The following is a 224758-nucleotide window of genomic DNA, read 5'->3' as shown; positions in this document are numbered from 1 at the left end:
CCAGGGCTTCCCTCAGGCATCATGTTTGAACGGTTACGCGCCTTGTCATTACGCAATCAGCAACTTTCGGTTGTCGATGCCGATTTCTTGCGTCGATTTCCCAACCTGGAGGATGTGGACCTGTCGGGGAATCGGATCGCTCACCTGAATGGGTTGGAACATCTGCCACAACTGCGCCGGTTGACCCTGGGGGGAAACCGGCTCGAAACGGTCAGCGGGCTGGAACACTTGACTCAACTGACCGATCTGGATCTCAGTGGTAATCAACTGGAGCAGATGCCTGACGGTGTCGAGCAGTTGGCTCAACTGACCAGCCTGGATCTGTCCTTTAACCAGATCGCGGGCTTGGATGATCGTATCGGGCAGTTGGCAAACCTTGAGAACCTGCAGCTGCGCGGCAACCTGCTGGGTACAGTGCCCAGCACGCTCGGCAATCTCGCCCAGTTGCGCATTCTAAACCTGGGTGCGAACCGTTTGCAGGTTGTCCCGGAGCATTTGAGTCAGCTGAGCCGGTTGACCCAGCTGTACCTGCAGGACAACGCCATCACCTTGGATGCGCAAGGCCAATTACGCTTGGAATGGTTCGCCAGGCTGGAAATTCTCAGCCTTGAAGGAAACCCGCTGGGTGCATTGCCGCAGTTGCGCTACAACATACACCTGCAATTTTTGTCATTACGAGCGACGGGCATGCGCAGTTTTCCTCTGGCTCTACTGCAACGCTATCCCGAGTTGATCGTCGACTTGCGCGGTAACCGAATTGGGGTGCTGACCGATGAAGCGTTGAGCTGGGTGGAGGCACATCCGGATACGGTCAATCTTGAGCACAATCAGCTGAGCGAGGCTGTTATGGGGCGAATTCGAGAGGCGCTGGCGCGGTTGATGGCAGAGCGGGAGAGGGTGGCTGAGCAACAGATGCCGCCCGCGCGGAGGAAACCACGGGGTCGTAGGGGCTGAGGCTGAAAAGGACATGGCCCACCGGGCGGTGGGCCATGCAGCGTAACGATCAGCGGCGGCGGAACAGCGGCAGCGGCTGGTCGGTGGCGCCCTGGTAGGTCACCGAGAAGTCCTTCAGGCTTTGCAGTGCGTCTTCCGGGTCTTTGTCGGCGCGGATGGCAAACGCATCGAAGCCGCAGCGAGCCATGAAGAACAGCTGGTCGCGCAGCACGTCGCCAATGGCGCGCAGCTCGCCGGTGAACTTGTAGCGGTCACGCAGCAGGCGCGCATTGGAGTAGTTGCGCCCGTCGGTGAAGGCCGGGAAGTTCAGGGCGATGACCTGGAAGTGCTGAACATCATCGCCGATCTCTTCCGCTTCTTCGTCGCTGTCCAGCCAGATGCCAAGGCCGCCGTCGCGGGCCTTGAGCACGTGGGCATGGTCGCGCCACAGTTGCAGCGGGACGATGTAGTCGTCGCAGTTGGTCAACTCGTCGAACGAGGTTTCCTTGGGCAGCAGGTGCCAGGTTTCGTCGACGATCTGGTTGTTCTTAATGATTCGCTGCATAGACGCGTTCCTTGAAGGGGTCGATGCCGATACGCTGGTAGGTGTCGATGAAACGCTCTTCCTCGGTACGCTGTTCAACGTACACGGCGATCAGCTTTTCAATCACATCGGCCATGGCGTCCTGGGCAAAGGACGGGCCGAGGATCTTGCCCAGGCTCGCGTCACGTGCAGCGTTGCCGCCCAGGGACACCTGGTAGAACTCCTCGCCTTTCTTGTCCACACCGAGGATGCCGATGTGGCCCACGTGGTGGTGGCCGCAGGCGTTCATGCAACCGGAGATGTTCAGGTCGATTTCGCCGATGTCGAACAGGTAGTCCAGGTCGTCAAAGCGGCGCTGGATGGATTCGGCGATCGGGATCGACTTGGCGTTGGCCAGCGAGCAGTAGTCGCCACCCGGGCAGCAGATGATGTCGGTCAGCAGGCCGATGTTCGGCGTGGCGAAACCACCTTCGCGCAGCTCCAGCCACAGGGCGTGCAGCTGGCGCTGCTCGACGTCGGCCAGGATGATGTTCTGTTCGTGCGAAGTACGCAGGAAACCGAAGCTGTAGCGTTCGGCAAGGTCCGCCACGGCGTCCAGCTGCTTGTCGGTCAGGTCGCCTGGGGCAACGCCGGTGGGCTTGAGTGACAGGGTCACGGCCACATAGCCAGGGCGCTTGTGAGCGCGGGTGTTGCGCGAGCGCCAGCGGGCGAAGCCTGGGGCTTCGGCGTCCTGGGCGCTGTAATCCACATTGTCCAGGGCCAGGTAGTCCGGGTCGATGAAGTGGCGCGAAACGCGCTGTACTTCATCTTCGGTCAGGGTGCTGCTGCCGCCACGCAGGTGGACCATTTCGGCCTCGACCTTCTCGGCGAACACTTCAGGCGTCAGTGCCTTGACCAGGATCTTGATCCGCGCCTTGTACTTATTGTCACGGCGACCGTAACGGTTGTACACGCGCAGGATGGCGTCCAGGTAGCTGATCAGGTCCTGCCAAGGCAGGAACTCGTTGATGAACGAGCCAACCACCGGGGTACGCCCCAGGCCGCCGCCGACCAGCACGCGGAAGCCCAGTTCGCCCGCTTCGTTGCGCACTGGCTCCAGGCCAATATCGTGCACTTCGATGGCGGCGCGGTCTTCCTTCGAGCCGTTGATGGCGATCTTGAATTTACGCGGCAGGTAGGCGAATTCTGGGTGGAAGGTGGTCCACTGACGGACGATCTCGCACCATGGGCGCGGGTCGATCAGCTCGTCTGCGGCAACACCGGCGAACTGGTCGGTGGTGGTGTTGCGCAGGCAGTTGCCGCTGGTCTGGATCGCGTGCATCTGCACGGTGGCCAGCTCGGCAAGGATGTCCGGGATGTCTTCCAGCGCCGGCCAGTTGTACTGCACGTTCTGGCGGGTGGAAATGTGGGCGTAGCCCTTGTCGTAGTCGCGAGCGATCTTGGCCAGTGTGCGGACCTGGCGGGCGTTCAGCTGGCCATAAGGCACGGCGACGCGCAGCATCGGGGCGAAACGTTGGATATAAAGGCCGTTCTGCAGGCGCAGAGGGCGGAATTCTTCTTCGCTCAGCTCCCCGGCCAGGTAGCGGCGGGTCTGATCACGGAACTGCTTGACGCGGTCCTCGATGATCCGCTGATCGTACTCGTCGTATACGTACATAAAAGTCCTGTCTCAGGCTGCATGCAGCTATTCGCGCGCACGGCCGCGCACTCCGGTTCGGAGCTGGGGAACGATATCAGAGTGTGTTTATGCGCTAAAGTGATGTTTTTGCATATGAAAAGAACCAAACGAACTAAGTGAGACTGACTGGCATTTGTTCGCCCTGAGGTGCCGTGGGTTTATACTCGCGGGTTTGTTGCAGGGGTGTAACCGCATGCTCAAGGCGCTGTGCCAAAGCTTGTGCCTGAGCTTGCCTTTGGCAGCCAATGCGCAGGCAGCTTCAGTCGTGTTCCTCAACCCAGGCCTGTCCAATGAGACATTCTGGGTCAGCTATTCACGCTTCATGCAGGCCGCAGCCGACGACCTGGGGTTGACGCTGCGGGTGGAATACAGCGAGCGCAGTGCCGAGCGGGCACTGAACCAGGCACGGGCGCTGCTCAAGGGCCCGCAGCGCCCAGACTACCTGGTGCTGGTCAACGAGCAGTATGTGGCGCCGGAAATCATCCGCCTGTCGCAGGGCACCGGGGTGAAGCTGTTTCTGGTCAACAACGGTTTGACCGCCAGCCAGGCGCAGAGCGTCGAGGCCCAGCCAGAGAAATATGCTCAGGTACTGGGCACGCTGACCACCAACGATGAACAAGCCGGTTACCAGATGCTGCACGAGATGGTCGCCTTGCTGCCGCCCGGCAACGAACCGGTGGACCTTGTAGCCTTTGCCGGAGTGAAGACCACCCCCGCGTCGCAACTGCGTGAAGCGGGCATGCGCCGCGCCTTGGCCGATTTCCCCCAGGTCCGCTTGCGCACGGTGGTGTACGGTGGCTGGAACCGTGAGCGCGCCTTCGAGCAGGCGCGTGTGCTGTTGGAGCGCTACCCGGATACCAAGCTTGTGTGGTCGGCCAACGATGAGATGGCCTTCGGCGCCATGCAGGCGTTCGAGGCCGCTGGGCGCATGCCGGGGCGCGATGCCGTGTTCAGCGCCGTCAACAGTTCGCCCGAGGCGTTGCGGGCGCGTATTGACGGGCGCCTGGGTGTGCTCATGGGCGGGCATTTTACCTTGGGGGGGTGGGCGATGATCATGCTCAAGGACGATGCGCAGGGGCTGCAAATCAATCGGGATGGGCTGCGTGAGCACAGTGTCCCAGTGTTGCAGTCGATCGACCCGGACAAGGCGCGACGTTGGCTCAGATTGCTCGAACGTGACGACTATGGCATCGACTTTCGACGCTACAGCGCTCAAGGTCGCCCATCCAGTTTTCAGTACCCCTTTCTGACGTCGCCTGTGGAGTATTGACCTTTCGACCCGTCGAATGGCGAAAAACCTTGCTTGAGGAAAGGGCATTGCTCGTCTTAACTGCTGGAGGTGAAGTGCATTCCCATAACCACAACAAGAGGCAATGCAATGGGAAACTCAACCAAGATCCGCAAAGCTGACAGCAGTGTCGATGCCTGGGCGATTCTTTGCTTGATCGTCCTGGTGGTCGTTACCGCCGTGTATTGGGTCAGCCACCAGTAGACTTCCATTCAGACCGTGATGCAGCCAAGGCGCCTGTGGGATGGACTCCCGCAGGCGTTTTCATTCAGGTATTGAGCATCAGCGGGCGGTCAGGTGCATGGCCAGTTGCACCAAGCCGATCAATACCAGAATAAATAGCAGGGTGAACACCGTGCCCATGACAATGAAGTGGCTGGCTTTGCCGTGGGTGAAGTCGCGTGCGCGGTTCTTGCCGCTTTGCACACCAAAGGCGGCGGCGAGGATGCTGTGCAGCATTTGCCAGAAGGTAGGGGGCTTGCCTTGGCTTGAGTCGTCCATGGGTGCTCCTGGGTAGTCGGAGGCAATCACGGACAGTGTAGGCAATGGTGATGATGTTGGCCTCTTCGCGGGGCAAGCCCGCTTGTGTCTTGGAGAGGGAATAGAATCTGAAGTGAGAGCGGTGAATGGCAAGCTGATAGCCCGAGGTGCCCAGAGCACGTGTGGGAGCAAAAGCTGCCATTCACCGTTCCACTTTGGCGAGAGCCCGAACAGTTGGATGAGGGGCGTAATCTCGAATCACAAGCGTGGGCCAAGCCAAAGCGCTCTCACTCCTTGAGTTTAAGAGGGTTTGGCCATGTCTTCCTCTGTCGGCATCGATGTTTCCAGTGCCACACTTGCTGTTCACATCCGCCCTGAGGGGGTGAACTTCAGTGTTTCCAATGACTTGAAGGGATTCCAACTGCTCGTCGAAAAGCTTGGCGGGTATGCAGTTTCAATGGTCTTGCTCGAAGCTACCGGTGGCTACGAGTGCAATGTCCTCAAAGCGCTGCAGGATGCCGATTTTCCGGTTTGCCGGATCAATCCCAGTCGTGCCCGGGACTTTGCCAAGTCGATGGGTAAACGCGCCAAGACCGATCCCATTGACGCAGCGGTTTTGGCTCACCTGGCTGAAGTTATGCCCCCACGGCCTTGCCAGGTGATGACACCCGAGCGGGCCTTGCTGCGCGAACTGCTTATGCAGCGGGATCGCTTCGTCCAACAGCGCGACGATGACAAGCGGCGCCTGAAGCAGGCGCGGGCTCCCAGTGTTTGTTTGCGGTTGGAACAACACATCGGCTATCTGAAGGGTGAAATTCGAGCGCTGGAACAAGAGATCGCACAGCAGGCAGCAGCTTTGCCTGATGACCGGGTTAAACAGCTCACTCAAGTCAAAGGAATTGGTCTGATTACTGCCGGAAAGCTGATGGCCTTGCTGCCAGAGCTGGGCCAGGTGGATAAGAAGGAAATTGCCGCCTTGGTCGGTGTTGCGCCGTTCAACCAGGACAGCGGCAAGCAGTCGGGCAAGCGTTCAATCTGGGGGGGGCGCTCACAAGTCAGGCGGGCGCTCTATATGGCCTGCTGGGTGGTGATACGGCACAACAAGGACTTCTGCGAGCGCTACAAAGCACTGCGAGCCCAAGGGAAGTGCGCGAAAGTATCGGTGGTGGCGTGTATGCGAGTATTGATAGTGAGGCTAAATGCGATGCTCAAGACCGGAACGCCCTGGAAGGAGCAAATAGCTCATTCGTAGGAGCAAGCCTTGCTGGCGATGCCCGGCACAGCCGGGCCTGGGGCGCTACGCGCCCCATCGCCGGCAAGGCCAGCTTCCACAAGAAGACAGTTGCTCCCACCGAGATCGTGCCGTCTTTAGAGATTCGAACAAGACAGTTGCTCCCACTGGCACCCCACAGGCTTCAAGAGCAGTGGGGCTCCGGTGGGAGCGGGCTTGCCCGCGAAGGGGCCAGCACAATCTTAGTTGTCGTACCCAAGGTTAGGCGCCAACCAGCGCTCGCTCACGCTGACCTCCTGGCCTTTGCGCGCGCTGTAGCTGTCGATCTGGTCCTTGTCGACCTTGCCCACGGCAAAGTACTGCGCCTGCGGGTGAGCAAAGTACCAGCCACTGACCGCCGCCGCCGGGAACATCGCAAAGTGCTCGGTCAGGAACACGCCGCTCGGGCCTGTCTCACCAATGGCCGTGCCATCGAGCAGGCGGAACAGGGTTTCTTTCTCGGTATGGTCCGGGCAGGCCGGGTAGCCTGGGGCAGGGCGGATACCGCTGTACTGCTCCTTGATCAACGCCTCGTTGTCCAGGTGCTCGTCACGGGCATAGCCCCAGTGTTCTTTACGCACCTGCTCGTGCAGCCACTCGGCGCAGGCCTCGGCCAGGCGGTCGGCCAGGGCCTTGACCATGATCGAGCTGTAGTCGTCGCCCTTGTCCTGATAAGCCTTGGCCACTTCCTCGGCACCGATGCCGGCGGTGGTGATGAAGCCGCCAACGTAGTCGGTAACGCCGCTGTCTTTGGGTGCGACGAAGTCGGCCAGCGACCAGTTCGGTTTGTTGTCGGGCTTGATGGTCTGCTGGCGCAGGTGGTGCAAGGTGGCCAGGGTCTGGCCGTCGTCGCCATAGACTTCGATGTCGTCATCGGCGACCTGGTTGGCCGGCCAGAAGCCGAACACGGCGCGGGCACTGATCAGCTTCTCGTCGATCAGTTTGTCGAGCATCTCGCGGGCGTCCTTGTACAGCGACGTAGCGGCCTCGCCGACCACTTCGTCGGTGAGGATGCGCGGGAACTTGCCGGCCAGGTCCCAGGAGATGAAGAAAGGCGTCCAGTCGATGTATTCGGCCAGGGTACGCAGGTCGATGTCTTCCAGCACCTTGACGCCGGTGAAGGAGGGCACCGCTGGCTGGTAGCCGGCCCAGTCGTACTGTGGCTTGGCCGCGATCGCCTTGGCGTAGCTCAGGCGCTCGGTACGGGCGCTGCGGTTGGCGGTACGTTCGCGGACTTCGACGTAGTCCTGACGGGTTTTTTCGACGAAGCCGGGTTTGAGTTCCTTGGACAGCAACTGGGTCGCCACGCCGACAGCCCGCGAAGCGTCGGTGACGTAGATCACCGCGTCATTGCTGTACTTGGGCTCGATCTTCACCGCCGTGTGGGCCTTGGAGGTAGTCGCGCCACCGATCATCAGCGGCAGGTTGAAACCCTGGCGCTGCATTTCGCGTGCAACGTGGACCATTTCGTCCAGCGACGGGGTGATCAGGCCGGACAGGCCGATGATGTCGCATTTCTGGTCGCGGGCGGTCTGCAGGATCTTCTCTGCCGGCACCATCACGCCAAGGTCGACGATGTCGTAGCCGTTACAGCCTAGGACCACGCCGACGATGTTCTTGCCGATGTCGTGCACGTCGCCCTTGACCGTGGCCATCAGGATCTTGCCCTTGGCCTCTGGCTTGTCGCCTTTTTCAGCTTCGATGAACGGGATCAGGTGCGCCACGGCCTGCTTCATCACGCGCGCTGACTTGACCACCTGCGGCAAGAACATCTTGCCGGCACCGAACAGGTCGCCGACCACGTTCATGCCGCTCATCAGCGGGCCTTCGATGACTTCGATCGGGCGTGCGCACTGCTGGCGGCACTCTTCGGTGTCTTCGACGATGTGCGCCGTGATGCCCTTGACCAGGGCATGCTCAAGGCGCTTGCCAACCGGCAGCGAGCGCCAGGCCTCGTTCTCGACTTCCTTGGTGGCGCCGCCGCCTCTGTAGTCATCGGCGATGGCCAGCAGTGCATCGGTGCCTTCCGGGGTGCGGTTGAGCACCACGTCCTCGACCTTGGTGCGCAGGTCGGCCGGGATCTCGTCGTAGATCTCCAGCTGGCCGGCGTTGACGATGCCCATGGTCAGGCCGTTGCGGATGGCGTGGAACAGGAACACCGAGTGGATCGCTTCACGCACCGGGTTGTTGCCGCGGAACGAGAACGACACGTTGGACACACCGCCCGAGCTCAAGGCGTGGGGCAGGTGGTCGCGGATGTAGGCGCAGGCTTCGATGAAGTCGACGGCATAGTTGTTGTGCTCTTCGATGCCGGTGGCGACGGCGAAGATGTTTGGGTCGAAGATGATGTCTTCCGGCGGGAAGCCGACTTCGTTGACCAGGATGTCGTAGCTGCGCTTGCAGATTTCCTTCTTGCGCGCGGCGGTATCGGCCTGGCCAACCTCGTCGAAGGCCATCACCACCACGGCGGCGCCGTAGCGCTTGCACAGGCGGGCGTGGTGCTTGAACTGCTCGACGCCTTCCTTCATGGAGATCGAGTTGACGATGCCCTTGCCCTGGATGCACTTCAGGCCCGCCTCGATCACTTCCCACTTGGAGGAGTCGATCATGATCGGCACGCGGGAGATGTCCGGCTCGCCGGCGATCATGTTGAGGAAACGGACCATGGCGGCCTGGGAGTCGAGCATCCCTTCGTCCATGTTGATGTCGATCACCTGGGCGCCGGCCTCAACCTGCTGCAGGGCGACCTCCAGGGCTTCGGTATAGTTCTCTTCGCGGATCAGCCGGGCGAATTTGGCGGAACCGGTGATGTTGGTACGCTCGCCAACGTTGACGAACAGCGACTGCCGGTCGATGGTGAACGGCTCCAGGCCGGACAGGCGGCAGGCCTTGGCGATTTCCGGGATTTCGCGGGGTTTGTACTTGGCCACGGCTTCGGCGATGGCCTGGATGTGCCCAGGCGTGGTGCCGCAGCAGCCGCCGATGATGTTGAGGAAGCCACTGGCGGCGAACTCCTCGACCACTGCGGCCATTTCGGCCGGGGTCTCGTCGTATTCACCGAAGGCATTCGGCAGGCCGGCGTTGGGGTGCGCCGAGACGTGGGTGTCGGCCTTGGTCGACAGCTCTTCCAGGTACGGGCGCAGGTCTTTGGCGCCCAGGGCGCAGTTCAGGCCCACGGAAATCGGCTTGGCGTGGCGTACCGAGTTCCAGAAGGCCTCGGTGGTCTGGCCCGACAGGGTACGGCCCGAGGCGTCGGTGATGGTGCCGGAGATCATGATCGGCAGTTCGACCTGGTCATCCTCGAACACCTGTTGCACGGCGAAGATCGCCGCCTTGGCGTTGAGGGTGTCGAAAATGGTTTCGATCAGGATCAGGTCGGCACCGCCCTCGATCAGACCACGGGTGGCCTCGACGTAGTTTTCTACCAGCTCGTCGAAGGTGACGTTGCGGTAGCTGGGGTCGTTGACGTCCGGGGAGATCGAGCAGGTGCGGCTGGTCGGGCCAAGCACGCCGGCGACGAAGCGCGGTTTGTCCGGCGTCTCCAGGGTCTTGGCATCGGCCACCTGGCGGGCAATGCGCGCGCCTTCGACGTTAAGCTCGTAGACCAGCGACTCCATGCCGTAGTCGGCCTGGGAAATCTGCGTGGCGTTGAAGGTGTTGGTTTCGAGAATATCGGCGCCAGCGTCCAGGTAGGCTTTCTCGATGGCGGCGATGACATCGGGGCGGCTGAGCAGCAACAGATCGTTGTTACCTTTCACATCGCTTGGCCAATCGGCGAAGCGCGTGCCACGATAGTCGTGTTCCTCGAGGCGATAACTTTGGATCATAGTACCCATGCCGCCGTCGAGGATCAGGATGCGCTCTTTGAGTGCGTGCTGGAGTGCTTGGAGACGAGCGCTGCGGTCGGACATAGGAACTACCTGGTCGGGCGAATATCAGAAGGTGCCGAATCATAACAAAGCTGCGCGGTTTTTAGGCGTATCGCCCATTTGCATGAATTTTGCTCATGTTGACGCACAGGCACCCAGGCCCGACCAGGCAATCGTGATGGCTTTCAAGAACCAGGACTTTTCGCACATGGTGCATCGTATCCTTGCCGGCGTCTGCGCCCTGCTCATCAGCGGCGTAGCGTTTGCGCAAGCCCCCCAGTCGAGCCCGGCCATTTCCTACACCCGGGATATTCAACCGATCTTCACCGAGAAATGCGTGGCCTGCCACGCCTGTAACGACGCTGCCTGCCAGCTCAAGCTGGAAAGCCCCGAGGGCGCCGTGCGCGGAGCCACCAAGGTGCCGGTGTACCAGGGCGACCGGAGCACGGCGGTGCCCACCACGCGGCTGTTCTACGACGCCCACAGCGAGGGCGAGTGGCGCAAGAAGGGCTTCTACTCGGTGCTCGACAGCCAGGGCAGCCAGGCGGCGCTGATGGCGCGCATGCTCGAACTGGGGCACAAGACGCCGCTCACGCCCAATGCCAAGCTGCCCGAGGACATCGTCCTGGGAATTAACCGCAACAACATGTGCCCGTTGCCCCATGAGTTCGACGCCTACGCGGGCGCGCACCCCAAAGAGGGCATGCCGCTGGCGGTCACCGGCCTGACCGACCAGGAGTACAGCACGCTGCAACGCTGGCTGGCTGCAGGTGCACCGGTGGAGTACCAGCCGATCCAGGCCAGTGCGGCCGAGGCCAAGCAGATTGCCGATTGGGAAGAGCTGCTGAACCGCCCGGGCTCCACCGAAGCCCTGGTTGGGCGCTGGCTATACGAGCACCTGTTCCTTGCGCATATCTACTTTGTTGGTGGGGAGCAGGGCCACTTCTTCCAGTGGGTGCGTTCGCGCACGCCCAGTGGCCAGCCCGTCGATCTGATCGCCACCCGTCGTCCCAACGACCCACCAGGCACCGACTTCTATTACCGGCTGATTCCGGTGCAAGGTGTGATCGTGCACAAGACGCACATCACCTACCCGATGGGGCCGCAGAAGCTCAAGCGGGTGAAACAGCTGTTCTACGCAGGTGACTGGCATGCCGCCGCGTTGCCAGGCTACGGCCCACGGCACCGGGCCAACCCCTTCGAAACGTTCGAGGCGATCCCTGCGGTGGCGCGTTACCAGTTCATGCTGGACAACGCCGAGTACTTCGTGCGCACCTTCATCCGAGGCCCGGTGTGCCGTGGGCAGATTGCAACCGACGTGATTCGCGACAACTTCTGGGCGCTCTTCCAGGAGCCGGCCCATGATCGCTACATCACCGATGCCCAGTACCGGGGCGAGGCCACCCCGCTGCTGGCCATGCCGGGGCAGATCGATGACGTGGGCAGTGTGTTGAGCCTCTGGCATGCCTACCGCGACAAGCGCAACGCGTACGAAAAATTGCGCCGCGAAGCCTATGCCGACATGCCGGCGCCGGGCTGGTCGACGTTGTGGGCCGGTAACGACAATGCGCTGCTGAGCATTTTCCGCCACTTCGACAGCGCCGCGGTTAGCAAGGGCCTGATCGGCGATGTGCCGCTCACCGTGTGGTTGTTCGATTACCCGTTGCTCGAACGCACCTACTACCAGTTGGCGGTCAACTTCGATGTATTCGGCAACGTCTCGCACCAGTTGCAGACACGCCTGTACTTCGACTTGATCCGCAACGGCGCCGAGGTCAACTTCCTGCGCCTGATGCCGGCTGATCAGCGCAGCGCGATCCTCAGCGACTGGTACCAGAACAGTGGCAAGGTGAAGATGTGGCTCGACTACGAAGACATCGACACCGACACCCCGAGCGGCATCAAGCTCGACCCAGGCAACCCCAAGCGCGACTTCGGCCTCAAGCTGTTGCAGCGCACCGGCAGCCTGAATGCAGCGCCCGATCCGATCAACCGCTGCCAAGGCGCCTACTGTTCGCGGCCGCAGATGAGCGAAGAGTTCCGCAATGCCGAGCAGTCGCTCAGCCGCCTGGTGTCGCGCCCGGCTGCCGGGCTCAAGGTCATCAACCAGTTGCCTGAAGCGACCCTGCTGCGCATCGAAGGGCAGGGCGGTCAGCGCCAGGTGTACAGCTTGCTGCGCAACCGCGCGCACAGCAACGTCGCCTTCCTGCTGGGCGAGGCCGCCCGATACCAGCCGGGGCTGGACACCCTGACCTTGTACCCAGGCGTGCTCAGCAGCTACCCCAACTTCATCTTCAACATTCCAACCAAGGATGTGCCGGAATTTGTCGAGGACATGGAGTATGCGCGTGATGACGCCGGCAAGTTCGAGCGCATCGTCATGCGCTGGGGTGTGCGCCGTAGTCATCCGCAGTTCTGGCAGTACTTCCATGACCTGAATACCTTCATCAAGGAGACCCAGCCGGTGGAAGCGGGCGTGTTGGACATGAACCGCTACGAGAACCTCTGATCGGTCAGCCTGACCTTTCTGAAATACCTGCGGTCGGAAACGGTGGGTGGTCCGGGGGCTGCTTTGCAGCCCATCGCGGGCAAGCCCGCCCCCACAGGTTTTGTGCAGTCCCTGTGGGGGCGGGCTTGCCCGCGAACGAGTGCGAAGCGCTCGCCGAGGCCTCAATGCACCGGCAATCGCAGGGTATTTCATGCTGTATTCGCTTCAGGCACTGCGGGCGTTCGCCGCCTGGGTGGTGGTCTGCCACCATTTCATGCAGATCTTTTTCGACTTCAAGGCCAGTGGGCCGATTGGCCAACTGCTGACTGACCGGGGCGCCGTCGGCGTCGATATCTTCTTCGTCATCAGCGGCCTGGTGATCTACCTCTCCACCCGTGACAAAGCCATCGAGCCTCGGCAGTTCCTGCTTAACCGGTTATTGCGCATCGTCCCGGCGTACTGGTTCTACACCTTGGTCATGGCGGGCCTGCTGCTGGCGGCCAGCCGCTGGATGCCGCACCAGGAATTCGACTGGCATCACCTGTTGCTGTCGCTAGTGTTCGTGCCAGCGGAAAACCCCGGTGGATATGGGCTCTATCCCACCTTGAACGTGGGCTGGACGCTGAACTTCGAGGTGTTTTTCTACCTGCTGTTCGGCTTGGCATTCCTGGTCCGCCAGCGCCATCAGTTACTGCTGGTCAGCGTCGCGCTGCTGCTGGTGAGTGAAGTGCTGGGCCGGCTGGGTGTGCTCAGTCATTTCTACAACAACGACATCATCTACGAGTTCCTGCTGGGCATCGGCCTGGGAGTGCTGTATCGCCGAGGCCTGATTCGCCAGGGCATTTGCATGCCCCTGGCGTTGCTCGCCGTGGCGGGGTATGCCCTTTACCACCTGGACGCCTCCCAGCGGCTGCTGCACTGGGGCCTGCCGAGCGCGCTGGTGGTACTCGCCTTTGTCTCCCTGGAGCCCCTATTCGCGGGCAACCGACTGCTCAAGGCACTGGGCGATTGTTCGTATTCGGTGTACCTGATCCACGTGCTGGTGCTGTATGCCGGCTGGTTCGCCAGCCAGCGGCTGCACCTTAACCCGTATCTGGTGTTTGCCCTGTGCGTGCCGTCCATTGGACTAATGTCGTGGTTCAGCTACCACTGGCTGGAGCGCGGCCTGTACCGGCGAATGCAGGCCTGGCTGGCGGCACCACGGGGGCAGGCCCCGGATTACGCGCTTTCCCGAGTCAAATACTAGGACTTTGTACAAGGGCCAGGTTGGCGTACACTTGGCCGCAAGTCTGTGAGGAACTTCCATGAGCGCTATAACCATTACCGACGCCGCCCATGATTACCTGGCCGATCTGCTCTCCAAGCAGAATACGCCCGGCATCGGCATCCGCATTTTCATCACCCAGCCAGGCACCCAGTACGCAGAGACGTGCATTGCCTACTGCAAGCCGGGCGAAGAGAAGCCTGACGACACCGCCGTGGGTCTGAAGAGCTTCACCGCCTACCTCGATGCAGTCAGCGTCCCCTTCCTTGAGGACGCGCTGGTCGATTACGCCACCGACCGCATGGGCGGCCAGCTGACCATCAAGGCACCGAACGCCAAGGTGCCGATGGTCAACGAGGACAGCCCGATCAACGAGCGTATCAACTACTACCTGCAGACCGAGATCAACCCCGGTCTGGCCAGCCATGGCGGGCAGGTGAGCCTGGTGGACGTGGTCGACGACGGTATCGCCGTGCTGCAGTTCGGTGGTGGTTGTCAGGGCTGCGGCCAGGCCGACGTGACACTGCGCGAAGGCATCGAGCGCACCCTGCTCGAGCGTATCCCGGAGCTTAAAGGTGTGCGCGACGTGACCGACCACACCCAGAAGGAAAACGCCTACTACTGATTGTAGGAGCGCCCCGGCAAGGCCGCTCCTACAGACACTGTTCGCCGCTTCCTTAGCAACAAACTGTTACGGATTCAACCCCTGCGACAACAGGCCGCAGCCCGTATTCAAAGGGCTGCAGGCCATCACCGCCTTCGTCGGGTAGAAGCACTTGGGGTGTCATGCCAGAATGCCCCGGTTTTTCAACCGGCCCCTCCCCAGGGTCGGCACCTTTCCTGTAAAGGATGGCCTGTAAAGGATAGTTCCATGAATGATCTATATACCCGGCGCGCGGTTGTCGCCGGGATGGGCGTTCTCGGGCTCGGCCTGCTGGCCGGCTGCAGCCCGGCCCGGGGTCTCGAGTTCAAGCACGGCAAGAACATGAGCAACGAAATCCTTGGGCGCAAGTTCAATCTCAAGGACCCCCAAGGCAACCCGCGTACCCTGTCGAGCTTCTACGGCAGCATGCCGATGATCTTCTTCGGCTTCACCCAGTGCCCGGCGGTCTGCCCGACCACGCTGGCGCGGGCGGCGCAAATCAGACAGCTGCTCAAGGGCCGTGACCGTGACCTGTTCCAGGTGGTGTTCATCACCCTGGACCCAGAGCGCGACACCCCCGAAGTCCTCGATGCCTACGTCAAGGCGTTCGACCCGTCGTTCACCGCGCTGACCGGCACCCCCGAGGAAATCGCCGAGGTGGCCAAGGAATTCAAGGTGTTCTACGAAAAGGTTCCGGCCGGTGACACCTATACCATCTCTCATTCGTCCACCAGCTACGTCTACGACACACGTGGCACTTTGCGCCTGAGCCTGGGCCATTCCCTGAACGCCAAGGAATGCGCCGAAGACCTGGTCACCCTGATGGAGATTTGCTAATGGCTGTTTCACTGCAACCGATCAAGCGCGGCCTGGCCGCCATCGCCCTGCTGGGCCTGGCCTTGCCAGCCCTGGCCCAGACCACTGTCAGTGATGCCTGGGTCCGAGCCAGCGTGCCGCATCAGCAGTCCACCGGTGCCTTCATGACCCTCACGGCCAGCAGCGACAGCAAGCTGGTAGGGGTTGAGTCGTCCGTGGCCAAGACCGTACAGGTACATGAAATGACCATGAACGGCGACGTGATGGGCATGCGTGAGGTCAAGGCCGTCGAGTTGCCCGCAGGCAAACCAGTGACCTTGGACCCGAACGGCTTACACGTCATGTTGATGGGGTTGAAGCAGCAGGTGAAGGAAGGCGAGCAGGTGCCACTGACCCTGGTCATCGAAGATGCCAAGGGCGGCAAGGAAACGCTGCAGGTGCAGGCGCCAGTGCGTCCACTCAACGCCGAGGCGGGCGGTGGGCATGACCACATGCACATGAATCACTGATTCACTTGGGGCCGCGCAACGCGGCCCCCTTTGATTCAGCTGCGAAAGCGTGGCAGCGGCCTGTCGAGGGTCAACGACGTCAAGGTCTTGCGTACCTGGGCTTCGTCGGCCTCCAGGGCCTTGAGACTCGCGCGGATCTTGCCGGCGGCGGGCACATCGCCCTGCCGGTCGATCCAGTCGGCAATCTCCTTGCAGGCACTGCTAAGGCAGGCTTGGCGCTGGTTCATCAGCGATATGAGGGTGGTGAGCTCTCTTTCGGACATGGCAGGATCCTCCAATTCAGCCCTGTCAGTGTAGCAGACGGTTTTCTGGGCTCAGGCTGCTTTCAAGCCGATTGGAGTGCGCGCAGATGCCTCGATCTGCGGGTGAAGTAATCATTAGTTACTTTTCGTGAGTTTTAAACTAAACGTTTAAAATTCGATATCTGTGCGCCGCACATCGTCTGGATTGAGCTTGAGTTTGGCAGTGTTGCTCGCTTGTTTGAGTGGGCTGTTCCGCCCGCTTGAAAGTTAATAGAGAGTTCTTTGCTTTTGGTTGTTTTGCGTAGGGCGTTTCGTTGTTGTAAGTGTTTGTGTGGCTCTGTTCAGGTGTTGTTACAAGCTGAGTGTTGTGTTTTGGGTTGATTGGGATTTAGATAGCGCTTGCTTAGGCGAAGACCATTTGGAGTATTACCGATATCAGTGCGTCTTGCAGGCCTCGGGCTTACTCCAGCAGGCGTGCTGCCCCTGGACGCGACATCACTGAGCATGGGCTGATTTATGTCGCCAGCTGAGGAGAAGCATCTACATGCAAGCGTTGAATCTTAACAGCGGAACGCGAACGCTTACGATTGGATACGGAGCTTCCAAGTGTGGCGAGTTCGCTTTCGAGGCTGCTTTTGCAGTGGCGATCGTATCGGTTACCGAGGCCGATCTCTTGTTGATCGGGATGGTGTACTTCTTTCGTTATCTGCCCAGTGCGGTGTTTTCACCCATGGGTGGCTGGCTGGCGGATAACTGCAATAGAAAACGTACGTTGTTGCTGGTGGAAGTGACGAAAAGCATCTTGGCACTGTCCTTTTTCGCGTTGTTCAGCCTGTCCACGCCCGCGTTAGTTGCGTTGATTGGTTTGGCGATGATTATGACGGCGCTAGACTGTCTTTATGTACCGACGTTTCGTGCCTATTTCCCCGATATCGTGGAAAAAGAAAGGCTGCCTTCGGTCAACAGCGCTATCCAGGTGGTTGAGGATGCCGCCTCGATCATCGGGCCGTTGGTGTTCTCTGCAGGTGTGTTGTTGCTTTCCCGTGAGGCGGCCTTTCTTTTCTTTGCTGCATGCCTGGTGGTATCGGCGTTCAGTATCGCTACTCTGGCCCCGGGTAGGTCGAGCCCGCGCCAGGTCTTCGATGTGCGGTCTGTGGTGCGAGATGCTGCTAGTAGTGTGAACAAGCTCAGGGCCAGCAATGCACCGTTGTTCGCTGTCATCTGCTGCACCACGATTTGCGCGATGTTCGCCACCTCGCTCATTCGGTTCATCCTGCCCGCTTCGGTGCTTGAACATTTCGCTTCCGAGGCTGCAGTGGGGTACGTTTTATCACTGCTAGCAGCAGGTACTGTGCTGGGAAGTCTCCTGTATACCCGCTTCAACAAGCGGACCACCGCGCAACAGGTACTCCGTTATTGGGCGTTGTACGGCGCACTGTTTTTCTTGGCGGCTGTCCTGCTTCAGTTCAGTGACGTGCTGTTCCTGGTGATCCTGTTCATCGTCGGCTTTGTCGGTGCATTCGTCGATATCGCTATCGTGACCAACATTCAATGCCTGTCGAAGGACCGTGAAGTCGGCAGAAATTTTTCCTTGTACTACTTCACTGCCGTCCTCGGGGATGCTGTTTCAGGGCTAGTTGCCTGTTTTGTCTTTGTGCTGGCGGGGCCGGCGACCTTCCTTTGGATGACACTGATGCTGTTTATCGCACCGTTGCGCTGGACACTGAAGAGTGCTGGCCATCGTAAAGGGCAAAGTTAGCCTGGAAAGGCTTGAGCAACTGGTCGGGAGGGTGCCGAAGCCCCTGCGTTGGGACTACAGCCCCAGGTATCGCCGTCAGGATTCGACGCAAGGATCTGAACCCGCAACAGCTGGAGCTTGCGTGGTGAAAAACCTGACAGGCAAAGCTACCTGAAGACATGCCTGGCGATAGGCCCCAGGTGTCACCCCATAAGCCTGCTTGAACTGCCGGCTCAAGTGGCTCTGGTCCGCAAAGCCAAGCGCAAACGCCACCTCTGAAGCCACCTGGCCGCGTTTCAGAAACTCACGGGCGCGGGCCAGGCGACGTTGCTTGAGCCAGGCATGGGGCGGCAGGCCGGTGGCCTGGCGAAATACCCGGGCGAAGTGGAAGGGCGACAGGTTGACTGCCGCTGCCAGGGCTTCAAGCGAGGGTGGGTCGGCCAGTTGGCTCTCCAGCAGTTCGCGGGCGCGGGCCACCGCCAGGGGTTCATGGCCGGGTGCGGTGGGCTCGGCGCATTGCCCATGGCGTTGCACCAGGGCCAGCACGGCATGGCGCCAGGCCGTCTGCTGCTCCAGGGCGCTGGCAGCAGATTCGGACAGCTGGTGCAGCTGGCTGAAGGCCAGGGCCAGGGTCGGGTCCTGGATCACACTGTCCTTGAAGATGGGCATGCCGTGGCGGCCCAGTTCCAGCTCTTCGAGCACGCCGGTGACCCGTTCATGCTCCGGGTAGAAGCCGCGATAGCGCCAGCCCGCTTCGTGGGCAGTGGCGCCGGTGTGCAGTTCGTCGGGGTTGATCAGCACCATGCTGCCGACCGGGGCCAGGTGCTCGCTGCCGCGATGCCAGAAGCGCTGGGCGCCGGACTCGATCACGGTGAAGACATAGCCTTCGTGTACATGCGGGGCGAAGCGCTGCTGAAAATACCGTGCGTGCAGCATTTCAACGTCGCCCAGCGCCGGCGCCTGCCACAGGTGGGTCTGCTCGCGCAGGGGCGTGGTCATGCCAGCCAGCTGCGCAGGAGGAAGAAGATCAACATGCTCACCAGCATGCTCAGCAACACGCTGCGGGTCAACAGCACCAGGGCCACGGCCACCACCGAACCTAGCAGATAAGGGTTGAGCAGGCTCAGGTTCAGTTGGTGCTCAGGCATGAAGATGATTGGCCCGCAGATGGCGGTGAGCATGCCCGGCACCGCGAACCCCAGAAACTGCCGGGCATTGGAGCTCAGGCGCAAGGGCAGGCGGGGCTCAAGAAACGCATAGCGATTGAGAAACACGATGGCGCCCATGGCGAATATCAGCAACCAGGTCATGCACGGCCTCCAACGCATTTCTGGCAAATGAAACCGGCGCTCATGCCAAGCAGGCCGGCAGCCACCAGGGCGGTTTCCCAGTGCCAGGCACTGAACAGTACCGAGCAGAACAGCGACACCGCCACGCACACCACCGTGGCGAGGTTGCGCACCAGCGGCGCGATCAGGGCGACGAAGGTGGCGACAATGGAAAAGTCCAGGCCCAGCTGGTCGAGGTGCGGAATGTTCTGGCCAAGGACAATGCCTGCCAACGTGAACAGGTTCCAGGCGATATAGAACGTCAGGCCCACGCCCAGGGCATACCAGCGATTGAACTGCTGTTGGTCATAGTGGCTGGTCAGGGCGAAGAATTCGTCGGTCAACAAGAAGCCCAGGCCTAACCGCCAGCGCAGCGGCTGGTTGGACAGCACCGGGCGCATGGACAGGCCGTAGAGCAGGTGCTGCGACGTCAGCAGCAAGGTGGTGAGCAGGATCGACGCCAGGTTGGCACCGCCCTTGAGCATGCCGATCGCCACCAGTTGCGCGGCACCGGCGAAAACGATGGCCGAAAGCCCTTGGCCTTGCCAGGCGCTCAGGTTGGCTTCGATGGCCATGGAGCCTGCCAGCAGGCCCCAGGGGGCGACGGCCAGGGAAAGCGGGAGAATGGCGATGGCGCCGTGAAGAAAGGCTTGGCGGGCGATGTGTGGGCTATCTGGCATGGTGGCTGCAACGCGTGTACTCGGTTGGGCAGCATGCCAGAGTGGGGCGGGTGATGGCTTGAACGATCTTGCTGGTTTGGCGCTTGGCCGGGACGAATGCCGCTATCGATGGCTGGTCAACCTGCGTTGCGCTGTCACGCACCCGTTGATCTCCACCGCCTTCTGCAGCAAGGTCTGGCGATGCTGCATGTCCAGATCTGCCAGCGACCGGTATACCTCGGCCTGGTAGTCGCGCTGACGCCCCCACTGCATTTCCAGGCCCTGCGGCTGGCTGCGGCTGCAGGCCAGTCGCGGGGCCGGTTGCGGGTAGTAAGGGGCGTACTGGGTGGCCATGCTCGGAATCGCCTCCAGCGTTGCGCGATACTCCGCGCTGGCATTGTAGGGCGAGCACCAGGTGGCGATGGCCGGAGCCGGTGCCGCGAAGCCCTGCTTGAGGCTGGCGACCAGCAAGGGGCAGGCGGCGTCCGGGATTTGCCCGACGGGCAAGTAGGTCATGTAGTAAAGCGCAAGCCGGTATTGCGCCACGGGGTGGCCCAGGGCCACTGATTTTTTCAGCAGTGCCACAGCGGTGGGCAAGGTGTGGGCCAGGGCTTGGCCCTGGCGGGTGAGCTCCGGATCGCTACCCACGGCAGTGCGCAGTGAACTGGCGCCGTCGTCCAGGCTGTCGGCCTGTTCGAGTAGCGGCAGGGCCTGGCGGTAGAGCAGGTCGGCATGAGGGTCGATGCGTGCGTCGAGCGCCTGCGCGGCCAGCGGCATCAGTGCAATCAACAGCGGGGGCAGGATGACCGCGCGACTCACAGGCATGCCTCGTGAGCGGCGCCGTCATGGCAGGCAGCCAGTGCTTGATGGACGGCTTCGATGTTCATGACAGGTACACGTGCGCCTCAGGCGGATCGGAACGACGACGTATTCTAGCCACCCAAGGGGCCTCGCCGGAAGAGCAGCGGGCAACTGTCAGACGAGCTTGATGGGTGCGACCTTGCGCTGAGCGTGTTTTTCCTGGGCCAGGCCAAGCTTGGCAGTGATGACCTTGGCCAGGGCATTGTTGCCCAGGTCGTTGAAGTGCAGACGGTCGACGAACAGGTCAGCGCCGAAGACCGGCGAGCTGCTGAGCATGCTGTTCATGTCGTAGCAGGGGACCGGGTCCGCCTGGCTTTTGATGCGGCGAAAGAAGGCGGTGTGCAACTGGCTGTCAAACACCCCGTCCAGCAAGCGGTCGAAGTTCGCCGACTGCGACTCCAGCCCCATCAGCATGGCCTGTTCACCTGCTGGCAAGGTTTCCCGGCACCAGGGCAGCAGTGGCTGGAGTATGAAGGTCAGGGTGGCATGGCTGTCTGCCAGCAGACGCTCCCACTGGCGCAAGGTGCGGCCGATGTTGTCGGCCGCGCGGGCCAATCGCTTTTCAGGGGGTGACAACGGCTTGGCGGCAGGCGCTACGGGAGGGCGCGCGGTCAGGGCTTGGCCGAGACGTCGCCAGAGTGATTGCCGGCGCGGGGCCGTAGCTGGCGGCATGCCCTCGCTGAAGCTGTTCAAAGTGTTCTGCAAGGCCATGGCGTGCAGCGGCTCGTGGGGGCTGGTGAGGACTTCGCACAGGGCTTCATGGGCCAGCGTATTGAGGCCGCTGAGTACCACCACATGGCCGAGCTGGCCGAGCCGGTGTTGGTGGGTAAGGAACATCAGCAGCTCCTGGCCGGCATTGAGCCCACAGCCGGCCAGGCTCAGCCAGACCTCACCGGTCAGCATCGACAGGTGCGAAGCCACCGTGTGCTCGTCGCTGCTGGCGCCGATACCCAGCGCAGTAGAGCCCCCTACCAGCAGGTTGATGCGCGGCGCTGCGCCGCGCTCGGCCGCCGAGAAACGCTTGCCGGCGCAATGGCTGTAACGCAGGCCAAGGGCATCGGTGTTGATGGTGCCGGAGCGATAGCCGCTCTCGTGTACATGCAAGGTGTGTGGCGCACGGCGGTTGCCCAGCAACAGAAAGCGCTGATAGTCCTGTTGCAGCGGCGAAGGAGGGCCCGGAGCATACGTGGTGGTGTCGGTCGTTTTCATGGGCTCTCCGAGCGATGCTTGCGGCTCAGGCCGCCAGTTCCTTGAGGTTGTAGAGCAGCCCGCCCGCACTAATCAGCAGCAGGGCGACGCCCGACGCCAGGCTGATCAGGCGGTTGCTGCGTTGCGAGGCGATCTTGCCGATGGCGAAGATGTACAGGCTGAGCACGGCGAAATCGATGGCCACCCACAGCAGCGACAGCACCACCATGCTCTTGCCGAACGATTCGGTGATCTGGATGAACTGAGGGAAAAAGGCGATAAAGAAGATGATGTCCTTGGGGTTGGAGATGCCCACCATGAAGCCTTGCAGCAGGCCGCCACGCCCAGGCCGCGGTGCCTCGCTCGCAGCCTCCGGCGTTGGCGCCTGCAGGGCTTCCCTGAGGGTGCCCACGGCGATGTAGCCGATGAACAGGCAACCCAGCAGGCTCATGCCGCTGAGCCAGGCCTTGTCGATGGCCGCGCTGGTCAGGATGATCCAGGCCGCGGCGCCAATCAGTACCAGCGATGCCCAGTTGGTACCGACGGCAGTGAACATGGCCTTGCGCGAGCCGGAGGCGGCGGCGGTGTTTACGATCAGTGCCACTACCGGGCCAGGGGTGGCGATCAGCAGCAGAACGGTAAGTGCGTAGGTGGCGGTCAGTGCGGTATTCACGGTCAGTTCTCGATCAATGTGTCGGGTGTTACGTGGGCGTGGAATGGGCAGCGCGATGGGTTCAGCGAGCCCGCCTCTTGCAACTGGTACTGCTTCCACTCGTAGTTGTCGGCATCGCCGAACGCGCCAAGGGTGTCGGGCATGACGCCGTCGTTGTAATGGGCCACGCGCTCGCGGATGCGGGCACGGATGCGCTTGCCACTTTCGGTGCTGGCATTGGCCACCTCATCGAAGTTTTCCCGAGGGTTGATGACGAAGGTGATGTGTTGGCCCAGGTTGCGGCTTTTCATCTGCCGGTGGCCGGGGAAGTTCATGTTGATAAACAGCGGCATGCCGGCGTAGCAGAACGACCATCCGGTGTTGTCAGGGTCGGTCGGTATCGCCTGCGGCCAAGGGTGTGGGTCGCGTGCATGGACGCCACGCAGGACTTTCCAGGCCAGGGCCTGCTGCTCGGCGAGGGTGCATTCGGTAGCGGTTTCGAGAAACACCACCAGCGGGCTGCCGATGCGCTGCTTGAGCGGAATCGGCGCGATGGTGCGCACATAGTCGGCCAGGCCCTGAGCGATGTCATCGGCCAGTTGCTCGGCGCGGGCGAAGAGAATGTGGCACGTCTCGCTGGCAACCGCTTTGCGGCCGAACAGGCACGGAAAATCGGGGTTGGCGAGAATACCGCGAAAATGCTGTATGGTTTTGTAGGTCCAGTGTTGCGTGTTCCGCACATGTTCAGCGGCCAGCTCTAGCGCATCCAGGCGATAGCAGTTTCCATAACCCGTAAACATGATTTCCCCAGGCGTTTAATTAAGTAACGTTCCAGTCATATGCAGGCAGAATCGTTGGATATCTTTATTGTTTACCTGCATTTTCTGAGACAGACTTAACGTTGTAAAACGCGTGGAACTATGACCTACTATTAGTCTCACTCATGCTTCGGACGTCGCCATGTCGGAACGGATTCAGGCCTTGCACGCCCTGCGTGCTTTCGAGGTGGCCTCTCGTTATGGCTCCTTTACCCGTGCGGCCGAGGAACTGGTGCTGACCCAAGGGGCCGTCAGCCACCACATCAAGACCCTCGAGGCCATGTTCGGCTGCGACTTGTTCGAGCGTCGTGGGCCGAAACTCAGCCTGACCGAGCACGGGCGCCTGCTCTCACAGGAGCTCAAGGTCGGCTTCAAGATCATCGAGAACGCCTGCGCATTGTTGCGTCAGGATCGTTACGGGGTGCGTCTGAAAGCGCCGTCCACGCTGACCATGCGCTGGTTGCTCAGGGCCCTGGACGGGTTCAAGAAGATCGACGACAGCAGCAGCGTGCAACTGTCGAGCGTATGGATGGACATCGACAGCGTGGACTTCTATTCGGAGCCCTACGACTGCGCCATCTTGTTGGCCAACGGCCGTTTCCCTGCCGACGTCGAAAGCTTCAAGCTGTTCGATGAGTGGCTGATCCCGGTGTGCCACCCCGATTACATGGCGCATGCCCAGCCAGGCCTGGCGGACCTGCGCCAGTGCGAGTTCCTGCACCCCTCCCCGGACCGGCGCGACTGGCGACGCTGGTTGGCGCGTATGGACGCACTGGATATCAGCATCGATCAGGGGCAGGTTTTCGATACCCTCGACCAGGGGATCTCGGCGGCCCAGCAGGGCTTGGGCATCTCGGTGGTGGACTTGGTGCTGGCCAGCTCCGACCTGTCGGCAGGGCGGCTGGTGACGCCGTTCAAGTACGCGGTGGCCACCGGTGATGGTTATTACATGACCTGGCTCAAATCCAGCCCCAAGGCGCGGCAGATGCACAAGTTGCGTGATTTTCTGATCAGCCAGGTACCGCCGCTGGCCTACAAGGACATCAACTACTTGTACGGCTGAGGGCTGCCGGTGGATACCCGTTCGAGCATGAAGTCGATGAACACCCGCAGCTTGGGGGGAACCTGGCGCCCCGACGGCCACAGCAGGTAGAAGCTGCCACGCCGCTCCATGAAGCTGCCGAGCACGCTTACCAGCGAACCGGCAGCCAGCTCGCGGCGCACGCTGAAGTCTGGCAGGCAGGTGATGCCGCGGTGGTTGAGGGCAAAGCAGATGCGTGTCTCGACGTGGTTGCACACCATCGAAATGGGGATGTCATAGCCCTGGTCGGGGTGCTCCTGGCGTAGCGGCCAGTTCTCCAGCTTGCCACTGCTGGGGAAGCGGTAGTGCAGGCAAGTGTGCGCGCTCAGCTCACGGGGGTGGCTGGGGGCGCCACGCTCGCGCAAGTACTCGGGTGATGCCACCAGGTGATGCTGGAAGTGGCCGAGAAACTTGGCATTGAGGCGCGAGTCCACCGGCTGGCCACCGCGCATCACCACATCGAAACCCTCTCCGACGATATCCACCATGCGGTCGGTGAACTCCAGGTCCAGTTCTACCTCGGGGTACAGCGCCATGAAGTCGGCAAGTGCCGGCATCACCAACCCGGTGACCTGCGGAAGGCTCACGCGCAGGCGACCACGCGGGGTTTCGCTGGCCTGGGACAGCGCCTGCTCGGTCGCTTCTATTTCGGCCAGGATGCGCCGGCTGCGCTCAAGAAACAGCGTGCCTTCGGCGGTCAGGGTGATGCTGCGCGTGCTGCGATGGAACAGGCGCACACCCAGGCGGCTTTCCAGCCGCGCCACCCGCTTGCCCACGGCCGAGGCGGTGATGCCCAGCGACTGGCCGGCGGCGACGAAACTGCGGGTTTCGGCAACCCGGTTGAAGACCACGAAGCCGCTGAGGCTGTCCATGAGGCGCTCCCGATTGCGGACGATGATGTCCGGAGTGAGCGGCATTGTAACCATCTTTTTCCGCAATGCCGCTGCCATGCACACTGTTGGCCTCGATTTCCCCCTTCAAGGCCTTCCGCAATGTCCCAGACTTCATCCGCACCACTACTGGATGAGCGCACCGAGCGCTTGCCCCTGAGTGGCCTACTGGCGCTGGCCATGACCGGCTTCATCGCCATCCTCAGCGAAATCCTTCCCGCCGGTTTACTGGACCAGATCGCCGGTGGCATGCACATCAGTCAGGCCATGGCTGGCCAATGGGTCACGGCCTACGCACTGGGCTCGTTGTTGACGGCCATCCCGCTGGTGACCCTGACCCAGGGGTGGTATCGCCGTCGTGCACTGCTGATGGCAATCGGTGGCTTTGTGCTGTTCAACGGGTTGACAACGTTGTCGTCGTCCAACGCCCTTACCCTGGTGCTGCGCTTTTTTACCGGTGCCGCGGCCGGCCTGGCCTGGGGGCTGATCGCCGGGCATGCCCGGCGCATGGTGCCGGTGGCCTTGCAGGGGCGGGCGATGGCAGTGGCCATGCTGGGGCAGCCGCTAGCCTTGTCCCTCGGCTTGCCCATAGCTACCTGGCTTGGGGCATTGCTGGGGTGGCGTGCCACCTTTGTCGTGGTCACCCTGGCGGCGCTGTTGCTGGTGGTGTGGGTGTTGCGCGCGGTGCCGGACTATCCGGGGCAGGCGGCGGGCAAACGCCCCGCGGCGTTGCAAGTGTTGCGTACACCCGGCGTGGCGCTGGTGCTGCTGGTGATCATGAGCTGGATCCTCGGCCACAACATTCTTTATACCTACATCGTGCCGCTGCTGGCGGCGGCGGGGATGGCAGCTGAAATCGGTCAGGTGTTGATGGTATTCGGCCTGTCGGCGCTGGTGGGTATCGGGCTGGTCGGGCTGTTGATCGATCGGCATCTGCGCACGCTGGTCTTGCTCAGCCTTGCCGGTTTTGCCCTGGCCACGCTGGTGCTGGGGCAGGCGTCCTCCTGGGCGATGTACCTGAGCATCGCACTGTGGGGCCTGACCTACGGTGGCGCGCCGACGTTACTGCAGACGGCCTGCGCGGACACGGCGGGCGAGGGTGGTGATGTGGCGCAGTCGATGCTGGTGACGGTGTGGAACAGTGCTATCGCCTTGGGGGGGATCATTGGCGGGCTGCTGCTGACGGGGGCTGGTGTGGCGTGGTTTGGCCCTGTGGCGCTGGTGTTGATTGGCCTGGCGTGGCTATTCGCCTGGGCAGGGCGGCGTAGCGGGTTCGTGGCAGGCTCGCGCTAGAGTAGAATCGTCGCATTAGGCACAATTGACGATCAGAGGTCGACGCGGTGGATTTGCAGCAGGGCTTTGTCCTGACCCGGCATTGGCATGACACACCCGAAGGCACGTGCGTGGAGTTGTGGCTGGCTACGGACCAGGGGCCGCGTCAACTTCGCCTGGCGCCGCAGGTCTCGGTGGCGTTCATCCCTCAGGCGCACGCCGCGCATGCTCGGGTGCTGCTGGCCAACGAGCCGGGTGTCGAGCTCAAACCCTTGCAACTGCGCGATTTCGATCAACGCCCGGTGCTGGGCCTGTACTGCCGCCAGCATCGTCAATTGATGCAACTGGAGCAACGCTTGCGCAACGCCGGCGTCGAGGTTTACGAAGCGGACATCCGCCCCCCCGAACGCTATCTGATGGAGCGCTTCATCACGGCCCCCGTGCAGTTCACCGGCCAGCCGGATGCCCAGGGCGTGGTCTGCGATGCCCAGCTCAAGCCACTGCCGGATTACCGTCCGCCACTGCGTCTTGTGTCGCTGGATATCGAGACCAGCGAGCGCGGTGAGCTCTACAGTATTGCCCTTGAAGGCTGCGGCCAGCGCCAGGTGTACATGCTTGGCCCGGCAAACGGTGACAGCAGCGCCGTGGACTTCGACCTGCAGTACTGCGACGACCGTGCCGCGCTGCTCGAATGCCTCAACCAATGGATGGCCCGGCACGATCCGGATGCGATCATCGGCTGGAACCTGGTGCAGTTCGACCTGCGTCTGTTGCACGAGCACGCCAGGCAACTGCAGGTGCCTTTGGCCATAGGGCGCAAGGGTGCGCTCATGACCCTGCGCGCTCACGCCAGCGGTGGCCATGTGTTTGCCGATGCCCCAGGGCGGCTGCTGATCGATGGCATCGAAGCACTGCGTTCGGCCACCTGGAGCTTCCCCTCGTTCAGCCTGGAGAACGTTGCCCAGACGCTGCTGGGCGAGGGCAAGGCCATCAGCACGCCTTATCAGCGCATGGACGAAATCAACCGCATGTTCGCCGAGGACAAGCCGTCGCTGGCGCTTTACAACCTCAAGGACTGCGAACTGGTCACGCGCATATTCGCCCATACCCGGCTGCTCGACTTTTTGCTCGAGCGTGCCTCCGTCACCGGGTTGGCCGTGGACCGAAGCGGTGGCTCGGTGGCGGCGTTCTGCCATTTGTACATGCCGCAGATGCACCGCCTGGGCTTTGTCGCACCCAATCTCGGCAGCCGCCCCGACGAGGCTAGCCCCGGTGGCTTCGTCATGGACTCACGCCCCGGTCTCTACGATTCGGTACTGGTGCTGGACTACAAGAGCCTGTACCCCTCGATCATCCGTACCTTCCTGATCGACCCGGTAGGGTTGGCCGAAGGCCTGCGCCAGCCCGATGACCAACATTCGGTGGCAGGTTTTCGGGGGGGGCGCTTCTCGCGCAGCCGGCACTGCCTGCCAGCGATCGTCGAACGTGTGTGGCAAGGCAGGGAGGCGGCCAAACGCGCGGGTAACGCGCCGCTGTCGCAGGCACTGAAAATCATCATGAACGCCTTCTACGGCGTTCTGGGCTCCAGTGGCTGCCGCTTCTTCGACCCGCGCCTGGCATCGTCGATCACCCTGCGTGGTCACCAGATCATGCGCCAGACCCGTGAGCTGATCGAAGCGCGTGGCTTTGATGTGATCTACGGCGATACCGACTCTACCTTCGTCTGGCTCAAGGGCGCCCATGACGAGGACGCCGCAGCGCGCATAGGCCGTGAGCTGGTGGCAGAGGTCAACCTCTGGTGGCGCCAACATCTGCACGACTCCATGGGCCTGGAGAGCGCCCTTGAGTTGCAGTTCGAAACCCATTACCGACGCTTCCTGATGCCGACCATTCGCGGTACCGAAGAAGGCAGCAAGAAGCGCTACGCCGGCCTGGTGCAGCGCGCCGACGGCAGCGAGGAGATGGTGTACAAAGGGCTGGAGTCGGTACGCACCGATTGGTCGCCGTTGGCCAGGCAGTTCCAGCAGGCGTTGTACGGGCGGATCTTCCGTGGCCAACCCTACCGTGACTATGTGCGTCAGTACGTGCAGCAAACCCTGGCCGGCGAACTCGATGAACTGATGGTCTATCGCAAGCGCTTGCGCCGGCCGCTGGCTGACTACCAGCGGAACGTACCGCCCCATGTGCGTGCTGCGCGCCTTGCCGATGAATACAACAGCCGTCTCGGGCGCCCCCGGCAATACCAGAACGGTGGCTGGATCAGCTACCTGATCACCACTGCCGGCCCTGAACCCTTGGAAAGCCTGCAGGCGCCAATCGACTACGAGCACTACCTGAGCCGCCAGTTGCAGCCGGTGGCCGATGCCATCTTGCCCTTTGTCGGGGATGATTTCGCGGCGCTGACGGGCCGCCAGTTGCCATTGTTCTGATAGCGGGCGTTACCTATCTAGCGCCTCGCAAAGCCTCTGCTGCCTAGGCTGGCCCTCTTTATTGGTCAGGAGGCTTTGAGCATGGGCACTACACAATCGTCGGGTGAGCCGCGCCCGGACACGCGGCAGCGCGACAGCGAAGCGTTTCAGGACGACATCATCGGTAAGCGCCTACCCCGTTGGCTACGACAAGCGCCGGTCGATCAGTTGCCCAAGATCAGTCATGCACTGGCCAAGAGCCTCGCGTGTCGTCAGCAGCTGAGCACGCTGCTGGGGAAAATCGACGATATCGAAGATTTCGTCGCTTCGGCGCTTCAGAAGGCGCTCACTGAGCGCTATGCGTTCACCTACAACGTGCGCCGACTGACCTTTCTCGAAGGGCGCCGGGAACCGGTGATCAACACTCAGCCTGTAGGGGCTCACCTGACAGAAGTGGTGTATGAGGAAAAGCCACTGCTTGAGGTGGTTCTGCGTAACTTTACTGCCGAACAAGCCAGCTCAGGCGGCCAGCCTGTGGGCAATAGGCTGCTGGTGCCACGCTCGGGCGAGCCTAAACCTCCCACCGCTGTCGCATTCGCCGCGCTGTGCCGCGAGCTGGACCTGGGGGCGCGCTACCAACGTCATCTGGATGCGGTCCTGAAGCCTGCCAATGACGAGAAGCGCATTGTGTCGATGCTGGTGGATGCAACCCGTTACGCCATGCTGGTAGATGGGTACAAGGCCAGGCAGGACGGCGTGCTGGATGCCAGCGAGCTAAAACTGCTGGTGGGCATGTGCCTTGATGGCAAGGTGCTGCGCTTGGCCGGTGACCTAGTGGTGGCCAAGCGCCTGAGCTTGCTTGGGTGCGCGCTTGAGCAAGTCGTGGTGCTTGATGTAATCGACCAAGGCCCCTTGTTCAACACCACGCGTCGCTTGCTGATGCATGTACCGGGTGACCCGGTGGCGCCCTGGAGTGCGTTCGAAGACCTCAAGGCACTTAATCGAGCATTGGGCCATCGCTTGCGCGTCAAGTCGTACCAGCGGTTTTTCAGGCGCTTCGTGCCAAGACGCGACAGCCAAGCTTTTTTTGCCTCGGTGATCCCGGTTTTTGACGACCTGCCGGCCTGGGCCAGTCGTGACCTGAAACCCCATCTGCAGGCTTACCCTTCACCGTTGTTCAACGCCCTTGCGCAGTCGCGCATCCGCCAGATCAAAGAGGACGCGGCGATGATCGTGGTGCCGGTGGCCCGGCTCGACCGTGAGGTGCAGCGCGCTCATGACGAACGGCTGGTTGCTGAAGGCTGGGCGCTGCTCAACCTGGCGTCGTTTTTTGTTCCGGGCCTGGGGCTGGCTATGCTGGCGGTGACCGTCTGGGAGGTGCTGGGCGAGGTGTACCACGGCGTCGAAGCGTTGCATGACGGCGATGCTCAGGAAGCACTCGACCATCTGACCAACGTCGCGACTGACCTTGCAGCGCTCGCAGCCACAGTGGCGGGGGTGACCGTGGCGCGGCGGTTGTGGGCACGTTCAGCGGTGGTCGATGCCATGCTGCCTGCGCGGCTAGAAGACGGTAGCAGCAAGCTTTGGCAGCAGGACCTGGCAGCTTATCGCAGTGTCGCGCCCAGTACTGCGGCCGCTCAGGATGCGCTGGGTATTCGACGTCAAAGCGGCCAGGCATGGGTCGAAATGGAGGGGCACTACTACCCGGTGATCGAGCCCGCCAAGGATGGCCAGTGGCAGCTTCGTCCGCGCGGTGGGAATGGGCCTGCGTTATGTCACAACGGCGCTGGCGCCTGGCGAGTCTGGAGTGAGCAGCCAGCGCAATGGGACGACCCCCACCGCATGTTCCGTCGATTTGGCGCACCCTTGGATAGCATGACGGACGAGCAGATCGACCAAGTCCTGGGTTTTCATGAGCTGAGTGCGGATCATCTGCGGGCCATGCATGTGTATGGCCGTGCGCCAGAACCCGGCATGCTCGACAGTGCCGAACGCTCCCGGCTCGACCAGCGGATTCGTCAGCTGATCAGCCGTTTGCGTGCGGGTGAGCGAGTGCAAGATGCCACTGTCCTCCAGCATGCCCGGCGCCTGGCAGGGGCAGAGGGTGTGTCGGACCAGGCCTTGGCCGAGCTGGTCTGGGCCCAGCGTCGTCATTTGCTGGGGAACCTGTATGAAACGGTGCAGGCCAGCGACAGCCCCGCAAGTGCATTGCTGCGCAAAGTGTTCCCTGGCTTGCATTGCCGGGCCGCGCAGGCACTGGTGGCCGCGGCCAGCGGGGACGATCGTCGACGGTTGTTGCAAAGTGGGCGGGTGCCATTGAACCTGGCCGAAGCAGCCAGGCACAGCGTCTCGGACATCCGCAGGGTTCGCGTGTTCGAAGCGTTGTTCCTGGATACCCCACAGAACGCCGATTTGGCTCGCGTCGTACTGGGGCTGCTCAAGTACTTGCCTGGCGCTGAGCAAGGGGTGCGTTGGCGTTTGTTCGAAGGCCATCTCGCCGGGCCGCTGCTGTCAGCGACCGCAGACGGCGCACAGGCATTCGACCTCGTGCACCACAATGGCACCTTTCAATTGCTTGATGCTCAAGGGGCGCGGCGAGGTGAAGCTGGCGAGTTGTTCGAGGTGCTGGTCGCGGCCTACACGGCGCAACAGCGCACGGCCATGCAGGTTGGCGACCCCTTCGCCCATAACCTCAGGGTCTTGTTGGGGCGTGAAGCCCTGAAACGACGCGCCGAAATCCAAGGTTTGCTGGGCGCCCAGCGCCCAGGCATCTTCCGCCTCCCGCAGCGCTTGGCCGATGGCCGCTTAGGTTACCCCTTGGGTGGGCGTAACTCGGGTGGCCCGGGCAGGCCACAGAGGGCATTGGCGGTAACCGTGCGTGAACTGTTCCCCTCCTTCAGTGATGAGCAGGTGGCGATATGGAGCGACAATGTTCGGCGCTCGGGGCGTAATCTGGAAACAGTATTGGCCGAGCTGCGCGCAGAGTACAGGGTGTTGCGCAACAGCCTGGAAGCGTGGGTCGGGGAGGCCGAAGGCGAGGTAAGGGAAGACCGGGACTGCATGCGCGGCACATTGCTGGATTGTTGGCGGCGCACGACCGACGCCGGGCAAACGCACCTCGATACCGATCAGAACTACCGCATGGTCCTGTACAACATGAGGCCCGGTGGGCTACCGGAAATACCGGCGCAGGTCAGCTTTGCCCATGTTTCCGATGTATCCCTGCTGCGCATGGAATTGCAGGAAATTCCCGCGAGTTTCATGCTTGCATTTCCGCGTCTGCGCATGCTGGATCTGGGCGGAAATTTCTTGATGCGAATACCGCAGCCGCTTTTGCAAATGCAGGCGTTGCGTCAGCTGACCCTGACCCACAATCGGATCGTGTTGACCACCAGCCAAGCCGCTACCTTGGCAAGCTCCACAACGCTGTGCTACCTCGACTTGTCCCATAACCCATTGGGCCGCACCTTTACCTTGAGTGGGTTGACCTCTCTGCGCTGGTTGAACTTGCGTGACACTGGCCTGACGCACTTTCCCCACGGCGTGACCAATCGTTCGAGCCTGATTTTCATGGACATGCGCGAAAACCGTATCAGGGAGATACCGCCGTGGTTCTATCAATTGGCGCCGGGGCTACGGCGGCGTATCAGGCTGGCCGGTAACCCACTGGAGGAGGCTGAGCTGGTGCGTTTGCAGGGGTCTCTCATGGCGCCTGCTGTCGCGCTGGACGAGACGCTGCTTCGCGAGCAGCTTGAGCATGCCCGGGAGGTATGGGGGGATGCTGTCGGGACGCGCTTTCGTGGCCTGCTGCTGGCGGCCTGGGAGTCGGTGGATGTGGGGGATGCAGCTGATCGCTTCTTCCGAGTGCTGCAGCAACTGCTGCAGTCTGCGGATTACCACATCAACGCACAAGCCCTCGCCCAGCGGGTACTTGCCTTGTTGCAGGCGATGGCCAAGGAACTGGCCCTGCGCGATGCCTTGCTGGATATCGCCAATGACGAGTGGGGGTGTCAGGACGGCGCTACCTGGTGCCTGAGCAATCTTGAACTGAATGTGCTGGTGTGGCAGGCCCGGGCCGCTGCACAAGGCAACACGGAGCAAGCGTTGATTACGTTGGGGCGGCGTTTGTGGCGCCTGGATGAAGTTGACCGGCTGGCTGTGGGAGACATTCTTAATCGTGGTGGCAACCCGGATGAGAGTGAAGTGGGGCTCGCTTATCGCCTTGGCTTGCGTGACCGCTTGAACTTGCCCATCGCAGTGGGTGACATGAGTTTTCGCGCCCTGGCAGGTGTCACTGAAGCGCACCTTGCACGGGCCCAGGCGCAAGTGCTTGAAGCCGAGACGCAGGAAGAAGTCGCACGCTCGCTGGTAGACCGAACGTTCTGGCAGGCGCACCTGGAACGTGCTCAGCCGGCGCGCTTCGCTCATGTCGACAGGCCGTTCCGGCGCCGTCTCGATCGTGTGCTTGACGACGAAGCACTGACTGACGAGGCCAGGCAGGCAGAGTCTGATGCGATTCTTGGCGCGCAGCGTGCCGCTCGGCGCGGGCTGATGCTCGACCTGACGCTGGCGGCATTGGAGGCCGGGCCGGCAGATGCGGGCATCAACGTGTGACGTACCGGCTACTGGCAGGCGGCATCGCGCAGTCTTCCCTCCAGTGGCTTTGGACTATGCTCACTCAAAAGATGGCCTTTTCGGAAAAGGCCGTCATCCAGTTCTGAGGCATGACTGGAAATTGCCAGTTACTTTTCCCTGACCACCGGATGTTTGAAGTGGTTTAGGCTCCAGATCGGATTTTTCTCCGTGATCTGTAGTCATTGGTTTATCGAGATATTAAGGAGATGTGTATGCTCGTCCGGTCACTGACCCTCGCCACCTTGCTCGCCGTCACCAGTCCTCTGTTCGCCGCCGACAGCGATGCGCCTTTGGCCAAGGAATTGGGCAAGGCACGGCCTTTGGTGATCATCGCCCCCAGTTCAGCCGACCCGACGTTACTTGGGTTGAATAAAGCCCTGGAAGACCCGCAGATCCAGAAGGCCTTCAAGGAGCGCAGCCTGGTGCTGTACAGCGTGGCCAAAATGGTGGGCAAGCGCGAAGACAAGAACCTTGAGCAGCAGACCACCATGGCGCTGATCCGCGAACTCAAACTGGGTGCAAGCGCAGGCACCAAAGTGATCCTCGTTGGCAAGGACGGTGAACGGCACATGCTCAAGGATGACGCGACGGGCGAGCCGATCGACCCGCAGGCGATCCTCAAGGCGGTCGATGATCTGCCGGCGAGCGAGAAGGCCGTGGCTGCACCGGAGCCTGTAGCGGCAGCACCTGAAGCCAAGGGTAAGGACAGCAAACCCGCAAAACCGGTTAAACCCGCCAAGCCTGCAGCGCCGCCCAAGCCGCTGGAGGACTGACAGCCAGCCCCCGCCTCTGGTCGCAGGGGCGGGGGCTGTGTATCACACTGTATCCTGCACGCCAACAGACCTATTCATGTACAAAATGCCGATTTCGGCGATACAACCTCGACACACCCGCCCGGCCTAATGGCTCCACTTCCCAACCACAGTGGAGCTACACCATGACTCATGCACGTAAAAACCTCGGCCTGCTCGGCGCCGCCCTGCTCGGCAGCATGGCCTTTGGCAGCAGCGCATTCGCTGTCGAGCCCCTGTCCCAGGGTTATCAGTTGGCGTCGGCCAAGGTACACGGCGAGGGCAAATGCGGCGAAGGCAAGTGCGGCGGCAGCAACAAGGCCACCCAGGGGGAAGGCAAGTGCGGTGAAGGTAAATGCGGTGGCGACAAGAAGGCCAGCCATGGCGAAGGTAAATGCGGTGAAGGTAAGTGTGGAGCCGCAGACAAGGCAGGTGATGCCTCGGTGACCGGTAAGTCCTGACTTCAACCCTTGGAATGACACAACGCCCCTCCTGCTGGTCAGGCGGGGCGTTTTGCATGTGGCGGATACTTATCGATGACTACCTCACCCTTGTTTGCAGGCCTTGGCCTGCGCCGTGGCCTGATGCCCGAGTTGTTGGCCCTTGAAGAGGGCGCAGTGGACTTTCTCGAGTGCGCGCCGGAAAACTGGATCGGTGTCGGCGGGGCCTATGGCCAAGGCCTGGCGCAACTGAGTGAACGCTTTGCGCTGACCTGCCATGGCTTGTCCCTGTCCCTTGGCGGCAGCCTGCCGCTTGATCGAGGCTTTCTGGATCAGACCCGGCAGTTTCTCGATCGTCATCGGGTACGGCTGTACAGCGAACACCTGAGTTACTGCAGCGATGACGGCCACCTCTACGACTTGATGCCGATCCCCTTCACCGAAGAGGCAGTGCATCATGTCGCCGCCAGGATTCGCCAGGCGCAGGACCACCTGCAGCGGCGCATCGCCGTGGAAAACATCAGCTACTACGCGGCGCCCTACCAGGCGATGAGCGAGCTGGACTTCATCCGCGCGGTGCTCGACGAAGCCGATTGCGACCTGCTGCTGGACGTCAACAACGTGTTCGTCAACGCCTGTAACCATGCTTACGATGCGCAGGCGTTCCTGCACGGGCTGCCGCAGGCCAGGGTCACCGGCATGCACGTGGCGGGGCACTATGACGAGGCCCACGACCTCAAGGTCGATACCCACGGAGCACCGGTGAAGGAGGACGTCTGGTCGTTGTTCGCGACTGCCTGCATACGCTTCGGCGCCAAACCGACGGTGCTCGAGCGTGACTTCAACTATCCGCCGTTGGCCGAACTGCTCGAAGAGACGGCCCGCATCCGTGCTGTACAGCAGGAGGTGGCGCATGAGCGAAGTGTTGCGTGAACAGCAGTTCACCCTGGCGCGGCACCTGCGCGACCCCGCCCGGCATGCCCCGCCGCCTGGCATCGAGGCGCGCCGTTTGAAGGTTTACCGTGAGCTGTTCTACGGCGCTATCGAAGGCTTGTTGGCCGGCAGTTTCCCGGTGATGCGGCAAACTCTGGGCGAGGCGTGCTGGCATGCCCGGGTGCGTGATTTCTATGCCAACTATCGCAGCCAGACACCCTTATTCACCGAGATCGCCGAGGCGTTCATCGACTACCTCCAGGGGATCAAGCCCGATGCCCCGTGGCAGCTTGAGCTTGCCCATTACGAGTGGGTCGAAGCCCAGCTCTACCTGAGCGATGCCCAAGACCCGGCCCATGACCCACAAGGCGACCTGCTGTTGGGTGAACCGCTGCTGTCGTGCACGGCCAGGGTGTTGGCCTACCGCTGGCCGGTCGAGCGTATTGGCCCTGGCTATCAGCCCCAGCAAGCGCCTGAGGTGCCCACGTTGCTGCTGGTGTACCGTGACGCCGGGTTGCAGGTGCGCTTCGCTCGCCTTGCGCCCATGGCTTATCGCTTGTTGGCAGAGGTGAGGGGGACTGGCCAGCAGCGTTTGCAAGCACTGGGAGGGGATCAAGAGCAAGGCCTGGCTTTGCTGGAAAGCTTGCGCGCGCAAGGCATTGTCATCGGGACATGCTGAAACTAAAAAGGGCTCAGGGCCAATCGGCCCTGAGCCTTTTTTTTGCGGTTCAAGCCCTCGCGGCGAGCCGTGCTTCAAGCCAGCGGTCAAGGCTCAGGCGGCCGGCCCCTTTGAGCAGCAAGGGCAGTAGCGCCACCAGGTAGATCAGGGGCAACTTGAAGTTGCCGAAACCCTGGTCGGTGATGGCATACCCCTGTGCCAGTTCCGCCAGGCTTGACCACTGTGCCGGCCAATGCACGGCAGCGATGGCCACCACCGTGATGACCATGAGCCCGGCCGAGGCCAGGCGTGTTCCCAGGCCCAGCAACAGCAGCAAAGGCAGGATCAGCTCGGCCCACATCGACAGTTGCCAGTTCAGTTCTGCCGGCAGTGCGCTAAAGGGGAACGGGAAGCTGGACTGCAGGTCGCCGAACCAGTTGGCGCCATGGAGTTTCTCCAGGCCGGACTCGAAAAATTCCCAGGCCAGAAACAGGCGCAGTGGCAGGTCGGCACTCCAATTCCCGATACGGTCAATGTGGCTGAAAGTGCGAGTAAGGGTTGTCATGGTGGTCGTCTCGTGTCAGGACAGGGCGGTGGTAGTGCGGCGCTGGCGCAGGGCCAGTTTGGCGGTGAGCTTGAAGGCGATGGCGCTGAACATCAGGGCGAAGGCCACCGGGTACCAGCCAGCCATCGGGATGCGTTTGTAGAACGACAGGCAGAACACCCCGGCCAATACCCACATGCCGATGCAGTGCAGGGCCTTCCAGGTATTCGCGCCGAGCACGCGCATCGGGGCCTTGAACGAGGTCAGGGTGAGCAACGCAAGGAACAGGTAGCCGATTGTGCCCGGCAGGCTGGAAGTGGCTGTGCGATCGCTCCAGAACAGATCCGGAAACTGCTGCGCATAGCGGTAGAGCAACAGCCCGTGCACGGTGTGCGAGAAGGCGAAGGCCAGGCCCAGGTAGCGCCGCTCGCGCACCAGGCGACGGCTACCGGAGCCGGGCAGAAAGGTGACCAGCGACGAAGCCAGAAAGGTAATCAGAAACAGTGCGAAGGAGCTGCGAGCGGTGGCCCGGATAGCCGCGCGCAGGCTGTCCGGGCCGGGTGGGTTGGCGGCCAGCGCCACGGCAGTCATTGCCAGCGTCAAACCGGCCAGGGCGGTAAACAGCTTCCAGCCAGAGGGCAGGGTGAGGGGTTTCATTGTTGCAATTCCCGGGTTGTCGTTGTGTGACCGGGAGTGTGCGGGGGTGGGGTATCACCAGTGTGTCGGAGAATGCGACGCAGTGTATCGGACTGTAGCTATCGGTTACGTAAGACGGCGCTTGCTAGCAGAACTGCGCAGATTTTGAAGCCGGTGCAGATCAGGTCGCTGGCTTGCCGGCGCGGTTCATTTCAGCTCGATTTGTGCACACAGCCCGCCGCCCTGGCGATTGCTAAGGGTCAACCGCCCCCCCATGGCCTGGGTCAATTGCTGAGCGATCGCCAGCCCCAGCCCGGTGCCCCCGGTACTGCGGTTGCGCGAGCTCTCTACCCGGTAAAAGGGCTTGAGCACTTCATTGAGCTCATCTTCCGGAATACCTGGGCCGTCATCGAGTACTCGGATTTTGGTGCAGCCCTGCTCACGGCTGACCTCCAGTTGTGCTTTGCCGGCGAATTTAAGGGCATTGTCCACCAGGTTGACCAGGACCCTGCGCAACGCATGCGGGCGGGTTTCCAGCAGGCCTTCGGCGTTGCCGTGGCGTTCGACCTGGGCGCCGCTGTCCTGGTAATCGAACACCAGGCTGTCGAGGAAGGCGTCGAGGTTGATCCGGCACCGGGCCTCGGTGTTGATGTCCATGCTGCGGGCATACGCGACACCTTCGCGTACCAGATGCTCCATGGCATCCAGGTCGTGCCACAGCTTGTCTTTCTCGACCCCCTCATCCATCACTTCGACCCGCAACTTCATGCGGGTGATGGGGGTTTGCAGATCGTGGGAAATCGCCGCCAGCAACTGCATGCGCTCCTTGAGATAGGCCGCGATACGCGCCTGCAAGGCATTGAAGGCGACGGCGGCGTACTTCACCTCGCGCGGGCCGCTTTCGTCCAGTTGCACACTGGGCTTGTCTGGGTCGAGGTTGTCCACCGCCTGCGACAGGCGGGTGAGCGGGCCGATGGCCAGGCGTACTGCAAGCCAGGTACACAGCAACAGCAAGGCCAGCTGGATCAGCAGTACTACCGGCAGCCAGCGGGCAACCGGTACGGGGGTCGGGGTGACGTCAACGGTCAGGGGGGCGCCATCGGCGAGGCTCAAGTGCACCTGAAAATGCGTATTCGGGCCTGGGATCTCCTTGAAGGTCAGGCGATAGTCGTCGCCGATGGCTTTGACGATCGATTCGGCGGCCATGGGCGGGTCGCTGGTAGGCATCGCCTGGCCATCCTGGCCATGGTCAAGGTGGTAGCGGTAGGTGCGCCGTTCCAGGCGCGGCAGCCAGGCGGCGCGTTCGGCTGCGGGCAGGCGGTCGAGAATGGCCACCGAGGTGGCGACGTCCTGCTCCAGGTTGTTGAGCATCATCGAACGGCTGCTGATGTAGCGCTCATAGGCTTGCAGGCCGAACGACAGCCCATAGGCCAGCACCAGGCCTGTGAAGAAGATCAGTGCCAGCCGTGAGGCGAGGGTCCGTGGCCATTTCATGAGGGCGACTCAAGCAGTTGTACCGGCAGTGAAAAGACGTAGCCTTCGCTGCGCACGGTCTTGATGCAGCTGGGTTCACGGGCGTCGTCACCCAGGCGCTGGCGCAATCGGCTGACCAGCAGGTCGATGGAGCGGTCGAAAATGTCTGCTTCGCGGCCCTGGGTCAGGTTGAGCAGTTGTTCGCGGCTGAGCACCCGCTGCGGGTGGTCGAGAAATACACGCAACAGCCGGTATTCTGCACCGCTCAGGGCCACCAGGGTGTCTTCGCTGTCGAGCAGGTGGCGCGCGGTGGTGTCCAGGCGCCACTGGCCGAAGGCTACCAGGCGGCTGCTTTCGCTGATGGTCAGGTTGGGCGGCAGCATGCGCGTGCGGCGTAATACGGCATTGATGCGGGCCAGCAGTTCACGCGCGGAAAAAGGCTTGGTCAGGTAGTCGTCGGCGCCCATCTCCAGGCCGATGATGCGGTCGGTCTCGTCGTTGCGTGCAGTCAGCATCAGCACGGGGGTGTTGCGGTGCTTGCCGGCGCGCAGTTCACGGCACAGCAACAGGCCATCGTCGCCGGGCATCATGATGTCGAGGACGATCAGGTCGACGCTGTTGGCTTCGAGAAAGGCGCGCATCTGCCGCCCATCGGCCACGATGCTGGTGCGCAGGCCGTTCTTCTTCAGGTAGTTGCCGACCAGTTCGCGGATCTCGCGGTCGTCGTCGACGATCAGGATGTGATCGACGTGTTCCATGCGCAGCGTTCCTGTGTGGGGTGGGATGGGCGCAGTGTACCGAGCGTTATCGTGCTTGCCTGCGCGGTTTTGTATTGCAGTGTATCTGGCGCTGAACGGGATACAGCAGGAAGCAGATCACAGGCTCGGCTGACACAGAGGGGATACCAGGCGGACGTGTAATGGCTCTCGACCGGGGAGCAACACTCCCCACCCCAAGCGTTACACAGGAGAGTTGTCATGAACCTCAAAACCTTTGCCAGCGCCAGCCTGTTCGCCGTGCTCAGCCTCGGCGCCATTGCCGCCCAGGCCGCCCCCTCGCCGATGAGCGATGCCAGTGTCATGCAGTACCGCTACGGTGATCATCTGGATGTGAAGAAAGTCCTGTCGGTGCAGGATGATCAAAGCACCACCTGCGGCCTGGTCAACACCCGCATGGACTACCTCGATTCCAAGGGCCAGCGCCAGAGCGTGGAGTACCGCTCCTATGCCACCGGCGGCTGCCATGAGAATTGATCGCCGCCTGATGCTCAAGGTGGGTGGCATTGCGCTGGCCCTGACAGGCCTGGGCCTTGCCGGTTACCTGGAGGCCCGCGACAGTTACGGCGCCATGCCCTCGCTGTCGGGCGCCAGCCAATGGCTGAATTCCCCGCCACTGGATGCGCCGGCGCTCAAAGGCAAGGTGGTGCTGGTGGACTTCTGGACCTGGGACTGCATCAACTGCCAGCGCAGCCTGCCGCATGTGAATGCGTGGGCACGGCGTTACGCCGACCAGGGGCTGGTCGTGGTGGGTGTGCATACGCCTGAGTATGACTACGAGCATGATGTGGCCACCTTGCGTGACAAGGTGGCCACGCTGGGGATCGCTTACCCGGTGGCGGTGGACAACGACCACCAGGTGTGGAATGCCTGGGGCAACCAGTTCTGGCCGGCGCACTATTTTGTCGACCGCAAAGGGCAGGTGCGCCATGTGCATTTCGGCGAGGGGGATTACGCCGGGCAGGAACAGGTGTTGAAGGCCTTGCTGGATGAAAAGGGGTGATGCGCCTGTGCCGGCCCTTTCGCGGGGCAAGCCCGCTCCCACAGGATCAGTGCCTGCCTCAGCTACACATGGCAGCTGTGGGAGCGGGCTTGCCCCGCGAAAGGGCCGCTGCCGACTCAGCTAAAACTGGCAAAGTGCGCCTGCATCCGTCCCGCATCGGCCTCGCGCCCACTGAACAGCTCGAACGCCTTGACCGCCTGGAACACCGCCATGTTGCTGCCATCCAGTGTCCGGCAGCCCAGCGCCCGCGCCGCACGCAACAGTTCGGTTTCCAGCGGGAAGTAGATGATCTCCGCCACCCACAACCGTTCGTGCAGCAGTTCCACCGGCAACGGCGTCCCCGGCAGCTTGGCCATGCCTACCGGCGTGGTATTGACCAGCCCGTCTGCTTCGGCCAATGCCGCGCTCAGGTCGGTACCGAGCACCGCGCGGCCTGCGCCGAAGTGCGCGTTAAGGTTGTCGACCAGCGCTTGCGCCCGCGCAGCGTCCACCTCGAACAGCACCAGCCGTTCGACCCCTTCGCCCAGCAGCGCATGGGCCACCGCCGAGCCGGCACCTCCGGCGCCCATCTGCACCACCTGTCGGCGTGCCACATCCGGCAGGCCGCGGCGCAAGCCTTCGGCAAAACCCAGGCAGTCGGTATTGTGGCCAACCCGTTTGCCATCCTTGAGCACCACGGTGTTCACCGCGCCGATCCCACGCGCTTCATCGGACAGCTCGTCGAGCAGCGGCAAAATCGCCTGTTTGAACGGGTAGGTGATGTTGAGCCCGGTGAACCCGGTTTGCTGTGCTGCATCGAGCAGGCCGGGCAGGGCGCTGTCGTCCAGTTGCAACTGATCGGCATCGATCAGGCGATAGAGATAACGCAGCGCCTGGGCGTCACCTTCATGCTCGTGCAGCGCCGGGGTGCGTGACAGTTGGATACCACGGCCGATCAGGCCGGCGAGGATGGCCTGTTCGCTCATGCTGTCTGCTCCCGCAACATCTCCCCGAAATGGCTCAGGGCGAGGCGATAGCCATGGCTGCCCAGCCCGCAGATCACACCCACGGCGATCGACGAGACGAACGACAGGTGGCGGAAGGGTTCGCGTTTGTGCACGTTCGACAGGTGCACTTCGATGACGGGCAACTCACTGGCAACCAATGCGTCACGGATGGCCACCGAGGTGTGGGTCCAGGCACCCGGGTTGATCAGGATACCGGCGCAGCGGCCACGGGCGGCGTGGATCCAGTCGATCAGTTCGCCTTCGTGGTTGGTCTGGCGAAATTCGATGTCCAGGCCGTGGGCCAGGGCGCTGTCGGCACAGCCTTGGGCCAGGTCGGCGAGGGTCTCGCGGCCATACTGGGTTGGCTCGCGGGTGCCCAGCATGTTCAGGTTAGGGCCGTTCAGCACAAGAATAAGGGGCTTCATGAAAGGCATCACTTTGTTGTTTTTGGATGCGCTTATATTTGTACCACCTGGTTAGTTTCGTCAATTGTATGAAGGTGCTGCGGCAGGATAGTGGGCGATAACCGGACGATTTGCGCTATGGTCGGCCATGCCAGATGACAGAATTGTAATGTTCACGCCACCGCCCCGATAAGCACGCCGCCCTACAGTCCCTCGCCAACGCTCGCCGACGAGGACCTGTTTGTGCTCCGCACCCATGCCATCCCCCGCAAGATCGCCTTGCTCAGCCTGCTCTTGGCGGCCATTGGCACAGCCCAGGCCAGTGGCAGCCTGAGCTTGCCCGAAGCGCTCGCCGCTGCGTTCGCGCAGAACCCGGAACTCGCCGCTGCAGGCCGTGAAATCGGTGTCGCCGAAGGCGAGCGGCGCCAGGCTGGGTTGATGCCCAACCCGGAGCTGTCCTGGGAGGTCGAGGACACTCGCCGCGACACCCGCACCACCACGGTCACCCTGAGCCAGCCGCTAGAACTCGGTGGCAAGCGGGGGGCGCGTATCGCTGTGGCCGGTACTGGCCAGAGCATTGCCCAGCTTGAGTTGGAGCGGCAGCGCAACAGCTTGCGCGCCGATGTGGTGCAGGCCTTTCACGCAGCCCTGCGAGCGCAGACGGCGCTGGAGCTGGCGCAGCAGTCGCAGGCACTGACAGAACGCGGGCTGCGCGTGGTGCAAGGGCGCGTGACGGCCGGTCAGGCGTCGCCGGTGGAAACCACACGCGCCCAGGTGCAGCTAGCCCAGGCGCAGGCTGCAGTGCGCCGCGCCGCCTCGCAGCGCAGCATGGCCTATCAGGCCCTGGCGCGGCTGACGGGCAGCCCGCTGGCGACCTTCGACCGCCTGCAGGCTGGCACTCTGTCGCCGGGTGCCGCGCCCAAGGCCGAGGCCCTGCTCGATAGGGTCGCGCAGACCGTCGAGTGGCGCCTGGCGGCGGCGCAGGTCGAGCGAGGCGAGGCGTCGCTGGGTTCGGAAAAGGCCCAGCGCATACCCAACCTTACCGTCAGCCTGGGTAGCCAATACAGCCGCGAAGACCGCGAGCGGGTCAATGTGGTCGGGCTGTCCATGCCTCTGCCGTTGTTCGACCGCAATCAGGGCAACGTGCTGGTCGCTGCACGACGTGCCGACCAGGCACGCGACCTGCGCAACGCCGTCGAACTGCGATTGCGCAGCGAGACCCGCAGCGCCCTCAGCCAGTGGGCCACCGCCATGCAGGACGTGCAGGCCTACGACCGCACCATCCTGCCCTCGGCGCAGCAGGCGGTGGACACCGCCACCCGCGGCTTCGAAATGGGCAAGTTCGCCTTCCTCGATGTGCTCGACGCCCAGCGCACGCTGATTGAGGCGCGCGGGTTGTACCTGGATGCACTGGCCTCGGCGACCGATGCGCGGGCCCAGGTCGAGCGCATGTATGGCGACCTTGAGGGCGGTTTGTGAATCAGGGTCCGCTGCGCGGCCCATCGCAGGCAAGCCAGCTCCCACAGGGACGGCACCGTCCATCAACGTGGCACTGCCTCTGTGGGAGCTGGCTTGCCTGCGATGGGCCGCGCAGCGGACCCACTGGCTTGAGCAACAATACGAACAGCAGGAGCAACAATGGATAACCCACGCAAGATCGCCATCCTGGCGGCCGCTCTGGCCGTGCTCGGCCTCGGTGGCCTGGCCTGGACCGGCAACCTCGGCCAGGCCACAGGCGGTGAAGCCCAGCACGACGAGCATGGCGAAGACAGCCACGGCCACGGTGCCGAGCAGGCCGGTGAAGACCACGAAGACGAAGAGGGCCAATTGCACCTGTCCAGCGCCCAGATCGAGGCGGCCGGCGTGCAGTTGGCGGCCGCCGGGCCCCGTGAACTGGGCACTGCCATTAACTTCCCGGGTGAAATTCGTTTCGACGAAGACCGCACCGCGCATGTCGTGCCCCGTGTGCCTGGCGTGGTGGAGTCGGTGCAGGCCGACCTAGGCCAGGCGGTAAAGCGCGGCCAGGTGCTGGCGGTGATCGCCAGCCAGCAGATTTCCGACCTGCGCAGCGAACAGCAGGCCGCTCAGCGCCGCCTGGAACTTGCACGTTTGACCTTCCAGCGCGAGCAACAGCTGTGGCAGGAACGCATCAGTGCCGAGCAGGATTACCTGCAAGCTCGCCAGGCGTTGCAAGAGGCCGAGATTGCCCTGGCAAACGCCCGGCAGAAGGTCGCGGCAGTCGGCCCCGCTGGCGCCGGCAACCGCTATGAGCTGCGCGCACCCTTCGATGCAGTGGTGGTGGAAAAGCACCTGACCGTGGGCGAGGTGGTCGATGAGACCAGCAATGCCTTCACGTTGTCCGACCTGAGCCGAGTCTGGGCCACCTTTGCTGTCGCCCCGCGCGACTTGGGCAGGGTCGTCACCGGCCGCAGCGTCACCGTCAGTGCCCCGGACCTGGGGGCTGAGGTAGAAGGCACGGTCAATTATGTTGGCAGCCTGCTGGGTGAGCAAAACCGCGCGGCCACCGTGCGCGCCACCTTGGCCAACCCCAACGGTGCCTGGCGCCCTGGGCTGTTCGTGAACATTGCGGTCAGCGTCGAGCGTGCCAGCGCCGCCGTGGTGGTGCCGGAAAGCGCCCTGCAGACCTGGGAGGCGCAGACGGTGGTGTTCGTCCGTACCGAGCAAGGCTTCGAAGCGCGCCCGGTCCAGACTGGCCGTCGCGACGCCGGCCAGGTGGAGGTCATCGCCGGCCTGGCTGCAGGCACCCAGGTTGCCGCCGCCGGCAGCTTCGTCCTCAAGTCGGAGCTTGGCAAAGGTTCTGCCGAGCACAGCCATTGAAACCGGGAACGCATCCATGTTCGAACGCCTGATCCAATTCGCCATCGAGCAGCGCCTGGTGGTCATGCTTGCTGTGGTGCTGATGGCTGCTGTGGGTATCCACAGCTACCAGAAACTGCCAATCGACGCAGTACCGGACATCACCAACGTCCAGGTGCAGATCAACACCGCCGCGCCCGGCTACTCGCCGCTGGAGACCGAGCAGCGCATCACCTTTGCCATCGAGACGGCCATGGCCGGCTTGCCTGGCCTCAAGCAGACCCGTTCGTTGTCGCGTTCGGGGTTGTCCCAGGTCACGGTGATCTTCGATGACAGCACCGACCTGTTCTTCGCCCGCCAACTGGTCAACGAGCGCCTGCAAGTGGCGCGTGAGCAGTTGCCCGCTGGCATCGAGGCGGGGATGGGGCCGATTTCCACAGGGCTTGGCGAGATCTTTTTATGGACCGTCGAGGCCGAGGAGGGCGCGCTCAAGGACGACGGTACGCCGTACACCCAGACCGACCTGCGCGTCATCCAGGACTGGATCATCAAACCGCAGTTGCGCAATGTGCCCGGGGTGGCCGAGGTCAACAGCATCGGCGGCCATGCCAAGCAGTACCTGATCGCACCTGAGCCCAAGCGCCTGGCCGCCTACAAACTCACCCTCAATGACCTGATCGCGGCGCTGGAGCGCAATAACGCCAACGTGGGGGCAGGCTACATCGAGCGCAATGGCGAGCAGCTGCTGATTCGTGCACCGGGCCAGCTGGACTCGGCCGAAGACATCGCCAACATCGTCATCTCCAGCGTCGATGGCACACCGATACGCGTCAGCCACGTCGCCCAGGTTGGCCTGGGCCAAGAGCTGCGCTCCGGGGCGGCCACCGAGAATGGCCGTGAGGTGGTGCTGGGCACGGTGTTCATGCTGATTGGCGAGAACAGCCGCACGGTGTCCCAGGCGGTTGCAGCCAAGCTGGTCGACATCAACCGCAACCTGCCCAAGGGTGTGGTCGCGGTGACGGTGTATGACCGTACGAACTTGGTCGAAAAAGCCATCGCCACGGTAAAGAAAAACCTGATCGAAGGTGCGATCCTGGTCATCGCCGTGCTGTTCCTGTTCCTGGGCAACATCCGCGCTGCGCTGATCACCGCCATGGTCATCCCGTTGTCGATGCTGTTCACCTTCACCGGCATGTTCAGCAACAAGGTCAGCGCCAACCTCATGAGCCTTGGCGCGCTGGACTTCGGCATCATCGTCGACGGTGCGGTGGTGATCGTCGAGAACGCCATTCGCCGCCTGGCCCATGCCCAGCAGCGCCACGGCCGCATGCTGACCCGCGCCGAGCGCTTCCATGAAGTGTTCGCCGCCGCCCGTGAAGCACGCCGCCCGCTGATTTACGGGCAGTTGATCATCATGGTGGTGTACCTGCCGATCTTTGCCTTGACCGGGGTCGAGGGCAAGATGTTCCACCCCATGGCGTTCACCGTGGTCATCGCCCTGCTGGGCGCCATGATCCTCTCGGTGACGTTCGTGCCAGCGGCGATTGCGCTGTTCGTGACGGGCAAGGTCAAGGAAGAGGAAGGCCTGGTCATGCGTACCGCCCGCCAGCGCTATGCGCCGGTGCTGGGCTGGGTGCTGGGCCGGCGCAAGCTGGCGTTCGCCGGTGCGGCGGCGCTGGTGCTGTTGTCCGGGGTAATGGCCAGCCGCATGGGCAGCGAGTTCATCCCGAGCCTCAGCGAGGGCGACTTCGCCCTGCAAGCGCTGCGCGTGCCAGGCACCAGCCTGTCGCAGTCGGTGGACATGCAGCAACGCCTTGAGCGGGCGATCATTGCCCAGGTGCCGGAGGTGGAGCGGGTGTTCGCCCGTACCGGCACCGCCGAAATCGCCTCGGACCCGATGCCGCCGAATATCTCCGACGCCTACGTCATGTTGCGCCCGCACGCGCAATGGGCCGACCCGGGCAAGCCGCGCGAGGCGTTGATTGCCGAAGTGCAGCGCGCCGCAGCCAGTGTGCCGGGTAGTAACTACGAGCTGTCACAACCGATTCAGCTGCGCTTCAACGAACTGATCTCGGGCGTGCGCAGTGACGTGGCGGTCAAGGTGTTCGGTGATGACATGGACGTGCTCAATCGGACTGCCGCGCAGATCGCTAGCAGCCTGCAGACCGTGCCGGGGGCTTCGGAGGTCAAGGTCGAGCAGACCACGGGCCTGCCGGTGCTGACCATCGAAATCGACCGCGACAAGGCCGCCCGCCATGGCCTGAACGTGGGCGATGTGCAGGACGCCATCGCCATTGCCGTGGGCGGCCGCACGGCAGGCACGCTGTATGAAGGCGACCGACGTTTCGACATGGTGGTGCGTCTGTCCGAGACGTTGCGCACCGATGTCGACGGGCTTTCCAGCTTGCTGATTCCGGTGCCGGCCAGCAGTGCGGCCGGTGCTGCCCAGATCGGCTTCATCCCGCTGTCGCAGGTCGCGTCACTGAACCTGCAGCTGGGGCCGAACCAGGTCAGCCGCGAGGATGGCAAGCGCGTGGTGGTGGTCAGTGCCAACGTGCGCGGGCGCGACCTCGGCTCGTTTGTGCAGCAAGCCGAACAGACCCTGATCGAGCAGGTGCAGGTCCCGCCCGGTTACTGGACGCGCTGGGGTGGCCAGTTCGAGCAGCTACAGTCGGCGGCGGAGCGTTTACAGGTGGTGGTGCCGGTGGCCTTGCTGCTGGTCCTGGCGCTGTTGCTGATGATGTTCAACAACCTCAAGGATGGTTTGCTGGTGTTCACCGGTATTCCGTTTGCCTTGACCGGTGGCGTACTGGCGCTGTGGTTGCGGGACATTCCGTTGTCCATTTCTGCCGGGGTGGGCTTTATTGCCCTGTCGGGGGTGGCGGTACTCAATGGCTTGGTGATGATTGCCTTTATCCGCAGCCTGCGCGAGGACGGGCGCACCTTGCGCATGGCGGTCGAGGAGGGCGCGCTGACGCGTTTGCGGCCGGTGCTGATGACCGCGCTGGTGGCGTCGCTGGGGTTCATCCCGATGGCGCTGGCCACGGGGACCGGGGCTGAAGTGCAGCGGCCGCTGGCGACCGTAGTGATTGGTGGGATCCTGTCGTCCACGGCGTTGACGCTGCTGGTGTTGCCGGCGTTGTACCAGTGGGCGTATCGGCGCGAAGAGGCGGAAGAAGGCTGATAATGCCGGGGCCGCTGTGCGGCCCTTCGCAGGCAAGCCAGCTCCCACAGGTGCCGCGCCTTTTTCTGGCTATCGCGGTCCCTGTGGGAGCTGGCTTGCCTGCGAAGGGCTGCACAGCAGCCCCCAAACCTCAAACGCTGCTACGGGCTCCTGGCCGCACGCTGTCGACGCCGGCCTCATCATGCAACGAAATCCGCGACGTCTCCGGCAACGCCAACCCGCCTACCAGCGCCACCAGTGCAATCACCACCAGGTAAAACGCCGGCGCCAGGCTGCTGCCGGTCTGCCCGATCAACCAGGTCGCCACCAATGGCGCAGTGCCGCCAAACAGCGTGTAGGCCACGTTGTAGGTGATTGCCGATGCGGTATAGCGGGTCCGGGTCGGGAAGCTTTCCGACAGCAAAGCGGCAGTCACCACGCCACTGCACAGCGCACCGACCGCCAATAGAATCACCCCCAGCAGCGCCCCGGACAGCGAACCGGAACTGGCCAGCCAATACGCAGGGAACACGCAGATCATCACCCACAGGCAGGTGAAGCCAATGGTCTTGCGCCGCCCCACCCGGTCGGAAACCGCCCCGGCCAGCGGGCAGCCGATGGCGGCGAACAGCAAGGCCACGGTGGTCACCAGCAGCGACTGCGCGCGGGTCAGGTTGCCGACCAGTTGCAGGTAGGTGGCAAAGTAGGTGGTGAACATATAGAACGACAGCGCCGTCAACGAAATGAACGCCCCCAGGTTACGGATGGCTCGGCCATGGTTGCGCAGGGTCTCCTTGAGGGGCGAATGCTCGTGCTCCTTGCCTTGGGCGACGGCTTCGCGGAACGCTGGGGTCTCCTCCATGCGCCAGCGCAGGTACAGGCCCACCAGCCCCAACGGGGCGGCGATCAGAAATGGCACACGCCAGCCCCAGGCGTTCATCGCCTCGGCCGTCAGGTTCGCTTCCAGGCCATAGGCGATCACCGCCGCGCAGGCAAAGGCAGAAAAGGTCGAGACTGGGACAAAGCTGCCGTAGAACGCGCGCTTGTCGTTGGGCGCATGTTCCATCAGGTAGGCGCAGGCACCGGCGTACTCGCCCCCCGCCGAAAAGCCCTGCAGGCAGCGGGCCAGGGTTAGCAGTACGGGGGCCGCCAGGCCAATGCTGGCATAGGTCGGCAACAAGCCGATCAAGGTGGTGGAGCCGGCCATCAGCAGGATGGTCAGCGACAGGATGCGCTTGCGCCCAAGGCGGTCACCCAGCGCGCCGAACACGATGCCGCCGAGCGGGCGCAGGGCAAACGCCACGGCAAACACGGCAAAGGTCTTGAGCAAGGCCACACTGGCATCTTCGCTGGCGAAGAACTGGCTGGCGATGAGGGTGGCGAGAAAGCCATAAACGGCGAAGTCGAACCATTCGACGAAGTTGCCAATGGCCGAGGCGGCGATCACCCGGCGCAGGGTGGCGGGGGATACCTCATGAGGTGCGGACATATAGGAGCTCTCCGGATTCCATTGGCAGCCTGAATGAACGTGGCGCGGTCGGGCCGCGCCCTCATTGTTGTGTATGCCAGTAGATCGGTGAGCGCCCGCAGGGGCTTCGTCGAGGGCGACATTGGGATGCCTGTTTCAACCAGGCGGCTACTGCCGGCCCACCTTCCACGGCGCATAGTCGAGCTCGCTGTAACCTTCGGCCTTACCCTGCTCGTTGGGGCTGAAGCCTGGCATTTGGCTCAGGTCGAGCTTCATGCAACGGCTGTTGAGCTGCGCCTGCAGGTTGCCGTCCAGGCGGAAGGCGTCTTCACGCAGCGGGTTCGGGGAAAGCTGCACCAGGCAGCCCTCGACCTTGCCTTGGGTATTGGCCTGGTAGAACACTGAAGCCTTGCCGATGCTGGTGACCGGTTGATCGCGCAGCAGTTGCTGCCAGAAGTACTCACGCTGGGCAATGGCCCGATGGCGGGCGCTGCCGGGGGCCTGAATCGCGCGTGGCAACTGGACGACGATCGGTGCGCGCACCTCAAGCGTGTCTTCGCCGTTGAACAGCGCCGCTGGCACGACCGGGTAGATGGTTTTCCAGCACAGTGCTTCGACCAGGTTCGCCAACGCCTGATGGTCGGAGGGCATTACATCGGCGGGCAGTAGCGCGCCGTACTTGAGGGGGGCTTTTCTGGCCTTGCAGGCCACCGGGGCGCTCTGCCGGTCGAAGGTGACTTGCAGGGTGACGGCGCCAATCTGCTCGCCGGTCGGGGCCAGCGCGATGCTGCGCTGCAAGGCTTGCTGCATGTCGACGGTGAAGGTTTTGAAGGCCTGGGCATCGGCTTTTATCTGGCTGTCGGCAGAGGGGGAGGATTGGCAGCCGGCGAGCGTAACGAGGGCGGCGCTCAGGAGCGCGGGGGGCAGAATCTTGAACACGTGAACTTCCTTGCTGAAGCGGTAGCCGGGTGTCTTCGTGAGCCGGCGAATCATGAACATGGGAGCTTATCACTGGCGGCTCTGCCACGGGATAACCCCCGTGGCAGAGCCGTTCGCTCAGAAGCGCATATCCAGCGCCACCTCGAAGGTACGCGGCGCGCCCATGTAGTACTGGGAGCTGTAGGCCTGTTTGGCATACACCTCGTCGGTGAGGTTGCGCACCCGCCCAGTCACCGTGGTGTGTTCATCCAGCCGGTAGCGGGCGAAGGCACCGAACAGTGTGTAGGCCGGTGCCTTGAGGGTGTTGGCATTGTCGGCGTACACCGAGCCCACGTAGCGCCCATCGACCCCCGCCGACCACGCGGATGTGAAGCTGTAGGTCAGCCACAGGTTAGCGACGTTGGCCGGTACGTTGACCGGCGCATTGCCCTTGCGTGATACCGACACGCCGTTGACCGCTTCGTTGAACGTATCGTACTGCGCATCGACGTAGGCGTAGTTGCCCTCGGCCAGCAGTTTTGGGGTGACCTGCAGCCGCCCGGACAGCTCGACACCGCGTGAGGTCTGTTGACCTGCCTGGACCGTCAGGTTGGCATCGTTGGAATCGCGCACGGCGAAGTCCTTGCGCACGATCTGGTACAGCGCCAGCGTGGCGGCGCCGCGGCCGTCGAGGAAATCGAACTTGCTGCCGACTTCCCATTGCTCGCCTTTGGACAGGTCGAACAAGCCCACGTTGGAATAGGTCGCCGCCGCCAGCGAGCCGGCCGGCAAATCGGCTGAGCTGCTGTACTGTGCGTACACACTGGCGCTGGGCGTCAGCGCGTAGGTCAGGCCGATGCGCCCGGAAAGCGGCTCCCAACGGCGTTCGAAAAACGCCGGCGATGTTGGGGAGACCGCGCCGTAGTTGGTCACTTGCATGTCCAGGTAGTCGTAGCGCAGGGCGGTCAGCAACGCCAGGCGGTCGGTCAGTTGCAGGCGGTTTTCGGCAAACACCGCGCGGTTGGTGACTTCGTGGCGACGCTGTTTGGTCAGGCCGGCATTTACCCCAGGGATGTCGTCGAAACTGCCCGGGTCGAAATGGTCGGGGTCGACGACGTCGCTCCAGCTGCTCGACGTTGGGTAAAGGGTCTGGCGCATGCGCGAGTATTCCAGCCCCAGCGACCATTGGCTGGCGAAGCCGAACAGTGTGTTGTCATGGCGCAACTCGATGCGATCGCCCAACAGGTTCTGGTCGTGGCTTTGCAGGTAGGGGCTGCTGCGCTGCACCTTGCCATTGGCGGTGTAGCTGTAGCGTTCGACGTTGCGGTAGTCGCGTTGGGCGTTGTAGTGGTACAGCGTGTTTTGCACGCTGGTGCTGTCGCTGAGCTGGTAATCGAGGATCGAACGCAGCCAGCGTACGCGCTGTTCGTAGCGGCCATCGGCGACGTTGTAGTTTTCAAAGCGGCGGCTTTTGTCGATCTTCATCGTGCTGCGCCCCGGCAGGATCGGCGAGCCCCAGTACGGGCTGTCTTCGTGGTCTTCCTGATACTCCAGCGCCAAGGTGTGGGTGAGGTTGGGCGCCAAATCGCTGAGCACCGAAAACGCCAGGCTGTCGGTGTTTCGCTGGTTGCGGTCGATGTAGCCATTGCCCTGGCTCCGGCTGAAATCCAGGCGCATGAAGTGGCGGGCATCGGCGGGGTTGCTGGCCAGTGCCTGATTGATGCCGAAGGCCACTTCCGCGTCATCGAAGCTGCCATAGCGCACACGCCCGTCGATGATCTGCTGATCGCGGCTGGCAAGCTTGGTGATGTAGTTGATCGAACCGCCCACCGCGCCTGCACCGTGCAGGAAGGAGGACGGCCCACCGATCAGCTCGACCCGGTCGAGTACCCAGGCATCCACTGGCCGGGTGGCACTGCTGTAGCCCAGGTTGATGCCGTTGTAGAGCTGGGTGACCTGGTTCTGGGTAAAGCCACGGTAGGCGACGAAGCCGCCATAACCGGGGTTGGCCGAGGCGTTGACGCCGGTCATGGCGTTGATCACGTCCTGGCTGTCCTTGGCGCCGTGCGCCTCGATCAGGCGGCGGTCCGAGACACTGACCGACGCCGGGGTTTCCCGCGCGGTGAGGCCCAGGCGCGAACCGGTGCGGATCGGCTCGTCCAGTTGCACGCCGGAGGGGGCGTCGCGTTCGCCGTCGATGGTGGTGGCGTTGAGTTCAACCGGGGCGTTGTCGGCCCAGGCGAAGGTGCAAGTGCCCATGAGGAGCACCAGTGAGGTCTTGCGGATCATGTTGTCGTGTCTTCCACGCAAAGGTCATGGCTGACCACCAGCGCGCACGCAGGCGCGCCCGGTCGAGGTCAGGCGAAGAGAATGGCGGCGGGAAGAGCAGCAGGTGGGGCGCGGGGGTTGAGGGCAGGGCGTAGGTAGCGCGGTGGTGGCTGTGCCCAACTGCGCACGACAATGGGCGAGCTGGCCCCGGCCTGGGCCGGGATAAAGGCCCAGCCGGTGTGGGCAAGCGGCACCGCCAGGCCGAACGAGGAGCACACCGGGCAATCGAGCTGGGCCATGTGCTGGTCGCCACCGGCAGGCTCCAGGTCGATGGCCGGGCCATGGTCGCTGCTGATCGAACAGAAACCACCCTCAAGGCCGGCCAGGCGTAGGCCGCTCATCTGGCCGTGGTGCAGGCCGCACAGCAATAGGCTGAACAGGACGCAGGCATAGAGCGTCCAGGCGGTCAGCGTGCGGGTCTGCCGGGTGGTTTTCATGGCGGCGAATCTATCACCCGAATGAGGGGTCGGGTAGCCCTGATGACGCAAAATGCTGGGGTGCAAAGCACCCCGTGAGGTCAGGCCGCTCGCTCCAGTACATCCAGCAGGTCGGCAAACTCCAAGGCCAGCTTGTGCCGCGGCGCCAGATGCACCAACGGCACCGACACCTGGTGCGACTCGCGCATCTTGATCGAGCTGCTCAGGTACACCGGCAGCACCGGCACCCCTTCGCCACGCAGTTGATCGACCAGGGTCTGATGCAGTGCCGTACGCCCGGCGAACTGGTTGACGACCACGCCCTCCACCTGCAGCGACGGGTTGTGGTCCTGGCGCAGCTCTTCTACCTCGGCCATGACGCTGTGCAGCGCCTGGCGCGAGAAGCTGTCGCAGTCGAACGGGATCAACAGGCGTTCGGCAGCCACCAGGGCGCTGAAGGTGTAGAAGTTTAGCGCTGGCGGCGTATCGATGTAGATCCGCTCGTAGTCTTCGGCCAACTCTACCAGCAGCTTGCGCAATTTGTTGATCTTGAACTTGCTCTCCAGCTTGCTTTGCAGGTCGCTGAGGTCGGGGCTGGCGGTGATCAGGTGCAGGTTGCTGTAGCGGGTTTCGGTAATTGCCACACGGGGCTTCTTGCCGTGCGCGGTGGCGGATGACAAGGTTTGGCGGAAGAAGTCGGCAATGCCCGAGGGGATGGCGTCATTGACCAGGCCGGTCAGGTAGTACGTGGCATTGGCTTGCGGGTCGAGGTCTACCAGCAGGGTCCGATAGCCTTCAGCGGCACTGGCAGCGGCCAGGTTGCAGGCGATGCTCGACTTGCCCACGCCACCTTTCTGATTGAAAACCACACGACGCATGAGACGCTCATCCATGAAGAGTGAAAATGTCAGGTTGGGGTCAATCCTATGACTGAAACACGACAGTTTTATGACAAGGCTTGTAACAACTCATGCTGCGAGCCTGCCGTAGAGGGGCCGGTGCTGGTTTTCAGCGTCATGCAGGCTCGATGCACACCCGATTGCGCCCACTCTGTTTAGCGCTGTACAGCGCGCGGTCCGCCTTGCTCAACGTATCGCCAGGCCCGCTGCCGGCGGTGCCAGGCCAATGCGCGACCCCCAGCGAAACCGTCACCGCTCCCACCGGCTCGACCGACGTATCCTGCACCGCCACGCGTAGCCGCTCCGCCACCGCTGCGGCAACCTCCAGGTTGGCCCCCGGCAGCAGCATGAGAAACTCCTCGCCCCCTGTGCGGCACAGCAGGTCGCCCTCGCGGCAACAGCGGCGCATCACTTCGGCCAGCCGCCGTAGCACCTGGTCACCGACGTCATGCCCATGCGCATCGTTAACCCGCTTGAAATGATCGATATCCAGCACGATGGCCGAAAATGCCCGCCCTTCGACTTCCAGCAGCGACAGGCTGAAGTCCAGGTTGCGGCGGTTGCCCAGCCCGGTCAGCGGGTCGGTCTGGGCATCGCGGTTGAGCCGGCCGATGCGCTCTTGCAGCAAGTTGAGCCCGAACAGCAGCGCACGCTTGAGCTCGGCCGCCTCGAAGTACCAGGCCGGCACCCGACGCAAGCGCTCGGCAGTGCCCGCGCGGTCCATGGACCTGGCCCCGGCCGCCAACTGCCAGAGTGGCCGGGCGATGGTCATCGCCAGCCACCACAGCAGCAGGCTGCCCACCAGTGCCAGTGGCGCGGAGGTGCCGACCACGTTGAGCACCAGGTGGCTCAGCGGGGCCACGGTCTGCGCCAGCGGCTGCTGTGCCACCACCCCCCAGCCCGCGCTCGGCACTGTGGCGAAGCCCGCCAGCATTGCCACGCCCTGGCTGTTGGTCAGCTGGCGAGTACCGCTGTCCAGTGTCGCCAGTTGATCGATCAGCGCGTTGCCTTCCACCACTGTGCCGACCCGCTGGCTGTCCGGGTGATACAGCAGGCGACGGTTGCGATCGACCACATACAGGTACGAGCCGTCCTTGTAGAAGTGCTCGCCCAGCAGGCTGTTGAGGATGTTGCGTTCGCGCAGGTACAGGCTGCCGCCCACGTAACCCAGGTAGCGCCCATTGCTATCGAAGATCGGCTGCGACAGCGCCACCACCAGGTTGTTGGCGGTCGACAGGTAAGGGATTGAAACCAGTGGCCTACGTTCGTGGAGGGCTTCCTGTACCCCGGGTGACTGTACCTTGGTGCCCACGTAGTGATGCAGCGCGGCAGGGGAAACGGCCCGCAGGATGCCGTCGGCATCGACCACGAACGTCGAGTTGAAGGCAAGGCCCTGGTACAACACGCGATCGGTTTCCGCCTGCAGCGCGGCGGCATCAGCCAATTGGTGAGCTTGCACGCCGGCGCTGAAAGACAACTGCTGCAAGGCGCTGGCGATGAACGTCTCGGTGATGGACGCAAGCTTCGCCGCATACACCCGGTTGGCCTCAAGGGCATGGTCGATCAGCAACTGGCGTTGAACGCGATAGCTGGCGAAATAACTGGCGCACAGCATGACCAAGGCGGTCAGGGCGCAGAGAATCAGAATGAGCGAGCGTAGATCCAGGCGCAATCCGTGCTTGGTGTGTGGCAATCCTGACCTCACTGGTACGAAAAGGGTATAAGCCTGCTGCTTATAGGTGGAGTGGACTATTGTCGCCGCAGCCGCGTGCAGCGTCGATCACGAACCTGATTTTTCCAGTGCATCCAGCTCATCCTCGACTTGTTGCATGCGCTGCTCGGCCAGTGCCTGCACCTTCGCGTCGCGGGCGGTTTCGCGCATCAGGGCGGTCAGCTTGTCGCTCAGGCGTTTGCCGGCCTCGGTCGCTTCCAGGGCGCGGGCCTTGGCCGGATCCTGGGTGGCTTCGACGATGCTGGCGAATTCGGCGTCGGTGAAGTTCTTCTCGCTGTAGAGCTTGAACAAGTCCTGGCGCTGGTCGTCGACCGTCAGGTGTTTGCGCAGCACATCGCGGATGCTCGCTTCGGGCACCTGCGGGTGGGCCTGGGACAGCAGCGACGCCATGCGGTCGATGTTGTGCTCGTAGGCGTCCTGCAGGGGCAGCTTGGCCAGAATCTGTTCTTCGCGGGAGGGTTTCTGGTCGCAGGCGGCGAGGGCGGCGGTCAGTAGCAGTGGCAGCAGCAACATCTGGAGGCGGGGCATGGTGTGGCCTGGGTGGGCGGTGAAGACCTGCGATTATAGCGAGGTCACCCTGGCCGAGACGACCCCTGAATTTGCCTTGGGCCGCCAGCTGGGTTAGAACCTGTGCCCTCAATTCACTGCACGCACGCCCCATGCCGAACTGGATCATCCAACCCGTCCCACGGGATGCCATCGATGAAGTCGTGGTTTTCGTCGACACCGCCCGCCGCGCGCTCTTCCCCATGCTCAGCGCAGCACCGTTGCCCAATGACCTGGCCCGTTTCGCTGAGACGTACCTGGACGGCGAGGGGCTGTTTCTCGAAGCCCGTGATCAGGGCCAGCGGGTTGCTGTGATTGGCTATGTGCCCTATGACCACCGTTTTGCACAGCTTCACTATCACCCGATGCGGGTGGTCGAGGTGGTGCGCCTGTTCGTGTTGCCGGGGTATCGCCGACAGGGGCTTGCCGCGGCGTTGTTCGCGGCATTGCGCCAGGCCGCCGAGCAAGCGGGCGTCGAATGCCTGTACCTGCACACGCACCCCTTCTTGCCAGGCGCCATTGCATTCTGGGAGCGCCAAGGGTTCGTGGTGATCGATGTCGAGCAAGACCCCGTGTGGCAAACCACGCATATGCAACTGCGGCTGGGATGAGCGCCCGGTAACCTGTCAGAAGCCGCCTACAGCAGCTGCTTTGCAGTGTTCAACGCGTTCATTTCAAAAGCGCAGTTGCTTGCTAACCTTCTCTCTCAACGTTTAACCAACGCACCAGAGGGAGATACGCCGATGCCACACATGGCCCTGTACAAGCTCAAGCTGCTGGACGAATTCGAGGACCGTAGGGACCCATGGTCGTTCGGCCACTTCGAAAACAGGCTGATGGAATTGTGGCGGGGCGCCACGCGTCACGACGCCAAGGGCATCATCAATGCGGCGCACAAGGAAGGGCGTTGGCCCAGGACCGTGAAGCGTTACCTGCTGACCAACTACAAGGCCTTCGGCAATGTCAGTGGGGAGTTGGACCAGACGTTTGGCGAAGTGCTCGCCTCCATGACCGCGCAAGAAAAAGCCGAGTGGGGTTTGCAGGCGCCATCCGCTGTAGCACCCTGACCCCGGGGCTGCTTGTGCAGCCCATCGCCGACACTGGCCTGAAAACCTGTCAGAACCCCCCACCCAACGGCCACTCGACCGCCAGGCGAACCTGATCGCCATCGAGCTCCGCCTGCGCCGTGTTGCCGCGATGTGCGTTATGGCGTACCGAGAACGTGGTCCCCTTGGCCTTGCCACTCTGCACCACATACCGTGCCTCGAGGTCGCGCTCCCAATGCTTGCCGCCCTTGCCATAGCCCAGGTACGCATACCCGCCGGTGGGGTCGACATGCGTGCCATCGATATCGAACCCGCGCACATACAGCGCCGTCAGGTTCAGCCCCGGCACCCCATAGGCGCCCATGTTCAGGTCGTACCGCGCCTGCCATGACTTCTCGTTCGGCGCGTTGAAGTCCGACATCTGCACGGCGTTGGCAATAAAGATCGCGCCGCGCGTCACATAGTCGAACGGTGTATTGCCGTCCACCTGCTGCCACCCCAGGCTAAAGCCGTGCGGCCCCTGGTTGTAACGCGAGACCAGGCTCCAGGTGGTGTTGTCGATCCGCCCGGATAGCGCCTTGCCGGTGTCGGTGGTGCGGTACAGGTTCAGGTCCAGGCTCAGGCTGCGGCGCTCATCCAGGGCGTGGGTGAGGGTGCTGCCCAGGTAGTGCTGGTTCCAGCTGTCCTCGTAGCGCGAGGTATACAGGCTGGCGCTGAGTGCTGCGCTGGGGTTCCAGACTGCGCCCGCCAGGTCGAAGCTAGTGCCCTGGCGGCCATTGGAATAGTTCACCACGAAGCCCTGGTTGTGGCTGGAGGCGTTGCGGTCTGTGCTCTCGTTGAAGTGACCGGCCACCAGCCGCAGCGTGTCGATCTCGTTGCTGCTGAGAAAAAAGCCGGTGGCGGTCTCAGGCAACAAGCGGCTGTCGGACGAACTGAACACCGGGGTCTTCACCCGCTGCTCGCCGTAGGACAGTACGGTGTTCGATACCCGCATCTTCAATGCTGCGCCCGCTCGGCTGTATTCATGCTTCGGGTGCCCGTCATTGTCGACGCCCAGCAGACGCGCCTTGCCGACACGCCCGCCGCCGCTGTCGAGCTGTACACCCAGGTAAGCATGGGCATCGACACCTACGCCAATCAGGCCTTGGGTGAAGCCAGACTGCAACGTCCCCATCAGGCCATAGGCCCATTCTTCGGCGTTGCCGTTGCGTTCGCTGCGCGGCTTGTAGGCATTGCGCCCACTGCTGTTGCGCCCGCCATGCTTGTACTCGCGCTGGTCGAACACGCTGCGGTTAAGCAGGCTCCAGCTACCGTCCTCGACAAAGCCCTTGCTCAGGGACTGGGCGGAGTCAGCCAATGCGAAGGGGGCAAGCCCTGCCAGAGGCAGGGCCAGCAACAGGCGGCTCATTGCCCGGCCTGCAGTTTTTTCAGTTGCGCCTCAAAGCGGGTTTTCGCCCGAGCAGGCAGGCTGGCAGGCAATTCGGCGGGCGCCGCGTCACCCACCTGGACCACCATCACCATGCCCATCGCCAGGTGCGGAATGCACTGGATACCGTACATGCCCGGTACGCTGAAGGTGTGCTCGTAGGGCTGGTTCAACTTGCTCTTGAACGCCTGCGCCCCCGGCGGCAGCAACCCCGGCACACTGGCTGCGTTGTGCCCACTCATGCTCGGCACAAAGCGCACCGTATCACCGGCTGCAATGCGCAAGTGATCCGGCTCATAGACCATCGCACCCTCCGTGCCACGGTTGAGCATCTTCACTTCGTGCACCTCTGCCAGCGCGGCAGGGGCAAACAGGGTGCTGGCGAGCAGCAGGGCGACAGGGCGCAACAGCATGGTGGGAACTTCCTGGTTCAGGGGGCGCGAAAACGCAGAATGCGCGCGCCGTCGAAGGGGTCGGTGAGGCAGTGGGCGTGCACGCCGAAGGTGCTCAGCAGGCGCTCGGGGGTGAGCACGTCGAGCGGCTTGCCGAGGGCCACCAGGCGGCCTTGGTCGAGCACCGCGACGCGGTCGCAGGTCAGTGCCTGGTTGAGGTCGTGCAGGGCCACCAGGGTGGTGACCGGCAGCGCCTGTACTTGTTGCAGCAGGCTCAGCTGGTGCTGGATGTCCAAATGGTTGGTCGGCTCGTCAAGCAGTAGCACCTGAGGGCGTTGGGCCAGGGCGCGGGCAATGTGCACACGTTGGCGTTCGCCACCTGAAAGCGAGTGCCAAAGGCGCGTGCGCAGGTGCAGGGCGTCAAGGTCGGCCAAGGCTTGCTCGACGATGGCACGGTCCTGCTTGGAAAACGGCGCCAAGGCCGACAGCCAGGGCGTGCGGCCCAGGGCAACTGCGTCGTACACGCTGATTGCGTCAGCGGTATCCGCCTGCTGCTCGACCAACGCCAGGGCCTGGGCAATGCGCCGGCGTGGCAGCTGCGCCAGGGGTTCGCCCACGAGTTCGACATGGCCGCTGCCCGGTTTGCGCAGGCCCGCCAGCAGTTTTAGCAGGGACGATTTGCCAGAGCCGTTAGGGCCGACGATGCCCAGGGTTTCACCCTTGATGACGTTTAGGTCGATGTCGCGCAGCACGGTGCTACCGCCTAGCTGCAACCCCAGGCCCTGACAGGCAAGCGGGGTTATTTGCAGGTTGGCCATGACGGTCATGGGCGCCCCCGCCGGCTGATCAGAATCAGCGCGAACACCGGTGCGCCGATCAGCGCGGTGACCACGCCCACCGGGATCACCTGGCCTGGGATCAGCGTGCGCGACAAGATGTCCGCAGTGATGAGAAACAATGCGCCACCCAACGCGCTGGCAGGCAACAGGCGGCTATGCCCCGGCCCGAGCAGCAGGCGCAGGGCATGGGGAATCACTAGCCCGACAAAGCCGATGGCGCCGACGATGGACACCATCACTGCGGTCACCAGCGCGGCGCAACTGATCAACAGCAGCTGGGTACGTCGCACCGGGATCCCCAGCGACGCCGCCGAGTCGGCGCCGAAGGTGAAAGCATCCAGCGCGCGGCGATGCCATAGGCACACCACCAATCCGAACAGCGCCACCGGCAGTGCCAGCCACACCGACGGCCAGCGCACGCCACTGAGGTTGCCCAGCAGCCAGAACAGGATGCCGCGCGCCTGCTCGGCGGTGGCCGACTTGGTGATGAGGAACGCGGTAAGGGCTGTGAACAGCTGCGAGCCGGCGATCCCGGCAAGGATCACCTGGGCATTGTTGCTGCTTGGCCCCGCAGCGCGGGCCAGCACCAACACCAGCGCGAAGGCCGCCAGCGCACCGATGAAGGCCCCCCCAGACATGCTCAGCGCAAGGCTGCCCAGCCCCAGCAGGCCGACCAGCACCGCGCCGGTCGAGGCGCCGGCGGACAACCCCAGCAAGTAAGGCTCGGCCAGCGGGTTGCGCAGCAGCGCCTGCAGGATCACGCCACAGGTGGCCAGCCCGGCGCCGCAGGCCGCGGCGACCAGGGTGCGGGTCAGGCGGTAGTTCCAGACGATACCGGCGTCGATCGGATCGACTGGGTAACCGGCCTGCCACAGATGATTGGCCAGCACCTGATAGACCACGTTCGGCGCCAGGTTGCTCTCGCCGATCGCGGTACCGGCCAGCAGTGCAGCGCACACGGCTACCAGGGCCAGGCCGCTGTAAGCAAACAGGCGGCTCATCACTGGGCTGCTTTGCCGCTGGCGAACGCTGTGGACAGGGTTTGCAGGCCTCGGAACAGGCGGATGCCGGCCTGCATGGCATCGGCGTCGAGGACGATGATGCGGTCGTTCTTCACCGCGTCCATGTGGCGGGTTACCGGGTCGTTGCGCAGGAATTCGAGTTTTTTCTGGTAGTCGTCTGCCGGGAAGCGGCGACGGTCCATGCGGGCGATGATCAGCCAGGTCGGGTTGGCCTTGGCCAGGGTTTCCCAGCCCACGGTCGGCCATTCTTCGGTGGACTCGACCACGTTGCGTACCCCCAGGGTTCGCAGCATGAAGTCGGCGACCCCTTGGCGGCCAGCCACGTAAGGGTCGATATCGAGGTCAGCGCTGGAAAACCAGAACAGCGCCGAGGTGTTGGACAGGTCTTTGCCGGCCAGCTGCGCCTTGGCGCTGTCCAGGCGGCCCCTGAGGTCGCTGTTCAGGGCCGCGCCGCGGTCTTGCACATCGAAGATTTCGGCCAGTTGGTTGACGCTCTTGTAGATGCTGTCTACTTGGAACGCCTGCAGACGGGTACCATCGGCGCCTACCAGGTTATCCTTGCCTTCACAGTCCGACGGTAGCAGGTAGGTTGGGATCTTCAGTTCGTCGAACTGCTCGCGGGTACCCACCACGCCTTGTGCGCCGACCATCCATTCGAACTGTACCGCCACCAGTTGCGGGCGCTTGCCCACCACGGCCTCGAAGCTTGGGTCGTTATCGGCCAGGCGCTCGACCTTGTCGTTCAGGGCTTTGTATTCGGGCAGTACGTTGTTGAACCACAGTGAAGTGCCGGCCAGCTTGTCGCCCAGGCCCAATGCATAGAGGATCTCGGTGCCGGCCTGGCCGATCGTCACTGCGCGCTCAGGAGCGTGGGCGAACGTCTGTGGCATGCCGCAGTTGTCCACCGTGAGCGGGTAGTGGGTGGTGGCAGCCTGGGCCAGGCCAGTGAGGCCGAGGCCAGCGATCAGGGCGGCAAGACGGGGCAGCATGGTGGGGCGATCTCCTATCGAAGGGTTCACGGAATGAACGCACGGACAGGCATCGCCGAGCCCCTTGCGCAGGGCAGGGGGCAGCACCCAGAAAGGGTGGAGATGGCCATCCCGGACACCCCGCCGGTTGGTGAAATGTTGCCGGCAGGTCTCCTGACTGGTGCGTCCTGGCCCGGCTCCAGCCTTCCCGGATGAGTTGATCCAGTGGCATTGATGGAGCAGGCTCGGCACCTACAGTTGCGGGGGCAGTTCCGTTTGGCCCGTTGCTACGGGCCTGGGATTCCCTATTAATTCCGTGGTGGAAACCGGCGGCCCGCATGGTAGACCATCGGGCCGCCGGGTGAAAACGCTTTTCAGAAGTACTTCAGCCAGGTGATGTCACGCCGACGTGCCTTCAGCCGTGCGAAAGCGCGCACCGGCAGGTACAGCGACACCGCGAGCAACGCCGCGCCCAGCCACACGCCGCTGATGCCGTCGAAGCCGAAATAATCCCCCTGGTTGTGCCCGAACAGGGCAACGCAGGCCAGGTAAAGCAGCTTCAGCACGTACAGGTGCAGCAGGTAGAAAAACATCGGCGCTGCGCCGTAAACCGCGAGGGCGCTGATCCAGCGGGCCCGGCCGGCGCGCTCGAAGGCGCGCAACAGCAGCAGGCCGCTGCCCAGGGTGAGGGCCAGGAACAGCAACGACGGCGGATACTTGGTGATGTTGAAGAAGCTCATCAGCGTCTGCGTCAAGCTCGGGAACCCGCTCCAGGGCGCTTCGCCGTAGCCGTTGAGCATTCGCAGCACGACAAAACCGAGCAGCGCGATCACCCCGGCCAGCAACAGCTTGTGCTGGCGTTGGCCCGCGTCGCTGCCACGGGCGAACCAGGGGCCAAGGCCGTAGCCCAGGGCGATCACGCCGATCCAGGGCAGCACGGGGTACGAGGTGCGCAGGCGCAGGTTATCGGAGAACGTCAGCCAGCCACGGTCGTGCAGGATTGCCCACGGCACGTGCAGGGCCGATTCTGCGCCGAAGTGCAGGCTGTCGAGCAGGTTGTGGCCGGCGACGATGACTGCGCCCAGGGCGATCAGCACCGTGCGTGGCAACCACACCAGCAGTGACAGGGCGATCATGCTAACCCCGATGGCCCAGATCACCTGCAGGTAGATCACGCTGGGTGGCAGTTGGAAGGTCCAGGCGAAGTTGACCAGGGTGAACTCCAGCACCACCAGGAACAGCCCACGTTTGAACAGAAAGGCTGAGACGTCGCTGCGGCCCTGGTATTTCTCCCCAAACAGCCAGGCAGAAAGGCCGGTCAACAGGACGAACACCGGCGCGCACAAATGGGCCAGGGTGCGACTGAAGAACAACGACGGCTCGGTGGCGTCGATGGCCATCGGATCGCTGACCTGGCGGTGCAGGAAAAAGGTCTCGCGGACGTGGTCCAGGAGCATGAACAAAATGACCAGGCCGCGCAGGGCATCGATGCTCTGCAGGCGCTGGTTGAGCACGGTGGGGGTGGCGCTGGCGCTAGTCATGGGAAGTCGCTGGTAGGAATGGATGTTAAATGAAACGTTATCATATAACCTTAATGGGATGGTCAGCAATGGGGTTTTAGAGGGGGGTGGGGCTTTGGGGGCATGGCTTGAGTGGTTTGGCGCCTATGAGATCGAGCGCCGCCCGCGCGGCGCATCGCGACGCAAGGCCGCTCCCACATTTGTTTCGGGCCAATTATTCCTGTGACATGGGCGCGCGGCCCTTTGGTGCCCACCTTGATATCGAGTCAGACAAACAAGGCGGTCGCGCGCAGATTTCACAGGCCTCACTGGCCCGAAACAGATGTGGGAGCGGCCTTGCGTCGCGATGCGCCGCGCGGGCGGCGCTCGATCTCATAGGCGCCACAAACCTCAAACCATGCGCACCGGGGTACTTGTGCTGACGGCTAACGCCCCCGCCGCCGCGAAACCCTGGCCTCGATATTCTTGCGCCCGATCAACAGCGGCGGTTTTTCGACCACCGGCTCATCCGCCAACCACTTGTACATCACCAGGCAGTCCACCAACCCTAGCCGGGCATGTCGGAATGCCTTGGGCAGGCGGCCGACCGTTTCGAAGCCGAGCTTGTGCCACAGCGCCACAGCTACTTCATTAGTGGCTACGACCGAATTGAACTGCAGCGCCAAAAAACCCTCCTGACGCGCCTGCTTCTGCGAATGCTCACACATCAAACGTGCCACGCCACGGCCACGTGCAGCCTCGCAGACCATGTAACCGCAGTTGCCCACATGGGCACCCGGGCCTGCAGCATTGGCCTTGAGGTAGTAGGAACCCAGCAGTTCACCCTGGTCCTCCAGCACCCAGGTGTGAAGGGGCAGCTCTAGCCATAACTGGCGGGCTTGTTCGAAGCTCAGGGCAGGGTCGAAGGCGTAGGTTTCGCGGGCCTGGACAATGGCCTGGAAGGTGGGCCAGAAGCGCTCGAAGTCCTCAAGCGTCATGGGGCGGATGTGGATCATGGTGGTTCCTGCAATGGCTGGACCGCCAAGTCTGGGTGGCGCGGCGCTGTCGCGCAAGGGCGACGCGCCGCGTGTGCTCAGCCGTTGGCCTTGCCCACCGCATCCATGGCGCGGGCCGAGTACACCAGGGCGGCGCCGGCGTTCATCGCCACCGCCACGCCGAGGGCTTCGGCAATCTCTTCGCGGCTGGCGCCGTGCTTGACCGCTTGCTGCGAGTGCACGGCAATGCAGCCGTCACAGCGGGTGGTCACGGCCACCGCGAGGGAGATCAGTTCGCGAGTCTTGGCGTCCAGGTGGTTGGTCTTGGCGCCCGCGCCGCTGGCGGTCATGTAACCGGCCACGGTGTCGGGAGACAACTGCTTGAGATCGCCGATGCCGGCCATCAACTGCTTACGGTAGGCGTCCCAGTCCATCATGCTCATCGTCTTCACCTTGGGGGGGTTGCGAGTGGAGCTTTCAGGCTAGACCAAAAAGGGCGGGGCAACTGCTGCCTGTGCAACTGGCACAGGCAGCGATGAATCAGATGTAGATGAACACCAGCACCAGCGCTGCCACCACCGCCCACTTTTCCAGGTAGTAGCGCATGCGGTTGCGCTTTTTCAGCGCTTTGCCCCGCTCGCGGATCTTGTAGATGCGGGTGAACAGCCGGTTGATGCCGCCAGTCTTGTCGTTGGCATCGTTAGGTGCGGCGGCGGCCGCCATCACGTTGCGGCTGAACCAGCGGTTGAACGCGGTTGCCCAGCGGTACTTGAGCGGGCGCTCGACATCGCAGAACAGGATGATGCGGTTGTGCTCGGTGGTGTTGGCCGCATAGTGGATGTAGGTTTCGTCGAAGATCACACCCTCACCGTCGCGCCACGAGTACTTCTCGCCGTCCACATCGATGTAGCAACCGTCGTCGTTCGGCGTGTCCAGGCCCAGGTGGTAGCGGTAGGAACCGGCGTACGGGTCGCGGTGGCGCACCAGCTTGGCCCCCGGTGGCAGGGTGGCGAACATCGCCGCCTTGACCGTGCCGATGCCTTGCAGCAACTCGGTGGTACGCGGGCACAGGGTCATTGCCGAAGGGTGGCTTTCGCCGTACCACTTCAGGTAGAAGCGCTTCCAGCCAGTCTTGAAGAATGAGTTGAAGCCTACATCATCGTAATTGTCGGACTTTTTGATTTCACCGACGTGCAGCAGCTGTTGCGCTTCTGCACGAATTTCCTGCCAGTGATCCTGTAGCGGCTGTAGCTCGGGAAAAGCTTCGACCGGCAGGTAAGGTTTGGCCGGGTGCTTGGAAAACAGGTAAAGGAAGCTGTTGACCGGCGCCAGGAAACTGGAGTGGTCGCCCAACTGACGGGTCAGCTTGTGGCGAACCCGACCGCGCAGGTGAACATAGGCGATCGAGAGAACGAAGATAAGTACGAGTGCAATTTTCATGGACGTTTACTTGTCGAAAAAATGGCCATGCGCCATGGCATAAGCTCGCCAGCATAAACAATCATGGGGGTAGTTTGTACTTATTGTTACATGACGACGGCGCGACTTAGGTGTAATGGCCTATAGCTTGCGCAAACGATTCATGCCAAGGAGATCACATGGTTCAGGACGTTCGCCCCAGCGGCGCCCCCTTCAAGCGGCTGTTTTTTGCCTTGCCAGTCAGCGATGCCCAGCGCCGTGCGCTGGCCCAGTGGCGGCGCAGTTTAAACCTGCGTAGCGGCAAGCCGGTACCGGCCGACAACTTTCATGTGACGTTGCTGTTTCTTGGCGACGTGGACACCGCCCAAGTGCCGGCGATCTGTGCCGCAGTGGACGCGCTGAAGCGCCCGGCCACGGCGCCGCGCCTGTTGCTTGACCGCTTGCAGGCGTGGCCGCGCGCCAGCGCACTGGTGCTCGAGCCGCAGCAAACGCCGCCGGCCTTGCTGCAGCTGGTCTATGGCTTGCAGCAAGCGCTGCTGCCACTGGGGGTGGGGGCGGCGAGTCGTGAATACCGCCCGCACCTGACCTTGTCCAGGGACTACCGCGGCCAGCCGCCGGAAGCCGTTACGGCCCCGGAGTTCTTCCTTGCCGCGCGGCATTTCACCCTGTACGAATCGCGCAAGGGCGTTTACTGGCCGCTTGCGCAATGGCCGTTGACCGAGTGACGCGTGCTCGACTTCAGAGCTCTGGCGTGTACTTGACCGTCAACATGAAGTTGCGCGGTTCGCCGTAGTTGTTGCTGCCATTGAGCTGGTTGAAGCCTGCGACCCAGTATTTCTTGTCGAACAGGTTGTTGGCGTTGACCGCCAGGTTCACCTCCGGCGTCAGCTGATAGGCCAGGCGCGCGCTCCACACGGTGTAGCCGGGCACTGTGTAGGTGCGCTCATAGCCCAGGGTGTGGCTTTGGCTGGTAAAGCCCAGGCCGGTGCTCCAGCGCTGGCCGTCCAGCGGCAGGGTGTAGTCGGCCCAGGCACGCAGCATGTGCTTGGGTGTCCATTGGCTGAACACGCGGCCTTTGTCATCCGGGTCGTCGAGAAACTTGGTGGTGTTGTAGGTGTAACCGGCAAACAGTTGCAAGCCGCTGAGCACTTCGCCGCTGATCTCGGCCTCGATGCCCTGGCTACGGACCTTGCCCGCCGCAGTGGAGCAGAAGTTGTCATCACAGGCCAAGCCCGACGCCAGGTCGCTGACCGCGCGGTTTTCCTGGTCGTAGCGGAACAGCGCCAGCGAGGCGTTGACCCGGCCGTCCAGCAGTTCGCCCTTCAGGCCCGTTTCATAGTTGCTGCCGATCACAGGCTTGAGTGGCACGTTGCCGACCGCGCGTTCTGTCTGCGGCACGAACACATCGGTGTAGCTGGCGTACCAGGCCCATTCGCGGGTCAGGTCGTAGACGAAGCCGGCATAGGGCGTCACTTCGCCTGACTCGGTCATGCGGCTGGTGGGGTAGCGGGTGCCAGGGTCGGTGCGGCTGTCGAAGTCGATCGAGTCCCAGCTGTAGTCGAACCAGCTGACCCGCGAGCCGACGATCAGGGTCAGGTCATCGGTCGGCTTGACCCGCCAGACGCCGTACAGGCCTTTCTGGCGAATGTCATAGCTGGCCTTGTTGGCGCGCGCGCGCTCGCCGTCGAACAGGCTGTCACGGCTGGGTTCCGGGCGGTCGTGGTCGATGTCGAAGAGGGTGTCGCCAGAGGCGTCGAAGTTGCGCCAATAGGCGTCGTCCGAGGTCAGCTTGGAATAGTTGCCGCCGACGGTGATTTCATGGGCCAGGGGGCCGGTGTCGAAGTGGCCCACCACGTTCATGTCCAGGCCTAGCTTGGTGTTGTGAAAGTCAGTGATCCAGTCGGCATAGGTGATGCCGCTGCCGTCGGGCGCCACGCCCTGGACGGAGGACTGCACGCGCTGGTGCGTGGAGGTGTTGGTTTCGTCCATGCGCACGGCGGCGGCCTTGAACGCCCAGTCGTCGTTGAAGCGGTGCTCAAGGTCCAGGTAGTAGGTGGTCACGTCGGTTTCGGCACGGTTCCAGCGGGCACCGGTGAAGGTCGAGCGGGGCAAATCGACTGGCTTACCGCCGGCATAGCGGGGGATGCCACGCAGCAGCGGTCGCGACTGCTGGCGGTTGTAGCTGATGCCGCCACCCACGGTGGTGGCATCGCTCAGGTCAATGTCCAGCGCGCCATACAGCGAGTGCGACTTGCTCCATTGGTAGTCGATGAAACTGTCGCTTTGATCCTCGTCGGCAACGATCCGGCCGCGCACCCGACCGTCGGCGGTCAGCGGGCCGCCAGCGTCCAGTTGCAGGCCATAGTGGTCCCAGGAGCCGGCCTTGCCGGTGACGGTGACGGTTGGGGTGGCCTGGCCACGCTTGCGCACCAGGTTGATCGCGCCGCCGGGGCTGCCGGTGCCTTGCAGCAGGCCAGAGGCGCCGCGCAGTACCTCGACACGGTCGAAGAACACCAGGTCCTGGGTCGCCCAGTTACCCAGCGAGTAGTTGTTGCGCGGGATCGGCACGCCGTCGTACTGCCAGTCGTCGATCTGGAAGCCGCGCGAAGTCACCACCACGCCTGGCCCGATGCCCTGCGCGCCGACGATCCCGGTGGTGTGGTTGAGCGCGTCCTGCAGGTCTGTGATGCCTTGGTCGTCCAGCTGTTTACGGGTAATCACCGTCACCGATTGAGGGATTTCCTTGAGGCTGTGCGTGCCTTTGCCAAGGGTTACCGCGCGGGCTGCGTATGAGCCGCTGCCTTCGCTGGTGGCATCCAGGTAATTGTCTGTGATGCTGGTACTGCCAAGCTCCAGCGCGTCGCTCTCAGGGGTTGCCGGGGCGACGCTGAAATGGCCGCTGCTGGTGAGCCGCAATTGCAGGCCGCTGCCGGCCAAGGCGGCTTGCATGGCGTGCTCGGCGCTCATCTGGCCGACGACGGCTGGCGCCTGCTTGCCGCGCACCAGCGCCGGCTCCAGCGCGATGATGTAGCCGCTCTGGCTGGCAATCCGGTTAAGGGTGGTGGCCAGGCTGGCGGGTGGCAGGTCAAACGCCAGGGTCTGCACCTGGGCATGGGCGTTGAGGCTGCTCAGGGCAACGACGAGGGGCAGGGCGCGGGGCCAGAGGTTGAGCACAGAATTCTCCCGAATGAAGTGACTTGTCAGGAGATAGGTGGGACGAGAAATGAAAACCGGACACGCTTGCGAATGATTTTCACAAAAATTTCTTCACCCCTGCTCAGGACCAATCAGCATCAGCCACGGGCCGAACGGCTCGACCTTGATCGGCAGGGCTTCTGCCAGAGCGGCCAGTGCCTGCTGTGGCTGGTCCAGCGGGAATACACCCTGGACGCGCATGTCGCGTACCGCCGGTGCTACCCGTATGTAGCCACGCTGGTACGGACGCAGGGCATCGATAACCGCGTGCAGGGGCTCGTCGAGCACTTCCAGGCGGCCCTCCAGCCAGGCTGCGCGTTGTTGTTGCTCGCCAGTTACAGGTTGGATGCCATCGCCACGCAGCAGCGCGGCCTGCCCTTGTTGCAGGTCTAGCCAGCGGCCATTGGGCAGGCTGGCGCGGACACTGTGCTCCAGCACCACAACGCGGGTGGCGGATGCCTCCTGGCTCACCAGGAAACGGGTGCCCAGCGCCTGCACCTGCCCTTGCGCAGTGCGCACGCGCAGGGGGCGGTGCGGGTCTGGGGCAACCTGTATCAACACGTCGCCACGGCGCAGCACCAGCAGGCGTTGGTTGGCATCGAAATAGAGGTCGACGGCACTGGCACTGTTGAGGCTCAGGCGGCTGCCGTCCGCCAAGGTGAAGCTGCGCCGCTCGCCGCTGGCCGTGTGCAGGTCGGCCAGCCAGTTCTGTGCCGCGTCGCTGCGCCAGCCGCTCCACAGTACACCCGCGGCGACGCCCATGCCCGCCAGGGCACCCAGCACCTCGCGCCGGGAATGGGTGGGGGCGAGCAATACCTGGCGTGCTTCGGCGGCATGCCCTGGGGCGCGCTGGTCCAGCGCGCGCAGTGCGGCAAAGGGGCTGCCTAGGCGCTGTTGCAAACGGTCCCAGGCCTGTTGGTGAGCGGGGTCCTGGCGCAACCAGTGGTTCAGCCGTTGCAGCAGTGCGTCGTCAGGTGTGCCGGCCTTGAGCGCGACCATCCAGTCGATAGCTTGCTCGCTGATCGGGTCCAGGCGCCTGGCGTTCATGCGTGTACCTCGCACAGGTAGCACTGGCGCAGGGCCTGCTTCATGTAGCGGCTGACGGTGCGTTCGCTGATCTGCAACCGGGCGGCGATGTCGACATAGCTCATGCCGTCCAGCTGGCTGAACAGGAAGGTGGCCTTGACCACGGCGGGCAGGCCGTCCAGCACCTGGTCGATGGTCACCAATGCCTCGATCAGCAGCAGTTGCTCTTCGGCCGAAGGGGCGACCGGCTCAGGCAACAGCGTCAGGCGATCGAGGTAGGCCTGCTCGAGTTGGCGGCGGCGGTGCCGGTCAAAGATCAGCCGGCGGGCGATGGTCGAGAGGTAGGCGCGCGGTTGCTGGATGCTGTCCGGGTCTACCCGTGCGCCCAGCATCTGGCAGAACGCTTCGGCTGCGGTGTCCTCAGCGTCGGCGCGATTACGCAGACGTTTGAAGATGTGTTGGAGCAGCCAGCGGTGATGGTCGCTGAAGAAGAAGCCCAGCTTGCGGGTCGATGTGCTGTCCAACGCCTGGCATCCAGTTGTGAGTGTGAATCGTTCTCAATGGTAACTGGGTCGTTTGCTGGCTAGCAAGAGCGCTGCACGCCTCACGTACCTGGCGCAGTGCTGAGGCCTAAACCGACAAGCTCTGGTAGGCCGATTCATCCCCCGGGCTACGGTCAAACTGGCGTTTGTACTCGCGGCTGAACTGCGAAGTGCTCTGATACCCCACCCGATGCGCCGTCTGCGCCACCCCCAGGCCCTCGCCGATCAGCATCTGCTGCGCCTTGAGCAGGCGCAGGCGCTTGAGGTACTGCATCGGCGCCATGTCGGTGCAGCGCTTGAAATGTTCGTGGAAGGTCGAAACGCTCATGTTGGCGCGCGCCGCCAGTGCCTCGACACTCAGCGGCTCGGTGTAGTGTTCGCGCAGGTGGGCGAGGGCGGCGCCGATGCGGGCGAAGTGCCCCTGCTGCTCGACAAGCGCCCGCAGCACCCCGGCCTGCGGGCCGCGTAGCGCGGTATAGAGCACTTCGCGCACCCGCGCAGGCCCCAGCACCTTGGCGTCCAGCGGGTCCTGCAGGCAGTGCAGCAGCCGCTCGACACTGTCGCGCATCGGCGCATCCAGGGCCGCCGAGGTCATCGATTGCGGGGTCTGTGCCTGTACCGCGGCATCTGGCGCCAGGTCCATGCTTTGCACCAGCTCACCGAGCACGCTGCGGTCAATGTCTACCGCCACGCCCAGCAGTGGCGCCTCGGCGGTGGCGAAGGTTTCGCACATGAACGGCACCGACAGCGCCTGGACCAGGTAGTGCCCCGCACCGTATTCCAGGGTGCGTGGCCCTAGGCGCGCAAGTTTGCTGCCCTGGGCCAGGATCATCAGGCTCGGCTCGTAGATTTGCGGGCTGCTGGCCACATAGTGGTCCCAGCTCAGCACCTGAACCTGGGGCAGGTGCGTGGGGACGAAGCCTGGGCGCGAGGCGAGGCGGCGGATCAGCGCGCAGAGCGGGGCGTTGGCGTCGACATGGCGGGTGAGCTGCATGGTGAACCTGGGGCAGAGAATCAGACAGTGGCATCATCGCAGATTGAAGGCCTAGCGTCAGATGCTTACCGGTAAGTCCGGAGAATCGTGCATGGATGCCGGAGAATCTGCGGTGGGCGAGGCGGGGCATGGCGCGCAAAATGCGCCGCCTGAATCGTTTCACTTCTCTGCGAGGTCCTGCATGTACACCGCCATTGGTTATGCCGCCCAAACCCCGACCAGCCCTCTGGCTCCCATGACCTTCGAGCGTCGCAGCCCGCGCCCGGACGATGTCGCCATCGAGATCCTGTACTGCGGCGTGTGCCACTCCGACATCCATCAGGCGCGCAACGAGTGGGGCATCGCCGTGTACCCGCTGATGCCGGGCCACGAGATCATCGGTCGCGTCACTGCAGTGGGCGACAAGGTGGCTGCGCACAAGGTCGGCGACTTGGTGGGCGTTGGTTGCATGGTCGACTCCTGCCGCCACTGCGAGGCCTGCGCCAAGGATTTGGAGCAATACTGCCTGGAAGGCCCGACCATGACCTACGCCACCCCCGACCGGGTCGATGGCAGCAATACCCTGGGTGGCTACTCCAGCAGCATCGTGGTCAGCGAGCACTTTGTGGTGCGTATCCCCGCTGGCATGGACCTGCCCAGCGCAGCGCCGATTCTGTGCGCCGGCATCACCACCTACTCGCCGCTCAAGCACCATGGCGTGGGGCCGGGCCACAAGGTCGGCATCCTTGGCATGGGCGGCCTGGGCCACATGGGCATCAAACTGGCCAAGGCCCTGGGCGCGGAAGTGACCCTGTTCACGCGCTCCCAGGCCAAGGCCGAGGAAGCCCGCCGCCAGGGCGCCGACCATGTAATCGTGTCCACGGATGACGAACAGATGCGTGCTGCTGCCGGTCGTTTCGACTTCCTGCTCGACACCATTCCGGTGCAGCACGACCTCAATCCGTACCTTGAAACCCTCACGTTCGATGGCGTGCATATTCTGGTCGGCCTGATCGAACCGATCGAGCCGGCGGTACACGCGGCCAATCTGGTGCTCAAGCGCCGGGTGCTGGCTGGGTCGTTGATCGGCGGCATTGCCGAGACCCAGGAAGTGCTGGATTTCTGTGCCGAGCACGGCATCCGATGCGACATCGAAATGCTCGATATCCGCAATATCAACCAGGCTTATGAGCGGATGATCGCCGGGGATGTGAAGTACCGCTTTGTGATCGACATGGCGACATTGCAGGGCTGATCCTGGCGTTAATCTGCACCGGTTTCTTCGCGGGCAAGCCCGCTCCCAGAGGCTCTACACCCTGCCTGAGAGCAGTGGGGCAACTATGGGAGTGGGCTTGCTCGCGAAGAAATCGGTGCAGATCTACCAGACCAGCGCCTTGTCCCACCCCTTCCAGAACAACCACCGCCGCACCTCGCCATGCTCCCCGGTACCGATCTGCCACTCAGGCCGCCCACTGCCCAGCGCAATCACCGAAATGACCCCAGCATGGCTCGCCGCAACCAGTGTGCGCCCGTCCGCGCTGATGTCCATGGCGCTGATGGTCGAGCCCAGGTAATGCTGCCAATGCGCCGTGCCATCTTCGCCAAAGGCCCGCAAGTAGCCGTAGGCATCACCGATGATGTACTCGCCGTTGCCTGCGACCCCTGCGTAAACCCGCGCCCCATCCTGCAGTCGCGGGGTGCGCGGGTCATCGCTGTAGTAGTCGGTATCCAGCCCCGGCAGGTCTGCCACGCGTACCCCGAGCGTGCCGCCGTTGTAGAAGTGGCAGGCATTGACGATCAACTGGTCGCCGCTGCGGTTGAACAGGGCGAAGTGTGGGTACTCGCCGCCTGGGCCGACCTGCGCCACTTCCTCCAACTGCTCATTGAGCACCAGATGACGGCTGCTCTGTTCACCGACCACGATCAGGCGCCCATCCGGCGACACCGCACCATGCTCCATGGCCAGGCCGAGGGCGATATCGTCCGGGTCGGTGCCTTCGGCCAGCTCTTCAAGGACTTGCGATTGGCGCGGCAGCAGCCGGGTAGCACCCTCGGCCGCCAGCAAAAAGATGCCCTCGGCGCTCACCAGCAGTACCCGCTGGCCCTGGGCGAAAGGCACCAGGGTGGTGGGCGTCGGCGGCAGGTCCAAGGGTTCGAAGGGGTAACCTGCCGGCAGCCCCTCCAGCCCGGTGGGCCAGGGCAGCCGGGCGACCTGTGGGCCGCCCCAGCCATCGGTCACGCGCACGCCCTCGGCGTTGGCCAGGGCAAAGTAGCGGCGCTGCGGGCAACGGCCGAAGTGGTCAGTGCCAATGACCGGCATCACACTGTGCTGATCGATGCGTACCACCTGGCCCTTTTCATAGGGCATGCCAATGCGCGCGAGCAGGCTGCCATCCTCCAGCAGCAGGACGCTACTGATGCCCTGCCCATGGGCTTCGAGCAGGGGTACCAGCGGCAGGTGGGCAGGCGGCCAGGCCGCGCGGAAGGCCTGGCGTTGCTGTTCGTCGACACCCGGGCGGTTGATCGCCTGCAGGGCGGCGTGCCAGGCATCGAGCAAGTGCTCGGTGGCTGCGGGCTGTGGTTCTTCGAGGTTGTCCCAGCCGTGGGCGCTGCCTTGCGCGACGTAGCGGTTGATGGCCTGGGCGTAGGCGGTGACCGCCTGCTGCCACTGCTGCTGGGGTTGTTGCTTGTCCATGGGCGGATCGGGCTCCTTGTTCCGCTTGCCGTTCACACAAAGCGCGCATGGTACCCGCAATGTGCCGCCGGTTGTGAGGCCCGGTATTGACGCGTACCATGCCGGCATTCCTTCCAATAACAAACCCGTGCCTCAGCGCGGCCGATACTTGGCCCCTGACGCGCGTCTTTTCGCCATGCCTGCGGAGCACAGAATTCCACCCATGAACGGACCCATCCCCACCGACTTGCCGCCGACCACCGGTGGCGGCAGCTGGCTGAGCGTGATTGCCTTGGCCCTGGCGGCCTTCATCTTCAACACCACCGAGTTTGTCCCGGTGGCGTTGCTCAGCGACATTGGCCGCAGCTTCGACATGAGCACCGCCCAGGTCGGCCTGATGCTGACTATCTATGCCTGGGTCGTGGCCCTGGCGTCGCTGCCGATGATGCTGCTGACCCGCAACATCGAGCGTCGGCGCTTGCTGCTGTTCGTGTTTCTGGTGTTCGTTGTCAGCCACCTGTTGTCGTGGCTGTCGCAGAGCTTTGCCATGCTGCTGGTCAGCCGCATCGGCATCGCCCTGGCCCACGCCGTGTTTTGGGCCATCACCGCATCGCTGGCTGTACGTGTGGCGCCGCCTGGCCAACAGGCCAAGGCACTCGGCCTGCTGGCCACCGGTACTACCCTGGCTATGGTTCTGGGCATCCCGCTGGGGCGTGTGGTAGGTGAAGCCTTGGGCTGGCGCGTGACGTTCCTCAGCATTGCCGGGGTGGCACTGGCCACCATGCTCTGCCTGATGAAGTCGTTGCCGCTGCTGCCAAGCCAGAATTCCGGCTCGCTGCGCAGCCTGCCGATCCTGTTCAAGCGCCCGGCGCTGGTGATCACCTACCTGCTGGTGACGCTGGTGATCACCGCACAGTTCACCGCTTACAGCTACATTGAACCCTTCGCCCTGCACGTGGCGCAGATCGGCGGCGAGCGGACCACGCTGGTGCTGCTGCTGTTTGGTGGCGCCGGTGTGTTCGGCTCGGTGCTGTTCAGCCGTTACAGTGAGCGGTTCCCCCAGGGCTTTCTGGTGGGCTCGATCGGCCTGCTGGCGGCTTGCCTGCTGTTGCTGTTGCCGCTGTCGGGCAACTTCTATGCATTTTCCGCGTTGAGCATGTTCTGGGGTATAGCAATCCTGAGCTTCAGCCTGTCGTTGCAGTCCAAGACCTTGAAGCTGGCGTCCGATGCCACCGACGTGGCCATGGCCTTGTTCTCGGGCATCTATAACATCGGTATTGGTGGTGGGGCATTGCTGGGCAGTATTGTCAGCAGCCAGATGGATGTGGCCCATATCGGCCTGGTCGGAGGCGGTGTGGCGGTAGTCGGGTTGGTGCTGGCGGTGGCAAGTAACCGGCGGTTCCGTGAGGCTTTAGGCGCCTGATTGCCTGTACTGGCCTCTTCGCGGGGCCGCACTGTACTCAATAACAGGGGTACCTGTGGGAGCGGGCTTGCCCCGCGAAGAGGCCAGTACAGCCAACATCACATTCAACCAAGCAGCGTCGCCCAAGCCGACACCCGCACCATCCCCGCCAACCCCGGTTGAACCACAGGCTTGTCCGAGCGGGTGTCCATTAGCGCAAGCGTCCGTTTCAGTCTGGAACGATTGTGCAGCCCTTGTTCAGCAGCCGGGGCCGCAGCGCCTCGAAGCGCTCGCGCAGCCACAGGTGCAACTGCGTGACTGCCGGGGTCAGTTGCTTGCGGTGCGGACAGACCAATGTGACCGGTGTCGGCTCGCCCAGGTACTCCGGCAAGACAATCTCCAGTTTACCGGCCTCAATGTCGGCGCTCACGTCCAGCCACGACTTGTAGACAATACCTTCACCGAGCAGCGCCAGGCGGCGGATCACGTCGGCGTCGTCGCTGACCAGCGGCCCGCGCACCTGCACGGTGCGGTTGCCCACTCGCCATTTGTCATAGACCCGGTTCTGTTGCATGTACAGCAGGCAGGCATGGTCGTGCAGGGCCTCTGGTGTCAGCGGGCGGCCATGGCGTGCCAGGTAGTCGGGGGAGGCGACCAGTACCCGGCGGTTCCAGTTGGCCAGGGGCAGGGCGATGTAGTTGGCATCCTGATTGAGGCCATAGCGGATGGCGATGTCTACCGGGTCGCGATTGAGGTCGGCCATCTGGTCGGACAGGAAGAAGCGCAGGTGCAGCGCCGGGTGCTCGCGGCGAAAGGCGCTCAGCCACGGCAGCAGCATGTTGCGGCCCATGTCTGAAGGTGCCGAGACTTGCAACGTGCCGCGCAAGGTACTGGCGTTGCCGTGCAGGTCCTCGCGGCCCTGGCGCAGGCTGTCCAGCACGTTCTGCGCCGTCGGCAAGTACAGCTCGCCCTCGGCGGTCAGGCGCAGGCTACGGGTGGTCCGCGCGAACAGGCGTACGTCCAGCTCACGCTCCAGGCGTTTGATCGCGGCGGCCACCTGGCCCGGCAGCAGTTGCGCCTCGTGGGCGGCGGCGGTGAAGCTGCCCAGCACGCTGCTGCGTACGAACAGTTCAAGGTCAGCAATACGCAGCATTTTCACTCCTGGGATGAAAGTGTTGCTGCATTGTGCCGGTTTTTCTTTTTTGCAGGAAAGATAAGATGCGCAACAAATCCCCTCTCACTCCAGGAGTTGTTGCATGGATACCGTTTCCCTGGCCAAGCGCCGCTACACCACCAAAGCTTACGACGCCTCGCGCCGCATTCCCCAGGCCACCATCGATGCGTTGCTTGAGCAACTGCGCCACAGCCCGTCGTCGGTCAACTCGCAGCCTTGGCACTTCATCGTCGCCGACAGCGCAGAGGGCAAGGCCCGGCTCGCCAAGAGCACCCATGAGCGTTTTGCCTACAACTCGCCGAAGATCCTCGATGCGTCCCATGTGATCGTATTCTGCACGCGCACCGAGATGACCGAGGCCCATCTGGACGCGGTGCTCGAACAGGAAGCCGCCAATGGCCGCTTTCGCGACGAGCAGGCCCGCGCCGCACAGAACCAAAGCCGTCGTCACTACGTCGATCTGCACCGCTTCGACCAGAAAGACGTGCAGCACTGGATGGAAAAGCAGACCTACCTGGCCTTCGGCACGGCGCTGCTGGGTGCCGCGGCGCATGGCCTTGATGCAACGCCGATCGAAGGCTTTGACAGCAAGCTGCTGGATGCCGAGCTGGGGCTGCGCGAGCAGGGCTTCACCAGTGTGGTGATCTTGAGCCTTGGCTATCGGAGCGAGGGTGATTTCAATGCAGGGCTGAACAAGTCGCGGTTGCCAGCCTCGACCGTGTTTACCTTCCTCTGAGCGTTTTTCGCTACACCTGTAGGAGCAGCCGGCTTCACCATAACGACGCTGATGCCGCTGCCACTACCCTGGTAAACACCTCGATCGCTTTATCGACTTCACCCTCGGTGCTGAACCGTCCGAGACTCAACCGCACGCTGTTGCGTGCCCGGCTTTCATCCAACCCCAGTGCCAGCAGCACATGCGATGCTGCGTTGCTCGCCGAATTGCAGGCCGACGTGGTCGACAACGCCAACTCACTGGCCAACGCTGCACTGTTGAAGCCTTGGGTATCGATACACAGGTTCAAGGTGTGCGCAATGCGCTGCGTAGCGCAGCCGTTGAGGCTTACCGCGGGCAAGGCCAGCAACCCGTCGCGCAGCCGTCGGGACAGCTGCTCGATACGCTGGTGCTCGCTGTCGCCCGGCTGGCCGGCCAAGGCAAAGGCGCTGCCCATGCCGACGATCTGGTGGGTCGCCAGGGTGCCGGAACGCAGCCCGTGCTCATGGCCGCCGCCGTGCATCTGCGCACGCATCAGCTGGCGGGCACGCGGCCCGACATAGAGTGCGCCGATGCCTTTGGGGCCGTAGACCTTGTGGGCCGAAAACGACATCAGGTCTATCGGCATGTGGGCAAGGTCGATGGCCAGTTTGCCCACCGCCTGGGCCGCGTCCACATGCAACAGCGCACCCTGTGCACGTACGCGCTCGCCAATGGTTGCGAAGTCGGTCACGGTGCCCAGTTCGTTATTGACCGCCATCAGCGAGACCAGGCGGGTATCGGCACGCCATGCCGCCTGCACGGCATCGGGCTGGATCAGGCCGGCCGCATCTGCTGCCAGGCGAGTGATGGCCCAGCCTTGACGCTCCAGTTCAGCGACTGTATCGAGTACGGCCTTGTGTTCCAGCTGGCTGGTAATCAGGTGGCCTGGGTGGCCGATGCCCTGGGCGATGCCTTTGAGTGCAAGGTTGTTGGACTCGGTAGCGCCTGAGGTCCACACCAGTTCATCGGCGCGGGCGCCGACGCGTTCAGCCACCTGTTGGCGCGCCTGCTCCACTGCATTGCGGGCAGCCTGGCCATAAGCATGGCCACTGGATGCGGGGTTGCCGAAGTTGGCTTGGCGGCCAAGGCAGGCGAGCATCGTTTCGATGACCCGGTCGTCAACGGGGGTCGTGGCGGCGTAGTCGAAGTAGAGCGGGGCGCTGGGCATGAGGCGGGTCCGTGTCTGTCACGTTGGATGCGGTGATCGTTGCAGTAAGCGTACCGGGCCCACACTCAAATGTTTTTGCCTTCTGTTTGGTTGGTTTGCGCCTTGAGGGAAAAATCTTCTAATGCTGCCGATAGGTGGAGAAAAAAATTCTCCACAAGCCCGGCATTAACCGCGCACCAACAACATCAGGCGGGCGCCAGCGCGCGTTCTTCCTCCGCTAGCACCCGTTCGCACAACTCGATGATCTGCTCGCGCATCCAGCGGTTGGCGGGGTCCTGGTCAGTGCTCTCATGCCAGTAGAGGTGCGTTTCCAGCGCCGGCACATCGACAGGTAATGCGTGGTAGCGCAGTTGATGACGGCGGGCGAAACGTTCGGGGACGGTCATCGCCATGTCAGTCTGCTGCAACACTTGCGAGGCCATCAGGTAATGCTGTGAACGCAAGGCGACCTTGCGCTGCACTCCCATCTTGCCCAAGGCCAGGTCCACGTAGCCCAGGCCATTGCGCCGGCTGGAGATATGGATGTGGGTCATGCCCAGGTAGCTGTCCAGGGTCAGTTTGCTGTCGGCCAGCGGGTGGCCTTGGCGCAGGGCACAGACATAGCGGTCTTGCATCAGTTTGACGTGGCGCACCTGCGGGTCGGTGTTCAAAGGGGCATCGACCGCGAAATCCAGGCGCCCGGCCGCCAGCTCTTTGGTGGTTTCGCGACGTTTGCACAGAAAGCTTTCGATCAATACCGAAGGGGCCAGGCGGCGCAGGCGCTGGAACAGCGGCGGCAGGATCACCGCTTCGGTCAGGTCGGTCATGCTGATGCGGAAGGTCTTGTTGGCGTGCTGCGGGTTGAAAATGCGGCTTTCCTGTACCGAGGTGCGCAGCAGGGCAAGGGCGTTGCGCACCGGGCCGATGATGTTCTGGGCCATGGGCGTGGGCACCATGCCTTGCGCGGTACGCACGAACAGTGGGTCGTTGAAGGTTTCGCGCAGTCGCGACAGGGCATTGGAGACCGCCGGCTGGGTGATGCCGACAATTTGCCCGGCGCGGGTCAGGTTGGCTTCGGTGTAGATCGCGTCGAAGACGATGAACAGGTTGAGGTCGACCTTGCTGAGGTTCATGTGCGCCGCTCATTGTTGGAATTATTGCCCGATCATATATCGGTTATGAATGTTTATACACGCGGAAAATAGACTAGGTGGATGGGTGCTTGCTGCTCTAGGCTCTGGCCCATGTTCTACGAACCTCGAAGGTAGCCCCCGATGGATTTCGCCTATTCGCCCAAGGTCCAGGCACTGCGCGAGCGCGTCACCGCGTTCATGGATGCTTATGTCTATCCCGCCGAAGCGGTGTTCGAGCGTCAGGTCGCCGAGGGCGACCGCTGGCAACCCACTGCGATCATGGAGGAGCTCAAGGCCCAGGCCCGCGCCGAGGGGCTGTGGAACCTGTTCTTGCCCGAGTCGGAGTACGGCGCCGGGCTGAGCAACCTGGAATACGCGCCACTGGCCGAGATCATGGGCCGCTCGCTGCTCGGGCCAGAGCCGTTCAATTGCTCGGCACCGGACACCGGCAACATGGAAGTGCTGGTGCGCTATGGCAGCGAGGCGCAGAAACGCCAGTGGCTGGAGCCTTTGCTGCGCGGCGAAATCCGTTCGGCATTCGCCATGACCGAACCGGACGTAGCTTCCTCGGATGCCACCAACATGGCCGCCACCGCTGTGCGTGATGGCGATGAATGGGTGATCAATGGCCGCAAATGGTGGACTTCCGGCGCCTGTGACCCGCGCTGCAAGGTCATGATCTTCATGGGCCTGTCCGACCCCGAAGGGCCACGCCACCAGCAGCACTCGATGGTGCTGGTGCCGACCGACACGCCTGGCGTGAAGATCGTCCGGCCATTGCCGGTGTTCGGTTACGACGATGCGCCACATGGCCATGCCGAGGTGCTGTTCGAGAACGTGCGCGTGCCCTATGAGAACGTGATCCTGGGTGAGGGCCGGGGCTTCGAAATCGCCCAGGGCCGCCTGGGGCCAGGGCGTATCCACCACTGCATGCGCTCGGTCGGCATGGCTGAGCGGGCACTGGAGCTGATGTGCAAACGCTCGGTAGAGCGCACGGCCTTTGGCCGGCCTTTGGCCCGCCTGGGCGGTAACGTCGACAAGATCGCCGACTCGCGCATGGAAATCGACATGGCACGCCTGTTGACGCTGAAGGCGGCGTACATGATGGACACGGTTGGCAACAAGGTCGCGCGCAGCGAAATCGCCCAGATCAAGGTGGTGGCGCCGAATGTGGCCTTGAAGGTAATCGACCGGGCGATCCAGCTTCATGGTGGCGCCGGGGTGAGCGGTGATTTCCCGCTGGCGTACATGTACGCGATGCAGCGCACCTTGCGCCTGGCCGACGGGCCGGATGAAGTGCACCGGGCGGCGATCGGCAAATATGAGATCGGCAAGTATGTGCCGGTGGAGATGTTGCGTAGTTCCAGGTGAAGGTGATGGCCTTTTTGCTGGGTTACCGGCGAGAAGGCCATCAACGGCTCACGGTGTCTTGAGATCCACTACCAGGTCTTTGGCAGCCTTTACCGCCAGCACACTCATGAGCTTGCTCATTTCATCTTGGCGACCGATGCCGCTTTCTGTCCCACCGCCCATCATCACACGGGGTACCGGGGCTCGCGCCGCCGCATCGGCCCAGACGCGATTGATCTGCACCAGTGCATCCAGCTTGGTTTGCAGGGCGCCATCGGCCTTGATCGATGCCTCACGGGCATGCGCCTCGGCATCAGCCGTAATCCGGGTGGCCTCCGCATTTACCCGGGCCTTGTCACGTAACAGTTCAGCGGTCTGCTTGTCGATCTCGGCTCGCCGTTTTTCTCGCTCCGCGTTGATCAGTGTCAGTTGCTTCTCTGTCTCGGCGGCCGTGGTGCGTTCGATCTGTTCCCGCAGGCTTTCTTGGCGCTTGGCTTCGACATCCTTGGCTCCCCGGGCAGAGACAAGTTCCTTTTCCTCTTCCTCCTTGAGCCTGTTCTGCCGAGCCACTGCCAGTTCCGCCAATGCCTGCTGCACCCGAACCATGCGTTGCTGATATTGCGGATTGGGGTCTATATGCGTCACCCGAGCATCGACGACTTCGACGCCGAACAGTCGGAACTGTTGCTGCTTGCGCAGTTCCTGGCCGTTTTTGTCGAGCTTCTTCTCGATGACGAAACGGGTCGCTGAGTTATCGCCAAAGTTACCCTGTTCCGTACCGGACTGGAGGATGGCTGTCTGAGCCGGAAAGTGGTCGCGCTGCACACGGATTTCCTTACGGCTGGTCAGGTACAGGCCATTGCGCAATTGGTTTTCGAATTCGGCGCCGAAGTGGCTGCGGTTACCGGCGTAATAGTCATCCGCGCTCATCAACGAAGCGGTGGCCTGCAGCGTTTCTTTGACCGCCGGCAATAGTGCACGCTGCAGGAAGTTGTCCGGTGTGCGGTACTCCTGGGCGATCTTCAGGAAGTCGTCGCCCGATGGCAGGCGAAACTGGGTACTGAATTCGGCCTTGGCGTCCACGTTGCCCAGAAACACGATGGGCAGGTTTTCCAGCGTTACTGAAGGGTGGCCACTGCGGGCCTCGTCCTGGCCGTCCACCTGCAGGGCCGACTGCACACCGATGGTCCGACGCCAGACGGTACTGCGACCAAACCATTTGGTTGCGTAGCCTACATCCTCAACAACTTTTTCTTCACCGAAGATTGTCCGTACATGAGTCATCTGGCCTGCTTCGTTGTAGAACAACACGGCGTTGAACAATGCCGCGAGAGCGCCGACGAGGAGCACTGGGATGGCAACTGCGGCGACCACCTTGCGGTTAATGCGAAGTTGGCGGAGGTCAGGTACTTGAGGTTTTTGCATGGGAACTCCTTGTCCTGGGGAACTCGCATGCTGGCAAAGAGTGAGGTGACCAGACAATCAGGAATGTTGGCGGGGGTCGTAGGAACGTTTCATTCTGGGTGCATGGAATATTCTCAAGAGCATTCTGTAAGTAAAGTGATCAGTTCTTGTAAGAAGCGTCTGGTTTTCACGTTCTGGCAGTAAAAGCCCTGTTGCAGCTGTTAGGTTTCGCCACCTCACTTATGCACAGGGAACTTGCCGATGCGTGTCAACCTGGGTGGAAAAGGTCAGGCGGTAGACGGTGATGTCACCACGACTGGCGCTGTTTGCATCGCTACAGGTCTCGGCTATTTGAGCAATGGCCGCAGGGTGCTCAGGGAGGGAGACAGAACAACACCCTGTCCCCTCTGTGGCGATGAAGGCACCGTCGCGGAAGGCGTTTGGCACTTCATTTCCGACGGTCATGCCGTGGCCATGGATGGGGCGCTGGTGGATTGTGGTTGTCCGTCTGGCAGTAACCGGGTCGTGGCGCCGTTGGATGAGGTTCCGTCACCCATCCGGACGTTCGCGACTAACCGTGTGATGTCTATTGTGCCAACGGCCGGTGCTCAAGCAGACAACTTCTCGCAAGGGGCAGTGACTGCTTTGTCGGGGTCAATGGAGCCGGGCTTCTATGTGGTTCCCAGAAACATGTCGTTTTCCCAGGTTCTGCTGCAGTTGTCCGAGCAGGACGCCACCTTGCCGATCTCCCGTTTGCAGCGGCTCAACCCTACCTTCGTTCATGGATTCAAGGCTGGGGAAATATTCGTCATTGGTGACCCTGACAACGGCGATGCCTGTACCCATGAGGAAGCCAAGCTGATGGCTGCGGCCCAGGATGCCCGGCACGCGTTGGCGGTGCTTGATTTTGCCGAATCGGATTTCATGATGCAGCACCAGGCCGAGATAGCGGGCTTGCTCAGTAATGCGAGCCAGTCGATGGGCGTGGGCAAGGACATGTTGGATCAAGGGTTGAAACAGGTCCGGGAAACCTTGAACCAGATCGAGCAATTGCATCAGCGTGAGTTTTTGCGGCATGGGCACTTGAACAGTCGAGCGTTCTTTGCGTCGCGGCGTCAGTTGCTACAGCAATTGGATGGACAGTTGAAGGCGGCATTGCTTAACAAACAGCTGAACTTGGGCAGTTATGAACGCCTGAAAAAGAGTCTGAATATCTCGACCAAAAGCCTTGTGCACCATTGGTCGAAGGCGGGTGGAGCGGGGCAGATACCGGGTTATGCGACGCATCTCGATAAAGTGGCGAAACTCTCCAAGTACCTCAAACACGGTGGGAATGCCGCAATTGGACTGAGTGGTGCTTCGTCGTACCTCAATGTGAGAGAGGTCTGTCAGGCAGGCAGCACAGAGGAATGCAGAAAAGCCCGTTTCGTAGAAGCCGGAAAATTCAGCGGGGGCGTCGGTGGTGGCGTGGTAGGTCCGATACTGGCCACTGCAGCGGTTGGCACATTGTGTGTTGGCTTTACCGTGAGCACAGTGGGTGTAGCGGCTCCGCTGTGCGGCATTTTAGTAGTAGGGGGCGGTGGCCTAGCTGGCAGCAAACTTGGAGAACTAGCCGGCGAATATACGGGGGAGTTTCTCTATGAGGTGTCAGATGACTGACATTCATGCCTGGCCCGCCATTGTAAAGCTGCTGTTTCTTGTTGTGCCTTTTTTAATCAGTATGGTGGGTGTTGCTGTCATTGCGTACACTACTTTGAGTCGAGATTATCACGTTGTATGCTCTGCGATCACGAGCGATCCTCATATGGAGGCTCTGAAGGTAGCTTGGGGTACTTCCACTATAAAATGGAGGATGCTTTTGATATGCGCTATTGGCTGGCTTTTTGTTTTTCCAAAGTTGGCCTTGCGTCGTGGGCAGTTGAGTGCGGATGAGCTAAACGAATTTCCGCCCAATCTAAGGCGTCGACTTGTAGTGTCTTTATGGCTGACCGCTATAGGTTTTATGGGGATGGCGATTTTCACTTTGCTTCTTGAGCTTTCCAAGCAGTAAGTGAGTATTTTAATTTTCATACCAACACTCTTCGCGGCGCACCGCCGCGAAAATCGTCTTAACTGACAGAGTTATGCTTCGTGTCTGTAGCCTTGATCGCAGTGTTTTTTTCAGTGGCGGTGTGCTCCAGCGGATTGCCCTCTGTTGCCACCTTACCCCCCCGCGTCTTGACCAACGACACCACCACCCCACCCAGCAACAGCCCAAACGTCACCCCCAACGAAAGCAACGCCGGCACCTTGCCCACCATGCCGTGGTAGAAGATCTTGCAACCAATAAAGATCAACACCAACGCCAACGCATACTTGAGGTAGATAAACCGGTGCATCAACGCTGACAAGGCAAAGTACAGCGAGCGCAAACCGAGAATGGCAAAGATGTTCGAGGTGTAGACAATGAACGGGTCCTGGGTAATGGCGAAGATCGCCGGCACGCTGTCCACGGCAAACACCAGGTCGGCCAGTTCGATCAGCACCAGCGCCAAAAACAGCGGCGTGGCATAACGCAGCGCCTTGCTTTGCCCGGGCGGTGTCTGGCGCACGAAGAAGTGCGAGCCATGGATCTGGTCGGTAACCCGCATGTGCCGGCGCACGAACTTGATAATCGGGTTATTGGCCAGGTCCGGGTTGCTGTCTTCCTTCGACAGCGCCATCTTCACCCCGGTAAACAGCAGGAAGGCGCCGAAGAGGTACAACACCCATTCAAAGTTCTGCACCAGCGCCGCACCTACGCCGATCATGATCGCCCGCAGGAACACCACACCCAGAATGCCCCAGAACAATACCCGGTGCTGATAGCGGCGGGGGATGGCGAAGAAGCCGAAGATCATCGCCATGACGAACACGTTGTCCATCGACAGCGACTGCTCGACCAGGAACCCGGTGTAGAACTCCAGCGCCGACTGCGCGCCCAGCTCGAACCAGACCCAGGCACCGAACAGCACACCGACGCTGAAATAGCCCGAGTACAGCAACAGGCTCTCGCGCATTTCGATCTCGCGGTCCTGGCGGTGCAGCACGCCCAGGTCGAGCACCAGCAAACCGATGACGATGGCCATGAACACCAGCCACAACCAGGTGCTGGTGCCGAGAAACGGGGTGGTGAGAAATGTGTGCAGAGCTGTCATGAGCCCCTCCTTGATTGTCGACGTTGCATGGCAACAGTGATCCGACATGGCGGCTTGGCAGCCGTCAGAGGGGCCCGGTATCACATAGGCTTGAGCCTAGTCCCCTTTGCCTGGGATGCCGAACGCCGACCTGTTACATTTCTTTGCCTGATGTGAAGGCGCCTCAATACACCCACACTTCCACCCGCCGATTGCGCAAGCGCCCTTGTTGCTGGTCATTGCCTGCCACCGGCAGCTCATCGCCCATCCCGGTCACCTCCAGCACGTCCACGCCATCGCGTGCCAGCTCGCGGCGCACCGCCAGCGCTCGCAAGCGTGAAAGCAGCGCCGCGCGCCCCGGTGTTTCCTTGGGGTCACCAAAGCCCACCAGCACCACCTTGCTGTGCAACTTGCCGGCCTGGCGCAGGTACTCGGCCACCCGCTGTACATCGCGCAAGGCCTTGTTGTCGAGGCTGGCGCTGCCCTCCTGAAAGCGAAAGTTGACGCTCAGCCGCTGCGCGTGCTGGGCCAGCGTGCGGTAGCGCGGCGGCATATCGGCCTGGGGGGGGACAGGCTGGGCCTTGACCTGCTGCGAGACGAAGCCCAGCTGGGCGACGATGGCCTGGCCGGCAGGGCTCTGGGCGAATTCTGCCAGGGCCCTGGCCTGGGGCTTGGCATTGGCTGGCAGGTAGAAGTACAGGCGGCGCGACAGCGGGTAGTCCTCGCTGGCCACCTGCGAACGCTGCGGCAGCATGGCCGCTGCATCCCCCTCGGCTACCGCCAGCACCTTGGCCCCATGCACCGCTGCCAGGCTGCTGAAGCCAATAGCCAGGCGGTCGGCGCTGACCCGTTCGGCAAGTTCGTCACTGGACTCGAAGCGCTGGGCCTGGGCCGACAGTTCGCCTCGATGAGGGTCGAGCACCAGTGCCTTGAAAGTCTCGAAGGTGCCGGAGCGATCGTCGCGGGCGTACAGGTGAATCACGTCGCCTGCAATGCCCAACGCGTCCCATCGCTGGACCTGCCCCGAAAAAATCTGCGCCAGTTGTTGGGTGGTCAGTTGCGGCAGCGGGTTGTCGGGGTGGACGATCACCGCCACGCCATCAAGGCCGATGACCTGTTCGGCGCTGGCTGCGCGCAAATCGCCCAGGGCCCGCAGTTGCTGGACTTCCGCGTCGTTGATCGGCCTCGAAGCGGCAGCCAGGTCGGCCTCGCCCCGGCCCAACGCCGCGAAGCCGGTGCTGGAACCGTGGGCGGCGATGTCGATACGCAACGGTTGCCCGCGAACGTCGCGGGCGGTGATGACGGTTTCGTTGGCGTGCACACCGGGCGCCTGTTCGATGGCAGTTGCCTGCTGCGAGCGCAATTGCGCCTGAACCAGGGCGGGTAGTAGAGCGGCACCGATGGTATTGGAGCCCTGCACGCGCAAGTGCGCGAACTCGGCCAGGGCCGATAACGGTAGCACGGCAAGCAGAAGGAGCAGCAGGCGGGGCATGCCGGGCTACCTGTGGCAAAGAGTTGCCCGGCAGATTACGACGGTGGCGTGATAGAAATGTGACAGCCGGGCGATAGTGGGCCAGGGGCTGGCCCACTATCGGGCGAGTCGAATCAGTGCGCCCCTGCCGACTTGCTCAGGTCACTCTCCGCCCACTCGGTATAGATACACGCATCGGCCACCGCCCAGCGCACGCTCACGGTATCCCCCGGCTGCATCGGCATGCCTGCCGCAGACAGCGCCTTCACGGTCATCTCGGTACCGCCTGCGGTGACCACGTGGCACGTCTGGCTTTCACCCAGGAACAGCACCTCGGCCACCTTGGCACGGACTTCGTTCCAACCGGCTGGCAGGGGTTGTGCCGCCGCCTGGGCAGCGGTCAGTGCCAGGGCCTTTTCCGGGCGCACCATGATCAGCGCCTGCTGGTCGGCAGCCAAGCCTGCGGTCAGGCGGATTGCCACCGGCTGGCCCTCGAAACTGCCCGTACCATTGCTGCTGGCCTTGATCCGCAGGAAGTTTGAGTTGCCCAGGAACGAGGCGACGAACGCGTTCGGCGGGTTCTGATAAAGGTCGTAACCGCTGCCCAGCCCAACGATCTTGCCGTGGCTGAAGATGGCGATGCGCTGGGACAGGCGCATGGCTTCTTCCTGGTCGTGGGTCACGTAGACGATGGTGATCCCCAAGCGCCGGTGCAGCTGGCGCAGTTCGTCCTGCAGGTCTTCACGCAGCTTCTTGTCCAAGGCGCCGAGGGGTTCGTCCATCAGCAGAATGCGTGGCTCGTAGACCAGCGCCCGGGCGATGGCCACGCGTTGCTGTTGGCCACCCGACATTTGCGAGGGCTTGCGGTGGGCGAATTTTTCCAGTTGCACCAGCTTGAGCATGGCGTCGACGCGCTTGTTGATCTCGGCGGCGCCGAGCTTGCGGATGGCCAGCGGGAAGGCGATGTTGTCGCGCACGTTCAGGTGCGGGAACAGCGAGTAGCGCTGGAACACCATGCCGATATCACGCTTGTGCGGCGGTACGTTCACCAGCGACTGGCCCTCGACCAGAATCTCGCCGCTGCTCGGGGTTTCGAAACCAGCCAGCATCGACAGGGTGGTGGACTTGCCCGAACCGCTGGAGCCGAGGAAGGTGAGGAACTCGCCGTCCTGGATCTCGAGGGCCAGGTTGTCCACGGCGGTGAAGTCGCCGTAGTGCTTGTTCAGGCCGCGCAGGCTGACCAGGGTCTGGTTGTGCGCGTTGTCTTTGATCACTGCACTCATTGTTGTTCTCCGGGCACTCAGGCGTTGACTTCGGTGCGCCGGCGCAGGGCGGCGGCAATAATCATCACAAGCAGGGACAGGCCGATCAGCAGGGTCGAGGCCACCGCTATCACGGGGCTGAGGTCCTGGCGCAAGGTGGTCCACATCTTCACCGGCAGGGTCTGCAGGTCGGGGCTGGCCATCATCACGCTGAGCACCACTTCATCCCACGACACCAGGAAGGCGAACAGGCCGCCGGCGATCATGCCGGGGCGGATGGCTGGGAAGGTCACCTTGAAGATCGCCTGCAGGCGCGAGGCCCCGCAGATGACCGCGGCGTCTTCGATCGACTGGTCGAACAGCTTGAGCGAGTTGATGATCGAGATGATGGTGAAGGGCAGGGCGACGATCACGTGGCTGACCACGAACGCGAACAGCGTGCCGGTGTAGCCAAGCTTGAGAAACAGCGCGTACACCGCCACGGCGATGATCACCAACGGCACGATCATCGGCATGGTGAACAGGCCGTAGAGCATCTCGCGGCCGGGGAAGCGGCCGCGCACCAGAGCAAATGCGGTGGGCAGGCCCAGCAGTACCGCGGCGACTGTGGTGAGCACGGCGACTTTGAGGCTGGCCAGGGCCGCATCCATCCACTCGGGGTTGGAGAAGAACTGGCCGTACCATTTGAAGGTCCAGCCCGGTGGCGGGAACACCAGCCACTGGGAGGAGCCGAACGACAGCAGCACGATGAACACCACCGGCAGCAGCAGGAAGGCGGCGATGACCCCGGTGGTCAGGTACAGGCCGGTACGCAGCGGGCGGCCCATGGCATTGGGTGACAGGAGCATGGCGGATTACCTCGCGTTGCCGACCGGGGATTCCGGCTGCAGCTTCAGGTACAAATAGAAGAGCACCAGGGTGATGAGCACCAGCAGTGCGGCGGCGGCGCTGGCCAGGCCCCAGTTGAGGAACGACTGCACCTGCTGGATGATGAATTCGGGCAGCATCATGTTCTGCGCGCCACCGAGCAGGGCCGGGGTGACGTAGTAACCGAGCGACATCACGAACACCATCAACGCCCCCGAGAACAGCCCCGAGCGGCACAGCGGCAGGAACACTTTCCAGAAATTGGTCCATGGGCTGGCCCCACAGATCGACCCGGCTTGCAGCACCATCGGGTCGATGGCATGCATGGTCGCCTGCAGTGGCAGCACGATGAACGGGATCATGATGTAACTCATGCCGATCACCACGCCGGTAAGGTTGTGCACCATTTCCAGCGGGGTATCGATGATACCCATGGCCATCAACGCCTTGTTGATCACCCCCGAACTCTGCAGCAGCACCAGCCACGAGTAGGTGCGTGCCAGCAGGCTGGTCCACATCGACAGCAGCACGATGTTCAGCAACCAGCGGCCCCAGCCGTTGGGCACCAGGGTGATTGCCCAGGCCAGCGGGAAGCCCAGCAGTACGCTGATCAGGGTGACCACGCCAGCGACCGAGAAGGTGTTGAACAGCACCCGTGCATAAGCCGAGTTGGCGAACAACTGCTCGTAGTTGCCCAGGCCCGGCACCGGCTCTAGCACGCCACGCAACAACAGGCCGATCAGCGGGGCGAAAAAGAACAGGCCAAGGAACAGCAGGGCAGGCAGCAGGTTACGGCTGCCTTTCCAGCGTTGGCCCAGGCTTGCGCGGCGGGGGGCGGTTCCCGGGGCACCGGTGCCCGTAGGGGCACCTTGCGCATTGTGCAGGGCGTTGATGGCGACTTTCATTTGACCAACCACTCATTCCAGCGCGCGGCGATGGCCTGACCGTTCTTCGCCCAGTAGGCGAAGTCCAGCGTGACCTGATCCTGGGCGTAGGCTGTCGGCAGGTTTTGCGCGAGGTCTTTATCAAGCTTGGCGACGCTGTCGACGTTCACCGGCGCGTAGGCGGTCTTGTTGGCGAATTCGGCCTGGCCTTCGGCGCTGCTGGCGTTGGCCAGGAACTTCATGGCCGCGTCCTTGTTCTTGGCGCCTTTGGGGATGACCAGGAAATCGGCCATGACCAGGTTCTGCTTCCAGCTCACGCCAACCGGCGCACCGTCTTGCTGCAGGGCGTAGACGCGGCCGTTCCAGAACTGCCCGAGCGAGGCTTCACCCGAGGCCAGCAGTTGCTGCGACTGGGCGCCACCGCCCCACCAGACGATGTCTTTCTTGATGGTGTCGAGCTTCTTGAAGGCGCGGTCCAGGTCCAGCGGGTAGAGCTTGTCGGGCGCGACGCCGTCGGCCAGCAGGGCCAGTTCCAGCACGCCGGGGCTCGGCCACTTGTACAGGGCACGTTTGCCAGGGTAGGTCTTGGTGTCGAACAGCGCGGTCCAGTCCACCGGCTTGTTGGCGCCGAGCTTGCCTTCGTTGTAGCCCAGCACGAACGAGAAGAAGAACGAGCCGACGCCATGGTCGGAGACGAAGCGCGGGTCGATCTTGTCGCGTTGGATGGTGTTGAAGTCGAGGGGTTCGAGCAAGCCTTCGCTGGCGGCGCGCAGGGCGAAGTCGGCTTCGACATCGACCACGTCCCACTGCACATTGCCGCTCTCGACCATGGCCTTGAGCTTGCCGTAGTCGGTTGGGCCGTCCTGGACGACTTTGATGTTGGTCGATTTGCTGAAGGGTACGGCCCATGCTTCTTTCTGGGCGTCCTGGGTGGTCCCGCCCCAACTGACGAAGTTCAGGCTGTCGGCGGCCTGTGCGGCCTGACATGCCAGGGTCAGCAGGCTGGCGGACAGCACTGCGGTTACACGTTTGCTCAACAGCATGGTTACGCCCTCGTTGCTTTTGTTATTCGAGGCGGGGCTTTTGGTGCGCCCGCCAACAGTATTCGGGGAGCAGCTAAAACAAAGTGTCGGTGGCCGATTGTGAGTGTAGGTGCCGGCCTGAAGATTTAAGGTCTACGGGATATCATATTATGGTATTCCAAACTTTTGGCAAGAGGGGAAGGCGACCGGCCATCACTCCGCCGTCATCAGGCTGCCGCTCCTACAGAGCCCTGTGTCAGCTGACCGTCACCGGCTCGAACGGTATGCTCTGCACCACCTCCAGCTCATACCCCGCCAGCCCCGCATACTTCAGCGGCGGCCCCAGGTGGCGCAACTTGCCCACGCCCAGATCCTGCAGAATCTGTGCACCAGTCCCGACTTCCGAATACACCTTCGACTGCCCGCGCTGGTAAGGCCGCACCGGCTGGGTCAGCTGCGGCACCCGTTCAAGTAACGCCTGCGAAGATTCGTGGTTGGCCAGGACCACCACCACGCCAGTGCCTTCTTCGGCGACCTTCTGCAGCGCCGCCCACAGCGTCCAGTTGGCCGGGCCTGCATATTCGGCGCCGACCAGGTCGCGCAGTGGGTCGATCACATGCACACGCACCAGGGTGGGTTGCTCGCGGCGGATGTCGCCCATGACCATGGCCATGTGCACGCCACCTTCGATGCGGTCTTCGTAGGTGACCAGGCGGAAGGTGCCGTGCACGGTGGGCAGTTCGCGTTCGCCGATGCGTTTGAGGGTCTGCTCGGTGCTCAGGCGGTAGTGAATGAGGTCGGCAATGGTGCCGATCTTGATGCCGTGCCTGGCGGCGAATATTTCCAGGTCCGGGCGGCGCGCCATGGTGCCGTCGTCATTGAGCACTTCGACGATCACTGAGGCCGGTGTGAAGCCAGCCAAACGCGCCAGGTCGCACCCGGCTTCGGTGTGGCCGGCGCGGTTCAGCACGCCGCCTTCGCGGGCGCGCAGGGGGAAGATATGCCCTGGCTGCACCACGTCTTCAGGCCGCGCGTTCGGCGCCATGGCCGCCGCCACGGTGCGCGCTCGATCGGCGGCGGAAATGCCGGTGGTGACGCCGGTGGCCGCTTCGATCGACACGGTGAAGGCCGTGCTGAACACGCTGCCGTTGGCCGGGACCATCTGCTCCAGGCCCAGCCGCTGGCAATGATCGTCGGTCAGCGTCAGGCAGATCAGGCCACGCGCCTCACGGGCCATGAAGTTGATGGCCTGGGCGTCACAGCGTTCGGCGGCGATCAGCAGGTCGCCTTCGTTTTCCCGATCTTCGTCGTCCACCAGCAGGACCATCTTGCCTTGCCGGTAGTCCTCAAGGAGTTCTTCGATGCTGTTGAAAGCCATGTTGCACGCTCGCTGTGATGGGATGATTATTATGGTATACCATCATACATAAAATTTTTTGTGGCAGGAGAGCAGCGGATGAAAGCGTATTGGATCGCCCACGTGGACGTGACTGACCCTGAGCAGTACCAGCAGTACACCCAGCGGGCGCCTGCCGCCTTTGCTGCGTTTGGCGGGCGGTTTCTGGCTCGGGGTGGGCGTAGCGAGGCGATGGAAGGGCGGCCGACGCCGCAGCGCAGTGTGGTGATCGCGTTCGATTCGTATGAGCAGGCGGTGGCTTGTTATCGGTCCGCGCTGTACCAAGAAGCGTGCAGCCATCGCCAGGGTGTGGCGAAGGCTGAGGTGATCATCGTCGAAGGGATCGAGTTTTGAGCTGATCAATGAAGGCGCTGGCCGATGGGCGCTTGGTAAGCCTGCTGGAAGGGCGGACGCCACGGATGAAATGATCGGGCGTGTGCGGATCCGCGAAGGGGCCGGTACAGGCTATGCTTGCCCCATGAGCCTACCACCCAACCTTCGCCAACCTTGCCCCCCTGGCGCCTGTAACTGCGGCCGCGAGCACCTGGCCGAGCACCCGGCGGCGGCGCAGCGCATCCTTATGCTCACCCGTCAGGAAGAAAAGCGCCTGCTCGAGCGGTTGGAGAACCTCAAGGACCTGGACGACCTGCAGCGTTTGCAGCAACGGATGTACGAGAACCTGGGCATTCGTGTGCGCATTGCCCCGGGGTTCAACGAGGTGCGGACCATGCGCGGGATCGTCATCGAACTGGACGACCAACCGGGGCTGTGCCGCAAGACTCGGCAATTGATACCGGCGGCCATACGGCGGGGGTTGGAGCGTAATCCGCAGGTGGCGTTCCGCTTGCTGGATGCCTATGATCTGCTGCGCGATGCTTGAAGGGTGTACGCCAAAGGGCGGCCCGCAACGTGAGGGCTGTAATGGCGTTGGCGAGCAATCGATTCATCTCGGTCATTTTCCCGCCACATCGGCCAGCACCCTCAAGGGAATATGCCCCTGAGTGAGGTGTTGGCGCTTTATGGTTTCGGGTTTCAAGGAGGACGCTGACAGATGTCACGCATAGGTTTGGTACTGACACCCGGTTTTGCTGATTGGGAATATGCTTTCATTGCAGGAACCGCATCACCGTTTTACGGCATTGATGTCCGTTTTTTTGCCCCTGTTCCGGGGCAGTTCCACTCGCAGGGCGGGCTGGCGGTCACGGTGGACAGTGGGTTGCAACAGTGTTTGGAATGGAAGCCAGATGCAGTCGTCATTGTTGGCGGCATGGGCTGGGAACAGCCGCAAGCACCGGATATTGGCGACTTTCTTCGAGCTAGCCGGTTCGCGGGGGCGACAATCGCTGGAATATGTGGGGGCACGTTGGCACTGGCGAGGGCAGGCCTTCTCGATACAACACCGCATACCTCGAACAGTGCAGATTACCTGAAACAGAATGCCGCCCACTATAAAGGGGAGGCGCTTTACCAGAGCGGTACACGCGCCAAGGCTGCGGATCGAATCATCACGGCACCCGGTACTGCACCTGTTAGTTTCACCTGCGAAGTGTTTGCAGCGGTGGGGCTATCGCCAGAGCATGTTCTTCAATTGCGGTCCATGCTGGCAGCTGAGCATGAATAACCGATTAGGGGCACCCGTTACATTCCGCCCAAGCCAAGCCCCTGGCAGGTCCCTCTTTTTAAACCCCTAATTTTTCCAGCACCTCCTACGTCTATTTGAGAACCGTCCTACGCCAAGCGCGTACCGGCACCTATCACTCAAGGAGACAGGCAATGACTTCCGTTTTCGACCGCGACGATATCCAGTTCCAGGTAGTGGTCAACCACGAAGAGCAATACTCGATCTGGCCCGACTACAAGGCAATCCCCAATGGCTGGCGTGCGGTAGGCAAGAGCGGCCTGAAGAAAGACTGCCTGGCCTACATCGACGAGGTCTGGACCGACATGCGCCCGCTGAGCCTGCGCCAGAAGATGGCCGAAGCTGCAGCCCAGTGACAGCGCTGAACCTGCTGTGCCTGCCGTATTCCGGGGCCAGCGCCATGGTCTACAGCCGCTGGCGGCGCAAGCTGCCGGCCTGGCTGCAGGTGCGGCCAGTGGAGCTGCCCGGGCGCGGCGCGCGCATGGCGGAGCCGCTACAGACCGACATGCAGGCGCTTGCCCGGCAATTGGCGGCCGAGCAGCGCCTGGCGGCTAGCGCGCCTTATGCATTGCTCGGCCATAGCCTGGGCGCGCTGCTGGCCTTCGAGCTGGCCCATGAGCTGCAGGCGCTGGGTTGCCCGCCGCCGCTGGCGTTGTTCGCCTGCGGCACCGCTGCACCCACCCGGCGTGAAGACTATGACGGCAAGAACTGGCGCGAGCCCAAGCGCGACGATGAGCTGATCAGCGAGTTGCGCGAGCTCAACGGCACGCCAGAGGAAGTGCTGGGCAACGCCGAGCTGATGAGCCTGACCTTGCCGATCCTGCGCGCTGACTTCTTGCTGTGCGGCCGTTACGCCTACCGTCAGCGGCCAGCGTTGCAGTGCCCACTGCACGTGCTGGGCGGCGAAGATGATCGGGCCAGCGAGGAGCAACTGCTGGCCTGGCGCAAGGAAACCCTGGGCGACTTTTCGTTGGAAGTGTTCCCCGGCAGCCATTTCTTCATCCACGAACACGAAGACCGCGTGCTCGGCGTGCTGGCTGCGTCGCTTGAGCCGCATCGGCTTTCTGCCTGATTGACGTCACCGCTTGCCTGGGGGAGGCTAGGCCTTTTCCCAGGCAAGGGGCAGACAATGCTGATCGATCCACACAAGGCCACGTTGCTGGTCGTCGACATCCAGGAAAAACTCATCGGCGCCATGAGCGACCCCGAAGGCACGCGTGCACGGGCGCGCTGGTTGTTGGCGGCGACTGCCGATCTGGAACTGCCGACGGTTATTTCCGAGCAGTATCCCAAGGGGCTTGGCCATACCGTTGCAGCGCTCCTTGCGGCGGCGCCCGCTGCCGAAGTGGTGGAAAAAACCCATTTCTCCTGTGTGGCCGCCGAGTGCCTGCCGGCCAGCCTGATGGCACGTGATCAGGTGATCGTCTGTGGCATGGAAACCCACGTCTGCGTCTTGCAAACCGTGCTCGGCCTGCTGGCGTTGGGCAAGCAGGTGTTCGTGGTCGAAGATGCCTGCGACAGCCGCACTACGGCGAGCAAGGCCGCAGGGCTGGCACGCATGCGGGCAGCAGGGGCGCACATCGTGACCCGCGAGATGGTGCTGTTCGAGCTGATGGGCAGCGCTAGCCACCCGCAGTTCCGCCATATCAGCAAGACCTACCTGGTCGGTGAGCAGCCCTGAACGCTCGGTTACTGGCGGCGGCGCTGACGGCCCTGGCGCTGCTGCAAGGCTGCGCTGGGCGTCGTGAAGAAGAACCTGAAGCAGACCCTGCCAAGGTGCGCGCCCAGCTGTTGCGGTTGTTGCCCGCCCAGGCCAAGGACCGTACAGGTTGGGCCAAGGACATTCAGCAGGCCTTCGAAGCCCAGCGTATTGCGCCCAGCAAGAGCAACCTGTGTGCGGTACTGGCGGTGACTGAGCAGGAGTCGACCTTCAACGCCGACCCGCAGGTACCCAACCTCGGGCGCATCGCCCGCGAAGAAATCGACCGCCGCGCCGCGCGCCTGCACATCCCCCGCTTGCTGGTGGATGGCGCGCTGAAAACGCCCTCCGGCAACGGCCAGACCTATCAGCAACGGCTGCAAGGGGTGCGCAGCGAGAAGCAACTGAGCGCGCTGTTCGACGAAGTCATCGCCCGCCTGCCACTGGGCAAGACGTTGCTCGGCGGGCTTAACCCGGTGCACACCGGCGGGCCGATGCAAGTGAGCATCGAGTTCGCCGAAAAGCATGCCAAGGACTACCCCTACAGCTATGACGGCACGATCCGCCAGGAAGTGTTCAGCCGCCGTGGCGGCATGTATTTCGGCATCGCCCACCTGCTGGGCTACCCAGTGCATTACGATCGCCAGCTGTACCGCTTCGCGGATTTCAACGCAGGCTGGTACGCCAGCCGCAATGCGGCATTCCAGGCGGCGCTGAGCAAGGTGGCGGGTGCTGACCTGGCGCTGGACGGTGACCTGATTGCCCCCGGCGCGATCATGCCCGGTACCACTGAGCTTGCAGCGCGCAAGCTGGGGCTGAAGCTGGGTTTGCGTAACCCGCAGATTCGCAGCCAGCTGGAATCGGGTGACAGCCTGGCCTTTGAAGACAGCAAGCTGTACCGCGGTGTGTTCGAGCTGGCGGATGCGGCGGTTGGCAAACCGGTCGCGCGGGCGGTATTGCCGGGGATCGAGCTGAAGAGCCCGAAGATTACCCGTAAGCTGACCACCGCGTGGTTCGCAGGCCGGGTGGATGAGCGTTATCAGCGGTGCATGAAGCGCTGAATGTTGATTGCCTGTGCGGGCCTCTTCGCGGGGCAAGCCCACACAACTGTGGGAGCGGGCTTGCCCCGCGAAAGGGCCGGTACAGACAGCATCAGCTTTCGCTCAATGCCCCAACCACCTGCTCAACACTGGCCTTCAACCCGGCCACCGCATCATCGGCATCGCTGTCCACCACCAGCAACTTCGCCCCGGCGGCCTTGATCACCTCAGCCACCGCCGGCTCCGGCTGGCGATGGTCCAGCACCAGCGCCACGTCCTGGCTTTTCAGGTTTTCCTCCAGCGCCTTGAGCGCCGCCGCATCCCATTTGCCCTCGGCCGGTAGCGCCTGCTCCACCACATCCAGGTTCAACCCGCTGGTCAGGTAGCCCAAGCGCTCGGACAGGCTGACCACCGTCAGGTTGTCGGACTTTGCCAGCTGGGTCTGGCTGTTGGCCGTCAACTCCAGCAACTGGCGCTTAAGGCCCGCGAGGTTCCCTTGGATCTTCGCCTTGTCAGCCGGTGATAACCGCTCCAGGTCATTGGCGACCACATCGGCCATACGCCCAAGGTTGGTCGGGTTCAGCCATGGGTAGGCACCGTAGGCGTCGTCGCCGGTCACCGCAATCCCTGGCAAGGCACCGTCCACCGGCCGTGCCGCATCAATTTCCACGATGCGGATATTGCTGCGCCGGGCCATCGGGTAAAGCGGGTCGTCTCGCCAGATCGAACGCACGCCGATGACGGCGTCGGCCTGTTGCGCGGCTTTTTCCAGGGTCGCTGCGCCGCGCCCGCTGAAGTAGGACGGCTGGCGGCTGGCCGGCAGGTTGGCGGGTGCTGCGCGCTTGAGCTGTACCGAGGTGCCGTCGAGCAGGGCCGTGGCCAGGCTGTGGGTGACGGGCAGGGTGGTCAGCACTTGTGTGGCAAAAGAGAGCGAGGGCAGGCCCGCCAGGGCCAGTGCCAAGGTCAGCTGTTTCAGGTTCATGCCGGGTTTCCTTGCAGGCGTGGAACGAGGGCGCGGGCCAGCGCGGCCAGGGCGAAGCAGATACCGGCGACCAGGATGATCGCAGCGCCAGAGGGCACCGGCAGGTCGCAGACAATCGGCAGCAGAATGCCCAGCAGGGTGCTTAGCGTAGCGATCAGCACCGATATGAAGAAAAAGCCCTTGAGCGACTGGCTGACCAAGCGTGCGGCGGCAGCCGGTATCACCAGCAGCGCACCGACCAGGATGGCCCCGATCACCTTTACCGAGGCCACGGTGACCAAGGTCACCAGCACCACGAACAGGTAGTCCAGGGTCTTCACCGCCACCCCGCGTACGGCCGCCAGCTGCGGGTTGAAACTGGCCAGCATGATGCGGTTGTACAGCGGCAAGGCCAGCGCCAGCACCAGTACCGCGACAACACCCAGCACCACCAGGTCCTGGGCGCTGACGGTCAGCACCGAGCCGAACAGCACGTTTTCCAGGATGTGCACGTTGATCTTGCCCGCCAGCATCAGCAGCAGGCTTGCACCCAGGGCCAGGGACACAGACAGGAACACGCCGATCAGCGTATCCGGCGACAGCCCGGTGCGGTTACGCAGGAAGTTGAGCAGGATGCCGAACAGCAGGCAGTAGCCAAACAGGCTGCCATAGGGGCCGGTATACGGCTCGCCCAGCAGGATGCCGATGGCAACCCCGGTGAGCGCAGCATGGCCAACGGCCTCGGAGAAGAAGGCAAAGCGCTTGACCACCACCAGGGTGCCCAGGCCGCCCAGTACCGGGCCGATCATCAGCCCGGCCAGCAGGGCATTGACCACGAAACCGTAGGCCAGTGCCTCGGGCAGGTAGCCGGCGTTGGCCCATTGCTGGACCAGTTGGCGGAATGCTTCAAAGCTCATCAGGCAAGGCTCTCGCTGCGCGGGTGAACGGAGAACAGGCTGAGCAGACGCTCAGGGGTCAGGGCCTGTGCGGGTGGGGCGTCGAACAGCACCTGACGGCTCAGGCCCGTGACCCGGTCGGCCAGGCGCAACACGGCTTGCAGGTCGTGCTCGATCCACAGCACGGTGGTGCCGGACTGACGCCAGCCCTGCAGCAGTTGTTCGAACACCTGGATGCCCGCTTCATCGAGCGCTGACATGGGTTCATCCAGCACCAGCAGTTGCGGCTCGGGAATCAAACCTTGGGCCAGCAGCACCCGCTGGCGTTCGCCGCCAGACAGCGCGCCCATGCGCCGTTTGCGCTTGTCGAGCATGCCGACCCGGGCCAGCGCGGCATCGATAGCCGGTTGCACGCGGCGCGACAGCCCGAGAAAGGCGGGCCGGCGCTGGCACATGGCGGCCATGAAGTCGTCCACGGTCATCGGCAGGCCACGGTCGAACTCCAGGGCCTGGGGCACGTAGCCGATCACTTCATGGGCGCTCGGCCAGTGCAGGGTCAGTTGGCCCTGGTGCGGCATCTGCCCGAGCAGGGTCTTGATCAGCGAGCTCTTGCCGCCGCCGTTGGGGCCTACAATCGCATGCACGCTGCCGGCGGTCACGCTGAAGGTGACCTGTTCGAGAATGCGGGTACGGCCCAGTGTCAGGTCGATGCCGGCGAACTCGATGCGTGGCCCGTTGCACGCATCGAGGTGAGCGGCGGCGGTCATGCGCGGTTCTCCTGGATGGCGCGGACCACGGTGTCGAGGTTGCGCTTCATCTCCACTTCGTACTTCTCCTTGGTGTAGTCGCCGTAGGAAATGTGTGTCAGCGGGTACAGGCGCACGCCAGACTCGCGCTGAATGGTCTCGACATAGGCGGACGGGAAGTCCATTTCCGAGAAGATCACCTTCACGTCCAGCGCCTTGAGCTGGTCGATGGTCTTTTTCAGCTGGGCCGGGCTGGGCTCGATGCCGTGGGCCGGCTCGACCACTGCGGTAACCTCCAGGCCGAAGTCACGCACCAGGTAGTCGTAGGCCGCATGGATGGTCGCGACGCGGAAGGTGGCGCTGGGGGCTTCGGTGACCTTGGCCAGGGCTTCGGCACGCAGGGCGCGCAGGCGTTTGGCGTAGGCGCGGGCGTTTTGCGTGTAGAGCTTGGCGTTGTCCGGGTCGAGCTTGCCCAGTTCCCGGGCAATGTTGTTGACCTGGGCAATGGTGGTGCTGATCGACAGGAAGGTGTGCGGGTTGACCACCTTGCCGGCGCCCCGGGCGGCGATACCGGTGGCCGCCAGCAATGGCACGTTCTGGTTGGCCTCGATGGTGTGGATGCCAGGCTTCTCGCTGGCGGCGATCATGCGGTCGGCGAAATCGTCATGGCCGACGCCGTTGAGTACCACCACGTCCAGCGTGCCAATGCGCTTGATGTCTTCCGCCCGCGGCTCGTAGGCATGCGGGTTGAAGCCCGCCGGAATCAGCGGCACCACTTCGGCCTTGTCGCCGACGATGTTGCTCACGTAGCTGTAGTACGGGTGCAGGGTAATGCCGATGCGCAATGGCTTGCCGTTATCGGCCAGGGCCAGTGCCGGCAGGGCGATGGCCAGGAGCAGGGCGAGGGCGGAGCGGAACATGGGGGAGTCCTTGGGTTCAGTGACGGTGTTCGCGGGTGACCCCGGCGTCGTAGTGGCTGACCACCTGCTGCCAGCCGGCGGCGATCAGGGCAGCGTGGCCCAGGTCGTCCGGGGTGACGGCGGCGCTGTCGCGACGTAGCCAGACATCCGCCTGGCCACTGCTGTCGCCAGGCAAAATCAGCAACAGGCTGCCTGCCACCTGTGGGGCTTGGCTGCGGCCCAGATAGGCGCCTATTGCCAGCCACGACCACTGGTGGCCACCGCGGCTCTGGCTGCCCGCATCGACCACGAAGGGTGGCAGGCCTTCGTCGGCCAGGGTTTGCACGCTGGGCACGGCGGCGTTTTCTTCACGCAGCAGTTGGATCTCGTCGAAGGCCACCCGCAAATCGGTGTACAGGCCCTGCTCGGCGGCGGTGAGGTCGCGGCGGGCGTCGATCTGGTGGCTGGCGATGGTCTGCTCGTCCTCGCGTTCGCCACGCAGCATCACCACCGTGGCGGCAAGCACCACGATCAGCAGGCTGGTCAGCAGCACGTACAGGGTTTCGTGCCCGGCGCCGGCCGGGCGTACCACTTGGGTGCGGCTTATGGTTGGGCTGTTCATTGCTGGGCTCTTCATTACTGGCCAATGTCGGCGTAGTCGACTTCGACAACGTGCCCAGGGCCTGCATCGAACAGTACGTAGAACTCACCGTCGGGGCGCTTGAAGGTGAGGGTCGAGTCATCGCCCAGCTTGCCGCCGACCAGCACCTGCTCGTCGTAGCCGATCACATCCAGGGTCACCCCCGGGGCGCCGCTGCCGTCCGAAAAGCCGCCAGTGCATTTGACCTGGCCGTTGGCGACCTCTTCGCATTCGCACATCGGGTTGTGCGCCAGGGCGGGGCCGGCGACCAATACCAGCAAGGGCAGGGCGAGCCTGCGCATCAGGTGTTTCATTTCTTGCCTCCTTGTTTCGCGAGCCAGGCCACGGTGGCGGGCGATGCCTTGGCCAGGGGGACCGAAGCCTGGTGCATGCTGCCGTCCCAGCCTTCGAGGGTGATCCAGATGTGTGCATCAGGCTGGGTGCGTGGCGGTATCGGCAGGTTGGTGCCCATGCGATACGGCGCACCGAAGAAAATGGTGCCGGCGGCGCGCAGGCTGCGCGGCTTGCCGATGCGCAGGTAGACAGCCTTGACGTCGTTGATGCAGGCCTTGCACAGCGAGGCGTTGAACGACTTGAAGTGGCCAGCCGGGCCGTCGGCGCGTGGCGCCTCGTCGCGCAGTTCGGCCAGATCCAGGCTGTAGGGGCCGACCTGGATGTCGCTGATCGCGTTCACGCCAAGCCCGGCGTCGCCGCGAAACAGCCTGGCGTCGGCGAAGTACTTGGGCATGAAGCCAAGCGGGATGAGGATCAGCAGAATGTTCAGGTGAAAACGCCATTTCAGCCACAGCTGCTTGAGTGGGCTGGCGGGCAGGGTCTGGGCCTGGCTCATGGGTGGATCTCCACGGTGGTTTCGCGGCTGGCCGCGCGTGGCGCACGCTCGCTGCGCTTGAGGGCGGCGGCGGTCGCCTGGGCGGTGCGTTTGGTCCAGATCAGCAGGCCGCTGAATACCATCAAGGTGAGGATCAGGCCGAAGAAGAACCAGATCAGCTTGATCGCCAGGCCGCCAAAGTCGCCGGTGTGCAAGGGGCGCATGGACTCGGTGACAAACTCCAGGGTGGAGCGGTCGCTAAGCAGGAACTGGCTGTCGACCTTGCTGGTGTACGGGTTGACCGAAGCGGTCTGGAACATCAGCGGATACCAGCCGCGCCCACCCATTTCGACATGGCTGTAGGCCGTGGAGGGCAGCGAAATGAAGGCGATCTCAAGGCCCGGGATCGCCAACCCGGCAATGCGCGCGGCCTCGTCGATGTCGATACGCGGGGCCGGGCTGCCGTCTACCGTTTGCGGCACTTCTTCACGGGCGATCACCGGCACGATCGGTTCGGTGGAGATGCTGATATTGTTGTCGGACAGGATGGCCTGGATCAGGAACCAGGTGCCGGTAATGGAAATGACCGCGATGAACCAGATCGACCAGACCCCGGCCAGGCGGTGCAGGTCACCCCAGAAAATACGCGAGCCATGGCCGGTGCGTATTGGCTTGAAAAAGCCTTTCCAGAACTTCTTGTACACCACAAGGCCTGTGACCAGCGAAGCCAGCATTGGCAGGCCGAGAATAGAGACCAGGTACCAGCCCCAGCTGAAGCCACTGGTGAAGGGCACCAGCCACCAGCCATGCAAGGCACGGGTGAAGGCTTCGAAGTTGAAGTCCGGGCTCTTGCCCTGGATCGCCCCGGTGTAAGGGTTGACGTAGAGCGTCGGGGTGGTGCCGTCGGGGAAGGTGACGCCGGCGTTGAGGGCGAAGTGCGACCCGTCGGGCTGCCTCAACGAATGCACGATCATGTCGGGTTCGGCCTTGTGCAGGGCATCAAGCACTTGCTGGTAGCTCAGGCGTTCGGCATCGCCGTCCGGCTTGCTGGCGCGCACGTCCGGGTTGGCCAGCCAGACGATCTCCTGGCTGACCACGGCGAGCATGCCGGTAAAGCAGACGATCAGCACAAAGAACCAGATCGGTAGGGCGAGCCAGCTGTGGACCAGGAACCACAACTTGGATTTGGATTTTTTCGGTGATTTGGCCATCTGATCGTCTTCTGAAATGGGTGGTCGAGCTTATGCCCAACCAAGAGGGCTGCACCTATAAAGACGAATGAGAATGGAAATCCTGCCGTTTTAAATGCAAGCAAATGTTTCAGAATGCGCAAGCCGGCCTGCGCGCGAGGCGTCAGGCCGGCTGGTAGAGGCGGGCAATCAGGCGCGGGTCAAGGCCACGGCCGGCTGCGGGCGGCCGTTCAGGCGCGACAGGTCCTGGTACAGCGACTGGCCGATTTCGGCGGCGCGGGCGGGCAGCACCGAGAGCAAGGTATCGCTCAGGCCGTGGCTGTTCTCGCAGAAGCCTTGCAGGTAAACCGACGCCTGCAGGTCTGGGCTGGCCAGTACCCGGTAGTTGCGATCGACGCTGAAGTCGTCCAGGTAGCCTGCCAGCGGTGCCAGCAGGTCGCGGTGCGAGCGGCGCTCGTAGCCGGTGGCCAGGATCATCGCATCGTAGCGGTGGGTCTGCTGCTGGCCGGTAGCGAGGTCGCGCAGGGTCAGTTCGAGGCCTTCGCGGGTGGCCACCACCGCTTCCACCTGGCGTCGGCACAGGACGTTATGGCGGAACTGGTGCGCAACCTTCTGGCGATAAAGGATGCCGTAGATGCGCTCGATCAGGTTCAGATCGACCACCGAATAATTGGTGTTGTGGTACTCGCCCAACAGCTTGCTGCGTTGATCGGCCGGCTCGTTGTAGACCAGGTCGGTGTAGCCCGGGGAGAAGATCTCGTTGACGAACGGGCTGTCGTCGGCCGGTTTGAGTGCCGAACCGCGCAGGATCATGTCGACCTTGACCGATGGGTAGCTGTCGTTGAGGTCGATGAATGCCTCGGCGGCGCTCTGACCAGAGCCGATCACCGCGATGCGCATCGGCTTGCCTTCGGTGCAGGGCAGCTTGTTCAGGCTGCTCAGGTATTGGGAGTGGTGGAAGACGCGCGGGTCATCCTTGAAAGCGCCGAACTTTTCCGGAATTTTCGGCGTGCCGCCGCTGCCGACCACCACCGAGCGGGTGCGACGGCTGTATTCGCGGCCTTGCTGATCGCGCGAGACCAAGCGCAGGTGCTCGACCCGGCCGGCGCTCACTTCCGGCTCGATGCGCACCACCTCCTCGCCATACACCGCCTGGGTGGCGAAGTGTTCGGCGGCCCAGCGCAGGTAGTCGTTGTACTCCAGGCGGCAGGGGTAGAAGGTGCCGAGGTTGATGAAGTCGGCCAGGCGCTGCTTCTGGTGCAGGTAATTGACGAAGCTGTAAGGGCTGGTCGGGTTGCGCAGGGAGACCAGGTCCTTGAGGAACGAAATCTGCAGCTCGCTCTGGGTGGCCAGGGTTTCGCCGTGCCAGCGGTAGTCTTTCTGCTTGTCGATGAACAGCGCGTCCAGGGCGTGGCCCTGGGACTGTGCGAGCTCTTCCAGGGCGATGGCCAAGGCCAGGTTGGAAGGACCGAAGCCCACGCCGATCAGATCTTTGATTGTTTCCTGGTTTGAGGACTGGCTCATGGCTGCGATTCCCTGAATGGTCGAATGTGGACGCCCGCCGGGGCTCCGGCTCCTGCGCAAGTACATGTGTTGGAACGAGCCAAGCGGGGGGGAATTTACTGGTAGGGGTAGCGGGTTTTGTCGCCGCTGGTTAAAGAACTGCGGCAGGCGGCCGATAGGGGGTCAAGGCAGGGACTCACCTAAGGCAGGGAATCGGCATGACAGCAATATCTTTGAGCAACCTACATATCAATGGTGTGTCCGCCCAGGCGCTGAGCGCCACGGCAGCCGCTGAGCGCGAGCAGGCAAAACAGGCTGAGCAAAGCGAGAAAGGCGGGCCGGTGACCATCAGCGGCGATACCTTTAAGGTTGGCGGTGGAGGCCAGGCGCAGCCCGCGCAGGGTGGCGAGAGCAGCGGCGAGTCGGCGGCTGTCCAGCAGTTGCGCGAAATGATCAAAGAGCTGCAAAAGCAGCTGGCTGAAGAGCAGAAACAGCTGGCGGCTGTGATGGCGACGAAGATGGATGAGACAACCAAGGCTGCAGCGGTGAGCGCCAAGCAGGCGAGCATCGCCGCGCTTACCGGGCAAATCATGCAAGCGACTGCGCAGTTGCTCACAGCGTTGCAAGAAAGCGGTGGCAGCAGTGCGGGCGGGATGGTCAGTACCCAGGCCTAGCTGACCGGCGCTGTTTATTGACATAGGAGCAGCACAAGGCTGCTCCTACAAGCGCTGGCTTACTCGGCCGCCAGGCGCCCCTTGATCTGCCGGTCAGCCTTGTACTGCATGGCCACCGCCGGCGCCGGTTTGGCTGCCCCGGTTTCCAGCCACTGGCGCATGCGGCTGGCATCGGCGAAGTGGGTGTATTTGCCGAAGGCATCGAGGATCACCATGGCCACCGGGCGGTTGTCCATGCGGGTCAACAGCACCAGGCAATGGCCAGCCTCATTGGTGAAACCGGTCTTGGTCAGTTTGATGTCCCAGTTGCTCTTGTTCACCAGGTGGTCGGTGTTACGGAAGCCCAAGGTGTAGTTGGGTTTGCGGAAGGCCACAGTCTTCTCACGCGTGGTCGACAGCTCGCTCAGCATCGGATACTTGCGCGACGCCATCAGCAGTTTGGACAGGTCGCGGGCGGAAGAGACGTTTTGCGTCGAGAGGCCAGTCGGCTCGACATAGCGGGTGTGCGCCATGCCCAGGCTGCGGGCCTTGGCGTTCATGGCCTTGATGAACGCCGGGTAACCGCCTGGGTAGTGGTTGGCCAAGGTGTTGGCCGCACGGTTCTCCGAAGACATCAAGGTGATCAGCAACGTCTCGCGGCGGTCCAGCTGGCTGCCCAGGCGCACGCGCGAATACACGCCTTTCATCTCCGGGTTGTTGGCGATGGTCATGGTGAGCATTTCATTCATCGGCAACTTGGCGTCCAGTACCACCATCGCTGTCATCAGTTTGGTGACCGATGCAATGGGTACCACGCGGTCGGCGTGGCTGGAATACAGCTCCTGATTGGTGTTCAGGTCGATCAACAGCGCGCTGCCGGAGGCCAGGTGCAGTTTGGCCGGGTCGCGTTGCACCTGGGCCGGGGGTTGTGCAGCAGCAGTCGACGGGAGGGTCGCGGTACCTGTGAGCAACAGCAGCAGGCTGAGGATGGACAGGGATGTTTTCACGTTGAGGCTCACTAAAGGTTGGTATGTCGTTGGCTGTGCAAGGGTTTTCCCCCAAAAAACCGCTGCATTCTGGAGTATGGCTTAACAGCTGTCGATTGCTTGTTTAACCGACCTGTCGAAATGAAAAAAGCTTCATGCTGGATCGGTTCTCCAAGACCCACTCGTCGGATTGTGCGGACAAAAAAGACCCGCCAAACGGCGGGCCAGAAGGGGCGTAGGGAGCAACGCACAACAAATACGGTCAAGCGACCAGGGTATCTGGCTGCAACTGATCGGCCAGGGCCTGGGCCGAGGCGCGAGTCATCAGTGGGCCGCTTACGGCTTCACCGTTGCGCATCAGGTACCAGCACGCCAGCAGGCCCTGCTGACGCAGTGAAGGGGGGACGGCGCTGCCGACAACGGACATGATCTGGAAAGTGGCCATGGGGACCTCCTGTGAAACATGGCTCTACCTTACGCAGCAGCCTCAGCGGTTTGAAATCAATGTGCTCGATAGTGCTCATTAGTTTTATCAACGATCACCAGCGTGGCGGGCCGTAATACACCGGGGGCGGGCCGTAGTAGGTGCGATACCCCGGGGGTGGCGGGGCCGGCGCGTAATAGGGCTGGTAATACACCGGTGCGGGTGGCGGTTGCACATAGACCGGTGGTGGCGCGTAGTAGACGGGCTGACGCTCCACATAGACGGTGCGATCGCGCCCGCCATAAACCGTTGCCCCCACGACGGCACCCACGACCGCCGCGCCAAACAGCGGGCCTGGGCCATACCAGCCTCCGCCACCACCATGGCCACCATGGGCAGCAGCTTGTCCGCTGATGGCCAGGGCACCGACCAGCAGGGCGATTACGGGAATGTGACGGTTCATGAAAACGTCCTCGCAAGGCAGCCCCTCAGGTGGGGTCCTAATTACTATGACCGTTGTCTCTGTCAGCTGAGCACAGGGGAATGGTAAAGGTTGTGTAAGGGACGACCAGTGGTGGTGTCTGTTACGCTGCATAAACGTTTCAGTTCTGAAAACGGAGCAGGTTATGTCGACAACTCCCAGCAAAGACACGGTGCTGTGCATTTCTCTGGCCGGGCGGCCCGGTACCTTCGGCGTGCGTTTCCACAACCACCTCTACCAGCAGTTGGGCCTGGACTTCTATTACAAGGCCATGAGCACTGACGATCTGCCCGCGGCGGTGGCAGGTATTCGTGCCTTGGGTATTCGCGGGTGTGGGGTGTCGATGCCTTACAAGGAGGCCTGCATGGCCCTGGTCGACGAGGTTGACCCGTCCGCTGCGGCAATCGAGTCGGTCAACACGCTGGTCAATACCGCTGGCCATCTGAAGGCGTACAACACTGATTACCTGGCCGTGCGCCAATTGCTGGAACAGCATCGGGTGGCCCCGGCCACCGCCTTTGCCCTGCGCGGCAGTGGCGGCATGGCCAAGGCGGTTGCCAGCGCGTTGCGTGACGCGGGGTTCACCCAGGGCATGATCGTGGCGCGCAATGAGCAGGCGGGGCGGCAATTGGCGGATGTCTGTGGTTATCGGTGGGTGGCCGAGCTCGGTGAGCTGTGCCCGCCGATGCTGGTGAACGTGACGCCGATCGGCATGGCGGGAGGGCCAGAGGCCAACGTGCTGGCGTTTTCCGAACACGCCATCGCAGCAGCCGAGCGGGTAATCGATGTGGTGGCGATGCCGGCGCAGACGCCGTTGATTCGCCGCGCGCAGGCATTGGGCAAGCCCGTAATCACGGGCCTGGAGGTGATTGCGTTGCAGGCGTTGGAACAGTTCGTGCTGTATACCGGCGTGCGGCCGACGCGGGGGCAGGTGGAGGCTGCGGTGGCTTATGCCCGGGATGTCTAGGTCGTCTTTACTGGCCTCTTCGCGGGGACCCCACTGCCCCTAAAAGCCGTGGGGTACACGCAAAAGCCTAGCGCTGATGGAAATCAGAACGCCTTGTGGCCCTTGTCTAGCTGTTCATCCACCAGCGCACGGCCATGGGCCAGCGACACGTGCTGGGCGTTCTCAAGGTCTGAGAAAAATGTCATCGGCATCGAGATACGCTTGCTGGTATGCCCTTCAGGATCGGTGATCAGGCACCCGGCGGCATAGGGCAGGGGGGAGTCGGGGTGGGGCATCACGCTGGCGGTGATCGTGTACTTGCGGTGTTCACAGTGAAGAGATTGCATCGTCCTTACCTCGCTGTGCTTATGAAACCGTTACTTTCATATACCACAGCAAGGGGCCGGGAGTTCCCGGCCCGACGAGCGCATAGCGTTGAGCTTCAGCCTTTGAGTTCGGTCGGCTGAATCACTTCGACCCAGTAACCGTCCGGGTCCTTGATGAAAGCCAGGTGATTCATGCGCCCATCCGCCAGGCGTTTCTGGAAGGGGACGTCGAGTGCTTCGAAGCGCGCGCAGGCTTCGCGCACGTCCGGTACCGAAATGCAGATATGGCCGAAACCACGCGGGTCGGTATTGCCATTGTGGTAGGCAAAATCGGCGTCGTTTTCGGTGCCGTGGTTGTGGGTCAGCTCCAGTACACCTGGGATCGACTTCATCCACTGGTGACGCTCGGCATCATCGGCAGGAATCTGCGCCGGGTCGACCAGGGCCAGGAAGTACAGGCTGAAGGCGGCTTGCGGGAAGTCGCGCTTGTCTACCAGGCGAAAACCCAGCACGCGGGTGTAGAAGTCCAGCGACTTCTCGATGTCCTTGACCCGCAGCATGGTGTGGTTGAAAACGAATGTGGAGGTGGCGGCATCCGGCTGCGCGGTGACGCCAGGCAGGGTTTGCAGATCGTGCAGGCTCATGGGAACTCCTGAGACGGGGCCGGGCGCGAGGCGCCGGCGAAACGGACAGGCTGGCCATGATACGGCAGTGAAGCGATTGCGCAAATGAAAGCGCCCTGCACGAGGCAGGGCGCTTGAATAGAGGCCCGCATGTGCGGGCGCGTGGGGTCGCTAGTCCTTTAGCTGTCTCGATACTGAGCCAGCGCTTGTGAAAAAAGTGTGAAGCCCATGTGGACGTTTCATCAGCGTACCCAACTTTCTACCGTGGCGGGGCCGTACTCTTCTTTCCAGGCCTTCAGCCCACGATGGTTGCCGCCTTTGGTTTCGATCAGTTCGCCGGTGTGTGGGTTTTCGTAAACCTTGACCACGCGCGGGCGCCGCTGTTGTTTGGGGGCTGTGCTGGTGGCACGGGTTGCAGCCTTGGGATCGAGGATGGCGATGATATCGCGCAGACCCTTGTCATAGCTTTTCATCAGGCCGACTAGTTTCTGCTCGAATTCGATTTCGCGTTTCAGGCCGGCATCCTTTTTCAGCGCTTCCAGTTGAGCCATTTGTTCCTGAAGCGCTTTTTCGGCAGCACGAAACTCTGCAAGTCTGGACACTGTAATCACTCCTGTACGTCTTTCGTGGCAGGGCGTGACGAACATTGAAGTAGAACAAAACGCCGGCCACGGGGGTGGGTTCCGCTGTTCGCTGATATCGAGTGTAGTCATTCGTTGCTACTGGGTAAACTGCAAACTTTTTATAAGTAAGCGCGGAACTTTACGCGTTTTTCGGGCGGTATTTTTTAACGATTGCGAAGGCCGTGTCGCCTCGGTCTAGACCAAGGTCCAATAGCCCGTTGTAGAGCCTTTGCGCGATCATTTCAGATGATGCTTGGCCACTGTTCGAGCGTGTCGCAGTACCGCAGCAGGTGATTGCTGCAGGTTGTTTTTTGCCTTTCTTTCTGGATATTTCCACGCATGTTTGCCCCCCTTCCTCACGCCCTTGGGCGCCGTGTTGCCGGCTTGTTCCTTTTGTCTGCCGGCGTCAATGCCCAGGCCGCCGGTTTTCTTGAAGACAGCAGCGCCAAGGTCGAGGCGCGCACTGTCTACTTCAACCGGGACTTTCGTGATGGCCACAGCAGTTCCAGCCAGGGCGCATCCAAGCGCGAAGAGTGGGCGCAAGGCTTCATCCTCAATGTGCAGTCCGGGTTTACCCAGGGGCCAGTAGGGTTTGGTGTGGATGCCCTGGGCATGTTTGGCGTCAAGCTCGACTCCAGCCCGGCGGACAGTAACAGCGGCTTGCTGCCTTCTTCTGGCCATGACCCGCGGCACTCGGCCGATCAGTACGCAAAGATGGGCCTGGCGGCGAAGGTCAAGGTGTCCAACACCGTGCTCAAATATGGATCGATGATGCCCGATGTACCGTTGTTGAAATACAACGATGGCCGCCTGTTGCCGACGATGTTTCAGGGCGCCATGCTCACGTCCGAAGAAGTGCGTGACCTGAAGTTCACCCTGGCCCGCCTGAACAAGTACACCGCGCGTGATTCCACCGATCGCCAGGACATTCGCGTGCACTGCAAGAACAAGCGCTATGCCTGCGACATCGAAGCCGACCACTTTGACTTGGCAGGCCTCGATTACCGCTTCAACGACCGTGTCAGCGGCCAGTACCAGGTGGCCAAGCTGGAAAACATCTATCGCCAGCATTTCCTTGGCCTGGTGGCCAGCCAGCCGCTGACGGTGGGCAGCCTGTCGGCTGACTTGCGCCTGATCAAGAGTGATGACATCGGCAATGCCCGTGCCGGTGAAATCGACCACCGCGCCTTTAGCGGCATGCTCGGTTACAGCCTGGGTGGCCACAAGGTCAGCGCCGGCTGGCAGCGCATGTATGGCGACAGTGCCATGCCTTACTTGGATGGCAGCAACCCGTACCTGGTCAACTACGCTCAGGTCAACGACTTCGCCGCCGCCCAAGAGCGTTCCTGGCAAGTGCGCTATGACTATGACTTCAAGGCACTGGGTGTGCCCGGCCTGACCTTCTTCACCCGTTACATCAATGGCGACCATATCAAGGTCCCGGGCAGCACGGCCGAAGGTAAGGAATGGGAGCGCGACACCGAGTTCAAGTACCAGGTGCAAAGTGGCACCTTCAAGGATGTTAGCGTGCGTTTGCGTAACTCCACCTATCGCAGCAACTATGAGAAGTGGGCGCGTGACATGGACGAGACCCGGGTCATTGTTAGTTACAACTTCTCCCTCTTATAGTGGGTGGCTTTGCCAAACAGTGGTGGCTGGCCGACAATGACCACCGGTAGCGGCAAAGGGCAGGGCAATGAAAGACCTGTTGTTGATTGGCATCGGCCCGGGTGATCCGCGTCAGATCACTTACGAAGCGGTCGAGGCGCTACGCCGCGCCAGCGTGTTCTTCGTGCTCGACAAGGGCACGGAGAAGGACGAACTGGTGCGCTTGCGCAAGATGATTCTCGAACGCTATCGACCCGAAGGCGGCTACCGGCTGGTGCAGGTGGCTGACCCTTCCCGGGATGGCCAGGCGGTGGATTATGTGGGCGCGGTTCAGGACTGGCACCGGCAGCGCTCCGCACTTTATGCCTACATGATCGAGGATGAGATGGGTGTCGGCGATATTGGCGCCTTTCTGTTGTGGGGCGAACCTGGCCTGTACGACAGCACTTTGCGGGTCCTCGACCTTGTCCGCGCAGGCGGCCTGGCATTGCGCCTGGAGGTGATTCCCGGCATCAGCAGTGTGCAGGCCCTGGCGGCTCGTCATCAGGTGCCGCTCAACCGTATCGGCGAGCCACTGACCGTGCTGCCGGGGCGACGCCTGGCCGGGCAGGGCCGCATCGACAACGTGGTGGTGATGCTTGACGGGCAGTGCGCGTTTGCCCAGCTCGACGACCCGGCGTTGATGATTTACTGGGGTGCGTACCTGGGCACCGAGGATGAGGTACTGATTGCTGGGCCGTTGCAGGCGGTGAAGGCACAGATCCTAGAAGTGCGTGAGCGTGAGCGGTTGCGCAAGGGGTGGATCATGGATACCTACCTGTTGCGCAGGGAGCTGTAGTTGGGCGGAACGTGTACTGGCCACTTCGCGGGCAAGCCCGCTCCCACAGGAACTCCACAAATCTTGGGGTTGCGCTGTCATGCAGAGAACAGTGTGGGAGCGGGCGTGCCCGCGAAAGGCGCCACACTGATATCAGGCCTTACCTAATACCTCAGTCATCTTGTTGCGTAACTGTTCGATGCTAAATGGCTTGCCAATCAGGTGCATGCCATCTGGCACACTGACATTCTCGGCATAGCCACTGGCAAACAGCACCGGCAGCAGCGGACGGAGTTCGCGTGCGCGTTGCGCCAGCTCTTCGCCGCGCATGTCGGGCAGGCCTACATCTGTCATCATCAGCGCCAAGCTCTGCGACGCGTCTTCGAGCACCCGCAGTGCTGCGCCGGCGTCTTCTGCCTCGATCACCTTGTAGCCCAACTCGTCGAGCACTTCGACCATCAGCATGCGTACGATGTCGTCGTCTTCGACTACCAGAAGATACATGGTTCGGATCCTGTGAAAATGAATGTCTTTATTCTGTACGCCCGTCGACGGCAGAAGTTCCCGAGGATACCGATCCTTGCAATCAGATGGAACGATTGGCAAACCCAGCCTTCAAATGCTGGCTAAATGCCCTGCCAGACCCGGTAAAGCTGGTTAGACTCGCTATTACCGGTGAGCGCAGCGGCAGACAATTACAAGGGTCTTTCCGCCACACTTCTTAATGGACTTTCTTCGCTCGGGCGTTATCTCATGATTCAAGCAGCCTCGATGGACCAACGAAGCTTCCGCAAGCTGTTGAGCCGCAACGTCGGCCTTCCCCTTGGGGTGGGCCTTTTGGGCGCAGTGGCTTTTGTCGCGGTGATCAACTACCTGCTCTCGGCGATGCAGTGGGTCGAGCATACTGATCGGGTAATCGGCAACGCCAACGAAACGGTCAAGCTGTCGATCGACATGGAAACCGGCATGCGCGGTTTTCTGATCACCGGCGACGAACGCTTTCTCGACCCCTACGAGGTGGCCAAGCCGAAAGTGCTCGGCAGCCTGCAGAGCCTGCGCGGCATGGTCGAAGACAACCCGCAGCAGGTCGATCGTATCGACCGGCTGATGGCCCTGCAGAAGGCTTGGAACGACTTCGGTAACGAAATGATCACCCTGCGCCGTAGTCAGGGTAACTACCAGGAATCGATCGGCAACGGGCGGGGCAAGCGCATCACCGACGAGATCCGCAAGGAGTTCGACGGCCTGATCAGCACGGAACAGCAACTGCGCATGGCCCGTAACGAGAAAGTAAGCGCGGTCACTGTGACCGCGATCTCGGCCTTCGTGCTGTTCATCGTCGGCCTCAGCGCCTTGCTGGCCTACCTTGGGCGCCGGGACCTGCTGGCGCTGTCGGCCAGCTACGACGAAAACCTTCAGGCCCAGCAACGTGCGGCCCAGCGCCTGGAGCACCAGGCTTGGTTGCGCAACGGCCAGACCCAGCTGGCCCAGCAGGTGCTGGGGCAACTGACCCTGCCCATGCTCGGCGACAACATCCTGCGCTTTTTCGCCACCTACCTGGGCTGTGTAGTGGGCGCCATGTATGTGCGCGACGAACACGGCCGACTGGTGCGTGTGGCCAGCTATGGCCTGAGTGCCGAGGAGCAGGCCCGCGAGCAGATCAAGGGCGACCACGATGGCTTGTTGGCCCAGGCCATGCGCGAAGGGCGGCTGTTGCGCCTCGATGATTTGCCCGAAGACTACTATCGCCTGAGCTCTGGCCTTGGCAGCGGCCTGCCGCGCAGCGCATTGCTGATGCCCGCCACCGACGACGGGCAGATCAACGGCGTGATCGAACTTGGCTTCCTGCGCCCCTTGCAGGAGCGCGATGATGAGTTCCTGGAACGGGTCGGTGGCAACCTTGGCATGTCCATCGAAAGTGCGCGTTATCGCCAGCGTCTGCAGGAAGTGCTGGCCGAGACCCAACAGTTGAACGAAGAGCTGCAAGTGCAGCAGGAAGAACTGAAAACCGCCAACGAAGAGCTTGAAGAGCAATCACGCGTACTCAAGGAGTCTCAGGCCCACCTGGAGACCCAGCAGGCTGAACTCGAGCAGACCAACGAGCAGTTGTCTGATCGCACCGACGCTCTGAACCGCAAGAACGACGAGCTGAACCAGGCCCAGCAAGAGCTGCAGGCTCGCGCCGACGACTTGCAGCGCTCCAGCAAGTACAAGTCCGAATTCCTCGCCAACATGTCCCACGAGCTGCGCACGCCACTCAACAGCTCGCTGATTTTGGCCAAGCTGCTGGCGGAAAACGGCGAGGGCAACCTCAGCGAAGAGCAGGTGAAGTTCGCCGAGTCCATCTATTCGGCCGGTAACGACCTGCTGAACCTGATCAACGATATTCTCGACATCGCCAAGGTCGAAGCCGGCAAACTCGAAGTGCGGCCCGAGACCACCCAGGTCGAGCGCCTGGCCGAAGGCTTGCGTGGCATGTTCCAGCCCCTGGCCGGGCACAAGGGCCTGGCCTTCGAGGTCAAGGTCGAGCCGCGGGTGCCGGTCACCCTGTTCACCGACCGCCAGCGCCTGGAGCAGATCCTCAAGAACCTGCTGTCCAACGCCATCAAGTTCACCGAACGTGGCGAAGTCAGCATGAACGTCAGCTTCCAGGCCGGCACCGGTATCGTGTTCTCCGTACGCGATACCGGTATCGGTATTGCCGCTGATCAGCAGCAGGCGATCTTTGGCGCCTTCCACCAGGTTGATGGCACCAGCAATCGCCGCTACGGCGGTACCGGTCTGGGCCTGTCCATCTCCCGTGACCTCGCGCATTTGCTTGGCGGGCAGATCAGCGTCGACAGCAGCCCCGGCCAGGGCAGTGTGTTCAGCCTGATCTTGCCGGAACGTTACGAAGCCGAAACCGATGAAGTCGAGCAGCACAGCCTGCGCCCCGCAGTCGATGCGTTGCCGCCGGCACCGCAGGCTACCGCAGCGCCAGCGCCCAAACGCCCGACACCGGCCTTCAGCGACGACCGCGAGCGTGCCCCCTTCGACAACCGCTGCATCCTGGTGATCGAAGACGAGCCGAACTTTGCCCGCATCCTCTTCGACCTGGCGCACGAGCTGGGTTACAGCTGCCTGGTGGCCCAGGGCGCGGACGAAGGCTTCGAGCTGGCGTCCCAGTACATTCCGGATGCGATCCTGCTGGACATGCGCCTGCCCGACCACTCCGGGCTGACCGTGTTGCAGCGGCTCAAGGCGCTGCCCGGTACCCGTCATATCCCGGTGCACATCATTTCGGTGGAAGACCGCGTCGAGGCGGCCATGCACATGGGCGCTGTGGGTTACGCCGTCAAGCCCACCAGCCGCGAAGAGCTCAAGGAGGTATTCGCTCGTCTGGAAGCCAAATTGACTCAGAAGCTCAAGCACATCCTGCTGGTGGAGGACGATGACCTGCAGCGCGAGAGCATCGCCCGGCTGATTGGCGACGATGACGTCGAGATCACCGCCGTGGCCATGGCCCAGGACGCCCTGGCACTGCTGCGCGAGAACATCTACGACTGCATGATCATCGACCTCAAGTTGCCCGACATGCTCGGCAACGAGCTGCTCAAACGCATGACTGCCGAGGATATCCGTTCATTCCCGCCGGTGATCGTCTACACCGGGCGCAACCTCACCCGCGAAGAAGAAACCGACCTGCTCAAGTACTCGCGCTCGATCATCATCAAGGGCGCCCGCTCACCGGAGCGCCTGCTCGACGAGGTGACGCTGTTCCTGCACAAGGTCGAATCGCAGCTGTCCAACGAGCGTCAGCGCATGCTCAAGACCGCGCGCAGCCGCGACAAAGTGTTCGAAGGCCGCAAGGTGTTGCTGGTGGACGACGATGTGCGCAACATCTTCGCCCTTACCAGCGCCCTGGAGCACAAGGGCGCGATTGTCGAGATTGGCCGCAACGGGCGCGAAGCCATCGAGCGTCTGGAGCAGCACGACGATATCGACCTGGTGCTGATGGACGTGATGATGCCGGAGATGGACGGTTTCGAGGCGACCCGTCTGATCCGCCAGCAAGCGCGCTGGCGCAAGCTGCCGATCATTGCCGTGACCGCCAAGGCGATGAAGGATGACCAGCAGCGATGCCTGCAGGCTGGCGCCAATGACTACCTGGCCAAACCGATCGACCTGGACCGGCTGTTTTCGCTGATCCGCGTCTGGCTGCCGCAACTGGAGCGAATTTGACTAGCGAACGTAATACCGACATCGAGATCCGGCTACTGATTGAGGCGATCTACCTCAAGTACAGCTATGATTTTCGCAATTATTCCGGCGCGTCGATCAAGCGCCGGATTCTTCATGCGCTGCGCCAGTTCGACTGCCTCACGGTATCGGCGCTGCAGGAGCGCGTGCTGCACGACCCGGGCATGTTCATGCAGTTGCTGCAGTTCCTGACGATCCCGGTCAGCGAGATGTTCCGCGACCCGAGCCACTTCCTTGCCCTGCGCAACGAGGTGGTGCCGCTGCTGCGGACCTGGCCGTCGATCAAGATCTGGATCGCCGGTTGCAGCACCGGTGAAGAGGTGTACTCCATGGCCATCCTGCTGCGTGAGGAAGGCCTGCTCGAACGCACCATCATCTACGCTACCGACATCAACCCGCATTCGCTGGACAGGGCCAAGCAGGGCATCTACTCGATGCAGAGCATGCGTGAGTACGCAGACAACTACCGCAAGGCCGGTGGCCGCCGCGACTTCTCCGAGTACTACACGGCCGCTTATGGCAACGCCATCATGGACAGTACCCTGAGGGATAACGTGACCTTCGCCGACCACAGCCTGGCCACCGACAGCGTGTTTTCCGAAACCCAACTGGTGTCGTGCCGCAATGTCCTGATCTACTTCAACAAGGACCTGCAGGATCGAGCCCTGGGGCTGTTCCATGAGTCCCTCTGCCACCGGGGGTTCCTGGTGTTGGGCAGCAAGGAATCGGTAGATTTTTCGGCCTACAGCGAGCGCTTCGAGCCGCTGGTCAAGCCCGAACGGATCTACCGCAAATCATGAACGGCGTCCGTGCGGTGGTGATTGGCGCCTCGGCTGGCGGGGTGGCGGCATTGTTCCAGGTGCTGGGTGCGCTGCCGACGGCGTTCACCCTCCCGGTGTTATGTGTGCTGCACTTGCCGGACAGCCGTCACAGCCAGTTGGCTGAGGTGTTGCAGCGGCGCTTGCATCGACCCGTGCACGAGGCCTGTGACAAGGAACGGATCAGCGCCGGGCAGATCTATGTCGCGGGGCCGGGCTATCACCTCTCGGTGGAGCACGACCTGACGCTGTCGCTGAGCCAGGAAGCACCGGTGCATTTCTCGCGCCCGGCCATCGACTTTTTGTTCATGTCGGCGGCCGATGCCTACGGCAGCGGCCTGCTGGGCGTACTGCTTACCGGCGCCAACGAAGACGGCGCCGCGGGCTTGGCTTACATCAACAACAATGGGGGCCGCACGATTGTCCAGGACCCTCGCGACGCACAGGTCGCGCTGATGCCGGAGGCCGCTTTGGCTCTGCACCAGCCTGACCATATCCTTACTCTGAGTGGTATCGGGCAGTTGCTCGCGACCCTGGAAACCAGCGCATGCTAAGCCACACCATCGCCAAACTGCTGATCGTCGACGACCTGCCGGAAAACCTGCTGGCGCTCGATGCCCTGATCCAGGGCGAAGACCGCGAGGTGCACCAGGCTCAGTCTGCCGAAGCCGCATTGTCGCTGCTGCTCGAGCACGAATTTGCGCTGGCCATCCTTGATGTGCAAATGCCAGGCATGAATGGCTTCGAGCTGGCCGAATTGATGCGTGGCACCGACAAGACCAAGAACATCCCCATCGTTTTCGTCAGTGCGGCGGGGCGCGAGATGAATTACGCCTTCAAAGGCTATGAGAGCGGGGCCGTGGACTTTTTGCACAAGCCGCTCGATACCCTGGCGGTGAAAAGCAAGGTCTCGGTGTTCGTCGACCTGTTCCGCCAGCGCAAGGTCCTTGGCCGGCAATTGGAAGCCCTGGAGCGCAGTCGCCAGGAGCAGGAGGTATTGCTGGGCCAGCTGCAGCTGGCGCGGGGCGAGCTGGAGCATGCAGTGCGCATGCGTGACGATTTCATGTCGATCGTGTCCCACGAGGTGCGTACGCCACTCAACGGCCTGATCCTGGAAACCCAGCTGCGCAAGATGCACCTGGCACGGGGCAACCTGGACGCCTTCAGCGCGGACAAGCTGCAGGCCATGGTCGAGCGTGACGAGCGGCAGATCAACAGCCTGATACGCCTGATCGAGGACATGCTCGACGTCTCGCGCATTCGCACCGGCAAGTTGTCGCTGCGGCCCCGGGTGTTCGATATCGGCCAACTGGTGCGTGGCCTGGTGGAAAACTTCACGGCCCAGGCAACGGCGCTGGACACCCATATCGCGCTGCAGCGCTGCGAGGCGTTGCGCGGCGAGTGGGATGAATTTCGGATTGAACAAGTGGTAGCCAACCTGTTGTCCAATGCGTTGCGTTATGGCGAGCGCAAAGCGGTGCAGGTGCGTGTGTTCGCCCAGGACGGCATGGCCTGGGTGCAGGTGCAGGATCACGGTATCGGCATCAGCGCGGCCAACCAGCAGCGGATCTTCCAGCAGTTCGAGCGGGTCGCTGCCCAGCAGGCCAGTGGTGGGTTAGGGTTGGGGCTGTACATCTCCGAGCAGATCGTCCACGCCCACGGTGGGCGGATTCTGGTGGACAGCGAGGAAGGCGAGGGTGCCACATTCACCCTGCAATTGCCGCTTGCAACGTACGAAGAACAAAACGACCAGGTGCGGGCAACCTCCGCGTAAGCCTGGGGTCAGATGGCCAACTGTAAGCATTTCAAGGCGTTATCATGAGTGAAGATGCACAAGATGTGGTGCTGGTGGTCGAGGATGAACCGGTTATTCGCATGATCCTGCGCGATTACCTGGCCGGTGAGGGCTATCACGTACTGGTGGCTGAAGACGGTGAGCAAGCGTTCAAGATCCTGGCAAGCAAGCCACATCTGGACTTGATGGTCACCGATTTTCGTTTGCCAGGGGGCATTTCCGGGGTAGAGATCGCTGAACCTGCGGTGAAGCTGCGACCGGAGCTGAAGGTGATCTTCATCAGTGGCTACCCGGCGGAGATTCTTGAATCGGGCAGCCCGATCGCGCGCAAGGCGCCGATCCTGGCCAAGCCGTTCGACCTGGATACCCTGCATGAGCAGATCCAGGCGCTGCTGCGCTGAGGCTGGCCCATACGCCGTCTTTGTGTAGGCGATTGCCCAGGCCCTTGGGGTAACAGTGGTCATGTGGGAGCGGGCTTGCCCCGCGAACGGGGCCACGCGGAGCATGGCACCGGCTTCGCCGGTGTTCGCGGGGCAAGCCCGCTCCCACAGAGTTGCTGCTAAATCAATGAGTCAAGTTTTGTTCTATGGGAGCAGCACAAGGCTGCTCCAAAAGCGCGAAGGTCAGCGTAGGGTTCGCTCAATGCCCCCCAGCAGCAGGCTCTCCATCAGTCCCAGCCCTTCGCCTTCCGGCAGGCGCCGTGCCTGCAGCAGCCCTGGCAACTGGTTGAGCAACGTCGCCAGTACATGCGCGGTCGCCGCCAGCGCTTCGCCTTTAAGGCTTGCCCGCGGTGCAATCAGGTGCAGCACCCCCGTTTCGTAACGCCTACGCAGTAGCATCAGGCGCGCCTGTTGCGCCTCGCTCAAACAGCAAAAGTCCCGCTCTGCCAGACGAAACTGCAAAGGCCGCTCGGCATGCAACTGCCAGTGCGCCGCGATCAGGCAAGACAACGCCGATGTGCCACGGGCCATGGCGCGGCGGCCTTGGTCTAGCGTTGCCTGCAGCTCTTCATACAACTCCTCGATCAAGTCGTACAACAGGTCCTGTTTGCTGGGGAAATGGTGATACAGCGAGCCCGCGGTCAACCCTATATGGGCTGCCAGTTCACGCATGCTGACCTGGCCGAAGCCCTTTTCGGCAAACAGCGCCATGGCCTGGTCACGTCGCTCTTCAAAGCTGGCACAGCGCATTGCAGCGTTGACCGGGGGCATGGCACTCGCTCCTCAATAGGTGAAGAAACCGCGGCCGCTCTTGCGCCCCAGCCAACCGGCCGCGACCATTTCCTTGAGCAACGGGGCAGGGCGGTACTTGCTGTCATTGAAGCCTTCATGGAAGGCCTCCATGATCGCCAGCAGGGTATCCAGGCCAATCAGGTCGGCCAGTGCCAGCGGGCCAATCGGCTGGTTGCAGCCCAGGCGCATGCCGGTGTCGATGTCCTCGGCACTGGCCAGGCCTTCCTGGCGCACGAAGACCGCTTCGTTGATCATCGGCACCAGAATGCGGTTGACCACGAAACCCGGGCGATTGCCGGCGGTAATCGGTGTCTTGCCCACCTTCTCGGTCACCAGCAAGGCCTGGGCATAGGTACTGTCGCTGGTCTGCAGACCACGGATGATCTCGACCAGAGCCATCATTGGCACCGGGTTGAAGAAGTGCACGCCGATGAAGCGCTCAGGGTGCTCGATGCTCGCGGCCAGTTGGGTGACTGACAGCGACGAGGTATTGGTGGCAATCAGGCAGTCGGCGGTAACGTTGGCCGCCACTTGCTGAAGAATGCGCTGCTTGAGCTGCAGGTTTTCGGTAGCCGCCTCGATCACCAGCTGCGCGCCATTGAGCTGGGCATAGTCGGTGCTGGTGCGGATACGAGCTCTTGCGGCTTGTGCTTTCTCGGCGTCGAGTGTGCCTTTGCTGACCTGGCGCTCGAGGTTTTTGCTCAAGGTCGCCACGCCACGCTCCAGCGCAGCATCGGACACGTCCACCAGTAGCACCTGATAACCCGCCACCGCGCACACTTGGGCGATGCCGTTGCCCATGGTGCCTGCGCCGATTACGGCAATGTGTTCAATGTTCATGTGTCAGTTTCCCTCAGACGCGCTCGAAGACCACGGCGATGCCTTGGCCGCCGCCGATGCACATGGTGGCCAGGGCGTAACGGCCCTGAATGCGGTGCAGCTCATGGATGGCCTTGGTAGCGATGATCGCGCCCGTGGCGCCGACCGGGTGGCCGAGGGAGATGCCCGAACCGTTCGGGTTGACCTTTTCCGGGTCGAAGCCGAGCTCACGGGCCACGGCGCAGGCTTGGGAGGCGAAGGCCTCGTTGGACTCGATCACGTCCAGGTCGTGGACGTTGAGGCCGGCTTTTTCCAACACCTTGCGGGTCGCGGGGATCGGGCCCAGGCCCATCAGTTCGGGTTCGACGCCGGCATGGGCGTAGGCCACCAGGCGTGCCAGCGGCTTCAGGCCCAGGCGGCGCACGGCGTCACCGCTGGCCAGCACCAGGCCGGCAGCGCCGTCGTTGATACCGCTGGCGTTGCCGGCGGTGACGGTGCCATCTTTCTTGAACACGGTCTTCATCGCGGCCAACTGCTCTGCGGTGACATCGCCACGCACGTGTTCGTCGACGCTGAACTGCACACTGCCTTTGCGGGTTTTCAGTTCCAGCGGGACGATCTGGCTGGTGAAGCGGCCTTCGGCAATGGCGCGCGCGGCGCGGCGCTGGCTGGTCAGGGCCAGTTCGTCCTGCATTTCACGGGTAATACCGTGTTTGGCCGAGACGTTTTCGGCCGTGATGCCCATGTGGAAGTGTTCGAAGGGGTCCTGCAGCACGCCGACCGTGTAGTCGATGCCTTGCAGGTCGCCCATGCGCGCGCCCCAACGTGCCTGTGGCAGCAAGTAAGGGCCGCGGCTCATGGACTCGGCGCCGGCCGCCAGGGCCACGTCGGTGTCGCCCAGCAGCAGGCATTGGGCGGCTGAGACGATGGCCTGCAAGCCCGAGCCGCACAGGCGGTTGACGTTGAAGGCAGGGGTTTCCTTGGGGATGCCAGCGTTCATCGCCGCCACCCGGGCCAGGTAGGCATCACGGGGCTCGGTGGGGATCACGCTACCCATCACCATATGGCCGATTTGCCCGGCATCCACGCCCGAACGCTCGATGGCGGCACGGGCCACGGCGGTGGCGAGGTCGGCCAGTGGCAGGTCCTTGAGAGAACCACCAAAGCCACCAATGGCTGAACGGACGGCACTGACGACGTAGATTTCTGCGCTGCTCATAAGGGCTCCGATTGCGAAGGCGTGGCGGGACCGGGCCCGGCTCTGCGAGAATGGCCGGCGATCCCTTCGATCATCCGAGTCTAGGCAAAGGCACTGCCAGAGCCTATGCCGGATCTGTTCAATCAACCTGGCACTTTTTGCCACTCAGCATAGACAGCGAAATCCGCCATGCGCGATAGCGATACAGTCGCCGTGTACTTCCTTGAGGCCATGCTTCATGCCCTGCGTGAGCGCCCGAACGTGCGCGATGCGCACCTGCGTGCGGTCGGCATCGATCCACAGCTGCTCGAACAGCCCCAGGCCCGCGTGCCGGCCAAGGCGTTCGCCCAGCTGTGGCTGGCCCTGATCGAGCTGCTGGACGACGAGTTCTTCCGCCTCGACAGCCACGGTATGCCGCCGGGCAGCTTTGCCTTGATCTGTCGTGGCGTGATTCACGAACCGAACCTGGAAAAAGCCTTGCGTCAGTGCATGGGTGGCTTTGGCCTGTTCCTGCGCGACCTGCGCGGCAGCCTTACGGTACGTGGCGCCAGGGCGGTGATCAGCGTGCAGTCGAGCATTGCCGACCCGTTGACCCGGGTGTATGCCGAGGAAACCTACCTGGTGTTGATGATCGGCCTGCTGTGCTGGCTGGCGGGGCGGCGTATCGGCATCGACCGCACTGAGCTTGCGGTGTCGCGCCCGGCCCAGGACGATGACCTGTTGCTGTGGGGGCCGGACCTGCGCCTGGGCAGTGGGCGCACCGAAGTGGAGTTCGACAGTGCCTACCTGCGCCTGCCGGTGGTGCAGGGCCTGCCGGCCTTGAAGGCCTTCCTGCGCAGCGCCCCCCAAGGCCTGGTGATTCGCTTTCGCAACCAGAACGGCCTGGTGGCCGACGTCTACCGCCACCTGCGCGCACGGCGTTACGGGCAATGGCCGACGTTGGCGGCGTTGGCGCAGTTGCAGGGTATCAGCGCCAGTACCTTCCGCCGCCAGTTGGAGCGGGAAGGGCGTTCGTACCAGCAGATCAAGGACGAAGTGCGCCGGGCGATGGCCTTCGAGCACCTGCGCGAAGGGCTACTGAGCATCGCCGAGGTGGCCGAGCAGGCCGGGTTTCAGGAGCCCAGCGCGTTTCACCGGGCGTTCAAGAAATGGACTGGGCAAAGCCCCGGAAGTTACAGAGTGCGGTTGGCAAGCAGCCCTGCTGCCGGCAAGCCGGCCACAGGGCCTGTAAAAGCCATCAATCCTGCAGGTTCGCCGCCAGTGCCTTGACCCGCTTCAGATCGCCGTTTGCCACCTTGGTGACTCCGGCGCCGTACGCGGCATCGGCCTTGTACAGGAAGGACAGGATAATGTGCTTGCTCTGATCATCGGCCGCTGCCAGCGACTGGCCAAAGCTATTGATCAAGTCCCGCTGCTCGCTTTTGGAATAGGCGCGATACAGCTCGCCGGCCTGCTTGAAATTCTGTTCGCGGGCGATGCCCTGCTGCTGGGTCGTGCCGCTTAGCGGTAATTGGCTTGTCCGGGCCAGGTCGCTGGTGCTGCGCGGCTGCAGCCGGCTTGGCTGGTAATTGACCATGTCATTGGACCGACCAGGGTTGAGCGCGCCATCCTGATTGCCGTTGTTGACGGCAGCTCGCGGCTGGTTGATGGGCAGGCTATTGGCGTTGGCCCCAACCCGATACATCTGGGTATCGGCGTAGGAGAACAGTCGGCCTTGCAACAACCGGTCTTCGGACGGCTCGATGCCTGGGATCAGGTTGGACGGGGCCAGGGCCACCTGTTCGGTTTCCTGGAAGAAGTTGCCAACGTTGCGGTTGAGCACCATCTGGCCGACCCGACGCTCGGGTACATCCGGCCAGACTTTGGTAGGGTCCAGCGGGTCGAAGTCAAAGCCAGCCAGTTGATTGGGGTGCAGGGTTTGAATATAGAGGTCCCATTTGGGAAACTCGCCACGGCCGATAGCGGTGACCAGGTCTTGTGTCATGTGGTTGAAGTCCTTGCCCTGAATCTGTTCGACGGCCTTGGGGTCGAGGTTTTCCCGACCTTGCAGGCTTTTCCAGCGAAACTTCACGTAAGTGGCTTCACCCTTGGCATTGACGAACTTGTAGGCATGCACACTGTTGCCATCCATATGCCGATAGCTTTTCGGCGTACCTTCGTTGGAGTAGAGCAGGGTGAGAGTGCGTGTAGCCTCGGGCATGTGCGAGAACAGATCGAAGCGCCGCGCATCGTTGCCGAGGTTGGTGCGCGGGTCTGGCTTGAAGGCGTGGACCATGTCCGGGAACTTGATCGCGTCACGGATGAAGAAGGTCGGGAAGTTGTTACCCACCAGGTCCCAGTTGCCGGTACTGGTGTAGAAGCGCGTGGCGAACCCACGTGGGTCGCGCAGGGTTTCCGGAGAATGCAGGCCGTGTACCACGGAAGAGAAACGTACGAATACCGGGGTCTTCTCGCCTGAGGTGAATAACGGCGCCTGCGTCAATGCGCGTAGGTCCTCGGAGGCGGTGAACTCACCGTGAGCGCCGGTACCGCGAGCATGTACCACACGTTCAGGAATGCGCTCACGGTCGAACCGTTGCAGCTTCTGGATCAACTGCACATCCTGCAGCAGCGTGGGCCCGGTAGCACCGGCGGTCTGTGAATGCTGGTTCTCGCCAACGGCTGCGCCGTTGTCGCGGGTCAGCGGTGCGGCTTGCAGATGAGCACTGGCAAAAAATGCTGCGCACAGCAGGGGCAGGCTGCGCATGGGTGGGCGGGTTACTCTCATCGGGGCTACTCGGTTGTTGTTCGAGTGCCCGATGTTAGTAACGCCACAGGTAGGACGCAGTAGGGGAGCTCACTTCGTCCTGTGGGACCTTTCACCGCTTACTCAGACCGGCACCATCGCAAAGCCGACGCCGAAGCGGTTCCAGGCATTGATGGTGGCGATGGCCAGTGTCAGGTTGACCACTTCCTGCGGTTCGAAATGCGCTTGCAGCGCCTCGTATTCCGGCTGTGGGGCACCGCGCTCTGGCAGGCGGGTCAGGTTCTCTACCCACGCCAGCGCGGCGCGTTCGCGGGGGGTGAAATAGGCGGTTTCCTGCCATACGCTCAGTGTCTGCAAACGGGCTTCGGTTTCGCCGGCTTGGCGTGCGTCATTGGCATGCATGTTGACGCAGTAAGCGCAGCCGTTGATCTGCGATGCGCGCAGGCGTACCAGTTCGAGCAGTGAATTTTCCAGGCCGCTCTTGGCCAGGGCCTGTTCCAGGCCGACCATGGCTTTGTAGGCTTCCGGTGCGTGTTTGGCCCATTCGATGCGCGTGTTCATGGTGATCTCCAGAAGGTGTGAGGCGGACAGGGCGCTACCTTAGCGCTTTCCATCGACCGCCCCGATAGCCAATCGCATCGTTTACCGGGGGGCCAATAGGGCCATTCAGGTGTCCACTGACGTGCATCCAATCTCTTCATTTCTGCCAAGGCCGGTAAGCCGGGATAATGGCCAGGTCTTGCAACAGGAGAACCGATTCATGTCCGAAGAACGCTACATGCGCGAAGCGCTCGATCTGGCCCGCGCCAACATTCAGGCCGGTGGCCGGCCCTTTGGTGCCGTGCTGGTGCATCAGGGGCGTGTGCTGGCGCGCGCGGTCAACGAGATCCACAGCACCCAGGACCCGACTGCCCATGCCGAGTTGCAGGCCATCCGCAAGGCGGCCCAGGCCCTGGGCCAGGCTCGCCTGGACGGCGCCGAGATCTATGCCAGCGGTCACCCGTGCCCAATGTGCCTGGCGGCCATGCACCTGTGCGGTATTGAGCGTGCCTGGTTTGCCTATGGGAACGATGAAGGCGAGCCTTACGGGTTGTCCACGGCTGCAGTGTATGCGCAGATGGCGCGCCCGCCGCAACAGCAGAGTCTGCCTTTGCGGGCGCTGAAGCCGAGCGGCGAAGCCGACCTGTACCTTGAGTGGCAACAGGCTAACGCGCAATGAGCGCTGCCTTGAATCTGTTGCTGGTGATGCTGCTGGCATTGAACCTGCGGCCGATTCTTACCAGCATCGGGCCGCTGCTCGAACCCATGCGCGCCAGCACGGGCCTTGGGTACCAGCAGGCGGCGTTGCTGACCGCGCTGCCGGTGCTGTGCATGGGCCTGGTGCCGTTGTTGCAACCCTGGCTGCGGCGCTGGATCAGCGAACATGGCGGCATGCTAGGCGGCCTTGTGGCCATTGCGTTGGCTTGCCTGTGGCGCTTGCAACTGGACAGCGCCTGGGCACTGATTGCCAGCGCGGTGGTTGCCGGGCTAGGCGTAGCGGTGGTCCAGGGCATGATGCCGGGGCTGGTCAATCGTTGGTTCCCCGGCCGCCTGGCGGGTGCCATGGGCATATATGCTGCGGCGCTGATGAGTGGCGGCGGCCTGGCGGCGGTGCTTGGGCCGCATATCAGCGGGTACTTCGGCCATTGGCAGGCAGGGTTGGGCGTGTGGGCAATACCGGCGCTGCTGGCGGTGCTGGCCTGGACGCTGCTGCGGCCACGGCAGGACGCGCCGAAGCTGGCAGGTGCCGCTGGTGGGCATTGGTTCGGCACGCGGCGTGCCTGGTTGTTGGCGGTGTACTTCGGCCTGATCAATGGCGGCTACACCAGCATGGTTGCCTGGCTGCCTGCCTATCATCTGGAGCATGGCGGTACCGCCCAGGGCGGCGGCGACCTGGTAGGGTTGATGACGATCTTCCAGGTGGCGGGCGCGCTGGGTTTGCCGTTGTTGCTGCGGCGCTGGGTGGATCGCCGGCCTGGTTTGTGGCTGGCGCTGTCGATCCAGCTGGCAGGGTTCCTTGGCTTGTTGCTGGCGCCCACGCTGTCCATGGGGCTGTGGGTGGCGATGATCGGCTTTGGCCTGGGCGCCTGTTTCAGCCAGAGCCTGACCCTGACCCTGGAGCACCTGAAAACGCCGGCCGAGGCCGGTAGCCTGGCAGCGTTTGTCCAGGGGGTCGGCTTTATCATCACCGGCATCGTGCCGTACATCACCGGATGGCTGCGCGACGTCAGTGGCGATTTTCAGGCGTCGTGGGCGCTGTTGACCCTTACCGTGCTGGCGATGCTGCTGGTGACGGCGTGTTTTGCACCACGCGGTTACGCCACCGCCCTGGCGCGGCGGGCGCCAAACGGCCAGGCGGCGCCCATCAGCTGAGGCGTTGCAGGGTATCGCGAACGCGGTCGAGCGCGGGGTCGATATCGAGCAACTCGATGGCGCCGAAGCCCAGCAGCAGCCCGGAGCGCACGGGCACGTCACTGAAGAACGGTGCCAGCGAATAGAGGCCGACCTCCACCTTGCGAGCGAGGTTGGCCAGCAGTTCGACATCTACCCCAGGTTTGGCCAGCGCGCTCAGATGAAAACCCGCACTGGCCGGCACGGCGCTGAACCAAGGCGCCAGATCGTCGTCCAGGCGGGCGAGGATGCGCTCGCGGCGGGCACTGTAGACGTCGTGGCAGCGGCGGATGTGCTTGTTCAGGTGCCCTTCGCTGATGAAGCGCGCCAGCGCCCATTGCAGCAAGGTCGGGCTGTGCCAGTCGCTCAGGTGCTTGGCCACGCAGGCGGCCTGCAGCACGGCGGGCGGCAACACGGCATAGCCCAGGCGCAACTCCTGCAGCAGGGTTTTCGAGAAGGTCCCGACGTAGGCCACCAGGCCATGCCGGTCGAGGCGCTGCAGGGCGTCGGCGGGCGGCCCCTGGTAGCGAAACTCGCAGTCGTAATCGTCTTCGATGATCAACGCCCCCAGCTCGGCGGCGCGTGCCAGCAAGGCCCGCCTGCGCGGTTCGCTCATCGGCATGCCCAACGGAAACTGGTGCGAGGGGGTCACGTAGATCAGCCGTGTGCCGTCGGCGATCTGCTCGACGCACATCCCTTCATCATCCACCGGTACCGACTGCAGGTTTGCGCCCAAGGCCTGGAACAGTTGACGTGCTGGTGGATAACCCGGGTCTTCCATGGCCACCGGGCAACCCGGTTCGATCAGCACCCGGGCGATCAGGTCCAGTGCCTGTTGCGCGCCATTGCACACCAGCACGTCCGCTGCGCTGCAATGCACGCCGCGGGCGTAGGCGATGTGGTGGGCGATGGCTTCGCGCAGCTCAGGCAGGCCTTGGGCGGAGAATTGCCGCTCGGGATGCCGCTGGCTGCGGCGCAAGGCGTAGTTCAGGCAGCTGCGCCATTGGTCGAAGGGGAACTGCGCCTTGCTCGAAGCGCCGCCGACGAAGTCATAGCGCGACGGTGCTTGCAGTTGCCGCCTGCCGAGCACGGTAGCGCGCTGCTGCCAGCGCTCGAGGGATGCGGCAGCGGCCAGGGGGATGGCGGGCACGTCATTGGCGCGCAAGGGTTGGTTGGGGGTGATGAACGTGCCGCGGCCGACCACGCCACTGAGCAGGTTGTCGTAGGTCAGCCGCGAATAGGCCTCGGCCACGGTCTTGCGTGACACGCCCAGTTGTTCGGCCAGCAAGCGGGTGGGTGGCAGCTGGGTGCCAGCGGCCAGGTGGCCGCTGTCGATGCCCGCGCGCAGTTGCTGGTAGAGCTGGTCGGCCAGGCGTTTGCGGCCTTCCAGGCGGATATGCAGTTCCATGAAACGATCCGGAGCAGGGGAATGCTGAGGATAGCGGATCGCAACTCGACGCACAGTGCAAATGCAACGCCGTTACAGGCGTGCTGTGCTCACGGTGATGTAGCCCTTGTCGGGCAGTGCAATGCGTATCACCGTCTCATCGGCCTGCGCCTTGTGCTTTTGCTTGATACGTACCCCTTCGACCGCAACGGCCCGCATCCTGTGGCTGATGGCACGCCCACTGGCATCGAAGAACACCTCGCTGGCCAGCAGTTCGATGCGTTCGATCAACTGGCGGGTGCGCTCATCGGTGGCGCAGAAGAACAGCACCCCCGACAGGTGCGGGTCGTCATCGGGGTTGCAGACTTCGTGGGCCAGCAGTTCGCGCAGGGTGTGGCGCAGTTCGGCAGTGGTACGCGCGCTCAGGTGCATGGGGGCTTCCTCAGGGTCATCCAGTGCCGATCATGTTTTCCCCTGTTAATCGCCACAAGTAGGGTGTTTCTGAGGATGTTGTGGGATATTTCCGAAGCAGTCGGCTTAACCCCTCGATCTCGCAGCCCATCATCCCTCGGCCATTTCGGCCACAACCTCCCCGGCACTGCGCAGGTAGGCGTCATACAGCGCCGCATAAGCCCCTGCGCAGCCAATCAGCTCGGCATGCGCCCCTTGCTCCACCACCCGCCCATGGCGGACCACGGCGATCCGATCCGCGTCGCGAATGGTCGCCAGACGGTGCGCGATGATGATCGCCGTGCGCCCCTGGCACAGCCGCCGCAATGCCTGCTGGATACGGCGTTCGGTGTGCACATCGACCGCCGAGGTGGCCTCGTCGAGCACCAGCACCGCCGGGTCGGCCAGGTAGGCGCGCACCAGGCACACCAGCTGGCGCTGGCCGTGACTGAGGTGCGCGCCCAGCGGGCCGACTTCGGTGTAATAGCCCTCGGGCAGGCGTTCGAGCACTTCGTCGGCCCCCAGCTCGCGGGCCGCCGCCACCAGCCGCGCATCGTCGGCGTCCGGCGCGGCCAGGCGCAGGTTGTCGAGGATGCTGCCGCTGAACAGCACGTTGTCCTGCAGCACCACGCCGACGTTGCGCCGCAGGTCATGCTGGGCCAGTTCACGCAGGTCGATGCCGTCCAGTTTCACGGCGCCGCTTTGCACCTCGTAGAAGCGCGTCAGCAATTGCACCAGGGTGCTCTTGCCATGCCCGGACGGGCCGACGATGGCCAACACTTCCCCGGCGCGGATATGCAGGTCCAGCCCATCAATCACCGGGCGCGGGCTGTTCGGGGCATAGGCAAAACCCACCCGCTCGAAGTCCACCTGGCCGTGTGCCCTGGCCAGCGGGCGGGGTGACGCGGGGTCGAGCACCTGTGGGCGCGTGTCAAGCAGCAGGAAGATGCGCTGCGCCGAAGCACTGCCGGTGGCATAGCGCTCGAACAGGTCCGACAGCTCCTGCAGCGGCCCCAGGAACAGAAACACGTAGAACAGGCTCTCGGCCACCTGGCCGACACTGACCTTGCCTTCGGCCAGGCCATGGGCGCCTACCAGCAGCAATACCGCCATGCCCGCGGTGCTCAGCAGTGCGGTGAACGGTGCAAACCAGCCGGCGCGCAGGCTGCCGTGGATCAGTGCCTGGTTGAAGTCTTCCAGCAGGCGCCGGTAGCGCGCCTGGTTGTTCTGCTCCTGGCCGCATTGCTGAATCAGCCGCACCCCGCTGACGCTCTCGACCAGGTGCGCGGTGAAACGGCTGCGTTGTTCGGCGACCTTGGCCCAGTTGCGTTGCGAAACCCGTTTGAAACGCCAGGTAGCGATGGCCAGCAACGGCACCGTGGCGGCCAGGCTGTAGAAGAAACTCGGCTCGATGCGCCACAGCATCACCGCCGCCAGGCCGCAGCGCAGCAAGGCACCGAGCAGCTCTGGCGGGCCTTGCACCAACAACGGTTCGAGCGCATCGACATCACGGTCGGCGCGAGAAATGATACGCCCGGCGCGCGTCTGGTCGAAGTAGCTCACCGACAGCGCCTGCACATGGGCAAATACCTTCACCCGCAGGTCATTGAGCACGCGGATCGCCGCACGCCCGGCAATGAACTGCGACACGCCCGCCAGCAAGAAGCGCCCCAGCCAGCTGGCCGCCAAACCCAGGCCCAGCCACAGCACCAGGCGTTCGTCCAGCAACCAGTGATCGGCGCTGGCTACCAAACCCTTGTCGAGCAGCTCGCGCACGAACCAGGGCCGCAGGAACACAGTGAACACCAGCAGCAGTTCGATGCCGATCACCGCCAGGATCTGCCGGCGAATGGGCCGCAGCAGCGGCAGCAGACGGTGGAACATGCCACGGTCCAGGGCCTGGCGCGCCAGGTGCTGCTCGATCTCGATATCGCTGGGGGTCTTGTTGGGTGCATTACTCATGGTCGATCCCTAGCAGGTCGCGGTAGTGGGCATTGTTCGCGCTCAATTCGGCATGGCTGCCACTGGCGCTGATGCAGCCGTTTTCCAGCATCAGCACCCGGTCGGCCAACAGCAGGGTCGACAGGCGGCTGGTGATCAGCAGCAAAGTCGGCCCCTGGCCTGTACCGCCGCGCAGGCGGCGGATGTTGTCCAGCACCTGGCGCTCGCCCAGGGCATCCAGCGCGCTGGTGGCGTCGTCCAGGCAGAGGATGTCCGGTGCGCCGAGCAACGCGCGGGCCAGGCACAGGCGCTGGCGCTGGCCGCCGGAGAGGGTCACGCCACGGTCGCCCAGCGGGGTGTCCAGGCCGTGGGGCAGGCGTTCGAGTACATCTTCTGCCGCGGCCAGGCGCAGCCCTTCGCGTAGCTGTGCAGCGCTGGCATCGGCGGCCGCCAGGCGCAGGTTGGCGGCCAGGCTGTCAGAGAACAGAAAGCTTTCTTGCGCCAATACCTGCACGCGCCGGCGCAGGTCGGCCAGGTCAAGCGCGCGCACATCCTGCCAACCCGCCGCGTCACTGCCGACCAGCACGGCGCCGCCTTGCACGTCGGCCAGGCGCGGCAGCAGGCTGGCCAGCAGGCTCTTGCCGGTGCCTGTGGCACCCACCAGTGCCACCACCTCGCCGGGCTGCAAGGTCAGCGAGCAGTTGTGCAGGATGTCGCGTTCACCCGCTGGCGCGCCGACGCGCACCTGGGCCAGTTTCAGCCCCAGAGGCCCTGGCGGCAGGGTCGCCTTGCCGCCAATAATCGCCGGCCGCTCGTCCAACAGTTGCCAGATGCGCTCGGCACTGGCGCGGGCATCGGCGAAGGTCTGCATGACCCGGCCGATGCCTTCGATACGGAACACCATTGTGGTCGCGACCAACAGCGAAGTGACCAACTCACCGATGCCCAGCGTGCCCGCTGCCACGCGATGGGCGCCGTACACCAGGATCCACACATGCCCCAGCGCGACTACCGCCTGGGGCAGCGGGATGCGCGAGCTGGCATAGGCCAGGGCCGCGCGGGCGTGGCCGGTGAACACGCCGACCTGGCGGGCGAAACGTTCGATGCGCTGGCCCTCCAGGCCGAACGCCTTGATCACCCGCACGCCACCGATGCCTTCGGCCAGATCCTGGCTGACCTGGTCGTAGGCGGCGCCCACGGCGCGATCAAGCGTGACCAGGCGATCGGTCTGCATCACGAACAGCCACAGCCCGGCCCCGGTCAGCAGCAGCGGGACCAGACCGAGCAGGGGGTCGTACCAGCTCAGCAGCCCCACGGCGGCCATCACCACCAGGGGCGTTTCGATGATCTGCCGCCAGAAGGTGATCAGCGCATCGCGCACCTTGTCGGCATCGCGGGTGGTGCGGGTGACCAGTTCACCCATGCCATGGCGCCAGTGGTAGCCCAGGTGCAGGCGCTGGACCTGGATGAGGATGCGTTCGCGCAAGCGCGTCAATAGGGCCTGGCTGAGCACCAACGACAGCACCGCCGCAGCGTATTGCAGCACGCCACGGCCGAAGGCGATGGCCAGCAGCAGCCACAGCCAGTGCCAGGCCACGGTGGCATCCAGGCCGCCCTCGGGCAGGCGTACTACGGCGCGGCCGGCGCTGACATCGTCCACCGCATGGCCGATCAGCCACTGCTGCCAGACCAGGCCAAGGTTGCCAGCGATGTACAAAGCGGTGACGAGCGCGAAGCGCCAGGGCATTTCACGGTAGATGGCCAAGGCGCGAAGAAGAGGGTGATTCATGTAGAGGCTCGGTACTGGGGCTGCTACGCAGCCCATCGCAGGCAAGCCAGCTCCCACAGGTAAGGTGTAAGACTTGTGGGAGCTGGCTTGCCTGCGATGGGCCGCGCAGCGGCCCCTGGACTAGGTTCAACGGCGCGTTGCGCCCTGGGTTTCCTTGGCATTGAGCACGGCGGTGTACTCCCCTGGGTCGGCGCCGTTGAGGTAGTAGTTGCCGACGTTGTGCAGCCGCCAGCGAATGGGGTCATGGGTGGTATGCACCCGCGCGTTGCGCCAGAAGCGGTCGAGGTTCCACTTGCTCAACGAGGCACTGGCCCCGAGCAGCGAAAACAGGTCGCTGGAAATCTTCAGCGACGCCGCATCGGAGTGCGCGCGGGCGGTGGCCACCGAGAGAATCAGTTCGTCCTGCAGGGCTTTGTCCTCCGGGTCGCCTTCGTGCGCATCGAACACCCGCGCGGCATCGCGCAGTACCGACTCGGCACCGCGCAGGGCCACCGCGTACTCGCCAATCTGGCGAATCACGTGCGGCTCATCGCTGGCGCGCTCCACGCCACTTTCCACCCAGGCCCGGGCATGCTCGCGCAGGTAGTCCACACCTGCCTGCAGGGCGCCGGCGGCGATGCCGGTGTCGATGGCAGCGTGAAGAATCTGCGGGAAGGTCAGCCCCGTGCGTTTCATCGGTCCGTTGCGCCGCGACAGGTAGCGCTCGTCGAGCACGATGTCGTCGAAGTTCACCGTGCCACTCACCGAGTTCTGTTGGCCGAAGGCCTGCCAGTCATCGACCAGGGTCAGCCCAGGCGTGTCACGGTGCAACAGCACACCAACACCGCCGTCTTCGCTGGCAGCCGTCAGCGAGATCCAGTCGGCGAGGTACGAGCCTGTGGAGTAGAACTTGCTGCCATTGAGCACCAGCTTGCCATCGGCGCGGCGCTCGACCCGGGTTTTCAGGGCGAACTTGTTCTTGCCGCCGACTTCGGCCAGGGCATTGCCAAAGCGCTTGCCGGCCAGCACGTCGGCGATCAGGCGGTCGCGCACCTCGGTGGCGTAGCTGGTGTAGATGCCACGCAGCATCACGTTGTGAATTTGCAGCAACTGGCCAACGCCGCCATCGGCGGTGGAGATCAGGCGCACGGTTTCGACGATGGTCTGCACCGAGGCGCCGAGGCCGCCGAATTCGGCCGGTACAGCGATGGCGGTGAGGCCGCTGCTCGACAGCAGGTCGGCTTGGCGGCGTGGCAGCTGGCCGTTGTTGCCGGGGTCGGCGGCGAGCACGGCGATCTGTGCGGCGACCTTGCGGGCGGCGGCGATGGCTTCGGCTTCGCTGGTCAGGCGGTGGGTGGGGCTGGGTTCGATGGCGCTCATGGGTCGTCTCGCAAAGGTCTTCAAGGGCCAGTGCGCCTGCTTCGCGGGCAAGCCCGCTCCCACCGGTTCGGTGCCGTTTTCAACGGCAGTGAAAGGCCCTGTGGGAGCGGGCTTGCCCGCGAATGGCTACACCGCGGTCCCACAGCCTTGAGCAAGTTCTTTGCCATGAGTCGCCAGGCCCCATGCTGCGCTGCTTTGCGCCGAACGTGCTGCCCCAGCAGCAGCCCGCCTGCTGATCTGGCAGCACCTCGCACGCAATCCTGCTCCGTGCCCAGCACCCAGCACCTGCGGGCGACTACGAAAGCGCCGTAAATCAAGGCCTCCAGCGGTTGGCACGCACGCTGCAATGGTGCTTTCACGACGCCCAAGGAGCCACCCCATGACACTCGCTACTGCCGCAACGCCAACAGACGATCCCACCGCCCTGGAGCGCATCTGGTTTACCCGCTGCCCGGTACCCACCGCTTCGGGCATCGCCTACAAGCTGGGCTGGCTGGATGAAGAATTCGCCCGCGATGGCCTGCCGGTCTCGACCCTGCAGGAAACCCGTCAACTCGGCCATCACCACTACGATCACCAACTGCCGGGGCTGTTTCGCGAAGGCGGCAACGTACCGGCCCTAGCCGCCCGTGCCGCAGGCTCGCCAAGCCGGCTGATCGGCCTGACCTGGATCGAAGAATGGCAAACCATCCTGGTGCGCCCGGACGCAGGCATTCGCAGCGCTGCCGACCTGCGCGGCAAACGCCTGGCCCTGCCGGCCTGGGGCGACAGCCGCCCCGGCAGCATCGCCCGCGCCATGAGCCTGCACGGCTACAAAGGCGCGCTGGCTTCGGCCGGCCTGCACCTGGACGACGTGCAACTGGTGGAAGTGGCGCTGCTCGACCAGGCCAGCGCCGCCACCCCGCAACTGGGCCTGCAGCGTTTGTGGTCCGGCCTTGACTACCTGGTGCGCGGCGAAGTCGATGCCGTCTACGTCAAGGGCGCGGCCGCTGCCGATGCGGCGCGGCGCCTGGGCCTGGTGGTGGGCGTCGACCTCGACCTGCTGCCCGACCCGCGCCACCGCATCAACAACGGCACGCCAAGGCCGATCACCGTGCACCAGAGCCTGCTCGACAATCATTTCGAGCTGGTGGCGCGCTTCCTGGCCCAAACCCTGCGCGCTGCCGAATGGGCGGCCGGCAACCGCGATGCGCTCAACAGCTTCCTCGAAGACGAGACCCGCGCCGGTAGCCAGGGCGTGGCCGAAGCCTACCGAGGTGCGTTCCACACCACCTTGGCGCCGGACCTGTCCGAGCAGCGCCTGGCCTTCCTCGGCACGCAAAAGGATTTTCTCTACCTGCATGGCTTCCTCGAAGCCGATTTCAGCATCGCCGACTGGGTCGACCCACGGCCTTTGCAGGCTGCCCATGAACTGCTGGCCCAGCGCCGCGCCTGACCTTGCATCCGCACCCGGAGATTGAACATGACCGTACTGATCAACGAACGCCCCGTCACTGCCGAACTGCAAGCCTTCATCGACCAGGTGGTCGCCGAAGCCGAAGCCGCGTTTACCGTGTTCCGCGAGACCAACACCATCACCGCCAATGGCACCGTCGGCTTCATCGAGCGCGTGCCCGGTGAAGAGCTGCTGGTGTCGGTGAACTACGGCGGCCCGTGGAACCACCGCAAACCGCTGCAACCCACCGTGACCGACTTTTCCGGCAACGTCATCGTCGGCAAGGGCAAAGGCGGCCTGGGCCGCTACACCAAGCTGTTCCAGACCCACGCCGATATCACCACGATCTCGCACGTGCACAGCCCGTACCTCGGCGCCTGGGCGCAGACCCACCGTACCTTGCCGTTCCACTACGTGCCGGTGCAGCGCTATCAGCTGGCGCGGGAGCTGCCGGTGTACATCGACCGGCGCCAGGCCGAGGTGGACTTCATCCTCGACAAGATTGCCGAAAACCCGTTCAACCTGGCGATTCTTGAAGCCAATGGCGGGTCCACCGTCTGGGGCAAGCAGGGGCTGCGTGCGACGGCCGAGTTCATCCTGTTGCTGGAAGAGGGCGCGCAGATTCAACTGTTGGCCGACGCGTTGGGCGGTTCGCGGCCCTATGGGCCAGGGGTGCTGACGCAGCAGTGGAAGATGAGTGGGTTGTATGAGCGCGCTATCGAACTGGGGCTGGTACCTGGCATTGATCGGCGTAGCTGATTCGATAGTTGGGGGCTGCGCAGCAGCCCCAGAGGCCTAAAGGGCAACACCTCACCCAGCTCAAGGAATCCCCCCATGGCAGTAAAAATCCTCTGGTACCTCACCACCCCCGACGGCCCCTATCCCTGGGAGCCCGAAGGCCGCTGGAAAACCGACTTCGAGCACCTCAAGCAACTGGCGATCGCCGCCGATCGCCTGGGCTTCTACGGCTCGCTGCTCGGCTCCAGCCCCAACGAAAGCCTCGCCGTGTCGGCCGCCCTGATCGACGCCACGTCGCGCCTGCGCTTTCTGGTCGCCCAGCACCCGGGCGAATTGTCCCCTGCGGTGCTGGCCAAGTGGGCACTGACCTTCGACCAGTTCTCCAACGGCCGCTTGCTGTTCAATGTGGTCAACGGCAACGACGCCGGCCTGGCCACGCTGGGCGTGCATTACCCGCACGATGAACGCTACGACTTCAGCCTGGAATACTGGCGTGCGTTCCAGGGCTTCTACGCCGGCGAAACGGCGGGCTACGACGGTCGTTACGTCAAACTCTCGCCACGGTCGCCCACGGCGGCCAGCCACCCCTTGGGCGGTTGGCACCCGCCTAAGCAGAAGCCCGGTATCCCGCTGTGGGGCGCAGGCACCTCGACACCCGGCGTGGCCCATTCGGTGCAGTTGCTCGACGTCTACTTAAGCTTTGCCGATACCCCGCAAAAACTCGGCGACAAGTTCCGCCGGGTGGCCGCCGAAGCGGCAAAAATCGGCCGCGAGCTGACCTATGGCACGCGCCTGCAAGTCATCGTGCGCGAGACTGAAGAAGAAGCCTGGGCCCACGCCGAACGCCTGCTGCAGCGCACGTCGCTGGCCACCGCTCGGGGGGCCATCGAGCGCCAGCTGCCAGCGGGGCAGACCCTGGACACCTACGTCAGCGATGACCCGCGCATCCAGCGCAACCTCGACAGCATTCGCGCCGGGCGCCTGCCCACCGCCCGTGAGCTGGAGATCTACCCCAACGTCTGGCTGGGCCCGAGCCTGTTCGGTTTCAACATCCTCGGCCCGGCGGCTGGCACTTACCTGGTCGGCAGCGCCGAACAGGTGGCCGAGCGCATTCGCGAATACGAAGCTCAGGGCACTTCGGCGTTCATCCTGTCGGGCTTCCCGCTGATCGACGAAGCCCACCGGGTGGCCGATCTGCTGTTCCCGTTGCTCGACCTGGATCACGGGTTCGAGGTGCCGCGCCTGGGCGCCCGCGCCAAGCCGACCGTGGCGCAACCGGCGTAAGGAGAGGGTGATGAGTGAGCTGTTTTCGCGCCGGGTGTTTCTCGGCAACAGCCTGGCCGTCGGTGGCGGCCTGCTGCTCGGTGGCGGGCTGCTCAGCGGCTGCGACGGCGGCGCGCCAGCTGCCACGGCTGGCGGTGTCGCATTGCCGGCCACGCCGGTACGCGGTGGGCGTTTGCGCGTGGGCATCATCGACGGTGACCAGGCCGGCAACCTCGATGCGCACAAACCGGTGGGCGGGGGGATCATCCGCGGTTGGGCCTTGTACGCCAAGTTCTGGGAATGGAACCCAGATGTCAGCACGCGCCTGGCCCTGGCCGAGTTCGCCGAGCCGAACGCCGATGCCAGTGCCTGGACCATCCGAATCAAGCCAGGGCTGGAGTTTCACCATGGCAAAAGTATCACCGCCGACGACATGCTGTTCTCGATCCTGCGCCTGACCGACCCGCAGTTGGCCTCGCCGTTTGCCGGGCTGGTCGGCGCCATCGACCGTCAGGCGCTGCGCAAGCTGGACGCGCGCACCCTCGAGATCCGCTTCAAGCAGGGGCAAAGTTTCTACCCGCTGGATGAAACGCTGATCAGCTTTGGCGGCATCGTGCCGACCGACTACCATCCGCTGACCAACCCGGTCGGCGCCGGGCCCTACAAACTCAAAAGTTTCATCCCTGGCCAACGCTCGCTCTACACCCGCTTCGAAAACTACTACAAGCCCAACCGCCCTTATGCGGATGAGCTGGAGATCATCGAGTTCAAGGACCAAGTCTCGCGTGCGGCGGCTTTGCGCGCGGGGCAGATCGACGTGGCGAGTGGGGTGCAGGCCGAGCACAGTGCCTTGCTCAAGGCCGACCCGCGCCTGCGCCTGTACGCCTCGCCCAGCACCTCGTTCACCGGTTTCAACCTGAACCTGGCCAAGGCGCCGTTCCAGGACGTGCGTGTGCGCCAGGCGTTCCGCTTGCTCGCCGACCGCCAGGAGCTGGTGGCGCGCGGGCTCAATGGCTTCGGCCGCATTGCCAACGACCTGTACTCACCACACGACCCGACCTACAACCACGCGATCGCCCAACGCCCCTACGACCTCGATCAGGCCCGTTCACTGCTGCGCCAGGCCGGGCAGGACGACCTGCGCGTCGAGCTGACCACCACACCAGGCCCTGGTGTTAATGCGGCCTTGGTATTCGCCCAGCAAGCGCAGAAGGCGGGGGTGCAGGTCAAGGTCAACCAGGTTGACGGCTCGGTGTTCAACGGCCCACAGCGCGAGCAGTGGCAGCTGTCACCGGGTTCGACACCGGCCCGGGGCTTCCTGGCCTCGGCGCTGCACAACGATGCCCCGCAGGCGATCTACAACCGCAGCAACTTCCATGACCCTCGCTTTACCGAACTGTTCCGCCAGGCCCTGGCCCAACCTGATCTTGAGCGGCGCAAAGCCCTGGTGCATGAAGCCCAGGTGATTCAGCACGAACGCGGCGGGCTGCTGATCTGGGGGTTCTCGGACGTGCTCGACGCGGCGTCCGCCAAGGTCGGCGGGCTTGCTCCCGAACAGACCACCTTCGCCTCCTGGCGCTTCGACGAACTCTGGTTGAACCATGCCTGATCACACTCACCGTTCCCCGCGCACCCCGGCTTGGCTGGCCTGGTTCATCGGCCGTCTCGGCTACGGCCTGCTGACCGCCTGGGTGATCAGCCTGGTGGTGTTCATCGCCACCCAGGCGCTGCCTTCGGACCCGGCGCGGGTCATTCTTGGCCCCGATGCGCCCCTGGAAAGCATCGTGACCTTGCAGCGCCAGCTGGGCCTCGATCAGCCGATTCTGGTGCAGTACCTGCGCTGGCTGGGTGCAGCGCTGCGCGGTGACCTGGGTATTTCGCTGGACTCGCAGGTGCCGGTGGCACCGTTGCTGTTTGGCCGGCTCGGCCACACCCTGGCGCTGCTGGCCGGCGTACTCGCGCTGGTGGTGCCGCTGGCACTCACCCTGGGCGTGAGCCTGGCCCTGCGCCGTGACCGGCCGCTGGACCGCTGGGGCCTGTCGGCGTTGATCCTGTTGAAGGCTACGCCAAGCTTCCTGTTGGCCATCGGCCTGGTGCTGCTGTTTTCCATGCCCGGCATGGGCTGGCTGCCAGCGGTGTCGATCCTCGACCCGCAACTGCCGCTGTGGCGGCAGCTGCCATCGTTGGTGCTACCGGTGGTTGCCCTGAGCCTGTCGGCGCTGCCGTACCTGACGCGGATGGTACGCGCCTCGATGATCGAGGCGCTGGAGTCCGATTATGTGGTGGCCGCACGCCTGCGGGGTATCCCCGAACGGCGCATCGTCTGGCACCACACCTTGCCCAATGCCCTGACCCCGGCGATCCAGGGCGTGGCGCTGACCCTGCGCACGCTGGTCGGCGGCGCACTGCTGGCCGAGGTGGTTTTCAGCTACCCCGGCATCGGTACCGCCCTCAATGCTGCGATCCAGATGCGCGACCTGCCGATGATCCAGGGCGTGGTGCTGGTCATCACCCTGGCCGTGGTGCTGATCAACCTGCTGGCCGATCTGCTCACGGTCCTGCTCACCCCCAAACTGCGTACCGCGCGCCGGGTCAAGATGATCCGCCGCAACCGCCGCGGCATCCGCCCCTGGTGGCGACGCGCACGCAGCACACCTGCCCAGGAGGCGACCCATGACTGACACACGCTGGCTGGCCGACCCGCAGGTGCGGCGCGGCGCCGTGATTACCGTGCTGGTGATGCTGCTGGCCGTGCTTGGCCCCTGGCTCGCGCCCCATGCACCGACGGCCATGGTCGGGCCGGTGTATGGCCCGCCGACCGCCGGTGCGCCGCTGGGGCATGATTTTCTTGGCCACGATTTGCTGTCACGCCTGCTCAGTGGCGGTGTGTCGGTACTGTGGATGTCGGTGGCGGCGGCCACCCTGGCGTTGTTATTTGGCGGTAGCCTGGGCCTGTTGGCCGGCTTTTCGCGGCGCCGGCTGGACCAGGCGATCAGCTGGGCTGCGGATGTCTCGCTGGCCTTCCCGGACCTGATCCTGGTGTTGTTGATCGTCTCTATGCTTGGCCGTGCGCCCTGGCTGATCGTGTTGACCGTGGCCATCGCTTTCACCCCTGGGGTGATCCGCCTGGCGCGTGGCAGCGCGGTGGCGGTAGCGGGCCAGGAGTTCGTCGAGGCGGCGCAGATGATGGGCTACTCACGCTGGCGCATCCTGTTCAAGGAAATCCTGCCGAACATCCTCACGCCGCTGCTGGTGCATTTCGGCAACATGCTGACCTGGGCGGTGGGCATGCTCTCGGGCTTGAGCTTCCTGGGGTATGGCGTAGCACCGCCTGCGGCCGACTGGGGCCTGATGATCAACGAAAATCAGGCCGGCTTGCTGGTCCAGCCCTGGGCGGTGTTGGCACCGGCGCTGCTGATTGCGGTGTTCGCCTATGGCACCAACATTCTGGCCGAAGGTATTGGCCGGGTCAGTGCACGTATCGGGGAGAAGCAGCCATGACAGCGGCAGTGAAGATCGACAGCGACGTCTTGCAGGTCAGCGACCTGCGGGTGGAGTTGGCCGGGCAGGTCGATGTGCTGGCCGATGTCTCGTTCAGCCTGGCAGCGGGCGAGATCGTGGGGTTGGTGGGCGAGTCCGGTTCGGGCAAGACCACCCTGGCCACGGCCTTGTTGTGCCATGCGCGGCAAGGGGCGCGGATTACCGGCGGGCGCATTGCCGTGGCCGGGCAGGCGGTGCTGGAGCTTGAGGGCGAGGCCTTGCGCCTGGCGCGGGGCGGGTTGGTCGGCTACGTCGCCCAAGACCCGGCCACAGCGCTGAACCCGGCTCTGCGCATAGGCGCCTTGTTGCGTGAAACCGTATTGGCACATCAGCCGAAGCTGACTGCTGATGCATTGCAGCAACGCATCAATGAGACCCTGGTGGATGTCGGCCTGCCGAACGACCCAGCCTTTCTGCGGCGTTTCCCCCATCAACTGTCCGGAGGGCAGCAGCAACGGGTGATGCTGGCGCTGGCGTTTGTCCTACGGCCGAAACTGATTGTGCTCGACGAGCCCACCACTGCGCTTGACGTCACCACCCAGGCGCATGTGCTGGAAACCCTCAAACACCTGTGCCGGGGCCACGGCGTGGCAGCGCTGTACGTGACGCACGACCTGGCCGTGGTGCGCGACCTGGTTGACCGGGTGATGGTGATGTATGCCGGCCGGTTGGTCGAAGTGGCGGGGCGCGAGACGCTGTTCAGCGCCCCGGCGCATCCCTACACCCGCGCCTTGCTCGCGGCGATCCCCGACATTGCCCGGCGCCAGCCGCTCCAGGCCATCGCCGGCCATGCGCCGGCGCCGGGGCAACGACCTGCGGGCTGCGCCTTCGCCCCCCGCTGTGCCAGACGACGAGCCGAATGTGCGGTAATCGAGCCTTCGCTGCTGGCGCTCGATGGCCGTCACCAGATTGCGTGCCTGGCGCCCCACCGAGAGCCGCTGCCCCTCGGCGAAGGGGCTGTCGAGGCTGTTGCGACCCCGAGCGCGGAGGTGTTGCTGGAGGTTCAGGGGCTGGACGTGGCTTACGACCGCCAAGTGCTGTTCGATGTCTCACTGCGGGTGGCGCAAGGCGAGTGCCTGGCGCTGGTGGGCGAGTCGGGTTCGGGCAAGACCAGCCTGGCCAGAGCCATCGCCGGGTTGGGCGAAAATGTTCAGGGGCAACTGCGTTACGGCGGCGAGCCGCTGGCGTTCACGGCGCGTCAGCGGGATGCGCGGCTGCGTCACCAGATTCAGTACGTGTTCCAGAACCCTTACCGAGCATTGAACCCACGTCAGACGATCGCGCAAACCCTCAGCGCGCCCCTGACGCATTTTTTTGGTGTGCGTGGCGACGAGGCGCGTCGCCGGGTCGAGACGGTGCTGGAGCGGGTGTCGCTGCCGGTGCGTGTGGCCGATCTGTATCCGCACAGCTTGTCGGGCGGCGAACGGCAGCGCGTGGCGATTGCCCGGGCGTTGATCTGTGAGCCACGGCTGTTGGTTTGTGATGAGATTACTTCGGCACTGGATGTGTCGGTGCAGGCGTCGATCCTGGCATTGCTGCGGGGATTGCAGGGGGACGGGCTGACGGTGTTGTTCGTCACCCATGACTTGGGGGTGGTGCGGGCGATTGCCGATCGAGTGTTGGTGTTGCGCCAGGGGCGGGTGGTGGAAGAAGGTAGTGCCGAGCAGGTGCTTGGCCGGCCGGTCGATGCCTATACCCGAACCTTGGTGGCGCATTCGCCTAGCCTGTCAGCTGAGTAAGGGCCTGAGGGTTCATGAGGGCCACCCTGTGGGAGCGGGTTCACCCCGCGAACACCGGCGAAGCCGGTGCCATACACCGCGTTGATTTCTTCGCGGGTAAACCCGCTCCCACAGGGTTACCCGCTGAGCCCGATTTGTGCGCTTATCCGACAAATCGTGCCTGCCGCCGCCGCACTTCCTCCCGCACCGCCGGAATCACCCAGCGCCCGTAATCCACCGTGTCGTACAGCGGGTCATACCCACGGTTGAGGAACGTGCTCACCCCCAAATCGACATAATCCAGCAACGCCTGCGCCACGGTCTCCGGCGTGCCCACCAGCGCCGTGGTATCACCATAAGCCCCCACCGCCGTCGCCGTCGGCATCCACAACGCCCGGTCATGCCGGTCGGCACGGGCGGCGGCGGCGAGCAGGCGCTCGGAGCCGGTGCCCTTGATGCGTTTCTGCCAGGGGCTGTCCGCCGCAAACTGGGGGTTGGCCTTGATCTGCGCAAGGATCTGCTCAGCGCGCTGCCAGGCCAGGTCCTCGGTGGCACCCAGGATCAGCCGTACCGACAAGCTCACCCGTGGCGCCGCCACGCCAGCGGCACTGGCCGCCGCCTTGAGCTTGGCGATCTGCTCGGCAACGCCACTCAACGGCTCACCCCACAGGGCATACAGGTCGGCATGCTTGACGGCAATCTGGTAGGCAATGTCGGACGAGCCGCCAAAGGAGATCGGGATATGCGGCTGCTGCAGTGGCTTGACTGGCGAGAAGGCGCCCTTGATGTTGAAGTAGCGGCCCTCGAAATCGAACGGCTCCTCGGCAGTCCAGGTGCGCCGGACAATGTCCAGGTACTCGTCGGCACGCTGGTAGCGCTCGGTCTTGTCCAGCAGGGTGTCGCCTTCTTGTGGCTCGGCCGTGATGCCAGTGATCGCATGCAAGCGGATGCGCCCGCCGCCGGTGGTGTGGTCGAGGGTGGCAAATGCCCGCGCGGCTACCGTCGGCGCAGTCAGGGCCGGGCGGTGGGCAATCATGAAACCGAGGCGCTCGGTGTGTGCGGCCGCGTAGGCGGCAATCTGCAGGCTGTCAGCACTGCCTGGGCCGCTGGCGATCAACACCCGGTCGAAACCGGCATGCTCATGGGCGCGAGCGTGGTGGCGGATGAACGGCAGGTCGAAGTCGGGTGAACGTACACCGCGGGTTTCGGACCACTGGCGGGGGAAGATCATACCGACGAATTCAATGGACATGGCGATGGCCTTTTACGTTGAGGAAGGGTCAGAACTGGTAATCGACCTGGGCCAGCAAGGTGCGCCCAGGCATGGGTTGCAGGAAGGTGTTGGTCGAACCTGCCAGGCCACTGACGAAATTCAGCTCGTCGGTAACGTTGAGCATGCGCAGCGTGACGCCCCACTGTGGCTGGCGGTAGTACGCGGCAAGGTCGAGGTTGTATTCGTCGGGGACTTTCACCGTCTTGCTCAGGTTCAGGTACCAGCTGCTGGTCCACCAACCGGAGAGCTCCACGCCGAACCCGGAATCGAAGCGGTAATCGACATAGCCGCCGGCGTTGTATTCGGGGATTTGCACCGCATCGAACTTGCCGGACGGGCGCTGGTTGAGGCTGTTGTTATCGCCAAACACGGTGCCGTTGTCGGGGATGAACCCGGCCGAGGCGAACCCGGCCTGGCTGGTGAACTCGTTGTAGGCACTGATGCGGCTGAGGTTGAGGCCACCGCGCAGGTGCGGGTCCTGGTAGCGCAGGGTGGCTTCCCAGCCTTTGACGATCAGCCGGGCGATGTTGTTGTTGCTGTCCGGCGACTGGTCGCGCGCCTGCTTGTAGGCGGCCAGGGTGAAGAACAGCTGGTCGGGCACGGCCTCGACCTTCAGCCCCACTTCGTGCAGCACGCTGAGGCTCTCGAACGCCAGCGGGTTGAGCTGGTTGGCCCCGGTGCCGCTGCCCCAGCCCAGACCATTGGTGAAGAAGCCGGTGTTGACCGCCAGCGAGCGGTCGAAGGTGTAGTAGAGCGTGCTGTTTTCGGTGGGTTTGAAATAGGGGCTGACCTGTACCGAGAACAACCGGTAGTTGTCCGAGTCCTTGCGTGGGTTACCGCCCGCGAGCACGAAGGGGTTTTCGATGCGGGCGTCGATCCAGCTGCGGCTGGCCCCCACATTCAGCCCCACACGTTCGCCCAGGCGCAGGTTGTGCTGGCTGAACAGGGTCTTGGTGGTCCAGGTACTGTCGGCGGTGTAGGGCGCCACCGATTCGGCGTACAGGCCGTGCCCTGCCGGGTACATGGCCGGCAGGTTGAGCCAGCCGTAATAGTTGGACAGCTGCGGCACGCCGGGTTGGCCGATCCAGGCACCGTTGCCGCCTGCGGGGTTGCGCCCGCTCAGGCCGAGCAGGTCGCCAGGGTTTTTCAGCGTCGGGTCGAGGGTGAGGTCGTAGGCATTGATGGTGGAGCCGAAACTGTTGTTGGCGGCGATCGACTCGTTGCTCTCGCGGCGATAGATCAGCCCGGTGTTGCTGTCGTCGACCAGCGTCAGGCCGCCCAGCTGCCATTGGCCACGGGCGCGGAACTCGAAGCGGTTGTCGAAGATGTCGTCCTTGCCTTGCACCTGGAACGCGCCCACCGCGTCGGTGGTGTCGGTGGAGTGCTGGTAGAAGGTGCTGTTGGCCAGGGTGATGGACGGGGTCAGGTCGCCTTCGACGCGCAGTTGTGTAGTGAAGCGCCGGGAGCGGTTCTGGTCCTGCGCACGTTGGCCGGTCTGTGACGACAACGAGGTCTGGTCATTGCCCGCCAGCGACGGGTCATAGACCCAGCCGCGCAAGCTGCCTGGGCTGGCCTGGGTATTGGGTGAGGCGCCCTGGAAACTGCCATCGACCACCTGGTATTGGCCCTGCGCGTTGCGCTGGCGCTGTACCCAGCCGAGTACCTGGGCATCGCTGGCGCCGGATGACAGCACCGGCGACCACAGGTTGTTGCCGTTCTGGATGATTGGCGTGGCGCGGCCGGCGTTGTACTTCCCGTGGTCTACCAAGTCCTGGGTGGCGCGGTTCCAGCCGTGGGTGATGTTGTAGTCGTAGTAGTCGTCGTAGGCGGCGTTCCAGTCCACCCGCAGGTTGTCGTTGCGCCAGGCGAGTGCGCCGTAGAGCGCGTCGAAGTTGTTGTCGACGTTGTCGTAGAAGGTTTCCTGGCGCTGGCGGGTAATGCTGACCCGGTAGGCCAGGCTGTCACTGATGGGGCCGGTGTTGTCGATGCTGAATTTGGTGGCATCGCGCGATTCGCCGTCGGGGATCCAGCTGCCGATTTCGCCGCTCAGGCGGGTGCGGAAGCGGTTGAAGTCGGGCTTCTTGCTCAGGTAGTTGATGTAGCCGCCGCTGCCGCTGACCGAGCCGTAGGTGACCGAGGACGGCCCGGCGACGATGTCGGCGCCTTCGTAGGCGTTGAAGTTGGCGGGGTGGCGCACGCCGTAGGCGCGTTGGCCATCCTGGAACACCTCGGAGTTCTGCCCGCGCATCTGCGGGGCGATGCCGGCGTTCTGGCCGCCGCCACGGGTGATACCGGGGGCGTACTTGACCAGGTCGTCGGAGCTTTGGATCGGGTCGCGGGCCAGTTGCTCGGCGTTGATCTGGGTGACCGAGCGTGGGGTGTCGAGGACCTTGGTTTCCAAGCCGCCGTAGATCGAGGCCGGTGGGCGTGTGGGCAGGGCGTCGTCGTCGGCCTGCTCGGCCTGCACGGTGACTGTTTGCAGCTGGGTGTCCTCGGCATACGCCATGGGCACGGTGGCGGCCAGGATGGCGAGGGCCAGCGAGCTGGGCTGGAATTTCGGGTGCAGCAAGGCAACGCGGGGCATGGGGCTGGGCCTCGTTCTATTCAGGAATGGGAAAAGCGAGGGCGCAGCCGCGCCTGCGGTTATGGATTGCTCAGGGCACTGTGGGAGCGGGCTTGCCCGCGAAGCATCCACTGCGGTGCCTGGCCAGGGCTTCGCCCTGGTTCGCGGGCAAGCCCGCTCCCACAGAAGACTGCGCTGGCCCAGCGTTTAGCTCTTGAGCCACAGGCTCTCGAACCGCCAGGTACTGAACAGCGACTGCTCCGCCTGCGCTCCACCGACTCGGGTACTGACGCTGTCGAGCAAGTCGGCAAAGCCCCAGATCAGCATGCCGCCGCGTTCGTACTGGATGCGTTGGGCGCGGTGCACCAGCGCTTTGCGTTTCTCAAGGTCCGGCTGGGCCATGGCGGCGAGGAAGGCCTCGCTGAATGCCGGGTCGTGGAAATGGGTCTTGTTGGCCACGGCGAACGGCGCGTCGGTGTGGATGGCGCTGGCCAGAAACGGCGCTCCGATGCTGCCACCGGTGCTCAAGGTCCAGTCATTGCGCTGCGGCCCCTGGAACGTCGCCAAGTCAACCTGGCGCACCGTGATCGTCACACCGATGCGCCGGGCCTGTTCGGCCAGCACCAGCGCCGAGGCAAGCCCTGGCCCTGGGGTCGTCACCAGGTCTACCTGCAGGCCTGCCTGGCCCGCGTCCTTGAGCAACTGCGCCGCCCGTTGTGGGTCATGCGGCCGTGGCCCGAGGCTATGGTCGAAGGTGGGGTCGAAGGGGGCGTACAGGTCGTTGGCCACTCGGCCTTGGCCATTGAGCGCCCGGCGCACCAGGTCGTCACGGTCGGCCAGCAGGCGAAACGCCTCGCGCACCCGTGGGTCGTCGAACGGCGGTTTGCTGGTGTTCATGTCGAACGACAACCAGTTGCCGCTCACCGACTTCAGCAGATGCAGGCGCGGGTCGGCCTGCAGCACTTGCAGGTGCTCGGTGGACATCACGTTGGCCATGTCGATCTGCCCAGCGCGCAAAGCCGCCAGCCGGCCGGTCTGGTCCTTGAAGTCGATGATCTCCAGTTCATCGGCATAGGGCTTGGCGGGTTTGTAGTAGTTGTCGAAACGGGTGAACAGCGAGCGCTGGCCTGGGGTGAAGCTTTTGAGTTTGTAAGGCCCGGCGCCGACCGGGTTGGTGACCGGGTGGTAATCGACCGGCACGATGCCGCCAAAGTTGACCCAGGTCTCGGGCAACGGCAGGTAGCTACGGCTTTCGCGAAAGGCCAGGCGCACGGTGCGGTCGTCGAGCTTGACCAGGTTATCGCGGTCTACCCAGTGCAGCAGCGCCGCATAGGGCGAGGCCAGCTGCGGGTCGGTCAGGCGCCTGATGGAAAAGATCAGGTCGTCGGCATCGATGGTCTTGCCGTGGTGGAACTCCAGCCCAGGCTTGAGCCGCAATGTCCAGCTGCTGGCGTCGGCATTGGGCTCGGCGAATTCGGCCAGGGCCAGGCGCGGCTGCATCTGCTCGTCCCACTCCCACAGCTTGCTGTACAGGGCAAAGCCCCGCACGATGCCGCTGCCGACCGGTTTATGGGCGTCGAGGTTGCCGCTTTGGTTGCCATCGATGATGCCGAGGCGCAAACGCCCGCCATGACGCGGCTGGTCGGCAACCGCGTTGCCGGGGCTGTCGCTTGGGCCGCAGCCGGCCAGCAACCCGCCGGCCAGCACGCCGGCATGGCCGAGGAAGTGGCGCCGGCTGAGTGGGTAACCGTCCCAGGCCATGGGGTCAGCCTCCGTTGCTGGCGTGCAGTTGCACGGGGGTGGGCGCCGGGCGGGCGAGGGCGGCACGCTGGCCACGGAAGTGCGGCAGTATGTGCTCGCCGATGCGGTAGGCCTCTTCCAGGTGCGGGTAGCCGGCGAGGAAGAACAGGTCGATGCCGATGCTGTGGTACTCGCGGATGCGTGCCACCACGTTGGCATAGCTGCCCACCAGCGCGCAGCCCGGCGGGATGCCGATGTAGCCAAAGCCGGTCCACACGTTGGGGTGGATGAAGAAGTCGTCGAACGCCTGTTGCTCGTTCTTGTCGCTGTAGCCGTGTTCGTAGCTCAGTTTGCGTGCCGTGCGCAGGCCGGCGTGGGCGGCGCGGGCCTTGACCGTGCCCTTGGCCACGCCTTCGTCGAAAAAGCGCTTGGCCTCGGCCCGCGCGGCCTCTTCGGTGTCCCGGGCGATCACGTCGATGGACAGGCCAAAGCGAATGTCGCTACGCCCCCACTTCAAGGCGCGGGCGCGGATGTCGGCGATCAGCGCGGCGATTTCGTCCGGGTGTTCGGCGCGCATCAGGTAGAAGTCGGCATGCTTGGCGGCGAACTCGCGTGCGGCATCCGATGAGCCTGCAGTGCAGATCAGCGGCAGCTCGGCTTTTTTCAGCGGCCCGCGCAGGCCGCCGCCTTCGGCGCGGTAATAGGTGCCGTCGTAGTGGAACTGCTCGTTGTGCCAGTAGCCGCGCACCACGTCCATGAACTCGGTGGCGCGGGCGTAACGCTCGTCGTGGCCCTCGAAGTCGCCGACCTGGCGCTGGATGGCGTCGGAGCCGCCGTTGATGATGTTCCACACCAGCCGATTGCCCGTAGCGCGTTGGTAGGTCGCGGCCTGTTGCACGGCCACCCAGGGCGTGTAGTGAAAGGGCTGGAACGCGGTGACGAACTTGAGGGTGCGGGTTTCCCGCGCCAGCAGCGAGCACACGGTCCACGGCTCTTCGCCGGTGGGCGCATTGACCATCAGCGCGCCGCCGAAGCCGTTGATTTCTGCCGCGCGGGCGATCTGGCCGAGGTAGTCGATGTAGGTGAAGTGATCACCTACGGCGAACCCTGAAACCGCACCGCTGCTGTCGCCGCCCGCGTGCCAGTCGCCACGGTTGCGTGGGTCGCCGGGCAGAAACTGGGTTTCGCCATGCAGTGGCAGGCGGGTGAAGAATTCGATGCTCATGGGGTGGCCTCCTTACTGGACGCTAGGGTTGCAGTTGGGCGTGACCGGCTGGCCGCTGATGACCTGGCGGGCGAAGGGGATCGAGTCCTTGAGCGAGGCGTTGACCGTTTCGCTGTGCCCTAGGCCCTTGTACAGGTGGCCCTGCACCACCGAGCCGGCCTTGCAGGCGTCCTGCATCAGCGCGACCTGGGTCGCGGCGGCGGGGGTCTTGTCCTCGGCGCCGGTGCCGATGAAGATTGGCTGGGCCAATTTCAGCGTGGGGTACGACACCTGGGCCAGCCACGGCTTGAGTTTGTCGCCCTGGTAGTCCTTCTTGGCGTTGGCCGGGGTCAGGCCGGTACCAACCACGTCGCTGACCAGTGAAGACAGGCAACTGGTGCGCGCCTGCTCGAACAGCGGCAGGGCCTTGTCGGTGTAGAAGTCGCGTGGGTCGATGCTCGGGTCGTACTGCTGTGCGGCAAGCAGGGTGTAGAAGCCGTAGGCCAGGGCCGGGTCGACCTTGTTCGGGTCCTGCTCGCCGACGTTCTTCGACCCCACGGTGTAGATCACACCGGTGCCGATGCTGCCCTTGACCCCCAGTTTTGGTGCATAGGTCGCCGCGTAGGCACCGGCTGCGAAGGCACCGGCGCCGCCCTGGGACTGGCCGACGATCAGCACCTTGTCGGCCAGCCCCGGTACGCCGGCGACCACGGCCTTGGCCGCATCGAGAATGCCGTAGGCGGCCATGCGGTTGTTCAGCAGCGGGTGGCCACCGGGTACCCCCAGGCCTTGGTAATCGGTGGCGACGATGGCATAGCCCTCTTCGAGCCAGCGGTTCAGGTACTGCACATCACGGTAGGAGCGCCCGGCCCAGGACGGTGCGCAGATGTCCGCCACACCGACGGTGCCATGGCCCCAACTGGCGACCGGCCAGCCACCTGCGGGCGCCTTGCCCTTGGGGATGAACAGTGCGCCGGAGACCACGATTGGCGTCTTGCCGTCGATGCCGTCCAGCGAGGTGTAGAGGATGCGCTCGGCACTGGCGGCGCTGGGCAGGCTCAGTGCCGAGTCCAGCGGCTCGCTGCGTAGCAGCTTGCCGGGCGTGGCGGGGATGGCTTTGGCCCAGGTGTAGAAGCTTGATACGCGCCCGTCACCTTGTTGTGGGTCGGGTTTGGGGGCGTAGGTGTCGGCGGCCAAGACGCCAATGGAAAAGGCCAGGGCACTGAGGCCGAAAGTGATGGAAACAGGCAGTTTCATGGAGGATGTTCTCAAGGTTGTTGGCTGATTTGAGCGTCCAGGGACGGCCAATAGTGGGTGAGTTGCAGGTCGATCAGCGCCTGGCGGGTGAAGCCTGTGGCCAGGTCGTGGGTGATGTCGTAGGGCGTGCGGATCAGGCGGTTGGCCAGGGCGTACTGGCCCAGGGCGTCGTAGTGGGCCTTGAGCTGGGCATCGCTTTTCGGTGCCCAGCGCGCCTGCCACGCCACTGGGTCGTCCTGGTCGTCGCGGCGCAGCACGCTTTCGGCCACACCGGCGCGCGATGACAGCGCGTAATAGGCGTCGCGGTTCTGCTCCTGGGAGATCCACCAGGCCGCACGCACCCAGGCCGTGGCGACCAGCTGCGTGAGGTCGGCGTGCTGCTGCACGAAGCGGTCGGTGCCCCACAGGTCGGACACCAGCCGCCAGTCGTTGGCGCCTTGCTTGGTCGACCAGAGGATCCGCGCCACGCCTTTGTCTTCCAGGGCGTAGGCTTCGTTGAGCAGCACGGCGGCATCGACCTTGCCGGCCGACACGGCGGCGGCACCGACCTGTGGGTTGAGGTTGGCGATCTTGAAGTCGGTCAGCTTCAGGCCCTGGCTTTGCAGGAAGTTGCTGAAGGCAAATTCCCAGGGCCGCCCGCGGTGCAGTGCCAGGCGCTTGCCTTTAAGGTCCTGAATGCTGCGCACCTCAGAGCCGGCAGGCACCACCAGGTAGATGTTGTTGCCGCTGCCGCCCGGCACGATCAGCTTGCCGGGCACTTGGCCGGCCCCGGCGATGACCGAGGGCAGGTCGCCACGTACAGCGAAGTCCAGGCTGTTGTTGCTGAAGCCTTCGTTGATCTGCGGGCCAGCGCCGGCGTGGGGCAGGGCGGTCCATTGCAGTTTCACGCCACGGGCGGCCAATTGCTGCTCGAGCCAACCGTCTTCGATTACCCGCCCTGGGATGCCACCGAATACCGGCGCTCCGCCTTGGGTGAAGGCAACGATGGCGATGCGCACCGCTGCCGGTGGCTCGGCCGCCAGGGCGGTCAGGCTGAGGAACAGGCCGCCCAACAGGGCCAGGGTGTGACGCCAGCGTTTGTTCATGTGCAGCTCCAGGCAGTGATTCAACAGGTCTGGGCCGCGTGTTGCAGCGGACCAGGCGTTGACAGGCCAGGAGCGAAATACATGCCATTATTTGAAAAGGCGGCTGCAGGCCTTTAACGGCGGGGCCTTCAGCGTAAGTGAAGGGTGCGCGGCTCAGCCCTGGCTGCTGATCGGCACGCAGGGCAGTGCTGGCGAGTTGCTGCTCCAGCAGCAGCGAGCTGTTGAAAATTCAAATATTCAAAAATGGAATATATAAAGATGAATTAATAATTTTTTGATCTAATTTGTTTCGTGCACTATGGGGTGCGCGTCAATTGCCAGGAATGCCCCCATGTCGCTGATCACCCATCCTAATGCCCGAGAGCTGACCAAGTCGGTACGTGCCACCGTGCTTGTGTTCAAGGACCCTCGCTCCCAGGAGCTGCTCAGCCGTATCGAGCGCCTGGCGCCCAGCGAGGCCAATACCCTGATCATCGGCGAAACCGGCACCGGCAAGGAGCTGGTCGCTCGCCATATCCATCAGCTGAGCCGCCGTGGCCGCGAACCGTTCGTGGCAGTGAACTGCGGCGCCTTTGCCGAAACCCTTGTGGAGAGCGAACTGTTCGGCCATGAGAAAGGTGCCTTCACCGGCGCCACCTCGAACAAGGTCGGTTGGTTCGAGGCTGCCAACGGCGGCACGCTGTTCCTCGACGAGATTGGTGATCTGCCGCTCAACATGCAGGTGAAGCTGCTGCGGGTGCTGCAGGAGCGCGAAGTCGTGCGGCTGGGCTCACGCACGCCTATCCCGATCAATGTGCGCCTGGTGGCCGCGACCAACGTCAACCTGGCCGACGCCGTGGTGGCCGGGCATTTTCGTGAAGACTTGTTCTACCGCCTGCACGTCGCCACCATTCGCCTGCCGCCGCTGCGTGAGCGACCGGGTGACATCCTGCCCCTGGCAGAATTTTTCATCGAAGAGCACTGCCGGCGCCTGGGCTACGAGCGGGCGTCGCTCAGCCCGGATGCCGAGCGCAAGCTGCTGGCCCACAGTTGGCCGGGCAACATCCGCGAGCTGGAAAACGCGATCCACCATGCCTTGCTGGTGTGCCGTTATCAGGTCGTGGCGCCCGCAGACCTGCACCTGGTAGACATGAGGCCGCAGGGCGCGGCCCAGGTATATGCCGCGCAGGCCAGTGCACCGGCCGCGGTCGCGGCGCCGCCTAACCTGGAAAACGCGTTGTTGGCGCTGTTCGAGCAGAACGTGCCGAACCTGTATGAGCACATCGAGGAGACGGTGTTCCGGGCAGCGTATCGGTATTGCCATGGGAACCAGTTGCAGACTGGCCGGCTGTTGAACATCAGCCGCAACATCGTGCGGGCGCGGCTGGAGAAGATTGGTGAGTTGACCAAGGCCTGATCGCTGGTGACGAGTCTTCGAGGCAGGGTGAGGGTGATAGTTGCACAGGCCAGGACGTCTCAGGTTAAATGAGAGTCATTACTAAAGACGTCCTGACCGGTTCACTCCATGTCCTGCGCTGACCCCTCTCTGCAAAAAACCGTGCACACCCTCTACGCCGAGCACCACCCCTGGCTGTGCGGGTGGCTGCGCAACAAGCTCGGGTGCGTGGAGCATGCTGCGGACCTCGCCCAGGACACTTTCATCCGCGTGCTCACCCAGCGCAAGGCGGCCGAGCTGCGCGAGCCACGGGCCTACCTCTCCAGCATCGCGCGTAGCCTGATGATCGACATGTTCCGGCGCCGGGCCGTTGAGCATGCCTACCTGGAAACGCTCGCCGCCCGCCCCGAGCAGGTCGAAGTCTCGCCCGAGGCGCGCGCGTTGATCATCGAAACGCTGCTGGAAATCGACCGTCTGCTCGACGGCCTGGGCGCACGCACACGTGAAATTTTCCTGATGGCTCAACTCGATGGCCTGAGCTATGTCGAGATCGGCCGGCGCCTGGACGTCTCGGTCACCACCGTGAAGAAGCATGCCGTGCGGGCACTGACCCATTGCCTGATGCTGGCCGAGGACTGAACCGTGCCCGGTGCTCAGCTGGACCGGCGCGTGCTCGAAGCCGCTGCGCGCTGGTATGTCGAGTTGCGCTGCGATGCCGATGAGAGTACCCACGCCGCGCATCAGCGCTGGTTGCTCAGCGACCCGCTGCACCTGCAGGCCTGGGAGCGCTTGGCACGTTTGCAGGGCAAGTTCGAGCATGTGGCCCCGGGCATCGCCCGCCCGACCCTGAGCAGTGCCAGGGCCAAGCGCCGTGAAGTGCTCAAAGTGATGAGTATTGTGCTGGCGGCGGGCGGGGCAGGGGGGGTGGCCTGGAACCAGGGGGGTGTTGCGCGGTTGATGGCCGACCAACGTACCGGCTTTGGCGAGCGCCGTACGCTGCGCCTGCAGGATGGCAGCCGCTTGCAGTTGAACACGGCCACCGCCGTCGACATCCGTTACACCGCCCAGTGGCGAGCCTTGCACCTGCTGGGCGGGGAAATTTTTGTGGAAACCGCGCGCGACGCGCAGGCCCGAGCGTTCATCGTGCACACCGAGCAAGGCAGCATTCGCGCCCTGGGCACGCGTTTCACTGTCCGCAGTGATGCCGACGTCACCCAGGTTTGCGTACTTGAGCATGCCGTGGAGGTGCGCAGTGCGCATTCACTGGCGGCGGTGCGCGTCGAGGCCGGCCAGCAGCTGAGTTTCCGGGCGGATGGAACGGGCGTTGTGCAGCCCGCCACAGCGCTGGCGGATGCCTGGACCCGCGACATGCTGCTGGTGGACAACTGGCGTCTGGCCGATGTTGTGAGTGAACTGCAACGCTACCGGCCTGGGTACCTGGGGTGTGACGAGGCGGTGAGTGAGTTGCGCCTGTCCGGCGCGTTTCAGCTGGGTAATATTGATGCGGCCCTGGACAACCTCACCACCACCTTGCCGGTGCGCATTCGTCGTTTCAGCCGGTTCTGGGCGCGTGTGGAGGCTGTTTGAGGGCGGGGGTGGTGCATCTTTTTAAAGGTGTTCGCTCAGCATTTTCGTCGCCTATGAGATCGAGCGCCGCCCGCGCGGCGCTTCGCGGGGCAAGCCCGCTCCCACATTTGTTTCGGGCCAGTTACTCCTGTGGCATGTGCACGCGAACCCTTTAGCGTCCGTCTTAATACTGGGTCGGGCAGACAAGGCGGTCGCGCGCAAATGCCAGATGCCTCACTGGCCCCAAACACTCTGTGGGAGCGGGCTTGCCCCGCGAAGCGCCGCGCGGGCGGCGCTCGATATACGCCTCACATCAAAACCAAAGACAGGCACCTAGTCGCCTTCACCCCCTCTTTTCACAAAAAGGGGTTATCGATTTCAATTCTCATTCGACTTGTAAGGAGAGGCGCATCAGACGCCGTAAAAAACTGCCACAGGGCGAAAGGAATACCCATGCTCCGTTCAGACACTCGCACCCCCGTTTTCCTAACCAACTCCGCCAAAGGCGCCGTGGCCCGGGCGGTGCATCGCGCGCTGTTCAGCATCACGCTGACAACACCGTTGGCTGCGGCGATGATCGCCCAACCCGCCATGGCCCAGGCCCGCGCCGATGCCGTATACGACATCCCGGCCGGCCCGCTGGACGCGGCGCTCACCCAGTTTGCGGCAGCGGCGGGGGTGACGGTGTCCTTCGAGCCCTCATACGTTCAGTCGCAGAAGTCGCCTGGGCTGCATGGCCGCTACAGTGCCGAGGCGGGCCTGCGTCAGTTACTCATGGGCAGCCAGTTGCAGGTGCTGCGCCAGGCCAATGGCAGCTACTCACTGCTGCCCAGGGTCGGCGACGCATCGACGCTGCAACTCGACAGCACCAGCATCACCGGCGCATCCGTTGAATCGGCGTATGGCCCGGTAACCGGTTATGTGGCCACCCGCAGCGCGACAGGCACCAAGACCGACACACCGATTCTGGAAATCCCGCAGGCCATCAACGTCGTCACCGCCGACCAGGTGCAGGCCCAAGGCGCGCGCAACCTGACCCAGGCACTGCGCTACACGCCGGGGCTGGCAACCGGCGGCTTTACCGACCGCAACAGCATTGCCGACGAAATCACCAGCCGCGGGTTCGCCCCGACCCCGCTGTACCTGGATGGCGCGTACGTGCCCTATGCAGGCAGCCTGGGCGGTGCGCCGCAGATCGACCCCTACACCCTGGAACGTATCGAAGTGCTCAAAGGCCCGTCGTCGGTGCTCTACGGGCAAAATCAGCCGGGTGGGCTGATCAACATGGTCTCCAAACGCCCGACCCGCGAGCAGCGCAACCAGGTCAAGCTTGGCGCCGGCAGCTACAACCGCGCCAACGGCGCCTTTGACAGCAGCGGCCCCGTGGATGAGCAGGGCGTGTTCACCTATCGCCTGGTCGGTGTGGTCGACAAGGGCAACGAACAGGTGGCCCACGCCCACAGCGAACGCCTGCTGCTGGCGCCAAGCCTGACCTGGGCGCCGAACGAGGACACCTCCCTGACCGTGCTGGCGCAGGTGCAGCGCGATGACGGCCTTGCCGACTACCAGTCGCTGCCGATGATCGGTTCGCTCAAGCGTGGCCCGACAGGCCAGCACATCGACCGCGACTTCTTCTCGGGTGACTCGCACTACAACGATTACAAACGCAACCAATACATCTTCGGCTATGACTTCAGCCACCGTTTCAGCGATGACCTGGCCCTGCGCTCTACGGCGCGCTACACCGATGTGCGCGACCGCTACAAAGGTTTTTACCTGCGCAGCTTCGTCTCGGACGCCGAAGGGGTGGACTACACCCGGGCCAACCGGGTGAAGCTCGACTGGCGTCAGCACAACATCGCCTACACCCTGGATAACAACCTGGAGTACACATTCAATACCGGCGCGCTGCAGCACACTACGCTGGCGGGCGTGGACTACCGTCATTTCTCGCGCAAGTACGATGGCTACAACGCCTACAACGTGTTGCCGGTCGACCTTTATGGCAAGAACAACTACGACACCAGCAGCGTGACACCGGTGCTGGACACCCGTTGGGACAACACCGTGCGCCAGACCGGCGTATACATGCAGGACCAGATCAAGCTCGACCAGTGGATCCTCACCGTCGGTGGCCGCCAGGACTGGGCAGAAATCGACAACAAGGACCTGCTGGCCAAGAGCATCGCCTCCCAGCGTGACAACAAGTTCACCGGCCGTATCGGCCTTACCTACCTCACCGAGTTTGGTCTGGCGCCTTACGTCAGCTATTCCCAGTCGTTCTTGCCGACGCTGGGCACGGACAGCGCCGGCAAGTCGTTTGAACCGACCGAGGGTGAACAGTACGAAGTGGGGGTGAAGTACCAGCCGGTCGAGGGCACTTTGCTCACGGCATCGGTGTTCCAGGTGAAGCAGAAGAACGTGCTGACCCAGGACAATGACAACCCCCAGTACCAGGCGCAGGATGGCGAAGTGCGCTCGCGCGGCCTTGAGCTGGAGCTCAAATCCACCCTCGCTAATATCGACGTGCTGGCCGCTGCAACCTACATCGACTCGTTCTATACCAAGAGCAACTATGGCGACCAAGGCAACCGCAGCGAATCGCAGGCCCCGGTATCGGCGTCACTGTGGGTGGATTATCACTTCACCCAGGCCATGCTCAATGGCCTGACCTTCGGCGCTGGTGCCCGTTACACAGGCCGCAAACCGGGTGATTCCTCCAACTCCTTCGACGTGCCGGCCTATGCGGTGTATGACACTACCGTCAGCTACGACCTGGGCAAACTCGACCCGAGCCTGCGCGGGCTGCAGGCCAGCCTGAACGTGCAGAACATCTTTGACCGCGAATACGTGTCGGACTGCAACTATGCGTTTGGTTGCTACTACGGCCAGGAGCGCGTGGCATCGGTGGAGATGACCTACGATTGGTGATCGACGGTTAACTGTGGAGGGTGTTCGCGGGTGAGTCCGCGAGCACCGTCTTCAGGAGAGGAATTTGACAAAGACGAGCTCGGGATCGCCCTCATCGAGGTTCTCGATCTGTCCGCTGCTGATGAAGCCAAGCTGGCTGAGCAGACCCCGCATGGGCTCATTCGAAGCATTCGTCGAAGTGAACAGCTTGCCACCCATGCATTGCGACTCCAGTGTCCGCATGATGGCCCCGGCGATACCGCGGCGCCGTGCCGATTCCTTCACCACCACCAGCGCAATGAAGGGGTATTCGAAGAAGGCGTCGTTGAGCACGCCGTACCCCGTCAGCAGCGCGGCATCGTGGGCGTCTGCGGCTACCCAGCATTGGCCACAGGCGATGGCCTGGGCGATGAACCTACGCCGTTGCGGGTCGCGCCGGGCAATGGCGTCCAGCGCTACAAGCGCCTCAAGGTCCTCGAGCTGGGCGAGGCGTAGGGTTGATCGCAAATCCATTGTGCGGCCTGAAATGAAAGGGGAGTGGCGAGTCTAGCTGCGAAGACGAGTAAGCTGCGAGCACTCATCCAAAGCGATGCATTGGCAGCCGCTTCGATGCTGATCAGCCCGGCACTGCTTTCAGCGAACTGCAACAGGGGCGCCACGTTATACTCGACGCCTTTTGCCCGTGGCCGGAGAGCCCTATGCGCCAGGTTTTGCTTATCGTCGATGTTCAATCCACCTTCAGCCCGCCCGAATGGCTGGTCGATGGTTTGCGGCGGTTGTCGGCGAACATTCCCACCATCGCCTCGGTCGAGCTGCACGATGAAAAGGCCACGCCATTTCAGCGTCAGTTGGGCTGGCACCCGGCAGCCGAGGACGAGAGCCTGGTCGAAGCGGACCAGGTGTTCGTCAAACATGGCTACGGGCAGACCGTCGAAACCCTCGATTACATCAAGCAGCTGGGTGTGGAGCGGGTGCTGGTGTGCGGCATGCAAACCGAAACCTGCGTGCTTGCCGCAGGTTTCGCCCTGTTCGATGCGGGGCTCACGCCTACCCTGGTTACCGACATGACGGTTGGGTCGTCCCTGGACAGGTCCGGGAAGCTGGGCATCGACCTGTGGAAGCACCACTTTCGCCAGGTGACGACCGCTGCCGAGGTATTGGCCACGCTGTAGATACGATCACAAAAGATGCAATCATTTTGCCATCCTTTGGCGCCAATGCGTATCATTGTCGATTGACGACAACCTCGATACACCTGGATTGAGAAGGATCTCCATGCTGAAAAAGTCTTACCTTGTCGCTGTTCTGCTGCCGGTTGCAATGAGCTGGGGTAGCCTGGCGCAAGCCTTCACCGACGGCACCGACCGCTCCGTGACCCTGGAAAAGGTCGAGCAGACCTTTGTGGTGCAGAAGGATGGCAGCAACCGCCTGAACGTCGACAGTGTCTTGCTGATCAATGAAGAGCGCGCCATCAAGGCCAGTGCCCAGCGCCCGGTGAGCTACAACCGTTCGCTGGAAACGCTGGAGGTGATCGAGGCGTACACGCACAAACCTGATGGGCGCAAGGTGATGGTGGATGCCGCGCACATCAAGGAGCAGCAGGAGCAGGCGTCCGCGCAGGCGCCCATGTTTCAGGACAGCGTCATCAAGGTAATCATCTTCCCTGAGGTTGCGGTCGGCGACCGCCTGGTCCTGCGTTATCAGCGCAACCGCTTCACGCCGCTGTTCCCCGACCAGTTCGAAGACATCACCGTGCCGGAGTTCCACCCGGTCGGGCAGTTCACACTGATTTACGACATGCCCGAGGACATGCCCCTGCAGGCCGATGCGCGCAGCTTCAAGGCATCGATGCCGGCGGCTGCGCCAGGGCGCAAGGTCTATCGCTGGGACTACGTGCCGGCGGACCGTGCGCGGATCGAGGCGAGTGCGGTGTCCTACCTGGACTATGGGCACTACCTGGCGGTCTCGACCTTTACCGACTTCAAGCAGTTCGCCCAGGCCTACCAGGCGCGGGCCAAGGTCGAGGTCACGGCACCGATCACCGAGCTGGCGCAGCGCCTCACGGCCCATTTGCCCACCACCCGGGAGAAGGCGCTGACGCTCAGTGACTGGGTGCGCGAGAACATCCGCTATGTGGCCGTGTATGTCGGCGCTGGCGGGGTCGTGCCGCATGCCGCGCAAACCGTGCTGGACAACCGCTACGGTGACTGCAAGGACCATGTTGCCCTGCTTGAGGCGCTGCTGACGGCTGCGGGCATCAAAAGCACGCCGGCCCTGATCAACCTGGGCAATGCCTACGTGTTCCCCAAGGTCCCTGCACTGGGCGTGTTGAACCATGTGATCACTTATGTGCCGAGCCTGGACCTGTACCTGGATTCGACCGACCCCTCGATCGCCGCGGGCTACCTGCCATTGACCGTGTTGAACAAGCGGGTGCTGCTGACCGCGACCGGCGAGTTTGGCCGTACACCGTCCATCCAGCTCAACAAGGTCTCCAGTGACTTGCAGTTCAAGGTCCAGGGCAATGGTGGCGCGGACTTCACCAACGTTTCCACCGTACAAGGCTGGGCCAGCGAGGTCAGCCGCTACGGGGTGAAATCGATGAAACCGGCGGATCGCGACATGCTCGTCGAGAAGGTGCTCGGCGCCTATGGGCAGCGCGGCAGTGGCAGTTTCGAGGTACGCCCGACGAACGCCAACGGCGACTTTGTCAGCAGCGTTGCCGGGCGCACGGAAAACCTCGTCAACCTGCCAGGGCCTGTCGGTATGGTGGCCTTGAGCAGCCTGGCGGGTGGCATCTCGCAGAACGTCTACAGCTTTGCCATGGAGAAGGAGCGCAGCCAGCGCTTCGTGTGCATTTCCAACGATACCGTTGAGACGTCGCGCTTCGAGTTCCCGCCTGAGGTCAGTGTGCTGGCGATTCCCAAACAGGTGCGTCTGCAGGACGCCAACGTGGAGTACAGCGCGCAGTACACCCAGGAGGGGAATGCGGTGGTGATCGAGCGGCATTTCAAGTTCAGCCGCCCGGACGTGGTCTGCTCACCTGAGGATTTTGCGGCCATGAGGCCGGCCATCGAGGCGATGGTCAGGGACCTGCAGAGCCAGATTATCGTACAAGCGAGCTAGGCCACGCTTGGTAGGAGCAGCCTTGTGCTGCTCCTACCAGGACCGGCTCAGAAGTCCCAGCGGGTGGTGACCATCAGGTTGCGTGGCTCGCCGTAGTAGGTGGTCTCGAAGTTGCCAAGCCCGGTCAGGTACACCTTGTCGAACACGTTGTTGGCATTGACCGTGAAGCTCAGGTGCTCGCTGTACTGGTAGCGGGTCATCAGGTCCACCAGGGTGTAGCCGCCTTGCTTGATGCGCGTGTAGTCGTTGGCGGTCGGGCTGTAGATATTGCCGTAGAACCCACTCTGCCAACGTAGCCCACCGCCGACGGTGACGCGGTCCAGGGCGCCGGGCAGCCGGTAGGTGCTGAACAGCCGCGCCACATGCTCAGGCTTGGTGGTCGCCAGTGGGAAGCCGAACAGGCGGTTGTCGTCGGCGTCGCGCGTGCGGGCGTAGGTGTAACCGGCGGTGATGTTCCAGCCTGGGGCCAGTTCGCCGGCCAGCTCCAGTTCGACGCCTTGGGTGGTGGCACCGTCGATGGCGGTGTAGATGCCCTCGTTGGTGACTGGGTTGGTGCCGACGGACGAGGCGACGTTGTCCTGCTCGATACGGAAGAACGCCAGGGTGGCGTTCAGCCTGCCATCGAAATAGGCCGCCTTCAGGCCTGCTTCATAACCATCGCCTTCCACGGGGTCGAGGGTGGCGCCATTGACGTCCTTGTAGACTTGCGGCTGGTAGATCGAGGTGTAGCTGGCGTACACCGAGTAAGTGTCGTCCAGGTCATAGACCACGCCGGCGTACGGGGTGACCACGCCGTGTTGCTTGTAGCTGGCGTGGGTGTCGTCCAGGGGCGAGGTTGGGTAGAAGTCCTGGTCATCGTTGTACTTGAAGGTGCTGACCCGGGTGCCGAGGATCACCGAGAGGTTGTCGGTGGGCCTCAGGCGGGTGGCCACGTAGGCGCCGTTCTGGCTCTGGGTGGTGGTGTAGTCGCCGTTTTTCGGGAATTCCTGTACCGGGATCTTGCCGTTCCAGTCGAAGATCGAACCCGGGACTTGGGCGAAGGCACTGCCGTCGTAGGTGTCACCGGTCTGGCGCGAGTGCGAGGTCATGAAGCCTGCAACCAGGTCGTTCTGACGGCCAAAGAGGGTGAACGGCCCGGAGACGTTCAGGTCTGCGGTGTTCTGCACACGGTGCCCTTCCCAGCGCCCCCAGTAGAAGAACATGCCTTCGCCGGTCGCGGGGTTGGGGTTGCCACCGCTGGCTGAGGCCAGGCGCGTGTCATGGTCGCTGATCATGTGGTTGAGGCTGAGCTTGACCTTCCAGTCATTGGCCAGTGCTTGCTCCAGCGAGCCGAAGTAGGTGGTGGCCTGGAAGTCGCGGCGGCTCCAGTCGGCCCCTGGGTTGTGTGCGCGTGAGAAGTCGGTGCGGCTACCGTCGGAGAAGTACGCCGGGTTACCGGTCCAGGAGGAGCCGCGCGGCGTGGTGGTCTGGTTGTCGACGCCGAACGTCAGCAGCGTGTCGGGCGTCAGGTCGGCTTCAAGAATGCCGTAGTAGACGTCTTTCTTCTGTTGGTAGTGATCCAGGTAGGACTTGCGGTCCTGGTACGCGCCGACGAAGCGGCCACGCACACTGCCGGTGGCGTTGAGCGAGCCCGAGATGTCACCTTCGGTGCGGTAGTTGTCCCAGGAACCGGCGCTGGCGGTGATCGAGGCCTTGAAGTCGTGGGTGGGCTTCTTGCGGATCAGGTTGACTGTGGCAGAAGGGTCGCCGGAACCTGTCATCAACCCGGTTGCGCCCTTGATGACTTCGACACGGTCGTAGGCGGCCATGTCGACATGGGTCGCGCCCTCGTCGTACACGCCGTCATAGATGGTGTTGACACCATCGTACTGGTAGTTGGTGATGGCAAAGCCGCGCGCGGAATACTCCATGCGCTCGCTGTCGTAGGCCTGCACCGAAACCCCAGGGGTATTGCGCAGGACTTCGCCGATGTCTTGCGAACCGTGGTCGTCGATGGCCTGGCGGGTAATCACGCTGACGGACTGCGGCGTCTCGCGCAGGGTCAGCGGCAGCTTGGTCGCGGTGGTCGAGCCACCGGTGGTGTAGGCGCCGGTGCCTTCGGTGATGTTGCCCAGGCCCTGGCTGTCGATGCGGCTGGGGGCCAACTCCACCACGTCACCTTGCTTGGCGGTGAGCAGCAGCGAGTAGCGGCCGTCGCTTTCCCGAATGGCTTGCAAGCCTGTGCCGCTCAGCAGAATCTGCAGCGCCTGGTCCACCGGGTAGTGGCCATTCAAGGCCGGGGAGCGCTTACCGCGCGTCCATTGGGTGTCGAACGACAGGACGATGCCCGCCTCGGCGGCGAACTGGGTCAGCGTCTCGCCCAGGTCGCCCTGCGGCAGGTGATAGTCATGCGCTTGCGCGGCACAGGCTGCGCCCGGCCCACCGAGCAGTGCAGTCAGCAGCAGGCAGGTGCGCAGGTCGGGCGCGCTGAAGGGCCTGAGAGTGAAGCGGCAGGTCATCGTCGAGTTTCTCTGGGAGGTAAAGAATCAGCCAGGGCTGGGGTTACCTATGAGTCGGATGAGCCGCGGCAAAGTGATCAGGCATTGGGTATTTTTTTACGCGGCGGTGATGGTTATCCAGAAACGGGTGCGGGTGTGCACGTGCACCGGCAGGGAAGTGGCCAGTGCCCGCAGGATCTGGTCGGTATCATTGAGCCGGTAGGTGCCGCTGATGCGCAGGCCAGCCACCGAGGGGGCGCAGTGCAGCCAACCTGGCCGGTATCGGGACAGCTCGTTGATGAAGGTGTCGAGGCGTTGGTCATTGGCGATCAGCAAGCCTCGTTCCCAGGCGTCTGCGGTGCTGGCGAGCGCTTCTACAGCAGAAAAGCCCTGGCCATCGAACTGGCGGCTCTGGCCGGCGTTCACCGCCATGGCCTGGCCTGAAGCCAGCGTCACCCGTGCCTGCTGGCCAAACACATCGAGCTTGCTGGTGTCATCGAGCACGCGCACGGCAAAGCGGCTTTGGCCAGCGTCTACGAGGCCGTGCCTGGTCACTACGCTGCAACGTTGCTGCGGCGGGACGGTGACCATGATTTCACCTTGGCGCAGGCGCACGTAAGGTTGTTCGCGGGTCTCATCGATATCCACTGCGCAGGCGCTGTTGAGCAGCACCGTACTGCCGTTTTTCAGGTTCAGCCAACGTTGTTCGCCCACGCGACTGCGCACGTCTGCAAACAGGGTTGAGTGCTGCATTTCGCGGTAGCTGCCCACGCCCAGTGCACTGCCACCGAGCAGCACCAGGCCGGCCTTGACCACACGGCGGCGGCTGGCGTGGCGGCCGTGCGCCGCGACCGACAGCACGCGCGTCGTTGCCGGGTTGTGGGTTGAGCTCATGCGTGTTTGCAAACGCTCGGCTTGCTGCCATGCCCAGGCATGGGCAGGGGCCGCGTTCAGCCACGCCTGCCAGGCACTGTAGTCACTGGGCTGCGCCTCACCGCTGTTGAGTTGGCTATACCAGTGCGCGGCCTGGCGCAGGGCGGCGAGTTGCTCGGCACTCAGGGCCATGTTCACTGGCCGTGGGTCAGGCTGTAGATCATGCAGTGCTCGGCCGCCTTGGCAACGTAGCGGCGCACCGTCACTTCAGAGATGCCCAGCTGGGTGGCGATGTGTTTGTAGGGCATGCCATCGACCTGCGAGAGCAAGAACGCTTCACGCACGTTGGCGCCGAGTGCTGCCAGCATCGCATCGAGTTCGAACAACGTTTGCAACAGCGACAGCCGTTGTTCCGCAGAGATGTCCAACGCTTCGGGTTGCTCGGCCAGCACCTGCAGCCAGGCCCGTTCCAGGTGCACGCGGCGCAGGTGATCGATCATCAGGCGACGGGCGATGGTGGCCAGGTAGCCCTTGGGTTCGCGGACCGCCTCGAGCTTGGCCGCGGCATCGGCTGCAGACATGACGCGAACGAACACGTCCTGCACAAGGTCAGCGGCCAGGTGGGTGCAGTTGACCCGTGGTTTCAGCCAACCGTGCAGCCACTTGCTCTGCGCACGGTAGAGCTGGCTGACCTGGGAATTAAGGGCTACGTCCGGGGTGCTCATCCATGCCGCCTGAAAAGAGTTGCAAATGTTAATGGTTCGCATTTTATGCAAACTGTTTCAGGCTTGGCAATGACCAGCGGGCCGACAGTGCCACAGGCTCACGGGGAGGTCGCGCGTTCCACGGCCTGCGCGCCGCGCGCTTTCCGGCCCCCACTGAAGCGTGTCAGTACGAGCCGGGTCAGCGTGTTCCAGCAGTACGTCACCACCACGCCACCGACAATGGCCAGCACCACCGCGAATACCGGTTGATCGAAGATGCGCTTTGCCAGCGACTGGAACTGGAAGTGCGTCAGGTAGATGAACAAGGTTGACGACGCGATCATCGCGCCTGCCCTGGCGACCGCGCCCGGCACGGGCACCGAGCGGAACCAGATCAAGGCGAGCATCGCCGGCAGGGCAATATCGATGTAACGGGCAAACGCCTGCCAGCCGATGCCGGCAATGGCCACAAGGTCCAACTCGGCGATCAGCAGCACCGCCACCGCACTGGCGACCGCTTTGCGCAGCGGGGTGTCGGCGTAGTGAATGGCCATGCCCAGCACCATGACTGCCAGGTAGTGCTGAGGCACCCGGTTGAGCAGTGCCGTGGCGTCGAACACGAAGCGGCTGAGCAGCACATCCGCCGCCACCAGCACACAGGAGGCCGTGACCAGGCAGCGAAACGGGTTGGCGATGATCGCCTGGCGCACACGCTTGAACGACAGGACGACGCCGAGGATCAGCAGCATCTGCACCAAGACTTCGATGTACCAGTAATTGAAGACCCCCACCTTGTCCTGCGTGAACCAGTTGGAGATCAACAGCAGTGATTGCCAGTGCACCCGGTCGAACAGCGCCTGCACCAAGACCGTGTACAGAAGGGTCGGCACCGCGATGGCGGCCAGGGACTTGAGCAGCATGCGCGCATCGCCGCGTTCATCGATGGCCTTGAACTGGAACCTGGCCAGGCTGATGCCGGAGATCAGGAACAGCACCGACGTTTCGCCTGCGATCCGCCATTCGGAAAACACATTCAAGTGCCCGACGACGATCAGGATGATGGCGATCATCCGCAGGAAAACCGGCACCTCCATGACCCGCATCGACCACTTGCTGGCCTTGGTGTTTTGCTCGGCCAGTTCGGCCAGGTCCTGTACCGGGATCATCTCCCAGCGATCCGGCAGGTGGCCGATCAGTTCTTCCAGCACCATCGAGGCGCGCACGAACGACAAGGAGTCGCCGCCGAGTTCGACGAAGGTAAGACGGGCATCGATGCGAGGGGCCTGAAGTATCTGCGCCCAGGCCTCGGTGAGTTTCAACGCCAGCGGTGACAGCGCCTGCGTGGCCCCAGAGGTGCTGTCATCGAAAGCTGCCGGCAAGGCGCGTTTGTCGATCTTGCCGTTGGGTGTGAGTGGGATGCTGGGCACGAATAGGAACATCGCCGGCACCATGTAGTCGGGGAGCATGCCCGCGATGGCCTGGCGCAGGTCAGCGGTCGCGAGTGGCTGTTCGGCAACGCAATAGGCGACCAGCCTGACCATCGCGTTGTCATGGTTGGCCAGCACCACGCATTGCTTGATGCGTGGGTGCCGAGTGATGGTGTTTTCGATTTCGGCCAGTTCGATGCGATGGCCGCGAATCTTCACCTGGCTGTCGCCGCGCCCCAGGAAGCTGGCGCTGCCATCGGCCAGGTAGGTGCCCAGGTCGCCGGTGCGGTAGCAGCGGTCGGCCGTGGCGCCGGTGAATGGGTTTGCCACGAACTTCTCTTGGGTCAGCGCCGGGTCACCCCAATAGCCCAGCGACAGGTAGGGGCTGCGGATCAGGATTTCCCCGACTTCACCCGCCTCGACCAAGCGGTTGGCCTCGTTGACCACCAACAGTTGCGCGCCGTCTATGCCTTTGCCCAGTGGGACTCTGGCGTTGTCCGCGTGCGGGTCGAGTACGTGGAAGGCCATGGCCTGTGGTGTTTCGGTGGTGCCGTAGAAGTTCACGCTGGTGGCGTTTGGCGCAATGGCGCAGATCTGCTGGTACAGGGTAGGGCTGAGGGCATCGCCGCCCCAGAACAGGTAGCGCAGGCGCTCGAACACTTGCCCGTTCATCCGCGCGCCGGTTTCGATCAACTTGCCCAGGGGTGGAGTGAGGTGAATGACGGACACGCCGTGGTCGTGGATCCAGGCGGCCAGGCGCGACGGGTCGGTCAGGGTTGACTGGGCCGGGCAAATGATTGTTGCGCCAATCGACAGCGGCGTGAACACATCCCGGTAAACCGGGTCATGGCCCAGGCCGGAAAGCAGTGAAAAGCAGTCGTCTTGGGTGAAACCATGGTGCTGGACATGCCAGTCGATGAAATGCACCAGCGGGGCGTGATGGGTGACGATGCCCTTCGGTTCGCCCGTGCTGCCTGAGGTGAAGGTGATGTAGGCCGGCTGCGCGGGGCTGACTTCGGGCAGGGGCGACGGCCTTGCAAAGTGTTGCAGCGCTTCGACAGGGGCGTGCGGCACGTTGACGAGGCGTGCGGGGCCAGGCTCGACGTCAGCGTCGCCACAGCGCAACACAAAGGCAGGTTCGAGTGTGCGGATGATCTGCCCGATACGCGCAGCAGGGTAAGCGGCGTCGGCGACGGTGAAGGTCAGCCCGGCGCGCAAGGCGCCGAGCATGGCATACACCAAGGCTGCGCCGCGGCTAGCGAAAATCACAACGCGATCGGAGCTGATGGCGCCGTTTTCGAGTAGAAAGGTGGCGATTCCCTGGCTGATCTGCTCAAGTTGTCGATAGCTGCAGGTAGCCTCATGGGCGATGATGGCGGTGGCATCGGGCGAGCGACTCGCCTGCTCCACAAAGGCCTGGAAGATCGGCCGCTCGGCACGGTACTCAAGGCTCAGCGTCGGGTTCGGGCGCATATCCGGCATGTTGTGTGTTCGCTCCGCATCAACGGCAGGTGGCTGGCTGGATAGCACAACGCTAGTGCAGGCCAACGAATGGCGCCAATGCACGTGCGCTATTTGCGTCGACGCCTAGCTGAGCTGCGCTGTCGCACAGAGAACAGTGGCAGATAACACAGGTCTTGTGGGAGCGGGCTTGCCCCGCGAATGGGGCCACGCGGAGCATGGCACCGGCTTCGCCGGTGTTCGCGGGGCAAGCCCGCTCCCACAGAGTTAAGTTTTTGTTCTATGGGAGAGTGCCCAGCCTCTTGGGGCTGCGCTGTCGCACAGAGAACAGTGGCAGATAACATTGGTCATTGTGGGAGCGGGCTTGCCCGCGAATGGGGCCACGCGGAGCATGGCACCGGCTTCGCCGGTGTTCGCGGGGCAAGCCCGCTCCCACAGAGTTAAGTTTTTGTTCTATGGGAGATTGCCCAGCCTCTTGGGGCTGCGCTGTCGCACAGAAAACAGTGGCAGATAACACAGGTCTTGTGGGAGCGGGCTTGCCCCGCGAAGGGGGCCACGCGGAGCATGGCACCGGCTTCGCCGGTGTTCGCGGGGCAAGCTCGCTCCCACAGAGTTAAGTTTTTGTTTTATGGGAGACTGCCCAGCCTCTTGGGGCTGCGCTGTCGCACAGAGAACAGTGGCAGATAACACAGGTCTTGTGGGAGCGGGCTTGCCCCGCGAAGGGGGCCACGCGGAGCATGGCACCGGCTTCGCCGGTGTTCGCGGGGCAAGCCCGCTCCCACAGAGTTGCCAGTTGCCCCCACAGAGTTCTCTGCTAAATGAATCGGAATGGGCTCCTGAGCAGACCCAAAACCTCAACCGGCCTGCAACGCCCGTGGCCGCTGGCTGCGTTGCTCGTCGTCGGCCACCGTCGCCTGCTGCAATTGGAAGCTGAAGGCAATCCGTGCCACGCGGCCACTCACCCCAGACAGCGCAGCTTCAAGCATCTCAACCTCCCCTACTAACCCATCGCGGGTGGCATGGGCAAAGTCGTCCCACAGGTACTCGTCGCCCGACAAGTTGATCTGCGTGGTCAGGTGGCGATACCCCGGCGCGCTGATGAAAAAGTGGATGTGCGCCGGGCGCTGGCCGTGGCGGCCCAACTGGTCCAGGCAGGCTTGGGTCGGGCCGTCGGTGGGGCAGCCGTAACCGCTGGGCACAATGCTGCGGGCGCGATAGCGCCCCTGGGCATCGGTGCGGATGCGGCGGCGCAGGTTGTAGTCCGACTGGCTGGAGTCGAAGTAGGAATACAGGCCTTGGGTATTGGCATGCCACACATCGACGATCGCACCGCTGATTGGCGTGCCGTCCAGGTCCAGCACCTGGCCTTCGAGCAGCATCGGCAGGCCCGGGTCGCGCCCGTCGTCAAGCCGCGCCTCGCCCTCGCACAGCGGCGCACCCGCCACATACAAAGGGCCTTCGATGGTGCGTGGAGTGCCGCCGGTGTGGCCGGTCTGGGCATCGCGGGCATCGCTGAGCAGGTCGAGAAAGTGCTCCAGGCCAAGGCCCGCCATCAACAGGCCGGCTTCGCTGCGGCTACCCAGGCGGTTCAGGTAGTCGACGGCTGTCCAGAACTCATCGTCGCTGATGGCCAAGTCTTCGATCAGCTTTGCGCTGTCTTGCAGTAGGCGCAGTACGATCTGCTTGAGCCGCGGGTTGCCCTGGTCGCTGCCAAAACCCGCCGCTTTTTCGAAGAAGGCCCGTACATCAGGTGATTGGGAAATCGCTACAGTCATGGTTGCCTCACCGGTCGTTGTTGTTATTGCGGTGAACTGCGTACAGCAAATGCGATGCCATGTTTATAACTAACTGATATTTAAGAAAGTATTTGTTTTAGACACGGTAGCCGGTGTTGCGCGCTCAATCATTTGATCAACCCGCGCCACGCCTTTTGTCCAAATGCTCAAGCCTTGCCGGCCACGCTTTCGCCCGGTGTTTTTTTCAGCCGATAAGCCAGGGCAGGGCGGGTCATGCCGAGCAGCCGCGCCGCTTCCGAAACGTTTTGCCGGCAGCGTGTCATGGCCTCCTGCATCAGTGCCTCCTCGACCGCATCCAGGCCGGTGCCGCTGTCGAAAATCTGCGCTACCCAGCCTGGCGTGGCTTGGTCGCTCGCCGCCACCAGCCGGCCATCGCTGCCAAGGCCGATGCTGTCGATGGCGGGCGGTGCATGGGGGAACAGCGCATCCAGGCCGATGCTCTGGTTCTCATCGGTGATGATCACACCGCGCTCCATGAGGTTTTCCAGCTCGCGAATGTTGCCCGGCCAGTCGTAGTGCAGGCACACCTCCATGGCCCGGTCGCTGAGGCCGCGGGTTTTCTTGCCGTAGCTTTCATGCAGGCGCCCGAGGAAGTGCTCGATGAGCAGCGGAATGTCCTCGCGGCGCTCGCGCAGCGCGGGGATACGCACCGGGAACACGTTCAGCCGGTAGAACAGGTCGGCGCGGAAACGCCCGTCCTTGACAGCTTGCTCCAGGTCTTCGTGGGTGGCGGCGATGACCCGCACATCCACCTGCCGCGTGCGGCTGTCGCCCACCCGTTCCAGCTCGCCCTCCTGCAGTACCCGCAGCAGGCTGGCCTGGGCGCGTGGCGTCAGCTCGATGATTTCGTCAAGGAACAGGGTGCCGCCGTTGGCCCGCTCGAAACGGCCCATGCGTGCCTGCTGGGCGCCGGTGTAGGCGCCTTTCTCGACCCCAAACAGTTCGGCCTCGATCAGGTCGGGCGGTATCGTCGCGCAGTTCAGCGCCACGAACGCCGCGCCAGCGCGCTCGCTGCGCAGGTGCAGGCTGCGGGCGATGACTTCCTTGCCGACGCCGGTTTCGCCCAGCAGCAATACCGAAGCCTTGCCCGAGGCGACCTTGTCGGTGAGCGCGCAGCAGCGCCGGTACACCGCCGACTGGCCGATGCCGTAGAACTGCCCCGACTCGTACTGCAGGCGCTGGCGCAGGTTCGCCACCTGCACCTGCAAGGATTGCAACTCGTCGATCACCGGGTCGCTCTGGAAGTAGCGCATGAAGGTTTCAGCGTCGTCCCATTGCTCCACCGGCTTACCGATGATGCGGCACTCGCTGGCGCCGCAACCGCGGCAACTGACCTCCTTGTACAGCACCTGGCGGCCGAGGAAGAACGAGCTGTAGCTGATCGCGTAACCCAGCAGCATCCAGCAGATCGGCTGCTCGGAATGCAGGTTTTCCTGCTGGCAGTTCTCCACTTCGAAGGAGTCCTGCCATTCGATGTCGGCGTAGAAATGGCCGTTGTCGAGGTCGATCTCCAGCTGCAACGGGCGGACCTTGACCATGCCCTTGAGCGAGTGCAACTGGGGGCCGATGAAGAACATCTCCACCGGGTTGCCAGTGGGGCGTAGCTTGCGTGCGAGCTCGGCGTCCTTGAGGCCGGACTGGTAGCCCAGGCGCAGGAAGAAGCCCTTGGCGCGCTCCACACCGAGCATCTCGATCAGCTCGCGGCGCATGCCGGCCATCATCGCCGCCTGCACCAGCAGCATGCGCTGCTCGTCCAGCCAGATCTTGCCTTCGGTGCCGAGGAAGCGCACCCGTTCGGTGAGGTCCTTCAGCGCCGGTGCAGGTTCCGGCGCCCTGTACTGGGTAATCATTCGCGTGCGCCCCTTGGTTGTAGTTGTATGGGGAATCGGCGCGTCCCGCTCAGGCAAGGGCGGGTGATGGTCGCGCCGGGACGACCTCGGTGATTCAGGCAAGGCCCGGGTCATCTCTTCTTTCTAAACCGCCTGAAACCTGCGCAAAAGTCAATCGCAGGTCGTGTTGGTCATTTGCTCGAAGTGCCATTGCGCGATTGAGCAAATGATCAATCGAGCGGGCGCGTCGGGTTGGTGAACGCGCTGCGGCTCAATTTTTCAAAAACAAAAAAACTGTTTTAAAACAATTAATTAGATTGTTTTTTCGGCTCTGGAGACAGGCCTGGCACAGCGGTTGCTCTAACCCTTGCAAGCCCTACCGGAGCACAACCGCATGACCCCAGCCACTACGCCCTTCGAGCAGATGCCGCGCTACGTCCGGGTACGCAGCGAAGCGGACGCCGCCTTTGTCGAGTTCGACTTTGCCATCGCTTACCCGGACCTGTTCGTCGAACTGGTCCTGCCACGCGCCGCCTTCGAGCGCTTCTGCGAGAGCAACCGGGTGCTGCACATGGACGCCGCGATGGCCGCTGCCGTCGATGCCGACATGCAGAAGTGGCGCTACGGCGAGCGCCACGACGAAAACGACTGAAGCGCCGTTCGACGGCGCATTGCTTCCCCACAACAACAAGTACAGGACGCCTTGCATGAGTATCGAGATCAAGACGGCCACGGTCGAGCCGATCCGCCAGACCTTCAGCCACACCCGCCGGCGTTTCGGTGACAAGCCTGCCAGCCGCTACCAGGAGGCCAGCTTCGACATCGAAGCCGCCAGCAACTTCCACTACCGCCCGCTGTGGCAGCCCGACAAGCTGCTCAACGACCCCAGCCGCACCGCCGTGTGCATGGCCGACTGGTACACCGTCAGCGACCCGCGCCAGTACTACTACGGCCCCTACGTGCAGGCCCGGGCACGGATGCAGGAGAACGCCGAGCACAGCTTCGCCTTCTGCGAAAAGCGCGAACTGCTGGCCAGCCTGCCCGAGGCGACCCGCGCCCTGATCGCCCGGCTGCTGCTGCCGCTGCGCCACGCCGAGCTGGGCGCCAACATGAACAACAGCGGCATTGCCGCCGATGCCTTCGCCACCAGCGTCACCCAGATGCACATGTTCCAGGCCATGGACCGCCTGGCCATCGCCCAGTACCTGTCGCGCATTGGCCTGCTGCTCGAAGACGACGGCCTCGCGCTGCTGGCCGAGGCCAAGCAGCGCTGGTTGGACGAGCCAGCTTGGCAGGGGCTGCGCCGTTATGTGGAAGACAGCCTGGTGGTGCAGGACTGGTTCGAACTGACCCTCGCCCAGAACCTGGTCAGTGACGGCTTGCTGTACCCGCTGCTGTTCGAGCACTTCGATGCACAACTGGTGGCCGCCGGGGCAGGGCAGGTCGGCATGCTCACCGAGTTCATGCGCCTGTGGTTTGCCGAGAGCCAACGTTGGGTCGATGCGCTGGTCAAGACCGTGGTTGCAGAGAGCCCGCACAACCGTGCGCTGATCGAAGGCTGGGTGGCCCAGTGGCGTGTGCGCGCACTGCAAGCGTTGCTGCCCCTGGCCGAAGCCGGCCCTGGCCGCGACGCCCTTGATGCCATCGACAGCGCCTTTGGCGCACGCCTGAAAAAGCTCGGCCTCAACGGAGACGCCGCATGACTTCCCTTGTGTACATCGCCTTCCAGGACAACGACAGCGCCCGCTACATCGTCGAGGCCATTACCCAGGACAACCCGCACGCCGTGGTCCAGCACCAACCCGCGATGATCCGCGTGCAGGCCGAAGGGCGCCTGGAAATCCACCGCGCCACGGTGGAAGAAAAGACCGGCCGTGAATGGGACGTGCAGGAAATGCTGATCGACGTGATCACCCTGGGCGGCAACGTCGAGGAAGACGAAGACTGCTTCGCCCTGCACTGGAACTGATCCGCACAACGACAAGAATCCGGAGTACCACCATGGCCGCCAAACGCCTCAACCAGAAAGACAAATACCGCTGCCTAACCCGTGACCTGGGCTGGGAACCAAGCTACCAGAGCAAAGACGCGATCTACCCTTACGAGCGCTTCGAGGGCATCAAGATCACCGACTGGGACAAGTGGGAAGACCCCTTCCGCCTGACCATGGACGCCTACTGGAAATACCAGGCCGAAAAAGAGAAGAAGCTGTATGCGATCTTCGATGCCTTCGCCCAGAACAACGGCCATCAGAACATCTCCGATGCCCGCTACGTCAATGCCCTGAAGCTGTTTCTCAGCGGCGTCACACCATTGGAATATCAGGCTTACCAGGGGTTCGCCCGGGTCGGCCGGCACTTTAGCGGTGCCGGTGCGCGGGTGGCCTGCCAGATGCAGGCGATCGACGAGCTGCGCCACGTGCAGACCCAGGTGCACGCGATGAGCCACTACAACAAGCACTTCAACGGCCTGCATGACTTTGCCCACATGCACGACCGGGTGTGGTTCCTCTCGGTACCCAAGTCGTTCTTCGAGGATGCCCGCACGGCTGGCCCGTTCGAGTTCCTCACGGCCATCTCGTTCTCCTTCGAATACGTGCTGACCAACTTGCTGTTCGTGCCGTTCATGTCGGGTGCCGCGTTCAACGGCGACATGGCCACGGTAACGTTCGGCTTCTCGGCGCAGTCCGACGAGGCCCGGCACATGACCCTGGGACTGGAGGTGATCAAGTTCCTGCTTGAGCAGCACGAGGACAACGTGCCGATCGTCCAGCGCTGGATCGACAAATGGTTCTGGCGTGGCTACCGGCTGCTGACCCTGGTCGGGATGATGATGGACTACATGCTGCCGAACAAAGTGATGTCCTGGGCCGAGGCCTGGGAGGTGTACTTCGAGCAGGCCGGCGGCGCGCTGTTCAAGGACCTGGAGCGCTATGGCATCCGCCCGCCGAAGTACGTCGAGCAGACCACCATCGGCAAGGAACACATCACCCACCAGGCCTGGTCGATCTTCTACCAGTACAGCCAGGCCACCAACTTCCATACCTGGATCCCCACCGACGAGGAACTGGACTGGCTGTCGGCCAAGTACCCGGACACCTTCGACCGCTACTACCGGCCGCGTTACGAGCATTGGCGTGACCTGCAGGCGCGCGGCGAGCGCTTCTACAACCCGACCCTGCCGATGCTCTGCCAGATCTGCCAGATCCCGCTGGCCTTCACCGAGCCGGATGCGCCGACGCAGCTGAGCCACCGCAGCCTGGTGCACGAAGGCGAGCGCTACCACTTCTGCTCCGACGGCTGCTGCGACATCTTCGCCTACGAGCCAGAAAAGTACGTGCAGGCGTGGCTGCCGGTGCACCAGATCCTGCAGGGCAACTGCGGCGGCGGCGATGTCGAGGCGGTGGTGCGCGACTACTACAACATCGCCCCCGGCCAAGACAACTTCGAGTACCAAGGCTCGCCCGAGCAACAGCGCTGGGAGGCGCTGCAGAGCGCCGAGCGCAAGCACGGCTGAAGCGTCGGAGCGGCTGAAATGCCAGGGCGCCTTGCCGCGTCCTGGCCCTTACAAGAACAAGAGGAACATTGCCATGCCCGTGACCGCCATCGGCACATACACCGCCCAGCCCCTGGACCGCCAGGCCAACTTCCACGGTGCCCAGCTGGTGTACCTGTGCTGGGAAAACCACCTGCTGTTCTGCGCCCCCTTCACCCTGCCCGTAGCCCCTGAAATGCCGTTCGGGGACTTCATCGAGCAGGTGGTCAAGCCGGCCATTGCCTTGCACCCCGATGCCGCGCAGGTCGATTTCGCTGCCGTGCGCTGGCGTCTGGACGAACAGCCGTTCACCCCTGACCTGTCTTGTGGGCTGGCCGCCAACGGTGTTGTCCACAAGAGCCTGCTGCACCTGCATACCCCCGGCCTCGAAGGCCTGGGCGGCAGCCATAACTGAGGAGCGCTGCCATGAGCTATCAAGTCACCATAGAACCCACCGGTGAGCAGATCGAGGTGCAGGAGGGCCAGACCATTCTCGAGGCTGCACTGCGCCAGGGCGTGTGGCTGCCATTTGCCTGCGGCCACGGCACCTGCGCGACCTGCAAGTGCCAGGTGCTGGAAGGTGAGGTCGACCTGGGCGCGGCGTCCTCCTTTGCCCTGATGGACATGGAACGCGACGAGGGCAAGGTGCTGGCCTGTTGTGCCATTCCGCAAAGTGACCTGGTGATCGAGGCCGACATCGACGTCGACCCGGACTTCGCCGGCTTGCCGGTGCAGGACTACCGCGCCGTGGTCACCCAGCTGGTTGAGCTGTCGCCGACCATTCGCGGCGTGCACCTCAAGCTCGACCGGCCGATGGCGTTCCAGGCCGGGCAATACGTGAACCTGCAACTGCCTGGCATAGAAGGCACGCGCGCGTTCTCCCTGGCCAACCCGCCCGACCGGCCCGACGAGGTGGAGTTGCACGTGCGCCTGGTGGAAGGCGGCGTGGCCACCGGGCATATCCACCGCCAGCTCAAGGTAGGCGATGCACTGGACTTGTCCGGCCCTTACGGGCAGTTCTTCGTGCGCAGCTCGCAGCCGGGCGATTTGATTTTCATCGCGGGCGGCTCGGGGCTGTCGAGCCCGCAATCGATGATTCTCGACCTGCTGGCGCGGGGCGATACGCGACGCATCACCTTGTTCCAGGGGGCGCGTACCCGCGCCGAGCTGTACAACCGCGATCTGTTCGAGGCGCTGGCGGCCCGCCATGCCAACTTCAGTTATGTGCCGGCCCTCAGCCAGGCAGCCGAGGACGAGCAGTGGCAGGGTGTGCGCGGCTATGTGCACGACGCCGCCAGGCAACATTTCGACGGCCGCTTCAATGGCCACAAGGCCTACCTGTGCGGCCCGCCACCGATGATCGATGCCGCCATCAGCTGCCTGATGCAAGGCCGCCTGTTCGAGCGCGACATCTTCATGGAGCGCTTTTACAGCGCTGCCGACGCTGCCACTGAAGGTCAGCGTTCGGCGCTGTTCAAACGCATCTGACTGGCTCATTGCCCGGCACCTCGTCTGCGGGGCGCCGGCGTGCACCCGACCGATAACAACAACAAAGGTTGACCCGATGAACCCGAAGCTTGCCCACCTGCTACGCCTTGGCGCCTGCGCCGCCCTGTTCGGCGCTGCCAACCTGTCCCATGCCACCGAGGGAGGCGGTACGTCCTACCCGTTAGGTGCCGAAAACTACATGTCGGGCGCCATGCCGCCGCCGGGCTTCTATGGCCAGTTGTTCGTCAACCATTATGAGGCCGACAACCTGCGTGGTAACGACGGCAGCAAACTGCCGGTGGACTTTCGCGTGCGCGCCAATGCCATCGTGCCCCGCCTGATCTGGGTAAGTGACTACACGGTGTTTGGCGCCAGCCTAGCGCTGCACGCGATTGTGCCGCTGGTGGACCTGAAGGTTTCGCTCAATGGCCAATCGCAGCACAACCAGGGCCTGGGTGACGTGATTTTTGGTCCGGCACTGGGGTTTCACCACAGCGACAAGTTCCACAGCATCCTGGCCTTTGACATGATTGCCCCCACAGGCCGCTACGACAAAAACGACCTGGCCAACCCCGGACGTAACTACTGGGTGTTCGAGCCGGTGTATGCGATGAGCTACGTCGACCCCGCTGGGCTCAACCTGGATGCCAAGGTGATGTACGACTTCAACCGCAGCAACCCGGATACCGATTACCGGTCCGGGCAGGAGTTTCATGTCGATTATGCGGTGGGGTGGGGGTTAGGTAATGGGTGGGTGTTGGGGGTGGGGGGGTATTACTACCGCCAGACCACCGACGACCGCCAGGATGGCGAGCGTATCGAGGACAACAAAGGGCGCAGCTTCGCCATCGGGCCGTCGATCAAGTACAGCGGCGAGGGAGGGTGGTTTGTGACTGCGAAATGGTCGAAGGAAACCGAAGTGCGAAACCGTGCTCAAGGGGATGCGTACTGGGTGAAGCTGACGTTGCCGTTCTGACTTTCAGGGAAACTGCCCGGCCTCTTGGGGGCAGTCCACATTGTGGGAGCGGGCTTGTCCCGCGAATGGAGCTACGCGGTGCATGGCACCGGCTTCGCCGGTGTTCGCGGGGCAAGCCCGCTCCCACAGAGTCGCCGCTAAATCAATGAGCAAGACAGTTGCTCCCATAGAGTCGCTGCTAACTCAATGCGTTGAGTTTTGCTCTATGGGAGCAGGCAATCGATTCAGGCAACATCCACCAGCACGATCTCGCTGTCCTCGATGGCCGTAACCCGCAATATGTCCTCTTGCTCGATCGCCACGCCATCACGCGCCTTGGCCCGCAGCCCGTTGACCTCCACCAACCCCTTGGCCGGCACCAGGTAACCACGGCGCCCAGCATCGAAGCGGTACTCGGCGCTTTCCCCGGCACGCAGGGTCGCGGCCACCAGCCGTGCGTCGGTGCGGATCTGCAAGCTGTCTTCGTCACCTTTACGCCCGCTGGCCAGGGTCACGAAGCCTTCGCCGCGTTCGCCTGTGGGGAAGGGCCGGGTGCCCCAGGTCGGCGCATCGCCCACCCGCTCTGGTATGACCCAGATCTGGAAGATGCGCGTATCGACATCTTCCAGGTTGTACTCGCTGTGGACGATTCCGGAGCCTGCACTCATCACCTGCACGTCGCCCGCTTCGGTACGGCCTTTATTGCCCAGGCTGTCCTGGTGGGTGATAGCGCCTTCACGGACGTAGGTGATGATTTCCATGTCACGGTGTGGGTGCGGCGGGAAACCACTGCCAGCCGCGATCAGGTCATCGTTCCAGACCCGCAGGTTGCCCCAGTGCATGCGGGCCGGGTCGTGGTACTCGGCAAAGGAGAAATGGTGGTGGGCATCGAGCCAGCCGTGGTTGGCGTGGCCGAGGCTTTCGAACGGTCGCAGTTGCAGCATGGTCGTGCTCCTTGAATCAGTGGAATGACGCCATGATGCGGCAAAGAAAGATCGAAAATAAGCGTAAATATCGGCTAATAATGATCGATTAATAAGATTGGTTAGGCTGTAGCTTTTTATCCGCTTCATCGCCTAATCCACTGATCTGCAAGCATTCGCTGGTGATTTTTGATGGATGCGGCGAACATGGCACGCTGATTTTTGTATTCCATCGGAGTGACCGTGGCCCACGAGCATCCCCAGGCGCCTGCCGACCTGACCCCACCTGCCCAGTTACCGTGGTTTCGCCGCCTGGCCGCCCGCCTTCTGGGGCGGGGCCTGACCCGCCTGCAAGCCCAGCATCGCGACTCCTGGTTCCTTGGCCACGCCACGGGGCAGCGCAGTGGCCATGCCGACGGGGTGCACGAAGGCTTCGAACGCGGGCGGGTGGAAGGCTACGAGGCGGGGCGCCAGGTGCTGGTGATCCGCGATACCCGCCCCGACACCGCCGCCGTGCCCGGCCAGGACGACAACCTTTTCGACGATTGGCGCCTGCCATTGACCGCCGAGTTGAAGAAGCGCTTCAAGGCCGATGTGGCCCAGCGCCTGCCGGCCGAGGCGCAACCGAGTGCGGCGCAGTGGAAGCTGATTTTCAGCGACACCCCGTCCACCTGCGTGGTAGCCGGGGCAGGGGCGGGCAAGTCCACCTCGCTGGTGTTGCGCATTCTGCTGCTGCGCCATTACCTGGGCTACGAGCTGGACGCAATGACGGTGGTTACCTTCACCCGCGAATCGCGCAAGGACTTCATCAAGCGCCTGCTGCAGGTGTTCGCCCTGTGGCAGATCGACTTGCAGCCCGCGCTGGCCCGTGAGCTGGTGCGCACCTTCCATTCGCGCATCTTGCCGCTGGTACGCAGCCTGCCAGGCTTCAGCCAAGTACGTGCGTTCGAAACACTGGGCAACGAGATGCCGGCGGGCCGAGAGGCCGAGGCCGAAAGCAACCCGTTCGACCTGCGCCTGAACGATGCGCAGCGCCAACAGCTGAACCTCTGCTACAGCACCTTGCTGGGCGAAAACCCGCGCTTTGCCGAACTCATTGGCCTGCTGCGCAGCGAGGCGCTGCAGCTCAAGCCGCTGGACCCTAACCACCCAGATGTGCAAAAACGTGCACAGGTGACCCAGTTGGCCGCCCAGCGCGACGAAGAGCTGTGCGACGTGATCGAGGACCTGTGGTTCGCCGCGGGCGCCTGGCCGATCAAGGGCATCGAGCCGTGCCGCGACACGCTCGAGATCCGTGGCAGCCGCTTCCATGTGCATGGCCGCCTGCAGGGGCAGGGGGCCTGGGTGGTGCTGGGTTTCGACCCTGCGGAAAGCGCGCAGTACCAGCGCCCCGGCGCCAAGCTGGCAGTGCGTGCCGAGTGGGCGGTCAAGCGCACCCTGTTGCAGGCGTTCTGCGACAAACCGCTGATCTGGCTGGACAACTACGCGGCCGCCCGGCGCCTGGCCGCCTCCCTGGCCGGTGATGCGGTGGCCGGCCCGGGCTTCGAGTACAAGGTCAAGGGCGAACTGGCCCCGGCGCCGCTGCTCGACGCCTTTGTCGGTGCCGCCAACTTCATCGAAAACCTGGGGCTTGACGTGAACAGCGCCGTGGCGGCGATGAGCTTCCCGGCAGGCGACAGTGACGGCCTGTTTTTTGAAGCCCTGGCGTTGTACTGGAAAGCCCTGGAGGCGCACCTTTTGAGCCAGTCGCCGCCAGTGATGAGCTACAACCGCATGTTTGCCCTGTTCGGCGAGAACAACCCGGAAAACCTGCAACTGCTGCCCGACCCGTTGCTCAGGCCCCTGGCCCACCTGATGATCGACGAGTTCCAGGACGTTTCGCCGCAGATCGTCAGTTGGCTGCGTGCCAGCCTTGCCGAAATCCGCCGGCGTGGGCCTCTGATGCACACCGGTCGAAATGCCCAGCATTCGTCGTTGTTGTGCGTGGGGGATGACTGGCAATCGATCTATGGCTGGCGCGGCAGTTCGCCGAAGTACTTCATGGAGTTCACCAAGGCATTCGTGTCACCGGCCAACACGCGGGTGATGATGGTGGAGAACTACCGCTGCCAGCAGCAGGTTATCGATGCGGCGGAATTTCTGGTCAAGGGCACACCAGCGATCACCGGCAAGAAGGCCCGAGCCAGTGGGCCTGCGGCCGAGCTGCCCGGTTCGCCGGTCAAGGTGTTCGACCGCGACGAAGCCGCGCTGGGCGAGACCCTCATCGAGCATTATCAACGGGGCGAGACAGTGATGATGCTGTACCGCAAGGGCAGCGACAAAGCGCTGATGAACGAACACCTGCAGGCCGTGCTACACGCCGAGGCGGCTTTGCCCGCCGAACAGCGTCGGCTGCGGCAGCTGACGTATCACAGTGCCAAAGGCTTGCAGGCTGATGCGGTGTTCATGCTCGGCGACTGCCAGTACCTGACCAGCTCGCCGTACAAGAACCAGGTGTATCGGCTGGCTGGCCTGGGTAAACCCGGTGATGCCCAGGCATTCGATACGGCGCAGAAGGAAGAAGTGCAGCGGCTGGCCTACGTCGCGGTCACGCGCGCGGTCAGGCACTGCTACTGGCACGTGGAAGCGGCCAATAGCGAAGCGCCTGCGGCTCCGCGTGCGTCGAGCCAGGTGGATGGCCGGCAGGCCTTCTTCGAAGACCTGCGCGGCCAGTGATGCCATCGGGGCATCCGCTTGAGTGCGAGGGTCGGTGACGGCTAGGTCACGGTCGGTGATGGGCCAGTAATTTGACGCCAGTTAAGCCAAGGTTACCTGTCGGAGCCTGCGGGCCCGGCGTTAGGGCTGTCGCTGGTGACGGGGTCGAAGGAGGCCGGCGGCGTATTCGGCCTGGTGTGGTCGTACCAGGCTTAAAGTCAGGAAGCGTACCCATGCGTTCACCATCGACACCCAAGGATCACCTGCTTGACCTCAACGGCATCGAGATTGCCGTGCGCTGCTGGGGGCCGGAGGACGGTATTCCCGTGCTGGCCCTGCACGGATGGCTGGACAATGCCGCCTCGTTCGAGCGCCTGGCGCCGATGCTCGAAGGCTGCTTCGTGGTCGCCCCCGACCTGGTCGGCCATGGCCGCTCGGCCCATCGCCGCCATGACAGTGGCTATTACCTGTGGGAGCACGCCCAGGACATGCTGGCGGTGACCGATGCGCTGGGGCTGGCGCAATTTCATGTGCTGGCCCACGGTATGGGCAGCGGCGTCGCTTCACTGCTCGCGGCCATGACCAGCGGCATTGTCAGCATGGTGTTCCTCGATGGCATGGGGGCGCCGTTCACGGTCGCCGAAGATGACCGCGTACAGCACCTGGCCCGGTCCTATCGGCTCAAACGCATGGTGCAACGCAGCCAGCTGCAGGGTTTTTCCGAGCCGGACGGCAGCCGCTTCGATAGCCTTGCCGCCGCCTTGGAGCAACGGCGCACGCGGCTGGATGGCGAGCTCTCGGAGGGCGCCGCACGGCTGCTGGCGCAGCGCGACCTGTTGCAATTGGGCGATGGTTATTGCTGGCGCCATGACCCGCGCCTGGTGCTGCCCGAGCCCATGCCGTTGACCGAGCGCGAAGCCTGTGACCTGCTCAGCCAGATCAGCTGCCCGCTGTATTTGATGTTCGGCAGGCAGGGCGCATTCAGCGGCAACGCTTATGCCCAGTGCGAGGCGGCTTTGCCCAGCCACGCGCGGGTTTCGTGGCACCCCGGCGGGCACCACTTCCACCTTGAAGCACCGGATCGGGCCTTGGTCGATCAACTGCTGCGGCTGCTGGCGCGTCACGAAGGGGGCCTGTTGCAACGCTTGGTCAATGAGTAGCGAGCACGCCGGGTAGTGGGCTATGGTGGCGGCAGACATTCGTGCAAACGCCACAAGGAGCCCCGGCATGCGACCGTTCACCATCAAGCACATCGACCACCTCGTCCTGCGGGTCAGCGACCTGCCGCGCAGCATTGCCTTTTATGTGGATTTGCTGGGCTGCTCGGTCAGCAGGGTGCGTGAAGACTTGGGCATGGTCCACCTGGCCACCGGCGCGGCGATGATCGACCTGGTTACGCTGGACGGTGTTCTGGGGCAGCCGGGTGGCGCCGCGCCGGGCGCACAGGGGCGTAACTTGCACCACTTTTGCCTGCGCATCGAACCCTTCGATGAGCAGGCGTTGACCGCTTACCTGCGCGCTGCGGGCGTGCAGGTGGAGCCAGCCGAGAAACGCTACGGCGCCGAGGGCGAGGGGTTGTCGTTGTACTGCTTCGACCCTGATGGCAACCAGGTCGAGCTCAAAGGGCCGGTGCCGGAGGGGGCATGACTTGATGTGCAGGCGCCAGCGTGATTCGGCTGTTACCGGGCATCCTCTGCAATAGCCCGCACAAACACATACATCGCTGATTTAGCAGAGACTCGGTGGGAGCGGGCTTGCCCCGCGAACACCGGCGAAGCCGGTGCCATACAGCGCGTGGCCCCCTTCGCGGGACAAGCCCGCTCCCACATCAGCATCTGCGCCGTTCGTTCGGGCGCGCCTCCTTCGCACCTCACGCCTGTAGCCAATCCACCCTCACGGCAAGTGGATATCCCGGCAAATCCGATTATGCTTCACATACCTTGCTGCGATCCGAGGCGGCCTGCCTCGTCGTGCTTCGCGCAACCAATACAAGCCCTAGGGCCTGGGTGCGACGTTGAAATGGGTGTGAGGTGCTCCGGCCTGGGATAACAACAAGACGGAGGCAACCCATGGCGGTTATCGACAGCGCATCCACGGGCAGTAGCGCGCCCCAACGCGGCATCACCAAGGAGGAGCGCAAGGTCATCTTCGCCTCGTCCCTGGGTACGGTGTTCGAATGGTACGACTTTTACCTGTACGGCTCACTGGCCGCGATCATCGCCAAGCACTTCTTTGCCGGCGTCAATGAAACCACCTCGTTCATCTTCGCCCTGTTGGCGTTTGCCGCAGGCTTTGCCGTGCGGCCGTTCGGCGCCATCGTGTTCGGGCGCCTGGGTGACATGATCGGGCGCAAGCACACCTTCCTGATCACCATCGTCATCATGGGCTTGTCTACCGCGCTGGTCGGCTTATTGCCCAGCTATGCGACGATTGGCGTGGCGGCGCCGGTCATCCTCATTACCCTGCGCCTGCTTCAGGGCCTGGCGCTGGGCGGGGAGTACGGTGGGGCGGCGACCTACGTGGCGGAGCACGCACCCAAGGGCCGGCGGGGCTTCTTCACCGCCTGGATCCAGACCACCGCGACCCTGGGGCTTTTCCTGTCGCTGCTGGTGATCCTGGCCTGCCGCACGGCTTTGGGCACCGAGGCGTTCGAAGCCTGGGGCTGGCGCATTCCGTTCTTGCTGTCGATCCTGTTGCTGGCCATCTCGGTTTACATCCGCCTGCAGCTCAACGAGTCGCCGGTGTTCATGAAGATGAAGGCCGAAGGCAAGGCGTCCAAGGCGCCGCTGACCGAATCCTTCGCCCGTTGGGAAAACCTCAAGGTGGTGATCATGTCGCTGCTCGGCGGCACCGCCGGCCAGGCGGTGGTGTGGTACACCGGGCAGTTCTATGCGCTGTTCTTCTTGCTGCAGACGCTCAAGATCGACCCGCAGACCGCCAACTTGCTCATCGCAGGCTCGCTGTTGATCGGCACGCCGTTCTTCATCATTTTTGGCAGCCTGTCGGACCGCATCGGCCGTAAGAAGATCATCATGGCCGGCTGCATCATTGCCGCGCTGACCTACTTCCCGATCTTCAAGGCGCTGACCGAGTACGGCAACCCGGACGTGTTCGTCGCCCAGGAGCAGAACCCGGTCGTGGTGGTGGCCGACCCCGGCCAGTGCGCGTTCCAGTTCGACCCGGTGGGCAAGGCCAAATTCACCAGCTCTTGCGACATTGCCAAGAGCCTGCTGGCCAAGCGGGCGATACCCTACGCCAACCAGAAGGCGGAGCCCGGCAGCGTGGCGCAGATCCGTATCGGTGAGCGAGTGATCCCGAGCTTCGACGGCCGCAGCCTGGCCGCAGCGGACCTCAAAGCGCAGAGCGATGCGTTTACCGCTACCCTGGGCGGGGCACTGAAGGAGGCCGGTTACCCGGAGAAAGCCGACCCTGCGAAAATCCACTACCCAATGGTGCTGTTGCTGCTGACCATTCTGGTGATCTACGTGACCATGGTCTATGGGCCGATCGCCGCCTGGTTGGTGGAGCTGTTCCCGGCGCGCATCCGCTACACCTCGATGTCGCTGCCCTACCACATCGGTAACGGCTGGTTTGGCGGCTTCCTGCCGACCGTGGCGTTTGCCATGGTGGCGGCGACCGGGGATATCTACTACGGCTTGTGGTACCCGATCGTGATTGCACTGATGACGGCGGTGCTGGGGATCTTCTTCCTGCCAGAAACCAAGGACCGAGATATCAACTAATTGCGATGCCTCTGTAGGAGCGGCCTTGCAAGGCCGCTCCTACAAATGCGCGTATGACAGAGGGCTGCAGTCAGCGCACTCAGTCAAAATACCCACGCAGCCTGAAGGCATACCCGGTGTCCACCGCTGTGGCTTCCCCCCGGCTCCAGCGATTTTTCAACACGAACTCGAACGCCGGTTCGTACAACCCGTCGCGCACCACCGCACCGCCGAGCACCTCCACGTCATACCAGCCGTTGTCCAACTCGATGATCGGCCGCCCTGGCGCCTGGTAGCGTGCCAGCAGATCGCCGAGGGTCTTGTTGGTGAAGTGCTGCAGGATGCGCCAGGTGTAAAGCATCAGCGCGCCGTGCTCAACGCGCAATACGTAACCCGAACGCTGATGTTTCAGGCGGCTGCCCGGCTCGCGCAAGGCGGGGGTGTGGCCATCGAGGGTGAAGATGATCCGGTAGGGCAGGTTGTCGATGCCCGCCATGGGCAGTACCACGCCTTCGCGCACCGCCCGATCACCGCTGTCGTTATGGGTGAACTCATGGGCCAGGTCGTCAGCCAGGTCGTTTTCCTGCTTGAAACGTTCGAGCAGTTGGATGTCGCCGACCAGGAAGTAATCGATCAGGTCGTTGAGAACTTCACTGAATTCGTGGCGCATGTGTTTTCCTTGTCGTGTGCGCTATTGAGGCGGGCCGTATGGCCCTGCCGGGCAGGGCGCCCGCTAGTGCTTCTGGGCGATCTGGATGAGGTTGCCGCAAGTATCGTCGAACACGGCCACGGTGACCGGCCCGACTGCAGTTGGCGGTTGGGTGAACTGCACGCCGGCTGCGCACAGGCGGGTATATTCGGCCTGGATGTCGCGCACGCCGAATGAAGTGGCAGGTATGCCGTCCTGCTTGAGCGCAGCCTTGTACACCTTGGCCGCAGGATGGGCATCGGGCTCCAGCAACAGCTCGACGCCGTTGGGGTCGTTGGGCGAAGTGAGGGTCAGCCAGCGGTGTCGGCCCAGGGGGATGTCATGTTTGGGCATGAAGCCGAGCACGTAGTGATAGAAAGCCAAGGCCTTGGCCTGGTCGTCGACAAGGATACTGGTGACAACGATCTTCATAGGCGCACACCGTTTTCTGGGACTTGTCCACTATCAGTAAAGACCTTTTGCGCAGCGCCGGGGTTCATTTCAGTGTGCAGGGGCTGAGGCGTTTCCCGGTGGGTACTTAGGCGAGCAGGTTGTAGTTTGAATGGCGTAAGTCACACAAACCTGGAGTCAAGACCATGCAAGAAGAACCGAACAATGAATCGCCCTCCCTTGATGAGTTGGAACACTTGGAGAACGCTGAGCCTCAGAAAACACTTTCAAGGCGTAAAAGAGGTGTTGCCCCTGTAGTGGGCATGCCATGCGAGTCTGGTTACAAACACGTTGGGGATGACTGCGTGACGGCGAACATAGAGTTCGAGTGAGCCACGCAAGGGGGCGCCAGGCGCGCCCCCACTAAAAACATGCTCAAGCCATAGGTAAATCCTTCATCGCCCGATCCCCCGGCAGGCGGGCACCACGTTAAAGTGACAGGCATAATCCCAGAGCGCCCAGACGGCGCCAAAGAGGTGCCTGTGGCTTCCTATACCTTGCGACAACTCAAGTATTTCGTCACCACGGTGGAGGCGGGCAGCGTCGCCGAGGCCTCGCGCCAGCTGTACATCGCCCAGCCGTCCATTTCTACGGCGATCAAGAGCCTGGAAGAAAGCTTTGGCGTGCAGCTGTTCATCCGCCACCATGCCCAGGGCGTGTCGTTGACCCCCAGTGGCAAGCGCTTCTACGCCAAGACCAAATCGCTGCTGCAGATGGCCCACGAATTCGAGCAGAACGCGCTGGCCGATAACGACACTGTGGCCGGGCAGATCGACATTGGCTGTTTCGAGACGGTGGCGCCGCTGTACCTGCCGCGCCTGATTGCCGGTTTTCGCGAACGTTACCCAGGCGTCGACATTCGCCTGCGCGACGGCGAGCAGCAGGACCTGATCCAGGGCCTGACTGCCGGCACCTTCGACTTGGTGTTTCTCTACGACCACGACCTGGACGGCACCATCGAGGCCGAGCCGCTGATGCCGCCGCAAAAACCCTATGTGCTGTTGCCCGAAAAGCACCGCTTTGCCGGGCAAACCCAAGTTTCGCTGCGTGATCTTTGCCCAGAACCCATGATTTTGCTGGACGTGGCGCCGAGCCGGACCTACTTCGTCAGCCTGTTCAACGAAATGGGGTTGACCCCGAACATTGTCTTCAGCTCGCCGTCCATCGAAATGGTGCGCGGCATGGTCGGGCAGGGGTTTGGTTTCTCGCTGCTGGTGACACGTCCGCATTCGGAGTGCACGTACGATGGGCAGCGCCTGGCAATGGTGGACATCGCCGAGCCGGTGGCGCTGTCAGGGCTGGCGGCAGCCCGCTTGAAGCGGGTTCAGCTGACCAAGCCGGCGCAGCTGTTTGTGGAGTTCTGCCGTGAAGAATTGGCTAAATTCTAATGCCAATCGTTGATCTGGCCCGTGCTTGATGCTCAAGGGTTGAGCTGATAGCCACGCCCCTGCAAGCAACCACTGTACGCGCTGGCATGGGCCGAGCTCTGCGCCTCGTCCTGCGTGCGTCGATCCTGGCGGCGATCCTGGCGCTGACGCATGCCACCCACCGCAGCACCGGCAGCGGCGGTTTCGCCGGCACGGTTCTGCCGGTACTGCTGCTTGGCATCGTCACTGGCCCGGTCATACAGTTCTTCATGCTGGTTGCCGCGCACCTGCGCCCCTACGGCGCCTGCCGCCGCACCGGCCGCGGCACCGCGGACTCGGCCACCGACGTGGGCGCTGCTGGATGACGCGGCGCTGTTCGCGGCGTTGCTGGCGACGGTAGTGCAATCATTGATGTCCAGTTGCATCTGTTGGCTGCTCTGGCCCTTGAGCGGCACCACTGTCTGCGCCTGGGCGGCGGGTGCTGCGCAGAGCAACACCAGCAGGTAACTCCATGTGAACGAACGCATGGCACACCTCCTGTGGACGTGAACCCCTATCACAGGATAGTCCGCCCGACAGAAAACATAGGCCTGTGCGTGGGTTGGCATACGGCGCAATGCCGCTTTCCCGGCTAGGCTTGCTGACGTGCGTGCGGCACCCGTGCCTATACCTGGTGCACGGTACAGCTGTATTACGTACTACATTGATCGAGCGGGCCCTTGGCTGAGGGCCTGAAACAGGGCTGACTGCGGGAAAGACCATGCGCCAGACCCAGGATCTGATCATCTGCGAATACTGCGACACGGTGTACCAGCGGACACCGCTAGGTCGCCATCAGCGCGCCATCTGCCCGCGCTGCGGCGGGGTTTTGTATCGCCATTGCAATTTGACGCTGCAGCAGCGGTTGGCGCTTAGCGTCACCGGCGGCATCTTGCTGGTGTTTGCCAACTTCTACCCGGTCATGACCATCGGCATGCAGGGGGTCTCCAACTCCGCGACCTTATGGGATGCGGTACAGATACTCAGTAACGGCAGCATCACCTTCATTGCCTTGGTCATGGCACTGGCCATCATCTTTGCGCCGGTATTGCAGATCGGTGTGTTGTGCTGGTTGTTGAGTTTTGCCCTGGCAGGCCAACGCGCACCGGGGTTCGCCCTGTGCATGCGCGCCCTGGAGAGCCTGCGCCCCTGGAGCATGCTCGAGGTTTGCCTGCTGGGTGCGATGGTGGCGGTGATCAAGCTTGCCGGGCTGCTCGATGTGATCCCAGGGATCGGCCTGCTAGCCCTGGCAGCCCTGAGCATGCTGATCATCCATATCGCCGGCAAAGACATCCGCGATCTGTGGGGGCAGGTATGAGCACACCTGCGAGTGCCGACAATCTGGGGCTGTGCCTGTGCCACGGCTGTGGCCAGGCCTGCGATGCGCGCCATGGCGCGCATACCTGCGGCCGCTGCGGCGCGTCGATTCACCGGCGCAAGGCCAATGCCATCAGCCGAGGGTGGGCGTTTCTGCTGGCCTCGCTGATTTTCTACATCCCGGCGAACCTGTTGCCGGTCATGCGTACCGAGATGCTTGGCAGCGGCAGCGACAGCACCATTGCCGGTGGTGTGCTGGAGTTTTGGGAGGCCGGGGCCTGGGATATTGCGCTGATCATCTTCATTGCCAGTGTCGGGGTACCTGCGATCAAGTTCTTCTCGCTCGGGCTGTTGCTGTTCACCGCCCAGCGCGGGTCCACCTGGGCGTGTCGGCAACGCTCGCAGCTCTACCGCTTCGTCGAGCTGATCGGCTACTGGTCCATGCTCGATGTGATGGTGGTGGCCCTGGTGGCGGCGTTGGTCCAACTGCGCGGCCTGGGCACCATCGAGCCGCGGGTGGGGATCCTGTTTTTCGGCATGGTGGTGGTGCTGACCATGCTCGCGGCGATGAGCTTCGATCCACGCTTGATCTGGGATGGCACCACCAACGAGGGAGGCCACATTGATGGCGCAGCCGACTGACACGCGAGAGGGTGCTGGGCAGGCCGAGGTTCGAACTCGGCGCTGGAGTGTCTCACTGGTGTGGATCGTGCCGATTCTGGCGATCCTCATCGGGGCGTCGCTGGTGGTGCGCAACTGGATGCAGCAGGGCCCGGTGATCTCGATAGCGTTCCATTCCGGCGAAGGCCTGGTGGCCCACAAGACCCAGGTAAAGTACCGCAGCGTGGTGATTGGCGAGGTGACCACGGTGGACCTGGCCGATGACAGGAAAAGCGTCATCGCCAAGGTGCAGTTGTCCAACGATGCACGCTCGTTCGCCACCCAGGGGGCGCGTTTCTGGGTGGTCCGGCCACGCATTGGCGTGGGCGGTGTTTCCGGTGTCGATACCTTGCTCTCGGGCAGCTTCATCGGCGCGGACTCCGGTGAATCCAGGGTGCCGGAGAAGTCCTTTATCGGCCTGGAACTGCCGCCCCCCATCACCTATGACGAAAAGGGCAAGCGCTTCATTCTCACGGCCAGCGACCTGGGCTCGCTCGACATCGGTTCGTCGATCTACTACCGCAAGATACCGGTGGGTGAAGTGGTGTCTTTTGGTTTGAAGGAAGATGGCAAGGGGGTGGAGATCGGGGTGTTCGTGCAGTCGCCCTACGATACCTTCGTGACTGCTGACAGCCGTTTCTGGAATGCCAGCGGCATCGATATGCAGATTGGCGCCAATGGCCTGAAGGTCGATACCGAGTCGTTGTCGTCCATTCTGGTGGGCGGGCTGGCCTTTGGCTCGCCCGATTTTGCCCCGCAGGCCGAACCCGCTGCGGACCAGGCGCGCTTTCAGCTGTTCGCCGATCGTGAAACGGCCCTGGCGCCGCCCAACGGCCAGGCGCAGTACCTGCGCCTGCGCTTCGACCAGGCCATGCGCGGCCTGTCGGTGGGCGCGCCGGTGGAGTTCAAGGGGGTCGAGTTCGGCAGGGTGACCTCGATCAAGCTGGACTACGACGAGGTTCGGCAGTCCTTCCCGGTGGTGGTCGATGCGGTGATCTATCCGCAACGGCTTGGCCCTGTGCACCAGAAGATGCTGGCGGTGTTCAAGCATACCGAGGGCGACCTGGACGGCGCGCGACACCTGATCGGCACCTTCGTCGAACACGGCCTGCGCGCCCAGGCGCGCAGCGGCAACCTGATCACCGGGCAAATGTTCATCTCGCTGGACTTCTACCCGGACGCAGCAAAAGTCGCGTTCGACAAGGCCGCCGACCCCATCACCATCCCCACGCTGCCAGGCAGCCTGGAGCAGTTGCAGGAGCAGTTGCAGCGGGTGGTCGAGCGCATCGCCAAGCTGCCACTGGAGAGCATCGCCAACAATCTTGACGGCAGCCTTCGCGAGCTGCGCGCAAGCCTCAAGCAGTTCAATGGCCAGACGCTCCCTGATGTGAAGCTGGCCCTGGATGAAGTGCACAAGACCCTGCGTACGGCCAATTCGGCCATCGCCGAGGATTCGCCCCAGCGCGAGCGGCTGGGCGATACGCTTGACGAACTGGAACGCATGTCGCGGTCGTTGCGCGATCTGTCGGATTACCTGGGCAGGCACCCAGAGTCGTTAATTCGTGGCCGGCCTAAAGCGGCTGGGGCACAAGACCTGAAACCCTGAGGGCGCACAGAGGAGTGACCGCCGATGCATCGACTGCGCAATGCGTGTGGGGCGGGCCTGCTGGCCTGCCTTTGGGGCTGCAGCAGCGTGCCCAACAACTATCACACCCTGGTTCCGAGCGAGCCGGTGCGTGGCGACACGCGGAACATTCAGGTGGTCAGGGTGAGCGTGCCGCCACAGGTCGACCGGCCGCAGTTGGTGGTGCGTCAAGGGCAAAGCGGCCTGGTCATCCTGGAAACAGAGTGGTGGGGCGCCAACCTGGTGGATGAGTTCAAGAGTGCCCTGCAGGACCAGTTGGGCGGCCCTACAGCGGGGCCCAGGACGCTGCTACGTGTCGAGGTGCAGCGCTTCGATACGGTGCCGGGGCGCTATGCGTCGCTGGAGACGGTGTGGCGCTTGCGTCGGCCCGACGATGTGGCGATGACCTGCCGGACGTCGGTGCAGACGGCGGCAGACAACAGCATTGCCAGCCTGGTGAATGCGCACCAGGCCAACCTGCGCAAGCTGGCCGAGGCGGTGCGCGCGGCGGCGCAGCCGGGTAGCGGGGCATGCCCGGCGCGGCCGTAAGCCCTCAGCTGGCGCTGCGCAGCCCTGTGAGCATCAGTTCCATGGCGTGCAGGGCCTGTTCCAGCCGTTGGCTTTGCCCGTCTTCTTCGGCAATCCAGAATGCCGTTTCTGCCAGGCCTCCACAGATGAGCGACGCCAGTGCCTGGGGGTTGGCCTGGGCGACCACGCCTTGCGCCATCAATTGTTCCAGCATGCTGCGCAGCGACGCTACGCAATGCAGTTGCGCTTGCGGGGTGGGCGCACCCAGCACGGCACGTCCGTCACGCAAGACGATGCGCTGAATCTCAGGCTCGCGCGCCATTTCCAGGTAGGCGCGGCAACGGTGCCGGAAACCGTCCCAAGGGTCGCTTGCGGTGTCGGAAATGGCGTGCAGCCGTGCATCCATTTCCGCATCGATCTGCGCAATCACGGCAGCCAGCAGGCCCTTCTTGTCGCCGAAATGGTGATAAAGGGCGCCACGGGTGAGGTTGGCCTGGGCCGTCAGGTCGTCCATTGATGTATCACCATAGCCACGCGCGCAAAACACCTGGCGTGCGGTCTCCAGCAGGGTGGCGCGGGTCTGCTCCATGTCGGCACGGGTACGTCTGACCATCAGCCTCTCCTGGTAAGGGCTACTTTACATTCAGCGCGTATGATAATAGGGTTTAATCATACGCTGTGTATGTAAGTGGCTTTTTTTAAGGAGAGTCGGTCAATGCTCAACCCCTACCGCGAACTGTTCCAGGCCAAAGGCACGGCAGGGTTCGCCTTGGCCGGCCTGGTCGCGCGCTTGCCCTTGCCGATGACGGGCATCGGCATCATCACCCTGCTGTCGCAGCTGCGCGGCAGCTATGGCCTGGCGGGGGCGGTGGCGGCGACTTTCGTGTTGACCTATGCGCTGATGTCGCCGCAGGTTTCGCGTCTGGTCGATCGGCACGGCCAGCGTCATGTACTGCCCCTCGCTGCCGCTTTGGGCGTGTTGGGCATGCTGTTGCTGCTGGCCTGCACTTGGTGGCAGGCGCCCGACTGGAGTCTGTTCATCGGGGCGGCGCTGGCGGGCTTCATGCCCAGCATGTCGGCGATGGTGCGTGCTCGCTGGACGGCGCTTTACCGTGGCAAACCGCAGCTGCAGACGGCCTATTCCCTGGAAACGGTGCTTGACGAGCTCACTTTTATTGCAGGGCCACCGGTGTCGGTAGGTCTGTGCGTGGGGCTGTGGCCCCAGGCCGGGCCTTTGGCCGCCGCGGTGCTGCTGGCAATTGGGGTGTTCGCCCTGGTTGTTCAGACCGGCACCGAGCCGCCTGTGGACGCAGACGCTGGCGCCTCGGGTGGCCAAGGGGCGGTGTTGCGGCACTTGGAGGTGCGGCTGCTGACACTGCTGATGGTGGCCATGGGGGTGATCGTCGGCAGCATCGACATCGTCAGCGTGGCCTTTGCCGAACAGGTCGGCACGCCGGCAGCGGCCAGCCTGGTGCTGGCGTGCTACGCCATTGGCTCATGCGCGGCGGGCCTGGTATTCGGGGCTTTGAAGTTGCCGACGCCCCCGCACCGACTGTTGCTGCTCGGCGCCTTGGCGACGGCGGCGACCACCTTGCCGTTGCTGCTGGCCGGCAGCATCGTCGGGCTTGCAGGCGCGGTGCTGCTTGCAGGCCTGTTTTTCGCACCGACCTTGATCGTGGCGATGTCGCTGGTGGAGCGCAGCGTGCCCGCGCATCAGCTCACCGAAGGCATGACCTGGCTGCTGGCCGGGCTGAATATCGGTGTCGCCCTGGGTGCCTTGGCGTCCGGGCAGGTGGTCGACCTGCTGGGGGCCACGGCGGGCTATCAGGTGGCCGTGGCCGCAGGTGTGGCCGTTGCGCTGGTGGCGCTGTGCAGCTACCGGCGCATGGGGGCGGTGGCCAGTGCTGCACTGCCAGGCGCCTGCGCCGGTCGTTAGTTCAGGGTGTTGCCCGGCTGTGCCTTGGCACTGCTGGCGGTCTCTTGCACGCGTTCGGCCTTGTCCTGTGGCAGGTGGTCGAACTCGCGCAGGCCGTTGTTGCGGTACGGGTCACCGATCCAGCGCGGTACCACCACGAACTGCGGGCTCACCACGCTTTTGGCGGGCTCGTACTGGTCATAGCTCAGCCCGGCGAGGTCGGACAGGGTGTGGATCAGGTGCGAGCTGCTGTAGGCACGGTTGGCCATGGCCTGCAGGTCACGCGGGTGGGCCGCCTGCCAGCTTGGCGAGGTCCAGAGCAGGAAGGGGATGGTGTACATCGGCCGGGTCGGCGCGCCTTCGTTACGCCCCAGGCGGTCGTGATCGCCAGAGCTGTAGACATCTTCGCCATGGTCGGAGAGGTACATCAGGAAACCGTTGGGGGTGCTTGCCGAATAACGTTTGATCAGGCTTGCGACCACGTGGTCGTTGTAGCGCACCGCGTTGTCGTAGAAGTTATAGGTTTCTGCCTGGCTCTGCGACAGCTTGGCCGGCACGCCCTGGCGGTCGGTGAAGTGCTGGTAGGTTTTCGGGTAGCGGTAACGGTAATCCATGTGCGTGCCCAGCAGATGGATGATGATGAACTTGTTCGGTGCAGGGTCTTGCAACGCTTTCTCGAACGGGTCCAGCACCACCTCGTCGTACTGGCTGGCATTCTGGTTGCGCTGATTGTTCAGGTAGACCGGTACGTCCGTTTGCTGGGAGAAGGTGGTCAGCATCGTATTGCGCTTGGTCATCGTCTGCTGGTTGGTGATCCAGAAGGTCTTGTAGCCTGCCTGTTTCATCAGGTTGATCAGCGATGGGTCGGTGAGGAAGCGGTCCGGGTGCTGTTCGTCACCAAAGGTGAGGATCTGCTGCATCACTTCGATGGTGTAGGGGCGCGGCGAAACCACGTTGCTGAAGACGGTCAGGCCCTTGTCGCTGGCGGCCAGGGCATCGAGGTTGGGTGTGGTATCGCGCGGGTAGCCGTACAGGTGCATGTGCTCACGGGTGGTCGATTCGCCCAGTACCAATACCAGCGTGCGTGGCGCGTCACCGCTGCTGTTGCGCAGGTTCTGCAAGGGCGGCAAGGCGGCGTTCTGGGCTAGCAGCTCCTGCATGTTGTTCAGTTGCTGGCGATACTGCTTGTAGCCGACCAGCAACTGCCAGGGCACCGCAGGTTCCATGCGCTGCTGGACCTTTTCGGCCGCGTCGGCGAAGTTGCGCTCCTGGGTGACCATCTGCTTGTAGAAGGGGTAGACCAGGTTGGCCACCAGCAGCAGGACAACCACCGGGATGCGGCTGCGCAAGGGCAGGGTGACTGGGCGCACGCGCTGGTACAGCACCACGGCAACCACGGTATACAACAGCAGCGCCAGGCCCAGCCAGAGGCTGAAGTACTGGCTGAAGTATTCGCCGGCCTCGGCGGTGTTGGACTCGAACATCACGAAGATGACGCTTTGCGAGAACTCCTGGCGATAGATGCCGAAGTAGCTCAGGCCTACCAGCGAGGCGGCCCACAGCACCAGGCCGATAACCGCCGCAGTGGCACGGGTCAGGCGCGGCAGCAGCAGCACAGGGGCGAGCCACAGGCTACTGAGGAACAGCGCATCGCGAAAACCCGCAAACCCGGTGGTGCCACTGAACAGCAGCAGCGCCTGGGTAACGCCGGAGAAGTACCAGAAGAACAGCAGGAGCCAGCCCAGGCCGGCCCAGTCCACGCCTTTGCGCGTGGAGGTTTTTTTAATCGCTGACACGTATGCCTCGTCGAACCTTGGTAGCCACCCAATTTGCGCGTGGCCGGAAAGGGCGTGACGCTAATCTGAAGGTTGTGAAAATAACGTCAAGACGGCGCGTAACGAGACGGATGCACTCACGCCAGAGGCGTTTCAGGTGGCTTCGGGCAGGGCCGCGTCGGCTTTTTTCGGGGGGCGGATCGAACCGATGTACACCGCCACAATGGTCAGTAAAGCGCCGCACACCTGTAGCGTCGAGTTGGCCTTGCCGAGGAACGCGATGTCGATGAAGTAAGTGATCACCGGTTCCAGCAGCAGGATCAAACCGGCCAGGCCCAGGCTGATCGCGCCAATCGACCGGTTGACCAGCAGCCAGCCCACGAACTGCACCAGCACGCCATAGATCACCAGCATCAGCCAGGTTTGCCCATCCTTGATCGCCAGGCTTTCACCATTGGCCAGGGCGTAGCCCAGCAGTACCAGTGCAGCCCACAGGCTCAGGTTGAGCATTTGTGCGATCTTGTCGCCACCGCCGTCCGGCAACTGGGTGTTGACCTTGAGGAAATACACGCAAATCGCGTAGGCCAACCCAGACAGCACCCCGTAGATGACACCCTTCATGCCCAGCGCACTGCCCATTTCCGGCATCAGCAGCAGGTACAGCCCGATGAAGGCCAAGGTGATCGAGACGAGGAAGTTGACCGAGGGTTTTTCCTTTAGTAGGTAAAAACCCAGGAAGGTCATGAAAAACACCTGGCAATTGGTCAGGATCGACCCGATGCCAGGGCCGACGATGTAGATGCTCTGGTGCCAGAGCGCCAGGTCGATGGCCAGGAACACGCCGGCAAGCGCCGTGTATAGCTGCGCCTTGAACCCCTTGAGCAAGACCGGGGTGCGGCGGATTTTGAGCAGCAGGTAGAACAGGATGGAGGCAAATAACATCCGGTAGAAGCCAGCGCCGCCGGCGCCGATCTGGGCGAATGCGACGGTCAAGGCAGAAAGGCTGAGCATCAACCCACCGAACGTCAGTTCGAGGATGGCGCGGTTGTTGTTGGTCGACATGGGGGGCATCCGTTGGTCAGTTCCTGTTTTAGGCGTGATAACGTAGCCAACGGCCCCTGAAACGTATTGTAAAAAACTGGACAGCGGGTGGCTGAGCAAGGGAGTGGGGCAGGTGTTGAGCAAGGACTTCATTACGTTCAGGCGTATACCCGAAGGAGGGTGTGAACTCCTGACGGCGCGTTACAGCAACCAGGCGTTCGGGCGTCACTCGCATGACCGTTATGCCGTGGGCGTCATCAGCGCGGGCATGGAGCGCCTGTACTACCGCGGCCGCCATGACCTTGGCGGGCCGGGGAGTGTGGTCACCATCAGCCCCGGGGAGATCCACGACGGCTTACCCGCCCATGAGCAGGGCTGGATGTACCGCATGCTGTATGTGGACCCGCAATGGCTCAATCGCACCCTGCTACCGAAGCAGGCGAGTGATTTCATCCACCTGTTCAGCACGGCTTTTGCCGAGCACCCGCGACTGGCCCTCACATTTGCGCATCATCATCAGGCGATCGAGGTTTCGCAGTGTGCGCTTGAGCGGGAAAGCCTGTTGCTGGAGCTGCTCCCTTTGCTGTTCGCGTCCAGCGGCCTGTGCGATGCAACGGCCGACGCCAGTGAGAAGCAGGCCGTACAGCAGGTGCGGCACAAGCTCGAAGAGGAATACGACCAGCCAGTCTCGCTGGAACATTTGGCCAGCCTGGTGGGCCTTGAGCCGTTGTATTTGATCCGGGTGTTCAAGAAGAGCGTGGGCATTTCGCCCCACAGTTACCAGATTCAGGTCAGGGTCGCCCACGCCCAGCGTCTGTTGCGCGCGGGCGTGGGCATTGCTGATGCCGCTATCGCGTGCGGGTTCTTCGACCAGAGCCACTTGAACCGGGCATTCAAGAAAGTGGTGGGGCTCACGCCGGGCAGTTTTCGTAGCGGGTATTCGCAGGTTTGAATTCCCAGGCGTACGGGTATGATGTCTGCAGCGTAAACAGACCTACAGGCCCAGGGCAAAAATGAACCGTCGTAAAAAGATCAAACAGTTGATGCAGGCGCATGCCAAGAAAGCCAGCGCCAAGCTGGCGCCGAAAAGCAAGCCCAAGTACATCAGCAAAGCCGACCGGTTGAAGCTGGCCGAGGCTGCCGAGGCTGAAGCTACAGCCTCACAGAGCTGATCGGCTTGGAATGATTGCCGGGCGCTTACCCGTTAACGGCGATAGTAACGGTGATCGTCCTGGTAACGGTGATGCATGGCCCGTTCATGGCGGCGCTCCCAATCACGCCGGCGTTCCCAATCGCGTCGGCGCTCAGCCTCGCGGCGGGCTTGTTCCCGGCGCCATTGATCGCGTCGCCAGTCGCCTCTGCGATCGTGCCAACGATCATCGTCCCAATCGCGGTCATCATGGGCGAGCAAAGGCGCTGTGTGCTCCCCCGCCAGGCTGGCCACGGTGGGCCAAGGGTTTGCTGCCGGTTGCAGCGGAGCCTGAACGGCTGCGGCAGGGGCGGCGGCGTTCGCGGTTTTAAACTGTGATGCGGATGCCGAGCCCACCGCCGCGAAGGTGAACAGGCTGAGAAGCATCAACCGTGCGACATGCATTTTCATGAGCGAAGCCAACCTCTGGTTACTAATTTGCCTGTGCACATAGACCTTTAAATAGGGAAAAGTTCTGATGCGTAGGGTTTGATTGCTTTGGCGCCTATGAGATCGAGCGCCGCCCGCGCGGGCGGCGCTCGATCTCATAGGCGTCAGAAAACCCCAGCCAAGCACCTGTCAGCCGCAACGCAATATCAACCCCCACCCGCCACAAACACAGCCCGCAAATGCCGCCGATAACTGTCAAACGCCGCAATAACCCCGGCAACCACCTCCGCTTCCTCTTCCTCCTCCAGCACCAGCCCATCAAGCTTGGCGACAAACTCCCGCCAGTGCAGGCCGCGGCCCTCGGGATGCGGGGCCAGGTGCCGAGCGCCCTGATTACCGTCCAGCCCCAGACGCTGGGTCTGTTTGAACAAGAACGCCGCCCCCAGGTTCGACCCTTCGCTGCAGTACAGCCAGCCCAGTGCCTGGGCAGGGTTGGCACTGACCTGCTGCGGTAGGCAGGGCAGCGCCAGGCCAAGGTCTCGTAAATCGGTCTCGACCGCATCGAAGCGTGACAGCTGCACCAGCCCCGGCAGGCGTTGGTTGAGTTGCTCGTCGCGGTACAGCGCCGTCAGGCTGCCATGGAAATGGTGTTGCACCTGCAGGAAGCGGGCATAGCGCTCAAGGTCCTCGAAGGGGCGTGCGGCCATGACCAGTTCATCGACACGGTCATGGTCGCGGCTGCTGGAGGCTTTCAGGCGCGCGCAGCGGCCGGGCTCGGTGATGCGCGTGGCGGGTGCAGTCATCAGGGATTTCCATGTCGAGGTGGCGAGGGGGCATGGTAATGAGATCCCTCAACCCAGCAAACGATCCTGCCCTGCCGAAAATAATCGGCAGTGATTTATCATGCAGTCCTTTCGTCATTACCCCAAGGAGTCTGCCCATGAGCGCCCCCCAGTTCCGCAACCCCGTGCCCGCAGACGCTGAACGCTGCTACGCGATCGAAATCGGCGCCTATGAAGGGGATGAAGCGGCAACCCTGGAAAAAATCCGCACCCGCATCGCGCAGTACCCGGAGGGTTTCCTGATACTCGAAGCCGAGGGCGAGATCGTCGGCTTCATCAACAGTGGCTGTGCGCATGAAGTGGTCATGTCCGACGAAGCCTTCAAGGAGCTGGTCGGCCATGACCCGGCGGCGCCGAACGTGGTGATCATGTCGGTGGTGGTCGACCCTGCACACCAGGGCAAAGGCTACGCGAAGCGGCTGATGAACGCGTTCATTCAGCGCATGAAGGCGCAGGGCAAGCAGACCATCCACCTGATGTGCAAAGAGCAGCATGTCGCGCTGTACCGCAAGCTGGGTTACGCCTACGTGCAGCCGTCGCCGTCCGACCACGGTGGCATGGCCTGGCACGAAATGCTCATGACCCTCTGATCGTTACTCGGCTATCTGCAGCTCGGGCAGTTTCACCCGAAACGCCCGGGTCAGCCCAAGCAGGCAGACGAACCCCGCGCCCATCCAGCACAGCCCGATGGTGAAGGACAGGCTCGACAGGCTGCTCCACAGCCAGAGCGTGCTGAGAAACCCCAGCCCCGGTACCACGCCATACAGCAGGCAGTTGCGCGTGCCGCGCAGCTTCTGGTCGACCAGGTAGTGCTTGACCACGGCCAGGTTGACGGCCGAAAAGGCGAACAGTGCACCGAAGCTGATCATGTTGGCGACGGTGTCGAGGGTGATGAACAGTGCGATCAGCGAGAGCAGGCTGACCAGCATGATGGCGGCGGCCGGTACGCGCTTTTTCGTCACCAACTGGCCAAACACCTGTGGCAACGCCCCATCGCGGCCCATGGCGAACAGCACCCGCGACACACTGGCCTGGGAGACCATGGCCGAGGCGAAGCAACCGGCCACGTAGGTGGCGGTAAACGCCGTCACTAGCAGCTCACCGCCCACCCGGCGCATCACGTCCACCGAGGCTGAGTCGGGGTCGGCGAAGGTGCTCCACTCGGGGAAGACCATCTGCGCGCAGTACGACACCACCAGAAACAGCAGGCCACCGATCAGCGACACGGCCATGATCGCCATCGGGATGCGATACGTCGGGTTGCTGGTCTCCTCGGCCATGGTCGAGACCGCGTCGAAGCCCAGAAACGACAGGCACAGCACGGCGGCGCCGGTCATGATCAGCGGCACGCTGAAGCCCTCGTGGTGGAAGGGGGCAAGCAGTGACACCGGCGCCGACTGGCCGGCCAGGTTGCTGATGGACAAGCCGACGAACACGATGATGAACACCAGCTGGACAACGACCAGAATCCAGTTCACCCGGGTGATGGACTCGATACCAATCAGGTTCAGAAAGGTCACCAGGGCGATGGAGCCGGCGACCCACACCCAGGCGTGGATGGCCGGGAAGTATTCCGACATGTAGATGCCGATCAGCAGGTAACTGAGCAACGGCAGGAAAATGTAATCGAGCAGCAGCGTCCAGCCGGTGATGAAGCCGATGTGGGTACCGAAGGCCTTGCGGGTGTAGGTGTACACAGACCCGGAGTAGGGGTGCGCCTGCACCATGCGGCCATAGCTGTAGGCGGTCAGCAGCATCGCGGCGAGCGTCAGCAGGTAGGCGGTGGGCAAGTGCCCTTTGGTCATCTGGGTGACCAGGCCATAAGTGGTGAACACCGCCAGTGGCACCATGTAGGCAAGGCCGAAGAGCACCAGGGCGCTCAACCCCATGGACTTTCGAAACCGGCCTGAAGGCGTGGATTGAGGCAAGGCGTGGGCGGGTTGGGCTGTAGTTGTTGTTGTATGCATTGCTAACTCCTGAAATCGGATGCAGGACGCCGCGGTATGCGAGTGGGCTCGATACCGGTGAGGGTCATGAAAGGAGGCTGGGCCAGCTTGGGTTGCGCAGCCCTCAGGGGTGGGGCCGGACGATGCTCCCACACCCCGGTCGCGCTCGAAATCACCCTTTGGGGTGAGCCGCTCGTCGCCTGAAAACGCTCACCCCAAAGGGTGATTTCGGTCGCTGCCTGGCCATGGGAGTATCTGCAAACAACGCGCCGCCCCAACGGCGATACCGCCTTCCCGCTACCGGCAGAATTCCAGTGAGCAGAGATCGATTGGTTTCAGAACAGTGGTTCGAGCACATTGCCAAGGTGACCGACACGATTGGCCAGCCGGGCTTTGCCGCCACCTTGTTCGGTGCGCTTGGGGTCATCCGGCCCATCCAGGCCACTACGGTCTACCTCTACCCCCATGACGGCATGCCGTGCGCGCTGTTCGAGCAGCACGACAAAGCGCCCTGGCTGCCAGAAGGCAACGTCAGCCGCTACCTCTCCGGGTTCTATCTGCTCGACCCTTTTTATGGGGCCTGCGTGGAGCAGGTCGAGTCTGGCTGCTATGGCTTGTTCGATGTGGCGCCTGACCACTTCGAAGTGAGTGAGTACTACCAGTCGTTCTACCGCCATTCGCACCTGGAGGATGAGCTCAACTACATCCTGCAGATCGCGCCTGGCCAGAGCCTGGCGGTGTCGCTGGCCTTCACCGACAAATTGGATGCACCAAGCCGTGACCTGTTCGGGCGCATCACGCCCTGGGTGCTGGCGGTGCTCAACAAGCACTTTGCCGGGCTGGGCAGCCACGGTGGGCGTTTCGAAAACGTTCTGGAGCAGCGCATCCATGCCGCGCTCAACAACTTTGGCAGCTCGTTGCTGACCGAGCGCGAATGCCGCATCGCCCAGCTCATCTTGCGTGGCCACTCGACCAAGTCCCTGGCCGAGCGCCTTGGGGTTTCGGAAGACACCATCAAGTCCCACCGCAAGCATGTCTACGCCAAGCTCGACATCGGCACGCAGTCCGAACTGTTCTCCTTGTTCATCGACGCGCTGGCCAATGCCCAGGGCGTGTTGGGCAAGGACCCGCTGGAAAGCTACATGGGCAAGCTGCGCTGAGCGCAGTTGCCTCGCATGACCCACACCCACAAGGAAAACCGCCAATGAACGCGCCTTTTGCCCCCAAACGCCAGACCCGTGATTACCAGGCCGCCGACGCCGCGCACCACATCCATGCCTTCCTTGACCAGAAGGCGCTCAATGCCGAAGGCCCGCGGGTCATGGTCGGTGGCGAACGGCTGCACCTGTGGGACAGCGAAGGCAAGCGTTACCTGGACGGCATGTCGGGCCTGTGGTGCACCCAGCTGGGTTACGGCCGCAAGGACCTGACCGCTGCGGCCGCCGCGCAGATGGACCAGTTGGCCTACTACAACATGTTCTTCCACACCACCCACCCGGCGGTGATCGAACTGTCCGAGTTGCTGTTCAGTTTGCTGCCTGGCCACTACAGCCACGCGATCTACACCAACTCCGGGTCCGAGGCCAACGAAGTGCTGATCCGCACCGTGCGCCGTTACTGGCAGGTAGTGGGTCAGCCGACCAAGAAGATCATGATCGGCCGCTGGAATGGCTACCACGGCTCGACCCTGGCGGCCACCGCCCTGGGCGGCATGAAGTTCATGCACGAGATGGGCGGGCTGATCCCGGACGTGGCGCACATCGACGAGCCGTACTGGTACGCCGAGGGTGGTGAGCTCACGCCGGCCGAGTTTGGCCGACGCTGCGCCCTGCAACTGGAGGAGAAGATTCTCGAACTGGGGGCGGAAAACGTCGCAGGGTTTGTCGCCGAACCCTTCCAGGGCGCCGGGGGCATGATCTTCCCACCGGAAAGCTACTGGCCCGAGATCCAGCGGATCTGCCGCCAGTACGACGTGCTGCTGTGTGCCGACGAAGTGATCGGTGGTTTTGGCCGCACCGGCGAGTGGTTTGCCCATGAGTATTTCGGTTTCGAGCCGGACACGCTGTCGATTGCCAAGGGCCTGACCAGCGGCTATGTGCCCATGGGCGGCCTGGTGCTGAGCAAGCGCATCGCCGAAGCGCTGGTGGAGCGTGGCGGGGTGTTCGCCCACGGCCTGACCTACTCAGGCCACCCGGTGGCGGCGGCGGTGGCCATCGCCAACCTCAAGGCGTTGCGCGATGAAGGCATTGTGCGCCAGGTGAAGGACGACACCGGGCCGTATCTGCAACGCATTCTGCGCGAAGTGTTCGCCGATCACCCGTTGATTGGCCAGGTGCAGGGGGCCGGCCTGGTGGCGGCGTTGCAGTTCGCTGAACACAAGCCGACCCGCAAGCGCTTTGCCAACGAGAACGACCTGGCCTGGCAATGCCGTACGTTCGGCTTCGAGGAAGGCCTGATCATTCGCTCGACCCTGGGCCGGATGATCATGGCGCCAGCGCTGGTCGCCAACCGCGCCGAGCTGGACGAGCTGGTCGACAAGACACGCATCGCCGTGGACCGCACTGCCCGGTTGGCAGGCAGGCTCTGAGGCAAAGGGGCGCCAGGCCGCTTCCACAAGTGCACGCGGATCCTCTGTGGGAGCGGCCTTGCGCCGCGAATGGCCGGCACCGCAGCCCACAATCCAAGACAGTCGTAGGGAATGCAAATGGAGAGTCTCGATTATTGGCAAACGCGCGCTGCAGGCCTGCGTTTGCTCGACAAGGCCCTGATCGGCAGCCAGCAGGTGAGTGCCGGTACCGGCGCCACGTTCGCTGCAATCAACCCGGCCACCCAGCAGGTACTGGCGCAGGTCGCCGCCTGTGGTCAGGCCGAAGTCGACCTGGCGGTGGCCACCGCACGGCGTGCCTTTGACCAAGGCCCCTGGGCCCGGATGGCCCCGGTAGAGCGCAAGAAGGTGCTGCTGCGCCTGGCCGAACTGATCATGGCCAACCGCGAAGAGCTCGCGCTGCTGGACTCGCTGAACATGGGCAAGCCGGTCATGGATGCCTACACCATCGATGTGCCGGGTTCTGCACATGTCTTCGCCTGGTACGGCGAGGCGCTGGACAAACTGTACGACCAGGTTGCACCGACGGCGCCCAACGCACTCGCTACGATCACCCGCGAAGCGCTGGGCGTGGTCGCCGCCGTGGTGCCGTGGAATTTCCCGCTCGACATGGCGGCCTGGAAGCTTGCGCCGGCGCTGGCTGCCGGCAACAGCGTGGTGCTCAAACCCGCCGAGCAATCGCCATTCTCGGCGCTGCGCCTGGGGCAACTGGCGCTGGAGGCCGGCTTGCCGGAAGGCGTGCTGAATGTGGTGCCGGGCCTGGGCGAAGACGCGGGGCGCGCACTGGGGCTGCACCCGGACGTCGACTGCCTGGTGTTCACAGGTTCTACCCAGGTGGGTAAATACTTCATGCAGTACTCGGCGCAGTCGAACCTCAAGCAGGTCTGGCTGGAGTGCGGCGGCAAGAGCCCGAACCTGGTGTTCGAAAACTGCCAGGACCTGGACCTTGCGGCAGAAAAAGCGGCGTTCGGCATTTTCTTCAACCAGGGTGAGGTGTGTTCGGCAAATTCGCGCCTGTATGTGCAGCGCTCGATCCACGATGAGTTCATCGAACGCCTGCAAGCCAAGGCCCGCCAGTGGATGCCAGGCAACCCGCTGGACCCGGTGAGCCGCGCGGGCGCCATCGTCGATGCCGAGCAGACCGGCCGCATCAAGGCCGCCATCGACCGTGCGCACGCAGAGGGCGCCCGTTTGGTGTGCGGTGGCCGGCGCATCACCATCGATGGCTCGGACAATTACATCGAGCCGAGCATTTTTGCCGGGGTCGATGGCAGCATGAGCCTGGCCCGGGAGGAAGTGTTCGGGCCGGTGTTGGCGGTCAGCGCGTTCGACAGCGAGGAGCAGGCGGTGCGCCTGGCCAACGACAGTGTCTACGGTTTGGCCGCGTCGGTGTGGAGCGATGATTTCAACCAGGTTCATCGCGTTGCGCGGGCGTTGAAAGCGGGGACTGTTTCGGTCAACACCGTGGATGCGCTGGATGTCACCGTGCCGTTCGGTGGCGGTAAGCAGTCCGGGTTTGGACGCGACTTGTCGCTGCATTCGTTCGACAAGTACTCACAGCTCAAGACCACCTGGTATCAGCTGCGCGCTTGAAAAAGCGGATGCTGCGTACTCTGGTCATGCGCGATTGTGGTAGGAGCAGCCTTGCGCTGCCAAGAGGCTGCTCCTACCCGGGGCGCGCCATTCGCTGCGGGTCAGAAATCCACGGTAGCCGACAGCTCATACGTACGCGGCGCACCCAGCCCAAGGCTGGCGGTCAACGGCACACCCCAGTAATTCTTGTCGGTCAGGTTGGAGACATTCGCGCGCAAAGTTACCGGCCGGTTGGCGACTTGCGTGGCGAAGCGGGCGCCGATGTCGAAAATGGTGTAGCCGGGAATCGACAGGCTGTTGTCCTCATTGATGTACTGCCTGGACAGCGAGGTGGCATTGCCGGTCAATGTCAGCCCGTCCAGCCCAGGGGTATCCCATTCCACCCCCAGCTTGCCCTGCAGCTTGGGGTAGGCGGTCGCGGTCTTGCCTTTATAGAGGGCGTCTTCAGTCTTGGTCACTTTGGGGTCGACATACGCGATGCCGCCCATCAGGCGTACATCCGCCAAGGGCGCACCGAAGAAGCTCCATTCGACACCGCGGTTACGCTGCTCGCCGCCGAACGAAAAGATTTCGGTGGTCGGGTCGGTGTAACTGCTCGGACGTTTGATTTCGTACAACGCCAAGGTATGGCTAAAGCTGCCCAGGTCCAGCTTCAGGCCGACTTCCTTCTGCTTGGACTTGTAGGGCGCAAACACGTCACCGGCATTGGCTGCGGTCATCGGTGCGGTGGCGCCTTGGCTCAGGCCTTCGATGTAGTTGGCGTACAGCGACAGCTCGTCGGTGAGTTTGAACAGGATAGCGCCTGCCGGGGTGGTGGCATGGGTGTCGTAGTTGGGTTTGTTACGCGCGCCCGTGTCCACGTCGAAGGTGTTGGTGACCACTTCCTGGCGACGCACGCCAAGGGTCAGTTGCAGGCGCTCGTCCAGGATCGACATCGTGTCGGCGATGCCGTAGCTCTTCAGGTCGTTTTCGCTGTGCATGATCAGCGGCCAGGCTTGTGGCGCTTTCGGGCCCCACACTGGGTGGTACAGGTTGGTGGTCCAGGGCGTACCCGCCGAGCGGCGGCCAAAGTCCTTCTTCTCGTCGCTGTACTGGGTCGCGTTGAGCGACCATTGGTGGTTGATGGCGAAGGTGTCGAAATGGCCGCGCAGGCCCACCTCGGCGGAGGTCTTGTGGATCTCCATCTGCAATTGGCCCATGCCGGTGGTGAAGTCGCCGGCGTTGTTGGTCACCGTGGCGATCATCGCGCCGCTGTACTGGTAGTCGGTCTTGCTGGTGCCGACGGCGCCATAGGCCAGCAACTGGTCGTTCAGTTCATACTCACCCCGCAGGATCACGCCCTTGTCCTTGGTCTCGACGAAGGCCCAGTCCGGGTTGAGCAGGGTGTCGGATTTAGGCGGTTTGGGCACCGCCACGCCGCTGGCCAGGCCCAGGCCACGGTTTTGGCCACGGATGTGGTCATCGGTGTCGAACAGGTCGACCGACAGCCGCGCGCGCTCGCCACGCCAGTCCAGCGCCAGGGACGACAGCACGTTACGCTGGGCCTGGTGTTCGGTGGCGGTATCGCCATCACGGTACATGCCGTTGAAACGCACGCCGAACTGGTTGTCTTCACCAAAGCGCCGGCCCACGTCCACATGCCCGCCGAACTGTGCATCGGACGCGTAGGTGGCGGTCACCCGGGTCAGTGGCGTGTCACCCGCACGTTTAGGGATCAAGTTGACGACACCCCCCACCGAACCGCCTGGCGGCATCCCATTGAGCAGGGCGGATGGGCCCTTGAGCACTTCGATGCGCTCGTACATCTCGGGGGAAGCGCGGTAGAAGGGCGCCATGCCATACAGGCCATCGACGGTCATGTCGCTGATGCTGGAGGCAAAGCCGCGAATGGAGTAGTTCTCGCTGAAGGTGCCGGACAAGCCGTTGCTGAACACGGACGGGTCGGTGGCGGCGATGACGTCGGTGATGTCTTTGGCTTGCAAGTCCTGGATGTAGGTGTCGGTGTAGCTGATGGTGCTGAAGGGGGTTTCCATGAAGTCCTTGTTGCCCAGCAGCCCGACGCGGCCACCGGTGGCGACCTGGCCACCGGCGTACACCGGCGGCAGTGCTTCGGTGGCAAGGCCCTGGGCGTCGATCAGGGTCGCCGGCAACTCGGGCACAGCAGGCTTTGCGTCTGTACCCTGACTAGCGGTGGCAGGTACTTCGGCATGTGCTTGCGTCGGCATCAGTGCTGCGCAGGCGCCGAGAGTCAGGCCCGCCAGTACTGCCTGTGCCAGCGGGGTACGCTGCAGCGAAGGGTGCGGGCAGGCGGGGGTTGGGTAGAGGTGCAATGGACGGTTGAACACGCGAATGGCTCCAAAGAGTTGGTGGCAGTGGGTCTTTTGGTATTGCAGGTAAAAGAAGTAAGGCGAATGAGAATCACCTGTTGTCGCGCTTTTTGGCGTCCATGCCGGTTGATGCCTTAGTGCTGATAGCCCTTGATGATGTCGTCGGCGATCAACGCCAATGAAGTAGGGCTGGCGGCGGTGACGTACCAGGCCTCGGGGTCGACGAACACCACGCGGCCGTTTTTCCAGGCATTGGTCTGGCGCAGCAGGGGGTTGCCGAGGCTTTCTGCCGTCATCAGCGGGCGTTGTTCCATCACCGCCGTGCGGTCCACCACGTAGAGGATGTCGGGGTTGGACTGCTGGATGAACTCGCTGGAAATCGGCTGGCCATGCAGGCCGGTATCCATGCTCGCGCTGGCCGGTTTGACACCCAGGTCGTTGAAGATGAAGCCGTAGCGGGACTGCACGCCGAAGGCGCTGAAGGCGCCATTGTTGTGCAGCACCACCAGTGCCCGTTCGGGGCGGTCGCGGGTAACGGTGCGAGCCTGCTCGAGCTTGGCGTCCAGCTCGGCGGCTTTCTGCCGGGCCAGGGCCTGCTTGCCAAAGACTTCTCCAAGGGTGACCAGGTGCTGCTTGACCACATCGACATGCCCGGCCTCGCTGTCGCGGTAGTCCACATCGAAGTGCAGGGTCGGCGCCATTTCGCTCAACTCGTCATAGTGGCTGGCCTGCAGCGAGGTGATCAGAATCAGGTCAGGCCGCGCGGCATGCACCCGCTCCAGGTTGGGCTGCACGATCGAGCCGACATCCGCAGTCTGTGCGGCGTCCTTGTAGCGCGCCAGAAAATGCGGCACGAAGTCCTTGGGCATGCCCGCCACCGCAACGCCCAGCTGGTCGAGGAAGTCGACTTCGTTCATGTCCAGGGCTACCGCACGCTGCGGGGGCTGCGTGATCACAGTGCTGCCCAGCTGGTGCTGCACCGTGACCGACGCGAAGCCTACACGCGGCGCCGGTTTTGCCGTTACCGGCTGAGTGGCCGAGGGGTCGTTGCAGCCGTGCAGGGCAAAGGTGGCGCTGATAACCAGCGCCAACGGCCAACCAATTGCGGGGTGCTTGCGGTTCATTTCGGGTCTCTCGACGGGTTGAAGTAATTGCACAAACGGCGGCCCGCGCTGTGGCTGATTTCGACCTCCAGCCCGTACAGCGCGTGCAGCCGTTGCTCGGTCACGACCTCGTCCACGCTGCCGGCGCAATGGACCTGGCCGCCTTTCATGGCGACGATGAAGTCGGAGTAGCTGGCGGCGAAGTTGATGTCGTGTACCACCAGAATCACGGTGCGCCCGAACTCGTCGCAAAGCCGACGCAACGCGCGCATGATCTGTACCGCATGGCGCATGTCGAGGTTGTTCAGTGGCTCGTCGAGCAGCAGGTAGTCGGTCTGCTGGGCAATGGTCATGGCCAGAAACGCCATCTGCCGCTGACCGCCGCTGAGCTCGTCGAGGTAGGCGTGGCGCAGGGGTTCCAGGGCCAAAAAACCGATGGCCTCGTCGATTGCCCGCTGGTCGTCGCGGGTGAGGGCGCCGCGGCTATACGGGAAACGGCCGAACGCGACCAGTTCAGCGACGGTCAGGCGCAGGTTGAAGTCGGTGGACTGGCGCAGGGTCGCAACGCGCCGGGCGTAGTCGCCGATGGCAATGTCGGCGATGCTGCGCCCCTCCAGGCGGATATCGCCGTGGCCAGGTTCCAGCAGCCGCGCGATCATCATCAACAGGGTGGTCTTGCCGGCGCCATTGGGGCCGATCAGCGACGTCAGCCGCTGGGTTGGGAAATGCGCGCTCACCCCGGACAATACCGGCTTGGCGCCGTAACACTTGTGCAGATCGTGGACAGTGATCATGAGGCACCTCGGGTACGCACCATCAAGGCGAGGAAATAGGTGCCACACACCAGATTCACCAGGATGCCGACGGTGGTCTTGTAGTTGAAGACATGCTCGACCAACAACTGGGCGGCAATGAACACGGCAATGGCCACCGCGCTGCCCAGCGCCAGGGTGACCCGGTGCCGGAACGTGCCGGCCAGTGCGTAAGTGATGTTGGCGACGAACACGCCCATGAAGGCCGTGGGCCCTAGCAGGCTGGTCGACACTGCGACCAGGGCCGCGATCAGCGCCAGTTGCAGGCGTACCTGGCGTTGATAGTCCACGCCCAGGGAAATCGCCTGGTCGCGCCCCAGCGACAGCACATCGAGCAAGGGCAGGGTGCGGGCCAGCACTGCACACACCAGCGCGACCACGACCGCTGAGTACAGCAATACCCGAGGTTGCGGTCGGTTGAACGACGCCTGGGTGAAGCCTTGCAGCATCGAAAACTCGCCAGGGCTGACCTTGAGCTGCACGAACTGGGTGACCGTCGCCATGACCATGGTCAGCACCAGCCCGACCAGCAACAGGAAGTACACGTTGCTTCTGCCGTCGCGAAACAGCCAGCGATGCAGTGACCACGAGTAGCCAAGCATCACCAGCACCGCGAGCATAAAATGGCCATCGGTGCCCAGCACAACCAAACCCTGCACCCCCATGTACAGCACCAGCAGCGCGTGCAGCAGCAGGTAGACCGCTTCATAGCCCATCACCGCCGGTGTCAGGATGCGGTTGCCCGAGAGGGTCTGGAAGGCGATGGCGGAGCAGGCCACGCACACACCGCCGATGACCATGGCGGCCAGGCGGGCGAGGCGCTTGGGGATCACGTAGGCGAAATCCAGCCCCGCGTTGGCGAACACGAACAGCACGGCCAATGCGACCACGGCTAGCCACACCGCGTGGCGGCGCATCATCGCTGCCTCCAGATGATCAAACCGAGGAAGATGAGGCCGCCGAGGCCGCCTGCGGTCAAGCCGATGGGCACTTCGAAGGGGTAGATGAGCAGCCGCCCGATGATGTCGCACGCCAGCAAAAGCGCGGCGCCACCCAATGCCACGAGCGGCAGGGTACGGCGCAGGTTGTCGCCATGGCGCAGTGCAACCAGGTTGGGGATCACCAGCCCGACAAAGGGGATGGCACCGACGGTGATGACGCTGACAGATACCGTGACCGCAACCAGCAGCAAGCCCAGGGCCACATTGGCGGTGTAGTTCAGGCCCAGGCTGGTGGCCATGCCTTCGCCCATGCCGACCACGGTAAAACGGTGCGCATACAGGTAGGTGACTGCGATGATCGGCAGGATCACAAAGATGATTTCGTAACGACCTTGCACCACCTTCGAGAAGTCACCCAGCAACCAGCCCTGCATGCTCTGCAGCAGGTTGATGCGGTAGGCGTAGAACTCGGCCAAGGCACTCAGTACGCCGCCATACATCAGGCCGATGACCGGTACCAGCACCGTGTTCTTGACCCGGATGCGGCGGATGATCGCGACGAACAGCAGGCTTGCCACGAAACAGAAGGCCAGGGCGAAGAGCATTCGCACCAGGGGCCCGGCCGCCGGTGCCAACCCCAGTGACAGCAGGATGCCAAGCCGGGCCGCATCCAGCCCGCCGGACGTGCTGGGCTCGACAAACCGGTTGCGTACGATCTGTTGCAGGATCACCCCGCACACCGCCAGGCCGATGCCGATCAGGACCAACGCCGCCAGGCGCGGCAGGCGGCTGGCAGTCAGGGTCAGCCAGGTATCGCCAGAGGGCTCGAACAGCGTGGTCCACGCCAGTTCACGGGCGCCCACCATCAACGAGGCAGCGCACAACAAGGCAAACAGCACAAGCCAGGACACGCGCATCAGCCGCGCTCCTCCTTCGCTGTTGCAGCGATGCGCCAGCCGCTCGCGGCATGGCGTTGCTCAAGGAACCTTGCGTAGCGACTGCTGACAACCCGCAATGCCGCAGGCGAACCTTGCTCGACCACCAGGCCGTCTTCGAGCACCACGATCTGGTCGGCCATGGCTACGGTGCTGAGCTGGTGGGCGATGACCACCAGCGTGCAGTGCCCACGCAGGCTGTTCAGGGTTTCGGCGATCACCGCCTGGTTCTGTGCATCGAGTGCGGCGGTCGCCTCGTCCACCAGCAGGATGGGCGCCTGCTTGATCAGCGCTCGGGCAATGGTGATGCGCTGGCGCTCGCCGCCAGACAGCCGGGCACCGCCTTCACCAACCTCGGTTTCCAGGCCGTGCGGCAGGCGCGCGATGATTTCGCTCACGCCGGCCAGCCGGGCGGCTTGCAGGAGCTCGGCGTCGCTGGCGTCGGGTTTGCCAATGCGGATGTTGTCGGCGATGCTGCCCTGGAACAGCCAGGTGTCCTGCAGCACCTGGCTGACGTTGCCGGTCAAGGTGGCGCTGCTCATCTGCCGCACGTCCACACCGCCAATCCGCACGCTGCCCTGGCTGGCATCGAAGAACCGCGCGATCAGGCGCAGCAATGATGTCTTGCCAGAGCCCGAGGCACCGACGATGGCCGTCATACTGCCCGCCGCGAACTGCAGGTTCACCTCGCGCAGCACATCGGGCCCGTTGGCCGTGTAGCGCAGGCTGACAGCGTGCAACGCGATCGAGGCATCGGCTGGCTGCAGGGGCGTATGCGGTTCCGGTAGCGGGGTAGCGGCCAGGATCTGCTCCACTTCCTTGAGCTGACCGTGGGCGCCACGCAAAATCTCGACATGGCTGGCGACGTCCAGTAACGGGTCGATGAAGCGGCAGGCCAACGCCAACGCGACGACTGCTGCGATGGCCTCCTGTGGCGCCAGCGGCGTGCCGAGATGACGGCTCAACCCCATGCCCGCCACCACCAGCAACAGGGCGAACGCGGCCTGCACGGCCCAGCTGTTGAGCAGTGCCGACAAGGACGAGCGGATGATCAGGCCGATGCCGCTGCTGCGCTGCCGTTCAAGGCTCTGGTCGAGCAGGCGGGTGCCGCCGCCGTGGCCGTTGAAGGCTCGCAGCACCGATTGGGTGCGGGCAAACTCGACCATGCGCTGGCTGGATTCGGCGAAGTGGCGCGTAAACGCCTCGTCGGCCCGCCGCCCCAGGCGTGCGCTGAGCAGCATCACGGCGACCAGAAAGGGCAGCGTCAACAGTGCGACCAGGCCCATCGGAGTGTGCAGGGCAAACAGCCCAAGCACGATCACCAGCGGGGTTACGGCCCCGCTGACAAGCGGGGTGAATACGTGCGCCGGCAACTGCGCCACGGCCATCATGCCCTGGGTGATGACGTGCCCCAGCCGGGTAGTGTTGCCGGGGGTAAACCAGCTCAGGGGCAGTTGTGCAACATGCTCCCCTATGTGTTGGCGGGCACCCTGCAAGACGGCGACGGCGACCGCCACACCCGCCTGTTCGACGTGGCGCCGCCACGCCCAGCACACGGCCATGCCCACCACCAGCGCGGCGAGCCAACCTGACGCCCTGCGCACATCGCCGGCCAGCAGGTGCAGCATGACCGGCGCAAGGGTGGTGATGGTCAGGCCACTGAGCACCCCATACACAAGCGTCATCAGGGTGTAGCGACGAAACACCGGGGCGCTGTCGCCCAACAGTCGAATAAAAGACTTCAGCATGCTGGCAACGCCTTTTTCACGGTGTGCGGGTAGCGGCCCAGAGCCCATAGCCGTGCATACAGCCCCTGGCGTGCGAGCAGCTCGGCATGACAGCCTTGTTCACGCACCGTGCCTTCGTCGAGCACCAGAATCTGGTCAGCGTGCATCACCGTATCGAGCCGATGTGCGATGACCAGCAGGGTGCGCCCTATGGCAAAACGCGATAGGGCGTTCTGGATCGCCGCTTCGCTTTCGGCATCGGCGGCGGCGGTGGCCTCGTCGAGCACCAGCACAGGCGGGTCGAGCAGCACCGCGCGGGCGATGCTCAAGCGCTGCTGTTCGCCACCGGACAGCAGTGCGTCTTCGCCGATGACCGCGTCATAGCCACGCGGCAGCTGCAGGATGCGCTCATGAATGTTGGCCACGCGCGCGGCGGCTTCAACCTGCGCGCGGGTGGCAGATGGCCGGCCCAGCGCGATGTTGTCGGCCACGCTGGCATGGATCAGCCGCACTTCCTGCAGCACAAAACCGATGTGCTGGTACAAATCGCTCGTCGCCATGTGCCGCACGTCGACGCCGCCCAGGGTGATACGCCCGGCGTCGGGGTCGAAAAAGCGCAGCAGCAAGCGGGCCAGGGTCGACTTGCCCGCGCCGGAAGGGCCGACGATGGCCGTGGTGGTGCCGGGGGGCAGGGTAAAGCTGACGTCGGTGAGCACATCGTTGCCCGGTGCATAGGCATGGCGCAGCCGTTCTACGCGGATCTCACAACCGCTTGGCCGCTGGGGGCAGGCCGCTGTCGGCAGGACCGGTGTGTCGAGCAAGGCCAGAACCCGCTGAGCTGCGCCGGCCGCGTTGTTGAGGTCGTGGGTGATGTAGTGCAGCAATTGCAGAGGCGCGCACAGGCCTGGCGTCACCAGCGCGAATGGCAGTACCTCTATCGGCTCGATCCAGCCCATGGCAACGAACAGGGTGCCGAACAGAAGGACCACACCCAGCACGGTCACAGGGGCGATCATGGCGTTGGCCTTGGCCATCGACGCCACCAGTGGGCGGGTGAATTGGGTGAAGGCCTGGGCAAAGGCATCGACGGCGGCGCGATAGCGGTCCTGAGCATTGCCTTGGCTGCCGAACGCCTTCACCAAGGGCATGCCATTGACGAATTCGACCACGGCATCATCGATGCGCGTCATGCCGGCGACCAACCCGTCCATGTGCTTTGCGCTGGCCTTCATGGCCCGGCGCAGGAACAGGAAGAAACCAGGGAAGGGCAGCAGTGCGACGATTGCCAGGCGCCAATCCATGGCAAACAGGTACACCACCGAAACCAGCACGGCACCCACGGCGCGACCCAGTGTGGTGTAGAAGTGCGCGGTCAGGCTGTGCAGTGTGCCGATGTCGTCCTGCATCGCGCGTTTGACTTCGCTCGATGCGCGTTCGCTGAACCAGCCAAGCGGTACCTGCATCAGGCGCTGCCCGACGGCCACGCGCAGGTGGTGAGTGATGCGGTTGTCTGCCAGGTGCGCCAGCAACTCGCCTGCCGTGATCAGGGCCATGCCCGCAAACAGGCTGGCCACGCTGGCGAAAACGACCCCGCCAATGGCAGAAGGCGAAGAGGTGTCAGTCAAGGCCATCCGTGCGATTTGCGCGATACCGGCCAGCGGTACCAGCGTGAGCATCGAGCCAATCGCCGCCAGTATCGCAGCGGCGACCAAGCGGCCACGGATAGGGGCGAGCACGCGGCTGATGGGGCTGCGCGCCTGGGTGGAGGCAAGGGCAGCATCGGGGGAGGGCGGTGAGCTATCGGGCATGAAACAGGCCTGGCAATCTGCAAATTAATTAGTTGCATGACTATAAACTAATTTGCGAAAAGCAGACAAGACGGCTACAAGACTGACTTCACAAAGCCTGGAGTACCCCATGGAACCGCCACAACGATCTGCCGGACGCGGGCGCCCTCGTACCATCACCCGTGAACGGATTGCTGACGTGAGCATCGCCATCGGCCTGCCAAACCTCACATTCGTCGGCGTTGCAGCCGCCCTGGGGGTCAGCCATATGGCGCTGTACAAGCATGTGCCGAACATCGAAGCGCTCAAGTGCCTGGTGGCTGAAGAGATCTTTCAACGCTGGGAGATCCCCCAGGCGTGCGGCGATTCACGGCAAGGCCTGCAGGCGTACCTGACCCGTTTTGCCGCGTCGGTGCAGGCGTTCGTCAAGACGCACCCGGGGCTGACACCCTATGTCATTCGCAGGTTGGCAGCGACGCAGTCGATGATCGGCAAGATCAGCGATCATCAAGCGCATATCGCCCAGGCCTACGGCCTGACCCACGAGCAGGCGCGCTGGCTGCTGTCCACGGTGGCCTTCCATGGGTTCGCGGTTGCCGACACGGTGTACACGGTCTCTGGGCGCGAGCCAGTACTGGAAGCTGACCGCGCAGGGGAAGAGTCAGAGATGGAAGATGAATTGCTCGAAGGCATGCAGGCGTTGATCGTTGGTGTGCTGGTACTGCTGGAGCAGCGGGTGGGCAGCCCGCTCGGCTGATTTGCATGATGCCCCTGCATACGGGTCAGTTCGGTGTGCTGGACGGTGTCCGCAAGGTCGCGCAGCGCGCCGGTTTGGCAAACCGGGCGTGCAGTTGCACCAGCGCCACGCCTGACAGGATCAGGCCTGCTGCAACCCATGATGTTGCAGTGACCGGCTCTCCCAGCCATGCGCCGATCAGCAGTGCGACCACGGGCGGAATGTACGTCACCGCCGAGGCCGCCAATGCGCCAAAGGCATCGACGATGAAATAGTACGCAAGGTAAGCCGCACCCGTACCCAGCAGGCCCAGCCCGATCACCAGGCCAACCCAGGCGTGTGTGTCGGTAAACACTGCACCGATGCCATTGAGCGGCGTTACCACCAGCAACATCACCAGCGCCAGGCCGATCTGATAGCTGGTCAGTGCCGCCGCAGGTAGCCCCAATGGGCTGACGAAGCGCTTTGCATAAACGAACGAGCATCCCACGCTCAACGCCCCGAAAATCATGTAGCCGATGCCTGCAGGGTTGACGGCACTCTGTGCTGACCAGGGTTTGGCCACCAGCAGAATGCCTGCAAAGCCCACCCCGATCCCCAAGGTCTTGATGGTGTTGAGCGGCTCGCTGCGCAAAAACAGCCAGGCACACAGAAAGGTGAACAGCGGTATCGCGCCGCCGAGCATGCCAGCGATCCCCGTATCGAGCAGTGCCGTGCCCTTGGCGAAGGCAAAGTAGTAGACGGCGGTCGCGAGCAGCGACATCACCAGGAAGTGATGGGCGTGCCGCCAGTGCTCACGCCGCAATGCCTTGGTCGCCAGTGCGTAAAGCAGCACCGGCACAAAACCGAACAACACACGCAGCAGGGTAATCTGCAGGGGCGAGATGAGCTGGGCAGCCCATTTGACGAACATGAAGTTGCTCCCCCAGACGACACCGAGGAAGACAAAAGCAGCGATAGCGGTTTTTTTCATGGCAGGACCCTTTTAAGGATAAAGGATTTCTACTGGCGGGGGTCCTTACAGAGTTTCAAGGGGCTTGCCTCGACGCAGCGGAATGTTACAGCCTGCTTAGGCTATCAATGCTGCGTCGAAACAAGAGAGCCATGTTAACTTTTACTGCTCGATAGAATTTCCATTGTCACGGCAGGGGCTGATCAGCTCAGATCGCCTTCGATGATGATCAGCTCGCGAGGCGCCGCGCGCAGTGCAAACGCTTTGGCTTCTGTATAGGCGGGGTCGTCATAGCAAGCTTTTGCCTGGGTATAGCTGGCGAACTCGACCGCCAGTACACGGCTGCTGGTGTGCGACTCCACCAGCGCACCTGGGGCAAGCTGCTTGAGCGTTGCGCCGTACTTTGCTGCAATAGGCCCCCACAGCCGGCCATATTCCTGCTGGGCCTCTGTGTCGGTGACTGTGGCGCCCAAGATGATCCAGTAACCCTTCATCGTCATTCCTCGTGGTTTATCCCGGCAGCGAAGTGCTGTACCACTGTAAAACCGGTGTTCGCCCGCATGCCATCATGGATCGGCCAAAGAATGTGATGCTGTTCGCCGCCGGGGTTTGGCTCAGGTAAGCTCATGTTCGGGCAGCGCAATTACCAGGGAGGTAACGATGCCGCCACTTACCGATGAGCATGTGCTGGCCATCGCGCAGGAAAACCCCGTCAACCGGGCCTTGCTTTCGCTGTTGCCCACGCTGGGCATTCCTCACTGCATGCTGACTGCCGGATGCCTGTTCCAGACATTCTGGAATCACCAGGCCGGGCAGGCGGCAGAATGGGGTATCAAGGATTACGACATCGCCTATTTCGATGAAGACCTTTCATGGGAGGCCGAGGACAGGGTGATTGCGCGGGTTCAACAGGCCTGCGCCCACCTTGGCGTCAATGTGGAGGTCCGCAACCAGGCCCGCGTGCACCTGTGGTACGCCTCTAAATTCGGCGCCGCTTACCCTCAACTGCAACGGGTAACCGATGGCATCGACCGCTACTTGATCCAGTCGACCTGCCTGGGCGTGGATGTGTACACCGGTGCGCTGTACAGCACCCATGGCCTGGACGATCTGCAGCACAATGTGCTCAGGCCCAACACATTGAACCGGCAGCCTGATTTGTTCGAGCAAAAAGCGGCCAGCTACCGGGAACGCTGGCCGTGGTTGAAGGTGGTTTGCTGAGCGATCTGTTCATCAAGGGTGGTCAGCAAGTTTGAGCCACTGCGCGTAGGTGATACAGCTGATGTGTTCGGTACGATAGTCCTGAAGGAAGGGGTTGTATTTGTTTTCTTCGGTGTGGTGATGGCGGAACCCACATTTGGATTGGGCGGCATAGGACTGCGTGTTGTCAGCAAAATAGCCGCACCAGAGCGCCTTGAGTTTCAAGGTTTCGAACCCATGCCGCATGACTTCGCGCACGGCCTCGGGGATCAGCCCTTTGCCCCAGTACGGCACGCCGATCCAGTAGGCGATTTCGCCTTCCTGCTCACTGATCTGGAAGTTGCTGTTGCCCCCGATGAGAATGCCGACACAGCCGACTGCACGGCGATTTTCCTTCAGTTCGACTGCATACACTTCGGGGTGGTTGAAGACGGTGCGGATGATCTCGGCACTGTTCCGCACACTGGTGTGCGGGGGCCACCCCGCGATGGGGCCGATGCGCTCGTCCTTGGCAAACTCGTACAAGTCAGCGGCATCGGCTTCCTGCCAAGGGCGCAGCAGTAGCCGTTGTGTTTCAAGTTTCATGTTCTGTGCTCATCCTGGGTTGCTTGGGGAGTGACAGGGTAGTGGGCGGCACCTCATCGGTATACGTCAGTACCTCGGCGGTTTCGGTACTTTTCGAAACTACCGGGGCGGGCAGTGGTAAGCTCTATGCCGTTTAAGCGGGCAGCGTCGAGCCACTATGCAGCACATTCCGAAACTGGTTACACCTGACGATTCGATACGGCTGGGGGACACCACGCTCGCCGAGGGGGTGGGCGTACCGCTGTCTTTCGGCCATGCCTACATAACACTGCTGGTTTGCCTGTCTGGTAGCGCCTGTTTTGCGCTCAACTTCAAGGAACGGGCAGTCAGACGCGGTGATCTGCTGGTGCTGGCTGAGGACACCATCGCCTTGCTCAAGCGTCGCTCACGCAGCTTCAAGGCATTTTTCTGCCTCATGCCCAAAGCGTTTGCAGCGGAGGTGGCTTACCAGCTGCCCAACCCCCTGTTCGTCTTTTTGCATGATCACCCTCATTGCGTGCCAGCCAAAGAGGACAGGCCGCTGTTGGAGGGCTGGTTGGCGCAAATGCGCGATATTGCGCGGTGCTGCCCTTCGTACCGGCACATCATGCTGCGCAATCAGCTGCAAAACCTGTTTCTCAAGATCGCCGAACAGCTTCCGGCTCACTATCAGGGCGGCAGGCAATTCAGCCGTCAGGAAACACTCAGCTGGCGTTTCTGGGACTTGGTAGGCAAGCACTGCACGCGTTACCGCGAGGTCAAGTTTTATGCCGATGCGCTCAACATCACGCCGTTTTATCTGTCGCAGCTCAGCAAAACGTTTTTCAATGACACCCCAAAAGGCCTGATCGACCGCCAGGTGACCTTGGAGATCAAAGCCCTGCTTTCATACAGCACCCTGGCGATAGGCCAAATAGCGGACGCGCTCAACTTCGCCGACGCGTCTTACTTGTGCCGTTATTTCAAGCGCCAGACCGGGGTTTCGTTGTCCCACTATCGCAGGCAGGAGGATCAGTGTGGTTGAGGTCAAACGTGTTTTGTTCTGTGGGCGAGCGGCGAAGGCTGTGATAATGGGGGCAATCACAAGGGCCATGCCATGCTGACCATCTCTAATAACGTGCATCTGCCAGATGCCGACATCGAACTGACCTACATCCGCGCGCAAGGCGCAGGTGGGCAGAATGTCAACAAGGTGTCCAGCGCCGTGCACCTGCGCTTCGACATTCCCGCCTCGTCGCTGCCCGAGTTTTACAAGGAGCGGCTACTGGCGCTGCGTGACAGTCGCATCACCGGCGACGGCGTATTGATCATCAAGGCCCAACAGTACCGCACCCAGGAGCAGAACCGCGCTGACGCACTGGCGCGTCTTGCCGAGTTGATCATCACTGCCGGCAAGACCGAGAAGAAACGCCGTCCCACCAAGCCGACCCTCGGCTCGAAGACCCGCCGCCTCGAAGGAAAAGCCAGGCGCAGCACTGTCAAGGCGGGGCGGGGCAAGGTGGAGTTCTAGGGCTGCATCCGAAGGGGTATTATCCTGCTTGGACACGACAAGGACGACGACCATGCAAGTGCGCAAGCTGACCCACGATGACCTGCCCCACACCAGCGCCCTGTGCCTGGACGCATTCATGCAGGCCGTTGCACCCTCGCTGTCGGCAGAGGGGGTGGCAACCTTCGCCAAGGTGGCCGCGGCGCAGGCGTTTGCCGAGCGCATGGACGGCGACAACCTGATGCTGGTCTGTGTTGCGCAGGGGGCGATCGCGGGGGTGATCGAGCTCAAGGAAGGGCGCCATGTGGCGATGCTGTTCGTCGCACCCGGTTGGCAACGCCGAGGTGTCGGCATGCGCCTGATGGCCGCGGCACTGGAGCAGGCGAGGGAGGCGGTGGTAACGGTCAGCGCATCGCTGCCTTCGGTGGCTGCCTACCAACGCTACGGATTTGTGTTGGCGGGGGACGTCGGCGAATACGCCGGGCTGGTCTATCAGCCGATGGAAAAGCGCCTGCCTTGATCATCGAATGGCCGCTTGTGCCTGGCGCACCGGCAGCTCGACCCTGAACGTGGTGCCCACGCCGACCTCGCTGTGCACGTGGATCTCGCCGCAGTGGCGCTTGATGATGCCGTAGGACAGCGACAAGCCCAAGCCGGTGCCCTGGCCGACCGGTTTGGTGGTGTAGAAGGGGTCGAAGATCTTCTGCAGGCTCTGCGCAGGAATGCCGCAACCGTTGTCGGCCACTTCGATCCACACCTTGTCGTTGGCGCAACCGGTGCGCACGGTGATGGTGCCACGTTCCGCGCCCATGGCCTGGGCGGCATTGACCACCAGGTTCATGATCACCTGGTTGATTTGTGACGCCAGGCACTCGACCTCCGGCAACACACCGTATTGCTTGACCAGGTCGGCCTTGTACTTGAGCTCACTGGCCACGATGTTCAGGGTCGAGTCGATGCCTTGGTGCAAATTGGCCCATTGCCAATCCTGGTTGCTATCGACCCGGGAGAAATCCTTGAGGTCCCTGACGATCTGCCCGACACGGCTGATGCCGTCCTTGGACTCACTGATCAGCAGTGGAATATCCTCGAGGATGTACTCAAGCTCTATTTCGCTGCGCAGTTGCACCAACCCTGCCTTGAGCGTCGCTGTGTCGATGGCCGTCTCTGCGTCCTGGTAGGCCTTGAGCATGTCATGCAAGCGGCTGAAGTAGCTGTCCAGCGCCCCCAGGTTGGAGGACACAAAACCGATCGGGTTGTTCACCTCATGGGCGATACCTGCGGCCAGTTGGCCGAGCGAGGCGAGTTTTTCTGATTGCACCAACTGGCTTTCGAGCAGTTTGCGCTCGTCGATCTCGCGCTGCAGCGCCGCGCTGGCCTCGGTCAGCGCCTGGGTACGGCGTGCGACCCGTTGTTCCAGTTCGTCGTTGGCGACCACCAGGGCGCGGTTGACCCGGTTGATCTCGCCGAAGCTGCGCAGCAGCCACACCGCCATGTACAGCAACAGCAAGACCAGCAGGGTGGAGAACACCAGCAAATACAAGTGGTAGCGCTGGTTGACCAGGATTGCCGCACGCTCGTCGCGGTCGAGCATCACGGCAATGGCATCCAGGTGCCCTGCGACTGGCACTGCCCCGATCTGCTCAAGCAATTGATTGACCTTGGGTTGCTCGCGCAGGATCAGCGCAATGTGGTTGCTGAGGGTGTCGATGGGCGCATGGAACGCCAGCGGCAGGCGCTCTTTGTTGACCGCCAGCTTGTTCAAACCGACGAGTATGTCGGCTGCCTTGTCATCCGTGGTCATCTGGGCGAATTCCAGGCTGCTGAGCATCAGGTCGTAGGTGTCGGTAGAAATGGTGTGCAGGCGTAGCGCATCGGTATCGGCCAACTGGCCCAACTGCGCCTGGATGCTGTCGGCAGCGGCGGGCAGAAACGCCAGGGAGTTGCGCAGCACGGCGTTATGCGACTTGAAGCGCTCGACGTGTAGCGCCTTTTCTTCGAATGCCTGCTGGTAATCGGCGTAGGCCTGACGCCAGGCAGGGGTGTCACCGTGCTTGTGCCGGGTTTCGATGCTTTCGAATGCCCGCCACAGGCGCTTCATCTCGACCACGGGCGAGACCAGCGGGTCGTAGTTGTAGTTGATGGTCGTGCGGGCTTTGAGTATTTCGTTTTCCCATTGCGAGTCGTTTTGCTTGATTTGCCGAATCAGGTCACGGGCCTGGGCGTAGGTACCGCTCTCATCGGCCTTGGACATCAGGTACAGGTAGATCAGTACCGAGGCCAGCAGCGCGGCGCTGGTGGCCAACAACAGCAAGCTGCGGGGGCGGGTCAGCCTCATAGTGGTTTGCCCTCCCATTCACCGGTCAGGGTTTTGAGAAACTCAATGATCAGGGCTCTGTCTTCGGCGCTTGCCGTTCGCCCCAGTTGGTAGCGGAACATGACATCCACCGCCGCTTCCAGGGTCGGCGCCGAACCATCGTGAAAGTAGGGTGCGGTAACCGCGACATTGCGCAGGCTGGGCACTTTGAACACGTGCCGGTCTTCTTCATCGCCGGTAACGTTGAAGCGCCCCTGGTCGGCCGTGGTCGGGTTGCCGCGGTCGTTGAAGTAATCGCCCAGCACGCCGAACTTCTGCAGCATGTTGCCGCCGATATTGACGCCTTGGTGGCAGGCAATACAGCCGTATTCCTGGAAGCGCTGGTAACCGTGTTTTTCTTCCTTGCTGAGGATTTCGGTGTCGCCTTGCAGGTAGCGGTCAAAGCGCGAGCCAGGGGTCAACAGCGTGCGTTGGTAGGTGGCCAGCGCGTCCTGGATGGTGTGCTCATCCACCGCTTTGCCATAAGCCTTGGCAAAGCGTGCGCGGTAGCTTGGGTCTGCGCCAATGCGCTGGACCACCACCGCCCAGTCACTGCCCATTTCGCTTGGGCTCTGGACCACCAGGTGGGCCTGGTCTTCGAGGGTTTGCGCACGGCCATCCCAGAACTGGCGAAAATTCAGGCTGGCGTTGAACACGCTGGGGGTGTTGACCGGCAACGGTTTGCCATCGACCCCGAGCGAGCGCACCTGGCCGTCGGCGCCGCCTTGGTCAAGCCGGTGGCAACTGGCACAGGACAGGCTGGCGTTACTCGACAAGCGCGGGTCATTGAACAGCGAGCGGCCCAACTCGACCCGCTGCGGTGCCAGCACAGGTACTGCCGGCAATGGCGTGAGGGGCCCGCCTATGGCTTGTGCCAGGCCAATCGAAGGCATCAGGAACACCAGCACGCCTGCGCACTTACGAAATTGCCGGGGGTTAGGCATCGGGCAACCCTCCTTGGTAACAATGCGCTATGCCGCTGAGAATAGTCAGTACCGTGCGCTATCGCTAACCACTGGGGCAAATGTCATCTAGCCTTTGATCAAGGATCAGCTGAGCATCAGGTGCACGGAGGGGGCCATGGAACAATCAGTGATGGACGAGGTAGCCGATAGAGCCGTGGTGCTGCTGGTTGACGACGAGAGCTCGATTCTCAATAGCCTGCGCCGCCTGCTACGCGGCCAGCCCTATGATGTGCTACTGGCTGAAAGTGGCGCGCAGGCCCTTGAACTGCTTGAACAGCGCCCAGTCAACCTGGTGATCAGCGATGCACGTATGCCGGGCATGGATGGCGCCACCTTGCTGGCGCAGGTCAATCAGCGCTTTCCCGGCACCTTGCGTATCCTGCTGACCGGTTATGCCGACATGAGCACGATCGCCAAGGCGATCAACGACGGCCATATTCATCGCTACATCAGCAAGCCCTGGAATGATGAAGAGATGCTGGTGACCGTGCGCCAGGCCCTGGCTTTCCAGTATTCGGAAAGCGAGCGCCGGCGCCTGGAGGACCTGACCCAGGTACAGAACCAGCAGCTCAAGTTGCTCAACGCCAGCCTTGAGCAGCGTGTAGCGGCGCGCACCGCCGAGTTGCAGCAAACCGCCGACATGCTTGACCTTGCCTATGAAGAGCTCAAACGCAGTTACGTGACCGGCACGGAGGTTTTTTCGCTGCTGGCCAACCTGCGCCTGCCCAGGCCCAAACAGACCAACCGGCAAGTCATCGAACTGATTCGTGTGTACTGCACCCGCCATGGCCTGGACGAGGCCAGCAGCCGCGACCTGACCATGGCCGCCGCGCTGTACAACATCGGCAAGATGAGCTGGACCGACAGCATGCTGACCTGCCCGGTTGACCTGCTGCCGCTTAGCGAGCGCGACCTGTACCGGTCGTACCCGAAACAAAGCGAATCGCTGGTGATGACCCTGGAGCCGATGAAAGAAGCGGCGCAACTCATCCTGCACCATCAGGAGCGTTGGGATGGCAGCGGCTTTCCCGACCATCTCAAAGGCGAGGCTATCCCCCTTGGGGCGCGTTGGTTGAAGCTGGCAGTGGACTTCATCGAATTGCAACGCGGCCTGGTGCTGGAGCGGCAGATGAACAGCGATGAAGCATTGATGTACATCCGCAAATACGCAGGGAAGCTGTATGACCCAGGGCTTGTGGAGGATTTCGTCAAGGTCTGCGCTCAGTTCCTCAGCGATGTGACCCTGGCCGACCCGACGGTCCAGGCCCTGGGCACCCGGGAACTGGCCGGCGGCATGGTCCTGGTGCGCAACCTCAATGCTGATAACGGCATGCTGTTGCTCAATGCGGGCAAGGTGCTGAGTGCGGCGTTGGTGGAAAAGCTGATCGCCTTCGAGGAAATGGAAGGGGCCAAGTACAGTGTTTTCGTGAAAGTCCCTGAGGCGCTTGCCCTGAGCCAATCGTAGTCAGACAGCACATTGAGCGATGCCGTGGCTGAACGATTGGCCTCAGGTGCGGGCTCTGCTTAGCTTAGGTTTTGTACGAAAAGTATGGTCATCCATC

At 63.1% G+C, this 224758-nt stretch carries 203 protein-coding genes, 1 pseudogene and 1 riboswitch (1 of these 205 running past the window's edge); of the genes and pseudogenes, 92 read left to right on the top strand and 112 right to left on the bottom strand.

The features are described 5' to 3' along the window. Positions 1–954, top strand: partial view of an NEL-type E3 ubiquitin ligase domain-containing protein gene (locus ACSSU5_RS01220; RefSeq protein WP_492560430.1) — the 3' portion only. 4107 nt of this gene lie to the left of the window's left edge; 954 of the gene's 5061 nt are visible here — the last part of the coding sequence; its start codon lies off the left edge, out of view; the stop codon is at positions 952–954. A gap of 49 nt (positions 955–1003) precedes the next feature. Here ACSSU5_RS01220 and ACSSU5_RS01215 read toward each other — a convergent pair whose 3' ends face one another. Both ACSSU5_RS01215 and ACSSU5_RS01210 read right to left on the bottom strand, forming a co-directional pair. Further along, positions 1004–1498 carry a DUF934 domain-containing protein gene (locus ACSSU5_RS01215; protein ID WP_264312640.1) on the bottom strand — a complete coding sequence of 165 codons (495 nt, stop codon included), beginning with the start codon at positions 1496–1498 and terminating at the stop codon, positions 1004–1006. Further along, positions 1482–3134 (bottom strand): nitrite/sulfite reductase, encoded by a 1653-nt coding sequence (locus tag ACSSU5_RS01210; RefSeq protein ID WP_264312641.1) that lies wholly within the window; start codon positions 3132–3134, stop codon positions 1482–1484. Before ACSSU5_RS01210 ends, ACSSU5_RS01215 begins: the two co-directional genes overlap by 17 nt. Positions 3135–3348: 214 nt before the next feature. On the opposite strand from ACSSU5_RS01210, the gene ACSSU5_RS01205 reads away from it, so the two are divergent. Then, entirely contained in the window at positions 3349–4425 is a 1077-nt protein-coding gene (locus ACSSU5_RS01205) for an ABC transporter substrate-binding protein (RefSeq protein WP_492560429.1), read from the top strand. 300 nt (positions 4426–4725) lie between these two features. On the opposite strand, the gene ACSSU5_RS01200 is transcribed toward ACSSU5_RS01205, so the two are convergent. After that, positions 4726–4944, bottom strand: coding sequence for a DUF2970 domain-containing protein (locus ACSSU5_RS01200; protein WP_264312643.1), 219 nt, complete (start codon positions 4942–4944; stop codon positions 4726–4728). A gap of 295 nt (positions 4945–5239) precedes the next feature. Between ACSSU5_RS01200 and ACSSU5_RS01195 the strand changes: the two genes are divergently transcribed. Continuing rightward, positions 5240–6175 carry an IS110 family transposase gene (locus tag ACSSU5_RS01195; protein WP_492560428.1) on the top strand — a complete coding sequence of 312 codons (936 nt, stop codon included), beginning with the start codon at positions 5240–5242 and terminating at the stop codon, positions 6173–6175. Between the two features lie 221 nt (positions 6176–6396). Here the strand turns inward: ACSSU5_RS01195 and metH are convergent, their stop codons facing one another. Continuing rightward, on the bottom strand, positions 6397–10104 hold the full coding sequence (gene metH / locus ACSSU5_RS01190) for a methionine synthase (RefSeq protein WP_264312644.1): 3708 nt from the start codon (positions 10102–10104) through the stop codon (positions 6397–6399). A 166-nt stretch (positions 10105–10270) separates the two neighbouring features. Here metH and ACSSU5_RS01185 point away from each other — a divergent pair, with 166 nt between their 5' ends. The 5 genes from ACSSU5_RS01185 to ACSSU5_RS01165 all read left to right on the top strand — a co-directional run bounded on the left by ACSSU5_RS01185 (position 10271) and on the right by ACSSU5_RS01165 (position 15782). After that, positions 10271–12571, top strand: a complete 2301-nt coding sequence (locus ACSSU5_RS01185; protein ID WP_492561293.1) for a fatty acid cis/trans isomerase — start codon at positions 10271–10273, stop codon at positions 12569–12571. A gap of 190 nt (positions 12572–12761) precedes the next feature. Next, positions 12762–13796 (top strand): acyltransferase family protein, encoded by a 1035-nt coding sequence (locus ACSSU5_RS01180; protein ID WP_492560427.1) that lies wholly within the window; start codon positions 12762–12764, stop codon positions 13794–13796. Positions 13797–13854: 58 nt separating this feature from the next. After that, entirely contained in the window at positions 13855–14439 is a 585-nt protein-coding gene (nfuA, locus tag ACSSU5_RS01175; protein ID WP_264312646.1) for a Fe-S biogenesis protein NfuA, read from the top strand. Positions 14440–14685: 246 nt separating this feature from the next. Then, on the top strand, positions 14686–15294 hold the full coding sequence (locus tag ACSSU5_RS01170) for an SCO family protein (protein ID WP_264312647.1): 609 nt from the start codon (positions 14686–14688) through the stop codon (positions 15292–15294). Further along, positions 15294–15782: a copper chaperone PCu(A)C gene (locus ACSSU5_RS01165; protein ID WP_264312648.1), complete on the top strand. Its 489-nt coding sequence runs from the start codon at positions 15294–15296 to the stop codon at positions 15780–15782. Before ACSSU5_RS01170 ends, ACSSU5_RS01165 begins: the two co-directional genes overlap by 1 nt. Before the next feature lie 35 nt (positions 15783–15817). On the opposite strand, the gene ACSSU5_RS01160 is transcribed toward ACSSU5_RS01165, so the two are convergent. Continuing rightward, a complete protein-coding gene (locus ACSSU5_RS01160) occupies positions 15818–16045 on the bottom strand; it encodes a hypothetical protein (RefSeq protein ID WP_027593874.1) in 228 nt (75 codons plus the stop codon). A 523-nt stretch (positions 16046–16568) separates the two neighbouring features. Between ACSSU5_RS01160 and ACSSU5_RS01155 the strand changes: the two genes are divergently transcribed. Beyond that, positions 16569–17783 (top strand): MFS transporter, encoded by a 1215-nt coding sequence (locus ACSSU5_RS01155; protein ID WP_492560426.1) that lies wholly within the window; start codon positions 16569–16571, stop codon positions 17781–17783. Between the two features lie 75 nt (positions 17784–17858). Here ACSSU5_RS01155 and ACSSU5_RS01150 read toward each other — a convergent pair whose 3' ends face one another. The 7 genes from ACSSU5_RS01150 to ACSSU5_RS01120 all read right to left on the bottom strand — a co-directional run bounded on the left by ACSSU5_RS01150 (position 17859) and on the right by ACSSU5_RS01120 (position 23250). Continuing rightward, positions 17859–18761 (bottom strand): AraC family transcriptional regulator, encoded by a 903-nt coding sequence (locus ACSSU5_RS01150; RefSeq protein ID WP_492560425.1) that lies wholly within the window; start codon positions 18759–18761, stop codon positions 17859–17861. Further along, positions 18758–19072 (bottom strand): AzlD domain-containing protein, encoded by a 315-nt coding sequence (locus ACSSU5_RS01145; protein WP_264312651.1) that lies wholly within the window; start codon positions 19070–19072, stop codon positions 18758–18760. Before ACSSU5_RS01145 ends, ACSSU5_RS01150 begins: the two co-directional genes overlap by 4 nt. Further along, entirely contained in the window at positions 19069–19770 is a 702-nt protein-coding gene (locus tag ACSSU5_RS01140; protein WP_264312652.1) for an AzlC family ABC transporter permease, read from the bottom strand. Before ACSSU5_RS01140 ends, ACSSU5_RS01145 begins: the two co-directional genes overlap by 4 nt. Positions 19771–19872: 102 nt before the next feature. Then, a complete protein-coding gene (locus ACSSU5_RS01135) occupies positions 19873–20574 on the bottom strand; it encodes a sel1 repeat family protein (RefSeq protein WP_492560424.1) in 702 nt (233 codons plus the stop codon). 150 nt (positions 20575–20724) lie between these two features. Further along, a complete protein-coding gene (locus ACSSU5_RS01130) occupies positions 20725–21819 on the bottom strand; it encodes a hypothetical protein (protein ID WP_264312654.1) in 1095 nt (364 codons plus the stop codon). 25 nt (positions 21820–21844) lie between these two features. Beyond that, positions 21845–22471: a LysE family translocator gene (locus ACSSU5_RS01125; RefSeq protein ID WP_264312655.1), complete on the bottom strand. Its 627-nt coding sequence runs from the start codon at positions 22469–22471 to the stop codon at positions 21845–21847. A 2-nt stretch (positions 22472–22473) separates the two neighbouring features. Next, positions 22474–23250, bottom strand: a complete 777-nt coding sequence (locus tag ACSSU5_RS01120; RefSeq protein WP_264312656.1) for a YqcI/YcgG family protein — start codon at positions 23248–23250, stop codon at positions 22474–22476. A 160-nt stretch (positions 23251–23410) separates the two neighbouring features. On the opposite strand from ACSSU5_RS01120, the gene ACSSU5_RS01115 reads away from it, so the two are divergent. Beyond that, positions 23411–24331, top strand: coding sequence for a LysR substrate-binding domain-containing protein (locus ACSSU5_RS01115; protein WP_264312657.1), 921 nt, complete (start codon positions 23411–23413; stop codon positions 24329–24331). On the opposite strand, the gene ACSSU5_RS01110 is transcribed toward ACSSU5_RS01115, so the two are convergent. Continuing rightward, a complete protein-coding gene (locus tag ACSSU5_RS01110; protein WP_264312658.1) occupies positions 24316–25221 on the bottom strand; it encodes a LysR family transcriptional regulator in 906 nt (301 codons plus the stop codon). The genes ACSSU5_RS01115 and ACSSU5_RS01110 overlap by 16 nt on opposite strands. A gap of 120 nt (positions 25222–25341) precedes the next feature. Between ACSSU5_RS01110 and ACSSU5_RS01105 the strand changes: the two genes are divergently transcribed. The 7 genes and pseudogenes from ACSSU5_RS01105 to ACSSU5_RS01075 all read left to right on the top strand — a co-directional run bounded on the left by ACSSU5_RS01105 (position 25342) and on the right by ACSSU5_RS01075 (position 36397). Next, positions 25342–26532 (top strand): MFS transporter, encoded by a 1191-nt coding sequence (locus ACSSU5_RS01105; protein ID WP_492560423.1) that lies wholly within the window; start codon positions 25342–25344, stop codon positions 26530–26532. Positions 26533–26579: 47 nt separating this feature from the next. Continuing rightward, on the top strand, positions 26580–28940 hold the full coding sequence (locus tag ACSSU5_RS01100; RefSeq protein WP_492560422.1) for a DNA polymerase II: 2361 nt from the start codon (positions 26580–26582) through the stop codon (positions 28938–28940). A gap of 81 nt (positions 28941–29021) precedes the next feature. Then, entirely contained in the window at positions 29022–33533 is a 4512-nt protein-coding gene (locus ACSSU5_RS01095) for an NEL-type E3 ubiquitin ligase domain-containing protein (protein ID WP_492560421.1), read from the top strand. Positions 33534–33766: 233 nt separating this feature from the next. After that, entirely contained in the window at positions 33767–34327 is a 561-nt protein-coding gene (locus ACSSU5_RS01090; protein WP_264312662.1) for a DUF4174 domain-containing protein, read from the top strand. Continuing rightward, positions 34324–34800 (top strand): annotated as a pseudogene (locus ACSSU5_RS01085) (HvfA family oxazolone/thioamide-modified RiPP metallophore); the annotation flags it as partial. The gene ACSSU5_RS01090 and the pseudogene ACSSU5_RS01085, both read left to right, overlap by 4 nt. 81 nt (positions 34801–34881) lie before the next feature. Continuing rightward, positions 34882–35718, top strand: a complete 837-nt coding sequence (locus tag ACSSU5_RS01080) for an HvfB family MNIO-type RiPP peptide maturase (protein ID WP_492560420.1) — start codon at positions 34882–34884, stop codon at positions 35716–35718. After that, the gene (locus ACSSU5_RS01075) at positions 35699–36397 is read left to right on the top strand and encodes an HvfC family RiPP maturation protein (protein ID WP_264312664.1); all 699 of its coding nucleotides are present in this window, start codon (positions 35699–35701) and stop codon (positions 36395–36397) included. The genes ACSSU5_RS01080 and ACSSU5_RS01075 overlap by 20 nt, the downstream gene beginning before the upstream one ends. A gap of 49 nt (positions 36398–36446) precedes the next feature. Here ACSSU5_RS01075 and ACSSU5_RS01070 read toward each other — a convergent pair whose 3' ends face one another. The 4 genes from ACSSU5_RS01070 to ACSSU5_RS01055 all read right to left on the bottom strand — a co-directional run bounded on the left by ACSSU5_RS01070 (position 36447) and on the right by ACSSU5_RS01055 (position 39787). Further along, positions 36447–36941, bottom strand: coding sequence for an HvfX family Cu-binding RiPP maturation protein (locus ACSSU5_RS01070; protein ID WP_264312665.1), 495 nt, complete (start codon positions 36939–36941; stop codon positions 36447–36449). Positions 36942–36956: 15 nt separating this feature from the next. Beyond that, positions 36957–37577 (bottom strand): ferric reductase-like transmembrane domain-containing protein, encoded by a 621-nt coding sequence (locus ACSSU5_RS01065; RefSeq protein WP_264312666.1) that lies wholly within the window; start codon positions 37575–37577, stop codon positions 36957–36959. 186 nt (positions 37578–37763) lie between these two features. Beyond that, complete coding sequence (locus tag ACSSU5_RS01060) at positions 37764–39050, bottom strand: sensor histidine kinase (protein ID WP_492560419.1); 1287 nt, start codon at positions 39048–39050, stop codon at positions 37764–37766. Then, the gene (locus ACSSU5_RS01055; RefSeq protein WP_264312668.1) at positions 39047–39787 is read right to left on the bottom strand and encodes a response regulator; all 741 of its coding nucleotides are present in this window, start codon (positions 39785–39787) and stop codon (positions 39047–39049) included. The genes ACSSU5_RS01060 and ACSSU5_RS01055 overlap by 4 nt, the downstream gene beginning before the upstream one ends. A gap of 219 nt (positions 39788–40006) precedes the next feature. On the opposite strand from ACSSU5_RS01055, the gene ACSSU5_RS01050 reads away from it, so the two are divergent. Next, positions 40007–40282 carry a DUF2790 domain-containing protein gene (locus tag ACSSU5_RS01050; RefSeq protein ID WP_264312669.1) on the top strand — a complete coding sequence of 92 codons (276 nt, stop codon included), beginning with the start codon at positions 40007–40009 and terminating at the stop codon, positions 40280–40282. 10 nt (positions 40283–40292) lie between these two features. Then, positions 40293–40808, top strand: coding sequence for a thioredoxin family protein (locus ACSSU5_RS01045; RefSeq protein ID WP_264313899.1), 516 nt, complete (start codon positions 40293–40295; stop codon positions 40806–40808). A gap of 116 nt (positions 40809–40924) precedes the next feature. On the opposite strand, the gene ACSSU5_RS01040 is transcribed toward ACSSU5_RS01045, so the two are convergent. Beyond that, positions 40925–41773, bottom strand: coding sequence for a shikimate dehydrogenase (locus ACSSU5_RS01040; RefSeq protein WP_264312670.1), 849 nt, complete (start codon positions 41771–41773; stop codon positions 40925–40927). Then, the gene (aroQ, locus tag ACSSU5_RS01035) at positions 41770–42219 is read right to left on the bottom strand and encodes a type II 3-dehydroquinate dehydratase (RefSeq protein ID WP_264312671.1); all 450 of its coding nucleotides are present in this window, start codon (positions 42217–42219) and stop codon (positions 41770–41772) included. Before aroQ ends, ACSSU5_RS01040 begins: the two co-directional genes overlap by 4 nt. 222 nt (positions 42220–42441) lie before the next feature. On the opposite strand from aroQ, the gene ACSSU5_RS01030 reads away from it, so the two are divergent. From ACSSU5_RS01030 to ACSSU5_RS01020, 3 genes are all read left to right on the top strand, one after another. Further along, positions 42442–43677 (top strand): TolC family protein, encoded by a 1236-nt coding sequence (locus ACSSU5_RS01030; protein ID WP_492560418.1) that lies wholly within the window; start codon positions 42442–42444, stop codon positions 43675–43677. A 159-nt stretch (positions 43678–43836) separates the two neighbouring features. Next, positions 43837–45036: an efflux RND transporter periplasmic adaptor subunit gene (locus tag ACSSU5_RS01025; RefSeq protein ID WP_264312672.1), complete on the top strand. Its 1200-nt coding sequence runs from the start codon at positions 43837–43839 to the stop codon at positions 45034–45036. Positions 45037–45052: 16 nt separating this feature from the next. Beyond that, positions 45053–48199 carry a CusA/CzcA family heavy metal efflux RND transporter gene (locus ACSSU5_RS01020; protein WP_492560417.1) on the top strand — a complete coding sequence of 1049 codons (3147 nt, stop codon included), beginning with the start codon at positions 45053–45055 and terminating at the stop codon, positions 48197–48199. Between the two features lie 130 nt (positions 48200–48329). Here ACSSU5_RS01020 and ACSSU5_RS01015 read toward each other — a convergent pair whose 3' ends face one another. The 7 genes from ACSSU5_RS01015 to ACSSU5_RS00985 form a co-directional block, all read right to left on the bottom strand. Further along, positions 48330–49667: an MFS transporter gene (locus ACSSU5_RS01015; RefSeq protein WP_492560416.1), complete on the bottom strand. Its 1338-nt coding sequence runs from the start codon at positions 49665–49667 to the stop codon at positions 48330–48332. A gap of 147 nt (positions 49668–49814) precedes the next feature. Beyond that, a complete protein-coding gene (locus ACSSU5_RS01010) occupies positions 49815–50585 on the bottom strand; it encodes a hypothetical protein (protein ID WP_492560415.1) in 771 nt (256 codons plus the stop codon). A 117-nt stretch (positions 50586–50702) separates the two neighbouring features. Further along, positions 50703–52853 carry a TonB-dependent receptor gene (locus ACSSU5_RS01005; RefSeq protein ID WP_492560414.1) on the bottom strand — a complete coding sequence of 717 codons (2151 nt, stop codon included), beginning with the start codon at positions 52851–52853 and terminating at the stop codon, positions 50703–50705. Positions 52854–52921: 68 nt separating this feature from the next. Continuing rightward, entirely contained in the window at positions 52922–53329 is a 408-nt protein-coding gene (locus ACSSU5_RS01000) for a DUF2946 family protein (RefSeq protein WP_264312677.1), read from the bottom strand. An 80-nt stretch (positions 53330–53409) separates the two neighbouring features. Then, positions 53410–54186: a ParA family protein gene (locus tag ACSSU5_RS00995; protein WP_492560413.1), complete on the bottom strand. Its 777-nt coding sequence runs from the start codon at positions 54184–54186 to the stop codon at positions 53410–53412. A gap of 136 nt (positions 54187–54322) precedes the next feature. Next, positions 54323–55900, bottom strand: a complete 1578-nt coding sequence (locus ACSSU5_RS00990; RefSeq protein WP_492560412.1) for a sensor domain-containing diguanylate cyclase — start codon at positions 55898–55900, stop codon at positions 54323–54325. Between the two features lie 87 nt (positions 55901–55987). Beyond that, positions 55988–56467 (bottom strand): hypothetical protein, encoded by a 480-nt coding sequence (locus ACSSU5_RS00985; protein WP_264312680.1) that lies wholly within the window; start codon positions 56465–56467, stop codon positions 55988–55990. 131 nt (positions 56468–56598) lie between these two features. On the opposite strand from ACSSU5_RS00985, the gene ACSSU5_RS00980 reads away from it, so the two are divergent. Further along, positions 56599–57096, top strand: coding sequence for a GNAT family N-acetyltransferase (locus ACSSU5_RS00980; protein WP_264312681.1), 498 nt, complete (start codon positions 56599–56601; stop codon positions 57094–57096). Between the two features lie 132 nt (positions 57097–57228). Continuing rightward, positions 57229–57552: a hypothetical protein gene (locus tag ACSSU5_RS00975; RefSeq protein WP_264312682.1), complete on the top strand. Its 324-nt coding sequence runs from the start codon at positions 57229–57231 to the stop codon at positions 57550–57552. 49 nt (positions 57553–57601) lie between these two features. Here the strand turns inward: ACSSU5_RS00975 and ACSSU5_RS00970 are convergent, their stop codons facing one another. The 9 genes from ACSSU5_RS00970 to lpxO all read right to left on the bottom strand — a co-directional run bounded on the left by ACSSU5_RS00970 (position 57602) and on the right by lpxO (position 66112). Further along, a complete protein-coding gene (locus tag ACSSU5_RS00970) occupies positions 57602–58939 on the bottom strand; it encodes an OprD family porin (protein WP_492560411.1) in 1338 nt (445 codons plus the stop codon). Next, on the bottom strand, positions 58936–59370 hold the full coding sequence (locus ACSSU5_RS00965; protein ID WP_492560410.1) for a pseudoazurin: 435 nt from the start codon (positions 59368–59370) through the stop codon (positions 58936–58938). Before ACSSU5_RS00965 ends, ACSSU5_RS00970 begins: the two co-directional genes overlap by 4 nt. Before the next feature lie 17 nt (positions 59371–59387). Continuing rightward, entirely contained in the window at positions 59388–60176 is a 789-nt protein-coding gene (locus ACSSU5_RS00960; RefSeq protein WP_492560409.1) for an ABC transporter ATP-binding protein, read from the bottom strand. Beyond that, a complete protein-coding gene (locus tag ACSSU5_RS00955) occupies positions 60173–61189 on the bottom strand; it encodes a FecCD family ABC transporter permease (RefSeq protein WP_492560408.1) in 1017 nt (338 codons plus the stop codon). Before ACSSU5_RS00955 ends, ACSSU5_RS00960 begins: the two co-directional genes overlap by 4 nt. After that, positions 61189–62199: an ABC transporter substrate-binding protein gene (locus tag ACSSU5_RS00950; protein ID WP_492560407.1), complete on the bottom strand. Its 1011-nt coding sequence runs from the start codon at positions 62197–62199 to the stop codon at positions 61189–61191. Before ACSSU5_RS00950 ends, ACSSU5_RS00955 begins: the two co-directional genes overlap by 1 nt. A gap of 126 nt (positions 62200–62325) precedes the next feature. Beyond that, positions 62326–62524: riboswitch (cobalamin riboswitch) on the bottom strand. A gap of 28 nt (positions 62525–62552) precedes the next feature. Continuing rightward, on the bottom strand, positions 62553–63719 hold the full coding sequence (locus tag ACSSU5_RS00945) for an acetyltransferase domain-containing protein (RefSeq protein WP_492560406.1): 1167 nt from the start codon (positions 63717–63719) through the stop codon (positions 62553–62555). 404 nt (positions 63720–64123) lie between these two features. After that, the gene (locus ACSSU5_RS00940) at positions 64124–64693 is read right to left on the bottom strand and encodes a GNAT family N-acetyltransferase (protein ID WP_492560405.1); all 570 of its coding nucleotides are present in this window, start codon (positions 64691–64693) and stop codon (positions 64124–64126) included. Positions 64694–64770: 77 nt separating this feature from the next. After that, on the bottom strand, positions 64771–65115 hold the full coding sequence (locus ACSSU5_RS00935) for a carboxymuconolactone decarboxylase family protein (RefSeq protein WP_013973174.1): 345 nt from the start codon (positions 65113–65115) through the stop codon (positions 64771–64773). Positions 65116–65212: 97 nt separating this feature from the next. Next, positions 65213–66112 carry a lipid A hydroxylase LpxO gene (gene lpxO, locus ACSSU5_RS00930; protein ID WP_492560404.1) on the bottom strand — a complete coding sequence of 300 codons (900 nt, stop codon included), beginning with the start codon at positions 66110–66112 and terminating at the stop codon, positions 65213–65215. Positions 66113–66270: 158 nt separating this feature from the next. Between lpxO and thpR the strand changes: the two genes are divergently transcribed. After that, positions 66271–66816 carry an RNA 2',3'-cyclic phosphodiesterase gene (gene thpR / locus ACSSU5_RS00925; protein WP_492560403.1) on the top strand — a complete coding sequence of 182 codons (546 nt, stop codon included), beginning with the start codon at positions 66271–66273 and terminating at the stop codon, positions 66814–66816. Between the two features lie 13 nt (positions 66817–66829). Here the strand turns inward: thpR and ACSSU5_RS00920 are convergent, their stop codons facing one another. From ACSSU5_RS00920 to ACSSU5_RS00905, 4 genes are all read right to left on the bottom strand, one after another. Continuing rightward, the gene (locus ACSSU5_RS00920) at positions 66830–69265 is read right to left on the bottom strand and encodes a TonB-dependent siderophore receptor (RefSeq protein ID WP_492560402.1); all 2436 of its coding nucleotides are present in this window, start codon (positions 69263–69265) and stop codon (positions 66830–66832) included. A gap of 93 nt (positions 69266–69358) precedes the next feature. Further along, entirely contained in the window at positions 69359–70333 is a 975-nt protein-coding gene (locus ACSSU5_RS00915; RefSeq protein ID WP_264312693.1) for a FecR family protein, read from the bottom strand. Beyond that, positions 70330–70836, bottom strand: coding sequence for a sigma-70 family RNA polymerase sigma factor (locus tag ACSSU5_RS00910; RefSeq protein WP_264312694.1), 507 nt, complete (start codon positions 70834–70836; stop codon positions 70330–70332). The genes ACSSU5_RS00915 and ACSSU5_RS00910 overlap by 4 nt, the downstream gene beginning before the upstream one ends. 106 nt (positions 70837–70942) lie before the next feature. Next, complete coding sequence (locus ACSSU5_RS00905) at positions 70943–71848, bottom strand: AraC family transcriptional regulator (RefSeq protein WP_492560401.1); 906 nt, start codon at positions 71846–71848, stop codon at positions 70943–70945. 181 nt (positions 71849–72029) lie between these two features. On the opposite strand from ACSSU5_RS00905, the gene calA reads away from it, so the two are divergent. Further along, the gene (calA, locus tag ACSSU5_RS00900; RefSeq protein ID WP_264313901.1) at positions 72030–73082 is read left to right on the top strand and encodes a vanillin reductase; all 1053 of its coding nucleotides are present in this window, start codon (positions 72030–72032) and stop codon (positions 73080–73082) included. 123 nt (positions 73083–73205) lie between these two features. On the opposite strand, the gene ACSSU5_RS00895 is transcribed toward calA, so the two are convergent. Then, a complete protein-coding gene (locus ACSSU5_RS00895) occupies positions 73206–74522 on the bottom strand; it encodes a YncE family protein (protein WP_492560400.1) in 1317 nt (438 codons plus the stop codon). A 202-nt stretch (positions 74523–74724) separates the two neighbouring features. On the opposite strand from ACSSU5_RS00895, the gene ACSSU5_RS00890 reads away from it, so the two are divergent. Beyond that, the gene (locus ACSSU5_RS00890) at positions 74725–75924 is read left to right on the top strand and encodes a sugar transporter (protein ID WP_264312697.1); all 1200 of its coding nucleotides are present in this window, start codon (positions 74725–74727) and stop codon (positions 75922–75924) included. A 208-nt stretch (positions 75925–76132) separates the two neighbouring features. On the opposite strand, the gene ACSSU5_RS00885 is transcribed toward ACSSU5_RS00890, so the two are convergent. Continuing rightward, a complete protein-coding gene (locus ACSSU5_RS00885; protein ID WP_492560399.1) occupies positions 76133–77056 on the bottom strand; it encodes a LysR family transcriptional regulator in 924 nt (307 codons plus the stop codon). A 103-nt stretch (positions 77057–77159) separates the two neighbouring features. Here ACSSU5_RS00885 and nfsB point away from each other — a divergent pair, with 103 nt between their 5' ends. Then, the gene (gene nfsB / locus ACSSU5_RS00880) at positions 77160–77813 is read left to right on the top strand and encodes an oxygen-insensitive NAD(P)H nitroreductase (protein ID WP_264312699.1); all 654 of its coding nucleotides are present in this window, start codon (positions 77160–77162) and stop codon (positions 77811–77813) included. Positions 77814–77847: 34 nt separating this feature from the next. Here nfsB and ACSSU5_RS00875 read toward each other — a convergent pair whose 3' ends face one another. Together ACSSU5_RS00875 and ACSSU5_RS00870 are read right to left on the bottom strand one after the other, a co-directional pair. Next, on the bottom strand, positions 77848–79002 hold the full coding sequence (locus ACSSU5_RS00875; RefSeq protein WP_492560398.1) for a cysteine desulfurase family protein: 1155 nt from the start codon (positions 79000–79002) through the stop codon (positions 77848–77850). Between the two features lie 185 nt (positions 79003–79187). Next, entirely contained in the window at positions 79188–80114 is a 927-nt protein-coding gene (locus ACSSU5_RS00870; RefSeq protein ID WP_492560397.1) for a LysR family transcriptional regulator, read from the bottom strand. Between the two features lie 141 nt (positions 80115–80255). Here ACSSU5_RS00870 and ACSSU5_RS00865 point away from each other — a divergent pair, with 141 nt between their 5' ends. Further along, positions 80256–81485 carry an acyl-CoA dehydrogenase gene (locus ACSSU5_RS00865; protein ID WP_264312702.1) on the top strand — a complete coding sequence of 410 codons (1230 nt, stop codon included), beginning with the start codon at positions 80256–80258 and terminating at the stop codon, positions 81483–81485. 48 nt (positions 81486–81533) lie between these two features. On the opposite strand, the gene ACSSU5_RS00860 is transcribed toward ACSSU5_RS00865, so the two are convergent. Continuing rightward, entirely contained in the window at positions 81534–82889 is a 1356-nt protein-coding gene (locus tag ACSSU5_RS00860; protein WP_492560396.1) for an SPFH domain-containing protein, read from the bottom strand. Positions 82890–83129: 240 nt separating this feature from the next. On the opposite strand from ACSSU5_RS00860, the gene ACSSU5_RS00855 reads away from it, so the two are divergent. Then, positions 83130–84527 carry a PAAR domain-containing protein gene (locus ACSSU5_RS00855; RefSeq protein ID WP_492560395.1) on the top strand — a complete coding sequence of 466 codons (1398 nt, stop codon included), beginning with the start codon at positions 83130–83132 and terminating at the stop codon, positions 84525–84527. Continuing rightward, entirely contained in the window at positions 84520–84918 is a 399-nt protein-coding gene (locus ACSSU5_RS00850) for a hypothetical protein (RefSeq protein ID WP_492560394.1), read from the top strand. The genes ACSSU5_RS00855 and ACSSU5_RS00850 overlap by 8 nt, the downstream gene beginning before the upstream one ends. A 58-nt stretch (positions 84919–84976) precedes the next feature. On the opposite strand, the gene ACSSU5_RS00845 is transcribed toward ACSSU5_RS00850, so the two are convergent. From ACSSU5_RS00845 to ribBA, 7 genes are all read right to left on the bottom strand, one after another. Continuing rightward, the gene (locus tag ACSSU5_RS00845; RefSeq protein WP_264312706.1) at positions 84977–86044 is read right to left on the bottom strand and encodes a TerC family protein; all 1068 of its coding nucleotides are present in this window, start codon (positions 86042–86044) and stop codon (positions 84977–84979) included. A gap of 163 nt (positions 86045–86207) precedes the next feature. Then, positions 86208–87515 carry a substrate-binding domain-containing protein gene (locus ACSSU5_RS00840; protein ID WP_492560393.1) on the bottom strand — a complete coding sequence of 436 codons (1308 nt, stop codon included), beginning with the start codon at positions 87513–87515 and terminating at the stop codon, positions 86208–86210. A gap of 113 nt (positions 87516–87628) precedes the next feature. Then, positions 87629–88777 (bottom strand): ABC transporter ATP-binding protein, encoded by a 1149-nt coding sequence (locus tag ACSSU5_RS00835; RefSeq protein WP_492560392.1) that lies wholly within the window; start codon positions 88775–88777, stop codon positions 87629–87631. 17 nt (positions 88778–88794) lie between these two features. Then, complete coding sequence (locus ACSSU5_RS00830; protein ID WP_047581016.1) at positions 88795–89604, bottom strand: ABC transporter permease; 810 nt, start codon at positions 89602–89604, stop codon at positions 88795–88797. A 6-nt stretch (positions 89605–89610) separates the two neighbouring features. Continuing rightward, positions 89611–90528: an ABC transporter permease gene (locus ACSSU5_RS00825; protein ID WP_264312709.1), complete on the bottom strand. Its 918-nt coding sequence runs from the start codon at positions 90526–90528 to the stop codon at positions 89611–89613. After that, a complete protein-coding gene (locus ACSSU5_RS00820; protein WP_264312710.1) occupies positions 90525–91550 on the bottom strand; it encodes a polyamine ABC transporter substrate-binding protein in 1026 nt (341 codons plus the stop codon). Before ACSSU5_RS00820 ends, ACSSU5_RS00825 begins: the two co-directional genes overlap by 4 nt. 235 nt (positions 91551–91785) lie before the next feature. Next, on the bottom strand, positions 91786–92907 hold the full coding sequence (gene ribBA / locus ACSSU5_RS00815; protein WP_492560391.1) for a bifunctional 3,4-dihydroxy-2-butanone-4-phosphate synthase/GTP cyclohydrolase II: 1122 nt from the start codon (positions 92905–92907) through the stop codon (positions 91786–91788). Between the two features lie 78 nt (positions 92908–92985). Here ribBA and ACSSU5_RS00810 point away from each other — a divergent pair, with 78 nt between their 5' ends. The 7 genes from ACSSU5_RS00810 (at position 92986) to ACSSU5_RS00780 (ending at position 97324) form a co-directional block, all read left to right on the top strand. Then, positions 92986–93279: a DUF1330 domain-containing protein gene (locus ACSSU5_RS00810; protein WP_264312712.1), complete on the top strand. Its 294-nt coding sequence runs from the start codon at positions 92986–92988 to the stop codon at positions 93277–93279. A gap of 124 nt (positions 93280–93403) precedes the next feature. Continuing rightward, the gene (locus ACSSU5_RS00805) at positions 93404–93805 is read left to right on the top strand and encodes a hypothetical protein (RefSeq protein WP_264312713.1); all 402 of its coding nucleotides are present in this window, start codon (positions 93404–93406) and stop codon (positions 93803–93805) included. Between the two features lie 171 nt (positions 93806–93976). Further along, positions 93977–94546 (top strand): DJ-1/PfpI family protein, encoded by a 570-nt coding sequence (locus ACSSU5_RS00800; RefSeq protein ID WP_492560390.1) that lies wholly within the window; start codon positions 93977–93979, stop codon positions 94544–94546. Between the two features lie 152 nt (positions 94547–94698). After that, positions 94699–94920 carry an MbtH family protein gene (locus ACSSU5_RS00795; RefSeq protein ID WP_003256222.1) on the top strand — a complete coding sequence of 74 codons (222 nt, stop codon included), beginning with the start codon at positions 94699–94701 and terminating at the stop codon, positions 94918–94920. Further along, positions 94917–95636 carry a thioesterase II family protein gene (locus tag ACSSU5_RS00790; protein WP_264312715.1) on the top strand — a complete coding sequence of 240 codons (720 nt, stop codon included), beginning with the start codon at positions 94917–94919 and terminating at the stop codon, positions 95634–95636. The genes ACSSU5_RS00795 and ACSSU5_RS00790 overlap by 4 nt, the downstream gene beginning before the upstream one ends. A 57-nt stretch (positions 95637–95693) precedes the next feature. After that, the gene (locus ACSSU5_RS00785; RefSeq protein WP_264312716.1) at positions 95694–96245 is read left to right on the top strand and encodes a hydrolase; all 552 of its coding nucleotides are present in this window, start codon (positions 95694–95696) and stop codon (positions 96243–96245) included. Then, a complete protein-coding gene (locus tag ACSSU5_RS00780) occupies positions 96242–97324 on the top strand; it encodes a DUF1615 domain-containing protein (protein WP_492561292.1) in 1083 nt (360 codons plus the stop codon). Before ACSSU5_RS00785 ends, ACSSU5_RS00780 begins: the two co-directional genes overlap by 4 nt. Positions 97325–97415: 91 nt before the next feature. Here ACSSU5_RS00780 and ACSSU5_RS00775 read toward each other — a convergent pair whose 3' ends face one another. The 9 genes from ACSSU5_RS00775 to ACSSU5_RS00735 all read right to left on the bottom strand — a co-directional run bounded on the left by ACSSU5_RS00775 (position 97416) and on the right by ACSSU5_RS00735 (position 104988). Then, entirely contained in the window at positions 97416–98285 is an 870-nt protein-coding gene (locus ACSSU5_RS00775; RefSeq protein ID WP_264312717.1) for a metal ABC transporter substrate-binding protein, read from the bottom strand. After that, a complete protein-coding gene (locus tag ACSSU5_RS00770; protein WP_264312718.1) occupies positions 98282–99181 on the bottom strand; it encodes a metal ABC transporter permease in 900 nt (299 codons plus the stop codon). The genes ACSSU5_RS00775 and ACSSU5_RS00770 overlap by 4 nt, the downstream gene beginning before the upstream one ends. After that, entirely contained in the window at positions 99181–99927 is a 747-nt protein-coding gene (locus tag ACSSU5_RS00765; RefSeq protein ID WP_264312719.1) for a metal ABC transporter ATP-binding protein, read from the bottom strand. The genes ACSSU5_RS00770 and ACSSU5_RS00765 overlap by 1 nt, the downstream gene beginning before the upstream one ends. Beyond that, positions 99924–100826 carry a metal ABC transporter substrate-binding protein gene (locus ACSSU5_RS00760; RefSeq protein WP_264312720.1) on the bottom strand — a complete coding sequence of 301 codons (903 nt, stop codon included), beginning with the start codon at positions 100824–100826 and terminating at the stop codon, positions 99924–99926. Before ACSSU5_RS00760 ends, ACSSU5_RS00765 begins: the two co-directional genes overlap by 4 nt. A 16-nt stretch (positions 100827–100842) precedes the next feature. Beyond that, a complete protein-coding gene (locus ACSSU5_RS00755) occupies positions 100843–101412 on the bottom strand; it encodes a DUF6162 family protein (RefSeq protein WP_264313903.1) in 570 nt (189 codons plus the stop codon). A 29-nt stretch (positions 101413–101441) separates the two neighbouring features. Further along, a complete protein-coding gene (locus tag ACSSU5_RS00750) occupies positions 101442–101759 on the bottom strand; it encodes a hypothetical protein (protein ID WP_264312721.1) in 318 nt (105 codons plus the stop codon). Then, a complete protein-coding gene (locus ACSSU5_RS00745) occupies positions 101756–102295 on the bottom strand; it encodes a PA2404 family protein (protein ID WP_264312722.1) in 540 nt (179 codons plus the stop codon). Before ACSSU5_RS00745 ends, ACSSU5_RS00750 begins: the two co-directional genes overlap by 4 nt. Continuing rightward, positions 102292–103485: a PepSY-associated TM helix domain-containing protein gene (locus tag ACSSU5_RS00740; RefSeq protein WP_492560389.1), complete on the bottom strand. Its 1194-nt coding sequence runs from the start codon at positions 103483–103485 to the stop codon at positions 102292–102294. The genes ACSSU5_RS00745 and ACSSU5_RS00740 overlap by 4 nt, the downstream gene beginning before the upstream one ends. A 168-nt stretch (positions 103486–103653) precedes the next feature. Further along, positions 103654–104988, bottom strand: coding sequence for a lysine N(6)-hydroxylase/L-ornithine N(5)-oxygenase family protein (locus tag ACSSU5_RS00735; RefSeq protein WP_492560388.1), 1335 nt, complete (start codon positions 104986–104988; stop codon positions 103654–103656). A 197-nt stretch (positions 104989–105185) separates the two neighbouring features. On the opposite strand from ACSSU5_RS00735, the gene ACSSU5_RS00730 reads away from it, so the two are divergent. After that, positions 105186–105641, top strand: coding sequence for a hypothetical protein (locus ACSSU5_RS00730; protein ID WP_492560387.1), 456 nt, complete (start codon positions 105186–105188; stop codon positions 105639–105641). A 59-nt stretch (positions 105642–105700) separates the two neighbouring features. Here the strand turns inward: ACSSU5_RS00730 and pbpG are convergent, their stop codons facing one another. From pbpG to ACSSU5_RS00715, 3 genes are all read right to left on the bottom strand, one after another. After that, positions 105701–106627, bottom strand: a complete 927-nt coding sequence (pbpG, locus tag ACSSU5_RS00725) for a D-alanyl-D-alanine endopeptidase (RefSeq protein WP_264312726.1) — start codon at positions 106625–106627, stop codon at positions 105701–105703. Between the two features lie 241 nt (positions 106628–106868). Beyond that, positions 106869–107051, bottom strand: coding sequence for a hypothetical protein (locus tag ACSSU5_RS00720; protein WP_264312727.1), 183 nt, complete (start codon positions 107049–107051; stop codon positions 106869–106871). Between the two features lie 94 nt (positions 107052–107145). Further along, positions 107146–107493 (bottom strand): hypothetical protein, encoded by a 348-nt coding sequence (locus ACSSU5_RS00715; RefSeq protein ID WP_264312728.1) that lies wholly within the window; start codon positions 107491–107493, stop codon positions 107146–107148. Positions 107494–107656: 163 nt separating this feature from the next. Between ACSSU5_RS00715 and ACSSU5_RS00710 the strand changes: the two genes are divergently transcribed. Then, positions 107657–108478, top strand: coding sequence for a shikimate 5-dehydrogenase (locus ACSSU5_RS00710; RefSeq protein WP_492560386.1), 822 nt, complete (start codon positions 107657–107659; stop codon positions 108476–108478). A gap of 83 nt (positions 108479–108561) precedes the next feature. Here the strand turns inward: ACSSU5_RS00710 and ACSSU5_RS00705 are convergent, their stop codons facing one another. From ACSSU5_RS00705 to ACSSU5_RS00695, 3 genes are all read right to left on the bottom strand, one after another. After that, positions 108562–108804, bottom strand: coding sequence for a hypothetical protein (locus ACSSU5_RS00705; protein ID WP_492560385.1), 243 nt, complete (start codon positions 108802–108804; stop codon positions 108562–108564). 95 nt (positions 108805–108899) lie between these two features. Further along, a complete protein-coding gene (gloA, locus tag ACSSU5_RS00700) occupies positions 108900–109427 on the bottom strand; it encodes a lactoylglutathione lyase (protein WP_264312731.1) in 528 nt (175 codons plus the stop codon). A gap of 221 nt (positions 109428–109648) precedes the next feature. Beyond that, positions 109649–110008: a histone-like nucleoid-structuring protein, MvaT/MvaU family gene (locus ACSSU5_RS00695; protein WP_264313904.1), complete on the bottom strand. Its 360-nt coding sequence runs from the start codon at positions 110006–110008 to the stop codon at positions 109649–109651. 360 nt (positions 110009–110368) lie between these two features. Here ACSSU5_RS00695 and ACSSU5_RS00690 point away from each other — a divergent pair, with 360 nt between their 5' ends. Beyond that, complete coding sequence (locus ACSSU5_RS00690) at positions 110369–111658, top strand: OprD family porin (protein ID WP_492560384.1); 1290 nt, start codon at positions 110369–110371, stop codon at positions 111656–111658. A 67-nt stretch (positions 111659–111725) separates the two neighbouring features. Next, complete coding sequence (gene cobF, locus ACSSU5_RS00685) at positions 111726–112475, top strand: precorrin-6A synthase (deacetylating) (RefSeq protein ID WP_492560383.1); 750 nt, start codon at positions 111726–111728, stop codon at positions 112473–112475. Positions 112476–112607: 132 nt separating this feature from the next. On the opposite strand, the gene ACSSU5_RS00680 is transcribed toward cobF, so the two are convergent. Continuing rightward, the gene (locus ACSSU5_RS00680; protein WP_264312734.1) at positions 112608–112958 is read right to left on the bottom strand and encodes a response regulator; all 351 of its coding nucleotides are present in this window, start codon (positions 112956–112958) and stop codon (positions 112608–112610) included. A gap of 249 nt (positions 112959–113207) precedes the next feature. Here ACSSU5_RS00680 and ACSSU5_RS00675 point away from each other — a divergent pair, with 249 nt between their 5' ends. From ACSSU5_RS00675 to ACSSU5_RS00655, 5 genes are read left to right on the top strand one after another with little or no spacing between them, the layout of a single operon-like run. Further along, the gene (locus ACSSU5_RS00675) at positions 113208–116675 is read left to right on the top strand and encodes a response regulator (RefSeq protein ID WP_492560382.1); all 3468 of its coding nucleotides are present in this window, start codon (positions 113208–113210) and stop codon (positions 116673–116675) included. Then, a complete protein-coding gene (locus ACSSU5_RS00670; protein ID WP_492560381.1) occupies positions 116672–117493 on the top strand; it encodes a CheR family methyltransferase in 822 nt (273 codons plus the stop codon). The genes ACSSU5_RS00675 and ACSSU5_RS00670 overlap by 4 nt, the downstream gene beginning before the upstream one ends. Next, on the top strand, positions 117490–118065 hold the full coding sequence (locus tag ACSSU5_RS00665; RefSeq protein ID WP_264312737.1) for a chemotaxis protein CheB: 576 nt from the start codon (positions 117490–117492) through the stop codon (positions 118063–118065). Before ACSSU5_RS00670 ends, ACSSU5_RS00665 begins: the two co-directional genes overlap by 4 nt. Beyond that, positions 118059–119285, top strand: coding sequence for a hybrid sensor histidine kinase/response regulator (locus ACSSU5_RS00660; RefSeq protein ID WP_264312738.1), 1227 nt, complete (start codon positions 118059–118061; stop codon positions 119283–119285). Before ACSSU5_RS00665 ends, ACSSU5_RS00660 begins: the two co-directional genes overlap by 7 nt. Positions 119286–119329: 44 nt before the next feature. Further along, positions 119330–119707, top strand: coding sequence for a response regulator (locus tag ACSSU5_RS00655; RefSeq protein ID WP_264312739.1), 378 nt, complete (start codon positions 119330–119332; stop codon positions 119705–119707). A gap of 222 nt (positions 119708–119929) precedes the next feature. On the opposite strand, the gene ACSSU5_RS00650 is transcribed toward ACSSU5_RS00655, so the two are convergent. From ACSSU5_RS00650 to ACSSU5_RS00640, 3 genes are read right to left on the bottom strand one after another with little or no spacing between them, the layout of a single operon-like run. Continuing rightward, on the bottom strand, positions 119930–120517 hold the full coding sequence (locus ACSSU5_RS00650; RefSeq protein WP_264312741.1) for a TetR/AcrR family transcriptional regulator: 588 nt from the start codon (positions 120515–120517) through the stop codon (positions 119930–119932). A 12-nt stretch (positions 120518–120529) separates the two neighbouring features. Further along, entirely contained in the window at positions 120530–121378 is an 849-nt protein-coding gene (locus ACSSU5_RS00645) for a 3-hydroxybutyryl-CoA dehydrogenase (protein ID WP_492560380.1), read from the bottom strand. Positions 121379–121391: 13 nt separating this feature from the next. Beyond that, the gene (locus ACSSU5_RS00640) at positions 121392–122576 is read right to left on the bottom strand and encodes an acetyl-CoA C-acyltransferase family protein (RefSeq protein ID WP_492560379.1); all 1185 of its coding nucleotides are present in this window, start codon (positions 122574–122576) and stop codon (positions 121392–121394) included. A 168-nt stretch (positions 122577–122744) separates the two neighbouring features. Between ACSSU5_RS00640 and ACSSU5_RS00635 the strand changes: the two genes are divergently transcribed. Then, complete coding sequence (locus tag ACSSU5_RS00635) at positions 122745–123824, top strand: AraC family transcriptional regulator (RefSeq protein WP_492560378.1); 1080 nt, start codon at positions 122745–122747, stop codon at positions 123822–123824. Here the strand turns inward: ACSSU5_RS00635 and ACSSU5_RS00630 are convergent. Both ACSSU5_RS00630 and ACSSU5_RS00625 read right to left on the bottom strand, forming a co-directional pair. Continuing rightward, positions 123793–125301: a catalase gene (locus ACSSU5_RS00630; RefSeq protein WP_492561291.1), complete on the bottom strand. Its 1509-nt coding sequence runs from the start codon at positions 125299–125301 to the stop codon at positions 123793–123795. The two genes, ACSSU5_RS00635 and ACSSU5_RS00630, sit on opposite strands and share 32 nt — an antisense overlap. 123 nt (positions 125302–125424) lie before the next feature. Continuing rightward, a complete protein-coding gene (locus ACSSU5_RS00625; RefSeq protein ID WP_264312745.1) occupies positions 125425–125862 on the bottom strand; it encodes a carboxymuconolactone decarboxylase family protein in 438 nt (145 codons plus the stop codon). A gap of 199 nt (positions 125863–126061) precedes the next feature. Between ACSSU5_RS00625 and ACSSU5_RS00620 the strand changes: the two genes are divergently transcribed. Next, the gene (locus ACSSU5_RS00620; RefSeq protein ID WP_264312746.1) at positions 126062–126520 is read left to right on the top strand and encodes a nucleoside deaminase; all 459 of its coding nucleotides are present in this window, start codon (positions 126062–126064) and stop codon (positions 126518–126520) included. After that, positions 126517–127713 carry a cyanate transporter gene (locus ACSSU5_RS00615; RefSeq protein WP_492560377.1) on the top strand — a complete coding sequence of 399 codons (1197 nt, stop codon included), beginning with the start codon at positions 126517–126519 and terminating at the stop codon, positions 127711–127713. The genes ACSSU5_RS00620 and ACSSU5_RS00615 overlap by 4 nt, the downstream gene beginning before the upstream one ends. On the opposite strand, the gene pdxR is transcribed toward ACSSU5_RS00615, so the two are convergent. From pdxR to ACSSU5_RS00590, 5 genes are all read right to left on the bottom strand, one after another. Continuing rightward, complete coding sequence (gene pdxR / locus ACSSU5_RS00610) at positions 127706–129139, bottom strand: MocR-like pyridoxine biosynthesis transcription factor PdxR (protein ID WP_492560376.1); 1434 nt, start codon at positions 129137–129139, stop codon at positions 127706–127708. The genes ACSSU5_RS00615 and pdxR overlap by 8 nt on opposite strands. Before the next feature lie 72 nt (positions 129140–129211). Then, positions 129212–129550, bottom strand: coding sequence for a hypothetical protein (locus ACSSU5_RS00605; RefSeq protein ID WP_264312749.1), 339 nt, complete (start codon positions 129548–129550; stop codon positions 129212–129214). 129 nt (positions 129551–129679) lie between these two features. Further along, the gene (locus tag ACSSU5_RS00600; protein WP_264312750.1) at positions 129680–131530 is read right to left on the bottom strand and encodes an ABC transporter ATP-binding protein; all 1851 of its coding nucleotides are present in this window, start codon (positions 131528–131530) and stop codon (positions 129680–129682) included. Beyond that, positions 131523–133298: an ABC transporter ATP-binding protein gene (locus tag ACSSU5_RS00595; RefSeq protein ID WP_492560375.1), complete on the bottom strand. Its 1776-nt coding sequence runs from the start codon at positions 133296–133298 to the stop codon at positions 131523–131525. The genes ACSSU5_RS00600 and ACSSU5_RS00595 overlap by 8 nt, the downstream gene beginning before the upstream one ends. A gap of 126 nt (positions 133299–133424) precedes the next feature. Continuing rightward, positions 133425–134657, bottom strand: coding sequence for an acyl-CoA dehydrogenase family protein (locus tag ACSSU5_RS00590; protein WP_492560374.1), 1233 nt, complete (start codon positions 134655–134657; stop codon positions 133425–133427). Between the two features lie 379 nt (positions 134658–135036). Between ACSSU5_RS00590 and ACSSU5_RS00585 the strand changes: the two genes are divergently transcribed. The 7 genes from ACSSU5_RS00585 to ACSSU5_RS00555 all read left to right on the top strand — a co-directional run bounded on the left by ACSSU5_RS00585 (position 135037) and on the right by ACSSU5_RS00555 (position 143372). Further along, complete coding sequence (locus ACSSU5_RS00585; protein ID WP_264312753.1) at positions 135037–136092, top strand: ABC transporter substrate-binding protein; 1056 nt, start codon at positions 135037–135039, stop codon at positions 136090–136092. Between the two features lie 27 nt (positions 136093–136119). Further along, entirely contained in the window at positions 136120–136851 is a 732-nt protein-coding gene (locus ACSSU5_RS00580; protein WP_264312754.1) for a class II aldolase/adducin family protein, read from the top strand. 75 nt (positions 136852–136926) lie between these two features. After that, the gene (locus tag ACSSU5_RS00575; RefSeq protein ID WP_492560373.1) at positions 136927–138114 is read left to right on the top strand and encodes an LLM class flavin-dependent oxidoreductase; all 1188 of its coding nucleotides are present in this window, start codon (positions 136927–136929) and stop codon (positions 138112–138114) included. 10 nt (positions 138115–138124) lie between these two features. After that, positions 138125–139702 carry an ABC transporter substrate-binding protein gene (locus ACSSU5_RS00570; RefSeq protein WP_264312756.1) on the top strand — a complete coding sequence of 526 codons (1578 nt, stop codon included), beginning with the start codon at positions 138125–138127 and terminating at the stop codon, positions 139700–139702. Continuing rightward, on the top strand, positions 139695–140774 hold the full coding sequence (locus ACSSU5_RS00565) for an ABC transporter permease (RefSeq protein ID WP_264312757.1): 1080 nt from the start codon (positions 139695–139697) through the stop codon (positions 140772–140774). The genes ACSSU5_RS00570 and ACSSU5_RS00565 overlap by 8 nt, the downstream gene beginning before the upstream one ends. Then, positions 140767–141594: an ABC transporter permease gene (locus ACSSU5_RS00560; RefSeq protein ID WP_492560372.1), complete on the top strand. Its 828-nt coding sequence runs from the start codon at positions 140767–140769 to the stop codon at positions 141592–141594. The genes ACSSU5_RS00565 and ACSSU5_RS00560 overlap by 8 nt, the downstream gene beginning before the upstream one ends. Next, the gene (locus ACSSU5_RS00555; protein WP_492560371.1) at positions 141591–143372 is read left to right on the top strand and encodes a dipeptide ABC transporter ATP-binding protein; all 1782 of its coding nucleotides are present in this window, start codon (positions 141591–141593) and stop codon (positions 143370–143372) included. Before ACSSU5_RS00560 ends, ACSSU5_RS00555 begins: the two co-directional genes overlap by 4 nt. 142 nt (positions 143373–143514) lie before the next feature. Here the strand turns inward: ACSSU5_RS00555 and ACSSU5_RS00550 are convergent, their stop codons facing one another. From ACSSU5_RS00550 to ACSSU5_RS00525, 6 genes are all read right to left on the bottom strand, one after another. Then, complete coding sequence (locus ACSSU5_RS00550; protein ID WP_492560370.1) at positions 143515–144603, bottom strand: LLM class flavin-dependent oxidoreductase; 1089 nt, start codon at positions 144601–144603, stop codon at positions 143515–143517. 28 nt (positions 144604–144631) lie between these two features. Next, a complete protein-coding gene (locus ACSSU5_RS00545) occupies positions 144632–147208 on the bottom strand; it encodes a TonB-dependent receptor (RefSeq protein ID WP_492560369.1) in 2577 nt (858 codons plus the stop codon). Between the two features lie 186 nt (positions 147209–147394). Further along, positions 147395–148948, bottom strand: coding sequence for an ABC transporter substrate-binding protein (locus ACSSU5_RS00540; RefSeq protein WP_492560368.1), 1554 nt, complete (start codon positions 148946–148948; stop codon positions 147395–147397). Positions 148949–148952: 4 nt separating this feature from the next. Further along, positions 148953–150152: an LLM class flavin-dependent oxidoreductase gene (locus tag ACSSU5_RS00535; protein WP_492560367.1), complete on the bottom strand. Its 1200-nt coding sequence runs from the start codon at positions 150150–150152 to the stop codon at positions 148953–148955. A 12-nt stretch (positions 150153–150164) separates the two neighbouring features. Continuing rightward, a complete protein-coding gene (locus ACSSU5_RS00530) occupies positions 150165–151388 on the bottom strand; it encodes a lipase family protein (protein ID WP_492560366.1) in 1224 nt (407 codons plus the stop codon). Positions 151389–151399: 11 nt separating this feature from the next. Beyond that, positions 151400–152473, bottom strand: a complete 1074-nt coding sequence (locus ACSSU5_RS00525) for an ABC transporter substrate-binding protein (RefSeq protein ID WP_492560365.1) — start codon at positions 152471–152473, stop codon at positions 151400–151402. Positions 152474–152804: 331 nt separating this feature from the next. Between ACSSU5_RS00525 and ACSSU5_RS00520 the strand changes: the two genes are divergently transcribed. The 4 genes from ACSSU5_RS00520 to ACSSU5_RS00505 all read left to right on the top strand — a co-directional run bounded on the left by ACSSU5_RS00520 (position 152805) and on the right by ACSSU5_RS00505 (position 158345). Beyond that, positions 152805–153869, top strand: a complete 1065-nt coding sequence (locus tag ACSSU5_RS00520) for a sigma-54 interaction domain-containing protein (protein WP_264312766.1) — start codon at positions 152805–152807, stop codon at positions 153867–153869. Positions 153870–153977: 108 nt separating this feature from the next. Beyond that, positions 153978–154487 carry a sigma-70 family RNA polymerase sigma factor gene (locus tag ACSSU5_RS00515; protein ID WP_264312767.1) on the top strand — a complete coding sequence of 170 codons (510 nt, stop codon included), beginning with the start codon at positions 153978–153980 and terminating at the stop codon, positions 154485–154487. Positions 154488–154490: 3 nt separating this feature from the next. Further along, positions 154491–155435 carry a FecR domain-containing protein gene (locus ACSSU5_RS00510; RefSeq protein WP_492560364.1) on the top strand — a complete coding sequence of 315 codons (945 nt, stop codon included), beginning with the start codon at positions 154491–154493 and terminating at the stop codon, positions 155433–155435. A gap of 432 nt (positions 155436–155867) precedes the next feature. Then, positions 155868–158345 carry a TonB-dependent siderophore receptor gene (locus ACSSU5_RS00505; protein WP_492560363.1) on the top strand — a complete coding sequence of 826 codons (2478 nt, stop codon included), beginning with the start codon at positions 155868–155870 and terminating at the stop codon, positions 158343–158345. Between the two features lie 51 nt (positions 158346–158396). Here the strand turns inward: ACSSU5_RS00505 and ACSSU5_RS00500 are convergent, their stop codons facing one another. Further along, the gene (locus ACSSU5_RS00500; protein WP_492560362.1) at positions 158397–158837 is read right to left on the bottom strand and encodes a GNAT family N-acetyltransferase; all 441 of its coding nucleotides are present in this window, start codon (positions 158835–158837) and stop codon (positions 158397–158399) included. A gap of 185 nt (positions 158838–159022) precedes the next feature. Between ACSSU5_RS00500 and ACSSU5_RS00495 the strand changes: the two genes are divergently transcribed. Further along, positions 159023–159496: a cysteine hydrolase family protein gene (locus tag ACSSU5_RS00495; RefSeq protein WP_264312771.1), complete on the top strand. Its 474-nt coding sequence runs from the start codon at positions 159023–159025 to the stop codon at positions 159494–159496. Positions 159497–159599: 103 nt separating this feature from the next. Next, positions 159600–161450 (top strand): DUF3857 domain-containing transglutaminase family protein, encoded by a 1851-nt coding sequence (locus ACSSU5_RS00490; RefSeq protein WP_492560361.1) that lies wholly within the window; start codon positions 159600–159602, stop codon positions 161448–161450. A 47-nt stretch (positions 161451–161497) separates the two neighbouring features. On the opposite strand, the gene ACSSU5_RS00485 is transcribed toward ACSSU5_RS00490, so the two are convergent. The 6 genes from ACSSU5_RS00485 to ACSSU5_RS00460 form a co-directional block, all read right to left on the bottom strand. Then, positions 161498–163948 carry a TonB-dependent siderophore receptor gene (locus ACSSU5_RS00485; protein WP_264312773.1) on the bottom strand — a complete coding sequence of 817 codons (2451 nt, stop codon included), beginning with the start codon at positions 163946–163948 and terminating at the stop codon, positions 161498–161500. 96 nt (positions 163949–164044) lie between these two features. Then, entirely contained in the window at positions 164045–164992 is a 948-nt protein-coding gene (locus ACSSU5_RS00480) for a DUF4880 domain-containing protein (RefSeq protein WP_264312774.1), read from the bottom strand. Positions 164993–164994: 2 nt separating this feature from the next. Continuing rightward, positions 164995–165525 (bottom strand): sigma-70 family RNA polymerase sigma factor, encoded by a 531-nt coding sequence (locus ACSSU5_RS00475; protein ID WP_264312775.1) that lies wholly within the window; start codon positions 165523–165525, stop codon positions 164995–164997. 98 nt (positions 165526–165623) lie between these two features. Continuing rightward, the gene (locus ACSSU5_RS00470) at positions 165624–168413 is read right to left on the bottom strand and encodes an amino acid adenylation domain-containing protein (protein ID WP_492560360.1); all 2790 of its coding nucleotides are present in this window, start codon (positions 168411–168413) and stop codon (positions 165624–165626) included. 833 nt (positions 168414–169246) lie between these two features. Then, a complete protein-coding gene (gene catA / locus ACSSU5_RS00465) occupies positions 169247–170167 on the bottom strand; it encodes a catechol 1,2-dioxygenase (protein ID WP_492560359.1) in 921 nt (306 codons plus the stop codon). Between the two features lie 167 nt (positions 170168–170334). Then, positions 170335–172038, bottom strand: coding sequence for a sigma-54-dependent Fis family transcriptional regulator (locus ACSSU5_RS00460; RefSeq protein ID WP_264312778.1), 1704 nt, complete (start codon positions 172036–172038; stop codon positions 170335–170337). Between the two features lie 373 nt (positions 172039–172411). Here ACSSU5_RS00460 and ACSSU5_RS00455 point away from each other — a divergent pair, with 373 nt between their 5' ends. From ACSSU5_RS00455 to ACSSU5_RS00425, 7 genes are all read left to right on the top strand, one after another. Next, entirely contained in the window at positions 172412–172669 is a 258-nt protein-coding gene (locus ACSSU5_RS00455) for a phenol hydroxylase subunit (protein WP_264312779.1), read from the top strand. A gap of 55 nt (positions 172670–172724) precedes the next feature. Further along, on the top strand, positions 172725–173720 hold the full coding sequence (locus tag ACSSU5_RS00450; RefSeq protein WP_264312780.1) for an aromatic/alkene monooxygenase hydroxylase subunit beta: 996 nt from the start codon (positions 172725–172727) through the stop codon (positions 173718–173720). Further along, the gene (locus ACSSU5_RS00445) at positions 173717–173986 is read left to right on the top strand and encodes an MmoB/DmpM family protein (RefSeq protein WP_099428932.1); all 270 of its coding nucleotides are present in this window, start codon (positions 173717–173719) and stop codon (positions 173984–173986) included. The genes ACSSU5_RS00450 and ACSSU5_RS00445 overlap by 4 nt, the downstream gene beginning before the upstream one ends. A 32-nt stretch (positions 173987–174018) precedes the next feature. After that, positions 174019–175533, top strand: coding sequence for an aromatic/alkene/methane monooxygenase hydroxylase/oxygenase subunit alpha (locus ACSSU5_RS00440; protein WP_492560358.1), 1515 nt, complete (start codon positions 174019–174021; stop codon positions 175531–175533). Positions 175534–175606: 73 nt separating this feature from the next. Next, the gene (locus ACSSU5_RS00435) at positions 175607–175966 is read left to right on the top strand and encodes a phenol hydroxylase subunit P4 (protein ID WP_264312782.1); all 360 of its coding nucleotides are present in this window, start codon (positions 175607–175609) and stop codon (positions 175964–175966) included. Positions 175967–175977: 11 nt separating this feature from the next. Continuing rightward, positions 175978–177039 carry an NADH:ubiquinone reductase (Na(+)-transporting) subunit F gene (locus ACSSU5_RS00430; protein ID WP_492560357.1) on the top strand — a complete coding sequence of 354 codons (1062 nt, stop codon included), beginning with the start codon at positions 175978–175980 and terminating at the stop codon, positions 177037–177039. Positions 177040–177115: 76 nt separating this feature from the next. Further along, on the top strand, positions 177116–178015 hold the full coding sequence (locus tag ACSSU5_RS00425) for a SphA family protein (protein ID WP_264312784.1): 900 nt from the start codon (positions 177116–177118) through the stop codon (positions 178013–178015). Positions 178016–178239: 224 nt separating this feature from the next. On the opposite strand, the gene ACSSU5_RS00420 is transcribed toward ACSSU5_RS00425, so the two are convergent. Then, the gene (locus ACSSU5_RS00420) at positions 178240–178938 is read right to left on the bottom strand and encodes a pirin family protein (protein ID WP_492560356.1); all 699 of its coding nucleotides are present in this window, start codon (positions 178936–178938) and stop codon (positions 178240–178242) included. A gap of 222 nt (positions 178939–179160) precedes the next feature. Between ACSSU5_RS00420 and ACSSU5_RS00415 the strand changes: the two genes are divergently transcribed. From ACSSU5_RS00415 to ACSSU5_RS00400, 4 genes are all read left to right on the top strand, one after another. Next, complete coding sequence (locus ACSSU5_RS00415) at positions 179161–181632, top strand: UvrD-helicase domain-containing protein (protein WP_264312786.1); 2472 nt, start codon at positions 179161–179163, stop codon at positions 181630–181632. A gap of 212 nt (positions 181633–181844) precedes the next feature. Beyond that, positions 181845–182771: an alpha/beta fold hydrolase gene (locus ACSSU5_RS00410; protein ID WP_492560355.1), complete on the top strand. Its 927-nt coding sequence runs from the start codon at positions 181845–181847 to the stop codon at positions 182769–182771. A 67-nt stretch (positions 182772–182838) separates the two neighbouring features. Further along, on the top strand, positions 182839–183258 hold the full coding sequence (locus ACSSU5_RS00405) for a VOC family protein (protein WP_492560354.1): 420 nt from the start codon (positions 182839–182841) through the stop codon (positions 183256–183258). Between the two features lie 422 nt (positions 183259–183680). Further along, a complete protein-coding gene (locus tag ACSSU5_RS00400) occupies positions 183681–185354 on the top strand; it encodes an MFS transporter (RefSeq protein WP_492560353.1) in 1674 nt (557 codons plus the stop codon). Positions 185355–185433: 79 nt separating this feature from the next. Here ACSSU5_RS00400 and ACSSU5_RS00395 read toward each other — a convergent pair whose 3' ends face one another. Both ACSSU5_RS00395 and ACSSU5_RS00390 read right to left on the bottom strand, forming a co-directional pair. Beyond that, entirely contained in the window at positions 185434–186003 is a 570-nt protein-coding gene (locus ACSSU5_RS00395; RefSeq protein WP_264312790.1) for a hypothetical protein, read from the bottom strand. 63 nt (positions 186004–186066) lie between these two features. Then, on the bottom strand, positions 186067–186453 hold the full coding sequence (locus ACSSU5_RS00390) for a VOC family protein (protein WP_264312791.1): 387 nt from the start codon (positions 186451–186453) through the stop codon (positions 186067–186069). Positions 186454–186953: 500 nt separating this feature from the next. On the opposite strand from ACSSU5_RS00390, the gene ACSSU5_RS00385 reads away from it, so the two are divergent. Further along, a complete protein-coding gene (locus ACSSU5_RS00385) occupies positions 186954–187859 on the top strand; it encodes a LysR family transcriptional regulator (protein WP_264312793.1) in 906 nt (301 codons plus the stop codon). A 32-nt stretch (positions 187860–187891) separates the two neighbouring features. Here ACSSU5_RS00385 and ACSSU5_RS00380 read toward each other — a convergent pair whose 3' ends face one another. Beyond that, positions 187892–188365 (bottom strand): YMGG-like glycine zipper-containing protein, encoded by a 474-nt coding sequence (locus ACSSU5_RS00380; RefSeq protein ID WP_264312794.1) that lies wholly within the window; start codon positions 188363–188365, stop codon positions 187892–187894. Between the two features lie 233 nt (positions 188366–188598). Here ACSSU5_RS00380 and ACSSU5_RS00375 point away from each other — a divergent pair, with 233 nt between their 5' ends. From ACSSU5_RS00375 to ACSSU5_RS00360, 4 genes are read left to right on the top strand one after another with little or no spacing between them, the layout of a single operon-like run. Further along, positions 188599–189195 carry a paraquat-inducible protein A gene (locus ACSSU5_RS00375; RefSeq protein WP_264312795.1) on the top strand — a complete coding sequence of 199 codons (597 nt, stop codon included), beginning with the start codon at positions 188599–188601 and terminating at the stop codon, positions 189193–189195. Further along, entirely contained in the window at positions 189192–189836 is a 645-nt protein-coding gene (locus tag ACSSU5_RS00370) for a paraquat-inducible protein A (RefSeq protein ID WP_264312796.1), read from the top strand. The genes ACSSU5_RS00375 and ACSSU5_RS00370 overlap by 4 nt, the downstream gene beginning before the upstream one ends. Then, complete coding sequence (locus ACSSU5_RS00365; RefSeq protein ID WP_492560352.1) at positions 189820–191460, top strand: PqiB family protein; 1641 nt, start codon at positions 189820–189822, stop codon at positions 191458–191460. The genes ACSSU5_RS00370 and ACSSU5_RS00365 overlap by 17 nt, the downstream gene beginning before the upstream one ends. Before the next feature lie 24 nt (positions 191461–191484). Beyond that, the gene (locus ACSSU5_RS00360; protein ID WP_492560351.1) at positions 191485–192027 is read left to right on the top strand and encodes a PqiC family protein; all 543 of its coding nucleotides are present in this window, start codon (positions 191485–191487) and stop codon (positions 192025–192027) included. 4 nt (positions 192028–192031) lie between these two features. Here ACSSU5_RS00360 and ACSSU5_RS00355 read toward each other — a convergent pair whose 3' ends face one another. Beyond that, complete coding sequence (locus ACSSU5_RS00355; RefSeq protein ID WP_264312799.1) at positions 192032–192619, bottom strand: TetR/AcrR family transcriptional regulator; 588 nt, start codon at positions 192617–192619, stop codon at positions 192032–192034. 102 nt (positions 192620–192721) lie between these two features. Here ACSSU5_RS00355 and ACSSU5_RS00350 point away from each other — a divergent pair, with 102 nt between their 5' ends. Continuing rightward, positions 192722–193942 (top strand): MFS transporter, encoded by a 1221-nt coding sequence (locus tag ACSSU5_RS00350; protein WP_264312800.1) that lies wholly within the window; start codon positions 192722–192724, stop codon positions 193940–193942. Here the strand turns inward: ACSSU5_RS00350 and ACSSU5_RS00345 are convergent. Both ACSSU5_RS00345 and ACSSU5_RS00340 read right to left on the bottom strand, forming a co-directional pair. Further along, entirely contained in the window at positions 193939–195717 is a 1779-nt protein-coding gene (locus ACSSU5_RS00345; RefSeq protein WP_264312801.1) for a phosphoethanolamine transferase CptA, read from the bottom strand. The genes ACSSU5_RS00350 and ACSSU5_RS00345 overlap by 4 nt on opposite strands. Before the next feature lie 132 nt (positions 195718–195849). Then, the gene (locus ACSSU5_RS00340; protein WP_492560350.1) at positions 195850–196758 is read right to left on the bottom strand and encodes a DMT family transporter; all 909 of its coding nucleotides are present in this window, start codon (positions 196756–196758) and stop codon (positions 195850–195852) included. Between the two features lie 112 nt (positions 196759–196870). On the opposite strand from ACSSU5_RS00340, the gene ACSSU5_RS00335 reads away from it, so the two are divergent. Together ACSSU5_RS00335 and ACSSU5_RS00330 are read left to right on the top strand one after the other, a co-directional pair. Then, positions 196871–197689 (top strand): helix-turn-helix transcriptional regulator, encoded by an 819-nt coding sequence (locus ACSSU5_RS00335; RefSeq protein ID WP_492560349.1) that lies wholly within the window; start codon positions 196871–196873, stop codon positions 197687–197689. Positions 197690–197750: 61 nt separating this feature from the next. Continuing rightward, positions 197751–197909, top strand: a complete 159-nt coding sequence (locus tag ACSSU5_RS00330; RefSeq protein ID WP_264312804.1) for a DUF2986 domain-containing protein — start codon at positions 197751–197753, stop codon at positions 197907–197909. A gap of 32 nt (positions 197910–197941) precedes the next feature. Here ACSSU5_RS00330 and ACSSU5_RS00325 read toward each other — a convergent pair whose 3' ends face one another. Both ACSSU5_RS00325 and ACSSU5_RS00320 read right to left on the bottom strand, forming a co-directional pair. Beyond that, entirely contained in the window at positions 197942–198337 is a 396-nt protein-coding gene (locus ACSSU5_RS00325) for a hypothetical protein (protein WP_264312805.1), read from the bottom strand. 185 nt (positions 198338–198522) lie between these two features. After that, positions 198523–199119 carry a biliverdin-producing heme oxygenase gene (locus tag ACSSU5_RS00320; RefSeq protein ID WP_492560348.1) on the bottom strand — a complete coding sequence of 199 codons (597 nt, stop codon included), beginning with the start codon at positions 199117–199119 and terminating at the stop codon, positions 198523–198525. A gap of 137 nt (positions 199120–199256) precedes the next feature. On the opposite strand from ACSSU5_RS00320, the gene ACSSU5_RS00315 reads away from it, so the two are divergent. Next, a complete protein-coding gene (locus tag ACSSU5_RS00315; protein WP_264312807.1) occupies positions 199257–199748 on the top strand; it encodes a GNAT family N-acetyltransferase in 492 nt (163 codons plus the stop codon). A 3-nt stretch (positions 199749–199751) separates the two neighbouring features. Here ACSSU5_RS00315 and ACSSU5_RS00310 read toward each other — a convergent pair whose 3' ends face one another. Beyond that, entirely contained in the window at positions 199752–201125 is a 1374-nt protein-coding gene (locus tag ACSSU5_RS00310; RefSeq protein WP_264312808.1) for an APC family permease, read from the bottom strand. A 308-nt stretch (positions 201126–201433) separates the two neighbouring features. Here ACSSU5_RS00310 and ACSSU5_RS00305 point away from each other — a divergent pair, with 308 nt between their 5' ends. The 3 genes from ACSSU5_RS00305 (at position 201434) to ACSSU5_RS00295 (ending at position 205302) form a co-directional block, all read left to right on the top strand. After that, complete coding sequence (locus ACSSU5_RS00305; RefSeq protein ID WP_264312809.1) at positions 201434–202264, top strand: helix-turn-helix transcriptional regulator; 831 nt, start codon at positions 201434–201436, stop codon at positions 202262–202264. 44 nt (positions 202265–202308) lie between these two features. Continuing rightward, complete coding sequence (locus ACSSU5_RS00300) at positions 202309–203691, top strand: aspartate aminotransferase family protein (RefSeq protein WP_492560347.1); 1383 nt, start codon at positions 202309–202311, stop codon at positions 203689–203691. A gap of 117 nt (positions 203692–203808) precedes the next feature. Next, the gene (locus ACSSU5_RS00295) at positions 203809–205302 is read left to right on the top strand and encodes an aldehyde dehydrogenase (protein WP_492560346.1); all 1494 of its coding nucleotides are present in this window, start codon (positions 203809–203811) and stop codon (positions 205300–205302) included. Positions 205303–205403: 101 nt separating this feature from the next. Here ACSSU5_RS00295 and ACSSU5_RS00290 read toward each other — a convergent pair whose 3' ends face one another. The 7 genes from ACSSU5_RS00290 to ACSSU5_RS00260 form a co-directional block, all read right to left on the bottom strand. After that, positions 205404–207527, bottom strand: a complete 2124-nt coding sequence (locus ACSSU5_RS00290) for a TonB-dependent receptor (RefSeq protein WP_413470129.1) — start codon at positions 207525–207527, stop codon at positions 205404–205406. 236 nt (positions 207528–207763) lie between these two features. Next, on the bottom strand, positions 207764–208753 hold the full coding sequence (locus tag ACSSU5_RS00285) for a siderophore ABC transporter substrate-binding protein (RefSeq protein WP_264312813.1): 990 nt from the start codon (positions 208751–208753) through the stop codon (positions 207764–207766). Continuing rightward, positions 208750–209526, bottom strand: a complete 777-nt coding sequence (locus ACSSU5_RS00280) for an iron ABC transporter ATP-binding protein (RefSeq protein WP_492560345.1) — start codon at positions 209524–209526, stop codon at positions 208750–208752. The genes ACSSU5_RS00285 and ACSSU5_RS00280 overlap by 4 nt, the downstream gene beginning before the upstream one ends. Continuing rightward, on the bottom strand, positions 209523–210464 hold the full coding sequence (locus tag ACSSU5_RS00275) for an iron chelate uptake ABC transporter family permease subunit (protein WP_492560344.1): 942 nt from the start codon (positions 210462–210464) through the stop codon (positions 209523–209525). The genes ACSSU5_RS00280 and ACSSU5_RS00275 overlap by 4 nt, the downstream gene beginning before the upstream one ends. Continuing rightward, complete coding sequence (locus tag ACSSU5_RS00270) at positions 210461–211402, bottom strand: ABC transporter permease (protein WP_492560343.1); 942 nt, start codon at positions 211400–211402, stop codon at positions 210461–210463. The genes ACSSU5_RS00275 and ACSSU5_RS00270 overlap by 4 nt, the downstream gene beginning before the upstream one ends. Next, positions 211402–213168 carry an ABC transporter ATP-binding protein gene (locus ACSSU5_RS00265; RefSeq protein ID WP_492560342.1) on the bottom strand — a complete coding sequence of 589 codons (1767 nt, stop codon included), beginning with the start codon at positions 213166–213168 and terminating at the stop codon, positions 211402–211404. The genes ACSSU5_RS00270 and ACSSU5_RS00265 overlap by 1 nt, the downstream gene beginning before the upstream one ends. After that, complete coding sequence (locus ACSSU5_RS00260; RefSeq protein ID WP_492560341.1) at positions 213162–214955, bottom strand: ABC transporter ATP-binding protein; 1794 nt, start codon at positions 214953–214955, stop codon at positions 213162–213164. Before ACSSU5_RS00260 ends, ACSSU5_RS00265 begins: the two co-directional genes overlap by 7 nt. A 109-nt stretch (positions 214956–215064) precedes the next feature. Between ACSSU5_RS00260 and ACSSU5_RS00255 the strand changes: the two genes are divergently transcribed. Further along, positions 215065–215691: a TetR/AcrR family transcriptional regulator gene (locus ACSSU5_RS00255; protein ID WP_492560340.1), complete on the top strand. Its 627-nt coding sequence runs from the start codon at positions 215065–215067 to the stop codon at positions 215689–215691. Positions 215692–215716: 25 nt separating this feature from the next. Here ACSSU5_RS00255 and ACSSU5_RS00250 read toward each other — a convergent pair whose 3' ends face one another. Continuing rightward, positions 215717–216643: a DMT family transporter gene (locus ACSSU5_RS00250; protein ID WP_492560339.1), complete on the bottom strand. Its 927-nt coding sequence runs from the start codon at positions 216641–216643 to the stop codon at positions 215717–215719. A gap of 182 nt (positions 216644–216825) precedes the next feature. Further along, positions 216826–217116, bottom strand: coding sequence for a DUF1330 domain-containing protein (locus ACSSU5_RS00245; protein ID WP_492560338.1), 291 nt, complete (start codon positions 217114–217116; stop codon positions 216826–216828). Positions 217117–217282: 166 nt separating this feature from the next. On the opposite strand from ACSSU5_RS00245, the gene ACSSU5_RS00240 reads away from it, so the two are divergent. Then, complete coding sequence (locus ACSSU5_RS00240) at positions 217283–217843, top strand: nucleotidyltransferase family protein (RefSeq protein ID WP_264312821.1); 561 nt, start codon at positions 217283–217285, stop codon at positions 217841–217843. 12 nt (positions 217844–217855) lie between these two features. On the opposite strand, the gene ACSSU5_RS00235 is transcribed toward ACSSU5_RS00240, so the two are convergent. Next, entirely contained in the window at positions 217856–218407 is a 552-nt protein-coding gene (locus ACSSU5_RS00235) for a GNAT family N-acetyltransferase (RefSeq protein WP_492560337.1), read from the bottom strand. A gap of 157 nt (positions 218408–218564) precedes the next feature. On the opposite strand from ACSSU5_RS00235, the gene ACSSU5_RS00230 reads away from it, so the two are divergent. The 3 genes from ACSSU5_RS00230 to ACSSU5_RS00220 all read left to right on the top strand — a co-directional run bounded on the left by ACSSU5_RS00230 (position 218565) and on the right by ACSSU5_RS00220 (position 220395). Then, positions 218565–219410 carry an AraC family transcriptional regulator gene (locus tag ACSSU5_RS00230; RefSeq protein ID WP_492560336.1) on the top strand — a complete coding sequence of 282 codons (846 nt, stop codon included), beginning with the start codon at positions 218565–218567 and terminating at the stop codon, positions 219408–219410. 72 nt (positions 219411–219482) lie between these two features. Continuing rightward, the gene (gene arfB, locus ACSSU5_RS00225; protein WP_033701529.1) at positions 219483–219896 is read left to right on the top strand and encodes an alternative ribosome rescue aminoacyl-tRNA hydrolase ArfB; all 414 of its coding nucleotides are present in this window, start codon (positions 219483–219485) and stop codon (positions 219894–219896) included. A gap of 52 nt (positions 219897–219948) precedes the next feature. Beyond that, entirely contained in the window at positions 219949–220395 is a 447-nt protein-coding gene (locus tag ACSSU5_RS00220) for a GNAT family N-acetyltransferase (protein WP_492560335.1), read from the top strand. Here ACSSU5_RS00220 and ACSSU5_RS00215 read toward each other — a convergent pair whose 3' ends face one another. Together ACSSU5_RS00215 and ACSSU5_RS00210 are read right to left on the bottom strand one after the other, a co-directional pair. Further along, positions 220396–222213, bottom strand: a complete 1818-nt coding sequence (locus ACSSU5_RS00215) for a DAHL domain-containing protein (protein ID WP_492560334.1) — start codon at positions 222211–222213, stop codon at positions 220396–220398. Further along, the gene (locus ACSSU5_RS00210) at positions 222210–223124 is read right to left on the bottom strand and encodes a cytochrome-c peroxidase (protein WP_264313907.1); all 915 of its coding nucleotides are present in this window, start codon (positions 223122–223124) and stop codon (positions 222210–222212) included. Before ACSSU5_RS00210 ends, ACSSU5_RS00215 begins: the two co-directional genes overlap by 4 nt. A gap of 187 nt (positions 223125–223311) precedes the next feature. Between ACSSU5_RS00210 and nosR the strand changes: the two genes are divergently transcribed. Then, entirely contained in the window at positions 223312–224661 is a 1350-nt protein-coding gene (gene nosR / locus ACSSU5_RS00205) for a response regulator c-di-GMP phosphodiesterase, NosR family (protein ID WP_492560333.1), read from the top strand. The last annotated feature ends 97 nt before the right edge of the window (positions 224662–224758 follow it).

This window comes from Pseudomonas sp. E1MeOHC2, assembly GCF_058745025.1.
This window is presented reverse-complemented; position numbering and strand designations above follow the sequence as displayed.

Excerpts from the sequence above, each read along its gene's own strand:
- ACSSU5_RS01215 (WP_264312640.1), bottom strand. The coding sequence starts at position 1,498 with ATGCAGCGAATCATTAAGAACAACCAGATCGTCGACGAAACCTGGCAC.
- ACSSU5_RS01210 (WP_264312641.1), bottom strand. The coding sequence starts at position 3,134 with ATGTACGTATACGACGAGTACGATCAGCGGATCATCGAGGACCGCGTC.
- ACSSU5_RS01205 (WP_492560429.1), top strand. The coding sequence starts at position 3,349 with ATGCTCAAGGCGCTGTGCCAAAGCTTGTGCCTGAGCTTGCCTTTGGCA.
- ACSSU5_RS01200 (WP_264312643.1), bottom strand. The coding sequence starts at position 4,944 with ATGGACGACTCAAGCCAAGGCAAGCCCCCTACCTTCTGGCAAATGCTG.
- ACSSU5_RS01195 (WP_492560428.1), top strand. The coding sequence starts at position 5,240 with ATGTCTTCCTCTGTCGGCATCGATGTTTCCAGTGCCACACTTGCTGTT.
- metH (WP_264312644.1), bottom strand. The coding sequence starts at position 10,104 with ATGTCCGACCGCAGCGCTCGTCTCCAAGCACTCCAGCACGCACTCAAA.
- ACSSU5_RS01185 (WP_492561293.1), top strand. The coding sequence starts at position 10,271 with ATGGTGCATCGTATCCTTGCCGGCGTCTGCGCCCTGCTCATCAGCGGC.
- ACSSU5_RS01180 (WP_492560427.1), top strand. The coding sequence starts at position 12,762 with ATGCTGTATTCGCTTCAGGCACTGCGGGCGTTCGCCGCCTGGGTGGTG.
- nfuA (WP_264312646.1), top strand. The coding sequence starts at position 13,855 with ATGAGCGCTATAACCATTACCGACGCCGCCCATGATTACCTGGCCGAT.
- ACSSU5_RS01170 (WP_264312647.1), top strand. The coding sequence starts at position 14,686 with ATGAATGATCTATATACCCGGCGCGCGGTTGTCGCCGGGATGGGCGTT.
- ACSSU5_RS01165 (WP_264312648.1), top strand. The coding sequence starts at position 15,294 with ATGGCTGTTTCACTGCAACCGATCAAGCGCGGCCTGGCCGCCATCGCC.
- ACSSU5_RS01160 (WP_027593874.1), bottom strand. The coding sequence starts at position 16,045 with ATGTCCGAAAGAGAGCTCACCACCCTCATATCGCTGATGAACCAGCGC.
- ACSSU5_RS01155 (WP_492560426.1), top strand. The coding sequence starts at position 16,569 with ATGCAAGCGTTGAATCTTAACAGCGGAACGCGAACGCTTACGATTGGA.
- ACSSU5_RS01150 (WP_492560425.1), bottom strand. The coding sequence starts at position 18,761 with ATGACCACGCCCCTGCGCGAGCAGACCCACCTGTGGCAGGCGCCGGCG.
- ACSSU5_RS01145 (WP_264312651.1), bottom strand. The coding sequence starts at position 19,072 with ATGACCTGGTTGCTGATATTCGCCATGGGCGCCATCGTGTTTCTCAAT.
- ACSSU5_RS01140 (WP_264312652.1), bottom strand. The coding sequence starts at position 19,770 with ATGCCAGATAGCCCACACATCGCCCGCCAAGCCTTTCTTCACGGCGCC.
- ACSSU5_RS01135 (WP_492560424.1), bottom strand. The coding sequence starts at position 20,574 with ATGCCTGTGAGTCGCGCGGTCATCCTGCCCCCGCTGTTGATTGCACTG.
- ACSSU5_RS01130 (WP_264312654.1), bottom strand. The coding sequence starts at position 21,819 with ATGAAAACGACCGACACCACCACGTATGCTCCGGGCCCTCCTTCGCCG.
- ACSSU5_RS01120 (WP_264312656.1), bottom strand. The coding sequence starts at position 23,250 with ATGTTTACGGGTTATGGAAACTGCTATCGCCTGGATGCGCTAGAGCTG.
- ACSSU5_RS01115 (WP_264312657.1), top strand. The coding sequence starts at position 23,411 with ATGTCGGAACGGATTCAGGCCTTGCACGCCCTGCGTGCTTTCGAGGTG.
- ACSSU5_RS01110 (WP_264312658.1), bottom strand. The coding sequence starts at position 25,221 with ATGGACAGCCTCAGCGGCTTCGTGGTCTTCAACCGGGTTGCCGAAACC.
- ACSSU5_RS01105 (WP_492560423.1), top strand. The coding sequence starts at position 25,342 with ATGTCCCAGACTTCATCCGCACCACTACTGGATGAGCGCACCGAGCGC.
- ACSSU5_RS01095 (WP_492560421.1), top strand. The coding sequence starts at position 29,022 with ATGGGCACTACACAATCGTCGGGTGAGCCGCGCCCGGACACGCGGCAG.
- ACSSU5_RS01090 (WP_264312662.1), top strand. The coding sequence starts at position 33,767 with ATGCTCGTCCGGTCACTGACCCTCGCCACCTTGCTCGCCGTCACCAGT.
- ACSSU5_RS01080 (WP_492560420.1), top strand. The coding sequence starts at position 34,882 with ATGACTACCTCACCCTTGTTTGCAGGCCTTGGCCTGCGCCGTGGCCTG.
- ACSSU5_RS01075 (WP_264312664.1), top strand. The coding sequence starts at position 35,699 with ATGAGCGAAGTGTTGCGTGAACAGCAGTTCACCCTGGCGCGGCACCTG.
- ACSSU5_RS01070 (WP_264312665.1), bottom strand. The coding sequence starts at position 36,941 with ATGACAACCCTTACTCGCACTTTCAGCCACATTGACCGTATCGGGAAT.
- ACSSU5_RS01065 (WP_264312666.1), bottom strand. The coding sequence starts at position 37,577 with ATGAAACCCCTCACCCTGCCCTCTGGCTGGAAGCTGTTTACCGCCCTG.
- ACSSU5_RS01060 (WP_492560419.1), bottom strand. The coding sequence starts at position 39,050 with ATGAAATGGCCACGGACCCTCGCCTCACGGCTGGCACTGATCTTCTTC.
- ACSSU5_RS01055 (WP_264312668.1), bottom strand. The coding sequence starts at position 39,787 with ATGGAACACGTCGATCACATCCTGATCGTCGACGACGACCGCGAGATC.
- ACSSU5_RS01050 (WP_264312669.1), top strand. The coding sequence starts at position 40,007 with ATGAACCTCAAAACCTTTGCCAGCGCCAGCCTGTTCGCCGTGCTCAGC.
- ACSSU5_RS01045 (WP_264313899.1), top strand. The coding sequence starts at position 40,293 with ATGCTCAAGGTGGGTGGCATTGCGCTGGCCCTGACAGGCCTGGGCCTT.
- ACSSU5_RS01040 (WP_264312670.1), bottom strand. The coding sequence starts at position 41,773 with ATGAGCGAACAGGCCATCCTCGCCGGCCTGATCGGCCGTGGTATCCAA.
- aroQ (WP_264312671.1), bottom strand. The coding sequence starts at position 42,219 with ATGAAGCCCCTTATTCTTGTGCTGAACGGCCCTAACCTGAACATGCTG.
- ACSSU5_RS01025 (WP_264312672.1), top strand. The coding sequence starts at position 43,837 with ATGGATAACCCACGCAAGATCGCCATCCTGGCGGCCGCTCTGGCCGTG.
- ACSSU5_RS01020 (WP_492560417.1), top strand. The coding sequence starts at position 45,053 with ATGTTCGAACGCCTGATCCAATTCGCCATCGAGCAGCGCCTGGTGGTC.
- ACSSU5_RS01015 (WP_492560416.1), bottom strand. The coding sequence starts at position 49,667 with ATGTCCGCACCTCATGAGGTATCCCCCGCCACCCTGCGCCGGGTGATC.
- ACSSU5_RS01005 (WP_492560414.1), bottom strand. The coding sequence starts at position 52,853 with ATGATCCGCAAGACCTCACTGGTGCTCCTCATGGGCACTTGCACCTTC.
- ACSSU5_RS01000 (WP_264312677.1), bottom strand. The coding sequence starts at position 53,329 with ATGAAAACCACCCGGCAGACCCGCACGCTGACCGCCTGGACGCTCTAT.
- ACSSU5_RS00995 (WP_492560413.1), bottom strand. The coding sequence starts at position 54,186 with ATGCGTCGTGTGGTTTTCAATCAGAAAGGTGGCGTGGGCAAGTCGAGC.
- ACSSU5_RS00985 (WP_264312680.1), bottom strand. The coding sequence starts at position 56,467 with ATGCCCCGCCTCCAGATGTTGCTGCTGCCACTGCTACTGACCGCCGCC.
- ACSSU5_RS00980 (WP_264312681.1), top strand. The coding sequence starts at position 56,599 with ATGCCGAACTGGATCATCCAACCCGTCCCACGGGATGCCATCGATGAA.
- ACSSU5_RS00975 (WP_264312682.1), top strand. The coding sequence starts at position 57,229 with ATGCCACACATGGCCCTGTACAAGCTCAAGCTGCTGGACGAATTCGAG.
- ACSSU5_RS00970 (WP_492560411.1), bottom strand. The coding sequence starts at position 58,939 with ATGAGCCGCCTGTTGCTGGCCCTGCCTCTGGCAGGGCTTGCCCCCTTC.
- ACSSU5_RS00965 (WP_492560410.1), bottom strand. The coding sequence starts at position 59,370 with ATGCTGTTGCGCCCTGTCGCCCTGCTGCTCGCCAGCACCCTGTTTGCC.
- ACSSU5_RS00960 (WP_492560409.1), bottom strand. The coding sequence starts at position 60,176 with ATGACCGTCATGGCCAACCTGCAAATAACCCCGCTTGCCTGTCAGGGC.
- ACSSU5_RS00955 (WP_492560408.1), bottom strand. The coding sequence starts at position 61,189 with ATGAGCCGCCTGTTTGCTTACAGCGGCCTGGCCCTGGTAGCCGTGTGC.
- ACSSU5_RS00950 (WP_492560407.1), bottom strand. The coding sequence starts at position 62,199 with ATGCTGCCCCGTCTTGCCGCCCTGATCGCTGGCCTCGGCCTCACTGGC.
- ACSSU5_RS00945 (WP_492560406.1), bottom strand. The coding sequence starts at position 63,719 with ATGACTAGCGCCAGCGCCACCCCCACCGTGCTCAACCAGCGCCTGCAG.
- ACSSU5_RS00940 (WP_492560405.1), bottom strand. The coding sequence starts at position 64,693 with ATGATCCACATCCGCCCCATGACGCTTGAGGACTTCGAGCGCTTCTGG.
- ACSSU5_RS00935 (WP_013973174.1), bottom strand. The coding sequence starts at position 65,115 with ATGAGCATGATGGACTGGGACGCCTACCGTAAGCAGTTGATGGCCGGC.
- lpxO (WP_492560404.1), bottom strand. The coding sequence starts at position 66,112 with ATGAAAATTGCACTCGTACTTATCTTCGTTCTCTCGATCGCCTATGTT.
- thpR (WP_492560403.1), top strand. The coding sequence starts at position 66,271 with ATGGTTCAGGACGTTCGCCCCAGCGGCGCCCCCTTCAAGCGGCTGTTT.
- ACSSU5_RS00915 (WP_264312693.1), bottom strand. The coding sequence starts at position 70,333 with ATGAACGCCAGGCGCCTGGACCCGATCAGCGAGCAAGCTATCGACTGG.
- ACSSU5_RS00905 (WP_492560401.1), bottom strand. The coding sequence starts at position 71,848 with ATGCAGCTCACCCGCCATGTCGACGCCAACGCCCCGCTCTGCGCGCTG.
- calA (WP_264313901.1), top strand. The coding sequence starts at position 72,030 with ATGTACACCGCCATTGGTTATGCCGCCCAAACCCCGACCAGCCCTCTG.
- ACSSU5_RS00895 (WP_492560400.1), bottom strand. The coding sequence starts at position 74,522 with ATGGACAAGCAACAACCCCAGCAGCAGTGGCAGCAGGCGGTCACCGCC.
- ACSSU5_RS00890 (WP_264312697.1), top strand. The coding sequence starts at position 74,725 with ATGAACGGACCCATCCCCACCGACTTGCCGCCGACCACCGGTGGCGGC.
- ACSSU5_RS00885 (WP_492560399.1), bottom strand. The coding sequence starts at position 77,056 with ATGCTGCGTATTGCTGACCTTGAACTGTTCGTACGCAGCAGCGTGCTG.
- nfsB (WP_264312699.1), top strand. The coding sequence starts at position 77,160 with ATGGATACCGTTTCCCTGGCCAAGCGCCGCTACACCACCAAAGCTTAC.
- ACSSU5_RS00875 (WP_492560398.1), bottom strand. The coding sequence starts at position 79,002 with ATGCCCAGCGCCCCGCTCTACTTCGACTACGCCGCCACGACCCCCGTT.
- ACSSU5_RS00870 (WP_492560397.1), bottom strand. The coding sequence starts at position 80,114 with ATGAACCTCAGCAAGGTCGACCTCAACCTGTTCATCGTCTTCGACGCG.
- ACSSU5_RS00865 (WP_264312702.1), top strand. The coding sequence starts at position 80,256 with ATGGATTTCGCCTATTCGCCCAAGGTCCAGGCACTGCGCGAGCGCGTC.
- ACSSU5_RS00860 (WP_492560396.1), bottom strand. The coding sequence starts at position 82,889 with ATGCAAAAACCTCAAGTACCTGACCTCCGCCAACTTCGCATTAACCGC.
- ACSSU5_RS00855 (WP_492560395.1), top strand. The coding sequence starts at position 83,130 with ATGCGTGTCAACCTGGGTGGAAAAGGTCAGGCGGTAGACGGTGATGTC.
- ACSSU5_RS00850 (WP_492560394.1), top strand. The coding sequence starts at position 84,520 with ATGACTGACATTCATGCCTGGCCCGCCATTGTAAAGCTGCTGTTTCTT.
- ACSSU5_RS00845 (WP_264312706.1), bottom strand. The coding sequence starts at position 86,044 with ATGACAGCTCTGCACACATTTCTCACCACCCCGTTTCTCGGCACCAGC.
- ACSSU5_RS00840 (WP_492560393.1), bottom strand. The coding sequence starts at position 87,515 with ATGCCCCGCCTGCTGCTCCTTCTGCTTGCCGTGCTACCGTTATCGGCC.
- ACSSU5_RS00835 (WP_492560392.1), bottom strand. The coding sequence starts at position 88,777 with ATGAGTGCAGTGATCAAAGACAACGCGCACAACCAGACCCTGGTCAGC.
- ACSSU5_RS00830 (WP_047581016.1), bottom strand. The coding sequence starts at position 89,604 with ATGCTCCTGTCACCCAATGCCATGGGCCGCCCGCTGCGTACCGGCCTG.
- ACSSU5_RS00825 (WP_264312709.1), bottom strand. The coding sequence starts at position 90,528 with ATGAAAGTCGCCATCAACGCCCTGCACAATGCGCAAGGTGCCCCTACG.
- ACSSU5_RS00820 (WP_264312710.1), bottom strand. The coding sequence starts at position 91,550 with ATGCTGTTGAGCAAACGTGTAACCGCAGTGCTGTCCGCCAGCCTGCTG.
- ribBA (WP_492560391.1), bottom strand. The coding sequence starts at position 92,907 with ATGGCTTTCAACAGCATCGAAGAACTCCTTGAGGACTACCGGCAAGGC.
- ACSSU5_RS00810 (WP_264312712.1), top strand. The coding sequence starts at position 92,986 with ATGAAAGCGTATTGGATCGCCCACGTGGACGTGACTGACCCTGAGCAG.
- ACSSU5_RS00805 (WP_264312713.1), top strand. The coding sequence starts at position 93,404 with ATGAGCCTACCACCCAACCTTCGCCAACCTTGCCCCCCTGGCGCCTGT.
- ACSSU5_RS00800 (WP_492560390.1), top strand. The coding sequence starts at position 93,977 with ATGTCACGCATAGGTTTGGTACTGACACCCGGTTTTGCTGATTGGGAA.
- ACSSU5_RS00795 (WP_003256222.1), top strand. The coding sequence starts at position 94,699 with ATGACTTCCGTTTTCGACCGCGACGATATCCAGTTCCAGGTAGTGGTC.
- ACSSU5_RS00785 (WP_264312716.1), top strand. The coding sequence starts at position 95,694 with ATGCTGATCGATCCACACAAGGCCACGTTGCTGGTCGTCGACATCCAG.
- ACSSU5_RS00775 (WP_264312717.1), bottom strand. The coding sequence starts at position 98,285 with ATGAACCTGAAACAGCTGACCTTGGCACTGGCCCTGGCGGGCCTGCCC.
- ACSSU5_RS00770 (WP_264312718.1), bottom strand. The coding sequence starts at position 99,181 with ATGAGCTTTGAAGCATTCCGCCAACTGGTCCAGCAATGGGCCAACGCC.
- ACSSU5_RS00765 (WP_264312719.1), bottom strand. The coding sequence starts at position 99,927 with ATGACCGCCGCCGCTCACCTCGATGCGTGCAACGGGCCACGCATCGAG.
- ACSSU5_RS00760 (WP_264312720.1), bottom strand. The coding sequence starts at position 100,826 with ATGTTCCGCTCCGCCCTCGCCCTGCTCCTGGCCATCGCCCTGCCGGCA.
- ACSSU5_RS00750 (WP_264312721.1), bottom strand. The coding sequence starts at position 101,759 with ATGAAACACCTGATGCGCAGGCTCGCCCTGCCCTTGCTGGTATTGGTC.
- ACSSU5_RS00745 (WP_264312722.1), bottom strand. The coding sequence starts at position 102,295 with ATGAGCCAGGCCCAGACCCTGCCCGCCAGCCCACTCAAGCAGCTGTGG.
- ACSSU5_RS00740 (WP_492560389.1), bottom strand. The coding sequence starts at position 103,485 with ATGGCCAAATCACCGAAAAAATCCAAATCCAAGTTGTGGTTCCTGGTC.
- ACSSU5_RS00735 (WP_492560388.1), bottom strand. The coding sequence starts at position 104,988 with ATGAGCCAGTCCTCAAACCAGGAAACAATCAAAGATCTGATCGGCGTG.
- ACSSU5_RS00730 (WP_492560387.1), top strand. The coding sequence starts at position 105,186 with ATGACAGCAATATCTTTGAGCAACCTACATATCAATGGTGTGTCCGCC.
- ACSSU5_RS00720 (WP_264312727.1), bottom strand. The coding sequence starts at position 107,051 with ATGGCCACTTTCCAGATCATGTCCGTTGTCGGCAGCGCCGTCCCCCCT.
- ACSSU5_RS00715 (WP_264312728.1), bottom strand. The coding sequence starts at position 107,493 with ATGAACCGTCACATTCCCGTAATCGCCCTGCTGGTCGGTGCCCTGGCC.
- ACSSU5_RS00710 (WP_492560386.1), top strand. The coding sequence starts at position 107,657 with ATGTCGACAACTCCCAGCAAAGACACGGTGCTGTGCATTTCTCTGGCC.
- ACSSU5_RS00705 (WP_492560385.1), bottom strand. The coding sequence starts at position 108,804 with ATGCAATCTCTTCACTGTGAACACCGCAAGTACACGATCACCGCCAGC.
- gloA (WP_264312731.1), bottom strand. The coding sequence starts at position 109,427 with ATGAGCCTGCACGATCTGCAAACCCTGCCTGGCGTCACCGCGCAGCCG.
- ACSSU5_RS00690 (WP_492560384.1), top strand. The coding sequence starts at position 110,369 with ATGTTTGCCCCCCTTCCTCACGCCCTTGGGCGCCGTGTTGCCGGCTTG.
- cobF (WP_492560383.1), top strand. The coding sequence starts at position 111,726 with ATGAAAGACCTGTTGTTGATTGGCATCGGCCCGGGTGATCCGCGTCAG.
- ACSSU5_RS00680 (WP_264312734.1), bottom strand. The coding sequence starts at position 112,958 with ATGTATCTTCTGGTAGTCGAAGACGACGACATCGTACGCATGCTGATG.
- ACSSU5_RS00675 (WP_492560382.1), top strand. The coding sequence starts at position 113,208 with ATGATTCAAGCAGCCTCGATGGACCAACGAAGCTTCCGCAAGCTGTTG.
- ACSSU5_RS00665 (WP_264312737.1), top strand. The coding sequence starts at position 117,490 with ATGAACGGCGTCCGTGCGGTGGTGATTGGCGCCTCGGCTGGCGGGGTG.
- ACSSU5_RS00660 (WP_264312738.1), top strand. The coding sequence starts at position 118,059 with ATGCTAAGCCACACCATCGCCAAACTGCTGATCGTCGACGACCTGCCG.
- ACSSU5_RS00655 (WP_264312739.1), top strand. The coding sequence starts at position 119,330 with ATGAGTGAAGATGCACAAGATGTGGTGCTGGTGGTCGAGGATGAACCG.
- ACSSU5_RS00650 (WP_264312741.1), bottom strand. The coding sequence starts at position 120,517 with ATGCCCCCGGTCAACGCTGCAATGCGCTGTGCCAGCTTTGAAGAGCGA.
- ACSSU5_RS00645 (WP_492560380.1), bottom strand. The coding sequence starts at position 121,378 with ATGAACATTGAACACATTGCCGTAATCGGCGCAGGCACCATGGGCAAC.
- ACSSU5_RS00640 (WP_492560379.1), bottom strand. The coding sequence starts at position 122,576 with ATGAGCAGCGCAGAAATCTACGTCGTCAGTGCCGTCCGTTCAGCCATT.
- ACSSU5_RS00635 (WP_492560378.1), top strand. The coding sequence starts at position 122,745 with ATGCGCGATAGCGATACAGTCGCCGTGTACTTCCTTGAGGCCATGCTT.
- ACSSU5_RS00630 (WP_492561291.1), bottom strand. The coding sequence starts at position 125,301 with ATGCGCAGCCTGCCCCTGCTGTGCGCAGCATTTTTTGCCAGTGCTCAT.
- ACSSU5_RS00625 (WP_264312745.1), bottom strand. The coding sequence starts at position 125,862 with ATGAACACGCGCATCGAATGGGCCAAACACGCACCGGAAGCCTACAAA.
- ACSSU5_RS00620 (WP_264312746.1), top strand. The coding sequence starts at position 126,062 with ATGTCCGAAGAACGCTACATGCGCGAAGCGCTCGATCTGGCCCGCGCC.
- ACSSU5_RS00615 (WP_492560377.1), top strand. The coding sequence starts at position 126,517 with ATGAGCGCTGCCTTGAATCTGTTGCTGGTGATGCTGCTGGCATTGAAC.
- pdxR (WP_492560376.1), bottom strand. The coding sequence starts at position 129,139 with ATGGAACTGCATATCCGCCTGGAAGGCCGCAAACGCCTGGCCGACCAG.
- ACSSU5_RS00605 (WP_264312749.1), bottom strand. The coding sequence starts at position 129,550 with ATGCACCTGAGCGCGCGTACCACTGCCGAACTGCGCCACACCCTGCGC.
- ACSSU5_RS00600 (WP_264312750.1), bottom strand. The coding sequence starts at position 131,530 with ATGAGTAATGCACCCAACAAGACCCCCAGCGATATCGAGATCGAGCAG.
- ACSSU5_RS00595 (WP_492560375.1), bottom strand. The coding sequence starts at position 133,298 with ATGAATCACCCTCTTCTTCGCGCCTTGGCCATCTACCGTGAAATGCCC.
- ACSSU5_RS00590 (WP_492560374.1), bottom strand. The coding sequence starts at position 134,657 with ATGAGCGCCATCGAACCCAGCCCCACCCACCGCCTGACCAGCGAAGCC.
- ACSSU5_RS00585 (WP_264312753.1), top strand. The coding sequence starts at position 135,037 with ATGACACTCGCTACTGCCGCAACGCCAACAGACGATCCCACCGCCCTG.
- ACSSU5_RS00580 (WP_264312754.1), top strand. The coding sequence starts at position 136,120 with ATGACCGTACTGATCAACGAACGCCCCGTCACTGCCGAACTGCAAGCC.
- ACSSU5_RS00575 (WP_492560373.1), top strand. The coding sequence starts at position 136,927 with ATGGCAGTAAAAATCCTCTGGTACCTCACCACCCCCGACGGCCCCTAT.
- ACSSU5_RS00570 (WP_264312756.1), top strand. The coding sequence starts at position 138,125 with ATGAGTGAGCTGTTTTCGCGCCGGGTGTTTCTCGGCAACAGCCTGGCC.
- ACSSU5_RS00565 (WP_264312757.1), top strand. The coding sequence starts at position 139,695 with ATGCCTGATCACACTCACCGTTCCCCGCGCACCCCGGCTTGGCTGGCC.
- ACSSU5_RS00560 (WP_492560372.1), top strand. The coding sequence starts at position 140,767 with ATGACTGACACACGCTGGCTGGCCGACCCGCAGGTGCGGCGCGGCGCC.
- ACSSU5_RS00555 (WP_492560371.1), top strand. The coding sequence starts at position 141,591 with ATGACAGCGGCAGTGAAGATCGACAGCGACGTCTTGCAGGTCAGCGAC.
- ACSSU5_RS00550 (WP_492560370.1), bottom strand. The coding sequence starts at position 144,603 with ATGTCCATTGAATTCGTCGGTATGATCTTCCCCCGCCAGTGGTCCGAA.
- ACSSU5_RS00545 (WP_492560369.1), bottom strand. The coding sequence starts at position 147,208 with ATGCCCCGCGTTGCCTTGCTGCACCCGAAATTCCAGCCCAGCTCGCTG.
- ACSSU5_RS00540 (WP_492560368.1), bottom strand. The coding sequence starts at position 148,948 with ATGGCCTGGGACGGTTACCCACTCAGCCGGCGCCACTTCCTCGGCCAT.
- ACSSU5_RS00535 (WP_492560367.1), bottom strand. The coding sequence starts at position 150,152 with ATGAGCATCGAATTCTTCACCCGCCTGCCACTGCATGGCGAAACCCAG.
- ACSSU5_RS00530 (WP_492560366.1), bottom strand. The coding sequence starts at position 151,388 with ATGAAACTGCCTGTTTCCATCACTTTCGGCCTCAGTGCCCTGGCCTTT.
- ACSSU5_RS00525 (WP_492560365.1), bottom strand. The coding sequence starts at position 152,473 with ATGAACAAACGCTGGCGTCACACCCTGGCCCTGTTGGGCGGCCTGTTC.
- ACSSU5_RS00520 (WP_264312766.1), top strand. The coding sequence starts at position 152,805 with ATGTCGCTGATCACCCATCCTAATGCCCGAGAGCTGACCAAGTCGGTA.
- ACSSU5_RS00515 (WP_264312767.1), top strand. The coding sequence starts at position 153,978 with ATGTCCTGCGCTGACCCCTCTCTGCAAAAAACCGTGCACACCCTCTAC.
- ACSSU5_RS00505 (WP_492560363.1), top strand. The coding sequence starts at position 155,868 with ATGCTCCGTTCAGACACTCGCACCCCCGTTTTCCTAACCAACTCCGCC.
- ACSSU5_RS00500 (WP_492560362.1), bottom strand. The coding sequence starts at position 158,837 with ATGGATTTGCGATCAACCCTACGCCTCGCCCAGCTCGAGGACCTTGAG.
- ACSSU5_RS00495 (WP_264312771.1), top strand. The coding sequence starts at position 159,023 with ATGCGCCAGGTTTTGCTTATCGTCGATGTTCAATCCACCTTCAGCCCG.
- ACSSU5_RS00490 (WP_492560361.1), top strand. The coding sequence starts at position 159,600 with ATGCTGAAAAAGTCTTACCTTGTCGCTGTTCTGCTGCCGGTTGCAATG.
- ACSSU5_RS00485 (WP_264312773.1), bottom strand. The coding sequence starts at position 163,948 with ATGACCTGCCGCTTCACTCTCAGGCCCTTCAGCGCGCCCGACCTGCGC.
- ACSSU5_RS00480 (WP_264312774.1), bottom strand. The coding sequence starts at position 164,992 with ATGGCCCTGAGTGCCGAGCAACTCGCCGCCCTGCGCCAGGCCGCGCAC.
- ACSSU5_RS00475 (WP_264312775.1), bottom strand. The coding sequence starts at position 165,525 with ATGAGCACCCCGGACGTAGCCCTTAATTCCCAGGTCAGCCAGCTCTAC.
- ACSSU5_RS00470 (WP_492560360.1), bottom strand. The coding sequence starts at position 168,413 with ATGCCGGATATGCGCCCGAACCCGACGCTGAGCCTTGAGTACCGTGCC.
- catA (WP_492560359.1), bottom strand. The coding sequence starts at position 170,167 with ATGACTGTAGCGATTTCCCAATCACCTGATGTACGGGCCTTCTTCGAA.
- ACSSU5_RS00460 (WP_264312778.1), bottom strand. The coding sequence starts at position 172,038 with ATGATTACCCAGTACAGGGCGCCGGAACCTGCACCGGCGCTGAAGGAC.
- ACSSU5_RS00455 (WP_264312779.1), top strand. The coding sequence starts at position 172,412 with ATGACCCCAGCCACTACGCCCTTCGAGCAGATGCCGCGCTACGTCCGG.
- ACSSU5_RS00450 (WP_264312780.1), top strand. The coding sequence starts at position 172,725 with ATGAGTATCGAGATCAAGACGGCCACGGTCGAGCCGATCCGCCAGACC.
- ACSSU5_RS00445 (WP_099428932.1), top strand. The coding sequence starts at position 173,717 with ATGACTTCCCTTGTGTACATCGCCTTCCAGGACAACGACAGCGCCCGC.
- ACSSU5_RS00440 (WP_492560358.1), top strand. The coding sequence starts at position 174,019 with ATGGCCGCCAAACGCCTCAACCAGAAAGACAAATACCGCTGCCTAACC.
- ACSSU5_RS00435 (WP_264312782.1), top strand. The coding sequence starts at position 175,607 with ATGCCCGTGACCGCCATCGGCACATACACCGCCCAGCCCCTGGACCGC.
- ACSSU5_RS00430 (WP_492560357.1), top strand. The coding sequence starts at position 175,978 with ATGAGCTATCAAGTCACCATAGAACCCACCGGTGAGCAGATCGAGGTG.
- ACSSU5_RS00425 (WP_264312784.1), top strand. The coding sequence starts at position 177,116 with ATGAACCCGAAGCTTGCCCACCTGCTACGCCTTGGCGCCTGCGCCGCC.
- ACSSU5_RS00420 (WP_492560356.1), bottom strand. The coding sequence starts at position 178,938 with ATGCTGCAACTGCGACCGTTCGAAAGCCTCGGCCACGCCAACCACGGC.
- ACSSU5_RS00410 (WP_492560355.1), top strand. The coding sequence starts at position 181,845 with ATGCGTTCACCATCGACACCCAAGGATCACCTGCTTGACCTCAACGGC.
- ACSSU5_RS00405 (WP_492560354.1), top strand. The coding sequence starts at position 182,839 with ATGCGACCGTTCACCATCAAGCACATCGACCACCTCGTCCTGCGGGTC.
- ACSSU5_RS00400 (WP_492560353.1), top strand. The coding sequence starts at position 183,681 with ATGGCGGTTATCGACAGCGCATCCACGGGCAGTAGCGCGCCCCAACGC.
- ACSSU5_RS00395 (WP_264312790.1), bottom strand. The coding sequence starts at position 186,003 with ATGCGCCACGAATTCAGTGAAGTTCTCAACGACCTGATCGATTACTTC.
- ACSSU5_RS00390 (WP_264312791.1), bottom strand. The coding sequence starts at position 186,453 with ATGAAGATCGTTGTCACCAGTATCCTTGTCGACGACCAGGCCAAGGCC.
- ACSSU5_RS00380 (WP_264312794.1), bottom strand. The coding sequence starts at position 188,365 with ATGCGTTCGTTCACATGGAGTTACCTGCTGGTGTTGCTCTGCGCAGCA.
- ACSSU5_RS00375 (WP_264312795.1), top strand. The coding sequence starts at position 188,599 with ATGCGCCAGACCCAGGATCTGATCATCTGCGAATACTGCGACACGGTG.
- ACSSU5_RS00370 (WP_264312796.1), top strand. The coding sequence starts at position 189,192 with ATGAGCACACCTGCGAGTGCCGACAATCTGGGGCTGTGCCTGTGCCAC.
- ACSSU5_RS00365 (WP_492560352.1), top strand. The coding sequence starts at position 189,820 with ATGGCGCAGCCGACTGACACGCGAGAGGGTGCTGGGCAGGCCGAGGTT.
- ACSSU5_RS00360 (WP_492560351.1), top strand. The coding sequence starts at position 191,485 with ATGCATCGACTGCGCAATGCGTGTGGGGCGGGCCTGCTGGCCTGCCTT.
- ACSSU5_RS00355 (WP_264312799.1), bottom strand. The coding sequence starts at position 192,619 with ATGGTCAGACGTACCCGTGCCGACATGGAGCAGACCCGCGCCACCCTG.
- ACSSU5_RS00350 (WP_264312800.1), top strand. The coding sequence starts at position 192,722 with ATGCTCAACCCCTACCGCGAACTGTTCCAGGCCAAAGGCACGGCAGGG.
- ACSSU5_RS00340 (WP_492560350.1), bottom strand. The coding sequence starts at position 196,758 with ATGTCGACCAACAACAACCGCGCCATCCTCGAACTGACGTTCGGTGGG.
- ACSSU5_RS00330 (WP_264312804.1), top strand. The coding sequence starts at position 197,751 with ATGAACCGTCGTAAAAAGATCAAACAGTTGATGCAGGCGCATGCCAAG.
- ACSSU5_RS00325 (WP_264312805.1), bottom strand. The coding sequence starts at position 198,337 with ATGAAAATGCATGTCGCACGGTTGATGCTTCTCAGCCTGTTCACCTTC.
- ACSSU5_RS00320 (WP_492560348.1), bottom strand. The coding sequence starts at position 199,119 with ATGACTGCACCCGCCACGCGCATCACCGAGCCCGGCCGCTGCGCGCGC.
- ACSSU5_RS00315 (WP_264312807.1), top strand. The coding sequence starts at position 199,257 with ATGAGCGCCCCCCAGTTCCGCAACCCCGTGCCCGCAGACGCTGAACGC.
- ACSSU5_RS00310 (WP_264312808.1), bottom strand. The coding sequence starts at position 201,125 with ATGCATACAACAACAACTACAGCCCAACCCGCCCACGCCTTGCCTCAA.
- ACSSU5_RS00300 (WP_492560347.1), top strand. The coding sequence starts at position 202,309 with ATGAACGCGCCTTTTGCCCCCAAACGCCAGACCCGTGATTACCAGGCC.
- ACSSU5_RS00295 (WP_492560346.1), top strand. The coding sequence starts at position 203,809 with ATGGAGAGTCTCGATTATTGGCAAACGCGCGCTGCAGGCCTGCGTTTG.
- ACSSU5_RS00290 (WP_413470129.1), bottom strand. The coding sequence starts at position 207,527 with ATGCCGACGCAAGCACATGCCGAAGTACCTGCCACCGCTAGTCAGGGT.
- ACSSU5_RS00285 (WP_264312813.1), bottom strand. The coding sequence starts at position 208,753 with ATGAACCGCAAGCACCCCGCAATTGGTTGGCCGTTGGCGCTGGTTATC.
- ACSSU5_RS00280 (WP_492560345.1), bottom strand. The coding sequence starts at position 209,526 with ATGATCACTGTCCACGATCTGCACAAGTGTTACGGCGCCAAGCCGGTA.
- ACSSU5_RS00275 (WP_492560344.1), bottom strand. The coding sequence starts at position 210,464 with ATGATGCGCCGCCACGCGGTGTGGCTAGCCGTGGTCGCATTGGCCGTG.
- ACSSU5_RS00270 (WP_492560343.1), bottom strand. The coding sequence starts at position 211,402 with ATGCGCGTGTCCTGGCTTGTGCTGTTTGCCTTGTTGTGCGCTGCCTCG.
- ACSSU5_RS00265 (WP_492560342.1), bottom strand. The coding sequence starts at position 213,168 with ATGCTGAAGTCTTTTATTCGACTGTTGGGCGACAGCGCCCCGGTGTTT.
- ACSSU5_RS00260 (WP_492560341.1), bottom strand. The coding sequence starts at position 214,955 with ATGCCCGATAGCTCACCGCCCTCCCCCGATGCTGCCCTTGCCTCCACC.
- ACSSU5_RS00255 (WP_492560340.1), top strand. The coding sequence starts at position 215,065 with ATGGAACCGCCACAACGATCTGCCGGACGCGGGCGCCCTCGTACCATC.
- ACSSU5_RS00250 (WP_492560339.1), bottom strand. The coding sequence starts at position 216,643 with ATGAAAAAAACCGCTATCGCTGCTTTTGTCTTCCTCGGTGTCGTCTGG.
- ACSSU5_RS00245 (WP_492560338.1), bottom strand. The coding sequence starts at position 217,116 with ATGAAGGGTTACTGGATCATCTTGGGCGCCACAGTCACCGACACAGAG.
- ACSSU5_RS00240 (WP_264312821.1), top strand. The coding sequence starts at position 217,283 with ATGCCGCCACTTACCGATGAGCATGTGCTGGCCATCGCGCAGGAAAAC.
- ACSSU5_RS00235 (WP_492560337.1), bottom strand. The coding sequence starts at position 218,407 with ATGAAACTTGAAACACAACGGCTACTGCTGCGCCCTTGGCAGGAAGCC.
- ACSSU5_RS00230 (WP_492560336.1), top strand. The coding sequence starts at position 218,565 with ATGCAGCACATTCCGAAACTGGTTACACCTGACGATTCGATACGGCTG.
- arfB (WP_033701529.1), top strand. The coding sequence starts at position 219,483 with ATGCTGACCATCTCTAATAACGTGCATCTGCCAGATGCCGACATCGAA.
- ACSSU5_RS00220 (WP_492560335.1), top strand. The coding sequence starts at position 219,949 with ATGCAAGTGCGCAAGCTGACCCACGATGACCTGCCCCACACCAGCGCC.
- ACSSU5_RS00215 (WP_492560334.1), bottom strand. The coding sequence starts at position 222,213 with ATGAGGCTGACCCGCCCCCGCAGCTTGCTGTTGTTGGCCACCAGCGCC.
- ACSSU5_RS00210 (WP_264313907.1), bottom strand. The coding sequence starts at position 223,124 with ATGCCTTCGATTGGCCTGGCACAAGCCATAGGCGGGCCCCTCACGCCA.
- nosR (WP_492560333.1), top strand. The coding sequence starts at position 223,312 with ATGGAACAATCAGTGATGGACGAGGTAGCCGATAGAGCCGTGGTGCTG.